The organism is Aminobacter aganoensis, assembly GCF_014206975.1.
Lineage (GTDB): Bacteria > Pseudomonadota > Alphaproteobacteria > Rhizobiales > Rhizobiaceae > Aminobacter > Aminobacter aganoensis.
On the sequence record NZ_JACHOU010000006.1, the window covers coordinates 1 to 228,683 of the forward strand.

Genomic DNA, 228,683 nt, shown 5'->3' on the forward strand with positions numbered 1-228,683 from the left:
CGATGGCATCGGCCACCGACAGCACGTATTTGAGGTCGGCCGAGCCGTCCTCGCCCTGCGGCGTGCCGACCGCGATCATCTGGATCTCGCCATGCTTCACCGCCATCGAGGCGTCGGTGGTGAACACGATGCGGCCCGCCGCATGGTTGTCGCGCACCAAGGCCTCCAGCCCCGGTTCGAAGATCGGGATGAACCCCTGGTTCAGCCGCTCGACCTTGGCCGCATCGACATCGACGCAGACAACGTCATGCCCGACCTCCGCCAGCACCGCAGCCTGCACAAGACCGACATAGCCGATCCCAAATACCGTAAGCTTCATCAGGTCCGTTCCTGTTCGTTGATGATGTTGGGGCGCGGACGTGCCGCGCCAGCCTGTCTGCCGCTCACTGCAGCGTGCAGGCGACCGAGCCTTCGAACTGGCAAGGCTCGCCGAGGGCGGTGAAGGCGACGCGGTCGACGGCCATCGTCACCGGCTTGCCCGGATCCGAGAAGGCCCCCATCCATTCGCGCAGCGTGTCGGTGCCCCACAGGCTGAAGAAGATCTTCTGCGGGTGGCTGGGCAGTTGCGACGGCTCGGTCACCTCGTGCACGAGCTGGCCGTTGACGTACCAGCGCAGCCGCTCCTTCTCCCACACGAAGGCATAGTCGTTGAAACCCTGGTCGGCGCCACCAGGCACGTCGACGAGCTTCTCGTCGTTGGACTTGCCGCCGACATAGGCGTTGACCTGCACCTTGGAGGGATCCTTGGTCAGCACCTCGAAATCGATCTCGTCATGCGGCTGTTTGTGCACCGGGCCGATATAGGTGAAAAAGGCCGCATTCAGGCCCGAGCCGGTGCCGCTCTTCATCCGCGCCTCGTAGGTGCCGTAGCTGAAGCGTTCCTTGGTCTGCACCTCGCCGCAGGAATAGTCGCGGTTCTTCAACTGCTTCTTCTCGAAGCTCAGCACCAGGTTGCCGTCGGCGACCTGGACCTGTTGTTTTGACCAGGTGCAGTTCTGGTGCTTGCCGTTGTCCCAGCCGTCGGAGACGAACCAGCGCGAACCGCTCAGCGTGTCGAACGTTTCCACGAAGGACTTGCCCATGGCATCCTGCGCCAGCGCACCGCCCGAAGCGGCAAGCAGGCCCGCCAGCGCGACCGACAGGCGCAAGCCCCATGAGCGGCGGCCGATCCGGCCGGCTGCGTGATGTGTGACGTTTGCGTTCATAGCCAAGTCATCCTTGTGCCTTCGCGCCTCCCGCCCGAGAACCGCATTGCAACTGCCGGCCAGGGGCCTCACCCCGACCGGAAACAACCTCCCATCCTCCCGTAAGATTCTGGCCCGTCAGGGCCGGCGCCGGACCTCCTCCGGCGCCTCAGCTGCCGACGATCCCTCATCGGCCTTGCGACCTTCGTCGACAAACGTGTCCAGCGCATGACGAAGCCCGGCGATGAACTCGGTCTGCCGCCCCAGTGCCTCGATGCGGCGCAGGCAGGTCTTCAGCGATTCCGTCCACCGGTCCATGTCGTCGGCCCGCCGCGACGACGCCTCGGAATTGTCCATCGCCTCGACCAGGAAGGCCGCATTGGCCGAGACGGCCTCGTAGCGGTTCCGGATGCCGGTCCTCTCGGCCTCGATCTCCGAGGTCAGCTGGTCGAGCGAACGTGCCAGCTGTTCGAAGCGGGTCACGTCGGTTTCCCGGTCGCGGTCCGGACTGCGTGTGCGGAAAGCGAAGATCGATGCCATGCCCTTCTACTCCACGTTTGCCCGAGCGTGCCAGTTCCAGGCGCTCGACACAATCGCGGCGAGGTCGTGGCGTGGGGTCCAGCCAAGCACGTGGCGTGCCCTCGAATTGTCGGCGACGAGCGACGGTGCGTCGCCTTCGCGCCGCGGCGCCTGCTCCACCGGGAATGTCCGGCCCGAAACCTGCGCCACCATCGACAGCAATTCCTTGACCGTCGTGCCCTGCCCCGTGCCCAGGTTCAGCGCGACGCTGTCGCCGCCCTCGATCAGGTATTGCACGGCGCGGCTATGCGCGTCGGCAAGGTCCAGAACGTGGATGAAATCGCGGACGCAGGAGCCGTCGCGGGTGTCGTAATCGTCGCCGAACACGCTGAAGCCGGCACGGCGGCCGAGAGCTGCGTCGATCGCCAGCGGGATGGCATGCGTCTCGGGATCGTGGCGTTCGCCGATGCGTCCTTCGGGATCGGCGCCGGCGGCGTTGAAATAGCGCAGCAGCACCGACCGGAAGCCCTCGTAGCGGTCGAGGTCGCGCAACATGTCCTCGACGATCAGCTTGCTGCGGCCATAGGGATTGATCGGCTGCTGCCGGTGCGTCTCGCGCATCGGCGTCTCTTCCGGCTCGCCATAGGTGGCGCAGGTCGAGGAAAACACCAGCCGCTTGCATCCCGCGGCATTGGCGGCGGCAAACAGGTTCAGCGACCCCGCGACGTTGTTCTCGAAGAAGGCGATCGGGTTCCTGACCGATTCCCCGACCTCGATCAGCGCGGCGAAATGGATGACGGCCGCCGGCTGGTACCTGGCGAACACCTCGTCCAGCCGCGCGCGATCCCGGATGTCGCCTTCCTCGAGCGGTCCCCATTTGACGAATTCGGGGTGGCCGTTGCTGAAATTGTCATAGACGACGGGGCGAAAGCCCCTCCGCGCCAGGTCGAGGCAGGTGTGGGAGCCGATATAGCCGCCGCCGCCGACGACCAGAATGTCCTTGATGTCCGATGCTGTCACGTCCGGGCACCTGCGTTCTCGGCCGCCATCAGGTAGCGCAGGCGCGGTTCACGAGCCGGAGACACCGAACCAGAGCCCGTCAACGCATCGAACTTGTCCATGGCCACCCCGCGGACGACCGCCAGGAAGTTGGCGGGCGATGCCATCGCGAACTTCGCTGCCGCTGCCAAGCCGTCGGCCGCCTTGAGGTCGAGGAAACGCCGCAGGCGATACTTGTCGCGCACATGGCGCTCGTGGCGGCGAAGGACGCGCTGGTGTTGCGTCGCCAGTCCGGGTTGCGCCAAAAGCCCGAGATCGGCATCGGCCAGGCGCCGCAGATCCTCGGTGCGGTGCTGGCCGCTCAGCGAATTGGGCCGCACCACCGCACAGTAGCCGCAGGACCTGATGAACTTGAAACGGGCGCCCGCCAGCATGGCCCCGGCGTAGAGCGCATAGTCTTCGCCGAGCCGCAAATTTTCGTCGTAGCCCAGCCCCGTCCGCTCCAGCATCTCGCGCCGCATCACCGGCTTGAGGAAGCCCAGTTCGCCGCGCTGGACGCCGCGGCTGGAAATGTTGCCCGCGATGAATTGCGCGAAATCGAGCTGCGCCGGATCGGCATCGAATTGCGCGATGTCGCCCGCCAGCACGTCGCGCACCGAGGCATGTTCCACGAAGACGATGTTGTCGGCGACAAGGTCCCAGTCATCGCCGGCGACAAGGTTCGCGAACCGCCCGGGCAGGATGAAATCGTCGGCGTCCAGGATGCTGATCAGTGCCGATCTGGAGTTGCGGATCGCCATGTTGCGCGCAAATGAGGGGCCGCGATTGACGTCAAGCCGCAGCACCACAAGGCGGCCGCTGCCATCGTCGGCAGCCCGCGCCACGGCTTCGGTCGCATCGGTCGAAGCATCGTCCACGACCACGACCTCGGCCACTTCGGGCTCCAGCAGCGCCGAAGTGATGGCCGTCGTGATCGTTTCCGCCGCGTTGCGCGCAGCAATGATGACACAGACGTCGGTTCCGCTCACGTCGTTGCCTTTCCGTCTTAGCCCGCCGACGCAAGAGCTATATTGCACCTGCGAACAAGGGAACCCCAACTTTTGTTACGGCGCTTCACCGTTGGGGTCGCAAGGACCCGGTGCCGACCGCCGCGACATGCGGCTTTCCAAGGCTTGTGGGCGTGTCGATTTGATCACGCCAACTAACGCCGCTATCTGCAGCGGTGACATCGCGGCATCACGCGACGGCGGGCGGAGCTGGGCAAGATGATGCTCGGAAAAGCGTCGGCGATTCCCGACAAATCCAGCCGGCGGGCGGCCGTGGATGATGCAGCAACGGCCCTAGTGCGCGCTGCCCTTTGGCGTCAGGTCGTCGGCTGGAACTGCCGGAGTTCCGTCGGCCACTGCCTTGGTGTTCTTGATTTCGGCCGTGTTCGGGCTCGCGCGCAACACCATGGCCAGGATGACAAGGAAGTATCCGACTTGAAGAATCACGGCGCAGGCCAGCACGCGCAGCAAGATCGTGCCCCAGCTGGCAGCATCGAGATAGGACCATAGTGCCACGATGGCGATCACCATCGCCATGCCGAACACGAATTTTGGCAGAGTCATGGCCACTGACCGTCAGGCCCGAGGCATCGGCACTGAATTCGTCACCATGTTGCTTGCAACTCCCCTGGCCCTGAAAGCTCCACCCACATCCGTTCCTTCGACATATTCTGATGCCGGCATGCTGGCTGGCGATCGGCCGCAGGAACGTCATTTCATTATATTGAGCCACCCAGCAGTCAGCAAGCGGAGCCCTGTTTCGCGACGAGTCCTGCCGTCAACCTGGGATGTTGCATTGCACTGTCACAGACAATCGACAGTCTCGCCATTTTTCATTCAAGTCGCCATTATTTCCGAATATTTTGCCTTGTACACGTATGTTTTGTAACATGTTTCATAATCTGACACCCATTTTTAGAATGATTACAAACATGGTTGGAATTTAACCTTTAACATTTCCCACAGATCGACATATTCGATTCTGCTCAAGCATTGAGGCTATGGACATAAAACTGTCGCATTGAAATTTTCTTGTGCACGCCATGCACGGATTTTGGTCATCTACTGATAGAAATATTTCACGCGTCAAAAAAACGTGTGTTGCAGCGCAGCATGCCGGCCATATCCTGTCACAGGGCGATTCTGGGGCGATTTATCGACCAATTGGAGTTGCAGCATGAGGGATCTGGCCAAGTCTACGAGCTTGGAGTTTCCACACGTCGCCACCGACCTTCCCCCTCTGGGTGGTGTGGCCAAGCGCGGATTCGACATCATCGGTGCGGGTCTCGGGATTATCGCATTAAGCCCGTTGTTCCTGCTCATTGCCTTGTTGGTGAAGGCGTCGGACGGCGGCTCCGTGTTCTACGGCCATCGCCGGATCGGCCGTGGCGGGCGTATCTTCCAATGCCTCAAGTTCCGCACGATGGTCCCCAACGGGGATGCGGTCCTTGCTGCCCATTTTCGCAACGACCCGGAAGCCAGGGCCGAATGGGACGCGACGCGCAAGCTCAAGGACGACCCGCGCGTCACGCGTGTCGGCACCGTGCTGCGCAAGCTGAGCCTCGACGAGCTGCCGCAGATCCTCAACATCCTTCTCGGCGACATGAGCATCGTCGGCCCACGCCCCGTGGTCCGCGACGAACTCGACTATTATGGCAAGGCGGTCGTCTTCTATCTCAAGTCGCGGCCGGGCCTCACCGGACTGTGGCAGGTCAGCGGGCGCAACGACGTTTCTTATGACAGCCGCGTCGCGTTCGACCGTCACTATGTCGAGAACTGGTCGCTGGCCGAAGACATCCGCATCATCCTCAAGACGGTCCCGGCCGTCTGCCTGTCGCGCGGCAGCTACTGAGCTTGCCGCAATCGAGGCTGCGCCCACGTGGGGGCGCGCAGCTTCTCCCGCCCGCGGGCTCCAAGAGATCCCCGCGGCCCACGAACGGACGACGACCTTGAACCGAAACCTCGATCCCAATCGCCGCACGCGACGCCTGCTCAGGCTGGGCGGCGCGCTCTGCCTCACGCTGGCCATTTCGGCGTCCACCGCCCTTGCCCAGGACTACCAGCTCGGAACCCAGGACAAGCTGACCATCCGCGTCGTCGAATGGCAGACGGTCGAAGGCGCCTTCCGCGACTGGTCCTCGGTCAGCGGTGAATACACGATCGGGCCGTCGGGCAATCTTTCCTTGCCATTCGTCGGTGAAACGAAGGCCGCGGGCAAGACGACGGCCGAGATCGCCGAGACGATCGGCAAGACGCTGCAGGACAAGTTCGGCCTTTCCGACCGCCCCGAGGCGTCGGTCGAGGTGGCCCAGTTCCGCCCGTTCTACATCTCCGGCGACATCCAGACGCCGGGCCAGTATGCCTATGCCCCCGACCTGACCGTGCTCAAGGCGATCAGCATTGCCGGCGGCATGCGCCGCGGCGCCGACGGCGCCCGTACCGAGCGCGACCTCATCACCGCCGAAGGCAGCCATGCCGTGCTGTCCGACGAGCAGCTTCGGCTGATGGTGACCCGCGCAAGAATCGATGCCGAGCTCGCCGGCAAGACCGAGGTCGAAGCGCCGAAGGAGATCGCCGCCCTGCCGGCGGTACCGGGCATGATCGCCAACGAGACCGCCATCATGGCCTCGCGCCAGAAGAAACTCACCTTGAGGCTGCAGGCGCTCGAGGAGCTCAAGGGCCTGCTCGAACAGGAGATCGTCTCTCTGGGCCAGAAGTCCGAAACCCAGAAGCGCCAGGTGGAGCTCGCCAGGAAGGAGCTCAGCGGCATCGACACGCTGGCCCAGAAGGGCCTCGTGGTGAACACGCGCGTGCTGTCGACCGAGCGCTCAATCGCCGAGATGGAAGGCAAGATCCTCGATCTGGAGACTGCCATGCTGCGGGCCAAGCAGGACATCAGCAAGGCCGAGCAGGAAGCGATCGACCTCAAGAACGACGGCGAGTCCGAACTGGCGGTCGAGCGGCAGAAGGTCGTCGGCGAACTCAACGCCGTCACGCTCAAGCTCGGAATGCAGAAGGGCCTGATCGCCGAGGCAGGCGGCACGGCCCCCGCCGCGGCCGGCACCGAACAGGCGATTTCTTATGTCCTCGTCCGCAAGGACGGCAATGGCAAGAGCAAGGACATCACTGCCGCCGAAGACATGCCCGTCCTGCCCGGCGATGTGCTCAAGGTGAAGCGGATGGGCGACCCGCTCATTCAGTAGCGGCCAGGCGCCATGCGGATCAGGAAATCCACTCTGGTCGAACCCGGCCACAACACGCTCTACGGCGCCTTCGCGGTCGCCGTATCGTTCTTCGTGTTCGCCTATTCGTTCCGCATCGGCCAGATCTCGATCCTGATGTATTATGCGGTCTGGCTCCCGCTGGTCCTTGTCGACTATCGGTTCACGCTCGGCCGCCTCGCCGCATCGCCGCAACTTCTCGCTTTCGCGCTGCTTGCCTGCCTGTCCTATTTCTGGTCCGACGCGCCCGACGTGACCAGCCGGGCAGCGCTCCAGTATCTGTCGCACGTCGTCTGCGCCGTGATCGCGGCCCGGGTGATCGATGCGCGCACCCTGTCCATCGGCGCCATCGCCGGCGTCGCCGTCATCCTCACCTATTCGATGCTCGTCGGCGGCTATGTCTATGACGCGCTCGACGGCACCTACAGCTTCGTCGGCGCATTCGGCTCGAAGAACCAGCTTGGCTTCTACGCCTCGCTGGGTGTGCTCTTCGGCTGCTACTTCGCGCTGTTTCAGACGCGCGGCCGCATCGCCCGCCTGCTTGCGCTGGGCGTCGTCGCACTTTCGGCGGCCTCGCTGGTCCTGTCGCAATCGGCAACCTCGATGCTCGCCACCCCCGCAGCGGTAGCCATGGTCGTCGTCATTGCCGGACTGGAGGCGTTCTCGCCGACCCACCGCCGGATCTTCTTCGCCGCCGGCCTCGTTTTTGCCGGAACGGCGGTGCTGGCGGCGCTCAATGCCGGCGCGATCGACATGGTGCTTGGCGCCTTCGGCAAGGATTCGACGCTGACCGGCCGCACCTATCTCTGGCAGCAGGGCTTCGACGCCGCGGCAAACACGCCGCTGCTCGGCATCGGTTATGCCGCCTATTGGGTCCAGGGCTTCTCCGAGGCGGAGCGGCTGTGGAACGAGTTCTACATCACCTCCCGCACCGGCTTCCATTTCCACAACACCTATATCGAGGCGCTGGTGGAACTCGGCTATGTCGGCGCGGCGATGATCGTGCTGCCGCTGCTCGCCATCCTTAGGCTGTGCATCTCGCGGCTACTCGGCGAAGGCGACTGGATCGAGCCGCTGCTGCAGACGGGCCTGCTTGCCCTGCTGGTCATCCGCTCCTTCTTCGAGGTCGACATCCTCCAGCCCTATGTCATCGGCTCGTTTCTGCTCTACTACTGCTGGGCACGGGCCAAGGAACCGGCAACACGACCGGCCGTGCCGGCTTCACCGGCCCGGCAGGTGGAGTTCGGGCCCGGCGGCGTCGCCGCCCATTACAATCACTGAAGCTCGGTCGAGACGCTGAGCTCCACCCTGTCGGCAACGAAGCGCGTCTCGGCATACTGGATCGGCACGCCCTCGGCATCGACATTGACCGCAACCGCGACCAGCACGATGGCTCCCGCCGACAGCTTGAGGTCGGCAAGATCGGCCGCATCGGCATGGCGGGCGGATACCAGCGTCGACTTGCGGAAATAGTCCTCGATGCCATAGCGCTGGAAAGCGAGCGTGATCGAGCCCGTCTCGGCATAGGCCTCGGCGTAGCCGGGAAACCGCTCCGCATCGAACCAGCTTGTGGCGCGCGACACCGGCCGTTCGTCGGCCTCGCTCAGCGTTTCCAGCCTGACAACGGCCGCGCCTTCCGCAAGGCCGAGCCCTTCCGCCACGCGCCGCGGCGCCGGCTCCACGGCATGGGCGAGCAGGCTGCTGCGCCGATCGCGCGCCTGGCTGCGCAGGCCGGTGGAAAAGCGCGTCCGCGCCGAGATCGGAAAGGAGAGTTTCTGCCGGCTCTCGACGAAGGTCCCCCTGCCTTGCTCGGCCCGGAGCACGCCTTCCTGCACAAGTGCGGCAATCGCGCTGCGCAGCGTGTGGCGGTTAACGCCGAAGCGCTCGGACAGGACCATCTCAGGCGGCAGCTTGCCGTCGCCGCCCAGCGTTCCCGCCGAAATCGCCTGCCGGATCTGGTCGGCGATCTGGCGCCACAGCGCCACCCCGCTCTTGCGCGTCACCGCCTGTTTCTGTCCCTGCCCGCTCAAATCCACCGCCCCTGTTTGCGACCTGTCATGCACCCGTCATGCAGCCTCGCTACAAGCCCGTCGTATGTTGTTCGATTGTATAGAACAATAGACAAATACGAAGTGGAGTGGCGATCGAGATGGACCGACGGCAGGAAAGAGAACTGGAAGCGGAGCGCAAGGCGGCGATGGCGGCCCTCGCCCAAGCGCCGGCCGACGAGCTGAAGCGGCTGTGCGCGGCTGCCGGCATGACGCACGAAGCCGAGATGCTGCGCGGCCCCGAGACCGGCCTGGTGTCGGTGCGCGGTCGCATCGGCGGTGGCGGCGCGCCCTTCAACTTCGGCGAAGCGACGGTGACCCGCGCCACGGCGCGCCTGCCCGGCGGCGAGATCGGCCATTCCTATGCACTCGGCCGCGACAAGGAGAAGGCCAGGCTTTCGGCCATCGCCGACGCGCTCTGGCAGAACCCGACCCGCCGCGCCGAGATCGAGGACAGGATCCTTGCGCCCCTGCGCGCCGCACAAGCCGAAGCCGATGCGATCGGCCGCGCCGAGACGGCGGCCACCAAGGTCGACTTCTTCACCATGGTTCGCGGAGAAGACTGATGGAACAGATGGATGTCATCGACGGCGGTTTCGCCGCACCCGTGTTCGACGCCCAGACCGTCTTCCGTGCGGTCATGGACGCCATGGCCCGACCGGGCACCATCCAGCCGGTCGTCGGGCTCACCCAGCCGCCCGCCCCGCTGTCGGCAACGGCGGGAGCCGTCGCCCTCACGCTGTGCGACCACGACACCCCGCTCTGGCTCGATGCCGGGCTTCAGGTTTCGACGGCCAGGTCCTGGATCGCGTTCCACGCCGGCGCGCCGCTGGCCGCCACACCGGCCGATGCGCATTTCGCCCTCGTCGCCAGTCCGGCCAACATGATCTCGGTCGAGAACTTCGCGCAAGGGACGCAGGAATATCCCGATCGCTCGACCACGCTGGTCCTGCAGGTCGAAAGCCTGACCGAAGGCACACCGCTGCATCTCGAAGGCCCCGGCATCGAGACCTCGGCGACCATCGCGCCCACCCCGCTGCCGCGCCATTTCGTCGAGCAGTGGAAGCAGAACGGCGCGCGGTTCCCGCGCGGTGTCGACGTCATCCTGGCAGCACCCGATGCGGTCGCCTGCCTGCCCCGCACCACCCGCATCAAGACGATGGAGGCCTGACATGTATGTGGCTGTCAAAGGCGGCGAAGCCGCCATCGCCAATGCCCATCGCCTGCTTGCCGACCGTCGCCGTGGCGACCGCTCGGTGCCGGCGCTGCGCATCGACCAGATCGTCGAACAGTTGGCGCTCGGCGTCGACCGCGTCATGTCGGAGGGCTCGCTCTACGACCGCGAGCTGGCGGCGCTCGCCATCATGCAGTCGCGCGGCGACCTGATCGAGGCGATCTTCCTCGTCCGCGCCTACCGCACCACCTTGCCGCGCTTCGGCTACACCAGGCCGATCGACACCGCCGCCATGCAGGTCGAGCGCCGCGTCTCCGCCACCTACAAGGACCTGCCCGGCGGCCAGTTGCTCGGCCCAACCTTCGACTACACCCACCGCCTGCTCGACCCAGAACTGGCAAACGACCCTGCCATCGCGGAACCCGAGCAGCGCGAGGGCGACGGCCAGCGCATGGCGCGCGTGTCCGAAATCCTGGCCCATGAAGGCTTGATCGAAGCCGACGGCGAACTGCCCGAGGACCACCTCACCGGCGACATCACCCGCGAGCCGCTGGAATTCCCGATGGAGCGCGACATCCGCCTCCAGGCGCTGTCGCGCGGCGACGAGGGTTTTCTGCTGGCGCTCGGCTACTCGACCCAGCGAGGTTACGGCCGCAGCCATCCCTTCGTCGGCGAGGTCCGCATCGGCGAGGTCGAGCTCGAGCTCGACGTGCCGGAACTGCCCTTCCCCGTAACCCTCGGCCGCATCCGCGTCACCGAGTGCCAGATGGTCAACCAGTTCAAGGGCTCGGCCAAGGCGCCGCCGCAGTTCACCCGCGGCTACGGGCTGGTCTTCGGCCAGTCCGAGCGCAAGGCCATGGCGATGTCGCTGTGCGACCGTGCGCTGCGCGCCGGCGAACTGGGCGAGGACATCACCGCGCCTGCCCAGGACGAGGAGTTCGTCATCTCGCACTCCGACAACGTTCAGGCGACCGGCTTCGTCGAGCACCTGAAGCTGCCGCACTATGTCGACTTCCAGGCCGAACTCGACCTCGTCCGCCGCATGCGCTCGGAGCACGACAAGCGCAACCAGAGCAACGAAACCGAACAGCGGGAGGCGGCGGAATGAGCACGCCTGCAACAGACATCGCAACCTACAACTTCGCCTATCTCGACGAGCAGACCAAAAGGATGATCCGGCGGGCGATCCTCAAGGGCATCGCCATTCCCGGTTACCAGGTGCCGTTCGCTTCCCGCGAAATGCCGATGCCCTATGGCTGGGGCACGGGCGGCGTCCAGGTGACGGCTGCGATCATCGGCCCCGACGATGTGCTGAAAGTCATCGACCAGGGCGCCGACGACACCACCAACGCTGTCTCGATCCGCGCCTTCTTCCAGAAAGTCGCAGACGTCGCCGTGACCACCGAGACGGCCAAGGCGACGATCATCCAGACCCGCCACCGTATCCCCGAGCATCCGCTGACCGGGGGCCAGACCCTGGTCTACCAGGTGCCGATCCCCGAGCCGCTGCGCTTCCTCGAACCGCGCGAGACCGAAACACGGAAAATGCACGCGCTCGAGGAATACGGCCTCATGCACGTCAAGCTTTACGAGGACATCGCCAGGCACGGCCGCATCGCCACGACCTACGCCTATCCGGTCAAGGTCGAGGGGCGCTACGTGATGGACCCCTCGCCGACGCCGAAATTCGACAATCCGAAGATGCACATGTCGCCGGCGCTCCAGCTGTTTGGCGCCGGCCGCGAAAAGCGCATCTATGCGGTGCCCCCCTTCACCAAGGTCGTCAGCCTCGATTTCGAGGACCATCCTTTCGAGATCCAGACCTTCGACCAGCCCTGCGCGCTGTGCGGGGCCGAGCAGGTCTATCTCGACGAGGTCATCCTCGACGACAAGGGCGGACACATGTTCGTCTGTTCCGACACCGACCATTGCGAGACGCGCCAGGCCTGCGGCCATCGCGGCCACCTCTCGCCCGACATCCTGGAGACTGCCCGATGACCGACGAACCGCTTCTGCGCGTTACGGCGCTGTCCAAATATTACGGTTCGCGCATCGGCTGCGAGGACATCTCCTTCGACCTGTGGCCCGGTGAAGTGCTGGCCATCGTCGGTGAATCAGGCTCGGGCAAGACCACCCTGCTCAACTGCCTGGCAACCCGCCTGCTGCCAACGTCGGGCACTGCCAGCTACCGCATGCGCGACGGCCAATGGCGCGACCTCTACCGCATGAGCGAGGCCGAGCGCCGCTTCCTGATGCGCACCGACTGGGGTTTTGTCCACCAGAACCCGGCCGACGGCCTGCGCATGACGGTGTCGGCCGGCGCCAATGTCGGCGAGCGGCTGATGGCCGTCGGCGACCGCCACTATGGCAACATCCGCTCGACCGCCGTCGACTGGCTCTCCCGCGTCGAGATCGGCGAGGAGCGCATCGACGACGAGCCCCGCGCCTTCTCGGGCGGCATGCGCCAGCGCCTGCAGATCGCCCGCAACCTCGTCACCGGCCCACGCCTGGTCTTCATGGACGAGCCGACCGGCGGCCTCGACGTGTCGGTGCAGGCGCGCCTGCTCGATCTTCTGCGCGGACTGGTGACCGATCTCGGCCTCGCGGCCATCGTTGTCACCCATGACCTCGCCGTCGCCCGGCTGTTGTCGCAGCGCATGATGGTGATGAAGAACGGCCACGTCGTCGAGGCCGGCCTCACTGACCGCGTGCTCGACGACCCGCGCGCGCCCTACACCCAGCTCCTCGTCTCCTCGATCCTTCAGGTGTAAGCCATGGCAACGCCACTCATCGTCTCCGAGGTCGCCAAGGCCTTCACCATGCACCTTCGCGACGGCATCCGTCTGCCTGTCGTCTCCAATGTCTCGTTCTCGGTCCGGGCTGGCGAATGCGCCGTGCTCGGCGGCCCCTCGGGCGCCGGCAAGAGCTCCATCCTGAAGATGGTCTACGGCAATTACGGCGTCGACCAGGGCCAGATCATCGTCGACCACCACGGCCAGCTCGTCGATCTCGCCACCGCCAATCCGCGTACCGTGCTGGCCGTGCGCCGCGACACGATCGGCTATGTCAGCCAGTTCCTGCGTACCGTGCCGCGTGTCTCGGCGCTCGACGTCGTCGCCGAGCCGCTGGTCGCCCGCGGTGTCGCCCGTGACGAGGCGCATGCCCGCGCTGCCGAATTGCTCGGCCGGCTCAACCTGCCGGAGCGCCTGTGGAGCCTGCCGCCGGCCACCTTCTCCGGCGGCGAGCAGCAGCGCGTCAACATCGCCCGCGGCTTCATCACCGACCATCCGGTGTTGCTGCTCGACGAGCCGACGGCCTCGCTCGACGCCACCAACCGCGAGGTGGTGATTTCCCTGATCGAGGAAAAGAAGCTGAAGGGTGTGGCCCTGCTCGGCATCTTCCACGATGCCGACGTGCGCGAGGCCGTCGCTGACCGCATCGTCGACGTCACCGAATTCGCCGCCGGAAAGATTGCAGCATGAGCCGCAAGCTGTCCGAACAGCCCTGGATCCACCCAAGCGCCGAAGTGATGCAGTCGACGCTTGGCCGCTGGACCGAAGTCTCCGAGCGCACCCGCATCAGCGAAAGCTCGCTCGGCGACTATTCCTACGTCATGCAGGATTGCAGCCTGTGGTGCACGACGGTCGGCAAGTTTTCGAACATCGCAGCCAGCGTCCGCTGCAACGCCACCAACCACCCCACCTGGCGGCCGACGCTGCACCACTTCACCTACCGCGCCTCCGATTACTGGGAGGACGCCAGCCACGAGAGCGAGTTCTTCGAATGGCGCCGCTCCAACGCAGTGACCATCGGCCACGACACCTGGCTCGGCCACGGCTCGACGGTGCTGCCCGGCGTCGCGATCGGCGATGGTGCTGCGGTCGGCTCGGGCGCCGTCGTCACCAGGGACGTCGCGCCCTACACCATCGTCGCCGGCGTCCCGGCCAGGCCGCTGCGCGAGCGCTTCGACCGCAGGACGGCCGAGCGTTTCCAGGCGCTCGCCTGGTGGGACTGGGACCACGCCAGGCTGCGCACCGCCCTCGACGACTTCCGCAAACTTTCAGCGGAAGAGTTCCTTGAGAAGAACGGCGGCTAAACGACTCTGCCGCAACAAAAAAGGCCGCGCGGTGCGCGGCCTCTTTCTTTGTCTGGATGAAGCCCGCTCAGGCTTCCTGGATCGCCGAGAGCTGCCAGTCACCGCCGTTCTGGCGCACGAAGGTCCAGAGTTCGGTGGTCTCGGTCGGCTCGTTTTCGTCGCCGTCCACCACTTCGCCCGTGGCCCGGTTGCGGGTGACGTCGATCGACGAATAGTTCAGCGCGGCGGTCGCGTAGTCGCGGTCGCCCTCGCTCCAGCTTTCGGCGATGTCGGCCTGCAACAGCTGGACGTCGGTTACGTCGTTGCGGACGCCGTTCTGCGCGTTGTCGGCCAGCTCTTCCGAGAGATACGAAACCATCTCCGGCGTCACCAGGCGACGCAGCGCCTTGTGGTCCTCGCGGCCGAAGGCTTCCTGCACTTCGGTCAGCAGGCGCTGGAACGTGTCGAGGTCTTCACCGGATACGGTGATGTCCTTGCCGACCGGCTGCTGCTGTGCTGCGTTGGCGCGGCTGCCGCCGATGCTCGGAATGCTGAACGAGCGGCTGCCGCCATTGGCCTTGCCACCTTCGTCGGACGGGGCGGCATCGCGATAGTTGAAGTTGCCGCCGCCCGAATTGAAGTTGCCGCCGCCGGCACCCGCACCGGCCATCGCCGGACCGGACGCCTGCCGCGAGCGGAAGAAGCGCAAGGCGAGCCAGATGGCGCCGCCGATCAGCAGAACCTGCATCAGCATGCCGAACATGCCGGCGAGACCGCCAAAACCCTGGCCCATCAGCATGCCGAACAGGCCGCCCATCAGCAGGCCGCCGATCATCGCGCCGCCGAAGCCGCCCATGAAGCCGGGACGCTGCTGGGCAGCGGCACCCGGACGCGCGGCGTTGGTGGCGGGGTTCGCCGCCTGGCCGGTGTTCGGGGTCATCGACCGCTCCACCGGTGCCGATGGCTGCGGCGCGGTGCGTGTCGGCGGCGCCGACTGGAAGGTGCGCGCTCCCCGGCTGCCGAAGCTGCCGCCGCGTCGCGCGTCGGCCTGGTCGACGGCGACCATGGAGAAGGCAAGGAACAGGCCCGCGAAAAGCGTGGCAAAGCGGGTCGTTCGGGACAATTTCATCGGCGGTTCCTCAATGTGACGTCCGCCCTCATATAATGACTAACAAGTGTAGTGTCAGGGCCGGCGATCAAGTTTTTGCAAAATCTTGGCTAGGACGCACAAACCCCTGATCCGACTCTTTTTCTTTCCGTCGCGCGAACTCGGCCGGCGACGGCGCTCGAGCACGCGTTTTTCGCGCTCCGGACTGTGCATCGTAACAAAACTGACATGGTCCCGACATTGCAGCTTCATGTCCCGGGTCTAGGCCCAAGCCAGAAAGAGGGCGGAAAGCCCTGAAGGGACAGGGAAGCCACGATGCTCGAAATCCGCAACGTCAGCCGCCGCTTCGGCAAGAACGTCGCCGTCAACGGCGTCAATCTCCAGATCCAGCCGGGCCAGATGGTCGGCATCATCGGCCGCTCCGGCGCCGGCAAGTCGACCCTGCTCAAGACCATCAACCGCCTCATCGACCCGAGCCAGGGTTCGATCGTCTTCGACAAGACCGAGGTGTCGTCGTTGCGCGGCCCGGCGCTTCGCCGCTGGCAGCGCGACTGCGCCATGATCTTCCAGCAGTTCAACCTGGTGCCGCGCCTCGACGTCTTGACCAACGTCCTGCTCGGCCGCCTCAACCATCGTTCGACCGGCCTCAACCTGCTCGGCATCTTCTCCCGCGAGGAGCGCATCCGCGCCATCGCCGCACTCGAGCGCCTCGACATCGCCCGCACCGCGCTCCAGCCCGCCGGCACCCTGTCGGGCGGCCAGCAGCAGCGCGTCGCCATTGCCCGTGCGCTGATGCAGGAGCCGAAGCTCATCCTTGCCGACGAGCCGATCGCCTCGCTCGACCCGCTCAACGCCAAGGTGGTGATGGACGCGCTGCGCGACATCAACCTGCGCGAGGGCATCACCGTCATCACCAACCTGCACACGCTCGACACCGCCCGCACCTACTGCAACCGCATCATCGGCATGCAGGGCGGCACCGTCGTCTTCGACGGCGCGCCTGAAGAGCTGACCCGCGAGGCCGTGCGCAAGGTCTATGGCGCCGACAGCGAAGGCGCCGAAATCTCCGAAGCCATCACCTCGACCAGCATCCGCCCGGCCAAGGTCGTGGTTCCCGCATCCGCCGCACCTCTCGAACCGGCCTACGCCCCGGCCTGAGGTCGTTCGCGGTCGCCTCGCCCGCGTCAAGGGCCCGCAATCAGCAACGGAAATGACCTGGCAGGACGCCAGGCCAAACTGGAGACATGCCATGTTCAAGAAAGCACTTCTGGGTGCCGTTTCGCTCGCCGTCCTGGCGATCGGCCAGGCCCATGCCGCCGACGTCAAGGAATTCCGCATCGGCGTGATCGGCGGCGAAAACGAAGCCGACCGCCTGCGCAACTTCCAGTGCGTCGTCGACCAGTTGCCTGCCGTTCTCGGCGTCGAGAAGGTGTCGCTGTTCCCGGCCGCCGATTATGACGGCACCATACAGGGCCTGCTCGGCGGCACGCTCGACTACGCCGAACTCGGCGCGTCCGGCTACGCCAAGATCTACCTGGAAAACAAGGACGCGGTCGAGCCGATCCTGACCACCGTCCAGACCGACGGCGCCACCGGCTACTACACCATCATGGTCGCCAAGAAGGATTCCGGCATCACCAAGCTCGAAGACCTCAAGGGCAAGAAGCTCGGCTTTGCCGATCCGGACTCGACCTCGGGTTACCTGATCCCCGTCACCGCCCTGCCGAAGGACCTCGGCGGCGTTTCCGTCAAGGACTTCGTCGCCGAGACCGGCTTCGGCGGCGGCCATGAAAACCTCGTCCTCGAAGTGCTCAAGGGCACCTTCGACGCCGGCACCACCTTCGGCTCGGGCGTCGGCGAGTTCAAGGACGGCTACACCTCGGGCAATCTCAAGAAGATGGTCGACAAGGGCATCCTCGACATGGACGACCTGGTCGAGGTCTGGAAGTCGCCGCTGATCCCGAACGGCCCGATCGTCGTTCGCACCTCGCTCGACGCCGACATCAAGGCCAAGTTCAAGGACTACATGGTCAAGCTGCCGGAAACCGACCCGGCCTGCTTCTCGGCCATCCAGGGCGGCGACTTCAAGGGCTTCACCGAAGTGACCCCGGAATTCTACCAGCCGGTGATCGACGCCCGCAAGGCGCAGATCGGCAGCTAAGCCCTACGGCCGACATCGACGCGTCGCGGCCAACCCGCGGCGCGTCCCTCTTTGATCCGGGATCGGACGGAACTTTTCATGACTATGCCACTCTCGGAAGCCGGCCTCGCGGTCGAGCGCCACTGGCGCGAACTCGCCGGCCGCCGCCGCCTCTACACTGCCGGCGGGCTGATCTTCCTGCTCGTCGCCCTGTCCGGCTCGCTCTGGTTCGCCAATGAAAGCAACGCCGGCAAGTTCTTCGACCGGCTGCCGCATTTCTTCGACTTCGTCGACCAGATGATCCCGCGCGACGGCTTAGAGGTCTGGCGCGCCTTGTTCGACCTGCCCTCGCCCTACGACGACGGCAGCCTGAAGTTCGACTATCCCGACGGCCGGATGTACCTGTTCGACAGCTCGTTCTACCTGCCCGAATACGTCTACAAGATGCTTGAGACGATCAACGTCGCGCTGGTCTCGACACTGATCGGTTTCGCCTTCGGTTTCCTGCTCTGCTTCCTCGCCGCGTCCAATCTGGTGACCCAGCGCTGGCTCCGCTTCTTCGTCCGCCGCTTCCTCGAGATCCTGCGCGCCTTCCCCGAGATCGTCATTGCCGGCTTCTTCCTCGCCATCCTGTCGATGGGAGCGATCCCCGCGATCATCGCGGTGTCGCTGCACACCATCGGCGCGCTCGGCAAGCTGTTCTTCGAGGTGGTCGAGAACGCCGACATGAAGGCCGACGAAGGCCTGCGCGCCGTCGGCGGCAACTGGCCCGAGCGCGTCTGGTTCGGCATCGTGCCGCAGGTCATGCCCAACTTCCTGAGCTACGCCCTGCTGCGGCTCGAGATCAACGTGCGCGCCTCGACCATCATCGGCGCGGTCGGCGGCGGCGGCATCGGCGAGGCGCTGCGCCTGTCGATCAGCCGCACCCACGAAGCCAAGACCATCGCCATCATCCTCCTCCTGTTCTGCACCATCGTCGCCGTCGACCAGCTTTCCGCCTGGCTGCGCAAGAAGCTCGTCGGCGAGCAGGCCTTCGGCCGCGGGGAATAACATCATGACCAGCCTTTCCACGGCCGACATGCAGTCGATCGCCGACCGTCACCCCGACGTCTTCACCGGCTCCTGGCGCAAGAGCCTGAAGGGCTGGGCGATCGGCGCCGGCCTCGTCGCCTACCTCGTCTTTGCCTGGTGGTTCTTCGCCGTCGGCGCGGTGCTTGCCGGCGGCAACTGGGGCATCGCCGGCACCTATCTCGCCGACTGGGTGTCCTATGAAATCCGGCCGCAGATCGACTTCAAGGACGACCGCCTCGACATCGGCTATCCGCGCTTCGCCTCCTACCGCGCCGACCGCCATCCCGAATGGCTGAGCTTCGACCAGCCCGCGGCGACGGCGGCCGCACCTGCGGCCAACAAGGCTGCCGCCAGCCGCGTCACGGTCGAAATCGACGGCCGCGGCCGCATCGAGATCACGCCGTCCAGCGTGCGGGTGTCGCGTGGCGACGAGACGCTCGACATCGCCGTCGCGCCGGAAAAGAGCATCACCATTGCCGGCGAACTGCCGGCCTGGGCGACGCAAAGGGCCCCCGGCGAAAAGATCACGGTCGATTTCGGCTTTGCCGGCAGCGCCCAGATCGACGCCGACGACGTCAAGATCCGCCACCGTTTCCTCGGATGGGAGAACTTCGTCTTCGACGCCAACTCGCCCTTCTGGGGCAAGTCGACGGGCGAGGTCTTCGCGCTGGTCGTCTCCGGCGACCGCCTCGATCCCAGGAGGTCGAATGCCGCCCTTGCCTGGGACAACATCGTCAACAACTCCGAATGGCAGCATGGCGACGTCTGGACCAAGCTCCTGCAGACCATCGTCATGGCCTTCGTCGGCACATTGTTCGCCAGCCTGCTCGCCTTCCCGCTGGCTTTCCTGGCGGCGCGCAACATCACCCGCAACCGCCTCGTCAACCAGGTCGCCAAGCGCTTCTTCGATTTCCTGCGCTCGGTCGACATGCTGATCTGGGCGCTGTTTTTCACCCGCGCCTTCGGCCCCGGCCCCATCGCCGGCATCTCGGCGATCTTCGTCACCGACACCGGCACCTTCGGCAAACTCTACTCCGAGGCACTGGAAAACATCGACGACAAGCAGCGCGAGGGCATGCGCTCGGTCGGCGCCTCGCCGGCATCGGTCCAGCGCTACGGCGTCGTCCCGCAGGTGCTGCCGGTGCTGATCAGCCAGTCGCTCTACTTCTGGGAATCGAACACCCGCTCGGCCACCATCATCGGCGCCGTCGGCGCCGGCGGCATCGGCCTCAAGTTGTGGGAAGCGATGCGCACCAATTCCGACTGGGAGAACGTCGCCTACATGGTGCTGCTCATCCTTGCCGTGGTCTTCATCTTCGACAATATCTCGACCGCGTTGCGCCACCGCCTGATCGGAGGCAAGTCCAGTCACTGAACTTTTCAGGTCGGCCCTTGCAAAGCCAAGAAACTCGGCCACTACTTCGTCAAACTGTCATGCAAATCATCTATCGGGCGAAAGCCTAGGGAACCGCGCCATGCGCTACGCCGTCTATTTCACGCCAGAGCATGATGATCCGCTGTGCCGCATCGCGGCCGGCTGGCTCGGACGCGATGCGTTCGGCGGCCACGTGACGCCGGCCAGGGCCTTTGGCGACCTGTCGGCTGCCGAGGTCGCGTTCCACACGGCGGCTGCGCGCCGCTACGGTTTTCACGCCACGCTCAAGGCACCATTCCGCCTCGCCGACGATGCCTCCGAGACGTCGCTGGTCGATGCGGTCGCCGCCTTCGCCAGCGACGTTGCTCCCTTCGCCATCCCGCGCCTGATGCTCGCCCGGATCGACAGCTTCTTCGCCCTGGTCCCGGCTGAGCCGCTGCCTGAACTGCAGGGCTTTGCCGGCGATGTCGTCAAGGCGTTCGAGCCGTTCCGCGCACCGCTCACCGACGCCGAGATCGCCCGTCGCAACCCCGAAGCGCTGTCGCCGCAGGAATGCCGCAACCTCAGCCAGTGGGGCTACCCATACGTCTTCGACACCTTCCGTTTCCACATGACCCTGACCGGCCGCGTCGCCGCCGAGGAAGCGGCGCGCGTGCGCAGCGCCATCGAACAATGCCTGGGCAGCGTGCTCGACAGGCCGGTCCCCGTCGACGGGCTGGCGCTGTTCGTCGAGCCGACCGCCGGAGCGCCTTTCGAGGTGCTGAGCTATCATGCCCTGGGCAAGCAAGCCGAGAGAAAGACCGCCTGAGATGACCGACCTAGTCCTGAAAAACGCCCGCATCGTCCTTGCCGACGAGGTGATCGACGGCTCCATCGTCGTCCGCAACGGCAACATCGCCGAAATCTCCACCGGCCCCAGCGCCATCGGCGAGGACATGGCAGGCGACTTCGTCATCCCCGGCCTTGTCGAGCTCCACACCGACCATCTCGAAGGCCACTACGCCCCGCGCCCGCGCGTCCGCTGGAACCCGATCGCCGCCGTGCTCGCCCATGACGCGCAGGTGGCGTCAGCCGGCATCACCACCGTCTTCGACGCTTTGCGGGTGGGCATGGACGAGGATGCCGACATGACCTCGGCCGACATGCGGCTGCTCGCCAACGCCATCGAGGACAGCGTGCGCGCCGACCGCGTCCGTGCCGACCACTTCATCCACCTGCGCTGCGAAGTTTCGGCTGGCGACTGCCAGGAGAGCTTTGCCGTCTTCGACGGCGACGACCGCGTCAAGCTGGCCTCGCTGATGGACCATGCCCCGGGCCAGCGCCAGTTCGTCGATATCGAGACCTATGCCTATTATTACCAGCGCAAGCTCAAGCTGAACGACGTCGAGTTCAAGGCTTTCTGCGACAAGCGCATGGGCGAGTCCGCCCGCAACTCCAGGCCCAACCGCGACGTCATCTCGGCTTCCTGCCATGAGCGCGGCATCGTGCTGGCCAGCCACGACGACGCGACTGTCGCCCATGTCGACGAGGCGATCGCCCAGGGCATCCGAGTCGCCGAGTTCCCGACCACGCTTGAAGCCGCCAATGCCTCCAAGGGCGCCGGCCTCGGCGTGCTGATGGGCGCGCCCAACGTCATGCGCGGCGCCTCGCATTCCGGCAACGTCTCGGCCCGCGCCCTTGCCGAACACGGCCTGCTCGACATCCTGTCGTCCGACTACATCCCGTTCAGCCTGATCCAGTCGGCGTTCTTCCTCGGCGAAGTCGTCGACGGCATCTCGCTTCCCCAGGCAATGGCGATGGTCTCGAAGAACCCGGCGGACGCCGTCGGCCTGACCGACCGCGGCGTCATCGAAGCCGGCCGCCGGGGCGACCTCGTGCGCGTCCGCGTCGACGAGCACGTGCCCGTCGTCCGCACCGTCTGGCGCGAAGGCCGCCGGGTCGCCTGACGTTGCAAGAGTCAAGTTACGGAGAAGCGTAGCACCAGTGCTGCGCTTTTTTGCCTTACGAGCCCAGCGCCTCGTTGTCGTTGAGGCTGAACAGCGTCTTTTCCATATCGGGCTCCTCGCCGGAGCAGACGCACAGCATCTCGGCATCGCCCTCGCCGATCGAGAGATAGGCGTGGCCCATGGTCGAATCGATATAGACGCTTTCGCCCGCCTTCAGCCGCACCGGCGCATACTGGTCGGTGTGGAGTTCGATCTCGCCTTTCAGCACGATCAGGAACTCTTCGCCGGCGTGCCGGGTCAAGGGGCCGAACTCCTCCAGCGTCCGTGCCCGGGCATGGGCCAGGATCGGCACCATGCGCTTCTTCACCAGGTCGGTGGCGAGGTAATGATAATCGTAGTTGCGCGTCAGCTGGCGCAGCGTGTTCACGGGTGACGCAACCGACCGGCGCGTCCGCGCCGAAGGCTGCCTGCTGTCGCCGCTGAGCAGCTCGGTGACGTGGATGCCAAGCCCGGCGCAGACCTGCAGCAGCTTGTCATAGGTCAGCGACATCTGGTCGTTCTCGACCTTCGACAGCGTCGACACCGCCACGCCGGTCAGGTGGCTGACATCCTGCAGCGTCCAGCCATGCTGCTTCCTGAGGCTGCGCAGGCAGTCGCCGAGATTGGGCTGTTCCGACATGGCCATCTCCATCACCGACCTCAGTAGCTAATCGAACTCCCCCAGCACCGCAAGATTCGCCAAAATTTTTCCTATACGCTAAATATTGACCGTATCAGAAAATGATTTTACGGATAGCCATGCACGAAAGTTCCCAACCCAAGAAAGTGATCATCATCGGCGGAGGCATTGCCGGCCTCTCGCTCGCCGCCAGTGTCCAGCAATGGGCGGAGGTGACCGTGATCGAACGCGAAAGCCAGCTCGGCTATCACGCCAGCGGGCGCTCGGCGGCGCTGTTTTCGGAGACCTACGGCAACGCCCTGGTGCGCGCGCTGTCAGTGGCGAGCCGGCAGGCGATCCTCGACGGCGGCTTTGTCGAGCATACCCGCGGCGCCCTGCATTTCGGCGGTCCCGACGATGGCCAGGCCATCGACCGCATGGCCGGGGAGCAGAAGGCGCTGGTGCCGGGCGTGCAGAGGCTGAGTGCCGCCGAAGTGACTGCGCTGGTCCCCTCCATTGCCCCGGAACGCACCTGCGGCGGCGTCTACGAGCCGGACGCCAAGGACATCGACACCGGCAAGATGGTCCAGGCCCAGGCCGCAGCCCTCAAGGCCGCCGGCGGCGCCATCTTGGTGTCATCGGACGTTTTCGAAATCGCGCGCGGTGCCGACGGCTTCCGCGTCACCACCACAACGGGCACCCACGACGCCGACATCGTCGTCAACGCCGCCGGCGCCTGGGTGGACGTCGTCGCTGGACGCGCCGGGCTTTCCGGCCTCGGCTTCAGGCCCAAGCGGCGCACCGCCTTCCTGTTCGACGCGCCGGAGGGCATCGACGCGCGAAAATGGCCGCTTGTCGTCGACCTGCACGAGCGCTTCTACTTCAAGCCCGATGCCGGGCGCCTGATCGGCTCGCTCGCCGACGAGACCGACAGCGAGCCCTGCGATGCCTATCCCGAGGACATCGACGTCGCCACCGCCGCCTACAACATCGAGGAAGCGACCGGCCTGGTGGTCGGCCGCCCGCAGACGCCCTGGGCCGGCCTGCGCACCTTTTCGCCCGACCGCAGCCCGGTTGCCGGCTTCGATCCGCGCCTGCCCGGCTTCTTCTGGCTCGGCGGCCAGGGCGGCTACGGCTTCCAGGTGTCGCTGACGCTGGCCAGGCTGTCGTCCGCCCTGATGCGCGGCGACCCCATTCCAGCCGATCTGGCCGATCTCGGCGTCAGCTACGACGCGCTGTCGCCGCAACGATTTTTAGACCCCTCGCGCGCCGCGGAAACGCGCTGAGGCTCGACACCACCATTCCGCACATCGGTTGGCGCGGGGAGGAGACCCGCCGCGCGGTTACGTCAACAGGAAAGCAGGAAGCTTTGCGATGAAATCCTTGGGTATTCTGCGTACGGCGCTCGTCGCCTCGACTATGCTCTTTGCCGGCCAGTCCTATGCCAAGACGCTGGTCTACTGCTCGGAGGCCAGCCCCGAGACCTTCAACCCGATGATCGGCACCGCCGACTCGACCATGGACGCTGCGGCCAAGACGATCTTCAACCGCCTGGTCGAGTTCAAGCCGGGCACCACCGAGGTCGGGCCGGCTCTCGCCGAGAAGTGGGACGTTTCCGAGGACGGCAAGGTCTACACCTTCCATCTGCGCAAGGGCGTCAAGTTCCACGCCAACGAGAAGTTCACGCCGACGCGCGAGTTCAACGCCGACGACGTGCTCTACACCTTCGATCGCCAGCGCAATGCCGACAATCCCTACCACAAGCTTGCCAACGCGGCTTACGAGTACTTCAACGCGCTCGGAATGGGCGCGATGATCGACAAGATCGAGAAAGTCGACGACTACACCGTGCGCTTCACGCTGAACGCGCCGAACGTCACCTTCCTGCCCGGCATAGCGCTCGACTACCTGTCCATCCTGTCGGCGGAGCAGACCGAAAAGATGGTCGCCGCCGGCACGCCCGAACTGATCGACCAGATGCCGGTCGGCACCGGTCCCTTCATGCTCCAGGCCTACCAGCAGGATGCTCAGATCCGCTACGCCGCCAACAAGGACTACTGGAACGGCGCACCAAAGATCGACACGCTGGTCTTCGCCATCACGCCCGAACCGACGATCCGCGTCGAGCGCATCAAGGCCGATGAATGCCAGGTCGCGGCCCCTCCGCCGGCGGCTGCCGCGGCAGAACTCAAGGGCGATCCCAACATCACCGTCCACAATCTTGAGGGCCAGAACATCGGCGTTCTCGGCTTCAATGTCGAACATCAGCCGCTCGGTGACGTGCGCGTGCGCACCGCGCTCGCCAAGGCCGTCAACCGCGACGCGATCATCGAGTCGGTCTACCAGGGCGCCGGCGCCGTCGCCGGCAGCGTGGTTCCGCCCGCACAGATCGGCGCCGTCAAGGATGCCGGCATCGACTACGACCCCGAGGGTGCCAAGGCGCTACTCAAGGAAGCGGGCCACGAGGCTGACCTGTCGGTCAAGCTCTGGGCCATGCCGGTGTCGCGCCCCTACAATCCCAATGCACGCCGCATGGCCGAGATGATCCAGGCCGACTGGGCGGCAGTCGGCGTGAAATCCGAGATCGTCACCTTCGAATGGGGCGAATATCTTGCCCGCACCGCCAAGGGCGAGCACGACGCCTTCCTGCTCGGCGGCAGCAGCGACAACGGCGACCCCGACAACATGCTGAGCTACCTGCTCTCGTGCGACGGCGTCGCCGGCGGCTCCAACCGTGCGCGCTGGTGCAACCAGGACTTCGAGAAGCTGCTCACGGATGGCCGCGTCAGCGCCGATCCGGCCAGGCGCGCGGAGATCTACAAGCAGGCGCAGGCGATCCTGAAGGCCGAGGTGCCGCTTGCCCCGATCGCCCATTCGGTCGTTTCGATCCCGGTGCGCAACAGCGTCGTCAACTACGTGCTCGATCCGTTCGGCCGGCAGAATTTCGCCGGCGTCGACATCACCGAGTAAGCCGTCCAACAGCCGAGGAGAGCAGATCGTCATGCTCGAAAAACTGAACCGTCTGCTCGAAACCTACCGCGCCGATGGCGCGGTGGGGGCCTCCCTCGCCTTCTCGCTGGGAGATGGCGAAACCCTCGCCGTGACCGCCGGTCTTGCCGACCGGCCCGGCAACGTGCCGGTCACGCCCGACCGGCTGTTCAAGATCGGCAGCTGCACCAAGACCTTCGTGGCCGCGGCGCTGATGAAGCTGGTCGAGGAAGGCAAGGCCGAGCTCGACGCCCCCATCGCCGGATGGTTCCCCGACCTGCCGCGCTCCGGTGAGGTGACGGTGCTCCAGCTCGTCAACCATCGCGGCGGCCTGCCGGAATTCGAATACGACATCCCGATGGACCCGAGCCGGGTGTGGACCCCGGCCCAGCTCGTCGATCTCGCCTTCAAGGTCGGCGGCCAGACCCCACCCGGCGGTGCCGCCGTCTACAACAACACCGGCTATGTGCTGGCCGGCATGCTGATCGAGGCGGCGTCGGGCCTTTCGCTCGGCGAATATGTCCGCCGCAAGGTGCTCGTCCCGCTCGGCCTTGGGGATACCTGGTCGCCGGCAACCGAAGCCTTCCCCGGGGCGCGCATGGTGCGCGGCTACTACCACCGCCCGAAGCCTGCCGCCGACGCCAGCTCGGCACTGGCAAAAGGCGGCGAGATGTGGCGCATGGACGGCGTCCTGCCCTACTCCGACGAGTTGCAGGATTCCTCGGATTCGTTCCCGTTCTCCGGTGCCTATGGCTGCGGCGACATGGTTTCGACGCCGGCCGACCTCATCGGCTTCATGAACGGCTTGCTCGGGGGCAGGCTGTTGCCGGCGCCGCTGCTCGCCGCCATGAAGGACGGCCGCTCCACGGTCAGCTACCCCGGCACCCGTCTGCGCGAGACCGGGGCCGGCCTGATCGCCAGCGAATATGCCGGGCGCCTGGTGCTCGGCCACCAGGGCAGCATCCCGGGATATGTCACTGTGATGGAGCACGATCCGGCATCGCGCCTGACCATCGCCATGACCAGCAATGTCGGCTCCGGCAACCGCCTGTCGTTCTATGCCAGCGGCCTGCACCCCGTGGTCGACAAGGCGGTCGGCATCATCCTGCGGGAGATCTGATCAGACGCCGAGCCCGGCGGCCGTCTGGCGAAGGTCGACGCCAAGCTCGGACGTCACCTCCAGCGCGCGGTCGTCGCGCGCTGGAGTGCCATTATCGGGCCGGTGCCCGGCCAGCACCTTGTCGCGCTCGCGGATCAATGCCGCGATCTCGTCGGCATAGAGCGCGAGCACCGCGGCCAGCCAGCGATTGACCAGATAGGACGGCCTAGCGAAATGCAGGTCGAAGCGCGGCAGCAGCGCCACCGTGCCTTCGGCCTCCAGCCAGTCGTCGCCGACGACCCACTGGTTGACGGTGAACAGCCTGACCAGCCTGCCATAGGCATCGACGCCGACAGCGACGAGATGGTGGATCGGCCCTTTCGCGCCTTCCGGCCGGACGAAGCAATGGAAATGGCCGTGCTCGGCCTGGCCCTCCTGCGGCGGATGGCTGTGATAATACCACTGCGCGCCCGTCTCCGGATCGAACACGTCGCCCTGCGGAAAGTGCTCCCAGGCCGCGACCGATTTCGCCTCGCGCAGCGTCTCGAGCAACACGTTGCTGCCCGACTTGGCCAATACCTGTTCGCAGAACAGCGCCTGCCGCGCCGCCTCTGATCTTGTCTCGTCCATCGTCGGCCTCCAGGCCGCAGCTTGGCCTATTGCGGCTGGGCCGCGCAAGGCGAGGCTGCAGGTGCGGCAGCACAAGGCGATGCAGCCGGTGCTGCGGCGCAGGGCGAGGCCGCCGCCGGAGCAGGAGCCGCCGAGCATGGCGAAGCGGCGGAACACGGCGCGGCTGCGGAGCACGGGGATACTGCCGCACATGGGGACGCGGCAGCGCAAGGGGCAGCAGCTGCACATGGAGAAGCCGCCGCACAGGGAGCCGCCGCGCAGGGCGAAGCGGCCGAACACGGCGAGGCCGCAGCGCATGGTGACCCCGCCGCACAAGGATTGCCTGCAGCGCACGGGCTGCCGGCTGCACAGGGCGTCGCCGGAGCGCTCGCCGCAGGTGCCGGCTTCGGCGTGGCAAAACGGTAATGGTCGACCGCGACCGCCGAGGTGGCGGCGAGGAAGGCGGTGCCGAACAGGAGGGTGTTGCGCGCGCTCATTTCTTGAACCCATCGAGACCGAAGAGCGGACGCAGCGCGACCCCGCCGAGACTGCCGACGAAGGCCGAGGCGAACCACAGCCAGCCATGCACGCTGCCAGAGGCGATGCCGGAGAACAGCGCGCCGACATTGCAGCCGAAGGACAGCCGCGCGCCATAGCCCATCAGCACGCCGCCGACGGCCGCCGCCAGGAACGAGGCGAACGGCACATGGACCTTGGGCGCAAACTTGCCGGCGAGGCCGGCGGCGAGTGCTGCCCCCAGGATGATGCCGAAATTCATCACCGAAGTGATGTCGGCAAGCACGCTCGAGCCCAGCGCCTTGGCCGGCCCGGGCCAGTTCCAGAACGCCCAGGTCTCGACCGGCACGCCGACCGCCTGCGCCGCCTTGGCGCCCCACAGGCCGAAGCCGAAGGTCACCGACCACGGATGGCCCGCCGTCACCAGCGTCGCGATGTTGAGGCCGGCAAGCCCGAGCCCGGCGGCAACCAGCGGCCACGGGCCGTGCAGCAGCCGCGCCACGCCGCGGCGAGGTGCAGGCTTGGTCTTTTCGAGCCCGCCATGGGCGCGGCGTTCCACGAGCACGGTCAGCGCGGCAACGGCCCCGAGGCCGAGCAGCGTGACGGTCACGCCGCCGGGCACGCCGAGCGTCCTGCCGAGGCTGATCTCCGGCAGCGCCGGCAGTTCCAGCCACCACGGCAGGTGCGCCGTGCCGATCAGCGCCCCGACGATGAAGAACATCAGCGTCACCAGCATGCGCGAGCTGCCGCCGCCGACCGTGAACAGCGTGCCCGAGCCGCAACCGCCGCCGAGCTGCATGCCGAGGCCGAACATCGCCGCTCCCACCAGCACCGACACGCCGACAGGCGCGAACGCCCCGACCAGTGCCTGGCCATTGGCACTGCCCAGGGCCAGCAGCGGGATGAACGCGACCGATGCCGCCGCGATCATCAGCATCTGCGCCCGGATGGCGTTCCCGCGCCGCTCGACGACGAACCGCCGCCAGCCGCCGGTGAAGCCGAACGAGGCGTGGTAGAGCGTCAGCCCGAGCAGGCCGCCGATGAGGAACAGGACTGCCTGGCGCAGGCTGATCGCCTCGCCGATGGCCAGCGCGCCAAGCACGAAGGCCAGCCCGACGAAGATGACCGGTCCCTTGTCGAGATTGACGGGCGCCGCCGGCGCCGGGGTCGCGAGATTGATCTGTGTCATGTCAATTCTGTCGTGAACTTCAATTGATCTGGGATGACCCGTTCAACGAAAGATGTCCAGGATCGCTCCTGGACACCTTTCATCTCGGATCTGCCTTGCGAGAGATCAGGAACCGGGCTGCACCGGGCGGGCCGGATCGGCGGCCCATTCGGCCATCGAGCCGTCATACATCTTGGTGTTCTTGTTGCCTTCGATCTCGCTCAGGCCGAACCACACGACGGACGCCCAGTGGCCGGTGTTGCAGAAGGCGATGTTCTGCTCGTCCTTGCCGAGGCCGACGGACTGGGAAAGGTTGCCGACGGTCTCCTTCGAGGCGAACGAAGCCTTGTCGGCGTCGTAGAGCTTGCTGTTTTCGAGGTTCTTCGAACCGGGAATGGTGCCGGCAGCACGGACGACCGGGCTCTTGGCCTCGCCCCTGAACTGCGCGGCCGGGCGGCCGTCGATCAGCTTGGTGCCGTCGGCGCGGGCCTTCTCGACATCGGCGGTGGTGGCGAGAAGCTCCTGCTTCAGCTCGCCCTTGAAGGTGGCTGCCGTGGGCTTGGCCGCTTCGGCCGAAAGTTCGCCGCCGGCGGCTTCCCAGGCGCGTGCGCCGCCATCCAGGATCGACACGGCGTCGTGGCCAAGCACCTTGAAGGTCCAGTAGACGCGCGTTGCAGCGCCGAATTCGGAAGAGTCGGTGCCGTTCGGCACGATGACGACATGGCTGTCATTGCTGACGCCGAGGTCGCCGATGGTCTTGGTGATCGTCTCCAGCGGCGGCAGCATGCCGGGGACGCCGTTCACCTCGGCGCGCCAGCCGGCGGTCGCGTAGGGAGCGTTGATGGCACCCGGCACATGGCCCTTGTCATAGGGATTGCCATCCTTGGCCGCGTCGCGCACGTCGAGGACGACGAGGCTCTTGTTGCCGAGATTGGACTTCAGCCAGGCTGCATCGACCAGCGGCTGGTCGGTCAGGCGCTCGGCCTGCGCGCCGGTGGCGAAGGCCAGGCCAGCAGTAATGACTGCGGCGATCAGAGAAAAACGCATCGGACTACTCCCCGGAAAAACGTTCTAAAAACAGGCGTCGGCCACATTTATAGTCTACCGGAAGGCCACGCACACGGCAATTACGCCCGAAATTTCCGGGAATTCCGGAATGAGATACGACCATATGCCATTGAATTAGAAATTCATTCCGGCGACCGAATTCGATGTTCACATGCAGAATAAAGAATATAACCAATTCACAAATCGGCCCATTGCGACGATTTTCTCATCGACGTCGCCGGGCCGATAGTTGGGGCCGCAGCAAAGGCCCATGAGGGGACAGGTATGCGTTTTCTGAAGGCCATGGCCGGAGCGATCTTCGGCGCGGTTCTTGCCGCGTCGATGGCTTTTGCCGAAACGCCCGCGAATACGCTCATCGTCGCCGACGCCATCGACGACGTCATGACGCTCGACCCCAACGAGGTGGGCGAGGTCGGCGGCGTGCTTGCCAGCACCCAGATCTACCAGTCGCTGGTCAGCTTCGACGTCAACGACCCGACCAGGATCATCGGCGTGCTCGCCGAGAGCTGGACGATTTCACCCGATGGCCGAACCTTCACCTTCAAGATGAACCCCAGGGCGCGCTTTGCCTCAGGCAATCCCGTTACCGCGTGGGACGCCGAATATTCTCTGCGCCGGGTCGTCCACCTGAAGTCGCGCTCGGCCTTCATCATCGGCCAGTTCGGCTTCTCGCCGGAAAACGTCGACGACCGCATCAAGGCCCTCGACGACCAGACCCTGGTCATCGAGATCGCCGACACCTATGCGCCGAGCTTCCTGTTCTACTGCCTGTCGTCCTATATCGGCGGCATCGTCGACAGCAAGATCGTCAAGACGCATGAAGTCGATGGCGACTATGGCAATGCCTGGCTGAAGGCCGACAACTCCGCCGGCTCCGGCCCGTTCGCGCTCAGCAAGTGGCAGCCGAGGCAGTCGATCCTGCTGACGCGCAATGACAACTACTGGGGCGCCGCGCCGAAGGTCGACAGCATCCTGATCCGTCATGTCGCCGAGAGCGCCGTCCAGCGCCAATTGCTCGAGGCCGGCGACATCGACATCGCCAACCGGCTCGGGCCCGACGATTTCGACACCATCGCCAACAACCCGAAACTTGCCGTCGTCAGCGGCCGATCCGGCAACATCTACTACATGGGCCTGAACGTCAGGAACCAGTATCTCGCCAACCCCAAGGTGGTCGAGGCGATGAAATACATGATCGACTATCAGGGCATGGTCGACACCGTCTCGCGCGGCATGATGGAGGTCCATCAGACCATGATACCGAAGGGTTTTCTCGGCGCGATCGACTACACCCCCTTCAGCTTCGATGTCGCCAGGGCCAGGGAATTGCTCGCCGAGGGCGGCGTCAGCGGTGAATTTTCGCTCGACATGGTGGTCTGGGACACCCTGCCCTACACCGAATTCGCCAAGGCCATCCAGGCCAGCATGGCCAAGGCCGGCGTGAAGCTCAACCTGCAGATCGTCGGCGGCCGCGAATGGCTCGACCGCTACCGCAATCACGACCTCGACATCTGGCTTGGCCTGTGGGGGCCGGATTATCCCGACCCGCATTCCAACGCCAAGGCCTTTTCGGTCAACAAGCAGGATGCGCCAGATGGTTCGGAAGGCATCACCGATCGTTTCGGCTGGAACGCGGGGCCGCTTTCACCCGAGGCCATGGCGGCCGTGCGCGAACTGGACACGTCGACGCGCAAGGGCATGTATGAGGCGATCCAGAAGGTGCACAGCCGCGTTTCGCCCTTCATCTTCATGTTCCAGGAAGTGCGAAAGGTGGCGGTGAACGCCAGGGTCAAGGGTCTCGTGATGGGCATGACCCTGTCCGACGACCGCTATTCGGCGGTTTCCAAATAGCCCGAATGCCGAAGCGGCAACAACGCCGCCTCTAGACCGGACAATGAAAAAGCCGGGCGGCAATGCCGCCCGGCTCACTGCGTTCAACACGTGATCAGGCGAGTGATCGATCAGTCGGCGCCGCCACCGCCGCCACCGCCACCGCCGCCGCCGCCACCGCCGCCACCGCCACCGCCGCCACCGCCACCGCCGCCACCGCCACCGCCGCCACCGCCGCCGCCACCGCCACCGCCGCCGCCACCGCCGCCGCCACCGCCGCCGCCACCGCCGCCGCCACCGCCGCCACCGCCGCCACCGCCGCCGCCGCCACCGCCGCCGCCGTTATCGTCGCCGTCATCGCCGTCGTCACCGTCATCGCCATCGTCGCCATCGTCGCCATCGTCACCGTCGTCGCCGTCGTCACCATCATCGCCGTCGTCGCCGTCATTTTCACTGCCGGTGCCACCCGCGCCGCCGGTCCCGCCATTGTTCTCGCTGCCGGCCAGGACGGCCGAGACCAGCGATGTCGTCAGCGGCGGGCATTGCGCCAGCTGGTCGTCCGACATGATGCTGCCGCGGTTGAGCGCGATGCAGCACATCTCATAGTTGCCTTGGGTAAGGGGTTGGCACTGCGCAGCCGACATGACCGGCCGAATATTGCTTTGCGCCGATGCGGGGGTGGTGAAGCTGACGGCCACGAGAGCCGAGGAGGCCAGCAGAATCGAGTAGATCCCGCGAACGCAGGTTGGGTACGTCGTCATTTCTTCCTCCTGAGGGAAAAAATGCGCCCGTCCCCAAACTGGCGCTATGATCAAATGTTCCGACCATCGGAAACACTTTTTTAATCATACATCCTTTTGAAAACGGTGCAAAGTCCTCCCGTCGGGGTTGATTTATCTAGCTCTAATATGCTGTTTGCTGGTCACCCATTGAGAGAGGGGACAGCACGTGGACAAATTCGTGGCGCTCTTTGCGATCGCCTTGATCGCTGCTGGCTGCAGCCAGTCAACCACTCCCGGACCAAGCATGACGACCGTCGGCTACGCATTCGCGCCGCCGGCGGCAAACACCTTCTGCGCCCGCCAGCCCGGGCTATGCAGCACCGCCGGCAAGACCGCGGTCATGGCTCTTACCGACGAACGCATGAACGACCTCAAGCAGGTCAACGCCTCGGTCAACCGGCGCATCACCCAGCGCAACGACGCGGTAACCGCCAGCGGCTCGGACAACTGGCGGCTGCCGACGACGGTCGGCGACTGCGAGGACATCGCCATTCTCAAGAAGAGCGAGCTGCGCAAGCGCGGCTGGCCGGCATCGACCCTGCTGCTGACCGTTGCCCATTATCGCGGCGCCGGACACACGGTTCTGACCGTGCGCACCGACAAGGGCGACCTCATTTTGGATAATCTCACGGGCTCGGTCAGAAACTGGAAGAGCACGCCCTATCGCTATTTTGCGCGCCAGTCGCAGTTCGAAACCGGCAGGTGGTCCCGCATCGGCGCGTGATGCGCCAGCTTGCAGCGCCGCGCCAGGCAATCCATGGCGCGGCGTTCAATGCGGAAACGCATTGTCCTCGACGATCTTCCATATCTGCCGGTTGATGTCCCGGATCGCTTCGATCGAGGCGGAGATGCGGTGCATCTCGTTGTCGTCCAGTTCTTCGTTCTTGCCGTAGCGGACGGCATCCTTGCTGTCGAAAATGCGCATCAACTGGGTGCTGGCGCGCGTTCCGGTCTCGTCGAACGAATAGATGCAATGGCTGTATTTGTTGCGCAACTTGCCCTGGTGCGTCAGTTGCTCGGCCACGGCGAGCACCGCCTCCCGGCACGAAAGCGGCGTCTTGGACATCTTGGCCAGCCGCTCGACGAGGTCGAGCCGCGCCCGCGTCGTGTTCAGCGTCAGGAAGATGATGATCGCCGTTTCCTTGTCGACCTTGGCAAGGCCCGCGATCAGATAGATGAGCAGGCTCTCGGTATTGGTCCAGGTATAGTTGAGCTGGCCAACGGTAAGCAGAACGTCCTGGAATCGCGGCATTTTGCGCGCTCACACCCCCAGGGGCAGTTGCGCCTGGATCGCACCTGCACCGATGTCGCGTTCGCCAGCCGCCTCGCCCCTGCGCCCGTGAAAGATCGCGGCCGCTTCGGTGCGGTTGTGTGCGCCGAGCTTGGTGATGATGTTGTGCAGGTGGATCTTGACGGTGTGCTCGGATAGGCCGAGCGCCGCCGCGATGAGCTTGTTCTGCAGGCCGCGCGCGACCATGCCCAGGATCTGCAGTTCGCGATCTGTCAGTTCGTCGAAGTCGTCGGTGTCGCTGTCGGCCTGAGCCTGGGGCTTGGCCGTCGCTTCGGTGAAGGTGGTCGCGACCGTCGTGCGCCGCTCGATGATCGGCTCGAACAGCGACAGCGGAAAGTATTCGCCGCCCCGCAGCACCAGGCGCACCACCGAAAGCCAGACGTCGAGCTTCAGGTTCATCGGCAGCACGCCGCGCACGTTGCGCGCGGTCACCACGTCGCGGATCGAAACCTCATGCCGCCCATCCTCCTGGATCAGCATGATCTGCGCTCCAGGATGCAGGTGCGAGATGCGTTCGGAATGGCCCGCCACGTCAGGCAATTGCCCGGCATCGAGCAATATCAGCGACACCGGGCACTCGAAGGCCTCGCAGGCCTCCGCCAGGGTCGCCACCTGCTCGACGGCGATCGACGGAAATTCGCGTTCAATTGCAAAGACCAGGCACTCCGACACGAAGTCCGCCGGAGCGACAATCAGCAAAGTCTTGCAGGTTTTCTGCACGGAGCCACCAGCTCCGTTAGCGCGGCGCGCGCTGGGAATTGCCACCCGATACATGAGATCTCCCGCCCAATGTTCGCAACTATGCGCGATTTTCCCCACTTGCCGCCTGATGAGGAACATTATTGGTTGATCATACACCTCCTGTTAACGGTTCGGTATAAGCAAGATGAGCTATCGGAGGCGTTTTGGTAGTCCGTCCGAATAGTCGGGCAACCGCGTGATCTAGCCTCCGGCCCAGCCGGATTTTCTCACAAAGCATTCGAAGCGGCAGATTTTTCGCAGGCACAAGCAGCCGGAACCACGGCGCTCTACCTGCGAATGACTGGCAATTGTACATATCCGGCAAGCATCTAGTAATTCGCGCCGAAATGCCGGCGGCAGTATCTAGATCAACGCCGAAAGTTCTTGGCCCGCTTAGCCGAACAGCCTAGCGCGAACTGTCAGCTACCAATTTCACGGCCCTGGTCGCACCCTTTGCCGGTTCAGCCAACACAGGCGTGGCGCTTCCGGGACTCCGATTGCATGTGACCAGGGCCTTCAGAATACGCCCGAAGATCACGAAATTGTGAGAATTCCCGGCCGCCACCCGAACCAGAAAAGGGAGGTTTCAGCCATCCAGACAGCTTCGGGGCTTCCGGCTGCTTAGTCCCCTTCAGCCTCCAGCCCCCAATTCCTGACTTTCAGTGCATTCGTAAATCAACCCGTAGTCCGCGTGACCCCAAGACCGTGTGAGAGATGAAAACGGTCCGGCAATCGCGGTCCCAACCGAGGACAAGACGATGTCTGATCGTAACAGCAACAATCTCAACGCGTTCGGCCTGCAGTTCGTCGGCAACGAAATCGAACTGGGCGGCGACAGCGAGAACGAAAACAAGAACGAAAACGAGAACGAGAATAAGAACGAGAGCGAAAACAAGAACGAGAACGAGTCCAAGAACGAAAACGAAAACAAGAACGAATCCGAGAACAAGAACGAGAACGAGTCCGAGAATAAGAACGAGAACGAATCCAAGAACGAAAACGAAAACGAGAACAAGAACGAGTCCAAGAACGAGAACACCAACGAGAACAAGACCGAGACCAAGGTCGACGTCGACGTCGACGTTGATGTCGATCTCGAAGGCCGCCTCGGCGACTACAAGGAAGACAACGACTTCGCCGACATCGACACCGGCGGCGGCGACATCAAGGGCGATGTGCTGTTCAGCAAGGACGGCGACGTCACCTACGATCCAGGCGACGACATCAACTTCAAGGACATCCTGAACGGCTCGATGGGCGCCAACAGCAACGCCTTCCTCATCAACCAGACTGCCGACATGGTCGACAACGACAAGCTTGAAGAAGCCACCGTCAAGAACGACGGCGACTTCAAGCAGGAGTTCGACAACAAGGGCGGCAAGGCTGATGCGGGCGACGGCATCAACGCAGGCGGCGGCGGCGCAAGCGGCGGCAACGCCAAGGGCGGCGAAGCTGACGGCGGCGACGGCGGCAACGCCAAGGGCGGCGAAGCCGACGGCGGCAAGGGCGAAGGTGGCCTAGCGCTGAGCGCAGCATTGGGTGGCGACTCCAAGGGCGACACCAAGGCTGAAGGCGGCGACAGCAAGGGCGGAAACGCCGACACCGACGCTGACGGCGGCAAGGGCGACGGCGGCAGGGGTGGTGACGGCGGCGCAGGCGTAGGCCTCGGCCTCGGCCTCGGCCTCGGTGCCGGACTTGGCCTCGGCGCCGGTGGAGCTGAATCGGGCGATGCCAAGGGCGATGGCGGCAACGCCAAGGCCGACAGCGGCGACGCCGATGCCGACAGCGGCAAGGCTGACGCCGGCAACGGCGGCGACATCGACGACACCGAAGGCGGCGACGCCAAGGGCGACGGCGGCGACGGCATCGATGCATTCGTTCCCGTGATCCCGGTGCTGAACTTCGGTGAAGGCGGCGACGCCAAGGGCGACGGCGGCAACGCCAACTCCGACACTGGCCGCGGCGGCGACGCCGATTCCGGCAATGCGGATGCCGACAGCGGCGACGCCAAGGCCAATGCCGGCGATGCCAATGGCGATACTGGTGACGCTCTCGGCTTCGGCCTCGGCGCAGGCGTCGGCTACGGCGACGGCGACGGCTCGGGCGAAGGCAACGGCGGCGGCGCAGGCGGCGGCGGCTCGGGAACCGGTGGTTCCGCGACGGCCGGCGCAGCGACCGGCGGTGCCAGCACGAGCGGCGGCACCTGGGCCTATGGCGACGGCGACGGCGGCAGCGCGCTGAGCGGCGCCTGGGCTGACGGCACCGGCGGCAACGCAACTGGCGGCGCAGCCTGGGCTGGCGGCGGCGGCGGCGGCGGAACTGCTGGCGATGCATGGGCAGGAGCTGGCGGCGCCGGTGGCGCAGGCGGCACCTGGGGATCGAGCAATGGCGACGACGGCTACGTCACTGGTTCCAGCGAAGCCAGCGCCGATGCCATCATCGACACCAGCGCCTTCAATCAGCAGATCGTGATGGGTGCCAACCTGCAAGGCAATACGGTCGACATGACCGTTGTGGGCGGCAACTTCCACGAGACGCTGACCGGCGAAGACTCCAACGACCACAGCACGCTCTAGCCATCGGCATGAGGCTCCGCGCTTGCGGAGCCAGTGAGCCGGACTGCGCGGGTAACCCCCGCGCAGTCCATCTTGGCCGGTGGAGCACATCTGCGCCTCACCGTGCCTGAATTTCGGGCGGAGGCACGACAATGTATGCCGCGTATTTCGACAGGATCAGCGAGACGATCGCTCACTTCATCGGCCTCTTCGACACCGCGAGCGAGGAGGCTCGCCTCAAGCAGGCCTACGACGAATTCAGGGCCAAGCAGCAGGCCGACGAGCATCTGCCGGAACACCAGACTGCCGCCCTCAAGGTCGACACCTCCCACACCCTGGAAGATTTTGACCCGAGCTTGAAGTATGTCGGCGTCAGGCCTGAGATCGAACAGATCACGGTTTGGTCCAAGGTCGCCTTCACGCCTCCCGACGTAGCCGTCCCCGACGGACCGTTCCTCCAGAATTATGCTCATCTGCCGCAAGGCACTGTTGGTTCTGGCGGCATCGTCCTGCCGCAGATCCTGCCGCCGGGCGACCTGGCTGTCATCGTCAACCAGGAGATCCGTCTGTCCGACGACGACTATGTCGGCTTTGGCGGCAGCGGCCTGAAGTTCAATGCGCCGCCCGTCGACGATAGCCCGCTGGTCGAGATGCAGCAGGCTGCGGCCGACCTGTCACCGATCGACGACCTGACGCTGCCGGGCTCGACCGAAGAAATGGCGACGTTCGTCACCACGGCGCAAGCCCGCTTCAACGACTTCGATGCCGACGACCACGGCAACGCCAACGTCTTCTGCGTCAAGGCCGAAACGATCGAGGGCACCTATTTCAACGGCCAGCTGATCGACGAAGCCGACGCTCCCAAGATGGAAGACTACATCAACTTCCTGAAGGAGCAGGACGACGACGCCAAGGGGCCTGACGCTCCGCTCGATGTCGACACGCCTCCGGACTCCAGCGATTTCATGGATGGTTGGGGAGACGGAACGGCCAATCCGAGCGTCGAGATCAGCACCGGCGGCAACACCGTCATCAACAACGCCGTCGTGGTCAACGACTGGGCATCGGCCGAGGTCATGGCCGTCATGGGCGACCATATCTCGCTCAACGCGATCATCCAGATCAACGGCACCTGTGACGCCGACAGCGTCGGCGCGGCGGTCGGCGGCTGGCCCTTCGATCCCGGCGGCGGCGACAACAACCTCAGCTTCAACATCGCGATGTTCAAGCACATCGACACCTCGGGCGGCGATCAAGCGCCTGCCGAGGCTCCCACCGGCTTCCCCGCCTACTACGTGGTCACCGAGATCTCGGGCGACCTCATCATGATGAACTGGATCGAGCAATATGCGTTCGTGACCGACAACGACGTGGTCATCGCCTCGTCGTCGGGTGTGCAGTCGGTCGTCTCGACCGGCGACAACACCGCCTTCAACGGGCTCAGCCTGAACGAGATCGGCAACTACTACGACCTTATCATCATCGGCGGCAACGTCTACGACGCCAGCATCATCCACCAGATCAACCTGTTGCTCGACAACGACGTCATCGGCGCGGTCTCCGGTTTTGAGACGACCGGCGAAGGCTCCGTCTCGACCGGCGACAATCTGCTCTGGAACCAGGCGAGCATCGTCAACGTCGGCAACGCGACCGCCGAAGCTCTGCCCGACGGTTACAACAAGGCAGCGGGCGACCTCGCGGCCGGCAACAAGGAACTGCCCGACTCCATCCTCCAGGACGCCGCATTCGCCGGCATCGGCGTGCTGCGCGTGCTCTACATCTCGGGCGACATCTACAACCTCAACTACATCAAGCAGACCACGGTGGTCGGCGACAGCGACCAGGTGGCGCTTGCCATGAACAACCTGGTCGCCAACCCCGACGCCGAATGGACGATCACGACGGGCGGCAACCAGCTGGTCAACGACGCGACCATCGTCGACGTCGACGGCACGTCCAAGATCTATGTCGGCGGCGACAGCTACTCCGACGAGATCCTGATCCAGGCAAACCTGGTGTCGAGCGAGCCGGATCTCGGCGCGCAGAACCCGGACATACTCGTCACCGAAGCCGTCGTATTTCTCGATGACGGTGGCGACGACACCGGCGACGCGTCGAACACCAACCCGATCGCACCGCAGCCAGCCGATTCCGGATCGGCCGACGTCATGCAGCACATGCTGGGCTGATCCGTTTCAGAGGGGCGCAAGATGAACGACGACCGTGAAGGCTGGAGTGGTTTTCAGAATGCGCCGGATGACGGCGACAGCCAGGACAGCCAGCAGGCGCTCCCGAGGCATTCGGAGGCAAGGCCCGCACAGGCAGCGAGCAAGCCGGCATCGGACGTAGGCAAGCCTGCGCCGGAAGCCAGGCTGTCCACCGCCGTGGCGTCGCAGGAACGCGCGCTCGACCATCTCGAAAGCTACATCGACAAGGTCGTCGGGCGGCTGCATGAAGAAGCAGGCGACAAGCCGGCTGCTCCGGCAATCCCTGCCTCGGCAAGCGTCGCCGCCCCTTCGCCCGCGCCTGCAACATCTGCGCAGGCAAGGCCGGCAAGCACCCAGCAGCCATCAGGAAGGCCGCCGATGGCCGAGCCTTCGATCATACCTCCGGAGCGGAGCGCTACGGCTCAACGCCCCCCAGCGTCTGCGCCCGCCGCAGCAGCGCCGAGCATGCGGTCCCAACCAGCCCCGCAGGCAACTCCGGAGGAACCCATCGCAGCCGCAAAACGCGAGGATGCGCCCCAGGCCCGGGCCACGCCCGCCGAGGCGCCTTCGCCGACGCCTGCTGCTGCAGCTGCCTCGCCTCGTCCCGAGATGCGGGTCAGCGAACCGCAAGGGCCGGCAAAGACTGAAATGAAAGATACCTCGACGCCGGTCGGCAAGGTGATCGACGCCGACAACGGACCGATCAAGGCAAAGGAAAAGTTGCCCGAGGCCAAGGGCCCGAATGGCGGCGACATCGACAGCGGTGGCGGCGGCGGTGGTGGCGGCGGAGGCGGGGGCGGCGTCTTCCACAAGCGTCTCGGGCCAATCGATTTCTCGGCCTCGCTCAAGACCGGACTGAAGGTCGTCAAGCGCAACCTGCTGATTGTCATGCTGTTCACGCTGGCCAGCAACATACTTGTGCTGGCGATACCGCTCTATTTGTTCCAGATTTCCGATCGCGTGCTGACCAGCCGTTCGGTCGACACGCTGGTCATGCTGACGATCGTGATCATCGGCGCGGTCATCCTGCAGACCATCTTCGACGCCATTCGCCGCCTCATCCTGATGCGCACAGCCGTGGAAGTCGCAGCCCAGCTGGGCGCCCCTATCCTGAGCGCGGCAGCGCGTGCGGCGCTGAACAGCAACGGCCGCGAATACCAGACGCTCGGCGATCTTCAGCAGCTCCGGTCGTTCCTCGTCTCCGGCACCCTGCTCACCCTGCTCGACGCGCCGCTGGCCCCGCTGTTCGTCCTGGCCGTGTTCCTCGTCCATCCCCATCTCGGCTTCATCGTCATCACCACGTCGCTGATCCTGCTGGTCATCACCATCATCAACCAGCGGTCGACGGCAGCCCCCTTCAGCGAAGCCAACACGCACCAGAGCAAGGCCAATCTGCACCTCGACTCGATGTCGCGGAACTCGCAGATCATCAACGCGCTGGCCATGATCCCGGAAGCCGTGCGCATCTGGGGCAAGGACACGGCAAGCTCGCTGCGTGCGCAGGTCATCGCGCAGGACCGCAACATCGCCTTTGCCGCGACGTCGAAGGCCACACGCTTGCTGACCCAGGTTGCCATGCTCGGCTGGGGCGCGCATCTGGCGCTTGACGGCCATCTCAGCGGCGGCATGGTCATCGCCGCCTCGATCATCGCCAGCCGCGCGCTCGGCCCGATCGAAGGCGCCATCGAAGGCTGGAACCAGGTCGTGCAGTCGCGGGCCGCCTATGGCCGCATCGCCAGCCTGCTGCAGTCCTCGCCGCTCAATTTCGAACGGCTCAACCTGCCGCGTCCGGAAGGCCGGCTCGATGTCGAACGGCTGCTGTTCGTGCCGCAGGGCACCAAGCGCGTCGTCCTCAACGGCATCACCTTTGCCCTGGCCCCCGGCGACTCGCTCGCGGTCATCGGCAATTCCGGCGCCGGCAAGACCACGCTCGGCAAGATGCTGGTCGGCTCGATCCTGCCGACCTCGGGCAACGTGCGCCTCGACCTGATGGACCTGCGCAACTGGGATCAGCGCCAGTTCGGCGAGAACATCGGCTACCTGCCCCAGGACGTGCAGCTCTTCCCCGCCACCATCAAGGCCAACATCGCCCGCATGCGCGACGATGCGACCGACGCCGAAATCTACCAGGCGGCACAGCTCGCCGACGTCCATGAAATGATCGCCACCTTGCCGCATGGCTACGAGACCTTCGTCGCCGCCGATGGCGCACCGCTCTCCGGCGGCCAGAAGCAGCGCATCGCCCTCGCCCGTGCCTTTTTCGGCAATCCGCGCATGGTCGTGCTGGACGAGCCGAACTCCAACCTCGACGCCGCCGGCGACGCAGCCCTTGCCCGCGCGCTCCAGCACGCCAAGGAAAACAAGATCACCGTCATCACCATCACGCAGCGGCCGGCACTGCTCCAGAGCGTCGACAAGATATTGCTGCTGGTCAATGGAACGGTCGCGCTGTTCGGCCAGCGGCAAGACGTGCTCCAGGCACTTGCCCAACGTGGCCTCAGCATCGAGGGCGGCTCGTTCGGCCACCAGATTCCGTAAGGGGACAGCGTCATGAGCGACTCGGCAATCGTCAAGGTCCACGATCTCGAATGGTACTCCGAAGTGCCGCGCTCGATCGGCAAGCAGACCAAGGTCGGCCTGCTCCTCATTGCGCTGACCTTCGGCGGCTTCGGCACCTGGGCCTTCACCGCCCCGCTGGCGGCGGCCATCATCGCCCAGGGCTCGTTCGTGGCGGCCGGCCAGAACAAGATCGTCCAGCATCTGGAAGGCGGCATCATCAAGGAACTGCTGGTCAGCGAGGGCGACCGTGTCCGCTTCGACCAGCCACTGGTGCGTCTCGACGAAACCGCGGCCCAGGCCAACGAGCGCCAGCTGTTCCTGCGCCAGGTCCGGTTGGACGCCATCTCCGCGCGGCTGAACGCCGAGATCAACGGCGCCCCGGAAATCGCCTATCCGAAGAACGTCCTCGACAACATCAACGATCCCGAGATCAAGCCGATCGTCGACGGCCAGCAACTGACCTTCGATGCCGCGCGCGGCAAGCTGCAGAGCGAAATCGGCCTGCTGAAGCAGAACATCGCCGCCTATCGCTATCGCTCCGATGGCTACCAGCAGCAGCACGACGCGGTGCAGCGGCAGTTGGCCCTGATGAAGGAAGAATATGCCGGCAAGAAGTCGCTGCTCGACAAGGGCCTGCTGCGCGCGACCGAAATCAAGGCGATCCAGCGCGCCATGGCCGATGCCGAAGGCCAGATCGGCCGTCTCGGCGCCGAGGTCTCCGAGATCGGGTCGGAGATCATCAAGCTCGACCAGCAGATCACGCAGGCCCAGGAAGCCTACAAGCAAACCGCGCTCGAGCAGCTGCAGAACCTCGAGGGCGACCTCGACACCATTCGCGAACAGCTGCGCCAGGCCAAGAGCGTGCTCAACCGCGTGACCATCAACGCGCCCGTCGCAGGCACCATCGTGCGCATGTACTACCACACCGCCGGTGGCGTCATCGAAAGCGGCAAGCCGATCGTCGAGATCCTGCCGTCCAACGTGCCGCTGGTCATCGAGACGCTGATCTCGCGCACCGACATCGACAACGTGCGTGTCGGGCAACTTGCCACGGTGCGGTTGACCGCGCTCAACCGGCGCACCACGCCGGTGCTCGACGGCGAGGTGATCTACGTCTCCGCCGACGCCCTTCCCGACACGTCGGGTCCGGTGGCGCGCGAGGTCTATGTCGCCCGGGTCAGCCTGCCGCCGGAACAGATTTCACGTGTTCACAGCTTCTCGCCGACACCCGGCATGCCGGCGGAGGTACTGGTCCAGACCGAGGAACGGACCTTCTTCAGATACCTCACCAAGCCGATCGCCGACAGCATGTCGCGCGCATTCATGGAGCGGTGAACCAGGAAAAGCCATGACTTTGAGGGGGATGCAGATGCAGGTCGATGTCATTACCGATCTTGAGACGCTGGCAAATGTGCAGAAGGACTGGGAGCGGCTCTACGCGGCCGATCCGGAGGCACAGTTCTTTGTCTCGTGGAACTGGCTGGTGCCGTACATGCGCTACTACAAGGGCGCCTGGTTCGTGCTCGCCGCCCGTCTCGGCAGTCCAGGCTCGCCTTATGTCGCGCTCATGCCGTTGCGCATGCGCACCCGCATGAGCGGCAAGACCGGGCTGTTCTTCAACGAGATCAGCATGGCCGGCAACAATGCCGCCGACTACACCGGTGCGATCTGCGATCCGCTGCATGCCGAAGAGGCGCTGCTGGCCTTTGGCCGGCATGTCGCCCAGATGGGCTGGGCGCGGCTCAATCTCGAGAACCTGCGCATGTCGCGCGAACGCATCTTCGCCTTCATCGGCCAGTTCTCGCGTGACATCTTTGCGATGCGCGAATTCAGCCGCGTCAATGCCGCCGACAACGTCGACAATTGCCGCTGCTTCTCGGCCGCCCTGCCCGACACGTTCGACGGCTATCTCGACAACGTGCTCAGCACCAACACCCGCCAGAAGCTGCGCCGCTTCCTCCGCAAGGTCGACGCCGGCGAATTGCGCATCACCCGGGCCGACGCCACCACCTACGAACGCGACATCGACAACCTGCTGGAACTGTGGCGGGTGAAATGGGGTGCGCGCAAGGGCGACCGCCTGGCCGGCATCCTGCACAACAACCGGCGCGTGCTGAGGGAAAGCTTCAAGGCCGGCACGCTGTTCCTGCCCATCCTGTGGCAAGGCGACCGGCCGCTGGGCGCGCTCGCCATCTTTGTCGACCCGGTCAAGAAGACCTTGCTGTTCTTCATGGCCGGCCGTGACGAGGCGGTGCCTTCCATCCCGACCGGGCTGATCCTGCACGGCCATTGCATCAAGCTGGCGATCGAGAACGGCCTTACGACCTACGACTTCCTGCGCGGCGACGAGCCGTACAAGTTCGCGTTTGGCGTGACCGAGAGCAAGGTCGACTGCGCCATGGTCTACACCAAGAGCGGGCGCAATGCCGGCGACCGGCTCGACCCCCGCTCGCTCGGCAGCATCTTCACCGAAGTGACGCGCTTCCACCAGGAAGGGCAGCTGACAAGGGCGGAAAATGGCTACCGTCAGATCCTTGCCAGCGACCCCGCCCATTCCCGCGCGCTCTATGGCATTGGCCAGTTGCTGTCGGCCAAGGGCGACCACCGCGAGGCTTTGGCGCATTTCCAGACGCTCGCAACCTCCGTGCCGACTTCGTCGAAGGCATGGCTCAGGCTGGGAATGGAGTTGCAGGCTTTGTCCCGGCACATCGAGGCAGTGGATGCGTTCCGCACGGTGCTGTCGCTCGCGCCTGATTTCGCAGCCGCGGAATTCGCGCTGGCCAAGAGCCTCGCCGCGCTCGAACGCAGCGAGGAAGCCATCGCAACGCTGGAAGGATTGCAGCCCAAGCTTGAGGCCGCGTCGCGCGACGACTCGCTGCTGGCCAAGACAAGGGCCATGCTCAAGCGGCTGAAGTTTGAAAACCGGCCGAGCTACATCATGCTCAATCCGGATCGGAAGGCAGTGACGCGAGTTCTGAGTACCGCGCTTTAGGGCGTCGGAGTGCGAACCGCCTTTCGGAGCGGGCAGGCCTAGGTCTGCCCGCTCAGAAAATCCTCGAACCTGCGCAGCTCCCCCGCGTCGATGCCGAGCATATGGCCGGCACCAGGATAGGTGCCACTGGCGATGTCGGCGGCATATTCGCTGAACGCGGCGATCCGCTCCTGCTGGATCCGGTCGAACTCGGCGGCAAGATTGCGGTAAACCTTGGCGTGGCGCGGATAGTGGCCGCGGTTGAGGCCCAGCACATCTTCGGCGAACAGGTACTGCGCGTCGCAGCCAGCGCCGGCGCCCATCGAGATCATGACAAGCGGTGTCCGCTTCGAGATCGCCGCGGCCACCGCCCCCGGCACCACCTCGATCTCGGCAGCAAAGGCACCCGCCTCCTCCAGTTCCTTGACCTGGCGCCAGACGAACTCGGCCGTCTCGGCGGTCTTGCCCACTGCGCGGAAGCCGCCCGTCCAGGTCGAATGCGTGGGGATCAGGCCGACATGGCCACAGACGGGAATGCGCTCGTCGGCCAGCCGGCGGATGGTCTGCGCGCTCGCCGAACAGTAGACGGCGTCCGCCCCCGCAGCCTTCAGCTTCACCGCAGTTCGCAGGATCTCGTCGGTCGTCGCCCCCATCATGCCGTACTCGTCGCCGGGCACGGCAAAGCAGGTCGGCGCCGCGTCACGGAAACGCGGATCGAGCATCAGCCCGTAGGTCACCGACAGCAGATCGATGCCGGCGCGCTCGGCGGCCTCCGCCTCCTCCAGCGTCGTCACCCTCAGCTTCGACAGTTGCCTCTTGCCCTTCAATGCGCGCAGATCCGCGACCGTTGGCCTGTTGCGTGCCATCGTCTTGTCCTCACTTCGGAAAATAGGGGCCTTGGGCGCTCAGGCTTTCAGCAGCCACTCATGCTCTTTGGCGTTGTGGAATTTCCACGTCCGCTTCGGCCCCGCCATGACGTTGAGATAATAGAGATCGTAGCCGTGGCAGGCGGCGCAGGGGTGGTAGCCCTTGGGCACAAGCGTCACGTCGCCATCCTCGACCGCCATCGCCTCGTCGATGTCGCGGTGGCCGGCATCGTTGAACTCGGTGTAGACGCGCTGGAAGGCAAAGCCCTGCGGCGGGTTGAGCCGGTGGTAGTAGGTCTCCTCCAGCAGCGATTCAGCCGGCAGATTGTCTTCGTCATGCTTGTGCGGCGGATAGCTCGACGTGTGGCCGCCCGGCGTGATGACCTCGACCACCAGCAGCGAGTCCGCCGGCTCGCCTTCCGGCAGGATGTTGGTCACGTAGCGCGTGTTGGTGCCCTTGCCGCGCACCTCCTGCTGGACGTCGTCGGGCCCGATCACCCTGGTCTCGTGCCCACCGTCGAGCCCCGGCGCCGTACAGACGGCCAGTTCGACGTTCGTCTCGGCGCGCACCGACCACTCGACGCCCGCCGGCATGTAGACCGACCACGGCTTGCCCTCGAACGGCGACATGCGTTCGCCCAGCGTGCCGAGGTCCTGGTCGTCGGCGCGCACATGCGCCTTGCCCGAAACCAGCACCAGGCAGGTCTCGCGGTCGGCGCACCAGTCGCCGAACGTGTCGCCCGGCTCCAGCCTGTGCAGGTCGAAGCCGACATAGGTCCAGCCCGCCGTCTCCGGCGTCACATGGGTGACGCGGCCCGTCCCGTGCTTCGGCTTGATCAGAAGTTTCGACATGGCCTCTCACTCCTTGTCGGTGGCGGCGTCGTCGCCGGGCTTGTAGGCGATCAGGAACTGGTAGGCGCCGAGCGCCGCCATGCCGCCTGCCAGCGTGCCCCAGAAGGCCGATCCGGTGGCGAACTCGAAGATCGACCAGGCGGCGCAGAAGGCGACGAGCGCGATGCGCCGCCACAGCGGCCTGAAGAACGGATGCTTCTGGTCGTTCATCAATTGCGTACTGCCTGGCCGGTCAACATGTCCGGATCGTAACCGGCCACGGCGCAACGCTCAAGCACTACGGCACCGCGCGTCGCAGACGCGCAAGGGACGCCGTGGCACCTTGAACCGCCGCATGACGCGGTCATGCGGCGGGAAAACCTTGTGTCTCCACCGTGTAGCCAGCAGCCGTCATCACCCGCATCAGCTCGGCATGGCCGACCTCAGCCATCTTCAGCGGCGGGTTCTTCCTCGGGTCCTGCTCGGCCTCGACGACGAACCAGCCTTCGTAGTCATGATCGGCAAACTTCTGCACGATCGCACCGAAGTCGAGCGAGCCGTCGCCGGGCACGGTAAACGCCCCGAGCGCCACCGCATCGAGAAACGACTGCTTCGTCCAGTCAAGCGCCGCAATGACGTCCATGCGCACGTCCTTCACATGCACATGGCTGATGCGCTTGTGGTGGTTGTCGATGGCGCGCAGTACATCGCCGCCGGCAAAGGCGAGATGGCCGGCGTCGAGCAGCAGCGGAATGCCCTCGCCCGAATGCGTCATGAAGGCGTCGAGCTCGTGCTCGAACTGCACCACCGCCGCCATGTGGTGGTGATAGGACAACGGCATGCCTTGTTCGGCACACCATTCGCCGAACGCGGTCAGCTTGCGCGCATAGGCCTTCATCTCGTCGTCCGACAGGACGGCCTTGCCGGCAAGCGGCTTCGAGCGATCGCCCTGGATCGACCGGCCAACCTCGCCATAGACGATGCAAGGTGCGGCGACCGCCTTGAACAGGTCGATCATCGGCTGGATGCGGTCCTTGTTCGCCGCCATGTCCTCGTTGACCAGCGTGCCGGAGAACCAGCCGCCGCACAAAGTCACGTCCGCCTTCTTCAGGATCGGCAGCATCGCCTCCGGCGTGCTCGGGAAGCGGCGGCCCTGCTCCATGCCGGTGAACCCGGCCGAGCGCGACTGGCGCAGGCACTCCTCCAGCGACACGTCATCGCTCAGTTCGGCAAGGTCGTCGTTCCACCACGCGATGGGGGACATGCCCAATTTGGCTTTCACATCAGTTCTCCATTCTTACCTCCCCTTGTGGGGAGAACGCGCCGTAGGCGCGGGTGGGGGGTAATTCGACGAGCGCGACGCCGGGTACCCCCTCCCCATCGCTTCGCGCCGACCCTCCCCACAAGGGGGAGGGTTAACCTCAGCGCCGCCCCTCACTGTCCTGCCGGACATCTCTCCCCGCAAGCGGGGAGAGAAACGCCGCCCGCGCTGATTTCGCCAATCGCCAACGCCGAAGATGATGGCGGGAGCGGTGGTGACAGCCACTCTCTCCCCGTTTACGGGGAGAGATGTCCGGCAGGACAGTGAGGGGCAGCGCCAACACTTCAAGCCGGGGCAGCGCCAACGCTCCAAGCGGCAGCGCCAACCTCACAGCCCCAAACTCAATCCCCCACCCGCTGCAGCTTGAGCTTCTCCTCGTAACCCTTGCGCGCGGCATTCACCTCCGCCCGCGCGCTCACCTCGGGCACGGCAACGTCCCACCAGTGGCCGCCCTCGCCGGTCGAGACCAGCGGGTCGGTGTCGATCAGCACCACCGTCGTCCGGTCGCTCTTGCGCGCTCGATCAAGCGCCGCCTCAAGATCAGCGATCGACGCTGTCTTCTCGGCATTGGCGCCCAGGCTTTTCGCATGCGCGACGAAGTCGATATCAGGCAGCACTTCATGCCTGGAGTCGCGCAGCAGGTTGTTGAAATTCGCGCCGCCGGTGGCCATCTGCAGCCGGTTGATGCAGCCATAGCCCCTGTTGTCGAGCAGCACGATGGTCAGCTTGAGCCCGAGCATCACCGATGTCGCGATCTCCGAGTTCAGCATCAGATAGGAGCCGTCGCCGATCATGACGACGACCTCCTTGTCCGGCCGAGCCATCTTGGCGCCCAAGCCCCCGGCGATCTCGTAGCCCATGCAGGAAAAGCCGTATTCGGAGTGGTAGGAACCGGGTCCGCCCGCCTGCCACAGCTTGTGCATCTCGCCCGGCAGGCCGCCGGCCGCGTGCAGCACGATGACGTCCGACCCCAGCGTCCGCTGCACGGCGCCGATCACCTGCGCGTCCGACGGCAGTGCAGCGTTGGTCGCCGCCGTCACCTTGGCCGCCGCCTTGCGCCACTCGGCCTTGCCGACCTTGGCGTTTTCGGTCCAGGCAACAGGCGCCTTGTAGCCGGCGACCGCAGCACCCAGTTCGGCGAGCCCTTCCCTGGCATCCGCCACCAGCGGCAGCGCCATGTGCTTGCCGGCGTCGAAAGGCTGGACATTGAGGCCGATGATGGTCTTGCCGACGTTCTTGAACAGCGCCCACGACCCCGTGGTGAAGTCCTGCAGCCGCGTGCCGACCGCCAGCACCACGTCGGCTTCCTCGGCCAGCCGGTTGGCCGCCTCGGTGCCGGTGACGCCCACCGCCGCCATGTTGAGCCCGTGCTCATCGGTCAGCGCCGACTTGCCGCCCTGCGTCTCGCAGACGGGAATGCCGGTGGCCTGGACGAAGCGGTCGAGTTCCTCCGATGCGCCGGAATAGAGCACGCCGCCACCCGCCACGATCAGCGGCTTCTTCGCCGCCTTCAGCACCTCTGCCGCGGTCGCGAGTTCGTCTCGGTCGGGCCGTAGCCGACGCTGCGTCCACACGCGCTCGGCAAAGAAGCTCTCGGGATAGTCATAGGCCTCGGCCTGCACGTCCTGGCACAGCGACAGCGTCACCGGCCCGCATTCGGACGGATCGGTCAACACCTGCATGGCGCGCGCCAGTGCCGGGATGATCTGCTCGGGCCGGGTGATGCGGTCGAAATAGCGCGACACCGGTCGGAAGCAGTCATTGACCGAGACCGTGCCGTCGCCGAAATCCTCGGCCTGCTGCAACACCGGGTCGGGTACGCGATTGGCAAACACGTCGCCGGGCAGAAGCAGAACCGGCAGGCGGTTGACGTGCGCGAGCGCCGCCGCCGTCACCATGTTGACGGCGCCGGGTCCGATGGAGCTCGTCGCCGCCATCATGCGCTGGCGGAAATTGGTCTTGGCGTAGGCGATCGCGGCATGCGCCATCGCCTGCTCGTTATGGGCGCGATAGGTCGGCAGTTCCTCCCGCACCTGGTACAGCGCCTCGCCCAGACCGGCAACGTTGCCGTGGCCGAAGATCGCCCACACGCCGCCGAACAGCGTCACCATCTTGCCGTCGATCACGGTCATCTGCCGCGTCAGGTAGCGCGTCAGCGCCTGCGCCATGGTCAGGCGAACGGTCTTGGTCATCGTCTTCTCCTCCCGCTGCGGCTGGCGCATCCATGGGACGCAGCCTCGCATCAGCCATTGTCTTTATGCCGCCCGGCGATCCCGCGCGGCAAGCCATGCCTTGGTCAGCTGTTCAAAACGCTGGGCCATGTCGTCGACCGCCGCCTGGTCGTTCATGCGGCCGGCCATCCACTCTTCCGCCGCATGGGCGAAGATGCTGCGGCCGACGGCAAAACCCTTGACCACCGGCGCATCGGCGGTCGCCGCGAAGGCCACTTCGAGGTCGGCCAGCGGCGCCTCGAGCCCGAGCAGCACGACGCCGCGGCAATAGGGATCGTTGCCGGTGATGATCGCCTCGATCTTCTTCCACGCGGCGGCCGACGCCTGTGGCTCGAGCTTCCACCAGTCCGGCTTGATGCCGAGCGCATAAAGCTCCTCCAGCGCGCGCGGAATGGTGTTTTCGTCGAGTTTGCCGTGCTTGCCGGCAATGATCTCGATCAAGAGCTCGCGCCCGACTTTCCGCGCCGCCTCGAACAGCGTGCGCAGCTTCTGCTGCTGCTCGGCCTTCAGTTCCGCCGGGTCGTCGGGATGGTAGAAGCACAGGCACTTGATGGTGTGGTCGAGCGGCCATTCGACCAGCTGCGAGCCGATGTCCTGCGAGAATTCGAAACGCAGCGGCCGCGAGCCCGGCAGCTCCACCGGCCGGCCCATCCAGCCAAAGGGATGGCGGGCGAATTCGAACATCGCATCGCGGCCGTACTTCTCGTCGATCAGCATGCCATAGCCGTCACGGCCATCGGCCACCTTGGCCGCGGCCTTCACCGCCAGCACCTTGAAATCGCGGATGCGCGCCGGGTCGGCGCCGACACGGGTGGCGATGTCTTCCAGTTGGATGCGGTGGTCGCAGGCCAGGGCCATCATCGAGGGGATCTCGCGCCGGCGCGTCGTCGCCCAGTGCACGTGGTTGATCGCCTCGTCCTTGCGCAGCGCGTGTTCCTTGCTGCCGTTCCTGAGGAAGAACTGCAGTTCCTCGAAGGTCGGGATTTCGGGCGAGCAGAGCAGCCGCGACACGGCAAATGCGCCGCAGGCATTGGCCCAGGTCGCCGCTGTGGCCAGGCTCTCGCCGCCCAGCCAGCCGCGCAAAAAGCCCGACATGAAGGCATCGCCCGCACCCAGCACGTTGTAGACCTCGATCGGAAAACCCTTGCCGACAATGCCGGCCTCGAGGTCGTCGGTGATCGGCCCGTCATAGACGATGCAACCCATCGGCCCGCGCTTGAGCACGATGGTCGCCTTGGACAGCGACCGGATCGTCTTCAGCGCCGCGAGCAACTCGCTCTCTCCCGAGGCGATCATCACCTCTTCCTCGGTGCCCACGATCAGGTCGCAGTCACCAAGCACGCCCTTGATGTGGTTCGACACCTTGTCGGAGGCGATGTAGCGGCTTTCGCCGGCGGCATGGCCGGCCAGGCCCCACAGGTTCGGCCGATAGTCGATGTCGAACACCACCTTGCCGCCGCTCTCCTTGATCAGCCTCATCGCCTTGCGCTGGGCGGCATCGGTGTTCGGCCGCGAGAAATGCGTGCCGGTGACGACGATCGCCCGCGCCGACCTGATGAAGCCGGGATCGATGTCGGCTTCCGACAGCGCCATGTCGGCGCAGTTCTCGCGGTAGAAGATCAGCGGAAACGTCTTGTCGTTCTCGACCGACAGCAGCACCAGCGCCGTCAGCCGCTCCTTGTCGGTGACAAGCCCCTTGTCGGACACGCCTTCGCGCAGCATCTGCTCGCGGATGTAGCGGCCCATATGCTCGTCGCCGACACGGGTCAGAAGCGCCGAGCGCAGGCCGAGCCGCGCCGTGCCGATGGCGATGTTGGCCGGGCAGCCACCGACCGACTTGGCAAACGACGCCACGTCCTCCAGCCGCGATCCGGTCTGCTGGCCGTAGAGATCGACCGACGCGCGCCCGATGGTGATGACGTCGAGTGTAGGCTGGTTCTTGGGGTCGGTCATTTTGTCCTCCCGGTCGCTCCGCCGCGCCGGCCTGCCCGCAAAATCAGATAACAGGCCACACAATGCAATTTCAATTCCAATTATCGGTCATCAGGAATTTTTATTCCATCGACAGGTTGTGGCTGTGCGCCCCGTGGCCAATTGCCCCGAGGCGCTGTCCGTGCCGCTGGCTCAAAGCCGGACGGTCTTGCCTTCCTTGGCCGATTTCAACGCCGCATCCGCCAGTTTCAGCGCCATCAGGCCATCCTTGCCGTCGGGCGAAATCTTGGCGCCCCTGGTCACCGAGGCGATGAAGGCCGCGATCTCGTTGGCATATGCTTCGGTGTAGCGCGTCATGAAGAAGTCGTGCAGCGGCGGGCGGGTGTAGCCCAGCGCGCCCGCAACCTCGATCGACACCGCGCGCTGGTTCTCGGCCGAGACCATGCCGTCCGAGCCATGCACCTCGATGCGCTGGTCGTAACCATAGGTGGCGCGGCGCGAATTGCTGATCACGCACTGCCGCCCGCTTGCCGTCACCAGGATCACCGAGACGCTGTCGAAGTCGCCGAGCTCGCCGATCTTCTTGTCGACCAGCACCGAAGCCGTCGCCGTCACCGCCACCGGCTCCTCGCCGAGCAGGAAGCGCGCCATGTCGAAATCGTGGATGGTCATGTCGCGGAAGATGCCGCCCGAACGTGTGATGTAGTCCGCCGGCGGCGGGCCGGGATCGCGCGAGGTGATCACCACCTGCTCGACCTTGCCGATGGCGCCGTCGTCGATCGCCTTGCGCACGGCGGCGAAATGCGGGTCGAAGCGCCGGTTGAACCCGACCATCAGCGTGCCGCCGGCCTTCTCGACCACGGCCAGGCATTTTTCGACGCGGGCCGCGTCCAGATCGATCGGCTTCTCGCAGAACACCGCCTTGCCGGCGAGCACGAAGCGCTCGATCAGGTCTGCGTGCGTGTCGGTCGGCGTGCAGATCACCACGGCGTCGATGTCCGACGCCTTCTCGATCTGGTCGATGGAACGAACCTCGCAGCCATAGGTTTCGGCGAGATCGTTCGCCGCCTTCTCGAAGGCGTCCGCCACCGCCACCAGCTTCGCCTGCGGATTGGAGGCCACGGCCTTGGCGTGGACCTTGCCGATGCGGCCTGCGCCCAGGACACCGAACCGAACTGTCATGACAACCTCATTTCCCTGGCCCGCGCCGTCCGGGCCTGCAATCTTGATCTCTGGGATGGGCCGCCCCGCTGACGGGATGCCGGGCGGCCTGTTTCTATTCGGACAGGATCATGTCCAAGGAACTCACTACGCCTTCTTGCGCTTGTTCTGGCGGTGCTGGTCGATGATCACAGCCGCCACGATGATCATGCCCTTGATGATTTCCTGATAGTAGGCGCCGACCTTCAGGAAGGTGAAGCCCGAAGTCAGCACGCCGAGGATGATGGTGCCGATCACCGTGCCGGTGATGCGCCCGACGCCGCCCGACAGCGAGGTGCCGCCGATGACGGCAGCGGCGATCGCGTCGAGTTCATAGGCGACGCCCATGCCCGGCTGGCCGGAGGCGGCGCGCGCCGCCGTCATCACCCCCGCCAGGCCCGACAGCAGGCCGGCGATGGCATACACCTTGACCAGGTGGCTGCCGATATTGATGCCCGACACGCGCGCCGCCTGCGGGTTGGCGCCGATGGCATAGGTGAACTTGCCGTAGCGGGTATAGGTCAGCGCGATGTGGAAGATGACCGCCACCAGCAGGAACACGATGACCGGCAGCGGCAGCGGAAAGCCGAGGATGTTGAAGCTCTTGCCGAACCAGGTGAAGCTGTCGTCGAGCAGCGCCACCGGCTGGCCGAGCGTGTACCATTTGGCGAGACCCCGTGCCGACACCATCATGCCCAGCGTCGCGATGAAGGGCGGTATCTTGGTCCTGGCGATCAGCGAGCCGTTGACCATACCGGCCAGCAGGCCGACGCCGAGGCCGGCCAGGATCGCCCAGATCGGCGACATGTCGGTGAGCGCGGGATAGACGGCACGTGGATTGGCCGATGTCTGCGCGAGGCTTGCCGCCACCATGGCGGCGAGGCCGACGACCGAGCCCGAGGACAGGTCGACGCCGGCGGTGATGATGACCTGGGTGACGCCGACCGCAATGATGCCGATCACCGACACCTGCAGGATGATGATCGACAGGCGCTGCTTGTTGGCGAGGAAGCTGTCGCCGACGAAGATCCAGCCGAGAATTTCGAAGACGATGGCGATGCCGATCAGCACGCCCAGGATCGACACCTCGGGCGGCAGGCGCTTCTTGCTTCCGATGACGTTTGCGGTACCCGCAATCTCGTTCGTCGACATGGTTCTTCCACCCTTGAGCTGATTGGCGCCGGTCAGTGCGACGCGAGTTCCATGATCTTGACCTGGCTGGCTTCGGCGCGGTCGAGGAAGCCGGTGACGCGGCCCTCGTGCACCACCATGATGCGGTCGCTCATGCCCAGCACCTCGGGCATCTCCGACGAGATCATGATGACGGCCACGCCCTCCCCCGCCAGCTTCGAGATCAGGCGATGGATCTCCGCCTTGGCGCCGACGTCGATGCCGCGTGTCGGCTCGTCCAGGATGAGGATCTTCGGCTTGGTCAAAAGCCAGCGCGCGATCAGCACCTTCTGCTGGTTGCCGCCGGACAGGTTGATGATCGGTTCGGCCATGTCGGGCGTCTTCACCCTCAACGCCTGGCTGATCTCGACGGAATCCTTGGCCAGGTGCTTCTGCTTGACGAAGCCGCTCTTGACGTAGCCCGACTGCAGCACCGCCATCTGGGTGTTTTCCTGGATGTCGAGCAACAGGAAGCAGCCGGTTTCCTTGCGGTCCTCGGTCAGGAAGGCCAGGCCGTGCTTCATGGCCGTCGACGGGCTGTCGATGCGTACGCGCTTGCCGAACAGGTCGATGGTGCCGGCATCCGCCGGCGTCACCCCGAACACGGTCTCGGCGATGTTCGAGCGCCCCGAGCCGACCAGCCCGGCAATGCCGAGGATTTCGCCCGCGCGCACGTCGAAGGACACGTCGGAGAACACGCCCTTGAGCGCCAGCCCCTTCACCGACAGCACGACCCCGCCGATCGGCACCTCTTCCTTGGGGAACATCTGGGTGATCTCGCGCCCCACCATCATCCGGATGATGTCGTCGCGGGTCACCTCGGTCGAAGCCTTGGTGGCGATGTACTTGCCGTCCCGGAACACCGAGAACTCGTCGGCGATCTCGAACAGCTCGTTCATCTTGTGGGTGATGTAGATGATGCCTTTGCCCTGCGCGCGCAGGGCCCGGATGATGGTGAACAGATGATCGACCTCGCGCTCGGTCAGCGCCGAAGTCGGCTCGTCCATGATCAGCACGTCGGATTCGTAGGACACCGCCTTGGCGATCTCGACCATCTGGCGGCTGGCGACAGAAAGCGTGCCCACCTTCACGTCCGGATCGATGTCGATGTTGAGCCGCCTGAACAGCTCGGCCGTCTTGCGGCGCATCTCGCCATGATCGACGAAGCCGAGGCGGGTCAGCGGCTCGCGGCGGATCCAGATGTTCTCGGCCACCGTCATCGGCGCCATCAGGTTGAGTTCCTGGTGGATCATGGCGATGCCGTGCTCGAGCGCATCGAGCGGCCCGCGCAGCTTGATGTCGTCGCCGCGCAGCTTGAAGCTGCCGGAATCGGGCGTGTAGATGCCGGCCACGATCTTCATCAGCGTCGACTTGCCGGCGCCGTTTTCGCCCATCAGCGCATGCACGCTGCCGCGCTTCAGCCTGAGCTGGACATTGTCGAGGGCGACGACGCCGGGAAATTCCTTGCGGACGTTCTCGACTTCGAGAAGGTAGCCGGCGTCCATCGCGGCACCGCCTGCGGGCGCCGCTTCCATCGTGCCTGTGCCATTCATGGCGATCGGTCCTCCCAGACCCGGCCCGGCGACATGCGCGGGGCACAGTCTTTCAGGGGAAATGCGCCGCCGTCGAGCGACGGCGCATTCCGTGGATCATATCAGTTCTTGGAGGTGAACTGATCCATATTCGCGGGCGTCACCAGCTGGAACGGGATCCAGACCTTGGCTTCCACCTTTTCGCCCTTGGCGAGCTTCATCGCCGCATCGATGGCGCCGCCGCCCTGGCCGGCGGCATCCTGGAACACGGTGACGTCGAGGTCGCCGGCCTTCATGTAGGCAAGCGCTTCCTGCGTGGCGTCGACACCGCCGACGACGACGTCCTTCATGTCCCAACCGGCGGCCTTCATCGCGTTGATCGCGCCGATCGCCATGTTGTCGTTGTTGGAGATCACGGCATCGGGCTTGTGGCCGGCGGCGATCCAGTTGGTCATCAGGTCCTGCGCCTTGACCGGATCCCAACCTGCGGTCTGCTCGTCGATGATCTTCATGAACGCGCAGTCCGGCGTCGCGATCACGTCGTGGACGTCCTTGGTGCGCATCTGCGCAGCCTGGTTGGCGAGATCGCCCTGCATCACCAGGATGCCGGCTTCGGTCTTGCCGGCTTCCTTGAGGATGCGGCAGACTTCCTTGGTCTCGAGCGTGCCGGAATCGGCCTCGTTCGAGGCGACGAAGGCGCCCTTCTCGCCCAGCGCATCGACGTCGATCGGCTGGCGGTTGACATAGACGATCGGGATGCCGGCGTCGTTGGCGAGCTTGGTCATCGGCGCGGTCGCCGAGGTGTCGACGGCGTTGACGATGATGGCGTCGACCTTGGCGGCAATGAAGTTCTGGACCTGGCTGAGCTGCTTGTTGACGTCGTCGTCGGCGATCTCGATGACGACGGGCTGGCTCGCATCGGCCGCGGCCTTTTCGATGCCCTTGCGCAGGACCGTCAGGAAGGTGTCCGAATTGGCCATGCTGACACCGATGTCGCCGGCAAACGCGGAACCCGACATCAGCGCGATCATGGCAGCGCCGAGCAGATACTTCTTCATGATTACTCTCCTCCACGAATGGTGCCCGGCTGCACCCCGTTGTGCCGGAAGCCCGCGGCTTCGCCGCAGGCTCGTCTCTACGGGCGCCACCATCGCTCCTCGGCGATGCAAGATGTGCCACCCGTTTCCCGATGTCGGCCCAATTCAGAATGTTCGGGCCGTACTTTTTATTTATGAAATGTTTATTCCATATTCCGGACGAACGTCAAGAGGCATTCCATCGCCGACGATCAATCTTTGCGTGAAAGAAATGCCTCGGCGACGCTGGCTCGCCGGACAAAGCCCGCCCGGCCGCCCTCAGACGCTGGCGCGGATGAACGCGATGCTCTCGGCCAATGCGCTGCGCGGGTCAGCAAGCTTGTGCACGACGGGCGAAAACGGCTCGAAGGACAACAGGCCCTTGTAGCCGCCGGCGATCAGGGCGCGGATCTGGCCAACATTGTCCAGCCGGTCGCCGGCATCGACCAGCACGCGGTGCGGATCGCGCATGTCGGGCACGGTAACGCCGGGATCGTCGACGCCCGAGATATGCACCAGCCCGGTCATGCCAGGGAAAAGATCCGGCTCGCCGGCCAGATGGTGATGGAACGTGTCGTGCACCATGCGGAACGCACCGGTGCCACCGACATCCTCGATGGCTTCGGCCGCCTCGCGCTTGGAGCGCAGCGAGCAGATCTCGAAGCCGAGCGGCTCGACAAGGCCGCGCACGCCGCGATCGCCGAGGATGGTCTTCAGCGCCGACAGCGCCGTCCTCAGGTTGCGCTGGCGTTCGCCGTCCGCCTGCCCGGTACCGTCATTGACCGGCACCAGCACCAGGGCTTGCGCGCCCGCGTCGCGGGCATAGTCGGCAAGCTCGATCGCTTCCGCCTCGCGCGTTGCATTCCACTCGTTGAAGCGCTGCAGCGCGTTGATGCTGGTTATGGACATTCCATTTTCCGCAGCCATGGCGCGGACAGCGCTGGCTAGCGTGCCGTCGATGATGGCGTTGCCGGCGAGATCGTTGCGGATCTCGACGGAAGCGATCCCGAGCGTTTTGGCGAGCGCGAAGAACGGCTCGATCGACAGACCCGGCGCGGCCATGTGGTTGAGGGCGAACGAAACGGCAGGCATCGGCGATATTCCTCCAGCTATAATGGAACATTCATTCCATATCATCTTCCGGCGATATACGTCATTCTCCGTCGGGCAGTCAAAGCCGCTTCAGCCTTGCAAGCTATCATTTCTGATAGATTCAACATCGCAGACAGATGCGAGCGCTGCACAAGGCCACTGCAAAACACGACAAATCCACTGCGACGGCTGTAGTGTTTCGGCGCCATACGTGGCAAACCCCGGCCACAGCATGGAGGAGCTTGAACGTGAGCGCTGGTCCCGACAACCGCCCGAATATCCTGGAGAAAACCCTTGCCGCGGCCGTGCAGGACCAGCGGACCGTCGATGAACAGCGCCGCAGCACAGTCCCTTTGCTCGACGGCATGTCGTTTTACGACAGCATCCGCCACGACGACGACCGCGGCAGCGTCACCGAATTGTTCGACCCGCGCTGGGGCTGGCATGCCGACCCCTTGGTCTTCTCCTACATCTTCACGATCCGGCCAGGCATGGCGAAGGGTTGGGGCCTGCACAAACTGCACGAGGACCGCTATTTCGTGATCGGCGGCGAACTGGAACTGGTCCTCTACGATCCGCGCCCCGAATCCAGCACTTGCGGCAAGGTTTGCAAGGTCTACCTCTCGGCAAGTCGCCCGCGACTGGTCAACGTGCCCAAATTCGTCTGGCATGCAGACCGCAACATCGGCACGACGGACGCTGTCGTGGTCAATTTCCCAACCATCCAGTACGACCATTCGAGCCCCGACAAATATCGCCTTCCGCTCGACACCGACCTCATTCCCTACAGCTTCGGGAACACCACCGGGTGGTGAGCCGTCCACGCATTTCCATTCTGATGCCGACGCACTGCCGGCCGGATGTTGTCGGGCTGGCTGTTGAATCCGTCCTCAACCAGACATTCGGCGATTTCGAGCTTCTGGTTGTCGGAGACGGGGCACTCCCCGGCACAGCGCAAGCGGTCCAGCGGTTCGACGACCCGCGGATCCGCTATTTCGACCTGCCCAAGGCCCCGCATTTCGGCTACGCCAATCGCAACGTCGCCCTGAGGCAATCCCGCGGCGAGTTGATCGGCTTCGCGGCCGACGACGACCTTCTGTTCCCCGACCATTTCGAAACCCTGCTGCGCGGCCTCCAGGACGGCGCGGCGATCGCCTACAGCCAGGCGCTGTGGGTCTCCACCGATGGCATCGTCGCGCCGTTCCTGACCAATCTGGAGTTTCCGGACGAGTTCGAGGCATTTCGACGGGGCAACACCATCGCGGCAAGCTGCTTCCTGTACAGGGCCGACGCCCTCCCCGCTCGCGATGCATGGCCCGAGGATGTGCCTTCCGCGGCAGACTGGCGCCTGTGGCACCGCATCCTGGATGCCAATCCGCAATCGCCCATTGCCTATTGCCGGACGCCGACCGTCCTGCATTTCAGCGCCCGCAGGAAGGCATCCCGGCATTCGGGCATGCCTCAGTTGGCGGCGTTCATCTCGATCGCCGACAGCGCGGCCTGGTGGCCAAAAGCGCTGCGCGTGCCGATTGCTCCCGACCGGACCGAACAGGAAACATTTGCCGATCTGATGCGCAGCACGCCCGGATGGTGCAGCCACATTCGGCAGGCATCCGCCGACCTTGCCGCCCGCCTTGCGTGGGACGAGATCCAGCACAACCGGGCCGCGACGGCGGCGAAGGATGCCCGGCCGGCAGCGCGGCCGGTCAAATCGCCGGTCCAGCGGATTGCCGCGGAGATCAGGCGAATCCCGCGGAACATTGGTCGTATCCTCAAGGAATGAGGCTCAGATGTTTTCGGGCAGGTAGACGTCGAAGGGCAGGAACGTCTGCCCCGGCGCGTTGGCAGCACCCTCCTCGATCGAATGCGCCATCAGTCCGACCAGTTCGCGGCACAGCGGCGCCAGCGGCGTCGCGATCGCCATCACGGCAAGATTGTCGGCGAGCGCCGCGCGCGTATCGACGGTGATCTCATTGCAAATCAGCACCGGCAGCGGATCGGGCTTCACCTCCCGCAAGGCCGAGATCGCGCCTTCGATGCCGCCTCCGGCCACATAGCAGCCGACGAGGTCGCCATGCTGCCCGAGCAACCCTGCGACGGCCTCATGCGTGATCGCGTAGGACTCGTTGTTGACGACCGTCTCCAGCACGGTGAATTCGGGCGCGTGCTCACGGAAGAAGGCGCGGAAGCCGATCTCACGCAGCTCATGGCCATGGAAGCGGTGGCTGCCGACGAACAGCGCCACCTTGCCCGGCTGGCGCGCGCATTTGGAGATCATCCAGGCAGCGGTGCGCCCGACCTTCAGGTTGTCGATGCCGACATAACCCTCGCGGATGCCGGTGGCGAAGTCGGAAAGCAGCGAAAAGACTGGAACACCCCGCCCCTTCACCTCCGCCACCGCCGCCGTCACCGTCGGATGGTCGGGGCTGACCAGGGCCACCGCGTCGCAGTTCGCCGCCAGGCGGCGCAGCTTTTCGACGATCTCTTCCGGCGCCAGCGACTCCGCGAAGTCGATGGCCGCAGTCCCGCGGAAACCCGGCGCCTGTGCGATCGCCTTCTCCAACTCGCTGGCGAAGGCGCGGTAGAACACGTCCCTGGGGCGCAGCAGCAGGAAGCCGAGCCGGTATTCGGGCAGCTCCTTGCGCATCCGCTGCGCGATCAGCCCGGCGGCATGATAGCCGATGCCGGTCGCGGCCTCGTAGACACGGCGCTGCGTCTCCTCGCGCACCGGCAGCCGCCCGTTCAGCACCCGGTCGACGGTGGCGACGCTGACGCCCGATGCGCGGGCGAGATCGGTGATGGTGGGCCGCTTGCTCATGTCCGCTCCCGCGATTTCCACCCACGTTACCGCATCATGATAGAAAATGATAGAAACTATCATACCATGATTGAAAATATCGCATCATGCGGTACCATTCTCTCAGTGAACGATGTCCGGCGCCATCAGCGGAAGCGTTTCCGACTTCCAGGGAGAAAGCCATGACCGTGACGCCTTCGGCGCGCGACTACAGTCTTGTGGGAGAGAGTGCGCGCCGCGCCGTCGAGAGCGGCCTCGCCGCCGCCGAGTGGTATCACACAGACATTCCGCGCAAGCAGATGAAGGAGCTGATGCAGCGCTCCGATGCGCCCGCCATTCGCGACACCGCGATCTGGCTCGGCCTGCTCGTTGCCTTCGGCGCTGCCGGCGCCGCCCTGTGGGGCAGCTGGTGGTGCGTACCCTTCTTCCTCTGCTACGGCGTCCTCTATGGCTCGGCCACCGATGCCCGCTGGCACGAATGCGGCCACGGCACCGCTTTCAAGACGCAGTGGATGAACGACGCGGTCTACCAGATCGCCTGCTTCATGATCATGCGCAACCCGGTGACCTGGCGCTGGAGCCACACCCGCCACCACACCGACACCGTCATCGTCGGCCGCGATCCGGAGATCGCCGTCATGCGCCCGCCGGACCTCCTGCGCGTCGTGCTCAATTTCTTCGGCCTGCTCGATGCCTGGCACGCCATGGTCGACATGGTCCGCAACGCCGCCGGCGTCATCGGCAAGGAGGAAGCGACCTTCATCCCCGAGAGCGAGCAGCCCCGCGCCATCCGCATCGCCCGCATCTGGCTCGCCATCTATCTGGCCACCATCGCACTTGCGCTCTATCTCGGCTCATGGCTGCCGCTGATGCTGGTCGGCCTGCCCCGCCTTTACGGCGCCTGGCATCACGTGCTCACCGGCCTGCTGCAGCATGGCGGCCTCGCCGACAATGTCGTCGACCATCGCCTCAACAGCCGCACCGTGCTGATGAACCCCGTCAGCCGCTTCATCTACTGGAACATGAACTACCACGTCGAGCACCACATGTTCCCGATGGTGCCCTATCACGCGCTGCCCAGGCTGCACGAGATGATCAAGCACGACCTGCCGGCGCCATCTCAGTCCATGTGGGCCGGCTACCGCGAGATGCTGCCGGCCTTTCTCCGCCAGCTCAGGAACGAGGACTACTTCATCAAGCGCGAGCTGCCGCCGACGGCGCGGCCCTACCGCGAGGAATTCCACAGCGAGGCAGCACTCGCCGCCCAATAGCCTCCCAAGGCGCCCCACGGGGCGGCGGCCCCCAGCCGCTCCGAATTCCTGAAATCCCAAAGAGAGAGACATGAGCGACTGGATCGAGGCCTGCGCGGCCGACGACATCGACGAGGAAGACGTGCTCCGCTTCGACCATGCGGGCCGCACCTTCGCCATCTACCGCAGCCCCGAGGACGAGTTCTTCGCCACCGACGGCTTGTGCACCCACGAACAGATCCACCTGTCGCAGGGGCTGGTCATGGGCGACATCATCGAGTGCCCCAAGCACAACGGCCGTTTCAACTACAAGACCGGCGCCGCCCGCGGCGCGCCGGTCTGCGTCAACCTCCGCACCTATCCGGTCAAGGTCGACGACGGCAAGGTCTTCATCCGGATGGCTGACTGACATGACGGCAGGAATGGTCGCAGGAATGGTCATTGTCGGCGCCGGCGAGTGCGGCACGCGCGCGGCCTTCGCCCTGCGCGAGGCAGGCTACGACGGCACCATCGCGCTGGTCGGCTCGGAAGCCCACCCGCCCTATGAGCGCCCGCCGCTCTCCAAGGAGGCGATGACGGGCGAACAGGCGCCGTCGATCAAGACCATCGCCGATGCCGCGCGCCTGGCCGAACACCGCATCGACCTCAGGAATTCGACCACGGTCCTTTCCATCGACCGGGCCAACCGCTCGGTGCGCCTCGCCGATGGCTCCGACCTCGCCTACGACAAGCTGCTGCTCGCCACCGGCGCCTTGCCACGCAAGCTGCCGCTCCAGGGAATGGGGGGTCGCTCGGTCTGTCTCCGCACGTTCGACGACGCGCTCCTGATCCGCCGGCACCTGCGCCAAGGCGTCCGCATCGCCATCGTCGGCGGCGGCTTCATCGGCCTAGAACTCGCCGCCTCGGCGCGCAAGCTCGGCGCCGATGTCACCGTCATCGAGGCCCAGCCCCGCATCCTCATGCGCGGCGTGCCCGAGGAGATCGCCGCCGTCGTGCATCAGGCGCATGTCGCCGAGGGCGTCGAGATCGTCTGCGGCGACGGCATCGCTTCGATGGAAGACGACGGCGAGACCGTGCGCATCGTCCTGTCGAGCGGCCGGACTGTCGTGGCCGACCTCGCCATCGTCGGCATCGGCGCCGTCCCCGTGACCGCGCTTGCCGAAACCGCCGGCCTTGCGCTCAACAACGGCATCTCCGTCGACGCCCGCCTGCGCACCAGCGACCCCCACGTCTTTGCCGCCGGCGACTGCTGCTCCTTCCCGCTCGCCGTCTATGGCGACCGCCGCGTCCGGCTGGAGGCCTGGCGCAGCGCCCAGGAACATGGCGCGCTCGCCGCCCGCAACATGCTCGGCGCCGAGGAAGCCCACGCCACCGTTCCCTGGTTCTGGTCCGACCAGTATGGCCTCACCCTGCAGATCGCCGGCCTGCCCGACGAAGGCGACCGCACCATCCGCCGCGATCTCGGCGACGGCGCCTTCATCCTGTTCCATCTCAAGGACGACGGCCGCCTCGTCGCCGCCAGCGGCATCGGCCCGGACAATGCCGTTGCCCGCGACGTCAGGTTGGCCGAAATGTTGATCGCCAGGTCGGCCCGCCCCGATCTCGCCGCTCTGGCCTCGACCGCCGTCAAGCTGAAGAGCCTGCTTGCCGCCTGATTTTTCGGGGCAGGCCGCTTGAGAATCGGTCCCGTTTCCTGGACTCTGGACCGCGTCGGGGTACCTGCCCCGACTGCGGAGGTGCCAGGAAATGCCGGTCAGCGAATTCGGTCGGATGCCCGACGGATCGACGGTGGAAGCGATCAGCATCGCCGCCGAGGGCATCGAGGCCAGGGTCCTCACCTTCGGCGCCACGCTTGCCGATCTCGTGGTCGCCACGCCAGCCGGCCGGCGCTCGGTGATCCTTGGCTTCGACGATCTCGACGGTTATCTCGCCCATGGCGCCTATTTCGGCGCCATCGCCGGCCGCTGCGCCAACCGCATCGCCGGTGGCCGCTTCAGCCTCGACGGCATCCAGCACCAGCTCGACGTCAACGAGGCCGGCCGCACCCATCTGCACGGCGGTGGCGACGGCTTCTTCCGCCGCAACTGGACGATCGTCGATGCCAGCGAAAACTCGGTGTTGCTCGGCCTGACCTCTCCCGACGGCGACCAGGGCTATCCCGGCAGGGTCATCGTCACCTGCCGCTATTCGCTCGACAAGGGCCGGCTGCGCATCGCGCTCGGCGGCCGCACCGACGCCCCGACCCTGATGAACCTCGCGCCGCACGCCTACTTCAACCTCGACGGCTCGGGCTCGATCCTCGACCACCGTCTCAGGATCGCCGCCGAGGCGTATACGCCCGTCGATATGGCCGGCATCCCCACCGGCGAGGTTCTGGCGGTAGACGACACCGTCTTCGATTTCCGCGACCTGCGCCCCATCCGCAACGGCCCGGGCGGCGCGCACAGCACCTACGACCACAATTTCGTGCTCGCCATGCAACCGGCGCCCGAGCCATGGCATGCCGCCCGGCTGGAAGGCCCCCGATCCGGCATCCGCCTCGACCTCTGGACCACCGAGCCCGGCCTGCAGTTCTACGACGGCGCGTTCCTGCCGGTCGCCCCGCTTTTGCGCGGCGGCATCGAACCCGTCCGCTTCGGCGCGCTCTGCCTCGAGCCGCAACGTTTCCCCGATGCGGCCAACCATCCGCATTTTCCGAGCGCCGTGCTCAGGCCCGACGAGATCTACTCGCAGGTGACCGAATACAGGTTCTCGAGGGTGGAGTGAGAAGGACGCCCCTCACCCACCCTCCGCTACGCTCGGGTGACCTCTCCCGCTGGGGAGAGGAGATCTGAGGCGCCGCCGCTCTTCCTCTTCTCCCCAATGGGGAGAAGGTGGCCGCGAAGCGGCCGGATGAGGGGGGCAGCCTGCTCGAAGCCGCCCCTCAGACCCGCGCGCAGATCGCCTCGAAGAACGCGACATTGTCGAGGTCGAGCGGATCGTCCACCGGCAGCGGCTGCGACGACATCTTGGAGATCACCACCTCGGCCTTGGGATCGACATAGATCCACTGGCCATGAATGCCTATGCCGCAATAGGCGCCGCTGGCATTGGCGCTCTGGTACCATTTGTTGCGGTAACGCCCCTGGGCAAACAGGTTGGTCATCGTGCCACGCTGCCAGGCTGCAGCGTCGCCGCCGTGGATCGTGTCCTCGACCCAGGCCTGCGGCACGATCCGCCCGCCATCCGACGAGCCACCCTGACGCATCATCTCGCCGACGCGGGCAAGGTCGCGCACCGCAACCGAAACGCCACCCGCCGCACGCGCCGAGCCTTCCTTGTCAACGGTCACGAAACCATCGCGCCTGGCGCCCAGCGGTTGCCACAGCGTCTCCGACATCAGCTCGGCGTAGCGTTGGCCCGACGCACGCTCGACGATGATGCCGAGCAGGTCGGAATTGGGCGAGCGGTAGCGGAAGGTTTTTCCGTGCGGCTCATCGAGTTGCTGCAGCGAAACGAGGAACTCGCGCAGCGATTCCGCCCCGCCGCCCGGGTTCCACATCGTGGCGCGGCGATAGCGCGCAAACAGGCTTTCGGGATCGAGATAGGCCTCCTCGAAGTCGAGGCTGACGGTCATGTCGAGCACATGCCGCACGGTGGCGTTGCCATAGACCGAGCCTGCCGCTTCCGGCACGTAGTCGGTCACCGGCGCGTTCGGGTCGAGCTTGCCCTCGCCTTCGAGGCTACCTGCCAGGATCGCCGTCAGCGACTTCGAGATCGAGAAGATGATGTGCCGCGCATCGGGCGTCATCGTCGGCGCGAACCAGTCGCCGACGAAACGGCCCTTCTTCATCACCGCCAGCGCATCGGTCGACGAGCGCGAGAGAAACCCGGCGACGGTTTCCTCATTCCCGTCGATCGCCATTCTCTCGTCGAGCAACCCGCCAAGGTCGATCGGTGCATCCTCGACCAGGCCTTCGCGCGCAGCGATGCGCGCGCTCGGCACCATCTCGCCGGCGTTCTGGAACGACCAGCTGTTGTAAGGCTGCTCGCGCCAGTTCCCCAGGCTCACCTCCTTGCGGGCGAAGCCGAACATGCGCTCAAACGCGGTGGATGACATCATGGACTTTCCTTGCTGTGGCAGTGTTCAGGCGAGCGCGTCGGCAATCGCGTGGACGGCCTTGAGCGTCGCCACCGAATAGGCGACGGAGGTGAATTCGGGCCAGGTCGACAGCTTCACCGTCACCATCCTCGTGTCCCAGTCGATATGGATCAGTTGCCCGAACACGCCGCGGCACATCAGCGCCCGCGAGCGCGGATCCTCGATCCAGAACTGGTTGCGGTAGCTGCCCTCCGGCATCGACGTGCTGAAGTTCGGGCCGTGCGTACCGTTCCGCGTCTCGGCGATCCAGTCGGCAGGAACGATCCCGGCGCCGTCCTCGAGGATCGTCTGGCCGAAGCGGGCGTAGTCGCGCAGCGTCGCGTTGAAGCCGCCGTCGGCAAGCGCGTAGCCGGCGCTGTCGACGGTGAAGAATGCGCTCTCTTCGGCGCCGATCTTCTGCCACAGCTCTTCCGAGACCAGCTGCGCCAGCCGCTTGCCGGTCGCCCGCTCCATGACGAAGGCGAGAACGTCGGTCTCGATCGAGCGGTATTCGAAGGCAGCGCCATGCGGCCGCGTCGTCCCGGTCAGGCGTTGGATCAGCTCGAACACATGCCGCGGCCACCTGAAACTGGGGTCGGTGCCAGACGGAACCGGCTTCCAGCCGCAGGCGACGTCGACCTGGCCGATGTCGGAATAGGGATCGGTATAGGCCTCGCTGAAACGGACGCCGGTGGTCATGTCCAGCACGTGCTGGACCGTCGCCCCGTTCCAGCCGGTCGTTGCCAGTTCGGGAATATAGTCGGTCACCAGCTTCTTCGGGTCGACGATGCCGCGCCCCGCGAGGATGCCGAACACCGTGCCGGTCACCGACTTCGCCACTGATTGCGACAGATGCGGCGTCCGCTCGGTCATGCCGTTGAAGTAGCGCTCATAGGCGATCTTGCCTTCCTTGAGCACGATGAAGCCGTCGGTGTAGCTCTCGTCGAGCAAGCCGGACAATGTTGCAGGATTGCCCGCGCTGTCGCTCACCGCCAGGCTGTCTAGGTCGACCTCGGCGCGCGGCAATTGCCGCACCGGTCCCTCGCCGCGCCACACCTCGACGGTCGGCACGATCTCGCGGACGTGCTGGAACGCCCAGCGGTTCCACGGCGGCATGTCCCACGCCGCCTTCGGCACCGGAATGGCCGGCGGCGAGCCTTGCATGATGGGGGGCACATTTTCGCTGTTGCGGTAGGAGCTCATGGCATCACCCTCGCGCTGTCGGCGTTTGCGGGGTTCGGCGCGGACGCCGAACCCCATCTACGAAATGCCTACTTCTGCAGGTCGGTCCAGATCCTGGTGTAGAGCGCGTCGGCCTCCGGCGAGCACATCAGCGACATTGTGCCATGTGCCTTGCTGGCCTCCGGAATGACGATCTCCGGTGCATCCTTCATGTCGTCAGGCATGAATTTCTCCGATCCCGCGACGCCGTTGGCATAGCGGTGGAACGCCGAAAGCCCGGCCGCGATTTCAGGGTCCATGATGAAGTTCTGGAACAGCTTGGCGTTCTCGACGTTCGCGGCATCCTTGAGCACGACCACGTTGTCGCTCCAGTAGGTGAAACCTTCCTTGGGATAACCGAACTGCACGTCCGGGCGCTCCAGCCGGATGCGCAGTCCTGCGCCGTTCCAGGTGCTCGAGGCCTTGAAGTCGCCCGCCTTCATCTTGTCCACGGCGCCATATTCCATGGCGATCCAGTTCGGCTTGGCGGCCACCAGCAGGTCGCGCGCCTTCTTCAGCACGTCCTTGTCGGTGGTGCACTGCTCGCCGCCGACGTAACGGACAGCAGCAGTCACCACGTCCTTCATTTCTGGAACGACGTTGACCTTGCCCTTCAGCTCCTCGGGCGTCTCGAAGATGACCTTCCAGGTGTTGATGTCGCCCTTGTAGACGCCGGTATCGACGACGACGCCGACAGTGCCCCAGGCCCATGGCACCGAATACTTGCGGCCCGGGTCGAAGCTCGGATCGGCCCATTCGGCTGCGACGTTCTTGAAGTTCTCCATGCCGCCGGGATTGGTCTCCAGCAGCAGGCCTTCGTTGATCCAGATCGGCAGATGCGTCTGCGACGGCACCACGATGTCGAAGCCGCTGCCGCCCTGGCGCGCCTTGGCGAGCGCGGTCTCGTTCGAGTCGTAGTCGGTGACAGTCACCTTGACCTGGTATTTGTCCTCGAACTTCTTGATGACCTCGGGGTTGGTGTAGTTGCCCCAGTTGTAGATGTTGAGCTGGCCTTCGGCGCGGCCGAGGCCGGTGGCCGCAAGCAGCGCGATCGCCGCGACAGTGGTGGACATAAATGGTTTCACAGCGGGACTCCTTTTTATTGAGCTGTGACTACCCTGCCAGCGGCAGGCTAAACGCTTGTCGCAGCCGGATGTGATCCGGCTGCGACAAGTCCTTGGCAAATCCGGGCAGAACCTACTTCTGCAGTTCGGTCCAGATCTTGGTGTAGAGCGCCGTCACTTCCGGCGCGCATGTCTGCAGGATTTCGCCGTTCTTCTTGAACTCTTCCGGCACCACGACTTCCGGCGCCGAGGTCATGTCGACCGGCATGAACTTCTCCGACCCGGCGATGCCGTTGGCATAGCGGTGGAAGGCCGAGTTCATCGCCGCGTTTTCCGGATCCATCATGAAATTCTGGAACAGCTTGGCGTTGTCGACGTTCTTGGCTTCCTTCAGCACCACGACGTTGTCGGACCAGTACTGGAAGCCCTCGACCGGATAGCCGTAATGGATGGCCGGGTTCTTGAGGCGCTGACGCAGCGCCGAGCCGTTCCAGTCGCTGGTCGCCTTGAAGTCGCCGGCGCCCATCTTCTCGATGGTGTTGTATTCCATGGCGATCCAGTTCGGCTTGGCGGCAACGAGCACGTCGCGCACCTTCTTCAGCACGTCCTTGTCGCCGGTGCACTGCTCGCCGCCGACATACTTGATCGCGGCATGGATCACGTCGTTCATCTCGGGAACGACGTTGACCTTGCCCTTCAGCTCGTCAGGCGTGTCGAAGACGATCTTCCAGGTGTTGATGTCGCCCTTGTAGTCGTCGGTATTGACGACCACGCCGACTGTGCCCCATGCCCACGGCACGGTGTATTTGCGGCCGGGATCGAAGGCCGGATTGGCCCATTCGGGCGCCACGTTCTTGAAGTTCTCCATGCCGCCCGGATTGGTCTCGAGCACCAGGCCTTCCTGGACCCAGATCGGCACGTAGGTCTGCGACGGCATGGCGACGTCGAAGCCGTGGCCGCCCTGGCGCACCTTGGCCAGTGCGGTGTCGTTCGAATCGTAGTCGGTCACCGTCACCTTGACGTCGAACTGCTTCTCGAACTTCTTGATCATGTCGGGGCTGATGTAGTTGCCCCAGTTGTAGATGTTGAGTTCGCCGGCGGCGGAAGCCAGGCTGGTCGAGGCGAGCAGCGCAAGGCCGGCAGCCATCGACATGGATTTCAGGTTCATCATTCCACTCCCGTTGATTAATCCCGTTTCCTGCTCAAGAAGAAGAACAGCGTGACGATGACGACCGACAAGAGCAGGAAGACGGTCGAAATCGCATTGACCTCCGGCGTGATGCCGCGGCGGATCTGCCCCAGCATGTAGGTCGGCAGGGTGTCCTGGCCGCCCGACTTGACGAATTCCGTGATGACCACGTCATCGAGCGAGATGACGAAGGCGAGCATCAGCCCGGCGATGATGCCGGGCCACAGGAGCGGCAGCGTCACCCGGCGGAACGCCTTCCACGGCGTGGCGTAGAGATCGGCTGCGGCGCGTTCGAGCGTCAGGTCCATGTTCTCGAGCCGCGCCCGGATCGGCAGATAGGCAAAGGGGATGCAGAACGCCGTATGCGCGGCGATCAGGTAGCCGAGGCCCGAATAGCCGGTGGCGACCTTGATCTGCGCAAAGAAGATCAGCAGCGCCACCCCGGTGACGATCTCGGGCACCATCAGCGGCTGGTTGATGAAGGCATATTTGAACGTCAGCCCGCGATAGGCGCGGGTCCGCGTCGTCGCCAGCGCCGCCATGGTTGCCGCGACCGTCGCGATCACCGCCGCCGAGGAGGCAATCTTCAGCGAACGCAGCGAGGCGTCGATGACCTGGTCGTTGTTCCAGGCGGCGGCGAACCAGCGCAGCGAGAAGCCGCCCCATTCGGATACCGAGGTCGACTCGTTGAAGGCATAGGCCACCAGCACAGCGATCGGCACGTAGAGCAGGACGAAGCAGGCCGCGGCGATGGTGGTGAAGCCGGTCTGCTGGCGGATCGAGAACCGCTTAGCCATGACGCGCCTCCGACCCGGACGTGTTGCGGACATAGACCAGGAGCGCCACCATCACGATCGCCATGACCGTGATCGACAGCGCCGCCCCCAGCGGCCAGTTGCGGCCTTGCCCGAACTGCAGCTCGATCAGGTTGGCGAACATCATGTTTTTGCCGCCACCCAGGACGCTCGGCGTGACATAGGCGCCGATCGCCGGGATGAACACCAGGATCGAACCGGCGATGACGCCGGGCCTGACCATCGGGAAGATGATCCGCTTCAGCACCTGCCAGCGCGTGGCGTAGAGGTCATAGCCGGCCTCGACCAGGCGGAAGTCGAGCTTTTCCATGCTGGCATAGAGCGGCAGCACCATCAGCGGCAGATAGACATAGACCATGCCGACCATGATGGCGAAGTCGGTGTAGAGCATCTGTATCGGCTGGTCGGTGATGCCGAGATTGATCAGCGCAGTGTTGATGATGCCCTCGTTGCGGATCACCTGCAGCACGGCAAAGGTGCGGATCAAGAGGTTGGTCCAGAACGGAATGGTGATCAAAAACAGCCAGATGTCACGCGTCCGCTCCGGCCGCGTGGCGATGAAATAGGCCGTCGGAAAGCCGAAGATCAGCGTCGCCGCCGTCGCCATGAGAGCAAGCTTCAGCGAACGCCAGAAGATGGTCAGGTGGGCGCTGGCAAACGACAGCGTGTCGTCGAAGATGTCGCGTTCGAGGAAGACCGATACCCAGCCTTCGGTCGAGAACGTCCACTGGACGTCGCCATACGGTCCGGGCGTCAGGAACGAATAGAGGAGCACGATCAGCAGCGGGCCGGATGCGGCCAGCAGGATGATGATCAGCGCCGGCGCCGACAGAAACCAGCGGTTCCTGATCTCCCGCGCCTCTGTCTGCTTTTCGATTTCGGCTGCGGTCGCCATGGCTCAGTCCTTCAGGATCTGGGCCGCATCGTCGCCGATGACGATGCCGACGCGCTCGCCGCGCTCGAAGCTCGTTCCGGCCCCCCGCGCATTCTGCTGGCGGACGGTGAACGTCTCGCCGTCGTCCAGCCTGATGTGGACATGCGTATCGGTGCCGAAATAGACGACGTTTTCGACCACGCCCGAAATGTCGCCATCGCCTTTGACGGCCTTGGCATGTTCGGGCCGGATCACCACCGTGGCCTCGCCGTCCGGCTTGAAGCCGTCGGGCAGCGTCGCCGAGATCGTCGCGCCGGACTTCAGCGTCACCTTGGCCTTGCTCCCGTCGATGCCGTCGATCCGCGCGTCGAGGAAATTGGTCTCGCCGATGAAGTCGGCAACGAAGCGCTCCGCCGGCCGGTCGTAGATGTCGCGCGGGCTGCCGACCTGCAGGATCTTGCCCGACGACATCACCGCGATGCGGTCCGACATCGTCAGCGCCTCCTCCTGGTCGTGGGTGACGAAGATGAAGGTGATGCCGGTCTCGTGCTGCAGGCGCTTGAGCTCGATCTGCATTTCCTTGCGCAGCTTGTAGTCGAGCGCCGACAGCGGCTCGTCGAGTAAAAGCACCTTGGGCTGGGGCGCCAGCGCACGCGCCAGCGCCACGCGCTGCTGCTGGCCGCCCGAGATCTGACTGGTGCGGCGCTTGGCGAGCTTTTCCATGCGCACCAGCTTGAGCATCTCGGCGACGCGCGCGTCGATCTCGGCGCGCGGCTTGCCCAGCATCTCCAGACCGAAGCCGATGTTCTCGGCCACCGTCATGTGCGGAAACAGCGCGTAGGACTGGAACACCGTGTTCACCGGCCGCTTGAACGGCGGCAGCGGCGCGATGTCCTCGCCATACAGCATGATCTCGCCCTCCGACGGAAAGTCGAAGCCGGCGATCAGCCTCAGCAGCGTGGTCTTGCCGCAACCCGACGGCCCGAGCAGCGTGAAGAATTCGTTTTCCCTGATCGACACCGAGACGGTGTCGAGCGCCGCGACCTGCGCCTCTCCCGTTCCAAAGACCTTGCGAACTCCGCGAACTTCAATCGCATTCTTACCCGGTGTGTCCGGCACGCAAAACGCCCCATTGTTTATCCACCTTCACAGTGGAATATTTTTCCCCGTTCGATTGTCACCACAGGCGACGCGCCTTGGCAACAACGGCTCTCGATCATGCTCCAGGCAAGCCGCCATGCCGCTCAGGCCTGGTAGGTCACCCGCCCTCCGCAGATGGTGGTCACCGGTCGCACCTCGTGCAGATCGGCTGGATCCGTCGCCTCGATGTCGGCCGACAGCACCACCAGGTCACCGAAGAAGCCCGGCTTCAGCTTGCCCTTCCTGTCTTCCATGAACTCGGCATAGGCGCCCTCGACCGTGTAGCCGGCCAGCGCCTGGTGCAGCGAAACGCTCTGGTCGGGCATGTCCTCGGCCCACGGCTTGCGTAGCATCGCCGCCTGCATGCCCTGGATCGGATCGATCGGCGCCACCGGCCAGTCGGAGGCAAACACCACATGGGCGCCGGCATCGATCAGGCTGCGCGTCGGATAGGCATAGGGCCAGCGCTCGCGACCGATACGCGACACCGTCGGCTCCAGCGGGAAGGTCATCGCACCCGGCGGATGCGGCGGCTGCATCGACGCGATGACGCCGAGATCGACGAAGCGTTGGATGTCGCTCGCCGTGGTCAGCTCGACATGCTCGACCCGGTGGCGGCTGTCGCGCCTGCCGTTCGCCTTTTGCGCCGCCTCGTAGCCGTCGAGCACCGCGCGCGTCGCGCCGTCGCCGATCGAATGCACGGCAATCTGCAGGCCGCGCCTGTCGATCTCGACGGCGATACGCCTGAACTCTTCCGGCGAAAAAAGAGGCTCGCCGACCCAGTCCGGCCGGTCGGCATAGGGCTCGATCATCACCGCCGTCCAGGAATCCAGCACGCCGTCATAGAACAGCTTGACCATGCCCGACGACAGCCACTCTGTGGCGTAGCGTTCGGCCATGTCGGACGCCTTGTCCAGCATCTCGAGCGTCATGAAATTCTTGTAGTGGAACGGCACCTTGACCCGGCAGATCAGGTCGCCCTCGGCCTCGACTTCCGACAGAAGCTCCAGCTGGTAGTAGTTGCCGTCCATGTTCTGGATCGAGGTGATGCCATGGCGGGCGCACCAGTCGAGGCCGCGGCGCATGATGGCGCGGTCGCCGGCCCGTTCTTCCGCATTGGCCATCGGGTCGGGCTCGCCGCCCGTCGACAGGCCGAGCCGCACGCGCCCCTCGCCCGCAAGCTTGAGCACCGGGTTGAACGCCTCGTTCTCGCGCAACTCGCCCTCGGCCAGCCCGTCGGCGCCCATGACGATCTCGTTGCCGGGCGTGAGTTCGCGCCCGTGCAGCACGTCGGCCATCTCCAGCGCGCGCGTGTTGGCCCAGTAAGTGTGATGGTCGGGCGCCGCCATCAGGAAGGCCCGGTCGGGCAGGATGGCGTCGAGGTGATGGCGCGTCACGCGCTCGCTGCCCAGGATGGTGTAGTCGGCACCTTGCCCCACCAGCATCGGCGCATCGGGCCGCGACCTGGCATAGGCCTGCACCGCATCGCGAAGCGCCTCGAAGCCATGCACGCCGGAAAGTTGCAGGTGGGCGAGTTCCGCTGCACCCGAAAACAGGTGCATGTGCGCTTCGATGAAGCCCGGCACCACCGATCCCCCGCGGGCGTCGATGATCCTGGTCTGTGGTCCGCGCAGCGCTTCGATCGTCGCCTTGTCGCCGATGGCGGCGATCAGGCCATCCGCGATGGCCACCGCTTCCGCAGCGGGCCGGGCCGGATCCATGGTCAGCACGCGGCCGTTGATGACGATCAGGTCGGCATTGCGAACCGTTTGGACAGACATCGCGACTCCGCGCACTTGACTGACTGAGACCGTCAGCCCTCGCATCGGCTGCCCCCAATTCCCAAGGGAGTGGCGCAACCAGACAGGAAGGCTGAAGCCGATCCGCCGCCCCCGGGAATTCCTCGCTTTTCCCAGAAGACAGCACCGCGAAAAAATGCGACTAATTATTCGCGTTTGTCAATATGCGGGATTTTTCGGATGCGTTGTGGAGGACGCCCCGCGGTATGATGCGCGCGACTAGGGAGCGAGAAGATCATTCCGTGAATCGCAGTCTCAACTGGAAAACCAGGACGGCGCTCAAACCGCGCAAGCAGCCACGACAGGAGCGGTCGAGCAAGGTCGTCGACAGGATCCTCGACGCCGCCCTGACCTTGACCCGGGAACAGGGCACCAAGACCCCGACGACGCTCGCCATCGCGCAGCGCGCCGGTTTGTCGGTCGGCTCGATCTATCAGTACTATCCCAACAAGGAAGCCATCCTGCTCGATCTCGCCCGGCGCTGGCTCGCCGCATTTCCCGAGGTCATCACGAGGCGCATCGATGCCCCCCGTCCCACCAGCCACGACGCGTTTCAGCACGAAGTGGACAAGCTCTTCCTCGACACGTCCAGGCTTTACCTCGACAACGCCAACCTGATGCCGGTCATCGAGGCCATCACCGGCAATCCCGACCTGAGGCCCATCCAGAACGAATACGACGACCAGATCATCGCCCTCTACGCTGCCTGGCTGCAGCATGTGAACCCCGCGATTCCGGACCAGGTCGCCAGCCGGCTCGGCGTGGTCATGATGGAGGTCGGCCACGTCTGCCGGCTCGTGGGGTTGAAGCGGGACCGCAAGGCCTTCGATCTCATCCAGGACGACGTCAAGACCATGTGGCTCGCCCTGGTCATCCCCTATCTCGACCTCAGCTAACGTCAGGAAGGACCCTCATGAAGACAGTCTATTCCCCGCTCCACGCCGGCCACGGCGGCCAGATGGAGCTTGTCGCCGGCGCCATCGTGCCCGGCTTCGAAAAGCCATCGCGGGCCGAGATCATCAAGAAGCGTGTCGAGAGCGAGAAGCTCGGCCCGATCCTGGCGCCTGAAATCCACGACCTCGCAGCCGCCAAGCGCGTGCATACGGCCGACTATGTCGACTTCCTGCCGACCGTCTGGCCGAAATGGGAAGCCGCCGGCAAGTCCGGCTCGGCAATCCCCTTCGCCTGGCCGACGCGCGGCCTGCGCGGCGATGTGCCCCCGCGCAACATCGAGGCCCTGCTCGGCTTTTATTCCTTCGACGGCGGCGCGAGCTTCGTCAAGGGCACCTGGGACGCCATCAAGTCGTCCTATGACGTGGCGCTGACGGCGGCCCAGTTCGTCAAGGCTGGCGAGCGCAGCGCCTTCGCGCTTTGCCGCCCGCCCGGCCATCATGCCGGCGCTGCCTTCATGGGCGGCTACTGCTTCATCAACAACGCCGCCGTCGCCGCGCAGTGGTTCCGCGACCAGGGCGCCAGGCGCGTCGCCGTGCTCGACGTCGACTATCACCACGGCAACGGCACGCAGGAGATCTTCTACGATCGCCCCGACATTCAGGTCATCAACCTGCATGGCGACCCGATGACCGAGTACCCGTTCTTCCTCGGCCATGCCGACGAGCGCGGCGTGGGCGCAGGCGAAGGCTTCAACCTCAACTACCCCCTGCCCTTCGGCACCTCGTGGGACAAGTGGAGCTTGGCGCTGGAGGATGCCTGCGCCAAGCTCGCCGCCTACGCGCCAGACGTCGTCGTCGTCTCGCTCGGCGTCGACACCTTCGAGAAGGACCCGATCAGCCAGTTCAAGCTGACCAGCGCCGACTATCCCAGGATCGGCGCTCGTATCGCCAGGCTCGGCCTGCCCAGCCTGTTCGTCATGGAAGGCGGCTACGCCGTCGACGAGATCGGCATCAATGCCGTCGGCGTGCTCACCGGCTTCGAGGGCGCCTGACCGTTCAGGCCGTCGCGCCCGCCTGTGGCGGCGCGGCGGCCACCTTCCGGCGGCCGAGCCGGGTCAGCAGCAAGGCGACCAGCACTCCGGCCACTGCGATGCCGATGGCCAGCAGCGGCCGGTACCAGAACCACGCCACCGCGATCGTCGCCGATCCCAGCAGCAGCGCCAGCACGAAGGCGATCAGCCCCGTGCCCATGCGCACGATCGAGCCGACGAACGGGATGACGTCGGCCAGCACGCCGAGCGGCGCCAGCAGCAGCCCGAAGCCGAGCGCCAAAAGCAGCAGGCAGCCGGCGCGCACCAGCCAGGTGACGATCGTGTTGACGCTCACCGCCTCGGCGAACATCTTCTCCGCCGGCACCCTGCCGGTATCGACCATCAGCAACTCGTCGCCGGCCACCGTCTGGTAGGGCGAAAACCGGTCGCCGGTCTGGCGGCCGATGACGCTGATCTCGCCAAGCGGCACCAACTGGTAGCCGATGCGGTAGTCGCCGATCGCGGGCGAGGTCGGATTGGCGCCGATGAAGATGCGTCCATCGATAATGCTGACGCGCTCCGTACCGGAATAGGCGGCGGTGATGCCGGCAAGCTGGCTCGGCGTGATCGTCAGCGGGTCGGTGTCGCCGATACGGTCGAGCATCGGCTCGTCCAGCGTGAATGCGCCGAGCTTGCCTTCGCTGATCTGGAACGACCGCGAGCCGAGCTCCATCGACGGGTTCTGGTGGTTGGCCGGCTGCTTGAATTCCGCCGAGGCGATCGGCCGGTCCTGCCACTCCTTGGCATAGCTGTAGGTGGTGATCGTCTCTTCGCCGCCGCCGAGCTTCGTGTTCGTCTCGGACTTGGAGTTCTCGACCCACTGGAACATCTCGACGTTGCGCACCAAGCGCACGCCCTTGGCCTCGATCGCGAAATCCGGGTCGCCGACACCCTCCGACGAGGTCAGCGGCCCAGTCGTGTGAACCAGTTCGCCTTCGTTGACCGCATCGATCTTGTCGACCGGCACCGACACCACGGCCCCGGCACCCTCGGCCAGCGAACGCGCCGTGGTCACCGCCCTGCCCTCGTTCCAGAACAGCACCACAACCATCGCGACGACAAGGAGCATGCCGACCAGCACGCCGCCGACCGCGCGCTTGATCCGCCCGAACCAGGACACGTTGGTCACTTCACGAAACTGGTCGCTCATTGCATTCCCCTGCCGCAGTGGACGCAGCGTTAAGCCGAATGCTCCGGCCGATCAATGACGATTTTCGACCGCACTTCCCCAGCGTTTGCCGGGTCTTCGGTCGCGCCCTGAGTCTGTCGAAGGACTCTGAATTAACTTTTTGTCAATTCTGTTTGCCGAGCGATTCGCGAGGGGTTAAATTGAACCCGAATCAGCCGGTCCACGGGGGGCGCGGCGAACCACCAACTCTCTGAAACGCCGGGATTTTTCTCGGTTGAGAGCGCGTCAGGTTTCGCGCGACCCGCACGGATTCGGCCGATGGATGCCTCTGGCATCTGCGTGGCGTTTTTCGTCTCAAGTGAAGCGTTTTCGAACCGGATCGGGCAGCCGCCTTTTCCGGCCTCCAATGGATTCCGGCCAAATTCCGCATGACCGCCCTCGCAGCCCGCAACGAACAGACGACCGTCGCAGCAAGGCTCGCATCGCGCAGCGATCTCACGGCCTTTTTCATGAACCTGACCGACGAGATCGGCGCCGACGGCTACATGCTCGTCGCCATCGCCCAGGACCAGGATCGCGACAATCTCCAGATCATCGCCTCCAACTGGATCTACGACGCCATCCAGATCGCCGGCCATGCCCTGATCGCCGGCCTCGCCCAAGGGCCCTTCGCCAGCGCGCCCGGCGTGCGTCCGCAAAGCCTGATCGCCGCCCAGGCCCCCGCCGTCCTCGGCGGAGAGGAAGCGCGCCTGCTCGACGTGCTCGGCCACGCCGAGATCTTCGCGCTCAGGCTGCATGTCGGCCGCCAGCGCCTGTTCGTGCTGTTCTCCGCCGCCGAGGCCGGCCGCATCGATCCCGACGCGATGCCGCGTACCCAGCTCGAATGCTGCTATGCGCTGTCGCAGGCGCCGGCCATCCTGGCCGCGGCGTCGATGCAGGACCCGCTCTCCGACCGCGAGCGCGAGTGCCTGTTCTGGGTGTCCGAGGGCAAGACCACCGACGAGGTCGCGCTGATCCTTGGCGTCTCGTCCAACACGGTCAACAGCTACATCACCCATGCGATCCAGAAACTGTCGGCCAGCAACCGCGCCATGGCGATTGCGACCGCGATCAGGAGCGGCATCATTTGAGCTACGCCCAATCGAGACAGCCTGGCCGCGCATCCGACCTCGGGCAGGACGTTTCGTCCGCCGCCCCTCCGACCGGCCAGCATGCCGTCACCCTTGCCGACGCCGCCAGGCGCTGCCGCTGGATATCGATCGATCTCGGCGCGCGCGACTTCGCGCTCTGCCTTGCCGGCTCGTCCGCCGACAGCAACCGGCTGACGCCCGTCTTCGATTCCGAACATCCCGGCACCATATCCGCCGCCCGGTTGCTCGGCGGCGGCATCGGCGAACATCTGATGCGCCACATCAGGCAGTCGACGGCACCCTGCTGGTGGGCCGACGATGCCGGCGCCGAGGCTGCCTTTTCGCAGCTCGCCTGGACGAGCCGGATCGAGCCCCAGGCGCATGGCGGCCGTGGCATCGCCTTCCCCGTCTATACCGACGGCGGCCAGGCGGGACTGCTGGTCTTCGCCGGTCCCGATCTGGCACCCAGCCCGTATTCGCTGCACGACCTGCACGGCCGCTGCTTTGCGCTGTTCGGCGCGGTTGCCGGCCTCGCCCCCGGCCGGTCATCCGACATGCCGGCGATGTCGCGCCGCGAGATCGAGTGCCTGAAACTCACCTCGCGCGGCTACACCAGCGAAGAGATCGCCAAGCTGCTCAAGCTGTCGGTCCACACCGCCAACCAGTACCTCACCCAGACCACCCAGAAGCTCAACGCCGTCAACCGCATGCATGCGGTTGCCAAGGCCCTGCGCATGGGCCTGATCGACTAGGCTTGCTTGCGCTTCCAGTCAGCCCGGTTTTGCCCGGCCCCTAGGCCGCCTCGGCCCGCGGTTCCGTCCGCCGGATCATCGCATGCTGGATGGCGGCAGCGAGATATTCGGTGTTCTTCTCGGGCTCCAGGTCGGGCTTTTCGAACGACACGTAGTGTACCTCGACCGAGGCGTTGGTGGCCGTCATCGACAGCTGGAAATAGACCACCGCGCCTTCCGGCCGGAGTTCGAGGTCGAGCACGATGCGTGGCGCACCGGTCCAGCTGACATGCGCCTCGCCGCCGAGCCCGAGCCGCAATGCGCCCGGCATGAAATAGAGCTCCGCTGCGGAATCGACCAGGTCGGCCACGTTGCCGAAATGCTCCATCCGGATGAAGGCGATGTAGTCGGCAATGTCGATGAGGCGCAATTCGCGCACCACCGGCTGGATGGCGGTTGCAACAAGGACTTCGCGGGACAAAGCATGCGACTGGTTTTTCATGGCTGATTGCGCTGGGCCCTGTTTCCGTAAACGATCCGCACCAACTCGGCGACGGCCTGGTAGAACTGAGGTGGAATGACACTATCCACCGAAACTTGCTTGTACATGGAGCGTGCGAGCGCCACGTCCTCGAACACCGGGATGCCGTTCTGCTCGGCGATCTCGCGGATCTTCAGCGCCACCAGGTCCTGGCCCTTGGCGAGCACCACCGGGGCCGCGTTCTCGTTGCGCACATAGCGCAGCGCGATGGCAAAGTGGGTCGGGTTGGCGATGACCAGCGTCGCCTTCGGCACCGCCGTCATCATGCGCTGGCGGGCGCGGTCGCGGGCGATCGAGCGCAGGCGCGCCTTGACGATCGGATCGCCTTCCGACTGCTTCATCTCGTCCTTGACCTCCTGCTTGGTCATGCGCTGCTCCTGGAACCAGTGGAAGCGCGACCAGACGAAGTCGGCGACGCCGATGGCGCCCATGACGAAGACGATTGCCACCAGGATGTCGACGGCGACGCCGCGGATGACGCTGCCAAAGGCCACCGGATTGGTGATCATGCCGGCCAGAAGCACGCGTATGTCGTCCGACAGCACGAAGATCAGAACGATGATCGCGAAACCGAGCTTGGCCAGCGACTTCAGGAATTCGACGAAGCCCTGCACGCCGAACATGCGCTTCCAGCCCTGGGTCAGCGAGATGCGCGACGCCTGCGGCCGGACCCGTTCGCCGATGAACTGCGGCACGTTCTGCACCAGCGATGCCCCGACACCAGCCACCACCAGCATCAGGAACAGGCTGGCGATTGCCCGGCCGATCTCGACCGTCACCGCCTGGTACAGCTCGACGACATCGCGCTCGGTGCCGAGCGGCCAGGCTTCGGGCTTTTCCAGGAAGTTCGACAAAAAGACGCCGAGCTCGGCCACCGAATTGCTGGCGAAGAACACGGTGTAGACGAGGATCGCCAGGAACGAGGTGAAGATCGCCACTTCCTTGGAGACGGGCAGCTTGCCCTTCTCCATCGTGTCGCGGATCTTCTTCTCCGTCGGTTCTTCTGTTTTGGAGTCCTTGTCCTCTCCGTCCGCCATCGCTCAGGAACCCTGGCGCGGTATCAGGCGGCGTTCTGCGCCGACGGCAATTCGAGGAGACCCTCGTTCGCCATGCGCAAAGCGGTGGAGGCAATGGTCTTGCGGGCGCGCAGGATCTCCGCCGGCTGGACGCCTTCCGAGCCCTGGCTGAGTTCGGATTCGATCATGCGCCGCGTGCGTGCGCCGATCGACGACAGCACCGCTTCGGCAAGCGGCAGCGCCGTGCCGCGCAAGGCAAGGGTGATCAGTTCGCTCGACAGCCCGTCAAACAGCGCCACGCGCGCCTTCTGCGACATGACGGGCACGTCGTCGAAGGAGAACAGCCGGGCGCGGATGGCGTCGAGATCGGCCATGCCGACCTCGCGCAGGTCGTTCATGACTTCCTCGAGCTGCGACTTGTCGAGTTCGTTGAGCACGCTGGCGACGCGCGTCTGTCCGACGGACGTATCCTTCTGGGCGCTTTCGGCCAGCACGCGGGTGCGGATCTGGTCCTCCACCAGCTTGGTCGCGGCCTGGGGCACGCTCGCCAGTTCCATCATCCGCTTGATGATCTCGCTGCGCTGCGGCTTGTCCAGCGTCAGCACCACGCTTGCGGCATAGGTCGGCGCGAGATTGGACAGGATCATCGCCGCGGTCTGCGGATGTTCGTTGGAGAGGAAGGTGCCGATCTGCGCCGGCTCCAGCTTTTCGAGCTGCGGCCAGACCGGGGGCGTCGTGTCCTTCTTGGCCGCGGGCTCGTCCTTGCCCATCAGCGCGTTCATTTCTTCCGGCGACAGCGACTCGTTGAGGATCGTGTCCATCTTGTCGGCCGAATCGAGCAGGCCGGCACCTTCGGTGAACTCGGCCTCGAATTCGGCGACGATCCGTTCGAGATCGGCCTGCGGAATGGTGCGCAGCAGCCGCGCGCCCTCGATCAGCGCCTTGAGTTCGTCCTGCTTGAAGAACTTCAGCAACCGGCTCGCCGACGGCTTGCCCATCGCCACCAGAATGGCCGCCGCCTTCTGCGGCCGCGTCAGCGTCGCCAGCAATGTCATGCGGAGGCCTTTCTTGAAGCAGGGGAAAGCACAGGCTGGCTCCTCAGGCGCTCTTGGTTGCCGCGACGATCTCGGTCAGCCGGATGCCGAAGCGCGACGGATCGCTTTCGAGCACGGTGATCTCGCCGCGCGCGATGCGGCGGCCGTTGACCACGACATCGACCGGTTCGCCGATGCGGCGGTCGAGCGCAACCGTCGAGCCCTTCTGCAGCGTCATCAGGTCGGACACCGGCATCTCGGTGCTGCCGAGCACGATCTGCACCTCGACCGGAATGTCGAAGATCACGCTGTTGCCGGCGGCAGCGGCGGGAGCGGCAGCGCTCGGGCGCTTCTCTTCCTCGCTCAGCACGCCGCGCAGTTCCTCGATGGCGCGGTTCAGCTGGTCGTCCTCGACTTCGACTTCGGGCTTTTCGACCTCGGGCTTGGGCTGCGCCTTGCTCATCGGTGTTCTCCAGTTCTGTCGTTCACGGTGCCGGGCGCTGGGTGGCAGCGCATCGGCTCAACCCGCCACGATCCCTTCAATTGTTTCTTCGGTTGCGTCGAACGGACGCCTGATGCGGACGGTGTAGTTCTGGCCGAGCTTGCCGAATTCGCAGGCAAACAATGTCTTTCCGCGCGCCGAGATCACGGCATTGGACTGGGTGTTTTCGGCGAGTTCGATGACCTGCCCCAGCTCGAGCACGGAGAGGTCGCCGAGGGTCATGCGTCCGAGCGGCATCGACGCCTCGAGCCGGACGGTCGAGCGCATCAGCTCGTCGGAGAAGCGCGAGCTCCATTCGGTCGCCGGCGCAGCCTCCGCTTCGCTCTTGTCGCGGCGATCCTCGACCAGTACGCGTTGCGGCAGCGTCAGGGTCAGCGTCCCGCGCGACACCGCCGTCGAGACCGACAGCACGACGCGCGCCGAGGGTCCGTCGCGAAACACGTGCTTCTTCATCACCGTGCTGGTCATCGCATCCGGCACCGGCAGCTTGACGCCAAGGCCGCCATTGGCGCCCTGCGCGTTCATCGCGCGCGCCACGTCCTGGATCAGCAGCGACACGACGCCGAGTTCGATCGACGAAAGCTCGCGCTCGATGGCCGCGACCTCGCGGTCCGGATCGCCGCCGAACATGACGTTGACGAGGATCGCGATCGCCTGCGGATCGAACGTCATCACCAGGCCGTCGGGCGAGGTCCGGGTCGCCGCCACGCACATGGCCTGGTTGTTCTTGCCGGCCTTGGCGTCGGCCATGCGGCCGAGCTTGACCTCCGCGACTTCGACGAAGATCGGCGAAGGCAGCACTTCGTTGACGGCAGCGGCGATCGCGGTCGCCGAACGTTCCGCCAGGCGGCGGGCGGCGGCATGCACCTTGGCCGGCTCGCCGGTGTCGCCCAGCAGGCGCTCGATGACGAGGTCGCGCGGTTCCGCCGGGCTTGCGGTGGTATTCATCGTCTCAGGCGGCCTTCTTTTCGAGGTTGCCCGTGTTCAGCGTGCTCTGCTCCACCGCGTCGATCGACGGGCGGTCGTAGGACGAGATCGTCTTGCGGCCGAACTCGATGGCCACCTGCGGCAGCGAGCCGTTCATGTAGGCCAGCAGCGTCTGCTTCACCACGACATAGAGGCGGTTCTTCTTCTCGCGCACCGTCTTGATCTTGGTGGCGATGGGACCGACCACCGCGTAGGACAGGAAGATGCCGAGGAAGGTGCCGACCAGGGCCGCGCCGATCAGGCCGCCGAGGATTTCCGGCGACTGGTCGAGCGCACCCATGGCCTTGACCACGCCCAGCACCGCCGCAACGATGCCCAGCGCCGGCAGGCCGTCGCCGACGGCCACCAGCGCGTGGTAGGACTTGAGCTTGTCCGAGCGGATGGTCTGGATTTCTTCGTCCATCAGCGCCTCGATTTCATGCGAGCGCGCATTGCCGATGATGATGATGCGGCAGTAGTCGCAGATGAAATGCGTCAGGTCGTAGTTCTTCAGCACCGACGGAAACGCCTGGAAGATCGCCGACTCGTCGGGATTGTCGATATGCGCCTCGACCTCGGAGCGCGTCTTGGTGCGCAGCTCGCGCATCAGCGAGTGCAGTACGCCCAGCGTCTCGAGATAGTCCTGCTCTTTCGGCACCGCCTGCTTGAGCGCCTCGACCATCGCCTTGCCGGTGTCCTTGACGGTCGCCATCGGGTTGGCGACCAGGAACGTGCCGAGCGCGGCACCGCCGATGATGACGAGTTCCCACGGCTGCATCAGGACGTTGAGGTGGCCGCCCATCGCCATGAAGCCGCCAAGCACGCAGCCCAGCGTCACGACGAGTCCGATCAGAATGCCCACAAGCCGGTCCTTCCGCATTCAAAGCACTATCAGGCACAGATAGCGGCCGTGCCTTGTGTGAGGCTTGAAAGACGATGCAGAAAACGATTCAGCCTCGCGCAAGCATTTGGGCGTAGCCTTCCCAGTCTATCCTGCGGCGGAAGGGCGTTGTCGTGCTCAATACCTATACAAGCTACCAGCTGATTGCGAGGGACATCGGCAAGGCGCTCGAGCGCGTCGAGAAGCAGCCCATCATCGAGCGCGAGACCGAATATTACCTCAAGAACATCACCAAGGTGAAAACCATTGATGAGTTCGTCAAGAACGACCGCCTGTTCAAATATGCCATGAAGGCCCACGGCCTGCAGGACATGGCCTATGCCAAGGCGTTCATGGTCAAGGCGCTCAAGGAAGGCGTCGCCGACAAGGACAGCTTCGCCAACAAGCTGACCGACAAGCGCTACGCCGAATTCGTCAAGAGCTTCAATTTCGCCGAGCTGGGCGAGCGCACCACCGTCTTCAACAAGGCCCAGCAGGGCGCCGTCGACAAATACCTGCTGCGGGTCGGGATGGACGGCGGCAACACCCAGTCGGAAGCCGTCCAGAAGGAAGTGAAGTATTACCTCGACAACATCGTCAAGGTGACGTCGGCCAAGGACCTGATGGCCGACGCCAGGCTCTACGCATTCGCGATGAAATCCTTCGGCATCGAAGCCTCCATCCCCAACAAGGAGATGATGGAGAAGGTCCTTGCCGGCGGCGTCCGCGATCCGAAAAGCTTCGCCAACGAGATGGCGGACAAGCGCTACGCCGCTTTCGCCACCGCCTTCAACTTCGAGGCCTATGGCGCCGACGCCACCACCATCAACCCGTCCCAGCAACCGTCCACCGACAAGTTCCTGCGCCAGACGCTGGAAGAAGACGCCGGCAAGGACAATGAAGGCGTCCGGCTGGCGCTCTATTTCGAGCGTAAGGCATCCTCCATCGGCAGCTTCTACGACGTGCTCGCCGACCCCGCGCTGGCCAAGGTCGTGCGCACCGCGCTCGGCCTGCCTGAAGCCTTTGCGTCGGCCGACATCGACCGCCAGGTCAAGCTGTTCGAGGAGAAGCTGAAGATCTCGGATTTCTCCAACCCCAAGAAGCTCGGCGATTTCCTCAAGCGCTTCACCAGCCTCTGGGAGATCAACAACCCGTCGTCGCCGGTGCAGGCTTCGGTCGGCATCCTGTTCGGCATGCCGCCAGCCTATGGCGTGTCGACCGACCTGATGTTCGCCATGCAGAAGCTGAGGTTCTGAGGTCACCATGCAGAACAGTCTCTACGTCGCCCTCTCCGCCCAGGTCGCGCAGGAAAAGCGCCTCAACACCATCGCCGACAACGTCGCCAATGCCTCGACCGTCGGCTTTCGCGCCACCGGCGTGAAGTTCGAGGACGTCGTCTCCGGCCTCGGCTCCAAATCGGTGTCCTTTGCCTCGGCGGGCGACACCTACCTTTCGACCCAGCATGGCGGCATGCGCGAGACCGGCAACCCGTTCGATTTTGCCATTCGCGGCGACGCCTGGTTCGGCATCGACACGCCGGCCGGCACCGTCATGACCCGCGACGGCCGCTTCACCATGACCCAGGACGGCCAGTTGGTCACCGTCGAGGGTTACCCGGTACTCGATGCCGGCGGCGCACCGATGCAGCTCGATCCGCGTGCCGGCCCGCCCACGGCCGGCGCCGACGGCTCGCTGCGCCAGGACGGCCGCCTGATCGGCGCCATCGGCCTGTTCGAATTCAACCCCGGCGCCAATTTCGTCCGCTACGGCAATTCCGGCGTCGTGCCGCCATCGACACCCGAGCCGGTGGTCGACCGCATGGAAGCCGGCATGGTCCAGGGGTTCGTCGAGGAGTCCAACGTCAATCCGATCAAGGAGATGACCAAGCTCATCATGGTGCAGCGCGCCTTCGAAAACACCGCCGCCCTGATCCGCCAGACCGACGCCTCGTTCTCCGACGCCATCAAGACGCTCGGTTCGAAATAAGTGAGCACGTCCCTGACCGCCATACGCACCGAGCCCGCGCTCGTGCACGACAACCGTCTGGAAGCGCTGGAGCGCATCAAGCACCGCTTCGCCGACGACCGCCTGCTGGTCAGGCGCGGCGGCAAAGTGACGGAAATCGCACCCACCCACTACAAGGTCGGCGGCCTGTCCTCCAGCGCGCGCCTCGGCGACATCGTCGAGCATCGCGGCAAGGACCGCAACCGCCGCGGCGAGATCGTCCAGATCGGCCGCGACGAGGTGCTAGTCGCGCCCTATGAAAGCAGCGGCGAGGTCGGCGTCGGCGACGCCGTCTTCACCCGCGGGCCGATCGCCATCACCCCGCATGGCAGCTGGCGCGGCCGCGCCATCGACGCGCTCGGCCGCCCCATCGACAGCGGCGCGCCGCTGGTCCGCAGCGCCAGGCAGGGCACCGTCGAAGCCCTGCCGCCGGCAGCCCTCGCCCGCCAGCGCGTCGACACTGGCTTCATGACCGGCGTCCGCGTCATCGACATCTTCACCCCGCTCTGCTTCGGCCAGCGCATGGGCATCTTCGCCGGCTCCGGCGTCGGCAAGTCGACGCTGCTTGCCATGCTCGCCGGTGCCGACGCCTTCGACACCGTCGTCGTCGCGCTGATCGGCGAGCGCGGCCGCGAGGTGCGTGAATTCCTCGAAGACACCATCGGCGTCGCCTCGATGGCCAAGACCGTCGCCGTCGTCGCCACCAGCGACGAGAGCGCGATGATGCGCCGCCGCGCCCCCGACACCGCCATGCGCGTCGCCGAGCATTTCCGCGACCAGGGCGACCGCGTGCTGTTGGTGCTCGATTCGATCACCCGTTTCGCCCATGCCCTGCGCGAGGTGGCGATCGGCGCCGGCGAGCCGCCGGTCGCGCGCGGCTACCCGGCTTCCGTCTTCACCGACCTGCCCAAGCTGCTCGAACGCGCCGGTCCCGGCATGGAAGGCAAGGGCTCGATCACGGCGATCATCTCCGTCCTCGTCGACGGCGACGACCACAACGATCCGGTCGCCGATTCCGTCCGCGGCATCCTCGACGGCCACATCGTGCTCGACCGCTCGATCGCCGAGCAGGGCCGCTATCCCCCGGTCAACCCGCTGTCGTCCATCTCGCGCCTCGCCGGCAAGGCCTGGACGCCGGAGCAGCGCCAGCTCGTCGGCAAGCTCAAGGCCATGATCTCGCGCTTCGAGGACACGCGCGACATTCGCCTGCTCGGCGCCTATCAGGCCGGTGCCGACCCCGAACTCGACCTGGCCGTGCGCCAGGTTCCGGTGATCTACGAAGCGCTGGCGCAATCGCCTGCCGACGGGCCTTCGCCTGACCCGTTCTCCGACCTCGCCAGCTATCTGAGAGCCAAGGAAAGACCCCATGTTCAGGCGGAATGACCCAGCGCGCGAGCTTCTGGACATCATCGAGGCGAAGGATGACAAGCCGCGCTCGCTGTTCCAGCGCCTGCGGCCGGCCCCGAAGAGCAGGCCGCTGGCCGCCAGGCGCAACAAGCGCGACCACAGCGGCGACTTCGTGGTCGCCTGCCTCGGCATCACGCTCGGTCTCACCTGCGCGTTGTTCCCCTGGTACATCTTCTTTAACCAGGAGAAGTTCGGCATCCGCGCCATGAAGTTCTCGGGCGGCGGCCAGAACGAGCAGCCGATCCCGCTCGCCTTGGGCCAGCAGCCCGAGCGCGTCGGCGCGCCGATGTCGGTCGAGGACATCCCGGCGATGAAGCTCGACCTCTTCGCCACCGGTTCGCTGCGCCGCGGCAAGGACGACGAGGCCGGCGTCCCCGGTGCGGTCGAACAGCCGTTCCCCGGGCCCAAGATCGACTTCACCCTTGTCCACGTCGCCAATGGCCGCGCCATGATCCAGGACAATGCCGGCCTCTGGGTCGTGCAGCAAGGTTCGGTCCTGCCGGATTCGAGCAAGGTCGCCTCGATCGAGCAGCGCAACGGCAAGTGGGTCCTGGTCACCTCGCGCGAAGAGGTTCTCCAGGTCGCGCGCTGACGCCGGTACGCTTGCCGTACCGCGCAAGGCCCGCGCAAGACTGACCCAATAGTGTCTGGAAATCTGCTCGGAGATTTCCATGGACCCCGTCAATCTGTTCGATCTGGCCGCCCAGCAGGCACGCTGGCTCTCGGTGCGCCAGAACGCCATCGCCGGCAACGTCGCCAACGCCAACACGCCAGGCTACCGGACCAACGAAATCGAGCCGTTCGAGCGCGTGCTCGACCGTTCCCGCGTCGCCATGACGTCGACCCAGGCGGGCCACCTCACCGGCGGCGCCACCGAAGCCGGCTTTGCGGTGAAGCCCGAAGAGCCCAGGCACGCGGTCCTGCCCTCCGACAACACTGTCGCTATGGAAGATGAATTGATGAAGGCCGGCGAGGTCCGCCGCTCCTTCGAGCTCAACACGGCCATCGTCAAGGCGTTCCACCGCATGATCATGCTGAGCAGCAAGGGCTGATGGGGATGGATCCGCTCGTCGCCGCCCTCAAGGTCGCCGGCTCCGGTCTCGGAGCCCAGTCCGAACGCCTCCGCATCGTCTCGGAAAACCTCGCCAACGCGCAATCGACCGGCAACACGCCCGGTGCCGAGCCCTATCGCCGCAAGACCGTCAGCTTCGCCGCCGAGCTCGACCGCGCGACCGGCGCCTCGACCGTCGAGATCGCCGCGATCGGCCACGACCAATCCGCCTTCCCGCTGGAGTTCCAGCCGGGCAACGAGGCGGCCGACGCCAATGGCTACGTCAAGATGCCCAACGTCAACGTCATCATCGAGATGGCCGACATGACCGAGGCCAACCGTTCCTACGAAGCCAACCTGCAAGTCATCAAGCAGGCTCGCGACCTTATTTCCATGACCATTGATCTTATGAGGAGCCAGTCATGATCGGCAGCATCAGCCCGCTCGGCCAACAGATCCTGAGCAAGCCGACGAGCGTCGTTCCCGAAGCTGGCGCCGCGGCCACCGCTGGCGTCGCCTCGTCTTTTGCCGCAGCCCTTTCGGATGCAGCCGCCCAGACCGCGGCGACCCTGCGCCAGGCCGAACAGCTGTCCATCGCCGGCCTCCAGGGCAAGGCCGACACGCGTGAGGTGGTCGATGCGGTGATGAGCGCCGAACAGTCGCTGCAGGCGGCCATCGCCATCCGCGACAAGATCGTCACGGCCTATCTCGAAGTCAGCCGCATGGGCATCTGAGGAACATCCCGATGAAAGCACTGGCCATCGCCGCAACGGGCATGAATGCCCAGCAGACCAATCTCGAGGTGATCGCGAACAACATCGCGAACATCAACACGACCGGCTACAAGCGCGCCCGCGCCGAGTTTTCCGACCTGCTCTACCAGGTCGACCGCACCCAGGGCGTGCCCAGCCGCGCCAACTCGTCGGTCGTGCCCGAAGGGGTCAGCATCGGCCTCGGCGTCAAGACGGCGGCCGTCCGCAACGTCCACATCCAGGGCGGCCTGACCAACACCGGCAACCAGTTCGACTTGGCGCTGACCGGCCGCGGCTGGTTCCAGATCGAGGGTGCCGACGGCCAGACGCTCTACACCCGCGCCGGCTCCTTCAACACCAATGCCACCGGCCAGCTCGTCACCGTCGACGGCTATGTCGTCAGCGGCGGCATCGCCATCCCGCCCGATGCCCTCGAAGTCATCGTCAACGACGCCGGCCAGGTCTTCTCCCGTCTCGCCAACCAGACGGCGCTGCAGCTCGAGGGCCAGCTGGAACTCGCCAACTTCGCCAACGAGGCCGGACTTGCCCCGCTCGGCGACAACCTGTTTGCCGAGACCGAGGCCTCTGGCGCCGCCGTCACGGGCCAGCCCGGCACCCCCGGCTTCGCCACCATCAAGCAGGGTTACCTCGAAAACTCCAACGTCGACCCGGTCAAGGAAATCACCGAGCTGATCTCGGCGCAGCGCGCCTACGAGATGAACTCCAAGATCATCCAGGCAGCCGACGAAATGGCCGCCGTCGTCTCCAAGAACATCCGGTGATTGCAATGCGGCGACGGAACGTCCTACCTCGGCTACGCGCGGCAGTGCTCGCCTTCGCCATGCTTGGCGGCACGGCGCTGGCTGCCGAGCAGGAGGTCGTGCTCGTTCCCAACCGCGTCATCTATCCCGGCGAGACGATCGTGCTGTCCTCGCTCAAGGAAATCACCCTCAGGCCGGGCAAGGTCCGGCCCGACTCGGTCGCCACCCTGCCCGACGAGCTCGACGGCAGGGTTGCCAAGCGCACGCTCCTGCCCGGGCGCTACGTGCCGGTAACGGCCCTGCGCGAGGCCTGGCTCGTCGATCGCGGCGCCTCCGTCCAGGTCGTCTTCGCCGCGGCCGGCCTGACGATCTCCGCCGCCGCCGTCACCCTCGAACCGGGTGCCGCCGGCGACGTCGTCAAGGTCCGCAATCTCGACAGCGGCAAGATCTTTACTGGTGTCGTCCTGGCCGACGGCTCGATCCGCGTGGGTGCGTCATGATCCGCAGACTGCTGCTCGCGGCGATTGCCGTTCTTGGTCTGCAGACGGCCCATGCCGACGGCCCCGACGGTGTCCCCGCATCCCAGCTCAAGGCGCGGGGCGGCACGGCCGCCGGCGGCGGCGCGGTTGTCGAGCTCGGCGAGAACTTCGCCATGACCGGCGACGGCGGACGGATGACCACGCTCAACAGCGGCACCGGCGCCAATCTCGTCAATGTCCGCATCAAGGACGTCGCCTCGCTTCAGGAAGCCCGCGACAACCAGCTCGTCGGCTACGGCCTCGTCATCGGCTTGAACAGCTCGGGCGACAGCCTGCGCAATTCGCCCTTCACCGAGCAGTCGATCCGCGCCATGCTGGAAAATCTCGGCATCGCCTCAGAGGATGGCCGCGCCCGCGTTCGCAACGTCGCCGCCGTCATCGTCACCGCCAACCTGCCGGCTTTCGTCCAGGCCGGCGCGCGCATCGACGTCAATGTCTCGTCCCTCGGCGATGCGTCCTCGCTCGCCGGCGGCACGCTGGTCATGACCCCGCTCAAGGCCGCCGACGGCGAGATCTACGCGGTGGCGCAAGGCTCCATGCTCGTGGGCGGCTTCACCGCCCAGGGTGCTGCCGAGCAGGTGACCCAGGGCATCCCCACCTCCGGCCGGGTGCCCAACGGCGCCATCGTCGAGCGCGAGGTCAAGGCCCGCTTCGGCGACGAGAACATGCTGACCTTGCAGCTCTTCAATCCCGATTTCTCGACCTCCGTCCGCATCGCCGACGCCATCAACGACTACGCCCGCCACCGCTTCGGCAAGCGCGTCGCCGGCGAGCAGGATTCGCGCACCGTCTCGATCCGCAAGCCGGAGGGCATCTCGACGGCGCGCTTCTACGCCGAGCTCGAGAACCTGCTGGTCATGTCCGACACGCCTGCCCGCGTCGTCGTCGACGAGCGCACCGGCACCATCGTCATCGGCAACGAGGTCAAGATCTCGCGCGTCGCCATCAGCCACGGCACGCTGACAGTCCGCATCACCGAGCAGCCCCGCGTCGTCCAGCCCGAGCCGTTCTCGCGCGGCGAGACCGCCGTCGAGGACTTCACCGTCATCGACGCCGAACGCCCCGGCTCCAAGCTGGCGATGCTCGAAGGCCCCGACCTGCAGACGCTGGTCGCCGGGCTCAACCGCCTCGGCGTCAAGCCGGACGGCATCATCGCAATCCTCCAGGGCATCAAGTCGGCCGGCGCGCTCCAGGCCGACCTGGTGGTGCAGTAAAAGCCATGGCCGTGACCCGACGTTCCAGCACATCCATCGGCAGCGCGCTTGCTGCGGCAGCGCTCGCCATGGCCCTGTCCGGCAGCGCGTCCGCGCTTGCCGAGGAAGCTCCGGAAGCAGCCGCGGCCCCTCCCGTCCAGGGCGTGCCCACCCGCGTCGTCGAGCGCGAAATTCCCGCCGGGCAGCCCGCCGGCCAGATGACTGCCGCGCTCGAGCCGAGCGAGGTCGAGCGTTTCTGCTCCAACATCGCCGACGCCGCCCGCGACCGCCGCTATGCCCTCCAGGCCGAGGAGCTGAAGAAGCTCCAGGCCGAGGTCGACAAACGCATCGCCCTGCTCGAGGAGCGCAAGACCGAATACGAGACCTGGCTCAAGCGCCGCGAGGTCTTCCTCGCCCGCGCCGAGGAAGGCGTGGTCCAGATCTATTCGCGCATGAAGCCCGATGCTGCGGCCGAGCGCCTGGCGGTCATGCATGTCGATCTCGCCGCCGCCATCCTGATGAAGCTCGACGCCCGCAAGTCGAGCGTCATCCTCAACGAAATGGAAAGCAAGTCGGCCGCCGAGCTGACCCGCATCATGGCGAGCGCCGCCCGCCGGGAAGACCCTTCATGATCAGAAAAGCCCTCCTCGCGGCCATGCTCGCCAGCCTCGCCGGCTGCGCCACCGACCTCAAGGAAATCGGCAAGGAGCCGAAGATGTCGGCCGTCGGCTCCGGCATCGAGGACGGCAGCTCGACCATGTACCGCTATCCCGAAGCGCCTACGGCTGCGCCCAAGCGTTTCTCGCTGTGGCAGGACAAGCAGAGTCGCATGTTCACCGATCCGCGCGCGCTTCAGCCGGGCGACATCCTGACCGTCAAGATCGAGATCGACGACCGGGCCCGTTTCCAGAACGAGTCCGAGCGCAACCGCACCACCAGCCGCACGATCGGCGCCGGCCTCGACATGGAATGGGACGGCGTCGGCACTGGCGGCTCGGCCGACGGCAACGCCGGCTCCAAGTCGATCTATTCCGGCGACGGCGCCACCACGCGCTCGGAAAAGCTCAACCTGCTCGTCGCCGCCGTGGTCACCGAGGTCCTGCCCAACGGCAACATGATGATCCGTGGCTCGCAGGAGGTCCGCGTCAACGCCGAGCTGCGCGTGCTGACCATTGCCGGCATCGTGCGTCCGTCCGACATCGGCCCGGAAAACACCATTCCATACGAGCGCATCGCCGAGGCACGCATCTCCTATGGCGGCCGCGGCCGCATCACCGAGGTCCAGCAGCCGCCCTATGGCCAGCAGTTCCTCGACCAGGTCCTCCCGTTCTAGGTCAGGCCATGTCAGCGATCGAACAGACCCCTGCCCCGAAATCCGGCCCCTCCTTCGTCGTCCAGGTCGGCATCCTGTTCCTGATGACCGGGGCGGCCATCGGCATGGGCTGGGTTTCCGGCGGCTATCTCTATGGCGAGGCCAAGCCCGTCGAGCAGGTTGCAGCCGAACAAGCCAAGCCCCACGCGGCGAAAGAGGGCACCGACCCTGCCGCCGCCGAAGGCGCCAGCACCCTGGTGCAGCTGCCGGCCATCACCTCCAACCTCGCAGCGCCCGACAGCATGTGGGTTCGCCTCGAACTGTCCCTGGTGCTCGACGCACCGCAGCCGCCGGACCTCGCCGAGCGCGTCCACCAGGACCTGCTCGCCTTCGTGCGCACGCTTAGGATCCATCAGGTCCAGGGCGCCAGCGCCTTGCGCCACCTCAAGACCGACCTCGACGAGCGCGCCGCCATCCGCAGCGACGGCCACGTCAAGGAAGTGCTGATCAGAACGTTGCTGTTCGAATGAAAAAACTCCTGGCCACCGCAGCCATCCTTGCCGGCACCGCCCTGCCCGCGAGCGCGCAGCAGCTCGACCTGAGTGCCATCGGCAATGCCGACGGCGCCACCATCGGCTACATCATCCAGATGTTCGGCCTGCTCACCGTTCTGTCGGTGGCGCCGGGCCTGCTGATCATGGTGACGAGCTTCACCCGCTTCGTCATCGCCTTTTCGATCCTGCGCACCGGCATCGGCCTGCAGTCGACGCCGGCCAACCTGATCCTGATCTCGCTGTCGCTGTTCATGACCTTCTATGTCATGGCGCCGACCTTCGATCAGGCTTGGAACAACGGCGTCAAGCCGCTGATGGACAACCAGATCAGCCAGACCGAGGCCGTCGACCGCATCTCCGATCCGTTCCGCACCTTCATGATGCACAACGTCCGCGAAAAGGACTTCAACCTCTTCGCCGACCTTGCCCGCGAGCGCGGCCAGACCGTCTCGGAAGACAAGGTCGACCTGCGCATCCTGGTCCCGGCCTTCATGATCTCCGAGATCCGCCGCGGCTTCGAGATCGGCTTCCTGATCGTGCTGCCCTTCCTCGTCATCGACCTGATCGTCGCCACCATCACCATGGCCATGGGCATGATGATGCTGCCGCCGACGGTGGTTTCGCTGCCATTCAAGATATTGTTCTTCGTCCTGATCGACGGCTGGAACCTGCTTGTCGGGTCCCTGGTGCGCTCGTTCACCTAGCTTACCGCGCGCCGAAAAGGCGCGCACGGCCCGCCTACGGACAACGCCCGCCTTCTCGGCGGGCGTTTTGCGTCTGCGATCAAATATCAACAATTTTAGCGGGTTAACGCGCATTAACCATAACATTTAGACGTTTGGTAGGAAGTATCGGCGAGATTGCCCGGCATGGTGGGTGACGCTCTCTGAAGCGGTCATTGGCATGATGCCTCTCCGCCATACCGGCCGATCCGGTATGTCCCTGTACCTTGCGCATATTTAGGGGCGTATTTCCCATGTCCAGCATCAACACCAATGCATCGGCAATGACGGCGCTGCAGACCCTTGCAGCCACCAACAAGGCCCTCAACACCACCCAGGGCCGCATCGCCACGGGTCTCCGTGTCGCCGAAGCTTCCGACAATGCCGCCTACTGGTCGATCGCCACCACCATGCGTTCGGACAACAAGGCACTCTCGACCGTTCAGGATTCGCTCGGTCTCGGCGCGTCGAAGGTCGACACCGCCTACACCGGCATGAACAAGGCCATCGACACCCTCAACGAGATCAAGGTCAAGATCGTTGCCGCCAGCGGCGCTTCGGACGCCGACAAGGCCAAGATCGACACCGAGATCAAGGCACTGCAGAAGCAGCTGAAGGCCTATGCCGACGGTGCGACCTTCTCCGGCGCCAACATGCTTTCGGTCAACAGCGGCGCTGCCGTGGCTGCCGACGTCAAGGTCGTCTCCGCCTTCAACCGCGATGCCGCCGGCACCGCCTCGATCTCGACCATCGACATCAACGTCGAAGGCATCAAGCTCTACGAAGCCGGCGCTGGCGTCGCCACCACCGGCAAGGGCATCCTCGACTCCAACCGCACCGCCGCTGGCGTTGAAGGTGCTGCAGCCGCTCCGACGCTCGGTGCCGCTGCCGTTGCCGCCGACACCTACACGGTCGCCACCATGCAGCTGACCAACGGCACGCTGTTTGCCAGCGACACGCAGATCGGCGCCATGCTCGGCGTCGTCGAAAGCGCGCTCAAGGACATGAACACGGCTGCCACCAATCTCGGCGCCGCCAAGAACCGCATCGAGCTGCAGAAGGCCTTCACCTCGAGCCTGATGGACTCCATCGATCGCGGTGTCGGCCAGCTCGTCGACGCCGACATGAACAAGGAATCGACCCGCCTGCAGGCCATCCAGGTCCAGCAGCAGCTCGGTATCCAGGCTCTGTCGATCGCCAACGGCAACTCGCAGTCGATCCTGTCGCTGTTCCGCGGCTAATCGAACCGTTCCAGGCAACAAGACTTCCCAAGTCGGGCCGCATCGCAAGATGCGGCCCGATTGCTTTTGTCGGTATAAAAATAAGCGATTCCAACAAGTTAATTGAAATTAACTACAATTGTTAGCAATTTGGTAGCCACACCGAAGCTACATCTGCTGCATGGCGGATGACCTCCTAAACGGTCATGGGCATGATGCCGCTCCGTCATACCGGCCGATCCGGTATGTCCCTGTATTTTGCATTTTCCTAGGGGCGTATTTCCCATGTCCAGCATCAACACCAATGCGTCGGCAATGACGGCGCTGCAGACCCTCGCCGCCACCAACAAGGCGCTGAACACCACCCAGGGCCGCATCGCCACGGGTCTCCGTGTCGCCGAAGCTTCCGACAACGCCGCCTACTGGTCGATCGCCACCACCATGCGCTCGGACAACAAGGCACTCTCGACGGTCCAGGATTCGCTCGGTCTCGGCGCCTCGAAGGTCGACACCGCCTACACCGGCATGAACAAGACCATCGACACGCTCAACGAGATCAAGGTCAAGCTCGTCGCCGCCACAGGCGCTTCGGACGCCGACAAGGCCAAGATCGACACCGAGGTCAAAGCGCTGCAGAAGCAGCTGAAGGCCTATGCCGACGGTGCCACCTTCTCCGGCGCCAACATGCTCTCGGTCAACAGCGGCACCACCGCCACCACCGCGTCCGACGTCAAGGTCGTCTCCGCCTTCACCCGCGACGCGACCGGCACGGCCTCGATCTCGACCATCGACGTCAACGTCGAGAACATCAAGCTTTACGAAGCCGGCACCGCTGCCGGCGTCAACAAGGGCATCCTCGATTCCAACCGCGTCGTCAGCGTGGCCGGTGCTGTCTCCGAGGTTGCTGCGGCTGACGCCGTCGTGCTCGGCACCTTCAGCCAGACCGACACCTTCACGGTGGCGGCAATGGAGCTGACCAACGGCACGTTGTTCGCCAACGACGCCCAGATCGGCCAGATGCTCAGCGTCGTCGAAAGCGCGCTCAAGGACATGAACACGGCCGCCACCAACCTCGGCGCCGCCAAGAACCGCATCGAGTTGCAGAAAGCCTTCACCTCGAGCCTGATGGACTCCATCGATCGCGGCGTCGGCCAGCTCGTCGACGCCGACATGAACAAGGAGTCGACCCGTCTGCAGGCCATCCAGGTCCAGCAGCAGCTCGGCATCCAGGCGCTGTCGATCGCCAACGGCAACTCGCAGTCGATCCTGTCGCTGTTCCGCGGCTAACGCTGAACCGTTCCAGGCAACATGATTTCCGGCATCGGGCCGCATCGCAAGATGCGGCCCGATTGCTTTTGCACAGCCCATCTGTGGAAAATCCAGGCAAAGCGGCGCTCCGGCCGGGGGTTAACCATGCCGCTTAGAGCTTTGGTAGCGAGTCTCCGACAGGTTGTCCGCTATGGCGGGTGACCTTCTGGTCATGGGCATGATGCCGCTCCGCCATACCGGCCAACCCGGTATGTCCCTGTATTTTGCATTTCCTAGGGGCGTATTTCCCATGTCCAGCATCAATACCAACGCGTCGGCAATGACGGCGCTGCAGACGCTTGCAGCGACCAACAAGGCGCTCAACACCACCCAGGGCCGCATCGCCACGGGTCTTCGCGTCGCCGAAGCCTCCGACAATGCCGCCTACTGGTCGATCGCAACGACCATGCGTTCGGACAACAAGGCGCTTTCGACGGTCCAGGACTCGCTTGGTCTCGGCGCGTCGAAGGTCGACACCGCCTACACCGGCATGAACAAGTCGATCGAGACCCTGAACGAGATCAAGGTCAAGCTCGTCGCCGCCACCGGCGCTTCGGCTGCCGACAAGGCCAAGATCGACACCGAGGTCAAGGCATTGCAGAAGCAGCTGAAGGCTTATGCCGACGGCGCGACCTTCTCCGGCACCAACATGCTCTCGGTCGACTCCTCGGCTGCCGCCACGGTCGGCACCGCCGCACCGGTCAAGATCGTCTCGGCCTTCAACCGCAGCGCCGCAGGCACGGCCTCGATCTCGACCATCGACGTCGACGTCAACGCGCTCAAGCTCTATGACGCTGCCGGCGCTGCCGACAACGCCCATGCCGGCCTGCTCGACGCCCAGCGCACCAGCGACGGCACGCGGGTCGCCGAAGCCGACATCCAGGCGCCGACCCTTGGCGTCGCCTCGGCTGCCGGCGACACCTACAGCGTCGCCACCATGGCGCTGGTCAGCGGTGCAACGGCGGCGAGCGACACCCAGATCGGTGACATGCTCGGCGTCGTCGAAGCGGCTCTCAAGGACATGAACACGGCCGCCACCAATCTCGGCGCCGCCAAGAACCGCATCGAGCTGCAGAAGACCTTCACCTCGAGCCTGATGGACTCCATCGATCGGGGTGTCGGCCAGCTCGTCGACGCCGACATGAACAAGGAGTCGACCCGTCTGCAGGCCATCCAGGTCCAGCAGCAGCTCGGTATCCAGGCGCTGTCGATCGCCAACGGCAACTCGCAGACCATCCTGTCGCTGTTCCGCTGATCCGATCGCATCCGTCGATCTGAAGAACGGGCCGCATCGCAAGATGCGGCCCGTTTGCTTTTTGGCATTCGCCTCCTTGCACGAAAACTACGCTCCATCTCCGCCTTCCGAAGTATACCAAGTATATAATCTAGAGAGCTTCCGCTCATCTTTGAAATATACACAATTTGGTAGGGATTATCGTGAACACTCATGTCCATGGCGGGTGATCGTTGGATCATGGGCATGATGCCGCTCCGCCATACCGGCCAACCCGGTATGTCCCTGTACTTTTTGCATTTTCCTAGGGGCGTATTTTCCCATGTCCAGCATCAATACCAATGCCGCCGCAATGACGGCGCTGCAGACCCTTGCCGCCACCAACAAGGCCCTCAACACCACCCAGGGCCGCATTGCCACCGGCCTCCGCGTCGCCGAGGCTTCCGACAACGCCGCCTACTGGTCGATCGCCACCACCATGCGTTCGGACAACAAGGCGCTCTCGACGGTCCAGGATTCGCTCGGTCTCGGCGCGTCGAAGGTCGACACCGCCTATACCGGCATGAACAAGTCGATCGACACCCTCAACGAGATCAAGGTCAAGATCGTCGCCGCCACCGGCGCCTCCCCTGCCGACAAGGCCAAGATCAACACCGAGATCAAGGCGCTGCAGAAGCAGCTCAAGGCCTATGCCGACGGCGCCACCTTCTCGGGCGCCAACTTCCTGTCCGTGTCCTCGGACAAGACCGCGGCCGGTGCCGCTGCCGCCGCTGCCGGCACCGCGGTTCAGGCCGATGCCAAGATCGTCTCGGCCTTCAACCGCAACGCGGCCGGTTCGGCTTCGATCTCGACCATCGACGTCAAGGTCGAGAACATCAAGCTGTTCGACACCAACACCGCAAACCCCACCTACGTCAAGAATGCCGGCATCCTCGACCGCCAGACAGCGATCTGGGATTCGGCTGCCGCACAGGCTGCCTATGACAAGGCCTATGCCGCATCGGTGGCCGGCGGCGGTGCCGATACGGCCGCGCACACGGCCGGTGCGGCTGCCGCCGTGCTGCCCGCATCGGGCGGCGTCGTCGGTGCAACCTCGACCGCGGGCGTTTCAGTCGTCAATTTCGACATCACCACTGTCGGCGACCAGTTCATGGCCGGCCTGCTCGGCAAGGTCGAGACCGCGCTCAAGCAGATGAACACGGCTGCCACCGATCTCGGCGCCGCCAAGAACCGCATCGAGCTGCAGAAGACCTTCACCTCGAGCCTGATGGACTCCATCGATCGCGGCGTCGGCCAGCTCGTCGACGCCGACATGAACAAGGAGTCGACCCGCCTGCAGGCCATCCAGGTCCAGCAGCAGCTCGGTATCCAGGCTCTGTCGATCGCCAACGGCAACTCGCAGACCATCCTGTCGCTGTTCCGCGGCTAACGCCCGAACCGTTTCAGGCAACAAGACTTCCCGGGTCGGGCCGCATCGCAAGATGCGGCCCGATTGCTTTTGCACAGTCTATCTGTGGAAAATCCAAGCAAAACGACACCCGTCCGGGGGTTAACCATGCCGCTTAGAGCTTTGGTAGCGAGTCTCCTACAGGTTACCGGGCATGGCGGGTGACCTTCTGGTCATGGGCATGATGCCTCTCCGTCATACCGGCCGATCCGGTATGTCCCTGTATTTTGCATTTTCCTAGGGGCGTTATTCCCATGTCCAGCATCAATACCAATGCGTCGGCAATGACGGCGCTGCAGACCCTCGCCGCCACCAACAAGGCGCTGAACACCACCCAGGGCCGCATCGCCACAGGTCTCCGCGTCGCCGAAGCTTCCGACAACGCCGCCTACTGGTCGATCGCCACCACCATGCGTTCGGACAACAAGGCACTCTCGACGGTCCAGGATTCGCTCGGTCTCGGCGCGTCGAAGGTCGACACCGCCTACACCGGCATGAACAAGGCCATCGACACCCTCAACGAGATCAAGGTCAAGCTCGTCGCCGCCAACGGCGCCTCGGGTGCCGACAAGGAAAAGATCAACACCGAGATCCAGGCGTTGCAGAGCCAGCTGAAGGCCTATGCTGACGGCGCGACCTTCTCCGGCACCAACATGCTCTCGACCAATGGTGCGGCTGCCGCTGCCGACGTCAAGATCGTCTCGGCCTTCAACCGCGACGCGGCCGGTTCGGCTTCGATCTCGACCATCGACGTCAAGGTCGAGAACATCAAGCTGTTCGAAGCCGGTGCTGCCCCCAAGGGCATCCTCGACAAGACCCGCGACGCGACCGGCGCCGCAGCGGCAGGAACGGCCGTTTCCGGCATCGCCCTGACCGCTGCCACCACCGACGCCGTTGTCGGTGAACACCTGCAGCGCGTCGAAGCGGCGCTGAAGGAAATGAACACCGCCGCCACCGACCTCGGCGCTGCCAAGAACCGCATCGAGCTGCAGAAGACCTTCACCTCGAGCCTGATGGACTCCATCGATCGCGGCGTTGGCCAGCTCGTCGACGCCGACATGAACAAGGAGTCGACACGCCTGCAGGCCATCCAGGTCCAGCAGCAGCTCGGCATCCAGGCCCTGTCGATCGCCAACGGCAACTCGCAGACCATCCTGTCGCTGTTCCGCTGATCCGATCGCATCCGTCGATCTGAAGATCGGGCCGCATCGCAAGATGCGGCCCGATTGCTTTTCTCCCCTGCCCAGGGCCGCCGCGCCACGACGCGAGCCCCGCGCAAGCTCTCTCCGGGATAAGTTCCGCCGCGTCATCGGCCGCGCTTCCACGCATCGGCCACGCCAGCCTTAATCGGTCGTTAACCATGAAACGCTAGTTATGGTTAACCAATTGCTAGGGCGATCCTGCGCGGCACGCGGGTTTCAGAGGGGGTATTTCGATGTCCAGTATCATGACCAACGCTTCGGCCCTGACCGCGCTTCAGAGCCTCAACACCACCAACAAGGCGCTTCAGACCACTCAGGCCCGCATCTCGACCGGCTACCGGGTTGCCGAAGCGATGGACAACGCCGCCTACTGGTCCATCGCCACCACGATGCGCTCCGACAACCAGGCGCTCTCCACCGTGCAGGACGCGCTCGGGCTCGGCGCTTCCAAGGTCGACACCGCCTACACCGGCATGAACAAGGTTCTGGAGACCGTCGACCAGATCAAGATCAAGCTCGTCGCCGCCTACAGCGCCAGCGATTCCGACAAGGCCAAGATCCAGACCGAGATCGAGGCGCTCCAGGGCCAGATGAAGTCCTACGCCGATGCCGCCACCTTCTCCGGCACCAATTTCCTGTCGGTGACGTCGAAGCAGGTCGCCGCCGCCAATGACGGCGTGCAGGCCGACGCCAAGATCGTCTCGGCCTTCAACCGCGGCGCCGACGGCAAGGTCACGCTCGGCACGATCGATGTCGATGTCGAGGGCGTCAAGCTGTTCGATTCCGGCCTGGCCGCCGAGGTCAAGAATGCCGGCCATCTCGACCGCAAGACCTCGGTCTATTCCACCGTCGCGGCCCAGACCCAGTACGACACGGCCTACGCCGCTTCGATCGCCGGCGGCGGCACCGACATCGCGGCGCACACCGCAGGCCTGGCCGCCGTCACCGGCACGCCGGCAAGGGTCGACAACGTCTCGGTCCACAATCTCGACATCATGGCGACCGGCGTGACCAACGACATCATCAACCAGATGATCTCCAAGGTCGACGAAGTGCTCAAGGATCTGACCGATGTCGCCACCACGCTCGGCGCGGCCAAGAAGCAGATCGACCTGCAGAAAGGCTTCACCACCAGCCTGATGGACTCCATCGACCGAGGCGTCGGCCAGCTCGTCGATGCCGACATGAACAAGGAATCGACCCGCCTGCAGGCGCTGCAGGTGCAGCAGCAGCTCGGCATCCAGGCGCTGTCGATCGCCAATTCGAATTCGCAGAACATCCTGGCGCTGTTCAAGAGCTGATCGGCTTCTGAAACACCCCTTCTTCTTCGATGGGCCGCGCCTCGTGCGCGGCCCATATCATTTTCGCACAAGCTTCGAGGTCTAGGGTCTCCCCGGAAGATATTGCGGGGAACCTACGCACGTGCCCGAACAGCTACAGAGCATAGTCGCCAACTTCAGGAGCTTTGGCCCGCGCCGGCTCGCCATTTTGGGCGGCATCGCGGCGTTGGTCCTCGCCGTCGTCGGCGTGGCGTCGGTCTATCTCAACCGGCCGGCCTACGAGACGCTCTATGTCGGGCTCGAACGTTCCGACGTGAACCAGATCGGCATGGTGCTCGGCGAAGCCGGCATCGGCTTCGACGTCGCCTCCGACGGCACCACCGTCCTGGTACCTGCCGGCCAGACCGCGCAGGCGCGCATGCTGCTTGCTGAAAAGGGCCTGCCCACCAGCGCCAATGCCGGCTACGAGCTCTTCGACAATGTCGGCTCGCTCGGCCTCACCTCCTTCATGCAGCAGGTCACCCGCGTCCGTGCTCTGGAAGGCGAGATCGCCCGCACCATCCAGTCGATCACCGGCATCAAGGCCGCCCGCGTCCACATCGTCATGTCCGAGCGCGCCAATTTCCGCCGCGACGAGCAGAAACCTTCGGCCTCCGTCGTCATCCGCGCCTCCAGCCTCGACGCAGACAAGAGCGCGATGTCGATCCGCCACCTCGTCGCCGCCGCCGTGCCCGGCCTCGACGCCGAACGCGTGACCGTGCTTGATTCGAGCGGCAACCTGCTTGCAGCGGGCGACGACCCCAACAATTCGAGTGCCGCCCGCTCCATCGGCGTCGAGCGCACCGTCGAGACCCAGATCGAGGACAACATCCGCCGCGCGCTCGCCGCCTACCTCGGACCCGACAATTTCCGCGCCAGCGTCAAGGCCGACGTCAACACCGACTCGCGCCAGACCGAAGAAACCATCTTCGATCCGGAGTCGCGCGTCGAACGCTCCGTCCAGGTCGTCCGCGCCAACGAGAACTCCAACCAGAAGCAGTCCGCCACCCCGGCCACCGTCGAGCAGAACCTGCCCGATGCCGAAGCCACCGCCACCGACGGACCGCAATCGACCTCGGCCAGCGATCGCAAGGAAGAGATCACCAACTACGAGATGAACTCGAAGCGCATCGCCACCGTCTCGAACGGCTATTCGGTGACCAAGATGTCGATCGCCGTTGTCGTCAACCAGCAGCGCCTCGCCACCATCCTCGGCAAGGACGCCACGCCGGAAGCCATCGCTGCCCGCGTCGCCGACATCCAGAAGATGGTGATCTCGGCCACCGGCTTCGACGAAAAGCGCGGCGACCTGATCAACGTCTCGGCGGTCGAGTTCATCGACGGCCTCGACGGAGTGGAAATCGCCAGCCCCGGCGTCCTCGCTTCCGTCGGCCAGCACGCCGGCACGCTGATCAACGCAGCCGCCTTCATCGTCGTCGTCTTCCTCGTCGCCTTCTTCGGCCTGCGCCCGCTGGCGACGGCCCTGTCGAAGCCGGTCCCCGCAGCCATCGCCGGCCCCAGCTTCGACGAAGTGCAGCGGTCGCTGCCGACGCCGGATGCCGGTTCCGCCACCGCCGAGGCGCCTCCCGCGCTGCCCGGCGCGCGGCCCACCGCCATCGACGACCTGCGCAACAAGCTGCGTCCCGCCCCGCAAGATCGCCTCGCCCGCATGGTCGACATCAATGAAGAACGCACCGCACTGATCCTGCGCAAGTGGGCTGCCCAGGAAGTCGCCGCCTGATGTCGATTGCCGCACTTTTCGAAAGGCTGACCGACTTCGCGCCGCTGGCCGCAAATGCCCCCGACGCCGTGGCCCCAGCCCCCAGCGCCTATCCCAAGGCCGTTCCCGAGCCTGACATCCCGGCCATCGTCGCGGCTGCCGTCGCCGCCGCCGAGACCGAGCTGGCGATGCGCCTCGACAGCGAGCATCAGGCCGCCCTCGAGGCCGAGCGCCAGCGCCATGCTTCCGAACTGGCGGGCCTGGGCGCCCGCTTCGGCACCGACATCGGCGCCGTCATCGGCGCCCGCATCGCCGAGATGGAGACCCGTGTCGTCCACCTCGCCACCGACGCCGCCGCCCGCGTCGTCGCCGGCCTGGTCAGCGACGACATCGCCACCCGTTCGATCGATGCCCTTGCCGCCGCGATCCTGTCGGCCACCGCCGACCGCGACGCCGTGCGCATCAAGGTCAGCGGCCCGCAATTCCTGTTCGACGCACTGGCCACCGCCATCGGCGACCGTGCCGAAAACATCGACTTCAGCGAGGCGGTCAGCTTCGACCTCAGCGTCTCGATCGATGACAACCTGTTCGAGACCCGCCTCGGCGAGTGGTCGTCCGCCCTGACCGAGACCTTGCCATGAGCGTCGCCGACGGCACCGAGCCGCGCCACGAGATCGTCATCGTCCGGCGCGCCCATTCCGACCACGACGAAGCCCATCACGGCGGCGTCTGGAAGATCGCCTTCGCCGACTTCATGACAGCGATGATGTGTTTCTTCCTCGTCATGTGGCTGATCAGCGCCGCCAACGAGCAGACCAAGGCTGCCGTGGCGAGCTACTTCAACCCGGTCAAGCTCGTCGACCGCAACGCCAGCCGCAAGGGCCTCGAAGAACTCGGCGACGGCCCCAATTCGGTCGGCCTGACCGCCGAGAACCCGCAGGAAGTCAGCGGCAAGGCCGGCGCCGACGGGCGCGGCAATGCCGGCCCCGCGACGGAACAGAATTCGCAGGATTCCGCCGCCGTCATCAAGCGCTCCGACGAACACCTGTTCAACGACCCTTATGCGGTGCTGGCCGAGATCGCCCAGGACACCGGCACCAAGGCCAATGTCTCGGAACGCGGCGAAGGCGGCATGCAGACCGCCGGCCCGTCCAGCGGCGCCTCCGGCGGCGAAGCCTATCGCGATCCCTTCGCGCCGGATTTCTGGACCGAGCAGGTCGCCACGCCCATCGCCGAGGCAAGCGCCGAGCGCGCGGCCATCGAGGGCGAGCCGGCCAAGCCCGGCGACAAGACCGAGCGTTCCGCCAGATCGGAACCGGTGAAGGCGCCAGAATCCAGGACCGAACCCCAGGCCGAGGTCGCCGAGCATCGGTCGCCGCTCGACATCGCGCCCGGCAACCCTGCCGGCGAGAGCGCCAAGCCGGGCGACGCACCGAAGGCCGAGACCGTCGAGGCCGAGGCGCCGGCCGACAGGCCGAAGCCAAGCGACGCGCCGAGCCAGCACACCATCGGCGAAGCCGACTCCATCCGGCGCGAACTCGCCGAGGCGATCAAGTCGGGCACCAACCTGCCCGACGGCCTGTCCGTCGTCGCCACCGACAAGGGCGTCGTCATCTCGGTCACCGAGCAGTTCGACTTCGGCATGTTCGAGATCGGCTCGGCCGTGCCGCGCAAGCAGCTCGTGCTGGCCATGGAAAAGATCGCCAGGACGATTACCGCCCACGAAGGCAACGTCTCGATCAACGGCCACACCGACGCCCGCCCCTTCCGCGGCGGCGGCTACGACAACTGGCGGCTGTCGACCGCGCGTGCCCATTCGGCCTATTACATGCTGGTGCGTGCAGGGCTCGACGAGAAGCGCATCGTCGAGGTCGCCGGCTTCGCCGACCGCAAGCTGAAGGACACGGCGGAGCCGTTCTCGGCCACCAACCGCCGCATCGAGATCCTGCTGGAGCGCTCTGAATGAGGCTCGCGGCGACCCTCTCCGGCGCAGCGCTGATCGCCCTGCTTGTGGCGACGGCGCCGGAGCACGCACGCGCCGCCGAGGCGCCGGCGCTCGAGCCCTACCAGATGGTGCGCTGCCTGCAGCTCGTGCAGGACCGCATCGCCGCCGGCGACCAGGCCTCGCTGCCGATGCAGCGCCGCCTGCTCGAAATGACCGACGAGAACATGCGCGCCGCCAGCCCCGCCGCATTCAAGGAGCCGAAGAACTTTCGCGCCCTGCTGATCTACGCCATGAGCGGCGGCAACCCGCTGACCATCGAGCAGGTCGTCTCCCGCCTCACCCTCGAAGAGGCCGACCAGGCGCTTGCGCAAGGCATCATCGACTATCTCAGGGGCAAGCCCAAGGGCACCGTCGATGCTCTCGCCTCGGTCGATCCGCTGACCCAGATCTCCGAACTCGGCGCCTTCCTGGCGCTGGTCAAGGGCTCGGTCAGCATCGCCCAGGAGCCCGAGCAGGCGATGAAGCTGTTCGACCAGGCCCGGCTGCTCAGCCCCGGCACGCTCGTCGAGGAAGCCGCCCTGCGCCGCTCGGTGGCGCTCGCCCCCCGGCTCGATGACGGCGCCCGCTTCCTGCGCAGCTCGACCCAGTACGTCCGCTACTACCTGCGCTCGCCCTATGCCAGCCAGTTCGCCGACGCCTTCGTCGCCGGCATCGTCACCCTGCATGCCTCGATCAGCCTCGACACCGTGGGCGAGATCACCGCGATGATGGATGCTGAGCAGGAGAAGGTCGTCTATCTCCGCGTCGCCCGCCGTGCCGCGATCGACGGGTTGACCGAACTCTCCGCCTTCGCCGCCGCCAGGGCCGAGCAGGGACGCGACGGCCAGCGCAACGACGCCGATCCCCGCACCCAGCTTTATTCCGGCCTGTCGTCGGTCACCTCCGGCTCGGCCGACGACATGCTGGGCAAGCTTGGCGGCATCGACCGCGACAAGCTGTCCAAGGGCGACCGCGCCTTGCTCGACGCCGTGGAGGCGGTCGCGTCCGAACTGACCTCGGCCCTGCCCGCCGCGCCCGATGCCAAGCCAAAACCGGTCGACATCGGCGACCTGCCGCCGGCTTCGATCGACATCGCACCGCCCCCGGCCGATCCGATGGTGCCCGACGCCGCCGAAGCGCCCGCGCCCGAAACGCAGCCGGCGACCACGGTCCAGCAGCCCGCCGTCGCGGCCGCGCCGAGGGTCGGCCCCAGGGTGGTGCCGCTTACGGCATCGCCGCAACCGGCAGCCGCCGAACCGACGACGGCCGACGCAGCGCCCGCGGAGGCCGAAAACCCCAAGGTCATCGAAGCGCGCCGCACGCTCGAAGCCATAGACCAACTGCTCGGAGTCTCCCCCAAATGACCGACGCCATCCGCTCGGCACTGGCAGGCCCGCTCGCCTCGCAATCATCCGCCGATCGCAACGCCTTCGCCGGCAACGACGACCAGGGCGATTTCGACCGCGCTCTGGCAGCCCCGCAAAAGGGTGACCAGAAGGCCGAGGACACGCGCCACGCCGCAGGGGCGCCGCATGAGCAGCGCTGGCACAAGCTGGCCGAGCGGCTGGCCGCGCGCGATCCGCGCGTGGCGGAGCCCGGCGACGACGCAACCGACGCCAGGCCGACCATGCATGGAGAACAAGCCGAAGCCCCCGAACCGCCGCTTGCCGAGGCATCGCCCAAGGAACCCGCCAGCTCCGACAAGCCGGCCGAAACGGCCTTGCCGCTAGTGCTTGCTCTCAGCGAACTGCGCAAGGCAGGCAGCCAGGCGGCCAGTGCCGGCCCGGCCGACGCACCCGCCACCGAGGCCGGAACCGGCCTCGAACAGCCCAGCCTCGCCGCCGACGCCCCGGACAGCGAGCCGCGCCTCGTCGGCAACGCACCGTCGCGGGCTGCGGCCTCCGGTATCGCATTGCCGCCCGGCATGTCGGCCGCAGCCGAAACACCGGCGCTCGCCGACGCGTCGTCCGCTCCCGCCGGATCGGCAACCGGCGATGCCGAGGCCGACACGCCGGCACGCCCGGTTGCCTCCAGGCAGCCGGACCAGGCTGCCGCAACCAACCGCGTCAGCGTCATTTCCGAGCAGGCGATCCCCGCCCCGGCCACCTCCGTCGCCAACGGCACGGCTGGCGCGCTGGCGATGGACATCGCCTCCTCCGCGCCGCGCCACACCGCTGCCGCCGCCACCGTCCAGCAGCTCCAGGCCAGCGCCGCAAACGCACCTGCCGCCCAGGTCCTGAAGATCCAGCTGCGGCCCGTCGAATTGGGCATGGTGACGGCCAGCCTGCACCTCGCCGGAGAACAACTTTCGGTTGAAATCGAAGTCGAGAACGCCGAGGCCTATCACCGTCTCTCGGCCGACCGCGAAGCGATCGGCAACGCCCTTCGCGGCCTCGGTTTCGACGTCGACCGCGTCACCATCCTGCAGCCCCAGTCGCCCGCCCAGGCGCAGGCACGCAGCGACGGCAGCGGCCTTTCCTCCGGTTCCGGTGGCCGCGAGCAGCCGGCCTTCCAGTCGGACGGAATGGGCGGTGAAGGTGGCAACTCAGGCAATGGACGTCCCGGCGGGAGAGCGGCAAATGAAGAAGCCAATGCACGCAACATCTCGTCGCCTCGCACGGATCGTCCTGGCAGCAGCCGCTATATCTAGTGCCGCGACCGGCCTGGCCGCTGCGGCTGCCAATCCTTGCGAGCCGGAGATCCTGCGCGCCGCCGACCGCTATGGCGTGCCGGTCGGCATCCTCTATGCCGTCGGCCTCACCGAAACCGGCAGGAAGGGAAGCTTGCAGCCCAACGCATTGAATATAGAAGGAAAAGCCGTCTTTCCGGGAAGTGCTGCCGAAGCCGTTGCCGCCTTCGAGGCTGCCCGCGGCGAAGGCAAGACGCTCATCGACCTCGGCTGCATGCAGATCAACCACCGTTATCACGCCGCCGAGTTTCGCAGCGTGCGCGACATGCTCGACCCGCGCCGCAACGTCGACTATGCCGCGCGTTTCCTGGTCAGCCTGCACAGCCGCCACGAGTCCTGGTCGATGGCCGTCGCGCGCTATCACGCAGGCCCCGACAACGACCCCGCGCAGAAGCGCTACGTCTGCCGCGTCATCGCCAACATGGTCGCCACCGGCTTCGGCCGCTGGACCGAAAACGCCAGGTCCTTCTGCAACCCCTAGGCGGTTTCGCGCCACGCTGAACCGGCCACGAACCGAGACCCCGCCCACATCGCCGGCCTGAAGCCCGGATGCACGCATGTCGTGCAACCGTTTCAACCCATGCGAGTCCGGACTCCCAAAAAAATAGCGGCAAGAATTCACGATTGGTCGCCTTGGTCTCGACCCATTACCGATTGGTTAACGGGGCATTTTTTCTGATTCGGAGGCGGGGCCGATGATTGTTGTTGTCGACGAGCGCGAGCTCGTCACCAAGGGCTATAATTCACTTTTCGACAGGGAAGGCGTGGCTTGCGCGGGCTTCCGTTCGGGCGAGTTCGGCGAATGGGTCGAAAGCGCTCCCGAAGAGGATCTGCGCTCGGTGCGCGCCTTTCTCATCGGCGATTGCAACGAGGGCTCCATCTCTCCGCGCCAGCTGCGCGACCGCTCCAAGGCGCCGGTGATCGCGCTCTCCGAGCAGAACAATCTCGAAAATACGCTCAAGCTTTTCGAATCCGGCGTCGACGACGTCATTCGCAAGCCGGTGCACATCCGCGAGATCCTGGCCCGCATCTCGGCGATCCGCCGCCGCGCGCAGGAAGACACCGGCTTCACCCAGATCGGCGCCATGCGCATCTTCATGGACGGCCGCGATCCCGAAATCGACGGCCAGCCTATGCCGCTGCCGCGCCGTGAGCGCCGCATCCTCGAATATCTCGCAAGCAACAGCGGCCGCCGCGTCACCAAGACCCAGGTCTTCAACGCCATCTATGGTGTCTTCGACGAAGAAGTCGAAGAAAATGTCGTCGAAAGCCACATCTCCAAGCTGCGCAAGAAACTGCGCGAGCGTCTCGGCCACGATCCGATCGATTCAAAACGCTTTCTTGGCTACCGGCTCGTCGTCTGACCAGCCTCGCGCAAGACATGTTGCGTAGTTTTGTTTCGTGGCATGAGATTTGGAGAGACCACCGATGAGCCTCTATGGAATGATGCGGACTGGCGTGTCGGGGATGAACTCCCAGGCGAACCGTCTGTCGACGGTCGCTGACAACATCGCCAATTCGAGCACCACCGGCTACAAGCGGGCCTCGACCGAATTCTCGTCCCTGGTCCTGCCAAGCACGGCCGGCAGCTACAATTCCGGCGGCGTCACCACCACGGTGATCAACTCGATCAGCAAGCAGGGCGCCCTGCAGTACACCACCTCGGTCACCGACCTCGCCATCGACGGCGACGGCTTCTTCGTTGTCGAGGACGCCGGCGGCACCACCTTCCTGACCCGTGCCGGCGCCTTCGTGCCCGACAAGGATGGCTATCTCGTCAACACCGCGGGCTACAGGCTCCAGGGTTGGGATCTGAGCCAGGGGCCCCGGCCGGGCGCGCCGATCGACCCCAGCCAGATCGACGCGATCAAGATCGACGACACGACGCTCCAGTGGGCGCCGAGCGAGAACGGCACGTTCACGGCCAACCTGCCGCGCGATGCGGTCATCGTCCCGGCGGCCAACTTGCCGTCGGCCAACGCCGCCACCGCGGCCTACACCGCAAAGTCTTCGCTTGTCGCCTACAACAGCGCCGGCGGGCAGATGATCCTCGATGTCTACATGACCAAGACGGCCGCTGGCACCTGGGAAGTCGCGGTCTTCGATCAGTCGCAGGCAACGGCCGGCGGCTTCCCCTACACGGGCGGCGCGCTTTCCACCGAGACGCTCGACTTCGACGCCACCGGCAAGCTGACCGGCACGAGCGCCACCGACATCACCTTGACCGTGCCGGGCGGCGCCTCGCTGACCATCGACTTGTCGAAGATGTCTCAGGCCGATGCCGACTACAGCGTTTCCAAGGCCGTCCTCGACGGCAGCCCGCCCAGCAAGATCGAGCGCATCGAGATCGACAAGGACGGCACCGTCTACGCCCAATATGCCAACGGCTCGATGAAGGCGCTGTTCTCCATCCCCATGGCCAACGTGCCGAGCCCCGACAAGCTGACCGTCATCTCCGGCAACGTCTTCGCCCAGGGCGCGGAATCCGGCGCCGTCACCATCGGCTGGCCGACCGAAGGCAAGAACGGCAAGGTTGTCTCCGGCGCGGTCGAGAACTCCAACGTCGACATTGCCGAAGAACTCACCGCCATGATCGAGTCGCAGCGCAACTACACGGCCAATTCCAAGGTCTTCCAAACCGGCGCCGACCTCATGGACGTCCTCGTCAACCTGAAGAGATAGGACTGACGGGCCCTAGCCCGCGAAAGATCCCGCATGTCCCTGACGTCTGCCCTCAACATCGCCCAATCTGCGCTTCTCCACACGTCGCGCCAGACCAGCACCGTTTCCCGCAACGTCTCGGAAGCGCAGAACCCGGACTACGCGCGCCGCTCCGCCATGCTGGCAAGCACCGGCCCCGGTGCGCGCGTCGTCGAGATACAGCGGGCGACCAACGAACTTCTGTTCCGTCAGAACCTGTCGGCGCTCGCCTCCTTCTCGGGCCAGAACACGCTCTTCGAGGGCCTGCAGAAGCTCGCCCTCGACGTCAACGGCAGCGACAACGCCGGCTCGCCGGCGACCGCGCTCGGCAAGTTCCAGCAGGCGCTGCAATTTTACGCCGCCTCCCCGTCCAACCAGAACCTCGGCGTGGCCGCCATCGACGCCGCCCGCCAGGTGGTCCGCACGCTCAACGACGGCTCCAGCGCGATCCAGCGTTTCCGCACCGAGACCGACAGCGAAATCGCCACCACCGTCGACGACCTGAACCGGCTGCTGGCCGACTTCGAGCAGGCCAACAAGACAATCATCGCCGGCACCCGCACCGGGCGCGACGTCAACGATTCACTCGACCAGCGCGACGCCATCCTGAAGAAGATCTCCGAGATCGTGCCGATCTCGACCTTCAAGCGCAGCGACAACGACATGGTCATCACCACGGCCGACGGTTCGACATTGTTCGAAACCGTCCCGCGCGTCGTCAGCTTCTCGCCTTCGCCCGGCTACGCCCCGGGCGCCGCCGGCAACAAGATCTACATCGACGGCGTGCCGGTCCAGCCCGGCACCGGCGCCAACACCGACGCGGCGGGCAAGCTTGCGGGCCTCGTCCAGTTGCGCGACAGCGTCGCCGTCACAATGCAGGCCCAGCTTGACGAGACGGCGCGCGGCCTGATCACCGCATTCTCCGAAACCGCACCCGCCCTTGCCGACCAGGCCGGCCTGTTCACCTGGTCGGGCGGACCGGCGGTCCCCGGCACGATGGTCAACGGCCTCGCCCGTTCGATCCGTCTCAATCCGGCCGTCGACCCGGCTGCCGGCGGCGATCCCAAGCTGCTGCGCGACGGCGGCATCAACGGCGCTGCCTACAACAAGAACCCCGGAGCCAACGCCTCCTACGCCGAACTGCTGATCTCTTATGGCGACCGCATCGACCAGACCATGAGCTTCGATCCGGCCGCTGGCATCAGCGCCTCGTCGAGCCTCAGCAGCTTCACCACCAACTCGGTCGGCTGGTTCGAGGGCATGCGCAAGCAGGCCGCCAGCGCGTCCGAGTCCAAGGAGGCACTAGCCGTGCGCACGGCCGAGGCGCTGTCCAACGAGACGTCGGTCAATGTCGACGTCGAAATGTCGCTCCTGCTCGAACTCGAGCAATCCTACCAGGCCTCGGCGCGGCTCATCAAAGCGGTCGACGAGATGCTGTCGGCGCTGCTTGCGGCGGTGAGGTAGGCGATGAAAACCACCTTCGTCTCTTCCGCCGCCGTAACCAACGCACTGCGCTATTCGCTGCTGCGCCAGCAGTCGGAATTGGCCAAGGCACAGAAGGAAGCCTCGACCGGCTTCGTCGCCGACACCGGACTGGCGCTCGGCGCCCGCACCGCGCAGTCGGTCACGCTGCATCGCGACCTCGAACGGCTTGGCGGCATCGTCGATTCCAACGGGCTGGTGTCGGCCCGTCTTTCGGCGACGCAGAAGGCCTTGAACCAGGTCGGCGGCGCGGCCCAGTCCTTCCTCTCGAGCCTGACCAGCAGTGCCTCGGGCGATGCCGCCTACGCGCTCACCCAGAAGAGCGGACGTGCCACGCTCGACACGCTGACCTCGGTGCTCAACACCAGCCTCAATGGCGAATACCTGTTCTCCGGCACCAACACCGACGTCAAGCCGATCAACGACTTCAAGCCGGGCTCGGCGACCAAGGTGGCCTTCGACGCGGCCTTCGCCGGCTATTTCGGCTTCAACCAAAACCATGCCGACGCGCAGGACATCACCGCCGCCGACATGACCAACTTCATGTCCACCGTCGTCGAGCCGATGTTCCTTGGCGCAGGCTGGCAGGCACCCGGCAGCCCCTGGTCGAACGCCACCAACCAGGGCATCACCAGCCGCATCACGCTCAACGAAACCACCGAGACCTCGGTCAGCGCCAACAACGAGGGCATCCGCAAGATCGCCATGTCGGCCGCCATCATCAGCGACCTGCTCGACAGCAATGTCGGCAACGCCGCGCGCGGCGCTCTGGTCACGCATGCCGTCTCGAGCATCGGCGAGGCGATCAGCGACATCGGCCAGCTGGAAGCCCAGACCGGCATCATCGAGCAGCGCGTCAAGAACGCCACCGACCGCATCAACGTGCAGGTCGACCTGTACGAGCGCTACATCCTCGATACCGAAGGCGTTGACTATTACGTGGCTTCGGCGCGCGTCGCCGACCTGGTTTCGCAAATCGACAGATCCTACGCGCTGACCGCGCGCATCCAGCAGCTCAGCCTGATGAAGTATCTCTGACCTGACCGGCAACACACGGGACGCATATGTATCAATTCTCCTATGCCGATATCCAGACCGACTCCGTCGCCGACGCGCGGGATCGCGAACGTCAGCTTCTCACGCGCTCGATCGACATGCTGACCACGGCCAGCGAGGTCGGGACCGATTCCAACGAGGCCATCGCCGCGTTGAACTTCACCAACCGCGTGTGGACGTCGCTGCTCGACGACCTCGGCAGTCCGGAGAACGAGCTGCCGAAGGAACTCCGCGCCAACCTCATCTCCATCGGCCTGTGGCTGCTGCGCGAGGCCGAGGACATCCGCCAGGGCCGCAGCGACAGCTTCGAAGGCCTGATCGAGGTCTCGCAGATCATCCGCGACGGCATCCAATGAAAAACACGCTGAAGATTTCGCTGAAGGCCAACGAGAAGATCTACATCAACGGCGCGGTCGTCCGCGTCGACCGCAAGGTCTCGCTCGAACTGCTCAACGACGTGCAGTTCCTGCTCGAAAGCCACGTGCTGCAGCCCGAGCAGGCATCGACGCCGCTGCGCCAGCTCTACTTCATCCTGCAGGTGATGCTGGTCGACCCGGTCGGCGCCGTCGAGGCCCGCGACATGTTCCGCCGGTCGCTGCCGCTGCTGCTCGCCACCTTCGACAATCCCGAGATCCTGTCGAGCCTCAAGCACATCGACCGCCTCGTCGCCGAGGACCATGTCTACGAAGCGCTGAAGACCATCCGCTCGCTCTATCCCCTGGAAAAGCGCGCCATGGCCGGCAACGACCAGCAGCAGCCGGCCGAGCTCGCCATTGCAGCCGGAGGCACATTCTGATGGCCATCGACTACACCACCTCGGTGCCGGGCACCTCCAGCACCAACAAGACGGCCACCGGCACGCCGGCGCCGTCCAAGACCCAGGTCGACTACAACTCGTTCCTCAAGCTGCTCGTCGCGCAGATGAAGAACCAGGACCCGACCAAGCCGATGGACTCGACCCAGTACGTGGCGCAGCTCGCCACCTTCTCGCAGGTCGAGCAGTCGGTGCAGATGAACACCCGCCTCGACCAGATCCTGCAGGGCTCGGCGCTGGCCCAGGCCGACGCGCTGATCGGCCGGACCGTCACCTCGCCCGACGGCAAGACCTCGGGCGTCGTCGCCGAAGTCCGCCTGTTCAAGGACGGCGTCGTCGCCGTCCTGACCGACGGCAAGCAGGTCGTCATCAACCCCGGCGTTTCGATCAAGGCCACGCCGGCGTGAACGAGGCCGATGCCCTCGACCTCGTCCAGTTCGCCATCTGGACGGTGCTGACTGCCTCGGCGCCCGCCGTGGCCGCGGCCATGCTGGTCGGCGTCGGCATCGCGCTCATCCAGGCGCTGACCCAGATCCAGGAAATCACCCTCACCTTCGTGCCCAAGATCGTCGCCATCTTCCTGGTCGTGGCGCTCACCGGCCCGTTCATCGGCGCCCAGATCTCCTCCTTCACCAACGTCATCTTCGAGCGCATCGAAACCGGCTTCTGATCACCCCGCTGGTCGTCGCCGGACTGGACCGCCCGCGAACCGGCCTTTGCCCTGCCGGCTTTCGACAATTTGGGTTCACCCCGCTCACCGATCATGGTCTAGTCGACCGCGACGATTCACACGAGGGCATCCGGCTCGGCCGGCTTGGCGCATGGACGACGACCACCAGTACGAGCGAGGTTCTGCACTCGAGCCGTTCAAGCACGGCATTTTCCGTTCCGTCTGGTTCGCCAGCCTGGCGTCGAATTTCGGCAGCCTGATCCAGTCGGTCGGTGCCGCCTGGCTGATGACCTCGATCGCCACCTCGTCCGACATGGTGGCGCTGGTCCAGGCCTCGATCACCCTGCCCATCATGCTGTTTTCGCTGGTCTCGGGCGCGCTCGCCGACAGCTTCGACCGCCGCCGCGTCATGCTCACCGCCCAGTGCTTCATGCTGGCGGTGTCGGCGCTGCTGACGCTCGTTGCCTATCTCGGCCTGATCACGCCCTGGCTGCTGCTCGCCTTCACCTTCCTCATCGGCTGCGGCACCGCGCTCAACAACCCGTCCTGGCAGGCCTCCGTCGGCGACATGGTTCCCCGCCCGGTCATGCCGGCGGCCGTCGCGCTCAATTCGATGGGCTTCAACATGACGCGCAGCGTCGGCCCGGCCATCGGCGGCATCATCGTCGCCGCCGCCGGCGCCGCCGCCGCCTTCGCCGTCAACACGCTGAGCTACTTCGCCATCATCTTCGTGCTGTTTCGCTGGCGCCCGCACTATCCCGCCAACCCGCTGCCGCGCGAAACCCTCGGCCACGCCATGGCCGCCGGGCTGCGCTACATCGCCATGTCGCCCAACATCGGCAAGGTCCTGCTGCGCAGCTTCGCCTTCGGCTTCACCGCCGTCGTGCTGCAGGCGCTGCTGCCGCTGGTGGCGCGCGACCTCGTCGCCGGCGGCCCGCTCACCTACGGCATCATGCTCGGCGCTTTCGGCGTCGGCGCCGTCGGCGGCGCGCTGATCAGCGGCCGCATCCGCAGCAGCATGTCGAGCGAGGCGATCGTGCGCTCGGCCTTCCTCGGCTTTGCCCTGTGCAGCTGGATCGCCGCCTGGAGCTCGAACGCCTGGGTCACCAGCGCCGGCCTGCTCATCGGCGGCGCCTGCTGGGTGCTGGCGCTGTCGCACTTCAACATCACCGTGCAGATGTCGACGCCGCGCTGGGTCGTCGGCCGCGCGCTGTCGATCTACCAGATGGCGACCTTCGGCGGCATGGCGCTCGGCAGCTGGGTCTGGGGCCTGATCGCCGAGGGCCATGGCCCGGCCACCGCCCTCATCGTCGCCGGCGTCGTCATGCTCGCCGGCGCCGCCATCGGTTTCCTGTTGCCCCTGCCCGAGCACACCGCGCTCAATCTCGACCCGCTCAACCGCTTCCGCGAGCCGCATCTGGCGCTCGACGTCCAGCCGCGCAGCGGCCCCATCGCCATCATCATCGAGTTCATCATCCGCGAGGAGGATGTGCCCGCCTTCCTCGACGCCATGGCCGAGCGCCGCCGCATCCGCCGCCGCGACGGCGCCCGCAACTGGACGCTCGCGCGCGACCTCGAAAACCCCGAAATCTGGGTCGAGAGCTACCACACCCCGACCTGGCTCGAATATGTCCGCCACAACCAGCGCGCCACCCATGCCGACGCCGAGATCGGCGAGAAGCTCAGGTCGCTGCACAGCGGCGCCCAGCCGCCGCGCGTCCACCGCCTGATCGAGCGCCCGACCAGCCTTGCCGCCGCCATCGTCACGCCCAAGGGCCCGATCGACCTGCACTGAGGCGCGGCCGGCAATCGGCAGGACACCGTTTGACCGGCTCGGCCCCGCATCATCGAGAGGAGACAAGAATGGACAAGAAAACCGCCTCGAATGACGCAGACAGCGCCGCCGCCGCGTCCCGGCAGATCGATGACAAGATCGCCGCCCTCGGCGATTGGCGCGGCCAGGTGCTGGCCCGGCTCCGTGCCCTGATCCGCCAGGCCGACCCCGACATCGTCGAGGAGGTGAAGTGGCGCGGCGTTCCGGTCTGGTCGCATGACGGCATCGTCTGCACCGGCGAGACCTACAAGGCTGCCGTGAAGATGACCTTCGCCAGGGGCGCCTCGGTCGAGGACCCGAAGGGTCTCTTCAACTCGAGCCTCGAAGGCAACACCCGCCGCGCCATCGACATCCACGAGGGCGACACCATCGACGAGGAGGCGTTGAAGACGCTCATCCGCGCCGCCGTCGCCCTCAACACCTCGGTGCTCGCCGCTCGCGCGCAGAAGCGCGCCCCGAAGCGGCCTGAGGGCGCCTGAGCGGCCTCCTGGTCCGTGACCGGCGCCGGGTCGGCGCGATGGGCCTGGGTCGCGAATTGGGCATCCGCGCTACGCTTGCCGCTTCCGCAATCCATCGGTTGTGGCACCGGCTGCCAGGGCATAGGACGGCAGGCAACAAGTCAGGGAATCGTTTTTCCGGAATACCCCATGATCGAGATAAGACATGCCGTGCATGATGAAGTTCATGTGCTGGCCCGGGTCGGTTTGGCCGCATGGTGCAAGGGCATACAACCGCTCGTGCCTTCGGCGACGTCGGACAAAATCGAGAAAGACAACCCGTTCGTCCCGTTCCTCGAAGACATGGGGGCGCGGGTGCTGGTCGCGGTCATCGATGATCGGGCCGCCGGCATCGCCGCCTGCGAACACTCCGACGACTACATCAGCGATGTCTGGGTCGCGCCCGAGTTCGAGGGACGCGGCGTTGCGTCCGCGTTGATCGGAGCACTCGAACGGGAAATCTCGGGACGAGGCTTTTCGAAGGCTCGAATTCACGTAGCCGCCGCCAACACGCGCGCGCTTGGACTGTACGAGCATCTTGGCTACATCGAGGTCTCGCGCGAAACGGCCTTCGACCCCATCTTGGAAATCTCGCTCGACAAGATCGGCCTGGAAAAGCACCTGTCGGCCCAACGATAATTTCGAGTGTCTCTCCGCACGATCCAGTCGAGAACACCCGGTTCCCGCTTTAGTGCGCATGATCCGACCAGGAGCCGCCTGCTATGGCAGCCGCGCCGTCCGCGCTGTCACTTCGGCGCTCACCTGCCGCAAGACCTCGGTGGTTCTGAGGATGTCCGCTTCGCCAAGGGCGCCGCCCATGGTCGAGGCGATCGCCAGGAGTTGGGCGTCCATCTCGCGATAGCGCGCAGCGCCCTGCGGTGTCAGTTGCACGAGCTTCGAACGCCGGTGCTTCGGATTGTCGGCGAACTCCACCAACCCCTCGGCTGCAAGCTCGTCCGCCAGCCTCTGCATGCGCTGGCGGCTCGTCGGCCGCATCTGCGCGATCTGCGGCACCGTCAGCGGACCGAGCACCGCCAGGCTTCGCATGAAGCCGAACGCGCCGCCGCCCCAGCTGGTGATCAGCCCGGTCTTCTGGCCGATCGCCCTTATCCTGAAGAAGCACTGCGCCACTTCGAGCATCAGCTCGGCAATCGCCTCCGCCTTGCTGCCGGCAACTGCACCCGTTCCCGTCTCAGCCGCCATCCCGGTCCCCTGTCCTGCTGACCTTCACCGTTACCTGCACAGCCTCCGTTATTGACACCAAGGTTGTCAATTTATAGAATGACACCTTGGTTGTCATTCGCATTGAATTTCGCCCTTCAGCATCTGCGGGAGCATTCATGCGTCACCCACCTGCACAACAGCCCGACCACGGCACGGCGGGCGTCATTGCCCGGCCGCCCATTCTCTTTCTTGGCACGCTCGTGCTTGGTCTGGTCGCCGACCGGCTGCTGCCCTTGGCGTTCGTCGTCCCGGCGAGCGGTCCGATCCTCACGCTGGTCGCCGGCGGCCTGGTCCTTGCCGGCATTGCGCTGGTCGCCGCGGGCATCCGCAACTTCTCCCGGGCCGCCACGCCGGTGCCGACGAACGAGCCAACCCGCGCGCTCGTCACCTCGGGCATTCACGGCTGGACGCGCAACCCGATCTATCTCGGCATGTTTCTGTTCTATGGCGGCATCGGCATCGCCGCGCAGAGCACATGGGTCCTTGTCCTCGTCCTGCCTCTTGCGATCGTCGTCCGCTACGGCGTCGTTGCCCGCGAGGAGGCTTACCTCGAGCGGCGCTTCGGCGATGCCTACCTCGACTACAGGCGACGCGTGCGGCGATGGCTGTGAGCCGGCAGACTTCGTCCTTGAGGGGATAGTCTTTCCACATCGAGATGGCTGCGGGTTCCGTCCGTCGGGCTGCTCGGCCACGGCACGGCAACCGCTGCCGCCCGATGCCGGCAAAGCCGTGTCACCATTCTGTCAGCAATCCGCGTGGATAGCCGGCCGTGTTTTTCCACGCCCTGAAAACCTCCCATACAATCCATGCCAGTTTCTCCCGCGGGAACGCCGGTCGCGACGGTGGCATGCGGGGAGGAACCGGCGCCTCCGGCAATGGGCCAACGTAGCCTGTTGCCCGGGGAGGTTCCGTCCAAGGGTTCCCCTTCGGGTATTACGGCCCGGGCGCGCTGGACGATGCGCTAGTGGGGCAAGGGCGAAAATGCCCGTGCCCCGGAAGCGGAACGGACGGGAACAGAAATCGCCGGCGGGGCGCGGACGTCGCGCCACATAAAATACTATCGGAAGGCACGGCCTTGCGCCCCGCTTCCCGGTTTCCCTCATCCTGAGCTTGTCGAAGGATGAGCTTGTCGAAGGATGAGCTTGTCGAAGGATGAGCTTGTCGAAGGATGAGCTTGTCGAAGGATGAGCTTGTCGAGGGATGACAATGGCCAGGCGCGAAAGCGAGCGTGGCGGTGAAAAGGCTTGGCATCCGCCAACGCAGGCCGTGCGTCCCCTCCTCCCACCCTCGCGCAAGCTTGAAGCAATAGGGTCAACGGGCCGTGGCATGGGTCGCGGCGGAATTCGGTCGGGTAAGCCATGGCGATCAGTGAAACCATTTCGGGCATAGGCGCTCCCAACAAGAGCGGACGCGACGTTTTCTTCGCGCTCGGCATCGTCGTCATCCTCGCCGTCCTGTTCCTGCCGATCCCGGCCTTCCTGATCGACGTCGGCCTCGCCTTCTCCATCGCCATCTCGGTGCTGATCCTGATGGTCGCCCTGTGGATCCAGCGGCCGCTCGACTTCTCGTCGTTCCCGACGATCCTGCTGATCGCCACCATGCTGCGCCTGTCGCTCAACATCGCCACCACGCGCATGATCCTGTCGCACGGCAACGAAGGCACCCACGCCGCCGGCTACGTCATCTCGGGTTTCTCCAACCTCGTCATGTCCGGCGATTTCGTCATCGGCCTGATCGTCTTCCTGATCCTGATCGTGGTAAACTTCATCGTCATCACCAAGGGCGCGACGCGTATCGCCGAGGTCGGCGCGCGCTTCACCCTCGACGCCATCCCCGGCAAGCAGATGTCGATCGACGCCGACCTCGCCGCCGGCATGATCGACGACAAGACCGCCCAGCTCCGCCGCCGTGAACTGGAGGAGGAAAGCTCCTTCTTCGGCTCGATGGACGGTGCCTCGAAATTCGTCCGCGGCGACGCCATCGCCGGCCTGATGATCACCGCCATCAACATCGTCGGCGGCATCGCCATCGGCTATTTCCGCCACGACATGGGCATGGGCGAAGCCGCCGACGTGTTCATCAAGCTGTCGGTCGGCGACGGCCTTGTCACCCAGATCCCGGCCCTCATCGTCTCGCTCGCCGCCGGCCTGCTGGTCTCCAAGGGCGGCACCCGCGGCTCGGCCGACCAGGCGGTGTTCGGCCAGCTCGGCGCCTATCCGCGCGCCCTTTACGTCGCCGCCGGCCTGCTGCTGCTGCTCGCCCTGATGCCGGGCCTGCCGATGTTCCCGTTCGTCACCCTCGCCGCCGGCATGGCAGCACTCGGCTACATCATCCCGATGCGCCACAACCGCCGCATCGCCGAGGCCGATGCCGAGAAGAAGCAGGCGGAGGTCGACAAGGTCGAGGAGGAGAAGAATTCGGTCAAGGCGTCGCTCGCCACAGCCGAGATCGAGCTCCTGATCGGCAAGCAGCTGTCGACGCGCCTGCTCGCCACGCACCAGGAACTCGCCTTCCGCATGTCGAAGATGCGCAAGAAGTTCGCCACCCAATACGGCTTCGTCGTGCCTGAAGTCAGGATGACCGACGACTACTCGATCCCGCCCAAGAGCTACCAGATCAAGATCCACGGCACGGTGGTCGCCGAATACCAGATGCGCGTCGGCGAGATCATGGTGCTGCTCGGCTCGCGCGAACTGCCCGACATTCCGGGCGAGGAAGTGCGCGAACCCGCCTTCGGCATGCGCGCCTTTTCGGTACTCGATTCCTTCGCCGAGGACCTCAAGCGCGAGCAGTTCACCTTCGCCGACAACATGTCGGTGCTGCTCACCCATCTCTCCGAGGTGATCCGCAACAACCTGCCGCAACTGCTGTCCTACAAGGACATGAAGGCGCTTCTCGACCGCCAGGACCCGGAATACCGCAAGCTTGCCGACGAGATCTGCACCTCGCACATCACCTATCCGGGCCTGCAGGCGGTGCTCAAGCTGCTGCTCGCCGAGCGCGTCTCGATCCGCAATCTCCACCTCATCATCGAGGCCATCGCCGAGATTTCCCCGCACGTCCGCCGCACCGAGCAGATCGTCGAGCATGTCCGCATCCGCATGGCCCAGCAGATCTGCGGCGACCTCGGCGAGAGCGGCGTGCTCAAGGTGCTGCGTCTCGGCAACCGCTGGGACCTCGCCTTCCACCAGAGCCTCAAGCGGGACGCCAAGGGCGAGGTCCGCGAATTCGACATCGACCCGCGCCAGCTCGAGGAATTCGGCCAGGACGCCTCCAAGGCGATCCGCACCCACCTGGAGACCGGCGAGCGCTTCGTGCTGGTCACCGCCCCCGACGCCCGGCCCTACGTCCGCATGATCATCGAGCGTCTGTTCCCGACCCTGCCGGTGCTCAGCCATGTCGAGATCGCCAAGGGCGTCGAACTCCGCGTGCTTGGAACCATCTCATGAATGTTGCCGCGCAAGGGTTCGTCCTTGCGGCGTTCCTCGCCTTTTGCCGCATCGGCAGCTGCTTCATGCTGATGCCCGGCATTTCGAGCGTGCGCGTGCCGATGCATGTCAGGTTGTTCGTCGCCGTCGCCGCGACCGGCGGGCTCATGGTCCATCTCTGGGACCAGATCTTTCCCTATGTCGATGCGCGCCCGGGCGTTCTGATGCCGATGATCGCCTCGGAGCTGCTGATCGGCGGCCTCATCGGCCTGATGGCGCGCCTCTACATCCTGGCGCTGATGTTCATGGGCTCGGCCATCGCCATGCTGATCGGCTATGGCGGCGTCGGCGGCCACGCCATCGAGGAAAACGAACCGCAGGCCCCGCTTGCGTCGATCATCTCTATTTCGGCGCTGATCCTGCTCTTCGCCTTCAATTTCCATCATGAGATCGTGCGCGCGCTGGTCGCCTCCTATCAGGTCGCGCCGGTCAACCTGTTCTTCAACCCGCAGGCAGCCCTGGTCGACATCGCCGACACGCTGTCGGAGAGCTTCATGGTCGTGCTCAGGCTGGGCAGCCCGTTCATCGCCTATGCCCTCCTGGTCAACCTGACGATCGGCTTCGTCAACAAGCTGACGCCGCAGATCCCGGTCTACTTCATCTCGCTGCCCTTCGTCGTCGCCGGCGGCCTGATCATGATGTATTTCGGCATCGCCACCATGCTCAGCCTGTTCGCCGACGGCTTCGTCGACATCACGGTGGGGAGGTAGACATGGCGTCGCGCAGGGAGCGGCTGAAGAAGCTGGTCGTGGTGCAGGAGCAGCTCAAGGCGCTGCACGAGACACGTCACGCCGGCTTCGTCGCCCAGGCCATCGCCGCCGAGAGCGAGGCGCAGGCCCTGGCGGAAAGCTTCGACAGCGCCGAAGGCATGCCCCAGCTTTTCCCGGAGCTCTATCACCGCCGCATCTCGGCGGCGATCAACCGGCAGCAGCTCAACCTCGGCCTCGCCAGGTTCGAGGTCGGAAAGATCGCCGCGGCCACCGCCCGCACCAACATGGTCGAGCGCGCCTATCGCGACGTCCGCCGCCAGGACGAGCGCGACAGCGCCGACCGCGAACGTCTCGAAATCATTGAAAGAAAGCCGAGCGACGACAAGTAAGGTTGCCGCAAGCTTGACCCTCCACAATCAGCAGTAACGCAAACCCCGGAAAGGCGAGCCAGCTTTGGCGATCTCCCCACCCAGCGACATCGTTCTGGACGTTGCCAAGGCCGTCGAGCCGGCCGGCATCCAGGCCGCGCGTGCCGCGCTCGCCAACCGGACGGCCAGCACCGCGGGCGCCTTCTCGCTCACCGAGGCAGCCGTCACCGGCGGCATCTCGCGGCAGCCCGACCCGGCAAGCCCCGACGCCAGCATGAAGCACTTCGAAGCCATGGTGCTGCAGACCTTCATCGAGAACATGCTGCCCAAGAACACCGACAGCGTCTACGGCAAGGGAATGGCCGGCGACATGTGGAAGTCGATGATGGCCGAGCATCTGGCCGGCCAGACCGCAGAAGCCGGCGGCATCGGCATCGCCAAGGCGCTCATGCGCGACCATTACATCAAGGACGAGCAGGCGATGCCGGTCGGACCGGCTGGCGGCGGCCCGGATCGGGCCGCGCTCGACCAGCAGGAAAGCCAGGCGACCGCGGTCATCCAGGAAATACAACGGAAGATGGTCCAGTCGCTGGGACGCGACACAGCCTCCTCCGTCACTGACACCAAATCCTAGAGGGTAAGATATGTCGGATCTCTCCGAATACAGGCCGAACCTCCCGGCCAAGGCCGAGCCGATCGAACTCGTCCAGTCGACGCAGCCGGGCAACATCGGCGCCATCATCAGCCGCATCGAAGAGGCGGTCGAGGAAGAAACCGCCTCGATCCGGACCGACATCCGGTTCGACATCAAGGCGTCGAACGCGCGCAAGAGCCGCTATCTCTACGAATTGACGCGCGCCACCAAGGGTCTGGTCGAAGGTGACTTCCCGGGCGACCTCAAGGTCGGCGTCGAGCGCCTGCGCGACAAGCTCGCCGCCAACGAGCGCGCCATCCTCGCCCATCTCAGCGCGGTCAGCGAAGTCGCCAACCTGCTCAAGGATGCCATCCAGCGCTCCGAGACCGACGGCACCTATTCCGCCAACGAATTCGGATGGGCGCGGTGATCAAGTTCATCGCGGCGGCCTTGTGGATTGTCGCCGTGACGCTCGGCGCGGTCTTCTATTCGTTCCAGGCCGCGGCCAACCTGCCCGCGGTCGACGAAAAGAAGCCGCTGCTCGGCGGTCTCGACTACGTCAAGACGGATGTGATCTCGGTGCCGCTGCTCAAGGGCGAGCGCGTCGAGGGCTATTTCCTGACGCGCCTGGTCTACACGGTCGAGCCCAAGCAGGTCGCCAAGATGTCGGTGCCGATGGACGCGCTGCTCGTCGACCAGGTCTATTCCTATCTCTACGGCAATCCGCAGATCGACTTCACCCAGTACGACAAGCTCGACCTCGACGGCTTCCGCAACGGCCTGCGCGACAGCATCAACGCCCGCATCGGCGAGAAGCTGGTGCATGAGGTGATGGTCGAGCAGATCGACTTCCTGACGCCGGACGACGTTCGCGACAATGCGGTGCGTCGCCGTTCTGCAGCCGCGACGGCGGCCGCCAAATCGGCCGAGGCCGAAGCCGCCGGCGAGGCACCGGCCCCCGCCCACTGAGCCCGACGCGAGCCAGCCACTTGACGGGGCGTTTCTCAAATCTACGTTGACGTAAACGTCAATTGGCCGCTATAGGCTTTGCAGTCCTGTGACGCGGCCGGCTTGTCCGGATTGGTCCGGGGAGGCTGGGCGCAAAGCGCCTTTCAGGAAAGATCAGGAGACAGCCATGAGCATTCAGACAGTCGCAGACCAGATCAAGTCGAAGGTCGAGAGCTCCGGCTTCGACCGTTCGGTCAAGTTCGACACCGGCGCCGACGGCGTCATCGTCATCGACGGCGCGACGCTGTCGACCACCGACGGCCCCGCCGATTGCACCATCAAGCTGTCGCTCGACGACCTGGAGTCGCTCATTGCCGGCGACCTCAACCCGACGATGGCCTTCATGACCGGCAAGATCAAGGTCGAAGGCGACATGTCCGTGGCCATGGGCCTCAGCAGCCTTCTCGGCTAAGCCTCGGTCCAAGAGGCCTAATGGACCTTCCCGTCACCGCCAGGCACGGGAAGGTCACGATCAGGCAGCCAGCCGCGCACGCTCGGTCTTGAGCTTGCGGCCGGCAGCCTTCAGGACGCCCTTGGTACCGTCCAGGACGCCCGAAACAAGTTCCAGCGCGAGAAAGCGTTCGCGCTCGTAGGGGCCAGGCATTGCCAACTGCGCCGTCTTGTCGGCGGTAAAGCCGAAGCGCGCATAATAGGGCGCATCGCCGACCAGCAGGATGGCGCGATGGCCGAGGCGCGCAGCCTCCGCGATGGCATGGCGCATCAGCGCCGAGCCGATGCCAGCGCTCTTCATCGCCTGGTCGACGGCAAGCGGGCCAAGCAGGAGCCCCGCCGGACCACCCTCGCCCAGACGCACGTCCCACAGCCGCACGGTGCCGACCACCGAACCCTCGGCAGTGCGCGCAATCAGCGCCAGGCCCTCGGAAGGGCGGCGCCCTCGGCGCAGCTTCTCCGACGACTTCTTGCGCCGTTTCGGGCCCATGGCCCGGTCAAGCAGGGCTTCACGTGCCGGAATGTCGGCAAAGGTTTCAGCCACGATCACGATGTCGGGCGAGGTTTTGGCAATTTCTTCGATGTTCATTTCCGCGATCCTTCACGAGCGGAGATCTGTTCCACAAGCGAACCCGTCGGGCGCACCAGGTGCACGCCCGCCGGGGTGATCTGAACGGCTCCGGCGCCAGGCGCCGTTTCGAGCCGTCAGATCACGTAGGATCGGAGAGGCTCGAAGCCGTTGAAGGCGACCGACGAGTAGGTCGTCGTGTAGGCGCCGGTGCCCTCGATCAGCACCTCGTCGCCGATGGTCAGCGACAAGGGCAGCGGGTACGGCGTCTTTTCGTACATCACGTCGGCCGAATCGCAGGTCGGGCCGGCGAGCACGCAGGGCGACTTTTCGTCGGCATCGCGCTCGGTGACGATCGGGTAGCGGATGGCTTCGTCCATCGTCTCGGCGAGACCGCCGAATTTGCCGATGTCAAGGAACACCCAGCGCACATTGTCGTTGTCGGCCTTCTTGGAGATCAGCACGACTTCCGACTTGATGACACCGGCATTGCCGACCATGCCGCGGCCCGGCTCGATGATCGTCTCCGGGATATTGTTGCCGAAATGCTTGGACAGCGCCTCGAAGATGGCCTGGCCATAGGCCTGGGCCGCCGGCACGTCGCGCAGGTAGCGCGTCGGGAAACCGCCCCCCATGTTGACCATGCCAAGGGTGATGCCCTCTTCGGCAAGCGACGCGAACACCTTCTTGGCGTCGGTCAGCGCACGGTCCCAGGCGGAGAGATCGACCTGCTGGGAACCGACGTGGAACGACACGCCATAGGCGTCGAGGCCGAGCACCTTGGCCTGGCGCAGCACGTCGACCGCCATGGCAGGCACGCAGCCAAACTTGCGCGACAGCGGCCATTCGGCACCTTCGCCATCAGTCAGAACGCGGCAGAACACGCGGGCACCGGGGGCGGCACGCGCGATCTTCTCGACCTCTTCGACGCTGTCGACGGCAAACAGGCGGATGCCCAGTTCGAAGGCACGCGCGATGTCGCGCTCCTTCTTGATCGTGTTGCCGAAGGAGATGCGCTCGGCCGGCGCGCCGGCATCCATGGCCATCTCGATCTCGGCGACCGACGCGGTGTCGAAGGACGAGCCCATCGAAGCAAGCAGGCGCAGGATCTCGGGCGCCGGGTTTGCCTTCACCGCGTAGTAGATCTTGGACTCCGGCATGGCCTTTTCGAAGGCGCGGAAATTGTCGCGCACGACATCGAGGTCGACGACGAGGCAGGGGCCGGACGGACGTCGGGTGGCAAGGAAGTCGAGGATGCGCTGAGTGGCCATAGGTCTCTCCATCGCGCGGTCCTGCCGCGCAAGATCATCAAGCTGCGGGACGGCCGTTCCCGGCCGCGGTATCCCGCGGTGGACAAAGACATGACCGCTATTTGATGGAACCAGCCTGTGGAGACCCTGGATCCATAAATGCGCTTCACGCGGCGGTGAACCTGAGCCAGCCCGGCTTCGGTTCGCTTTGTCTGCCTTGGCTTGGAAATGGGAAGACCCGTTCCGCACTGCCGGCAATGAAGGTGTGCCTCTTCAGTAACCCCGGCTTTTGGACAGCCGGAAGAGAACCAGAAAGGCCCGCACCGTCGTTGCTTCAAGGTGTCCTCGATTTCGCGGTTGGCCGCCAAACCGACTGGAGGGGTTAGCTCCAGTTACCTTACCGATTTCCTCGCCATTCGAGGGATCGGCGGACACCCACAGGCACGTGCGACTTTGGGCAAGCCGGGATATATGCACCACGACCGTCACAATCAATTAAAATCGGACGGTGGGTTGAAAAAATTCAAACGTCGAACAATGCTGGAGATATCGTAAACAGGCTTCGAACGATGACTGGCATGCCCGACCCTTTCAACGCATTTGTCGATACGCCGCAAGTGCCTGTTTCGAATGCAGAAAATGGCCGATTGGCCGGCCTGCGGCTGGCCGTCAAGGACATTTACGACGTTGCCGGCCTCGTCACCGGCTGCGGCAACCCCGGCAAGGCCAGCAGCGGCCTTCCGGCGACCGATACCGCCGTGTCGGTGCAGGCGCTTCTCGATGCCGGCGCGCGATTCGCCGGCAAGACCCAGACCGACGAACTCGCCTTCTCGCTGATGGGCCAGAACGCGCACTTCCCGCACCCGATCAATCCGGCAGCGCCCGGCCGCGTTACCGGCGGCTCTTCGTCGGGTTCGGCCGCCGCAATCGCTGGCGCGCTTGCCGACATCGCGGTGGGCTCCGACACCGGCGGTTCGATCAGGGCGCCGGCCAGCTTCTGCGGGCTTGTCGGCCTGCGCGCGACCCATGGCCTGATCCCGCTCGACGGCGCGATGAATCTCGCCCCCAGCCTCGACGTGTTCGGCTGGTTCGCGCGCGACATCGACATCTACGAGACCGTGGCCAAGCTGCTCATCGGCAAGGATGCCCATCGCGGCGAACTGGCCCGGCCGCTGGCGCTCGACTGGCTCGACGCGCTGCCCTCCGGCCCCGCCGAGACCGCCGAATACCGGCGCATGCGCGGCGTGGCCGAAAGCGTCCTTGGCCCGGTCGCCAAGGCAGCCCCCCTCGCCTTCACCCCTGACGAGCTCTACTGGTGCTTCCGCAAGGTCCAGGCATATGAAGCCTGGCAGCAGCACGGCGCATGGATCTCGTCCGCAGACCGCGGCCTCGGCCCGGGCGTCAAGGAGCGCTTCGAATTCGGCGCCAGCATCAACGCCACAACCTACCAGATGGAAATCGCCAGGCGCGATGCTTTCCGCGGCGCGCTCGGCGCCTTGCTGGACAACGACGGCATCCTGATCCTGCCGACGGTGCCCGGCGCGGCCCCGCTCGCCGATGGCACGCATGACGAATTGCTGGCCTACCGCGAGCGGGCACTCATGCTGCTCTGCCTGTCCGGCCTGTCGGGCTTCCCGCAGATCACCCTGCCCATCGGCGCGGTCGAAGGCGCGCCCTTCGGCCTGTCGTTGCTTGGCCCCGCCGGCAGCGACCTCGCGCTGGTAAAGCTGGGACGCAAGATCCTGGAAGCTGCCGGCAAGTAGAAACCCGCGCCGCACCGCAGACAAACTACTGCCAGCAATCACCAATGATTAGTCTTGTGCGGCTAGTTTGCCGCGCATGATCCCATACACGCGCCCGTTGCTGGTATTTGTTGTCATGGCCACGCTGGTGGCGCAGACGCTTACGCGTTTCCTCGACAGCCTGCCCGGCGGGGGTGTCTCCAACGGCGTCCAGGGCATCAATACCCTCCTCGACTTCGTGCTGGTGTCGCGGATCGGCATGGTTCCTTCTGCCGCCGTGCTCGCCCTGCTGACCATCGTGTTCACGATACAGGCCTATCGCAGGCAACATAGCGGTCAGCAACCGACTGCACGCCCTGCCGTCCGGCAACGAACGGCCAAAACAGCAGCGCCGGTCATGCAAGCTCCCTCCGCGGAACGCATGGCCAAGGCGGTCGCAAGGACCAATCTCAAAGTGCCGGACAGGCCGCTGACCGAGGCCGACCGCCAGTTCCTGATCAAGCTTCGGGAGGACTTGTCCGCCCAGCTCGTGCATGAAAAGCAACTCATCGACGCCAAGGGCACCGAACCCCTGGTCGTCCGGCTGGTGCCGCAGATCCCGCTGCGCGACGTCGAACGCCCGAGAAGCTGGCTGGGCGGCGAACCGGCGATGGCCGAACATATCCCCTGGCCCCAGATAGACGGCCGCAACGCCAATTTCCTTGGCCAGATCTGCTGCGCTGATTTGCCTGACGATCTCTGGGACGGGCTGGGGCCGCGCGAAGGCTGGCTCGCCTTCTTCATCCACCCGACCGACTACGCCGTACGCGTGCTGCATCTCGGCGAGATGGGACCATGGCGGCAGGGACCCGACGACCTCAGCATAGCAGGCTGGTCCACCAGCCTGCCCTATGGCAAGTCGCGGCTGATGCCGATCAACGACTGGCCACGCTGGCCCGTCGACCTGATGCCGCTGCGCTCCGGTGATCCCGACCCCAAGCTGGAAGGTCATAGCGAGGCGATCCACGAGATCTACAGGCAGGGTTTCGACGTGGCATCGCCGGAGCATCGCCCCTTCGATCGCGACACCACCCTCGCCATGCTCGAAATCGCCGAGGCACGCCTCGCCGAATATGTGACCAAGGACCTGATCACGCCGATCCGGCAGCAGCTCGAACAGGTATCGAAAAGCCTCGCGCTTGCGGAAGCTGCCGCAGAGCAGCCCGGCAACCTCGCCGAACTGCGCGAACGCGCGGTTACCTTGCCGGCGTTGATCGACGCAAGGACGAAGGGGCAACCCATGCTCGAAGCCGCGCTGGCACAGGTGCGCTCAGTGGCCGAGCGGGTCAGGGCAACATCGGACCAGACGCAGTTGTCGCAAGACCAAATCGCCGCGATCGTGGCCGAACTGGCAAAGTACGACATCATCTATCCGCGAACGCAGCAGGCGCCGCTGACCACCCACAACGGCGACGGCTCCCTGTGGACCTGGGACTTCGAATGCCTGCGTCTTGACCGGGCGCGGCACGCCTACTCCAGATCGCCGGATGCCCTGCCTCCGGCGATGCGCGGCTACTTCGAGGCCATCTGGAAGGACGAGGCCGTGCACGAAATGGCAGGCATGGGCCACATTCCATTCCTCTATGTCCGCCAGTTCGACCTCGACAAGGACGTGACCCTGCTCGAACTGCCCACAAGCAACCTGATGGGCTGGATGTTCGGCGACGTCGAAACGCTGGTGCTGACGATCAGCAAAAAGGACCTAGCGGCGGGCAGGTTCGACGCTGTCAGGACCCAGGTCTCCAACTAGCCGGCACTTTCGGCCCTGACGCATCACGCTTTGTTTGGTTGCCCTTGACCCCTCGCCCGGTGTGAACAATCTTCGCACGAACGTAGATTTTCTTTGAACGAGACCGCAGGCACATGGACACACTCACCCGGATGCGCGCCTTCATCGACGTCGTCGAGGCCGAAGGCTTCTCTGCGGCGGCGCGCAAGATCGGCCGCTCGAAGGCGCTGCTGTCCAAATATGTCCGCGAACTGGAGGACGAGCTCGGCGCCCTGCTGCTCAATCGCACCACCCGCCAGTTCTCGCTGACCGAGGCCGGGCACACCTACTACCGGCGCGCGTCCGAGATCGTCCGCGAGGTCGACAGCCTGGCCGATGCCGTACGCGAATCCTCCGGCGACGTGCGCGGCCGCATCAAGCTGTCGGCGCCGCGCACCTTTGCCGACGCGCCGATCGGCCAGTCGCTGATCGACTTCGCCAAGGAACACCCCGACATCGTGCTCGAGATCCATCTCGACGACCGCTTCGTCGACCTGGTGGAAGAAGGCTTCGACCTTGCCATCCGCATCTCGCGGCTGGAGAACTCGTCGCTGATCGCGCGCCGGCTGGCACCCTTCGGCATCAGGCTGTGCGCCTCCCCTGAGCTGATCGCCAAGTACGGCATGCCGCAGCGCCCGACCGACCTCACCAGCATCCCCTGCATCATCGACACCAATGGCCGCTACCTGTCGAACTGGCCGTTCACCAGCGACACCGGCGAGGCCATGACCGTTTCGGTGAGCGGGCCGATGGAAGTCAACAGCCCGCTGGCGGCACGGGCCGCGGCAGTCGCCGGCCTCGGCTTCGCCATCCTGCCGGATTTCATCGCCGCACCCGACATCGAAGCCGGACGGCTCGTGCCGGTGCTCGACGACAACCGCCCGTCCGCCGGCGGCATCTTCGCGGTCTACCCGCACAGGCGCTATTTGCCGGCCAAGATCCGCGTCTTCGTCGATTTCCTGGTGCAGTGGTTCAAGATCAATCCGTGCGACCATCCCGCAGAATTGAAAGGCTGACGTCCCACTTTCGCCCTGTTTCTGATAATGGTCGGCTTCATTCGAACCGCCGGACCGCAGTGCCATGATTCTGAAAATGCGAACGTCGATGATGGCCGCGGCCGGAGCAGCCCTGCTGGCAACGACGGCGCCGGCGAGCGTTCATCCGCACGTCTTCGCCGAGGCCCGGCTCGACGTCCAGCTCAACCCCGACAACACGGTGAAGTCGCTGCGCCACCTCTGGCGCTTCGACGACCTGTTCTCCAGCACCGTGCTGATGGAGTTCGACAAGAATTCCGACCTCAAGCTCGACGACAGCGAACTGGCAGAGGTCTCCAAGACGGTGTTCGAATCCATCGGCGAGTACAATTACTTCCAGGTCGTCACGCTCGACGGCAAGGACGTGGCCATGAAGCCACCGGCCGGCCTGATCGCCGATTTCGAGGACCAGCAGCTGATCATCCTGTTCGAGGCGGAGCCGAAGGAGCCGCTGAAGCTGTCGGGCAAGATCGATTTTGGCGTCTACGATCCGACTTTCTACACGGCGATCGATTTCACCGAGGACACCAACCTCAATGTCGCCTCGCTGCCGGCGATCTGCACGCGCCAGGTGATCCGCCCAGATCCCGACGAGGCGATCGCGCAGAACCAGACCAAGCTGACCGACGCCTTCTTCAACGACCCGGCGGGAACGGACATGAGCAAGATCTTCGCCACCCGGCTGGAACTGAACTGCCAGGCAAAGGGCTGACGCCGTGAAGAAATTGACCGTCCGCGCGATCTTCGCCCTGCTGTTGATCAGCTACGTGCTCAGCCACTTCTTCACCGGCCACGCCCATGCCCAGAGCTCGCTCGGCATCGGCACCAACGAGGCCATCGCCCCGTCGACCGGGCTGTTTGCCGGCCTGCTCAACTGGATCAACGTCCACCAGCAGCAGTTCTACCGCTCGCTGACCGGCGCGCTGAAGGCGATGCGCGACGGCGAAGGCAGCGGCATCTGGCTGCTCGTCGGCCTGTCCTTCGCCTATGGCGTCTTCCACGCCGCCGGTCCCGGCCATGGCAAGGCGGTGATCTCGTCCTACATGCTGGCCAACGAGGTGGCGCTGAAGCGCGGCATCATGCTGTCCTTCGTCTCGGCCTTCCTGCAGGGCGTGACCGCGATCGTGCTGATGACGCTGGTGTTCCTCGTGCTGCGCGGCACCTCGGTGTCGATGACCAACGCCACCTGGTTCCTGGAAACGGTGAGCTACGCGCTGATCGCCGCCTTCGGCGCCTGGCTGCTCTGGCGCAAGCTGCGCCCGATGGTCCGCGGCCTGGCCGGCGCGGCCCCGGGCCACAGCCTGTCGGCGGCGCATGCCGGCCCTGCGCATGACCATGACCATGCCGACTGCGGCCACGATCATGGACATGACGGCCACGCGCATCACGGCCACAGCCACCATGGCCATGCCCACCACCATCACTATGCAGGCGAGGTCTGCGCCACCTGCGGCCATTCGCACGCGCCCGACCCGAAGATGCTGGAAGGCAGGCATTTCGACTGGCGCACCGCATGGTCGGCAGTGGCCGCAGTCGGCATCCGCCCCTGCTCCGGCGCGCTGATCGTGCTCAGCTTCGCCTTCCTCAACGGCCTGTGGGCCGGCGGCATCCTGTCGGTATTCGCCATGGCGCTGGGAACGGCGATCACCGTTTCGGCGCTCGCCGTGCTTGCGGTCACGGCCAAGAACTGGGCCGTCGCCATTGCCGGCGACGGGCGCGCCGGCAACCGCGTTCACAATGTCATCGAGATCGGCGGCGCCGCACTCGTCATGCTGCTCGGCCTGGTGCTGCTGGCAGCCAGCCTGAGCGCCTGACCCGGCCGGCCGGTCTGGTCAGAGGCCCTTCTTGCGCTGGCTGCGGCCGCGCAGCCAGAACACGCCGAAGAAGGCCAATACGAAGAACACCGCGATCACGCTCGCGGCCACCGTCGAATAGTTGCCGACGGCCAGCATGATCTTGGGCAGGAAATAGGCAAACAGGCCGAAGCCGCCCAGGAAGATGGCTGCGGCAATAGCGGAATTTCGCGTCTTGGTATCCATCGGCTATCGCCCCAGCTTCCTGATGTTGCCGGGTCCGGTCCCGGTGTGGCTTACCCCTCATAGCGCCAGCCGGCGCATCAGCCAACGCGCCAGGGACGGTTCCTTTGTCGCATGCCTGTTCCGAGCGAGCCCGCTGATTGCGGGCGCCGGTGCTCTCAGGCGCCGAACTCGGCTCGGAAATCCTCCAGCCGCCGTTTCTGCTGGCCCGCAGCATCGAAATTGGCCGGGTCGAGCCAGGCCTCGTAGGCCCGTCGCAATGTCGGCCATTCACTGTCGATGATCGAATACCAGGCTGTGTCGCGGTTTTCGCCTTTGGCGACCATGTGCTGGCGGAAGATGCCCTCGAACTTGAAGCCGAAGCGCTCGGCGGCACGCTTGGACGGCTCGTTGTTGTTGTTGCACTTCCATTCATAGCGGCGGTAGCCGAGGTCGAAGGCATAGAGCGCAAACAGGAACTGCGCCTCCGTAGCCGCCGGCTTGCGGGCGACGATGTCGCTCCAGTAGATGTTGCCGATCTCGATGACGCCATGGGCCGGATCGATGCGCATCAGCGTCTGGCGGCCTGCCATCCTGCCGCTCGCCTTGTCGATGACGACGAAAAACAGCGGGTCTTCGCTCGCCGCCGATTTGTCGAGCCAGGGCTGGAAGTCTGCGCGGCTCTGCGGCTTGGTGTCGAACAGCCAGCGGAAACGGCCTTCGGCATCCTGTGCCGTCGCCATCTCGTACAGGCGTTCGCCGTGTTTTGCCGCGTCAAGCGGCTCGAGGCGGACATAGCGCCCCTCAAGGTTGACGCGCTCGGGGCGCGGCCGCGGCTTCCAGTCCTGCAGGTTCTCGGACAAGGACGTCTCCAATTCGTTTGACATGGTCGCCCCAAGTCTCGCAAAAATCACCTGCCCCCAACAGAACCAGACGGACAGCCGGAATGCTCCACACGATTGCCGCCTTCGACCGCCTCGGCGAGGAAAATGCCTTTGCCGTATTGGCCCGTGCCACGGCCCTGCTCCACGAGGGGCGCGATATCGTCAACCTGGGCATCGGACAGCCCGACTTCCGCACGCCGGAACATATCGTCGAAGCGGCCATCAAGGCGCTGCGCGACGGCCACCACGGCTACACCCCCGCCAACGGGCTGCTGGCGACACGCGAGGCGGTGGTACGGCGAACGCTGGCCACCACCGGCGTCGAGGTTTCCCCGGAAAGCGTCATGATCATGCCCGGCGGCAAGCCGACGATGTTCGCCGCGATCCTGATGTTCGGCGAACCGGGGGCAGAGATCCTCTACCCCGACCCGGGCTTTCCCATCTACCGCTCGATGATCGAGTTCACCGGCGCGACCCCGGTTCCGGTGCCGATGCGCGAGGCCAACGGCTTTGCCTTCTCGGCCGAGGAGACGCTGTCGCTGATCACCCCGAAGACGCGGCTGCTGATCCTCAACTCGCCGGCCAACCCGACGGGCGGGGTGACCCCGCGCACCGAGATCGCCAAGCTAGTCAAGGGACTGGAAGCCCATCCCCACGTCGCGATCATGTCCGACGAGATCTACGACGTCATGACCTATGACGGCGAAAGCCACAGCTCGCTGCTCGCCTTCCCCGAGATCCGCGACCGGCTGATCATCCTCAACGGCTGGTCCAAGACCTGGGCGATGACCGGCTGGCGCATGGGCTGGTCGATCTGGCCGAACGGACCGCAGAGCGGCAATCTATACGACAAGGTACGCAAGCTGGCGGTCAACTGCTGGTCATGCGTCAACGCGCCGAGCCAGTATGCCGGCATCGCTGCGATCGACGGCCCGCAGGACGACGTCGACAGGATGATGCGCGCCTTCGACAGCCGCCGCCGCATCGTCGTCGAGGGGCTGAACGCCATCGACGGCATTTCCTGCATCTCACCCAAGGGCGCCTTCTACGCCTTCCCCAACATCGAAAAGACCGGCTGGAAGGCCAAGAAACTGGCATCTGCACTGCTCGAGGACGCCGGCGTGGCCCTGATCGGCGGCCCCGACTTCGGCATCCTGGGCGAAGGTTACATCAGGCTGTCCTACGCCAACTCGGAAGAGAACATCCTGCGCGCACTGGAGCGGATCGAGGCGTTCCTGGCGAAATAGGGCCGAGGCTCACCCGCGCCCGACATAGGGCATCTTGGTCGCCATCACGGTCATGAACAGCACGTTGGCGTCGAGCGGCAGGCCGGCCATGTAGACCACCGCCTCGGCGACGCGCTCGACGTCCATCACCGCTTCCGCGGCGATCGAGCCGTCGGCCTGCTGCACGCCGACAGTCATCGGCACGGCCATTTCGGTCAGCGCGTTGCCGATGTCGATCTGGCCGCAGGCGATGTCGAAGGGGCGCCCGTCGAGCGCCAGCGTCTTGGTCAGGCCGGTGATGGCGTGCTTGGTCGCGGTGTAGGGCACCGAACCGGGGCGCGGCGCATGGGCCGACACCGACCCGTTGTTGATGATGCGGCCGCCCATCGGCTCCTGCCTGCGCATCGCCGCAAACGCCGCGCGCGAGCACAGGAACGAGCCGGTCAGGTTGACCGCCACGACATCGTTCCAGGCCTCGACGGGAATCTCGTCGATGGTGGAGGCCTTGTAGCCCATGCCGGCATTGTTGAAGAGCAGGTCGACCCGCCCGAACGCCTCGGTGATGGTCTCGAACATGTCATCGACCTGATCGGGCCTGGTGACGTCGCAGACCGCGGCCAGGGCGCTGGCGTCGGTCTTGCCTGCGTCCGCTATCGCCGCATCGAGCGGCGCCTTGCTGCGGCCGCAGAAGACGGTGTTCCAGCCGTCCCTCAGCAGCGCGGTCGCCACCGCCTTGCCGATGCCCTTGCCGGCACCGGTGACCACTGCGACCCTGTTGCTTGCCATGATGAAGCTCCTCCATGCGCATGACCAATCGCCGGCGGACGATCATTTAGCGTCGACAATCTAGAGCGCCGACCCAGGCAAAACCAGATCGGGCGTCTCGATTGTAGCGATGGCGCAAAGGATGCGGGCACAGAAAAAGGGCGGTCATTGGCGACCGCCCAGTTTTTCATCGAACCGTGCTTGGGAGGAGGAGAGCCGATCCGAGTAAGAAAAGGATGCGCCTGCTCGGTTAACAAATCCTTAACGTGAAAAACGGCCTTTTAGCCGCTTTTCCCGGGCCTCCCGCCCGGCACCTACCAGCGTGGGTTGACCTGCGGATTGGCCGTTGCCTCGACCGGCACCTTGACGCTCGACACCGTCGCCTCGACATGGTCGACCAATGCGTCCGGCAGCTTCAGCCGGCCGGCGAGCAGGTCGAGATAGCCGCGTTCGGCGCGCGTGTCGGGATCGATGGCAAGGCGCGAGGCCGTGTAGAGCTCGACCTTCTGGGCGTCGGTCTGGGCTGCGGCGACGATCGAATCGAGATCCAGCGGCGCATCGAGCTCGGCCATCAGGAACTGCTCCGCCTCGGAACCGATGCCGGACAGGCTGAGCTTGTCGCCGATCTTCTTGCGCTCGTCGTCGTCGATATGGCCGTCGGCCTTGGCGGCGGCGATCATGGCGCGGATCAGGGTCAGCGCGAATTCAGTCTCGCCCTGGGGCGCCTGCGAGGGATGGAAGGAATTGTCGGCCGGCGGCGGCAAAAGCTGCGGCTCGGCTTTGGGGGCGGCGGCGGTCTGCTCGGGGGCATTGCCGGCCTTGTAGTTCTGGTAGGCCTTGTAGGCGAGGCCGCCGATGGCCGCGAGACCGCCGACCTTCAGCGCCGTACCCGTGACCTGGCGGCCGGCACCGGTCCCGAGCAGCACCGCGACCAGCGCACCGGCAGCAAGCGGATTGTCCTTGGCCAGCTGCGTCGCCTGTCCGGCCTTGTCGCGCACGGTGGAGCCGGTGCCAGGGATCTTGGAGCCGAGGAGATCGTCGAGCAGCTTCTTGGGGTCGAACATGGATGCCTCCGGTTGGAAATGTCGGTCGCCGAGAGGTAGGCGGACGATCGCGACATTACAATGACGCCGGCCAATTTGGCGATGCAATCCGGATACAGCCGTTCAACTGCCGATGTGAGGGGCGTCGCCGCGTTGTTCTGCCAGTTCTACTTGGCGGTGACGCTCGGCATAGCGGGCGCGATCCGCCTCGCTGCGGCTGTCGTGGCAATGCGGGCAGGAAACGCCCGACAGGAATTTCGGCGACTGCAATTCCTCGGGCATGAGCGGATGCCGGCAGGCACGGCAGAGCTCGGCCTCGCCGACGGCAAGGCCGTGCGCCACAGACACGCGCTCGTCGAAGACGAAGCACTCGCCCTGCCACAGGCTGTCCTCGGCCGGCACCTCCTCGAGATATCTGAGGATGCCGCCCTTGAGGTGGAACACCTCGTCGATGCCGAGCGACTTCACATAGGCCGTCGCCTTTTCGCAACGGATGCCGCCAGTGCAGAACATCGCCACCTTGCGGCCTTCGAGCTCGCTGCGATGGTTCTCGACCCAACCCGGGAACTCGCGGAAACTCTTGGTCTGCGGGTCGACCGCGCCGGAGAACGTGCCGATCGAAACCTCGTAGTCGTTGCGCGTGTCGACGACGATCGTGCCGGGGTCGGAAATGAGGGCGTTCCAGTCCTGCGGCTCGACATAGGCGCCGACGCTGGCGAGCGGGTCGATGCCCTCGACGCCCATGGTGACGATCTCGCTCTTCAGCCGCACCTTCATGCGGTGGAACGGCATTTCGCTCGCCGTGCTGTACTTGACTTCGAGACCGGCGAGTTCCGGCATCGCTTCGAGATGGGCGACCAGCTCGGCAATCGCCTCCTCGGTCCCGGCGACCGTGCCGTTGATGCCCTCGCGGGCCAGCAGCAGCGTGCCCTTGATGCCTTTGCCGCAGCAGAAGGCGGCAAGCGGGGCGCGCAGATCCTCGAAGCGCTCCAGCCGGCAGAAGCGGTAGAGGGCGGCGACGCGGTACTCGAAATGAGGCGTGGAAAGATTCATGGCGTGAGCCACTAGCGCTTCGCCTCATTTTTTTCAACGTGCAGCTGAAAGTGGAGCGATTACAGGCGGTTCCTGATTCGGGTCGGACGCGCACAGGAAAAAGGCGGGCGAAACCTCGGGCTGTCTTTTCCACGCCTGCCGAATTCCGGCGACAATGGTAGCGACGAAACGGAGAGTGTCGCGCATGTTCAGCAAGCAGACGGCCGATGAAATCGAGAAGGCGGCAAGCGAATTCGGGCTGGAGCCGGCCGCGCTGCTCGCCATTGCCGAGATCGAGAGCGCCGGCCAGGTCTTCGCCAGGGTCGACGGCCGCAACGAACCGCTGATCCGCTTCGAAGGGCACTATTTCGACCGCCGGCTTTCCGACGACAGGCAGGCAAGGGCACGCGCGGCGGGCCTGGCCTCGCCGACGGCCGGCGCCGTTGCCAACCCGCGCGGCCAGGCGGCGCGCTGGCAGATGCTCGAACAGGCGGCCGGCATCGACCACCAGGCCGCCCATGAATCGACATCGTGGGGCCTCGGGCAGGTGATGGGGGCCCACTGGCTGTGGCTCGGCTTCGACAATGTCGACGGGCTCGTCGCCGAGGCCCGCTCCGGGGCTGCCGGCCAGGCACGGCTGATGGCGCGCTACATCGACAAGGCCGGGCTCAAGGACGCGCTCAACGGCCATGACTGGGAAGCCGTCGGGCACGGCTACAACGGCCCTGGCTTCCGCAAGAACAACTACCATACCAAGCTGGCCGAAGCCTATCGCAGGCAGATCGACGGGCCGGCACCCGGCGACCTGACGATGCAGGTCGGCTCGCGCGGCGAACTGGTCACCGAATTGCAGGAAACGCTCGTCGCGCTGGGCTACCCCGTCGACACCGACGGCATCTATGGCCCGGGAACCGCGTCTGCGGTCAGGACGTTCCAGGCCGAGCACGGCCTTGCCGCCGACGGCATCGCCGGCGAACGCACGCAAGGCGCGATACGCACGGCCTTGCAGCCTGCGACCGGCGGGCTGTGGCCGGCGCTCAGATCCTGGCTGGCCGGGATTTTCGGTCGATCTTAGAAGGCTGGACCTGTATGACACGCAGAGCAGCCCAGACCTCCTGACGACACCCGGGCACCATGTCGCTGCAGGCTTCGTGGACTTGATCCGCCGGGTCTGTTAAATCGGTTGAAAATTGAGAACGGAGCGAGTGCCATGACCAGCAAAACCCAGAAACTGCTTGCGCTGCTGGATGGCCAGCCGGTCATTCCGGTGCTGAAGATCGAGCGTGCCGCCGATGCCGTGCCGCTGGCCCGCGCCCTGGCCCGCGGCGGCCTCCGGGCGATCGAGATCACCTTGCGGACCGACGAAGCGCTGGAATGCATCCGCCGCGTCGCCGCCGAGGTCGAGGACTGCATCGTCGGCGCCGGCACGATCCTCAACGCCCGCCATTTCGACGAGGCCGTTGCCGCCGGTTCGAAATTCATCGTCAGCCCCGGCCTGACCCGCGAACTGGCCGCCCATGCCGCCAAAAGCGACGTGCCGCTGTTGCCCGGCACCATCACCCCGGGCGAGATCATGGGCGCGCTCGAGGCCGGCCTCGACTTCCTGAAATTCTTCCCCGCCGAGCAGGCCGGCGGCGCGCCGTTCCTCAAGGCCCTCGCCTCGCCGATCGCCGACGTCAAGTTCTGCCCCACCGGCGGCATCTCGGCCAAGAACGCCAGGGACTATCTCAGCCTGCCGAACGTCGTCTGCGTCGGCGGCTCGTGGGTTGCCCCGGACGAGATGGTCAAGGCCGGCGACTGGGCCGGGATCGAGGCGCTGGCGGCGGAGGCCAACAAGCTGCGCAAGAGCTGACGCGCGGTCGCTGCAAACAAAAAAGCCGCGCTGGTTACCAGCGCGGCTTTTTTTGTTTGTCTCGTCGTCCGGTCAGTTGTTCTCGAAGCGAGCGACCGACAGGAACTTCACGGCGCTGCCGGAGAAGCGGTTGGCATCCGCCGACTGGCTGCCCTGCTGGAAGCCGGCCGTATAGACCTCCTTCGGCGCGGTGCGGACCATGTTGTAGGCAAAGCCCGGAGCCTTGGTGTTGGTCGTGACCGTCGTCACCTGCTCGCCGCTGCGCAGGGCCCAGCGTGCGGCATCGGGCGCTGCTGCGACCACGACGGCCTTGGGATCGGGCTTGGCTTCCTCGGCAACGGGACGCCCCGACTTGCGGGTGGTCTTGACGCTGCCGCCGATCGCCGCGGCCGGGTCCTGGCCCGCCGAAAGCGAGGCAATGGCATTCTTCGGCGTCGCAGCCTTGGGCGCGGCGGTGGCCACGACCTCGGGCTGGTCGAACACCGAGCGCTGCTCCGGCACCGGCGCGAGAGCTGCAACCTCGAACTCGTCGTCGGCAGCTTCCTCGGCTGGAATGTCGTCGGCCGCTGCGAGCGCCGCTTCCACCGTCATGTCCTGCGGACGGGCCGAAGGCAGCGGCGCGCCGCTTGCCACAGCCGGCATGTCGTCGGTGGAGGCGAGCGCCATCAGGACGTTCTGGTTCTCGGGCGCGAGCTCGGCCGGCGGATTGTAGCTGGGACGCCTGGTCGGCAGCGGCACATTGGCCGCGATCTGCTGTTCGACCGCGGTCGGCTGCTCGCCTTCGGCCAGCGGCGCGGATGCGGCGCCGAACGGCACGTTTTCTGCGGTCGCCATGCCGACTTCGGCCTGCGGCCGCGGCGCGATGCCGGGCAGCGGCACGCTGCGGGCGGGAAGTGCCGCGAGAATGGTCTCCGGCGCGTCCTCGGCAGGAGCCTCGTCGGCCATCTGCGGCAGTTCTGCCCGCTGAGCGTTTTCCGGCGCCACGATCTGGATGCCGGGCAGCGTCTTGGCAGCGGGAGCTTCGGCAACGGCCCTGGCGGTCGCCTTCGGCTTCGGCGCGACGGCGGCCACGGCGATTTCGCCGGTATCCTCTTCCTCGTCGGCACCGCCGCCACCAAACAGCGCGGCAAACAGGCCGCCGCTGCGCTTGGACGGCGACGACGAAGCGCTGGCAAGGACCATCTCGCCGCTCTTCTTGCGCGACTGATAGGAGGCCAGTGCCTGCTCGAAGCCGGGCAGCGGCTTGCCGTCGCTCGGCACGTGCAGCGTCTTGCCGGATGGGAACACAGCGACGAGTTCCTTGCGGCTCATGCGCGGCCAATGGCGCACATTGCCGACATCCATGTGGATGAAGGGCGAACCGGAGCGCGGATAGTAGCCGACGCCACCGGCCTGCACGCGCAGGCCCGAGTCACGCAGCTTCTTCAGCGGCACGCCGGGAATGAAGAAATCCATCGCCTTGCCGAGCATGTGCTGGCTTTTTTCGGCAACGCCGCTCGAACGGCTGCGCAGCAGCGAATTGGTCGCCGGCGAACGATAGGCCGACACGACATGGATGTAGTCGCGGCCGCCGGCGGAACGATAGGCCTCCCAGACCACGTCGAACAGTCGCGGGTCCATCTTGGTCGGCTCGTTGCGGCGCCAGTCGCGCAGGAACTGATTGAGCTTCTTGAGCCCGGCAGCGTCGTATCTGCCGTTGCGCTTGAACGTGATCTCAGCCCGCTCACCCGTATGGGTGTAATAAAGCTTGAGGGTCCGCGTTTCGGCGGAGGCTGTCGCTTGAGAAGCTGTCAGGAAACCAAACGTTAGCATCGCGGCCGTAAGCCACTTTTGCCAATTATTCGATTTCGAGCGACGCCCTTCGGTGTTCTCGATCCTGTTCAAATCAAAAGGCCCTGTTAGGCTGCCATCTGTCCCCGGATTTGAAGCCCGGACACTGTTACGGATTCGTGTCCGAATATCGATCCTAATGGTTAATCACTGCTTATTGAAGGCAAAATGCGGTAACACCATGGCGATATCCCAGCAAAAGGGAATCTCAGAATTTCATGGTAAACCGCTGGTTTATACGACAAAAATGTCGCTGAACAAATCCGCGCGCGGCCACAATTGGCTGCGTCCCGCAAGCGACACGCAAGCTTTAATTCCAGATCGGCGAGGAAAACATCACGACGCGAGTCGTTCGCTGCGACCGGTTTCCGGATCGATCCCGTATTCCTTGAGCTTGCGGTAGAGCGTCGAGCGGCCGATGCCCAGCCGCCGCGCCACTTCGCTCATCTGACCGTTGTAGTGCTCGATGGCGAGCCGGATCATCTCGAATTCCACGTCGGCCAGCGGACGGACATTGCCGCGCTCGTCGAGCGCCCGCAGCATGCCCGGACGCGGCTTTTCCGATACGGCGGCCAGCGGCGCGACCGGCGCGGGCCTGTCGGCTGGAAGATCCGCAAGCCCCTGCCTCGCCTGGCCGCCGAGGTCGACGACCCCTTCCACCTGGGCGCGGATCTGCGGGAACTCGTCCTCGGTCAGCACGTCGCCTTCGGAAAGAACGCAAGCGCGGAAAACGGCGTTCTCGAGTTGCCGGATGTTGCCCGGCCAGTCATAGGCCTGGAGCAGCGCCAGGGCATTTTCCGAGATCGCCGGGATCCTGCCATGCGCGCTCGCCGGTGCGACCCGCGAGATGAAATGGCCGACCAGGAGTGGAATGTCGTCGCGGCGGTCGCGCAGCGGCGGCACGAAGATCGGGTAGACGTTGAGGCGGTAGAACAGGTCCTCGCGGAACTTGCCGTCCTTGACCTGCTGCAACAGGTTGCGGTGCGTCGCCGAGATCAGCCGGATGTCGACCTTGACGGTGCTGCGGCCGCCCACCGGATCGACCTCGCCCTCCTGCACGGCGCGCAGCAGCTTGACCTGCACGTCGAGCGGCAAGTCGCCGATCTCGTCGAGGAACAGCGTGCCGTTGTTGGCCTCGACGAACTTGCCCGGATGCTTTTCCGTCGCGCCGGTGAACGAACCCTTCTCGTGGCCGAACAGGATACTCTCGACGAGATTGTCGGGAATGGCGCCGCAATTGACGGTGACGAAGGGTTTCGAGCGGCGGTCGCCCGAGCCCTGGATGGCGCGGGCGACGAGTTCCTTGCCGACGCCGGATTCGCCCTCGATCAGAATCGGGATGTTCGATGCCGCAGCCTTCTGGCCAAGCCGGATGACCCGGTCCATGGACGGGCTTCTGGTGATCATGTCGCGGAAGGTGAGCAGCCCGCCGCTGCGGCGGGCCGTGCGCCGAACCGTATTTTCGACTGCTTCCACCTTGAGCGCGTTGGCGATCGCCGCCTGGAGCTTTTCCGGGGATGCCGGCTTGACGACGAAGTCGAAGGCGCCGTTGCGCATCGCCGACACCACCGTGTCGATGCCGCCCTGCGCGGTCTGGACGATGACCGGAAGCGTGATGTCGCGTTCACGCATCGCCTTGAGCACACCGATCCCGTCGAGCCCGGGCATCGACAGGTCGAGGATGAGCGCACCGATCTCGCCGCCGCGCGCGCCGTCGAGCATCCGCAAAGCAGCCTCGCCGCCGTCGACGGCGATCGCGGTATGGCCAAATTTCGTCACCGCGGCGTCGACCAGGCGACGTTGGACGGGATCGTCATCGACTATAAGAATCGAACCTGCCATGAATGTCCGGTATATGCCCGTAGCTGCTGATTGGATGTGGATCATCCTGGCACAGGGTTCTAAATAAGGTTTCAAAAAAGCCGGTGAACGAATCCCTTAGGATTTGAATCGACTGGCCCAGGGACGTGAAAAGGAAGACGCAATGCGTTGGAATTCCGGGCAAGAGATGTCAGCCACCGCTTCCGCCAGGGGCGCGGCGGGGTTTGGCGAGTTGCCCGAATGGGATCTCGCCGACCTGTATGCCGGCATGGACGCGCCCGAGCTCGCACGCGATCTCGACAAGGCGTCAGTCGATGCGGTGGCTTTCGAGGCGCGCTGGAAAGGCACCCTGGCCATCGAGGCCGAACGGGGCGCGGCCGGCAAGCTCGGCCAGGCCATGCAGACCTACGAGGCGCTGGAGGAACTGGTCGGGCGCGTCGTCTCCTATGCCGGGCTCGTCTATGCCGGCGACACCTCCGACCCCAAGCGCGCGAAACTTTACGGCGACGTCCAGGAAAAGATGACCGATGCCAGCGCGCATTTGCTGTTCTTCGCGCTCGAACTCAACCTCGTCGACGACGCGCTGATCCTCAAGGCGCTCGATGCCGATCCTGAATTCGGCCACTACCGGCCCTGGGTGCTCGACCTCAGGAAGGACAAGCCCTACCAGCTCGAGGATCGCGTCGAGCAGCTGTTCCACGAAAAGTCGATCACCGGGCGCGGCGCCTGGAACCGCCTCTTCGACGAGACGATGACCGACCTGCGTTTCGACATCGGCGGCGAGGAACTGACGCTGGAACCGGCGCTGAACAAGCTGCAGGACCCCGATGGCGAGGTGCGCAAGGCAGCCTCCGATGCGCTGGCCGCGACGTTCCGCAAGAACCTGCGCGTCTTCACGCTGATCACCAACACCCTGTCCAAGGACAAGGAGATTTCCGACCGCTGGCGCGGCTTCGAGGACATCGCCGATTCCCGCCACCTCGCCAACCGGGTCGAGCGCGAGGTCGTCGACGCGTTGGCCGCCGCCGTGCGCGAGGCCTATCCGCGCCTGTCGCATCGCTATTACGCGATGAAGGCCAAGTGGCTCGGCACCGATGTGATGAACCACTGGGACCGCAACGCCCCGCTGCCCGAGACGCCGCAGGCGGTCATCGGCTGGGACGAGGCCAAGGACACGGTGCTGACCGCCTATCAGCGTTTCTCGCCGGAAATGGCCGAGATCGCCCGCTCGTTCTTCGACCGCCGCTGGATCGATGCGCCGGTGCGACCCGGCAAGGCGCCCGGCGCCTTCGCCCATCCGACAGTGCCGTCGGCGCATCCCTACGTGCTGCTCAACTACATGGGCAAGCCGCGCGACGTCATGACCCTTGCCCACGAGCTCGGCCACGGCGTGCACCAGGTGCTAGCCGGCGGCCAGGGCGCGCTGATGGCCTCGACGCCGCTGACGCTGGCCGAAACGGCAAGCGTGTTCGGCGAGATGCTGACCTTCCGCTCGCTGCTCGAACGCACCACCGACAATCGCGAGCGCAAGGCGATGCTGGCCCAGAAGGTCGAGGACATGATCAACACGGTCGTGCGCCAGATCGCCTTCTACGAGTTCGAGCGCAAGGTGCATTCCGAGCGCAAGAACGGCGAGCTGACCTCCGACCAGCTCGGCCAGTTCTGGCTCGAGGTGCAGGCCGAGAGCCTGGGGCCCGCGATCAAGTTGCGCGACGGCTACGAGGTGTTCTGGTCCTACATCCCGCACTTCATCCATTCGCCGTTCTACGTCTATGCCTACGCCTTCGGCGACTGCCTGGTGAACTCGCTCTACGCGGTCTACCAGAATGCCGAGCGCGGTTTTCAGGACAAATATTTCGAGATGCTGCGCGCCGGCGGCACCAAGCATCATTCCGAACTCCTGAAGCCGTTCGGGCTCGATGCCACCGATCCCGCCTTCTGGCAGAAGGGGCTTGCCGTGATCAGCAACCTCATCGACGAACTGGAAGCGCCGGACTGAGCCCGGTTCTATCGCAAGCACGCTGACATCATGACTGGTCCCACATCTCCATTCGTCCTGTTCCGGGACGACCCCGCTGGCCGCGAGGTGCTGTTCGAAGCGCCCCGCGAGATCATCCTTGCGCATGACGCGGCGGATTTCTTCCCGGCCTTGCAGGCAGCCCAGACGGCGCATGAGCAAGGCAAGTGGCTTGCCGGCTACTTCTCCTACGAGGCCGGCTACCTGCTGGAGCCGAAGCTGCGGCCGCTGTTGCCCGAGGGGCGGCGCACGCCGCTGGTCTGCCTCGGCGTGTTCGACCAGCCGTCGGACCGGGATCGCGCGCCGTCGCGCGAGCCTGCGACCAACGGGCCGATCTTCGATGCGCGGGCGACGTGGTCGGAGGCCGACTATGGGCGCCGGTTCAGCAAGCTGCACCAGCACCTGCGCCAGGGCGACTGCTACCAGGCCAACCTGACCTTTCCCGTGCATGCGCAATGGTCCGGCACGCCGCTCGATGCCTTCGACGCGCTGATTGCCCGGCAGCCGGTGAAATACGGCTCGCTGGTCTCGCTCGGCGGGCCCGTCGTGCTGTCGCGCTCGCCCGAACTGTTCTTCGACATCGACAGCGAGGGCTGGATCGAGACCCACCCGATGAAGGGCACCGCCCCGCGCGGCAAGACGCCCGAGGAAGACGCCACCCTCAGGGAGTTCCTGCGCAACGACGAGAAGAACCAGGCGGAAAACCGCATGATCGTCGACCTGCTGCGCAACGACATCTCGCTGATCAGCGAAGTCGGCTCGCTCGACGTGCCCGAACTGTTCCGCATCGAGAGCTATCCGACGGTGCACCAGATGGTCAGCACCGTCAGGGCGAAGCTCCTGCCCGGCCTCAGCATCGAGCAGGTGTTTGCCGCCCTCTTCCCCTGCGGCTCGATCACCGGCGCGCCCAAGATCCGGGCGATGGAGATCCTGCACGATCTCGAAGGCACGCCGCGCGACGTCTATTGCGGCGCCATCGGCTGGATCGCGCCGGGCGGCACCATGCGCTTCAACGTGGCGATCCGCACCATCACGCTCTTTCCCGACGGCGAGGCCGTCTACAATGTCGGCGGGGGCGTGGTGTTCGATTCGACCGCCGAAGCGGAGTATGCCGAATGTCTTCTGAAAGCACGGTTCGCGACGGGCTCGGTTCCGGCTTCGAACTGATCGAGACGATGCGCTGGGAGCCGCAAGGCGGCTTCCTGCGCGGCGGCCGGCACCTTGCCCGGCTCAAGGCTTCGGCCGAGACGCTCGGCTTCGGCTTCGACGGGACGACGATCGAACAGGCCTTGACCGGGGCCACAGGCGGTGACACGCCGCTCAGGATCCGGCTCGTGCTTGGGTTCAACGGCAAGGCCGAAGTTACGAGCCACCCCTTCGTTCCGCTGGCGCCCGACGCAGTATGGACGGTGCGTATCGCGTCCACGCGCCTCGCCTCGACCGACCCGCTGCTTCGCCACAAGACCACGCGCCGCGAGGCCTACGATGCGGCCCGCGCCGAATTCCCGCGCGATGATGCCGACGAGGTGCTCCTGCTCAACGAGGCAGGCGAAGTCTGCGAAGGCACCATCACCAATCTCTTCATCGACATGGGCGACGGCGGCCCGCTCAGGACGCCACCCCTCGCCTGCGGCCTGCTGGCAGGCGTGCTGCGCGGCGAGATGATCGACAGGGGCGAGGCCGTGGAAGCCAAGGTGACCGTCCACGATCTCGCAGCCGCGCCGAGGATATTCGTCGGCAACTCCCTGCGCGGGCTGATTGGAGCTCGGGTCCCCGAGGCTCGCTTGGCTTGACGCACTCATCGACCAGCGCATACATTGTGCTCATGTGTGTTCGCGGAGATGACAATGACGAACAGCAACACATTTTCCGTGCGGCTTCCTCCTGAAACCAGGCAGGAGTTGGAGGACTACGCCAAGTCCACGCAGCGTTCGAGCGCCTTCATCGTCAAGGAAGCCGTCGAGGCCCATCTGGCCGAGCGCCGTGCTTATCTGGCTGCGATCCGGGAAGCGGTCGACGAGGCCGACGAAAGCGGTGAGTTCATTTCATGGGAAGCGACGTCGAAATGGCTTCGCTCATGGGGAACTGCGGATGAACTGCCGCCTCCCGAACCGGATGTCTTCACCAACAACGCCAAATGAAAATCCGGCTGACGAAAGCCGCGATCAGGGATTTGCGCGAGGCGCAAACGCATATTGCCGCAGACAGCGAGGAAGCGGCACGTCAACTTGTGCTGCGGCTGGACAGGGCCATCACCCTGCCCGGGGAGAAACCGACCATCGGCCGGCCCACGTCCGAAAAGGCCATACGCGAATGGTCCGTTCCCGGCCTGCCGTTTCTCATCCCCTATCGGATTGCAGATGATGCGGTCGAGATAATCCGCCTGTTCCATACCAGCCGAATGCGTCCACCACATTGGCTATGACTCCCACCCACACGCCCTATGACGGCAGCTCGAAGCCTTTCGCCATCGGCCTGAAGCAGGCCGACCCCCGCGACTGGATCGAGCTCGACGGCCATCTCGATGCCTATCTCGCGGAGAAGGACCGGCTCTATGCCGAACTGCCCGACAAGGTTTTCGTCGCCGAGCCGGACACGCGCCCCGCCCAGCGGGAAGTGCTCGACCTTCTGGTGGCGCACCTGACCGAACGCTTTCCCGAGACCTACAGTCTGGAGAACGGCCGCTGCACCATTGCCGGCACGGGCCGCACGGTCGACGTCGAAAACCCCGGCGACAACCCGCTGATCGCCGCCTCGAAGCTGGTGCAGGAAGACCTGATCCTGATGCGGCAGGGCGGGAATGGCTGGCGGCTGGCCGCCGGTTCGCTGTGCTTTCCCTCGTCCTGGAAGCTGACCGAAAAGTTCGGCCTGCCGATGCACGACATCCACGGCCCCGTGCCCGGCTTCGGCCCCGGCACCCGCATGGCGGAGCTGATCGCGCGCATGTTCGACAAGCTTGCCGTGCTTGTGGAACGTTTCAACTGGTCGATCCAGGCGGATGGCTCGCTCTATCACCCGCTTTCCGACCGCCAGCGCCTCGCCCGCTCGGCCGAGACGGCGACGACGTTTCCCGGCGCCGACGTCGCCGCTCACGCCTTCATCCGCGTCGAGCGGCAGACCTTGCGCAAGCTGCCCGTCTCCGGCGACGTGCTGTTCACGATCCGCATCCATCTCGATCCGCTGGCGGTGCTCGCCCGCCACAAGGACCGGGCCAGACTGGCCGCGTCCTTCGCCGAACAGCTGATGAGCCTCGACCGCGACCAGCTCGATTACAAGGGCCTCGCCGCCGACCGCGACAGGCTCGTCGGCTTCCTCGGCGACGTCGCGAAAGCCGGCTAATAGCGGCATAACGTCCAGCATCCACAGCATCTGGGGCTGAGGATTCGCTTTATTGTGACAAGCATGTATGGTTTAGCCGTTGAAGCCGGGTCAATTGGGGCCCGGCTCTTTTAGTGTGAGAAGGAGTGCCATAAAAAATGGCGAATGAAAAATGGCCCGTTTACGGTGAGATTACTGGACCTGTAGTGATGATCGGCTTCGGCTCGATCGGCCGCGGAACGCTCCCCCTCATTGAACGCCATTTCAAGTTCGACAAGTCGCGCATGGTGATCATCGATCCCAGCGACGAAAACCGGAAGATCGCGGATGAGCGCGGCATCAAATTCATCCAGGAGGCGGTATCCAAGGACAATTACAAGGACCTGCTGACGCCACTCCTGACCAACGGCGGCGGCCAGGGCTTCTGCGTCAACCTGTCGGTCGACACCGGCTCGGTCGACCTCATGCATCTCTGCCGCAAGCTTGGCGTACTCTATGTCGACACCGTGATCGAGCCCTGGCTCGGCTTTTACTTCGACAACAACGCCGGCAATGACGAGCGCACCAACTATGCGCTGCGCGAGACGCTCCTGGCCGAACGGCGCAAGCATCCCGGCGGCACCACCGCCGTCTCCACCTGCGGCGCCAACCCGGGCATGGTCTCGTGGTTCGTCAAGCAGGCGCTGGTCAACCTCTCCAAGGACCTCGGCATCGAATTCGAAGAGCCGGCGCAGCATGACCGCGAAGGCTGGGCTGCGCTGATGAAGAAGGCCGGCGTCAAGGGCATCCACATCGCCGAGCGCGACACCCAGCGCACCAAGAACCCCAAGCCGATGAACGTGTTCTGGAACACCTGGTCGGTCGAGGGCTTCATCTCGGAAGGCCTGCAGCCGTCCGAGCTCGGCTGGGGCACGCACGAGAAGTGGAAGCCCAAGAACGCCAAGAAGTTCAAGCACGGCAACAAGGGCGCGATCTATCTCGAGCAGCCCGGCGCCAACACCCGCGTCCGCACCTGGTGCCCGACGCCGGGCGCGCAGTACGGCTTCCTCGTCACCCACAACGAGGCGATCTCGATCTCCGACTTCTTCACCGTGCGCTCGAAGAAGGGCAAGGTGACCTACCGGCCGACCTGCCACTACGCCTACCATCCCTGCAACGACGCGGTTCTGTCGATGCACGAGATGTTCGGCGCCGCCGGCAAGCCGCAGCCGGTTCACCACGTTCTCGACGAGGACGAACTGGTCGACGGCATCGACGAACTCGGCGTGCTGCTCTACGGCCACGACAAGAACGCCTACTGGTTCGGCTCGCAGCTGTCGCTGGAACAGGCCCGCAAGCTCGCGCCTTACCAGAACGCAACCGGGCTTCAGGTCTCGTCGGCGGTGCTCGCCGGCATGGTCTGGGCATTCGAGAACCCGGAGGCAGGCATCGTCGAGGCCGATGAAACCGACTACAGGCGCTGCCTGGAAGTGCAGCTTCCGTATCTCGGACCGGTCAACGGCTACTACACCGACTGGACGCCGCTCGAAGGCCGCCCCGGCCTGTTCGAGGAGGATCTCGACAAGGACGATCCCTGGCAGTTCCGCAACGTGCTGGTTCGCTAAGGCACAACCGAACGCCATTCCTGGAACGGAATGGCGTTCTATTTCCTTATAGAAACACGATCCCGAAAATGCCGATGGCTTTTCGGGATTTTGTTCTGAGCCTTGCCTTCATCTCCAAATCGGGCGATTGAAGACAGGCGGACTGAGGAGAGGATTCTTGATGACGACTTCGCGCAAAATTGCTTCGGCCGGAGTACTCGCCCTGCTTGCGGCCGCCATCGCCGGCTGTTCGACCAGCGGCGGATCTTCGGGTGGCGGCTCGCGGCCCGCGCCGACGGGCGTCGAAGGTGCCTGGCTTGACGCCAAGGGCACCGGACTGTCGACCTTCCAGGCTGGCGCATTCCAGACGGTCGCCACCGACACCGGCCAGAAGCTGTCCGACGGCACCTACATTCTGACCGGCGCCAACTCGGTGCAGATCAACGGCACGTCGCTGATCCGCCAGTCGCCGATCAGCTTCAATTGCCTGCTGATCTCGGCCAACCAGCTCAACTGCACCAGCGGCACCAACCAGCAGTTCACCCTGACCAGGCGCTCGGCCTGATCCTGGCTTTGCGCCCGCCCAGGCGGGCGCAACACTTGCGCTGACGCTCCAGCTCGACGGCAGAGCGCTGCTGCCACGCATTGGCCGGCTCTCTCGATTGGCAAGTAGATCGCGCCGCCATTCGGCTTCAGAATCTCCCTTGCATCCGAAAAATCGGAATGTGAACATGGCCCCAAGGAATGTGTAACATTCCGGTCAAGCGAAGACGCTAAACGTCTCGCGGGGGTCATTCGGGAGATTTCAACATGAAGAGATTGGCTGCCATTGCGGCTTTGTCGGCTTCGGCGTTCGGTTATTCCGCCGCGCCGTCATTCGCCGACTACACGTTGACCATTCTGCACATCAATGACTGGCACAGCCGCATTGAGAGCAACAACAAGTTTGAATCGACCTGCTCGGCCGAGGAAGAGGGCAAGGGCGAGTGCATCGGCGGCGCCGCGCGCCTGGTCACGGCGATTGCCGACCAGCGCAAGAAGCTCGAAGGCCAGAACGTGCTGCTGCTCAACGGCGGCGACAATTTCCAGGGTTCGCTGTTCTACACCACCTACAAAGGTGCGGCCGAAGCCGAATTCCTGAACCAGATGAAATTCGATGCCATGACCGTGGGCAACCACGAGTTCGACGACGGCGAAGAGGCGCTGGTGCCGTTCCTGGAGAAGATCCAGTTCCAGGTCCTGTCGGCCAACGTCCATCCCAATGCCCAGTCGAAGGTCGGCGACCGCATCAAGCCGTCGCTCGTGCTCGAGGTCGGCGGCCAGAAGATCGGCATCGTCGGTGCCGTCACCAACGACACGCCCGAGGTCGCCTCCCCCGGCCCCAACATCGCCATCGAGGACGACGTCAAGAACATCACCGCCGAGGTCGAAAAGCTGAAGGCGGAGGGCGTCAACAAGATCATCGCACTGACCCATGTCGGCTATCCGCGCGACAAGGAAATGATTGCCAAGATTCCCGGCGTCGACGTCGTCGTCGGCGGCCACTCGCACTCGCTTTTGTCGAACACCGACGCCAAGGCCGAAGGGCCCTACCCGACGATGATCGACAACCCCGAGGGCTACAAGGTGCCGGTCACCCAGGCCGCGTCCTATTCCAAGTATCTCGGCGAGTTCACCGTCACCTTCGACGACAACGGCATCGTCAAGGAAGCCAAGGGCGACCCGATCTATCTCGACAATTCGATCAAGCCCGACGAGGCCGTGCTCGCCCGCATCAAGGAGCTCGGCGCCCCCATCGAGGAACTCAAGAACAAGGAGGTCGCCGAGACTACCGCGCTCATCGACGGCAGCCGCGAAACCTGCCGCGCCCGCGAATGCGAGATGGGCAACCTGATCTCCGATGCCATCCTCGACCGAGTCAAGGACCAGGGCGTCACCATCGTCTTCCAGAACGGCGGCGGCATCCGCGCCTCGATCGACCAGGGCGTCGTCACCATGGGCGAAGTGCTGACCGTACTGCCGTTCCAGAACACGCTGGCCACCTTCCAGCTCTCCGGCAAGGACATCGTCGCCTCGCTCGAGGCCGGCGTCAGCGAGATCGAGGAAGGCAAGGGCAAGTTCCCGCAGGTCGCCGGCCTGAAATACTCCTTCGACAAGTCGGTCGCCGCCAATGCCGGCCGCATCAAGTCGGTCGAGGTGATGGACGGCGGCGCCTGGAAGCCGATCGACGAGGCCAAGGTCTACACGGTCGCCACCAACAACTACGTCCGCCAGGGCGGCGACGGCTACAAGCTGTTCGCCGACAATGGCGCCAATGCCTATGACTACGGTCCGAGCCTCGAACAGGTGGTCGCCGACTACCTCGCCAAGAACCGGCCCTATACGCCCAAGCTCGACGGCCGCATCACCGAGATTGCAGCGGCGGCCGCCGCTGCACCCGCAGAACCGGTAAAGCCGGCCGAGCCTGCCCCGGCCGCAACCGAACCGGCCAAGCCCGCCGACACCGCGGCAGCACCCGCAGCGGCGGAACCGGCGGCCGGTGCCGCCGCCACCGGCGGCAAGACGCACACCATCGCCGCCGGCGACACCTACTGGGATCTCGCCAAGACCTATCTCGGCGACCCCACCAAGTGGCAGACGATCGCCGACGCCAATCCCGACGCCAAGGCCAAGGATCTGCACATCGGCGGAACGCTTTCGATCCCGTCGACGAACTGATAGGGCTCTTCTGCCACAAACCCGCCCGGCATGCCGGGCGGGTTTGTGCTTTTGGAGATTGGCGAACAGGGAATAGTGAGTAGCGAATAGTCGGGCAGTACCCTTGGGCGCACGAGCCTGTTGGCTCAACCGCCCCCTCTAGCCCCTGCTCACCATTCCCTGTTCGCTCCTGTGCCGGGTGCGGCCAGACGCGACATTGATCGGCTGCCCCATTCAACTAGGTATCCCGCATAACGGAGACACCGAATGAACCTGACCACGACCATCGACGAAAAATCGGCCAAGGCGCTCGGCCCGTTTCCCAATGGCCATCCGGCGGTGCGCAAGGGCAAGGTCGGCGTTCTCCTGGTCAATCTCGGCACCCCCGACGGCACCGACACCAAGTCGATGTGGCGCTATCTCCGCGAATTCCTCTCCGATCCGCGCGTCATCGAGATGCCGAAGCTTTTGTGGTACCCGATCCTCTACGGCATCGTGCTCAACACGCGCCCGAAGAAATCGGGCGAGAACTACAAGAAGATCTGGAACACCGAACGCGACGAATCTCCGCTGCGCACCTACACCCGCGCCCAGGCGGAAAAGCTCTCCGAGGCCTTGCGCGACCTTCCCGACGTGATCGTCGACTGGGGCATGCGCTATGGCAATCCTTCGACGGAAAGCGCGGTCAACAAGATGATCGCCCAGGGCTGCGACCGCATCGTCATGTTCCCGCTCTATCCGCAGTTCTCGGCGACGACGACGGCGACCGCCAGCGACCAGCTGTTCCGCGCGCTGATGAAAATCCGCGCCATGCCGTCGGTCCGCACGGTGCCGGCCTATTATGACGAGCCCGTCTATGTCGAGGCGCTGGCGCGCTCGATCGAACAGCACCTGGCTTCGCTCGATTTCGAGCCGGAGGTCATCCTCGCCTCCTATCACGGCATTCCAAAACCCTATTTCGAGCGCGGCGATCCCTATCACTGCCATTGCGTGAAGACGACGCGGCTGCTGCGCGAGCGGCTCGGCATGGACGACAAGAAGCTGATGACCACCTTCCAGTCGCGCTTCGGCGCCCAGGAATGGCTGCAACCCTACACCGACAAGACGGTCGAACGGCTGGCCAAGGAGGGCGTGAAGTCGATCGCCATCGTCAACCCCGGCTTCTCCGCCGACTGCATCGAGACGCTGGAGGAGATCGCCGGCGAGAACGCCGAGATCTTCCACCATGCCGGCGGCAAGAACTTCTCCCACATCCCCTGCCTCAACGACAGCGCCGAAGGCATGGCGGTGATCGAGGCAATCGCCCGGCGCGAACTGTCGGGCTGGGTCTGACCGCCTAGGCGGAACCTCCACTGGCGCGCGGCGTTGAACGCGGGCCAGGGAGACCCGCCAATCGTGACCCGCAAGCTCGACCTCAGGACCGGACGGCCCGTCTGGTATGCCTACCGCGCGCCGACGGTTCCGACCGGCAGGCTGACGCGCGACATCAAGGCAGACGTCGCCATCGTTGGCATGGGCATCAGCGGGGCCATGGTGGCGGAAGCGCTGACGGATGCCGGCATGTCCGTCGCCTGCATCGACCGCCGCGGCCCGCTCCTGGGCTCGACCTCGGCAACCACCGCACTGGTCCAGTACGAGATCGACAAGCCGCTGTCCAAGCTGGTGCCCGGCATCGGCAAGGACCGCGCCGAGCGCGCCTGGCGGCGCTCCCGGCTTGCGGTGACGAACCTCATGGCCCGCATCGACGAACTCGGCATACGCTGCAACGTCGAGACCCGGCAATCGCTCTACCTGGCCGGCGACGTGCTCGATGCCAGCGGATTGCGCGCCGAGGTCGAGGCGCGGCGGCTTGCCGGCATCCATGCCACCTATCTCCCCAAGGCAGAACTGCGCGAACGGTTCGGCATCGCCCGCGACAGTGCGATCCTGAGCCACGGCAACCTGGCGCTCGATCCGCGCAAGCTGACGGCCGGGCTGCTGTTGACGGCAGGCCAACGCAAGGCCCGCTTCTATGCACCGGCCGAGGCCACCGGCATCGCCTCGAGCCGCGACGAGGTGACGGTCGCGACACGCGGCGGCCCGACCATCACCGTCAGCCATGCGGTACTCGCCACCGGCTACGAGCTCGTCCCCGGCTTTCCTCAGGTGCCCGACCATCAGGTGATCTCGACCTGGGCCATCGCCACGCAGCCGCAGAAGCGCATGCTCTGGCCGGACGCCGCCCTGATCTGGGAAGCCTCCGATCCGTATCTCTATCTACGCGCGACAACCGACGGCCGGGTGATCTGCGGCGGCGAGGACGAGGACTTCACCGACGAAGCGCGCCGCGATGCGCTGATCGCCGAGAAATCGGATCGCATCGCCGCCAAGCTGAAGCGGCTCCTGCCCCGGCTCGACACCGCGCCGGAATTCGCCTGGACCGGTTCGTTCGGCACCACCGCGACAGGCCTTCCCTATATCGGCACGCTTCCCCGCCTGCCGCGCGTGCACGCGGTGATGGGATATGGCGGCAATGGCATCACTTATTCGCGCATCGCCGCCGAGATCGTCCGTGCCGCCCTGTGCGGAAACCGGGACAGCGACGCCGATCTGTTCGGCTTCCCGCGCTGAGCCGGGAGCATTTCACCGCTCCCTTGTTGTAACGCTGCCGAAACGCCCTTAAGTCTTTCGCGCATGCGGCGCGACCTGTGAATCGCGCACTCAACTTGCGGGGGTGTTTCGAATGGACTTCAGCGGTTTCGATCTGGTCATCCCGGTCCTTGTCGTACTGGTGCTTTTGCTGCTGTTTGCCGGCATCAAGACCATCCCGCAGGGCTACAACTACACGGTCGAACGCTTTGGCCGCTACACCAAGACCCTGACGCCCGGCCTCAACCTGATCATCCCCTTCATCGACCGCGTCGGCGCCAAGATGAACATGATGGAGCAGGTGCTCGACGTGCCGACCCAGGAAGTCATCACCCGCGACAACGCCATCGTGGCGGTCGACGGCGTCGCCTTCTACCAGGTGCTGAGCGCGCCCCAGGCCGCCTACCAGGTCGCCGGCCTGCAGAACGCCATCCTCAACCTGACGATGACCAACATCCGCACGGTAATGGGCTCGATGGACCTCGACGAGCTGCTGTCCAACCGTGACGCCATCAACGAGCGTCTGCTGCGCGTCGTCGACGAAGCCGCCCACCCCTGGGGCATCAAGGTCACCCGCGTCGAGATCAAGGACATCAACCCGCCGGCCAACCTGGTGGAATCGATGGCCCGCCAGATGATGGCCGAGCGCAACAAGCGCGCCCAGATCCTCGAGGCCGAGGGTTTGAAGGCGGCACAGGTGCTGGAGGCCGAAGGCCGCCGCGAGGCCGCCTTCCGCGATGCCGAGGCGCGCGAACGCGCCGCCGAGGCGGAAGCCCGCGCTACCCAGGTGGTGTCGGAAGCCATCGCCAAGGGCGACGTCCAGGCGATCAACTACTTCGTCGCCCAGAAATACACCGAAGCGCTGGCCAAGATCGGCTCGGCGTCGAACAGCAAGGTCGTGCTGATGCCGATGGAGGCGTCGTCGCTGATCGGCACGCTCGGCGGCATCGGCGAGATCGCCAAGGAGGTGTTCCGCGCCGAAGGCACTGCCGGGGCGCAGCGCCAGGCCTCGCGGACGCCGAGAATTCCCCCGGAGCAGAACTGAACCTGGCACGACGTGAAGTGAGGACCCGCACATGATCGCAAGCGTCGTTGCCGAACTCGGTCCCTGGAACTGGATGCTGCTCGGCTTCATCCTGCTCTGCCTGGAGATCTTCGCGCCCGGAGTGTTCCTGCTGTGGATCGGCATTGCCGCGCTGATCGTCGGCTCGGCCTCGCTGCTGCTCTGGGACGCCGCGTTCTGGAGCTGGCAGGTGCAGGTGCTGGTCTTCCTCGTGCTGGCGCTCGCCTCGGCCTATGTCGGCAAGAAGATCGTCCGCGACCGCGAGGACCCCTCCGACCAGCCGCTGCTCAACCGGCGCGGCGCCCAGATGATCGGCCGCACCGCGACGCTGACCGAGCCGATCAAGGAAGGACGCGGCCGCATCAAGCTCGGCGACACGACTTGGCGCGTGTCGGGGCCCGACCTGCCCGTGGGCACGCAGGTGCGCGTCACCGCTGCCGCCGACACCGACCTGGAGCTGGTGGTGGAGGCTGTCTGAAGCCTGATTGAGACGCAGGCAGCAAGTGCTTGCCCTGGCCGCAGATCGCAGGCCCCGCAGAAGCCCTCATGGTGAGCCTGTCGAACCACGAGGGCGTCAGCGCAACCCCATGCGCCAGCTCGGACTACCCAAAAACCCCGCTGTAAATCGGATTGTCGAACGACAGGCACGCGCCATAGCCTGGCGCCCTCGTGGTTCGACAGGCTCACCATGAGGGCTACTGGGGGCGTTTCGGCAAGTCGTTGGAAGACGAAGACAGTCGACTCCAGAACCAAAGGTCCTAAGCCGCGCCGATCCTCAGAAGATCGTGGAAATGGACGATGCCGACAGGCCTGTCGCCTTCGACCACCGGTATGGCGCTGATATTGTGCTCGTTGAGCATCGCCGTCGCTGTGCCCGCCAGCATCTCGGGCGGCACTGTCTTGGGCTGCCGGGTCATGATGTCCTCGACATTGGTCTCGGCGAGGTTGCGGTCGAGATTGCGAGCCAGGTCGCCATCGGTGACGATGCCGGCCAGCCTGCCCTGCGCGTCGACGACGACGACGCAGCCGAAGCGCTTCTTCGACAGCGTCTTCACCGCCTCGGGCATCTTGGTACCGATCGCGACGATCGGCATTTCGTCGCCCTTGTGCATCAGGTCGCCGACCGGCATCAGGCTCGCGCCGAGCTGGCCGCCGGGATGGAAGGTGCGGAAATGGTCGGCGGTGAAGCCGCGTGCCTCGAGCAGGGCCACCGCCAGCGCATCGCCGATGACGAGTTGCAGCAGCGTCGAGGTCGTGGGCGCAAGGCCGTGCGGACAGGCCTCCGGCGCACGCGGCAGCGACAGGACGACGTCGGCCTGGCGCGCCAGCGCCGAAGAATCGCCTGCGGTAAGCGCGATCAGCGGGATCGAAAAGCGCCTCGAATAGGCGACGATGCCCTTGAGCTCGGCGGTCTCGCCCGACCAGGACAGCGCGACGATGGCGTCGTCCTTGGTGATCATGCCGAGGTCGCCATGGATGGCTTCCGAGGGGTGCACGAAATAGGCCGGCGTTCCGGTCGAGGCGAAGGTCGCCGCCAGCTTGGAGCCGATATGTCCGCTCTTGCCGACGCCGGTGATGATCGCCCGGCCGCTGAGCTGGCCCAGGATCGAGACAGCCTTGGCGAAGGGGTCCGCCAAGGGGCCATCGAGCGCGGCGGCAAGCGCGGCGATGCCGACCTGCTCGGTAGCGACGGTGCGGAGCGCCGAGGCGATCGACGCCTGCGGGTCCGGCTCTTTTTTCAGCGATCCAGCGTGCATGGCGCATGCGTTAGCGCGTCGTACCGCCTCTGTCCATGATTATCCGCCCGGCACGGCCGGCCCTGGCGGCGGCTGGAAACGCTCCGTTAACCATGGCGATTTACCAGTTGGTAAGTGCGGCCCCTTGCGCCGGCGAAGCAGTGGTGAAGATGGCGCAGGTCAGGCCAGGGCAAAACAGGCGAATGAGCGGTGCGGGATTGCGCTTCTTGCTGGCAACGGCAAGCGCAGCAACCCTGCTTTGCGCCCTGCCGGTGCATGCCCAGGAAGCCGGCCTGCGCGGCGCGGTCAACGAGGCCGACACGACCGCACAGTTGTTGCGCCGGCGACCGGCACAGCAGCCTGCCCCCGAAATCCAGGACCAGGCGGCCACCTACCAGCCCATCAGCCCTGGCGCCGTGCCGGAGCAAACCGACCCGGCCGGCACGGACGACCTGTTTAGCGAACCACCCAACGCCTATGCGGCCGATGCCGCCAACCCGTCCAGCCGTCCGACGACGACCGCAATCCAGCGCTCCAGGGAAGCACGCGAAAGACGCGCCGCCCCCGCTAGGGCAGCCGCAACGACAGCTGCCACGCCGGAGCAGGATGAAGAATTGACCACCGGCACGGTGCGGCAGGGAACCGTCGATTCGCTGATCGCGGAAGAAAACGGCCCGGAATCGGAGCGTCAGCGAGCGATCGAGGGCCGCAGGCCGGTGCCGGACGAAAACCCGTTCGAGCCGACAGGCATCCGCTTCGGCACCTTCCTGCTCAAGCCGAGCCTCGAACAGGGCGTCACCGCCACCTCCAACGCCGATTCGAGTTCGGACGGCAAGTCGGCGGTGCTGTCGGAAACCACGCTGCGCCTGAATGCGGCCTCAGACTGGGACAGCCACTCGGCCACCATCGACGCCTACGGCAATGTCCGCAAGTCCGTCTCGGGCCAGGAGGTCGAGGATGTCGAGGCCGGCATCGACGGCCGGCTGCAGCTCGACTTCGCCGACGATATCCGCGCCATCGCCACCCTCGGCTACGACATCCGCCCGGAATCGGCGAGTTCGCCGGTGGTGATCGTCGGCACCGCGTCGCGCCCCGTGCGCCACACCCTCGACGGCAGCATCGGTGTCGAGAAGGACGTCGGCAAGCTGCGCTTTGCCGTGACCGGCGAAGCCGCCAAAGAGAGTTTCAGCGACGCCGACCTGTCGGGCGGCGGCACGCTTTCGCAGGAAGACAGGAACTCGACGCTCTATACCGGCCGTTTCCGTGCCGGATATGAGATTTCCCCGGCGCTGACACCCTTCGGCGAGATCGAATACGGCCGCCGCGTCTACGATCTCAGGTTCGACACGGCCGGTTTCGAACGCTCGTCCAACCGGATCGGCGCCCGCGCCGGCGTCGAGCTCGACATGGGCGAGAAGTTCGGCGGCGAGATTTCCGCAGGCTGGCTTTCGGAAGACTTCGACGACGACCGGCTGGAGACGATTTCGGCGGCGACGATCGCCGCGGATCTGCGCTGGTCGCCGATGCGCGGCACCATCGTTACGCTCAACGGGACGACGCAGGTCGAAGGTTCGACAACGCCGGGCGAAAGCGGCTCGGTGCTCTACACCGGCCGCCTCGGCGTCGGGCGTCAGATTCGCGCCAATCTCACCGGCTTTGCCGCGGCCGGCGTCGGCTGGCGCGACTATGCTGGCAGGGACGACCATGAACTCAGGCTCAGCGCCGAAGCCGGCCTGACCTGGTGGCTCAACCGCTATGCCGGCCTCACCGGCAGGCTGCGCCACGAAACCTTCGACAGCACCCTGGCCGGCCGCGACAGCAAGACCAACAGCGTCTTTGTCGGGTTGAGGGTGCAGCGCTAGGCGCCAACCGGAGTACCGGCCAGCCTGGCTGCGGCGTCTTTCAGCTCCGTTTCGCCGTCGCCGCAATACTCCTCGCTCATGATCAGGTCGGCAAGCGGCAGCCGGCTGCCCCAGCCATGGCGTTCGAGATCGGGTCTTGCGGCGAATTCCGACACCCGACCGACGCAGAGATAGGCGACCGGCACGACATGTTCGGGAATGGCGAGCATCCGCTTCAGCGCCTCTCGGTCGATGATGCTGACCCAGCCGACGCCGACGCCTTCGGCCCGCGCCGCCAGCCAGAAATTCTGGACTGCGCAAACGGTGCTGTAGAGGTCCATCTCGGGATTGTGCCATCGCCCCAGCGGCGAGTTCCGCGACCGGCTGCGGTCGCAGGTGACGACGAGGTTGAGCGGGCTCTCGCAGATGCCCTCGAGCTTGAGCTTGCGGTACAGCGCCTGCCGCTCCTCGGCGATATGCGGCAGTTCCTGCTGGCGGGCGGCCAGGAACAGGTCGCGCACCTGTTGCCTGCGCCGTTGATCGCGGATGACGATGAAGTTCCACGGTTGCATGAAACCCACCGACGGCGCGTGATGGGCCGCCATCAGCAGGCGCGCCAGCATGTCGTCGTCGAGCGGGTCGGGCAAAAAGTGGCTGCGCACGTCGCGCCGCGTGAAGATGGCGCGGTAGACGGCCTCCTGGGCAGCAAGGTCGAAACAGCCTGAATGGGCATGGGCATGGTCGGCCGGCATCGCGTGTCCCCTGGCGAGCAAATCGGTTTCCCCCGCCTGACCATGCGGTGGACGATTTCTGCCGGGCCGGTCTTCTGGCTCGAGTTCAACCCGCCTCCGGCGCCTTCCCGTTCTACGAACAGTGGCTATTGCCGATGCGGTCCCTCTTACAGCGTTGGGCACGCCACGGATTTGCACCGTGTTCCCGATTCTCCCGCATCGCTGCGGGCACCTGGCAGGAGATGTCTATACGGCTGCGATGCCGATGGCCATCGCTCCGCGCGTCCAAAGCTGGCGCGCGGGCGACATTTCGACAGGGATCAGCGGCCGGGCTTCATCTCGCCGAGCAAGCCTTCGATGACGCCGGCCATGCGCTCGTTGATGTCGGCGCGCGACAGCGCAAAGGCGACGTTGGCCTCGACGAAGCCTTCCGGCGAACCGCAGTCGAATGTGCGGCCGCGATAGTGATAGCCGTAGAAGGACTGCTGCTTCTCCAGCTTCAGCATCGCATCGGTGAGCTGGATCTCGTCGCCGGCGCCGCGCTCCTGCTTGGCCAGGATGTCAAAGATCTCCGGCTGCAGGATGTAGCGGCCGTTGATGAACAGGTTCGACGGCGCAGTTCCCTGCTTCGGCTTTTCCACCATGCCTTCGATCTCGAAGCCGGTGTGGACCGCCTTGCCCTTGCCGACGATGCCGTATTTGTGCGCCTCGGCCGGATCGCATTCCTGCACCGCGATGATGTTGTTGCCTGTCTCGGCATAAAGCTCGACCATCTCGCGCATGCAGCTCTTTTCCGACTGCATGATCATGTCGGGCAGAAGCAGCGCGAAGGGCTCGTCACCGACCAGCTCACGCGCGCACCACACCGCATGGCCAAGGCCGAGCGGGACCTGCTGGCGGGTGAACGAGGTTTGGCCGGGCGCCGGCTGCAGGCGCTGCAGACGCTCGAGCTGTTCGCTTTTGCCGCGCTGGGCCAGCGTATCGTAGAGTTCGAACTGCACGTCGAAATGATCTTCGATGACGGCCTTGTTGCGGCCGGTGACGAAGATGAAGTGTTCGATACCCGCCTCGCGTGCTTCGTCGACCACGTATTGAATCACCGGACGATCGACGACCGTCAGCATTTCCTTGGGGATCGACTTGGTGGCAGGCAGAAAACGCGTGCCGAGGCCCGCGACCGGGAAAACTGCCTTGCGAACTCTTTTCATTGCTTGGTTCATCCGATGGAGGATTACGAGTATCGGGCAGGCACACTGCCATAGCGGAATTGATGAATACTGAATGCGTTCACATATTCGCCGGCAGCCGGCAAGAGGATCGATCACGCGATCTTGATTGTCGAAACCAGTCGGGAAACAATCGCCAGAACCGCTTTTCGTTCCCCAAGGGGGCTATGGTAAACTGATTGATAACCGGCATCGGCGATGAATCGTATTTCTGATCTCTCCAAGGAGGAAAGAATGCCCCTTCGCAAGACCGCCAGAGGCCTCGCAAGCGCCGCTGCAATCGCCGGCCTTTCGCTGGCATTCATGCTGCCGGCCGGCCCGGCGGCGGCCGAAGCCGGCTTCCAGCGCTGGGTGGCGAGCTTCCGCTCGGTCGCCGCAGACAACGGGATTTCCGGCTCGACCTACGACCGCGCCTTTCGCGGTGTGACCTCGGCCGACCCCGAAGTGCTGGAAAAGGCCCGTTTCCAGCCCGAATTCACCGCCCCCGTCTGGGACTATTTCGACAATCGCGTCCATGACCAGTCGATCACGGTCGGCCGCGAGATGGCCCGCAAGTGGAAGCCGTGGCTCGACCGCATCGAGGCCAAGTTTGGCGTCGACCGCTACATCCTGCTTGCCATCTGGTCGATGGAATCGAACTACGGCGAGATTCTCAAGAACGACAAGGTGATGCGCAATGTCGTGCGCTCGCTGTCGACGCTCGCCTATGGCGACAAGCGGCGCGCGAAGTTCGCCCGGACACAGCTGATAGCGGCGCTCAAGATCCTGCAGCGCGGCGACATCGACGAGAGCCACCTCGTCGGCTCCTGGGCCGGCGCCATGGGCCACACCCAGTTCATCCCGACCAGCTACCAGGCCTATGCCGTCGACGCCGACGGCAACGGCAAGCGCGACATCTGGAATTCGGTGCCCGACGCGCTCGCAACCGCCGCCAACCTGTTGAAGAAGAACGGCTGGCAGGGCGGCAAGACCTGGGGCTACGAGGTCGTGCTGCCCGAGGGCCGCAAGTTCCCGTCCGGCTCGATGACGCTCGACAAATGGGCAGCGCTCGGCGTCGAACGCGCCAATGGCAAGGCCTTCAAGCGCGGCTCCGACGTGGCGACGCTCAAGGTGCCGGACGGCCGCGGCGGCCCGGCCTTCCTGATGACCAAGAACTTTTCGGTCATCAAGCGCTACAACAACGCCGACAAATATGCGCTCGCCGTTGGTCTTCTTGCCGACGAAATCGCCGGCTATGGCGGTCTGGTGCAGGACTGGAAGCGCCCCTTCACAAAGCTCAGCTTCGAGGAGAAGCAGGAGCTGCAGAAGCGGCTGTCGGCGCATGGCTATTACGACGGCAAGGCGGACGGCAAGATCGGCGAGGGTTCGCGCTCGGCGATCAAGACTTTCCAGGCACAGCTGGGCTTGACGCAGGACGGCCATCCGAGCATGGAAGTGCTCAACAGGCTGAGGCGGAATTAGCAATCGGAGGTTGCTGTTGGCATCGTCGCGTTCGGGAAAAGTCGCTCTGCGCCTGACGATGCCGCTGGTCGCGGCGGCGATCACGTTGACCGCGATTGCCAGCACCGCGCCCTCCCCGGCCATTGCCCAGGAGGGCATATTGCGGCGCTGGTCGCTGCGTGACCTGTTCATGCCGCGCCGCGAGCGCGTCGACCCCTATATCCTCGAACAGCCGCAGGATCAGCCGCGCAAGAAGATCCGCAAGACGCCGCGCAAGCCGAAGGCGACCGCCGGCAACGTCAGCCGCCCGGCCGAGCCCGTCGTGCCGGTGATCGAGAAAGCGGCCGACGCACGCGTCGTGCTGGTCATCGGCGACTTCCTCGGCGGCGGCCTTGCGGAGGGGCTGGGCACCGTCTTTGCAGAGAATGCCAAGATCCGAGTCGTCGACAGGACCAACGGTTCGTCGGGCTTCGTGCGCGAGGATCACTACAACTGGCCCGAGCAGGCCAAGGCACTGATCGAGCAGGAAAAGCCGGCAGCCATCATCGTCATGATGGGCTCCAACGACCGCCAGCAGATGCGGGTCGCCGACAACCGCGAACCGCCGATGAGCCCGGCGTGGACCAAGGAATACGCCGCCCGCACAGAAAAGCTCGCCAAGGCCATCGCCGAGACCAAGGTGCCGTTCCTGTGGGTCGGCATGCCGGCGTTCAAATCGTCGAAGATGAGCACCGACATGCTTGCCTTCAACGACATCTACCGTGCCGCGACCGAGGCAGCCGGCAGCGAATTCGTCGACGTCTGGGACGGTTTCGTCGACGAGAACGGCGCTTTCGTCACGTCAGGCCCCGACATCAACGGCCAGCCGGTGCGGTTGCGTTCCGACGACGGCATCAACGTCACCCGCGCCGGCAAGCGCAAGCTCGCCTTCTTCGCCGAAAAACCGCTCAACAAGCTGCTCGGCATCACCCCGCAGGGAATGGAGGCCGTCGTTCCCGCCAGCCTGCCGCAGGCGACTCCGGGCGAACTCAACGTGCCGGTCAACATCGACCGCACCGTGCCGGTCTCGCTTTCCGATCCCGAACTCGATGGCGGCACCGAATTGATGGGGGCGCAGGCGGCACCCAAGGGCGACCCGCGCTCGCCCGGCGAAAAACTCGCCGTGCAAGGCATAGCACCTGCCGCCCCGCCCGGGCGCGCCGATGATTTTTCCTGGCCGCCCAAGCCGCTTCCGGCAGCGCAAGGCACCGAAACGACGACCGCGATCAGGCGGTAGGACGCAAGACCCGCCGTGCGTCCTTCGAGACCCGCCCGCAAAGGGTATTGATCCATCCACCAGGCAAAGCAAGGGCTCGCACCTCAGATGAGGACCGTAGCGTTACGATCCTCATCTGAGGTGCGAGCCCTCGTTGTCATTGCAGCTCTTGGGTCTGCGGGCGAGCCCCGAAGGACGCACCCGCATCGATTCAGCGCGGCAGGACGCTCGCACCCATCAGCGCCAGGTCGATCGACTGCGCCGCCTGGCGTCCCTCGCGGATCGCCCAGACGACCAGCGACTGGCCGCGGCGGACGTCGCCGGCAGCGTAGAGCTTGTCGACGTTGGTCCTGTAGTCCTGCTCGTTGGCCGCGACATTGGTCGAACGGCGGCTGTCGGAGGCGATGTCGAGCTTACCTTCGAGCTCCTTGACCAGGCCGCCGGAAATCGGGCCAGCAAAGCCGATGGCGATGAAGGCGAGATCGGCGCGGATCACGAATTCGGTGCCCGGGATCGGCTTGCGCTTCTCGTCGACCTCGCAGCACTTCACGCCGGTCAGCTGGCCTTCCTCGCCGATGAACTCCAGCGTTGCCACCTGGAACTCGCGCTGCGCGCCTTCGGCCTGCGACGACGAGGTCCGCATCTTGGTCGCCCAATAGGGCCACACGGCGAGCTTGTTTTCCTTCTCCGGCGGCTGTGGCCGGATGTCGAGCTGGGTCACGCGCACCGCGCCCTGGCGGAATGCCGTGCCGACGCAGTCGGAGGCGGTGTCGCCGCCGCCGACGACGACGACATGCTGGCCGCCGGCAACGATCGGCTCGGACGGCCAGGCGACCGACTGGATGTCCTCGCCGCCGACGCGCTTGTTCTGCTGGACGAGGTAGGGCATCGCGTCATGCACGCCCTTGAGGTCGTCGCCGGGGATGCCCGCTGGACGCGGCGTTTCCGAGCCGCCGCAATAGAGCACGGCGTCGAACTCGCCGAGCAGTTCCGCGACCTTCTTGTCGAGGCCGACATTGACGCCGCAATGGAAGGTCACGCCCTCGCCCGCCATCTGCTCGACGCGACGGTCGATATAGTGCTTCTCCATCTTGAAGTCCGGGATGCCGAAGCGCAGCAGGCCGCCGGGGCGGCTCTCGCGCTCGTAAACATGGACGTCATGCCCGGCACGGCCGAGCTGCTGGGCCGCTGCCATGCCGGCGGGGCCCGAGCCGATGACGGCGACGCGCTTGCCGGTTTTCTTCTCCGGCGGATAAGGCCTGATGTAGCCGGTCTCGTAGGCCTTGTCGGCGATCGCCTGTTCGACCGTCTTGATGGCGACCGGAATGTCCTCGATGTTCAGCGTGCAGGCTTCCTCGCAAGGCGCGGGACAGATGCGGCCGGTGAATTCGGGGAAGTTGTTGGTTGAATGAAGGTTGCGGATCGCGTTGTCCCAGTCGCCATTGTAGACCAGATCGTTCCAGTCGGGGATCTGGTTGTGGACCGGACAGCCGGTCGGCCCATGGCAGAACGGGATGCCGCAATCCATGCAGCGCGCAGCCTGCTTTTCCACTTCCTTGTCCGACATCGGCAGCGTGAATTCGCGGAAATGCCGGATGCGGTCGGAAGCCGGCTGGTACTTGTGCACCTGCCGGTCGATTTCGAGAAAACCTGTAACCTTACCCATCGTCGCTCTCGTCAGTCATGCCCAGCACCTCGGCGCGGGCGTAAAATTCCACCACTTCAAATGAAGCATGCGATGGCGGGCGCCCTCTCGGGCGCCGCCGGCAGGACGGTCGCGGTCACTCCGCCGCGACGTTCATCCTCATGCGCTCCATCTCGATCAGCGCGCGGCGGTATTCCACCGGCATGACCTTGCGGAATTTGGGTCGGTAGCTCGCCCAGTCGTCCAGGATCTGCTTGGCGCGGGTCGAACCGGTGTAGTGCATGTGGTTCGAGATCAGCTGCACCAGGCGCTCCTCGTCGTGGCGGGTCATGTCGCCCGACACATCGACACGGCCCTTGTGGGCAATGTCGCCGCCGTGATGATGCAGCTTCTCCAGCATGTCGTCCTCTTCAGGGACAGGCTCGAGCTCGACCATCGCCATGTTGCAGCGCTCGGCGAAATCGCCTTCCTCGTCGAGCACATAGGCGACACCGCCCGACATGCCCGCCGCGAAGTTGCGGCCCGTCTTGCCGATGACGACGACGACGCCGCCAGTCATGTACTCGCAGCCATGGTCGCCGACGCCTTCGACGACGGTGACGGCACCCGAGTTGCGGACGGCGAAGCGTTCGCCGGCCACACCGCGGAAGTAGCACTCACCTTCGATGGCGCCGTAGAGCACGGTGTTGCCGACGATGATAGAGTCTTCGGCGACGATCTTGGAATCTTCGGGCGGGCGGATGACGATGCGGCCGCCCGACAGGCCCTTGGCGACATAGTCGTTGCCGTCGCCGACCAGTTCGAACGAAACGCCGCGCGTCAGGAAGGCGCCGAAGGACTGGCCGGCAGTGCCGGTCAGCTTCACCGAGATGGTGTCTTCGCGCAGGCCCTTGTGCTTGAAGCGCTTGGCGACCTCGCCCGACAGCATCGCACCGGCGGAGCGGTCGACGTTGCGGATGGTTGCCTCGATCTTCACCGGCTGCCGTGACTCGAGCGCGGGCCTGGCTTCCGCGATCAGCTTGCGGTCGAGCACGTCGTCGATCGGGTGCTTCTGGCGCTCGGTCCAGTGCGTCGCCGAGGCAGGCGCATCCGGCTTGTAGAACACCTTGGAGAAGTCCAGGCCGCGCGACTTCCAGTGGTTGATCAGCTCGCGCTTCTCAAGCAGGTCGGCGTCGCCGATGATCTGGTCGAGATGGGTGAAGCCCATCTTGGCCAGGAGCTCGCGCACCTCTTCGGCGACGTAGAAGAAGTAGTTGATGACATGCTCGGGCGTGCCCTTGAAGCGCTTGCGCAGCACCGGATCCTGGGTGGCGACGCCAACCGGGCAGGTGTTGAGATGGCACTTGCGCATCATGATGCAACCCGCCGCGATCAGCGGCGCTGTCGAGAAGCCGAACTCGTCGGCGCCCAGCAGAGCGCCTATGACGACGTCGCGGCCGGTGCGCAAGCCGCCGTCGACCTGGAGCGCGACGCGCGAACGCAGGCCGTTCAGCACCAGCGTCTGGTGCGTCTCGGCAAGGCCCATCTCCCACGGGCTGCCGGCATGCTTGAGCGAGGTGAGCGGCGAAGCGCCCGTGCCGCCGTCATAGCCGGAGATCGTGATGTGGTCGGCGCGCGCCTTGGCGACACCAGCCGCAACCGTGCCGACGCCCACTTCCGACACGAGCTTGACCGACACATCGGCCGCCGGGTTGACGTTCTTCAGGTCATAGATCAGCTGCGCCAGATCTTCGATCGAATAGATGTCGTGATGCGGCGGCGGCGAAATCAGACCCACGCCTTGCGTCGAATGGCGGGTCTTGGCGATCGTCGCGTCGACCTTGTGACCGGGCAGTTGGCCGCCCTCGCCGGGCTTGGCACCCTGCGCCACCTTGATCTGCATCATGTCGGAGTTGACCAGATATTCGGTCGTCACGCCGAAGCGGCCCGAGGCCACCTGCTTGATCGCCGAACGTTCCGGGTTCACCGAGCCGTCGGGCAGCGGCAGGTAGCGGTCCGGCTCCTCGCCGCCCTCGCCGGTGTTCGACTTGCCGCCGATCCGGTTCATGGCGACGGCCAGCGTCGAATGCGCCTCGCGGCTGATCGAGCCGAAGGACATCGCCCCAGTCGAGAAGCGCTTGACGATCTCGGCCGCCGGCATGACGTCGTCGATGGAAACCGGCTTGCGCCCGCTCTCCTCGGCAGACTTGATATGGAACATGCCACGGATGGCCTGGGCACGCGCCGTCTCGCTGTCGATCTGGGCCGAGAACTCCTTGAAGGTCGACCACGAACCGCTGCGAACGGCATGCTGGAGCGATGCGACCGCGTCAGGCGTCCACATGTGGGCTTCGCCGCGCATGCGGTACATGTACTCGCCGCCGACGTCGAGCGCGTTGCGCAGCACCGGGTCTTCGCCGAAGGCGGACGCATGGCGCGCCACCGTCTCGGCCGAGATTTCATCGAGGCCGACGCCTTCGATGTTGGTCGCGGTGCCGGTGAAGTACTTCTCGACGAAGTCGGTCTTGAGGCCGATGGCGTCGAATATCTGCGCGCCGCAATAAGACTGGTAGGTCGAGATGCCCATCTTGGACATCACCTTGAGGATGCCCTTGCCGATCGACTTGATGTAGCGGCCGACGACTTCCGAGCCGTCGACTTCCGGCGGGAATTCGCCGCGCTTGTGCATGTCGGTCAGCGTGTCGAAGGCCAGGTACGGGTTGATCGCCTCGGCGCCGTAGCCGGCCAGGCAGCAGAAGTGGTGCACCTCGCGCGGCTCGCCCGATTCCACCACGAGGCCGACCGAAGTGCGCAGGCCCTTGCGGATCAGGTGGTGGTGGACGGCCGCCGTTGCCAGCAGCGTCGGGATGTCGATGCGATCGGGCCCGATCTGGCGATCGGACAGGATGATGATGTTGTAGCCGCCGGCGACCGCCGCTTCGGCACGCTCGCACAGCCGCTCGATGGCACCTGCCATGCCGGCAGCGCCTTCGGCCGCCGCATAGGTGATATCGATCGTCTTGGTATCGAAGCGGTCCTCGGTGTGGCCGATGGAGCGGATCTTCTCGAGATCGCCATTGGTCAGGATCGGCTGGCGCACCTCGAGCCGCTTCCGGCGGGAGGAGCCGACCAGATCGAAGATGTTCGGGCGCGGGCCGATGAACGACACCAGGCTCATCACCAGCTCCTCGCGGATCGGATCGATCGGCGGGTTGGTGACCTGGGCGAAGTTCTGCTTGAAGTATGTGTAGAGCAGCTTGGCCTTGTCCGACATCGCCGAGATCGGCGTGTCGGTGCCCATCGAGCCGACGGCTTCCTGGCCTGTCGTCGCCATCGGCGACATCAGCAGCTTGGTGTCTTCCTGGGTGTAGCCGAAGGCCTGCTGGCGATCGAGCAGCGAGACGTCCTTGCGCAGCTCGCGCGGCTCGACCGGCTTCAGCTCCTCGAGGATCAGCTGGGTGTTGGCCAGCCACGTCTTGTAGGGGTGCTTGGTGGCGATCTCGGACTTGATCTCCTCGTCCGAGATGATGCGGCCCTCGACCAGGTCGATCAGCAGCATCTTGCCGGGCTGCAGGCGCCACTTCTTGACGATGTGCTTTTCGGCGACCGGCAGCACGCCGGCCTCCGAGGCCAGGATCACCCGGTCGTCGTCGGTGACGATGTAGCGGGCCGGACGCAGACCGTTGCGATCGAGCGTCGCGCCGATCTGGCGGCCGTCGGTGAAGCACACCGCCGCCGGGCCGTCCCACGGCTCCATCAGCGCTGCGTGATACTCGTAGAAGGCCTTGCGGTCGGCATCCATCGACTTGTTGCCGGCCCAGGCTTCCGGGATCAGCATCATCATGGCGTGCGCCAGCTTGTAGCCGCCCTGGAACAGGAACTCGAGCGCGTTGTCGAAGCAGGCCGTGTCCGACTGCCCCTCATAGGAGATCGGCCAGAGCTTGGAGATGTTGTTGCCGAACAGCTCGCTGTCGACCGAGGCCTGGCGCGCCGCCATCCAGTTGTTGTTGCCGCGCACCGTGTTGATTTCGCCATTGTGGGCGACCATGCGGTACGGGTGCGCCAGCTTCCACGACGGGAAGGTGTTGGTCGAGAAGCGCTGGTGGACGAGGATCAGCGCGGTCTCGAAGCGCGGATCATTGAGGTCCTTGTAATAAGCGCCGACCTGGAAGGCCAGGAACATGCCCTTGTAGACGATGGTACGCGCCGACAGCGACACGCAATAGGCGCCGACATCGCGGTTGTTGTGCTCGGCATAGATGCGCCCGGAAATGACCTTACGCAGCAGATAAAGCCGCGCTTCATATTCCTCGTCGTCATCGATCTCAGGCGTGCGCCCGATGAACACCTGGCAGTGGAACGGCTCGGAAGCCGCGATTTCAGGTGCCTTCGACAGCGAGGAGTTGTCGACCGGCACGTCGCGGAAGCCGATCAGCGGCAAGCCTTCCGACTGCGCCGACTCGCGGATGATGTCGATGACATGTTCGCGCGTCGCGGCGTCCTGCGGCATGAACCAGTGGCCGACGCCGTACTGGCCGGGAGCCGGCAGCTCGATGTCCTGCTTGGCCATCTCTTCGCGGAAGAAGCTGTCAGGGATCTGCACCAGCACGCCAGCGCCGTCGCCCATCAGCGGGTCGGCACCGACGGCACCGCGATGCGTCAGGTTCTCGAGCATGAACAGCCCGTCCTTGACGATCTGGTGCGACTTGATGCCCTTCATCTGGGCGATGAAGCCGACGCCGCAGGCGTCATGCTCGTTGCGCGGATCGTAAAGGCCATGCGCTGCATAGCCGGTGGTGGTTCGGAGATGATCGGTTTTCTTGTTGGCCGCTTTCGTCTGCGCGGCCGGCACAAAACCCGTCGTCACAGATGGCGTCAACTCCGTCATCATCTCTCTCCATTCCGGCCCGATCCGGGCAGTTCGCTTTGGGACGGCAACGTGCCGGTCCGCTCACCTTCAGATATGCTTTCGATATGCTTGCGGCGCAGTGCCGTTTAGCCGGCACCGAACCGCCAGTCGGGCAGGCAGGGCCCGGATTCGCTCCGGACGGCCTCTGACCCCAGCTCGCGGCGGCAGACGGACGTGGCGTCATCATACGCCAAATCCGTTCCGCTTTGGGCAGATAAATAAGACAGCACTGCTGTCCTAAATTTCGTATGACAGAATTCTTGAATACGCACAAGACCGATTCACGAATTTTCCGCATCCGGAAAGACAGAAAATTTCGCCGAACTCATGCCTGGCGTAACTTTTGAACAACTGGTCAAAAGCGCCCTGCCCGCTGTCTCAATCGATTTCCAGGCCCCGGACTTGCCGAAAACGCCAAAACCCGCTCTAGCTCGGGCATCCCTGCCACGCAGTCTCCGACAGCCATATCACGGACGGATAACATGTTTTTCGCATCAGACAATTGGGCCGGCGCGCACCCCAGGATCGCCGAACGGCTGCACGCCAGTGCGGCAGGCTTCAGCCGGGCCTATGGCGACGGCGATCTCGACCAGGCTGTCTACGCGCGTTTCAGCGAGATATTCGAACGCGAGGTGGCGGTGTTCTTCGTCGCCACCGGCACCGCGGCGAACTCGCTGGCACTGGCTGCCTACAACCGCCCCGGCGGCATTTCCTTCGGCCATCGCGAAGCACACATCATCGAGGACGAATGCGGCGCGCCCGAATATTTCACCGGCGGCTCCAGGCTTCATGCCATCGACGGAACGCTGGGCCGCATGGACGTCCGCAACCTCGAACGCGCGGTCGCCCGTTTCGCGCCCGAATTCGTCCATGCCGGTCGGCCGATGGCGATCTCGATGACGCAGTCGACCGAGGTCGGCACCGTCTACGGACTCGACGAGATCAAGGCCATTTCGGCCATCGCCAGGCAATATTCGCTGCCGCTGCACATGGATGGCGCGCGCTTCGCCAATGCGCTGGTCTCGCTCGACACAACGCCGGCCGAGATGACCTGGAAGCGGGGCGTCGACATCGTCTCCTTCGGCGGCACCAAGAACGGCTGCTGGTGCGCCGAGGCGATCGTGCTGTTCGATCTCGACCGCGCCAAGGAAATGGCTTTCCTGCGCAAGCGCTCGGCCCAGCTGTTCTCCAAGTCGCGCTTCATCTCGGCCCAGTTCGACGCCTATTTCGACGGCGGCCTGTGGCTGGACACCGCCCACCACGCCAATGCGATGGCGACACGCCTGGCCGCGGCCATCTCGGGCTCGTCTGTCGCCCGCCTTGCCTGGCAGCCCCAGGCCAACGAGGTGTTCGCGGTCATCAGGACGGAAGTCGCCAACGCGGCTCTTGCCGCGGGTGCCGCCTTCTACGACTGGCACGCGCCGGCCGGTTTCGACGGACAGCTCGGCGAGGACGAAACGCTCTACCGCTTCGTCACCAGCTTCGCCACGTCGCCCGAAGAGGTCGACCGTTTTGGCGAGCTGCTGCGGAGGTAACGTAAAGTCGAACGGCTCGCCAGGGCGAGCCGTTCGACTTTACAGCCGTGGTGACCGGGCCTTGGTCAAAGAGCCCTCAGGAACGAAAGCAGCGCGTCCGAGACAAGCACCGGCCGCTCTTGCGAGGGCCAATGGCCGCAGCCCTCCAGGTAGATCGGCTGCCTAAGCTGCGGCACGAGCGCGGGCATCGCCGCGATGATGTCGCGCATGCCCGGGATCTGCAGCCCGACGTCGCGTTCGCCGACGAGATAGAGCGCCGGCACCGCAACCTTGAGTCCCGAAAACGCGTGCTGCATTTCCCAGTTGCGGTCGAGATTGCGATAGAGGTTCAACCCGCCCCGGAACCCGCTGGCCTGGAAATCGCCGACATAGGCGTCGAGGTCGGCCTCGCTCAGCCATGACGGCAGGGCATCGGGCGTCGGCAGCGGCGCCAGCAGACCCCTGTCACGGCTCACCATGGCGAAGGGATTGGGCGTTCCGTCGCCTTCGCGCCTCGCCCCCGCATCACCCGACGCAGCAAACAGGATCTTGCGCAGCGTCAGGCCGACGTCGCGTTCGAACTCGGCTTCGGCCAGGTCGGGCTGTTGAAAATAGAGCGTGTAGAAGAGGGCATCGTCGGTTTGCGGGAAGATACGCGTCGGCGGCACGGGAGGTTGTCCCATCATCGGCACGCCGAATGCCGCCACCGCATGGAACCGGTCCGGGCGCAGGAGGGCCGCTTGCCAGGCCAATGTCGCTCCCCAGTCGTTGCCGACGATAACCGCCTTCTCTTCGCCAAGCGCGTCGAGCAGGCCGACCATGTCCGCGACCAAATGCAGGATCGAATACTGGCCGACATCGGCAGGCCCTTCGGTGCCGCCGAACCCGCGGAGATCGGGGGCGACGACACGATAGTTCGCCGCTGCAAGCGCGGCGATCTGGTGGCGCCAGGAATAGGCGGTTTCGGGGAAGCCATGGCAAAGCAGCACCAACGGCCCCTGGCCCTGCTCGGCGATTCGCATGCGGAGGCGATTCACCTCGACAAAGCGATACGGCAGTTGCGGCATGGCAGTCTCCTTCATGGGTGCTGGTGATCCGGCCAGGGAGCGCGGTGTGAACAAGGTCACAGCTGCCAGCGCAACGGCATGACGGGCGAAGGTTCGCCTGTTCATGTCCTTGGCTTGCAGAAGGTAACTCATGAAGTTACATTATATCAGGGAAGCAGAGAATGTAACCCATACTGTTATGATTTTTCGTGAGCGTTCGGTCCGGATCCGCCAATGACACAAGACAGCCGCCTGTCCCGCATGCTGCACATGCTGATCCACATCGACCTGCACGACGGCAGGGCCACGTCGGAAACCATCGCGCAGATGCTCGGCACCAACCCCGTCGTGGTGCGGCGGATGATGGCCGGCCTGCGGGAACAGGGCTACGTCGAAGCCGTCAGGGGTCCGCATGGTGGCTGGAAGCTGGCGCGCGATCTCGCGGACATCACCGTCCTCGACGTCCACAACGCGCTGGGCAGCCCCTCTCTTTTTGCGGTGGGCCTGGCGGTGGATCACCCCGACTGCCCGGTCGAACGGTCGGTCAATGCCACGCTCGGCGAGATTTTCGACGATGCCGAGACAAGGGTGACGTCGCGATACGGCAACATCACGCTCGCCGACCTGATCCCCGACATAAAGCGCTGAAAGCCGGAAACTGGCGCCCTCAGGGGCAGACGGTGTCTCGCCGCGCATGAAAAAGGCGGCACCCGGGGGCGCCGCCTTTTCTCCTTGGGAGGAGCTGTCTTAGTTGACGGTATTGGCCTCGATCTGCTTCGCCTTGGCCGGCGCAGCGGAGATCTCGATCTTGCGAGGCTTGTGCTCTTCGGGAATGTTGCGCTTGAGATCGATGTGCAACAGGCCGTTCTTGAGCGTCGCGCCGACGACCTCGACATGGTCGGCGAGCTGGAAGCGTCGCTCGAAGGCGCGCGAGGCGATGCCGCGATAAAGCAGCTCCGAACCTTCGCCGGTGCCTTCATTGCCGCGCTCGCCCTTGACCGTCAGCACATTGCGATGGGCCTCGATCGAAATCTCGGTTTCCGAGAAGCCGGCAACCGCCATGCTGATGCGGTAGGCGTCCTCGCCGGTGCGCTCGATGTTGTAGGGCGGATAGCTCGTGCCGACTTCGGGCTGGCCGAGGCCGTCGAGCATGTTGAAGAGCCGGTCAAAGCCGACCGTCGAGCGGTGGAGCGAGGAAAAATCAACGTGACGCATGGGTGTTCTCCAGTGAGCAACAAGGTTTTGCGCATGACCTGTGCCGAAGCCCGTTCTGGCGCCCCGGCGGTGATCAGCGGCCCCGATATTGGGCGCCGCAGAAGACATTTGGGTGCCTGCCGAAGCCATTTCAAGACATTGTCCCAACGGCTTTTCGCAATGATCTTCGATGAACCGAAGATGAACCGGGCCTTCGGCATCCGTTCAGGTCGCCCCGACTAGAGTGCATCCAAGTTCAAGAACAGGCGGCACCACAGAATGCCGCCGACGAGGCCGAGCCGGGTTGTAACGTCCCTTCCTCCCGGAGCGACAGAGGCCGGAGGCATCCCGCAAGCTGCCTCCGGCCTCATTCGATTCCGCCGCGGCGGAATTCCTTTGATTTTCCCGGCCCGCCTTTCTATCACCCTCCTATCGCCTGATCCTGCGGCAGCGAGTTCCGAAGCGCCTGATGACGGACCTGTTCCACGAAATCCCCGGCAATCCGGTTCCCGAAAGGGCCACCTCCGGCGACTTTGTCGCCCATGACGGCAAGCGCCTGCGCTATGCGCTGTTTCCTGCGACATCCCATCCCTTCAAGGGCACGGTGATCCTGCTCAACGGCCGCAACGAATGCATCGAGAAGTACTTCGAGACCATTCGCGACCTGACCGTGCGCGGCCACGCCGTGGCCACCTTCGACTGGCGCGGCCAGGGCGGGTCCGAGCGGCTGTTGCGCGACGGCCATCGCGGCTACGTCAGGAGCTTCGACCATTATGTCCGCGACCTCGAGGCGTTCTTCGAGCAGATCGTGCTGCCCGACTGCCGCGGTCCCTTCTTCCTGCTCGCCCATTCGAGCGGGGCGCTGATCGCGCTGCTGGCCGCGCCTTCGATGAGCAACCGGGTCCAGCGCATGGTGCTGGTGGCGCCGTTCCTCTCGGTCATCGGCGTACCGCTGTCGATGACATCGATCCGACGCCTGGGTACCCTCGCCTGCTGGCTGGGGCTCGGCCGGCTCTACGCCGCATGGGGGCCGCGCCCGCGCGAAGGCACGCCCTTCGCCGTCAACAAGCTGACCAGCGACGAGCGCCGCTATCGCCGCAACATCCTGCTCTACGAGACCTATCCAGAACTGTCGGTCGGGGGGCCGACCATTGCCTGGCTGCGCGCCGCGGCACAGGCGTCCCAGACCGTGCGCGATCCGCAATTCATGGCAGCGCTCAAGGTGCCTATGCTGATCGTCAACGCCGGTGCCGACGAGGTGGTGTCGTCGCGCGACGTCGAGCAGTTCGCCAGCCAGTGCCGCGTGGCTTCGCTGCTGACCATCGATGGCGCCCGCCACGAAATTCTGCAGGAAGCGGATATCTACCGCGAGCAACTGCTCGCCGCCTTCTCCGCCTTCGTGCCGGGAACGCCGGCAACGGCCGACGCGTAAGGAGCTATCCCGCGAGAGCGGCCATCGCAGCCCTGTGCAGCTCCGGCGTCGCCGCCGCGATGACGTCGCCGCCATTCTCCGCCGGGCCGCCGTCGAACGTGGTGACGATGCCGCCGGCCTGCTCGATGATCGGAATCAGCGCGACGATGTCGTAGGGCTTGAGGCCGGGATCGACGACGATGTCGACCTGCCCCGCCGCCACCATGGCGAAGGCGTAGCAGTCGGTGCCGTAGCGGGCGAGCTGCACCTTGCTCTCCAGATCGTCGTAGCGCTTGCGCATCTCGCCCTTGAACAAGGCCGGCGTCGTGGTGAACATCGTCGCGTCCGCCAGGCTGGTCGTCTTGCGCACCGAAAGCGTGCGCGGTCCGCCCGGCCCCTCGTAATGCGAGCCATCGCCGTCGGCGTAGAACAGCTCGCCGGTGAAGGGCTGCGACATCAGCCCGGCCACCGCGTCGCCATCGACGGTCAGCCCGACCAGCGTGCCCCAGACCGGCAGGCCGGAGATGAAGGCGCGCGTGCCGTCGATCGGATCGATCACCCAGACATGGCTGTTGGAGGTGTTTTCGCTGCCATGCTCCTCGCCGAGGATGCCATGATCGGGGAATTCGGCGTTGATCAGCGCGCGGATGGCGCGCTCGGCCTCCTGGTCGGCCTCGGTGACGGGGTCGAACCCGCCGGCGAGCTTGTTGGCCACCGCCCCCTGGCGGCGGAAGCGCGGCAGTGTTTCGGCTGCGGCAGCCCGTGCGATCCGTCGCATGAATTCGGCGTCGACCATCATTCACCCCATTCCTGACTGTTGCGTGGATGACACGCCGCGGCCCTCGTCGGCAATAACCACATCAACCTGATTTAAAGAATCCCAAGGCGACTTGACTTTTGTGCAGCGCACAATAATCTCGACTTCGGACAGGGTTTCCTGTCCATGCCCTCCTTGGGCGTTTCCTCCCTAGACTTCGACCGCTCTCCGGAGCGGTCTTTTTTTAACCTGCTCGGCCTGCAGCGCTACTCCGCGGCCAGCGGCAGGTCGAGGAAATGATGATCCGGAACCGCCATCAGATCGGCGGAAAACCGCGCCAGATCGTCTGCCAGCGCATAAAATCCCGCCGATTTCTTAAACGTGCGCTCATCCATGTAGAGGCCGCGATTGATCTCGATCTGCAGCGCATGAAGCTTGCGCGCCGGCCGGCCATAGTGCTCGGTGATGAAGCCCCCGGCATAGGGTTTATTGTGCGCCACGGTATAACCCATCGCCGCCAGCAGCCCGATGGCGCGTTCGGAAAGCTCCGACGCGGCCGATGTGCCGAAACGGTCGCCGACGATGAAGTCCGGCCGCATGCCGCTGTCGCCGATGCGGACCGAGGCCGGCATCGAATGGCAGTCGACCAGCACCGCATAACCGAAGCGCGCATGGGTGCGCGTGACCAGCCGCTTCAGCGTCTCGTGGTAGGGTTTGTAGACGCATTCGATGCGGCCGACCGCCTCCGACAGCGGCAACCGGCCCGGATAGATGTCGAGCCCCTCGCCCACCAGCTTCGGCACGGTGCCGAGCCCGCCGGCGACACGGGCCGAGCGGACATTGGTGAAGGGCGGCACCGGCTCCGCGAACATCCTGGGGTCGAGTTCCCACGGCTCGCGGTTGACGTCGAGATAGGCGCGCGGAAAATGCGCCGTCAGCATCGGCGCGCCGAGGGCTACGGCAGCGCCGAACAGCTCGTCGACGTAGCAATCCTCGGAGCGGCGGATGGAGGTCGAATCGAGCCGCGTCATGGCCAGGAAGCGTTCGGGATAGCACCGCCCGCTATGCGGCGAATTGAACACGAACGGCACGCGCTGCTCTGCGCTCGTCCGGACCTCGAACGGCGGCAGCACCGAGAAATCTTCGGCTGGCGTCATCTTTGCTGACGGACCTGCGACATGCACTCACTCATCGCTCGAAGGTGCCACCTGCGGCCGCTGGTGTCCAGCATTTCGAAATGTGGAAAAGCCGCCCCGATCGTGCCTTTGCGTCACCATGCCGGTTCGGCATTCACTTGATGTTTACCGTCCCGAACTCATATACAAGATGGTTAACGGAGCCCCTGCTGGGGGGCGGCTTCGACCGCTAATTTCGGACGGGAAACTGATGGCACGCATTCTTCTGGCAGAAGACGACGACGATATGCGCCGCTTCCTGGTCAAGGCGCTGGAACGCGCCGGTTACCAGGTGAGCGACTTCGACAATGGCGCGAGCGCTTACGAGCGGCTGCGCGAGGAACCCTTTTCGCTGCTCCTGACCGACATCGTCATGCCGGAGATGGACGGCATCGAGCTGGCGCGCCGCGCCACCGAGATCGATCCCGATCTCAAGGTGATGTTCATCACCGGCTTTGCCGCGGTGGCGCTCAACCCTGATTCGAAGGCACCGCGCGACGCCAAGGTGCTGTCGAAACCCTTCCATCTGCGCGATCTCGTCAACGAGGTCGAGAAGATGCTGCACGCCGCCTGAGGCGTTTCCCTTGCGTCGCCAGGGGAATTGATGATCCGGCGCATTTTTCCGCCAAACACGCTATTGACGCGCCGGATCAAAAATGGTGTATCCGCCCCCATCGGATGGGCGTGTAGCTCAGCGGGAGAGCACTGCATTGACATTGCAGGGGTCACAGGTTCAATCCCTGTCACGCCCACCATCCAAACTCCTTGATATCGTGAGATAAAGCGGCACAGGCTAACGCCGATGTCCGCATGGCCGCGATCCGGCAAGCGCCGGCTGGCGCTCGCCTGTTGCCCGACGCTTCAGTCCTATGCCGCCCGATAGTCCGGCGCGCTTGCCAGGTAGCCTGCATAGGCGTCGGCGTTTGGCGGGGTAAAGTTTTCTGCCAGTGCGTTGCGTCGCCGCTTCCTGGCGCCGATGTCGGCCAGAAGTTCGTCGAAATGCTTGAAATGATAGGGCGCGACGCAGAGGCCGCCATAGACGCCGGCAGCGGGGCGTTCGTTGCGCTTCCAGTGCAGCATCACGTCGATGTTGTCGTTCATTTCCTGGCGCGTCGGCTGGCGCCCCAGCATGCCGTCGGCGTAGCGCACCAGCCAGTTGCCGGCGAGCTCGGCGCTCAGCACCGTGCAGAATGACGAGTTGAAGCCGACGAAACCCATGTCGGGCAGATCGGGATTGGCGATGACCCGGTAGAGCCTGTACTGCCCGTCGGGCTCGACCAGCTTGCGCCGGTACTCTTCCGGCAGGAACGGCACGCCGGATTTCCAGCCCACCGCAAGGAGCGCCATGTCGGCCGCCACGCGCTCGCCGCCCGACAGAATCACCGTACCCGGCTCGTAGCTCGCGATCGTGCCCTGGATCGCCTTGATTCGCCCGTCCGCCACCATGTCGAAGAAGCCCGGCGTGACGATCGGGACCGAGCAGTTGATCGTCGATTCGATCGGCTTGGTCGGCCTGAGCCCGGTCTTCTTCAATTTGAGCTGCAGCGAGAGCAGGCTTTCGAGCGCCCGCCAGTTGGCCCAGACGAACGGCTTGGCGACGCTGTGCGCGAGCCGCGCCAGCAGCGGCTGGTCCCAGTTCGGGAACATCACCTCCTGGGCACGGACATAAAGGATGCGCTTGAAGTTGATCAGGCCGCCGATGAAATACGGGATGCGCCAGACCGGCTCGAGATAGACGATGGTGACGCCGCTGGCCCCGGAATGGACCGCATTGACGGCGATGTCGGTGGCGGACTTCGAAAAGCCGAGCACGACGACGCGCTTGCCCTTCACGGTGGCGGAATCGGTGTATTCCGAGGAGTGGAGCACCTGGCCGCCGGCTGCGGTGAAATCATCCTGGCCCGGATGCACGAGTTCGCGTTTTTCGCTGAAATTGCCGGTGCAGACCGCGACGAAGTCGAAATCCTCGCTCGCCACGTTTCCGCCTGCGGCAAGCTCGACGCTCCAGCCCCTGGCTCCTTGCCGCCGCTGCATCGAAACCACCTTGGTGCCGTAGCGGATGAGCGGCACCAGCCCGTTCCGCTCGGCATAGGTCCTGAGATAGGCGTGGACCTGCGTGCCCTTGGGCCATTCCGGATAGTCGTCCGGCATCGGCATCGAGGTGTAGCGATAGAGATCCTTGGGGCTTTGCGTCTGAACCTCGGGATAGGAGCGCGACGGCTCCCAGACCCCGCCCAGGTCGCCGCCGCGCTCGACGATGTGGACCTCGTGGCCACGTTGCCTGAAGGCATGCGCAGCCGCGAGCCCGCTCACGCCCGCGCCGACGACGCAGACTTTCTTCTTCTCGACCATTTGCTTTTCCTTGTCGTCAGGACGCGGGCTCGCCCGCGCACGCGACAGATGTCGCGTACGCCTGAACGAGCGGCGGCGTGTGATCCGGTGGCTTAGTCGTTGGCTTCCGGCGGCAGGAAGTTGACCTCGTGCTGGGCCGAGACCTTCACCACCTCGGCCGGGTCGGCGAGGTTGTCGAGCTTGTTGAACAGCTCTTCCAGCATGCCCGCCGGCGACACCCAGAACAGGGCCTTGGTCGGCTTGTCGGACTTGTTGAAATAGCCGTGCGGGATGCCGCGCGGCATGCGCACAAGGTCGCCTGCCTTGGCCTTGACCCATTCGCCGTCGAGCTTCAGGTCAAGTTCGCCTTCCTGCACCAGGATGAACTCTTCCTGGGTCGGGTGAATGTGCACGGGCACGAACTGGCCCGGCTCGCTGTTGGTCTCGAAGGCGAAGGTGGAATCGCACACCGCCTTGGGAAAATAGACCTGTCCAAGGATGTTCCAGGTCTTGCCGGCATAGCCGTCGCCCTTGCGCGTGATGCCCTTGGCGAGTTCCTTGCTCATTTCATGTTCCCTCTGTTCGAAGGACCTGCCCAGGGCGGCCCTTTCATTTGTTCCACCCCAAAGAGTGCTGCAGAGATCGCAGAGACACTAGCCGGAATGCGCGGCGACTATCCACAAAACGCAAAAATGCGGCAGCGCGGATGCATTGCCCTTCATTTTCATTGGCAGCCGCAAGATCGGTGCTAGTCTGGCCGCATGCTGATGGAAGAGGCGTCCGTTCGAAGGGTCCCGCTTTCCGATCATGTCTTGTTTCAGTCGAACGATCTCGACTGCGCCAGGGAGCGGGTCGCCCAGAAGTTCTGCAATCACCGACTGGACATCATCGGTGATCGAAAACCGTTTCGCGTCACGCACAATCATGCCCCCGGCGAGATGATCTCGCTGAACTACATCAGCTACGGCGCCGACGTGCTGATCGACCCGGGCGAACTTGGCGACTTCTATCTGATCCAGATGCCGGTTTCGGGCACGGCGACCGTCCGCAACGGCAGCCAAGAATTCCTCACCGACCGCAGCATCGCCTCCGTGCTCAACGCCGACCTGGCGACGAGGATGAAGTGGTGGCAGGGCTGCGCCCAACTGCTCATCCAGGTGCGCAAGGCGCCGCTGCATGCCTTCGCCATGCGCCTGCTCGACCGCGACATACCGGGAGCGCTGATCTTCGATCCGCTCGTCGATTTTTCGCGGCCCGAGATGCAGGCATGGCGCCGCCTGGCCAACTCGCTGTTCCACGCCGCGGAGATGAGGCCAGCCTCGGCCGGTTCAGGCATCCAGAACGTGCTCTACGAACAGCATCTGCTGGAACTGTTCCTGCGCAGCCAGCCCAGCAACATGAGCCTGTTCTTCGACGACCAGAGGCAGGGAGCCGCCCCCCGCCATCTCAAGCGCGCCGAGGAGTTCATCCGCGCCCATGCCGCCCTGCCGATCGGGCTGCACGAGATCGCCGGGGCCGCCGGCGTGGCGCCCCGGACGCTGCAACTCGCCTACAGGAACGCCTTCGGCATCTCGCCGCTGCGCGCGCTGACGCGCGAGCGCATGCGCCGCGCCCGCTTCGACCTGGTGGCAACCGAAGCCACCGTCACCGATGTCGCGCTGAAATGGGGCTTCACCCATTTCGGCCGCTTCGCCGCCGAATACCGCCATGAGTTCGGAGAGCTTCCGCGTGAGACGCGGCAGGCCCGGCACGGCCTGGGCCGTGCCGGGCATGAACTGGCCTGAACGCCCGTCCCGCTAGGTTTTGGCCGATTCGGCGGGAGCTACCGCGCGCAGCGTCTGCTTGCGGCCGGTAGGCTCGTAGGCGAACGCCTCGACGACGCGGCCACCGAGCAGGTGCTCGGCAACGATGCGATCGATGGCCGCCTCCGTGACGCCGCCGTAATAAGTGCCTTCGGGATAGACCTGGATGACAGGGGCCAGGTTGCACGGGCCGAGGCAGGTCGACTTGCAGCTCATGGTGCCGTCGCCGGTCGTGCGCAGCTTCTGGCGGTCCTGATGGTTGCGCAGATGGCCCCAGATGAGATCGGCGCCGGCGGCGTTGCACGGCCCGCCCTGGCAGACCAGCACGCGGCGCTTCTGCGCCGGGACCAGCGAACCTTCCGGCACCAGCCTTTCGGCGGGCGGAACGGGAGCGGCAGCCTGCGCGCCTTCGACGAGCCCGGCCATGAGGGCGGCGAGAAGCGGACTGTCGGCAAGGCCCTGGGCGATCCTGACCTGGGGCCACGCCACACCGTCCTCGGCCTGCCAACGGCGTAGCGACTTGGTGAGCCAGGCGGTGAAGCTCGGCTCGATGGGCAGCATCAGCGGCAAAATGAGCACATCGGAGGCGCCGGCCGCGCGCAATGAACCAAGCGCCTCGCGCAGCGACGGCGTGCCTTGCTCGGTGAAGCCAAAACTGGCACCGGCGACGCCCGGCAGCGCGGCTACCAGATCGGCAAGCTGTTGCATCTGCCTGTAGGGCGCGGCGGCAAAAGCCGATTTGGCGACCAGCAGCATGTGCCTTTGCGGCGCAGCATTGTTTTCGGTTGTGTTCGACACCTGCAATCCCTGACCAGCCGTGGCGGGATTGCGGCAACGCAGGCAGAAGCCGGCGCCGGGATGGCAACCGTTTCAACCGCGCTCCAGTGGTACACCCCGCCCACGGAACCTCACTTGGTCAGGCAGGTCTCCTGGCTCGCGGGTCGTTGCTTCATCGCCCGTCTTCCCGGCATCCATGCCAGTGACGTGGTGGGCAATGTGGCTATTCACCATTGGGGCATAAACTTTCCGAAAGCGGACACCGCTTTCCGAAAAACATGTCCCGACCGCTCACAGTTGCGGGGCAGCTTCGGCTTTGACCGAATTCCCTCTTAGCTCCCGCCCGGAGGCGGGAGAACCATAACCGTGCGGCAAGCTATAGGCGCGCGCCGCCAAGTCAAGCGGCTATTCGGCAGCCTCGGCGAAGGCCGCCGGCACGTAGTTGAGGATCGGCGCGAGCCAGCGCTCGGCCTCCTGGAGCGACATGCCCTTGCGCCTGGCATAGTCCTCGACCTGGTCGCGCTCGACCTTGGCGACGCCGAAATAGTAGCTCTCGGGGTGCGCGAGATAGAGGCCCGACACCGACGAGCCCGGCCACATCGCCATGCTTTCGGTCAGCGCCACGCCGGCGTTGCTTTCGGCATCGAGCAGCCTGAACAGCGTCGTCTTCTCGGTGTGGTCCGGCTGCGCCGGGTAGCCCGGCGCCGGGCGGATGCCGTGATAGGCCTCGCCGATCAGCTCGTCGCCCGACAGGTTTTCGTCTGTGGCATAGCCCCAGAACTCCTTGCGCACGCGCTCGTGCATGCGCTCGGCAAAGGCCTCGGCGAAGCGGTCGGCCAGCGCCTTGACCAGGATCGAGGAGTAGTCGTCGTTGGCGCGTTCGAAGCGCTCGGCAATCGCCACTTCCTCGATGCCCGCGGTCACCACGAAGCCGCCGACATAGTCGGCCTTGCCGCTGTCGAGAGGCGCGACGAAGTCGGACAGCGCGACATTCGGCCTGCCGTCGCGCTTGGTCAGCTGCTGGCGCAGGGTGAAGAAGCTCGCAAGTTCCTGCTTGCGGCTGTCATCCGTGAACAGCCTGATGTCGTCGCCGACGACATTGGCCGGCCAGAAGCCGATCACCGCCCTTGGCGCGAACCACTTCTCGTCGATGATCTTCTTCAACATCGCCTGGGCGTCTTCGAACAGCTGGCGCGCCGCCGGGCCCTGATGCTCGTCTTCGAGGATCTTCGGGTAGCGGCCCTTGAGCTCCCAGGTCTGGAAGAAAGGCGTCCAGTCGATGTAGCGGGCGAGCTCGGCGAGATCCCAGCTCTCGAACACCTTGGTTCCGAGGAAGCTCGGCTTCGGCGGCGCGTAGCCGGTCCAGTCGACCTTGTGCGCATTGGCGCGGGCCTTTGCCAGCGGCAGCCGCTGCTTGTCGGCCTCCGAGCGGGCATGGGCGTCGGCGACCTTCTTGTACTCCGCCTGCACGGTTTCGACGTAGCCGCCCCTGGCCTCCGGCGAAAGCAGGTTGGAGACCACCCCGACCGCGCGGCTGGCATCGGTGACATAGACTGCCTGGCCGCGCTCGTAGCGCGGATGGATCTTCACCGCCGTGTGGACGCGGCTGGTGGTGGCGCCGCCGATCAGCAGCGGAATGTCGAAGCCCTCGCGCTCCATCTCGGCGGCGACATGCGCCATCTCGTCGAGCGACGGCGTGATCAGGCCGGACAGGCCGATGATGTCGACCTTCTCGTCCTTCGCGACCTGCAGGATCTTGGTTGCCGGCACCATGACGCCGAGATCAATGATCTCGTAGTTGTTGCAGGCAAGGACCACGCCGACGATGTTCTTGCCGATGTCATGGACGTCGCCCTTGACCGTCGCCATCAAGATCTTGCCGGCGCTCCGGCGCTCGCCGGTGTCGATGCCCTTGGCGGCGTTGGCGGCCTTTTCTGCCTCCATGTGCGGCAGCAGCCCGGCCACCGCCTGCTTCATGACGCGGGCCGACTTCACCACCTGGGGCAGGAACATCTTGCCGGCGCCGAACAGGTCGCCGACGACGTTCATGCCGGCCATCAGCGGTCCTTCGATGACATGCAGCGGACGCTCCGCCTTCAGCCTGGCCTCTTCGGTGTCGGCGTCGATGAACTCGGTGATGCCGTTGACCAGCGCGTGGCTGATGCGCTGCTCGACCGCCCAGTCGCGCCAGGCGAGGTCGCGCTCCTTGGCTTCCTTGCCAGCCGTGCCCTTGTAGCGCTCGGCCAGTTCGAGAAGGCGTTCCGTCGCCGTGCCGCCGGCCTTGGGCAGCCGGTTGAGAACGACGTCCTCGCAGGCTTCGCGCAGTTCCGGATCGATCGATTCATAGACCGCCAACTGGCCGGCATTGACGATGCCCATGTCCATGCCTGCCTGGATGCAGTGGTACAGGAACACGGCATGCATCGCCTCGCGCACGGGTTCGTTGCCGCGGAACGAGAAAGACAGGTTGGACACGCCGCCCGACACGTGGACGTGCGGCAGGGTGCGAGTGATCTCCCGCGTCGCCTCGATGAAGTCGACGCCGTAATTGTCGTGCTCCTCGATGCCGGTGGCCACCGCGAAGATGTTGGGATCGAAGATGATGTCCTCGGGCGCGAATCCGGCCTGCTCGGTCAGCAGCTTGTAGGCGCGGGTGCAGATCTCGACCTTGCGCGCCTTGGTGTCGGCCTGGCCCTGCTCGTCGAAGGCCATGACGACCACGGCGGCACCATAGGCGCGGCACAGGCGTGCGTGATGCAGGAAGGCTTCCTCGCCTTCCTTCATCGAAATGGAATTGACAATCGCCTTGCCCTGCACGCACTTCAGCCCGGCCTCGATGACGTCCCACTTGGAGCTGTCGATCATGACCGGCACGCGCGCGATGTCGGGTTCGGCGGCGATCAGGTTGAGATACTCGACCATCGCCTTCTTCGAATCGATCAGGCCCTCGTCCATGTTGATGTCGATGATCTGGGCGCCGTTGGCGACCTGGTCGCGCGCGACTTCGAGCGCCGCCGCATAGTCGCCCGCCGTGATCAGCTTGCGGAACTTGGCCGAGCCGGTGACGTTGGTGCGCTCGCCGACATTGACGAACGGAATCTCGTCGGTGAGCGTGAACGGCTCGAGGCCCGACAGCCGCATCTGCGGCTTCAGTTCCGGCAATTGGCGCGGCGGATGCTTGGCCACCGCTTCGGCGATGGCCCGGATGTGCTCCGGCGTCGAGCCGCAGCAACCGCCGGCGACGTTGATCAGGCCTTCCCTGGCGAACTCCTCGACCTGGGCGGCCATGAATTCCGGGCTCTCGTCATACTGGCCGAAGGCGTTGGGCAGGCCGGCATTGGGATAGGCGCAGGTGAAGGCCTCGGCGACGTCGGACAATTCGGACAGATGCGGCCGCATGGCATTGGCGCCGAGCGCGCAGTTCAAGCCGACGGTGAACGGGTTGGCGTGGCGCACCGAGTTCCAGAACGCGGTCGGCGTCTGGCCGGACAGCGTTCGGCCGGAAAGGTCGGTGATGGTGCCGGAGATCATCACCGGCAGGCGCACGCCTTTTTCGATGAAGATCTCCTCGCAGGCGAAGATCGCCGCCTTGGCGTTCAGCGTGTCGAAGATGGTCTCGATCAGGATGATGTCCGAGCCGCCGTCGATCAGGCCGCGCAACTGCTCGCCATAGGCGATGCGCAGGTCGTCGAAGCTGACGGCGCGGTAGCCGGGATTGTTGACGTCGGGCGAGATCGAGGCGGTGCGGTTGGTCGGCCCGAGCGCGCCGGCGACGAAGCGGCGCTTGCCGTCCTCCTGCTGCGCCCGGATCGCCGCGCGGCGCACCAGCCGCGCACCGTCGCGGTTGAGCTCATAGACCATGTCTTCCATGCCGTAGTCGGCCTGGGCGATCGAGGTCGACGAAAACGTGTTGGTCTCGATGATGTCGGCGCCGGCCTTGGCGTATTTGTAGTGGATCTCCTCGATCGCCCTGGGCTGGGTCAGGATCAAGAGGTCGTTGTTGCCCTGCTGGTGGCAGGCGCAACCGCCGAAGCGGTCGCCGCGGAAATGGTCCTCATTGAAGCCCAAGCCCTGGATCTGGGTGCCCATGGCGCCATCGAGGACGAGTATGCGTTCGCGTGCCGCCGCCTTGAGCGCAGCCATCACCTCCGCCCCATCCGACTTGACGGACACGGCTCCGAAAAGAGCGTCGAGGGGGGAAGCGTTTTGCGACATTTTACGTCCTTTCGGCGACAAAGCCGTCAGGTCACATAAAGACATCTTTATGTCAATATGTCGATAGCCCAAACAAACGCAATTGTCGTTCCGTCCGGCCCTGTCGGCGTCCGTGCCGGCTGGCCCAACTCTTTGTGCAGGACGGCCAATGCATCGGCTTCCACGGCTGCAGACGTTGACAATTTGGAAGGCTTTTTCGGTCCATTGCCACTTCTGGTAGCGGCGCAAACTGGGTTGCATTCTCGGGAGTACGTGCAAGTTGGCCATGCAAGCAAGACAGGTCGGGCAACGCGGTCTGAACGGCCATCTCTTTGCGCTGGCGCTGGTCTGCCTCCTCCCCGTCGTCGCGATCTCCGGTCTCGCGGTCTGGCACGCCGGACACGCCTACAAGAAGACGGCCGTCGCCAGGCTGAACGACACCGCCCGCACACTCGCCGGCGCCATCGAAGGCGAATTGCAGGGGCGCATCGCCACCTTTGCGGCCCTGGCTTCGTCCTGGGAGCATGCTCCCGCAGATTCGTCGCCGATGCCTGCAGACGTGGCCGCCAGGATCGGCATTGGCGGGGACGTGGCGCTGGTCGAGGAAGAACGGGCGGACTATCTGCCGGCAGTCGCACCGACCGTGGCGGGGGCTGCCCTGGCCGCCTTGCAGAGCCAGGCACCCGTCATCTCGAACATCGTCATCAAGGAAAACAAGCCAGTGCTGTCGCTGGCCCTGCCCGTCGCCGGCCCCAACGGCGACCGTGCCGCATTCGTCCTCTCGACCTCCCCCACCGAGCTCGTGCAGACGCTTCAACGGGGGGAGCGCTCGCTGACCGACATCCTCGTTGCCGTGACCGACGGCAACGGCCGCATCGTCGCCCGCTCGCGAAATCCGGAGAAGTACGTCGGCGAGCTCGTTCCCGACTGGCCGAAGGTTCAGGCGAAGAGCACCGATTCCGGGCTGTTCGAGGCAAAGACGATCGAAGGTTTTCCGATCGTGCTGTCGTATCACAAGCTGCAGGGCACCCCGGGCTGGGTGGTCGTCGTCGGCGAGCCTGTCGGCGTTTTCACCGCGCGCTGGCGCGACCCGATCATGGGACTCCTGCTCGGTGCAACCGTGGCGATCTGCCTGGCGCTGGCCATCGCCGTCTGGCTCGGCCGCCGCATCCTCCAGCCGGTGCAGGCGCTGGTCGCGCACAGCAATGCCATCGCCGAAGGCTCCCAACCCGGCAATCCGGTGCCGCCGTCATCCATCCGCGAGTTCGAGATCCTGAGGCTCAGCTTCGAAAGGGCCGAAAAGGCCCTGCGCAACGAAAAGCATCGCTACCGCGTCATCGCCGAGGCCGGCGCCATCGTGCTTTGGCGGCGCTCGATGGCAGACGGGGTCGGCTCGGCCACCGGCTGGGAGCAACTGACCGGCAGGCCTGCAAGCGAGGTCGTGGGTCAGGACTGGGTCGATGCCATCCATCCCGAGGACAGGCCGGTAACGTCGGCCGCCTGGGGCAAGGCCATGGCCGAGACGATGCCGCTGGATGTCGAGTTCCGCCTGAAGGTGCAGGATGACCGCTGGCTTTGGGTGCGCTCGCAGGGCTCTCCGGTCATCGGCGACGATGGCAATGTCAGCGAATGGGTCGGGGTCATCGAGGACATCGATGCGCGCAAGCGCGACGAGGCCCGCATCGCCCACATGGCCCATCACGACGGGCTGACCGGGCTCGGCAACCGCACCCTGTTCCGGCAGCGGCTCAAGGCCGCGGCGGAACAGGCAGCCGGCACGATGCAAGGCGCCCTGCTCTGCCTCGACCTCGACAGGTTCAAGCAGGTCAACGATACGCTTGGCCACCCCGTCGGCGACGCCCTCCTGTGCGTGGTCGCCGACAGATTGCGAAACTGCACCGACGCTGCCGATTGCGTCGCCCGCATCGGCGGCGACGAATTCTCGATCGTTCAGATGGACGCCAACCAGCCAGAGGCCGCCGCAGCGCTTGGCACCAGGCTGGTCGAAGCGCTGTGCGAGCCCTACGACATCGACGGCCACGAGATCGTCATTGGCGCCAGCGTCGGCATCACGCTGCTGGACGGCGAGCGCAAGGATATCCGGACCTATCTCAAGCGCGCCGACCAGGCCCTCTATCGTGCCAAGGACCTTGGCCGCGGCCGCATCGCCTTTTTCGAGCAGGACGAGCTTCTGGCGCAGATGTCGCGTCTGGTCGAGCGCGACAAGGCAACCCAAGCCCTCCTGCCAGACAGCGCCCGCGTTTCAAGCTAAGCACCGCCCGGCGCATGCCGGAGCCGCACCGCCTTACCGCACCTCGGCGCGCGCCCTTGGCCTGATATCGTTGCGCTCGTGGGCGAAGATCGCAGGCGGCAGCGGGTCGCGGTTGCGGATGATGTCGGCGCCCTTTTCACCGACCATGATCGTCGGCCCGTTGGTGTTGCAGGACGGCACGCGCGGCATCACCGAGCTGTCGCAGACGCGCAAACCCTGGATGCCGTGCACCTTGAGCTCGAGGTCGACGACGGCCATGCCGTCGGTGCCCATCTTGCAAGTGCCGACGGGATGATGGTCGGTCTTGGCGTTGGCGCAGCCATAGTCGAACAGTTGGTCTTCCGTCACCACATTCGGCCCGGGCAGCCGCTCGGCCAGCACGAACGGCTTGAGAGCTGCCTGCTGCATGATCTCGCGCGCGACCCTCAGGCCCTCGATCGACATCTTGCGGTCGTGCGGGTCGGCCCAATAGTTCGGGTCGATCAGCGGGGCCGCGGCCGGATCGCTTGAAGCCAGCCGCACCGTGCCGCGCGAACGCGGGTGCAGATAGGCCGAATTCAGCGTCACCCCGGCATTCTTGAGCCGGGCGACACCGGCCTCGATGCCGGAGCCCAAGCCAAGATGGAACTGGATGTCGGGCGAACGCGCTTCGGGATCGGCATACCAGAATCCGCCCGTCTCGAAGAGGCTCGACGTCACCGGGCCGGTGCGGAACAGCACATATTGCAGCCCGGCCCACAGCGTGCGGTGCAGCTTGGCGACGTTGTCGTAGGTGTGGTCGCCGGTGCATTCGGAGATGACGAACAGGTCGAGATGGTCCTGCATGTTCTCACCGACGCCCTTGAGGTCGTGCACGACAGGCACGCCGACGCTCTTCAGGTGGTCGGCCGGGCCGATGCCCGACTGCAGCAGGAGCTTCGGCGAGCCGATGGCGCCCGAGGACACCAGCACCTCGCGCTCGGCACGAATGATCTCTGTACCGGTGCCACGCGCCACCTCGACACCCACGGCCCTACCCTTTTCGACCACGATGCGATTGACCCGCGCGCCCATGCGGACGGTCAGGTTGCGGCGATCCTTGATCGGCGAAAGATAGGCCATCGAGGCGGACGAACGGCGCTTGTTGCGCTGGGTCAGCTGGTAGAAGCCGACGCCGGCCTGCTGGCGGCCGTTGAAATCATGGTTGTAGGGGATGCCCAGCTCCTGCCCGGCGCGGATATAGGCATCGCAGATCGGCAACGCCGCCGACGGCATCGACACGCCCAGCGGCCCGCCATAGGAATGGTAGTCGTCGGCAAAGCGCTGGTTGTCCTCGCAGCGCTTGAAATAGGGCAGCACCGAGCGGTAGTCCCAGCCGGTGCAGCCGTCCTCCCGGGCCCAGAGATCGTAATCCACCGCGTTGCCGCGCGTGTAGAGCTGGGCGTTGATGCTGGAGCCGCCGCCGATCACCTTGGCCTGGGTGTAGCGCAGCACGCGGTTCTTCATGTGCTTTTGCGGCACGGTTTCCCAGCCCCAGCTGGCCACGCCCTTGGTCATCTTGGCAAAGCCCGCCGGCATGTGGAACAGTGGGTTCCAGTCTCCGCCACCCGCTTCGAGCAGCAGCACGCGCACGTCCGCGTTCTCGCTCAGCCGGTTGGCCAGCACGCAGCCGGCGGGGCCTGCACCTGTGATGATGTAGTCGTAGGTCATCCCGAAAACTCTCAGAGACGCGCGACGGACAATGCGCCGTCAGCCTTGATGATGGTGCCCGTGGCAAAGCCGAAGCTGCCGCCGGCAAGGGCTGCCGCGATGCGGCCGATGTCGTCGGGCTCGCCCCAGCGCCCGGCCGGAACCAGCCCGTCGCCGATCAGCCGGTCGTATTTGTCCTGGACCTTGGCCGTCATGTCGGAGCGGATGATGCCGGGGCGGATCTCGAACACGTCGATGCCGGAGCTCGCCAGCCGGAGCGTCAGGCCTTGGGTGAACGCGGCGAGGCCGGCCTTCGACATGCAGTAGTCGAGCCGCTCCGGCGAGGTCATCTCGGCCGAGATCGAGGTGATGTTGATGATCGAACGCCGCTGGCCCGGCTGCGACATGGCCAGCATCGCGCGCAGCACGGCCTGGGTGAAGAACACCGTGCCGCGCAGATTGACCGCCATGATGGCATCGAAATTCTCGGGCGTGAGGTCGAGGAAGTCGCCACGGACTTTCGAGGCGATGCCGGCATTGTTGACCAGGCAGTCGAGACGCCCGAAATGCTCGACGATCCTTTCGACCGTACCGGCGTGCCCCGTGATGTCGGCGAGGTCGGAGGCAACGAACAGCACTTTTGCCCCATACTTCGCCAGCCCCGACACCGCCTCGGCGGCGGCCTCGTCTTCCTCGCGGTCGGTGATGGCGAGGTCGAAGCCCGCTTCGGCCAACGCCTTCGCCACGGCAAGCCCGATGCCCCGGCGCGCGCCGGTCACCAGCGCCACGGGTTTCGCCTCCGCGCTCATGCCGCCAGGTCCTTCCGCGCGATGTGGTCGGCGACGCGCAGCGCCTGGGCGGCGATCGTCAGCGCCGGATTGACCGCCGCCGAGGTCGGCAGGAAACCGGCGTCGACGACGAACAGGTTCTGGTGGTCGAAGGCGCGGCAGAAGACGTCGAGCGGCGCCTGCTTGGGGTCGGTTCCTATACGGACCGTGCCGCACTGGTGCGACGGCGTGCGCTTGTCGAAGGCGCGGGAGACGACCACCGGAAACCCGGCGCTGCGCAGCACCTGCTTGAGCTTGGCCACCAGCCGCTCATGCGCCTCCCAGTTGCTGCGCACCCATTTCAGCACGATGCGGTTCCCGTCGACCATGATGCGGCTTTCGGGCGATGGCAGGTCCTCGCTCATGGCGTAGAAGTCGATCGAATGCGCGGTCACGCGGTTGAGCAGCCATTCCGGAACGGCAGGCATCGAGCCCTTCAGGATCGTTCCCGAAATGCGCCCGAGCAGTTGCACGTTGCCCAACGGCGGCCCGCCCTCGCCGTCGGAGAGGTAGAAATCGTTGAAGCCAAAAGTCTTCTGGTAGACAGAGTCGTTGCGGAACCAGGGGCTCATGGCGATCACCGCCGTCGAGTTGTGGTTCATGAAGTTGCGCCCGACCTGGTCGGAGCGATTGGCGAGCCCGTTGGGGTTGCTGTCATTGGCCGAGCGCAGCAAAAGCACGGCCGACTGCACCGCGCCCGCCGACAGGATCACCAGCTTCGGCCGCAACACAGCTGCCTCGCCGTTGCGCATGTAGTGAACGGCAGCTATGCGCCCGTCCGGGCCCGCCTCCAGCCGCGTCACGCGCGAGCCGGTCTGCAGCTTCACATTCTGATACTTCAGCGCCGCCGCCAGTGCCGTCGTCTCGGCGTCCATCTTGCCGTCGAAGCTGTTGGGATGCGCGTCCCACGGCGTCTTGCCCTTGGCCAGCCAGCGCTCGATGTCGACGCCAAGCGGCAGCGAAAACGGGTGCACGCCCTTGGCCTTCAGCCTCGCCCGCACCTTCGAGATCGCCGGCTCGTCGGCAACCGGCTTCAGGCCATAGGGCTGCGAATGCACCGGCTCGGTCGGGTCCTCGCCGAGCGTGCCGCGCACCTGGTACAGGGTCTCGGCGAGCCCGTACCACGGCTCCAGTTCCTCATAGGCGATCGGCCATGCCGGCGACACACCGTCGAGATGCTGCATCTCGTCAAAGTCCTCGCGCCGGTAGCGCGTCAGCACGGCGCCGTAGAACTTCGAGTTGCCGCCGACATTGTAGTAGTTGCCGGGGTTGAAGCCGGTGCCGTCGGCCTCGTACCAGGTTTCGTCGGGGCGAAAGTGCCCGCGCTGGAAGATGGCGCGCTGGTCGCGGTTCTCCGGCCGGTCCTCGATATGGCCGCCGGCTTCGAGGATCAGGATTTCGGCACCGGTCGCGGCGAGCCCGGCGGCCACCGTCGCCCCGCCGACCCCCGAACCGATGATGACGATGTCAGGCTGTCGGGACATGTCAGGCGATGCGCAACTGGCTCTTGGGGTCGAAGAACACCGCCTTGTCCAGGTTGAAGGCGAGCCTGGTCTTCTGGCCGGCATGAATCGCCGCATCGGCACGCAGCCGCGCCACCACTTCCTTGCCACCGAGCTTGGTGACGGCGAACGTGTCGGAACCGGCGGGCTCGACCACCTCGATCAGGCATTCGCCCTCGGCCAGCGACTTGGCGTTGCGGTCGGCACCGTCAGGGTCGGTCAGCGCTTCCGGGCGCACGCCGAAGATGATCTCCTTGCCCGAATAGGCGCCGAGCGCGCCATTGGCCATCTTGATCGGCAGTGCCAGCGGCTTGTCGCTCGGCCGGTCGAGCACGACGTTGAGCCCGCCCTCGCCGCCTTCGAGGCGCGCGCTCAGAAGGTTCATCGCCGGCGACCCCATGAAGTCGGCGACGAACATGTTGGCCGGGCTGTTGTAGATCTCGGCCGGCGTGCCGAACTGCTGCAGCAGGCCGTCCTTGAGCACGGCGATCTTGGTCGCCAGCGTCATAGCCTCGATCTGGTCGTGGGTGACGTAGACGATCGTCGTCTTCATGCGCTGGTGCAGGCGCTTGATCTCGGTGCGCATGTCGACGCGCAGCTTGGCATCGAGGTTGGACAGCGGCTCGTCGAACAGGAACACCTGCGGGTTGCGCACCAGCGCCCGGCCCATGGCGACGCGCTGGCGCTGGCCGCCGGAGAGCTGGCTCGGCTTGCGGTCGAGCAGGTGCCCGATCTGCAGGATGTCGGCCACCTGCTTGATCGCCTTCTCGCGCTCGTCCTTGGGCACGCCGCGGATTTCCATGCCGAACGCGATGTTCCCGGCCACCGTCATGTTCGGGTAGAGCGCATAGGACTGGAACACCATCGCGATGTCGCGCTTCGACGGATGCAGCCCGGCGACCGAATTGCCGTTGATGGCGATGTCGCCCGAGGTGATCGGCTCGAGCCCGGCGATGGTGTTGAGCAACGTCGACTTGCCGCAGCCCGACGGGCCGACGAGCACCAGGAAGCCGCCCTTGTCGATCTCGATGTTGATGTCCTTGAGAATCTCCACCTGGCCGTAGTTCTTGTAGAGATTGCTGATCTTGAGAAACGACATGGGCTTACCCCTTGACCGCGCCGGCCATCAGGCCGCGCACGAAGTAGCGTCCGGAGACGATGTAGACGATGAGGGTGGGCAGGGCGGCGAGGATCGCCCCGGCGAAGTGGACGTTGTATTCCTTCACGCCGGTCGACGAATTGACGAGGTTGTTCAGCGCCACCGTGAGCGGGATCGAGTTGAAGCCCGAGAATGACGACCCGAACAGGAAGTCGTTCCAGATGTTGGTGAACTGCCAGATGACGGTGACGACGATGATCGGGCCCGACGACGGCAGCAGGATGCGCCGGAAGATCTGGAAGAAGCTGGCACCGTCGATCTGCGCCGCCCGCACCAGTTCGGTCGGGAACGCCTCGTAGTAATTGCGGAAGAACAGCGTGGTGAAGCCGAGGCCGTAGATGGCGTGGATCAGCACCAGCCCCGTGATGGTGCCGGCAAGCCCGGTCATGCCGAGGATGCGCGCCGACGGGATCAGCACGATCTGGAACGGGATGAAGCAGGCAAGCAGCATCAACCCGAAGACGATGTTGTCGCCCTTGAAGCGCCATTTGGTCAGCACATAGCCGTTGAGCGCACCGAGAATCGTCGACAGCGCCACCGCCGGCACGACCATCATCACCGAGTTCAGGAAATACGGCTTCAGGCCCGTCGGCTGCACGCCGATCTGCGCAGTCGACCATGCCGACAGCCAGGGCGCGATGGTCCATTGCTGCGGCAGCGCCAGCATGTTGCCCTGGCGGATCTCGTCCAGCGGCTTCAGCGAGTTGACGACCATCACGTAGAGTGGCAGCAGGTAGTAGACCGCAAACAGGATGAGCACGGCATAGATCAGCGCGCGGGCGAAGATGCCGTTGCGGGTGGCGACGTCCTGGGAAGCGGCGCTCATTTCTTCTTCCCCCCGAGTTCGGAGTAGAGATAGGGCACGATGATGGCGAAGATCATCATCATCATGATGATCGCGGACGCGGCACCCATGCCCATTTCGTTGCGGCCGAAGGTGAATTTCTGCATGAACAGCGCCGGCGTCCACGTTGCGGTGCCGGGTCCGCCGTCGGTCATCGCCACCACCAGGTCGTAGGACTTGATGGCGAGATGGGCGAGCACCACGAAGGCCGACAGGAACACCGGCCGCATCAGCGGGATGATGATCCGGCGGTAGATGGTCAGCGTCGAGGCGCCGTCGATCTGGGCCGCCTTGATGATCTCGTTGTCGACGCCGCGCAGGCCGGCGAGGAACATCGCCATGACGAAGCCGGACGACTGCCAAACCGCCGCGATGACGATGGTGTAGATCGCCATCTGGCCCTCCTTGATCCAACGGAACGAGAAGCTCTCCCAGCCCCATGACTGCATCACGTGCTCGAGGCCGATGCCGGGGTCGAGGAACCATTTCCACGCCACGCCGGTGACGATGAAGGACAGTGCCATGGGGTAGAGATAGATCGGCCTGAGGAAACCCTCGCCGCGGATCTTCTGGTCGAGGAAGATCGCCAGCGCCAGTCCGATGAAGCTGCAGATGACGATGTACAGCACCGAGAAGATGGCAAGGTTCTTCAGCGCCGTGATCCAGTTGGGATGGTTGAACAGCCTGACATAGTTGTTCAGGCCGACCCAGGTCGAAAAGTCGGGCAACAGCTTCGAACCGGAAAACGACAGGAATGCCGTGAAGATGATGAAGCCGTAGACGAAGATGAGGATCAACGCGAAGCTCGGCGCCAGGACGATCTTCGGCAGCAGGTCCTGCAGCGTCGCGCGCGGGTTCGTTACCGCGCGGGGTGCGGTCGTGGTGAGTTCGGCCATGCGTCGATCTCCAATCATTCCCTGGTAGCGCCGCCCCTCATCCGCCCTGAGTTCATCGAAGGGCCGGACCTTCTCCCCGTGAAAGACGGGGAGAAGGAGTAGGCTCCGGCGTTGATGCCCCCTCTCCCCGTTGTTCACGGGGAGAGGGTAAGGGTGAGGGGCAGTTTGGCGACGTCTCAGCCCTTGGCAGCGGCAACCGCTTCGGCCAGCGCCGTGGCGGCAGCCTTGGAGTCGAGCTCGCCGTTGAAGTGGCGGGTGACGACGTCGTAGAGCGCGTTCTTCACCGCCGCCGGTGCGGCATAGCCATGGGCCATCGAGCCGAACAGCTTGCCGCCGGAGCTGGCCTCGGCCAGATCCTTGATGCCCTTCTTGCCGCAATCGTCGAAGGCGGTGTCCGGCACGTCGGTGCGCGCCGGCACCGAGCCCTTGACCACGTTGAACGACGACTGGAAGGCCGGGTCCTCGATGTCGGCAGCCATCTGCAGCTGCGCCTTCTTCTTGTCGTCGCCGACCTTGAACATCATGAACATGTCCGAGTTGAAGGTGACGGCGCCCTGCGTGCCGGGGAAGCGGATGCAGACGAAGTCGGTGCCCGGCTTCTGGCCGGCCTTCAGGAACTCGCCCTTGGCCCAGTCGCCCATCATCTGCATGCCGGCCTTGCCCTCGATGACCATCGCCGAGGCAAGGTTCCAGTCGCGGCCTGAGAAGTCCTTGTCGACATAGCTCTTGAGCTTGGTCATGCGGTCGAAGGCCTCGACCATCTTGTCGCCGCCCAGCGCCGCCGGGTCGAGGTCGATCATCGACGACTTGTAGAAGTCGGTGCCGAGCGACAGCACGACGGCGTCGAAGATGGTGGCATCCTGCCACGCCTGGCCGCCATGGCCGAGCGGCGTGATGCCGTTGGCCTGCATCTTGTCGAGCACGGCGACCAGTTCGTCCCAGGTCTCGGGCGCCTTGCCGCCGGCAGCATCGAGCGCTTTCTTGGAGATCCAGACCCAGTTGGTCGAGTGCACGTTGACCGGTGCTGCGATCCACTTGCCGTCATGCTTGGCGAAGTTCTGCAGCGCCGCCGGAACGACCTTGTCCCAGCCTTCCTTGTCGGCCACTTCGCCGAGATCGCCGACGACGCCCTGGTTGGCCCAGTCGGTGATGTCGAATCCAAGCGCCTGCACGGCGGTGGGCGGATCGCCTGCGGTGACGCGGGCGCGCAGCGCGGTCATCGCCGCTTCACCGCCGCCGCCGGCCACCGGCATGTCCTTCCAGGTCACGCCCTGGCTTTCGAGGTTCTTCTTGAGAACGTCGAGGGCGGCAGCCTCACCACCCGACGTCCACCAGTGCAGCACTTCGACGCTTTCCTCGGCATGCGCCATCGGCATCGGCGCGGCAAACAGTGCCGCAACAGCTGCCGTACTCATCAAAAACTTACGCATTCCAGTTCCTCCCGGGTTGCAAGTTCCTCACGCATCATTGCGTGACATAAGTTCCCCTTGGCCCCGCCTCGGGGAATTCCTCCTCAGGTCCGCGCCTCCTTCGGCATCCAGTGGCCGGTGCGCGGTCCGATATGCATGTTTAGCGTCTTGGTCTCGGTGTAGTCCTCGACCGCGTGGCGGCCGAGTTCGCGGCCGATGCCCGACTGGCGGTAGCCGCCGAAGGGCAGCTCCGAGGCGCCGTCCATGAAGGTGTTCATCCAGACGGTGCCCGCGCGGACTTTCCGCCCGACCGTCAGGCAGGTGTCGAAGTCGCGGCTCCACACGCCCGCCGACAGGCCATAGTCGATCGAATTGGCGATGCGGATCGCCTCGTCCGTGGTCTCGAAGGCAAGCACCGAAAGCACCGGTCCGAACACCTCCTCTTTCGCCACCGCCATGTCGGGGGCGACCGACGACAGGATCGTCGGCTCCATGAACTGGCCGAGGCCGAGATCGGCGGCAGACCCGCCGATGGCGACATTCGCGCCGTTCGCGCTCGCACCTTTCACGTAAGTGACGATCTTCGCAAGATGCTGCGGCGTGATGATAGCACCAACCTGCGTCGCCGGGTCGAGCGGATCGCCGACCTTGACCTTGGCCGACAGGGCCGCGACGCGGCCCGTCACCTCGTCGGCGAAGTCGCGATGCACGATCAGGCGCGAGCCGGCATTGCAGCATTCGCCGGCGTTGAAGTAGGCGCCGAACACCGCCGCATCGACGAAGTCGTCGAGATTGGCGTCGGGAAACACGATCTGCGGGTTCTTGCCGCCGAGTTCCAGCGATACCTTCTTCAGCGTCTGCGCTGCGTTGGCCATGGTCAGTTTGCCGATGCCGGTCGAGCCGGTGAACGACACCATGTCGATGTCGGGGTGGCTGGTCAGCGGTGCGCCCGCTTCCGGGCCGGTGCCGACGATGATGTTGACGACGCCTGCCGGCACGCCGGCGGTCTCCAGGATTTCGCCCAGCACCAGCGTCGAACCCGACGTCAGCTCCGACGGCTTGACCACCGCAGTGCAGCCTGCGGCGAGCGCAAATGGCAGTTTCTGGCTGACGATCAGGAACGGGAAATTCCACGGCGTGATGATCGACACCACGCCGACCGCTTCGCGCAGCACCACGCCCAGCGTGCCGTCGCCCAGGGTGTTGTAGCTTTCGCCATGCAAGTCGCGGGCGAGCGCCGCGGCATAGCGCCAGATGTCGGAAGCGCCGCCGAGTTCGCCCTTGGCCTGCGAGATCGGCTTGCCGGATTCGATGCAGTCGAGGAAGGCGAGTTCGTCGGCACGTTCGTCGATGATGTCGGCGGCGCGCAGCAGGATGCGCGAGCGCTCGGCGCCGGTCATGCGCGACCAGTGGCCGTCGTCGAAGGCCTTGCGCGCCGACGCGATGGCGCGGTTCGCGTCCACGGCGGTCGCGGCCTGATAGCGGCTGACCACAGCGCCATGGCCGGGGCTGGCGCGCTCGATGGTCCTGCCTTCGGCACCTGCGGTCCATTTGCCGTCGATCAGCATCTGGAACTCGCGGACCTTGAAGCCGTCGAGCGGCTTGGGGCGCATCAGGACCGTCATCACCATTCTCCTGCAAATTTGGCGGCACGCTTCTCGCTGAAAGCCGCAAGCCCTTCCTTGAGGTCGCCGGTCTTGGCCACGAGGATCGAGCCGAGCGCCTCGACGGCGGTGCCATTGTCTTCGCCGCTGGCGGTCGCGATCATCAGTTTTGCGACCTCGACTGCCGCTGGACCGCGGACCGCGATCCGCGCCGCATAGTCGCGCGCAGCAGCCACTGCCCCGCCGGTCTCGACCACATGGTCGACCAGCCCGAGCGCCGCCGCCTCGTCGGCGGAAAACACCTCGCCGCCCAGCGCCATGCGCCGCACCACTTGCGCACTGGTTCGGCGCACCAGCCGCTGCGTGCCCGACCAGCCCGGCACCATGCCGAGCCCGGTCTCCGGCAGGCCGAGCTTCACTTGGCGCTCGGCGATGCGGATGTCGGCGGCGATCGCCAGCTCCAGCCCGCCGCCCAGCGCATGGCCGTTGATCGCGGCGATCAGCGGCACGCGCAAAGTCGCCAGGCGCTCGAACACACGATGGCCGAAGCGCACCCAGGCATGGCCGAACTCGTTTGCCGTCATGCCGCCCCAGGCCTTGATGTCGCCTCCGGCCGAGAATGCCTTGCCCTCGCCGGTGAGGATGGCGACGCGGATCTCCGCATTGGCCTCGACCTCGTCGCAGGCTGCCGACAGCGCCTTCAGCATGTCGATGTCGAAGGCGTTGAGCTTGTCCGGCCGGGCCGCCGTGATGACCGCAATCTGCCCGTCGAATTCGACCTTGATGCGCTGGTCAGCCATGGACGACCTCCAGCTTGCGCACCGGCTTGCGCGGCAGCTTGAGGCCGATCGGTGCCTCGGCGAACAACGCAGCATCCATCTGCTTGAGCTTGTCGGAAACGATCAGCGGAAACTCGGATTGATCAAGAATATGCGCCTGCAGCTCGACCCCGGGCGCGATCTCGGTCAGCACGATTCCCTCGGGCACCAGCTTCATGACGCAGCGCTCGGTGACATAGGTGATGTCCTGGCCCTGCTCGACGCCGCGGCGGCCCGAGAAGGTGACGTGCTCGACCTCGTTGACCAGCTTCTTGAGCTTGCCTTCCTTCTCGACCACCAGCTTGCCGGCCTCGATGCCGAGCCTGGCGCCGGCATTGAACATGCCGGAAAACACGATCTTCTTCGCCCGCGCCGTGATGTCGACGAAGCCGCCCGCCCCCGCCGTCACATGCGGCCGGAAGCTAAGCTTGGAGACGTTGACCGAGCCGCTGCGGTCGATCTCAAGGAACGACAGCAGCGAGGCATCGAAGCCCGCGCCCTGGAAATAGGTGAACTGGTAGGGCGACGGCATGAAGGCGTCGGCATTCGACGCGCAGCCGAAGGCGAAGTCGAGCAGCGGCACGCCGCCGACCGCACCTTGCTCGATCACCCAGGTGACGTCGCCATGCAGTCCCTCTTCGAGCAGGATGCGCGGCACGTTGGCCGAGATGCCGAAGCCGAGATTAACCGCACTGCCCGCCTCAAGCTCCTGCGCCACGCGGCGCGCGATGACCTTCTGGATATTGAATTCGGGCACGCGAAAACTGTCGAGCGGCCGCATGATCTCACCCGAGATCGCCGGGTCGTAGGCCGTCTGCGTCGTCTGCTTCTGCTCGGGGTCGACGACGATGTAGTCGACCAGCATGCCGGGCACCCGCACGTCATGGGGACGAAGCGAGCCGTCCTTGGTGATGCGCTTGACCTGGGCGATGACGATGCCGCCATTGTTGCGGGCAGCCAAGGCCTGGTCGAGCCCGCCGAGATAGGCGCCCTCATGCTCGTAGGTCAGGTTGCCGCGCTCGTCCGCCGTCGTCGCCCGGATGATCGCCACCTGCGGCTTGATCGAGGGGAAGAACAGCCAGTCCTCGCCCTCGAAACTGACCTTTCTGACCAGCGGTTCTGCCGCGGCGCGCGCATTCATCGCACAGCCCTGCCGCTCCGGATCGACGAACGTGTCGAGCCCGACCTTGGTCATCACGCCCGGCCGCTTGGCCGCTGCCTCGCGGTGCATGTCGAACATGATCCCCGAGGGAACGTTGTAGGCCGCGACCTCCTCGTTGCCGATCATCTGCCAGATCAGCGGCGGCTCGGCACTCGACGGACCCGAGGGATAGGAGCCGCCGATGATCTTCTTCAGCAGGCCCTTTTTGGCGATGTGGTCGACGCCCCTGATGCCGCTCATGTCGCCGGCGGCAATGGGGTGCAGCGTGGTCAGCTCGCGCGGATGGCCGGTCGCCTCGAAGCGCTCGCCGATCGCCTTCAGCATCAAATCGGGGCAGCCGAGCCCGCTCGACGACGACACCGAGACGATTGCACCGTCCGGGATCAGGCTTGCCGCTTGGGCAGGCGTGATGTGCTTGCCCATGGTCAGAGCCCCGCCTCGATGGCGACGGCCTTGCCGGTCGAGGCAGACTTGACCACGGCAAGCCCCGTCGCCAGCGACCACACGCCGTCCTCGCCCGTCGCAGAAGGCTTGCCCTTGCCGGCCACAGCATCATGGAACGACTGCAAGCCGGCCTGGTAGAGATTGCGCTGGTCGAGCTCGAGCGCGTGTTCGCCCTCGGCATTGCGCAGCACCACCGATCCGACCGGTTTCTGCGTCATAACGTTCTTCGCAATCAGCGAGCCCTCGGTGCCGTGCACCTCGAAACCCGTCTCGGCGAACTTGGTCGTGAAGCCGTCGTGGAACTGGGCGATGACGCCCGACTTGAAGCGCAGCACGCCCATCACGGCGTCTTCCAGCCCCGCCTGCCCCATGCCGCCGCTCTGGCTAAAGGCGATTGCCTCGACCGGATCGTCATTGAGCACAAAGCGCAGCGTGTCGGCGTCATGCACCGTGATGTCGAGGATGACGCCGCCGCCGGCCTGGGGCTTGTCGAGGCGCCAGCCCTGCAGGTGCGGCGGCAGATAGACGGCATGAAACACGCGCGCCGCCAGCGGCTTGCCGATGCGGCCGGCCGCGATCGCATCGCGCATCGCCCTGTGGCTCGCCGCATTGCGCAGGTGATGGTTGGTGCCCATCACCACGCCGGCGTCGCGCGCTGCCTTCACCATCGCCAACGCATCGTCGAGGGTCAGCGCCAGCGGCTTCTCGCACAGCACGTGCTTGCCGGCCTTCGCCGCCGCAATCGCCTGCTCGCGATGCAACTCGTTGGTGGTGGAGATGTAGACGGCGTCGATGCCGGCATCGCCGACGATCTCTTCGAGCGACGTCACCGACCTGGCGATGCCGTTCGCTTCGGCATAGGCGCGTCCGCGCTCGGCATTGGCGCTCATCACCGACACCACCTCGCCGCCGGTCGCGCGGATGGCGCCGATGACCCACTCCTTGGCGATGGTGCTCGCCCCGACCAGACCCCAGCGTGTCATGCCATCAACTCCTTGACCCGTTGCGGCGCACCGCAGCTCTCGCGCACCACCAGCCTCGCCGAGGCGACCAGCGCCTCAGGCTCGAAATGTCCTGCATTGATCTGCTTGAGCAAAAGCTGAGCCGCGCGCCGGCCCATGCCCTGCGGATCGACGGAAACCGTGGTCAGCGCCGGCACCGCCGTCTTTGCCTCGATCACGTCGTCGAAGCCGATGACGCCGAAGTCGACACCCGGCTCGATGCGGGCGCTGCGCAACCCGTCGCAAGCGCCGAAGGCCACGGCATCGTTGAAGCAAAGCGCAGCCGTCGGCCGGTCGGCCATCGACAGCAGCCGCTCGACCGCCGCCACGCCGCCGGCGCGAGACGGCGCCGAACTGATGACCAGATCATCCGAGGCACCGAGGCCGGCTTCCAGCAGAGCATCGCGGCAACCGCGCATGCGCTCGTCGAACACGGCCGTGTCGTTGAAACCGCCGAGGAAAGCGATGCGACGATGCCCGAGGTCGATGAGATGGCGCACGGCGGCCATGGCGCCGGCATGCCCGTCGGAAACGACCGACGAAACCTTGAGCCCCGGCACGTTGCGCGCCACCAGCACGACGGGGATACCGCTGTCGACCAGCGGCCGCAGGTCGGCGGCGCTCGTGCCGCGCGCCGGCGACAGGATCAGGCCGGCCATGCCGTGCTCGCGCATCGAGGCGATCACCTCGGCCTGGCGATCGGCATTCTCGGCCGAATTGGCCATGAACTGGATGTAGCCGGCCGACTGCATGACCATGTCCATGCCGACGGCCAGCTCGGCAAAGAAGCTGTTGGTCAAATCGTTGACGACGATGCCGACGATCTTCGACTTGGACTGGCGCAGATTGGCGGCACTGCGGTTGTAGACATAACCGAGTTCGCGAATGACGGCGCCCACCTTGGCGCGGGTCGCCTCGTTGACCAGCGAACTGCCCTGCAGCACCAGCGACACGGTCGACTTCGACACGCCGGCGGCGTGCGCAACATCGACGACTGTCACCTTCGGCTGCTTCAAGACGATCCTCCCGAGGGAGCGTCTTTCTGGCTCCCGTTTCCGAGTCCAATAATTGGAACGTTCCAAACTGTCAAGCGCGGAAGAACCCAATCGCTGGCTATCCCTCGCCGGGCAGGACCTGCAATTCACAGCACCTGGAATGACGCAACTGTACACATCTCGGCACTTCAAACGATTTATCCCGCCAGATGCACCAGAAAACCCTTCGATTCATTGCCTCGTCCCCATATTGCTGGCACCTGCGCGCAGTCGGGCGAGTTTCCGACTTGAAATTTGGAACGATCTAAATTACGAGATGCAGCCGATCAGGGGAGGAACCCATGGCAAGGTCAGTGAAACTTCCGCGAGCGGACCGCACGGTCGAAACCTACACGCTTGTCGGCACGCCCACCGAACGGCCGGCAAACGCCCCCATCTTCAACCGCATCGCCTACGCGGCTGCCCATGTGGTGTCCGACCCGTGGGCGGATTCGATGCCATGGAACAAGCCGGCCATCGACTGGGACGCGACCATGGCCTTCCGCCATCATCTCTGGTCGCTCGGCTTCAGGATCGCCGAGGCGATGGACACCTCGCAGCGCGGCATGGGGCTCGACTGGGCCGGCGCGCAGGAGCTGATCCGGCGCTCGCTGGCCGAGGCGCGGACGGTTCCGGGCGCCGACCTCGCCTGCGGCGCTGGCACCGACCAACTGTCCAAGCGGGATGCCAGGTCGCTCGACGACGTGATCGCGGCCTATGAAGAACAGTTCGGCTTCATCGAGAAGCACGGCGGCCGCACCATCATGATGGCCAGCCGCGCACTCGCCCATGTGGCGAAATCCCCTGACGACTATCGCAAGGTCTATGGCCGCCTGCTCGGCCAGGCCAGGGACAAGGTCGTCCTGCACTGGCTGGGCGACATGTTCGACGCCGAGCTCAGGGGTTATTGGGGCGGCGACAGCTTCGAGAAGACGCTGGAAACGGTGCTGTCCATCATCGCCGAGCACAAGGACAAGGTCGAAGGCATCAAGATTTCGCTGCTCGACCAGGCCTGCGAAATCGAGCTTCGCCGCCGCCTGCCGGAGGGCGTGATCTGCTTCACCGGCGACGACTTCAACTATGCCGCCCTGATCGAGGGCGACGGCACAAGGCACAGCCACGCCCTGCTCGGCATCTTCGATGCAGTGGCACCGCAGGCGTCAAAGGCGCTGGCTGCCTTGGCCAAAGGCGATCTCGCCGCCTTCCGCGACACCATCGAACCGACGGTGCCGTTGTCGAGGAAAATCTTCGAGGCGCCTACGCAGTATTACAAGGCCGGCGTCGTCTTCCTCGCCTGGCTCAACGGCCACCAGAGCCATTTCACCATGCCCGCCGGCATGCAGTCGGCGCGTGGTGCCTTGCACTACGCCGACATCTTCCGCCTCGCCGACCAAGCCAATGTGCTCGACGAGCCCGACCTCGCGGCCCAGCGCATGACGGCGCTGATGACGCAGTACGGCTTCGCCTGAGCGGCTAAATCAGTCCAAGTTGCTTGTAGAAGCCGAGCGCATCGTAATAGTCGCTCTGGCTGGCGATCTTGCCGTCCTTGACCGAGAACATCGAGGCCCCGGTGAACGAGAATTTCTTGCCGGTCGCCTTGGTGCCATCGGCCCAGTCGCCGCTGTTGGTGCCGGAGAATTCCCATTCGAACGACACGCGGTCGTCCTGCACCACGGGCGCACCCTTCATCGTCCAGACGGCATCGGGCACGGCCTTGAGGAAATTGTCGATGACGCCGGTCTTGGCAGCGTCCTTGCCTTCGACCGGCTTGCCGACCGACGCGTCGTAATAGGTGACATTGTCGGCAAAATGCTCGGCCGCCTTGGCTGAATCATGCGCGTTCCAGGCGGCGAGATAGGCCTCGACCACGACCTGTGGCGTGTCCTGCGCCAGCGCAACGGATGGGACCGCTGCGAGAAATGCTGCAACGGCTGCAGATGCGAGAAACTGACGGCGATGCATGTCTTTTCCTCCCGAGTTGAACGACCTTCCCTTCTCCCCTTGTGGGAGAAGGTGGCCGAGCGAAGTGAGGTCGGATGAGGGGTGTTGGCAGGAGTGCGACATCCGAGGACGTCTTGTCGCTCCCCATTGAGCCTCTTCATTCCTTCCAACACCCCTCATCCGCCCCTTCGGGGCACCTTCTCCCACAAGGGGGGAAGGCAAGGGCGTCGGGCTCATCCATGCGCGATCATCACGTGGCGCACGGCGGTGTAATCCTCCAGCGCATAGACCGACATGTCCTTGCCGTAGCCTGATTGCTTGAGGCCGCCATGCGGCATCTCGTTGGTCAGCATGAAGTGCGTGTTGATCCAGGTACAGCCATATTGCAGCCGCGCCGCCGTCGACATGCCGCGCGAGATGTCCTTGGTCCACACCGACGATGCCAGGCCGTAGTCGCTGTCGTTGGCCCAGTTCACCGCCTCGTCGACGTCGGAGAAGCGCGTCACCGACACGACAGGCCCAAACACCTCGCGACGCACGATCTCGTCTTCCTGGAGTGCGCCGGCAACGACAGTCGGCTGGTAGTAGAAACCGCCGCCCTCGCCCGGCTTGCCGCCGGTGGTGATCTCGATGTGCTTGAGCTCCGAGGCGCGCTCGACGAAGGAGGCGACGCGGTCGCGCTGGCGCCTTGAGATCAACGGCCCGATCTCGTTTTCGGTGTCGTCTGCCTGGCCGAAGCGAATTGTCGACACCGCCGACGACAGATCAGCGACGAGCTTGTCGTAGACGCGTCTGCCGGCATAGATGCGGCAGGCTGCGGTGCAATCCTGCCCGGCATTGTAGTAGCCGAAGGCGCGCAGGCCGGAGACCACCGCATCGATGTCGGCGTCGTCGAAGACGATGACCGGCGCCTTGCCGCCGAGTTCGAGATGGGTGCGCTTGACCGACTTGGCCGCCGCCTGCAGCACCTTCTTGCCGGTGGCAACGTCGCCGGTGATCGAGATCATGCTGACCGCAGCATGATTGATCAGCGTATTGCCGACGCTCTCGCCGCGGCCGAGCACGACATTGACCACGCCTTCGGGCAGCACGTCGGCAAGGATCTTCGCCAGCTTCAGCGCCGTCAGCGGCGTCTGCTCGGAAGGCTTGAAGACGACCGTATTGCCGCCCGCGATCGCCGGTGCCAGCTTCCACGCCATCATCATCAGCGGATAGTTCCACGGCGCGATGGAGGCGACGATGCCGACCGGGTCGCGCCTGATCATCGAGGTATGGCCGGGCAGGTATTCGCCCGCCACCAGACCGGGCATCGAGCGCACCGCACCGGCGAAGAAGCGGTAGCAGTCGACAATGGCCGGGATCTCGTCATTGAGCACGGCGTTGATCGGCTTGCCGCAATTGAGCGCCTCGAGCCTGGCGAAACCTTCCGCCTCCGCCTCAATGCGGTCGGCGATCTTGAGCAGGTAGCCCGAGCGCTGCGCCGGCGTGGTCTTCGACCAGGTCACGAACGCCGCCTGTGCCGCCGCAACCGCTGCCTCGATCTGCGCCGGCGAGGCCTCCGGCAGGCTCAGGATCGTCTCGCCGGTGCGCGGGTTGAGGATCGCTTCTTCCGTCTCGGTTCCGCGCTCGAACTTCGAGCCGATCAGCATTTGGGTGTCCATGTAAGCTCTCCCTGTGTGTCTCAAGAGAGCGAATAGGGAGTAGCGAATAGCGAATAGAGGTTGTTTTCCGTTGAGCCCTGTTCGCTATTCGCTACTCCCTATTCGCTGTTTTCATTTCCCCGCCCCGGCGATCTGGTCGCCTTCGCGGGTCAGGTAGTAGGCGGCGAGGATGGGCAGCAGGGTCGCGAGAACCACGACCATGGCGACCACGTTTGTGACCGGGCGCTGGCGCGGCCGCACCAGTTCCTCCAGCATCCAGATCGGCAGCGTCTGCTGCTGCCCGGCGGTGAAGGTGGTGACGATGACCTCGTCGAACGACAGCGCAAAGGCGAGCATGCCACCGGCCAGAAGTGCCGTGCCGATATTGGGCAGGATCACGTGCCTGAAGGTCTGGAAGCCGTCGGCGCCGAGGTCCATCGACGCCTCGATCAGCGAGCCCGACGTTCGGCGGAACCGCGCCACCGCATTGTTGTAGACGACGACAACGCAGAAGGTCGCGTGTCCCAGCACGATCGTCCAGAACGAGAACGGGATTTCCGCCAGGCTGAAGGCCGAGCGCAAGGCGATGCCGGTGATGATGCCGGGCAGCGCGATGGGCAGGATGACCAGCAGCGAGATCGCCTCGCGGCCGAAAAAGCGCGTCTGGCTGACGGCGGCGGCGCACAGCGTGCCGAGCACGAGCGCGATCGCCGTCGAGATCGCCGCCACCTGCACCGAAAGCCCAAGCGCCTGCCAGACATCGGGTCGCGCCCAGGTGGCCGCGAACCATTGCGTCGTCAGCCCGGGCGGCGGCCACTGGTAGCTCTTTTCCTCGGTGGTGAAGGCGTAGACGAAGATGAGCAGGATCGGCAGGTGCAGGAAGGCAAGGCCGGCAGCGGCTGCGATCTTCAGCCCGCGCGGGGCCGATTGCGAACGGTCAGAGCGCATTGTGCCGGATCCCTCTCCGCGCTGGATTACCCCCTCCCCACAAGGGGGAGGGGGATTCCGGCGCAAATATCGCAATCCGATACCCACTTCGCGAGGCTCCACCAGAACCACGACAACGCTGACGAGATCCCCCTCCCCCTTGTGGGGAGGGGTTAGGGGTGGGGGGCGCTTGGTCGCGGCAGCGCCGACCTACTACATCACAGCGCATCGAAGGCCCCCATGCGTTTGGCGCCCCAGAGATAAAAGCCCATGATGACGATGGGCACCACGGTGAAGGCGGCGGCGAGCGGGATGTTGCCGGCGGTGCCCTGCTGGGCATAGACGGCCTGGCCGATGAACAGCCGCGACGTGCCGATGATCTGCGGGATGATGTAGTCGCCGAGCGTCAGCGAGAAGGTGAAGATCGAGCCGGCGACGATTCCGGGCAGCGCCAGCGGGAACAGCACGTTGCGGAACGTCTGTCCCGGCGACGCGCCAAGGTCGGACGACGCCTCGACCAGATTGCCGGGCACGCGTTCGAGCGCGGCCTGGATCGGCAGGATCATGAACGGCAACCAGACGTAGACGAAGACGATGAAAGTGCCGGTGAATGAAACCGACAGCGAGTTGCCGCCGACGACGGGCAGCGACAGCCAGCTGTCGAGCAGCCACGACAGATGCAGCTTGGCGAACAGCCAGGTCAGGATGCCTTCCTTGGCGAGGATCAGCTTCCAGGCATAAACCTTGACCAGGTAGCTCGACCACAAGGGCAGCATGACACCGAGATAGAACAGCGCCTTCCATTTGCCGCGGGCATAGCGCGCCGCATAGTAGGCGATGGGAAACGCGACGACCGCCGAGGCCAGCGTAACCATCGCCGCCATCGTCACCGTGCGGATGATGATGTCGAGATTGGCCGGCTGGAACAGGTCGCCATAGGTCTTGAGCGTCAGCTCGCGGCTGATCAGCCCGGAGAATTCGTCGATCGAAAAGAAGCTCTGTGCCAAAAGCGCGATCAGCGAGCCGATATAGACGACGCCGAGCCAGAGCAGCGGCGGCGCTAGCATGACGAACAGCAGCAGGCCCGGCCGGCGCCACAACAGGTCCGACAGCGAGCCGGCGAAACCGCCGCGCCTCGGCAGGATAGCAGTCACGTCGGACGTCCCGGTGACGGCCTGGACGCTCATGCCTGCTCCTCCATCAGGTGGAGCTGGTCGCGGTTGAAACTGAGCACGACGTGCTCGCCATCCTCGGGCACCGCCGTGCCCGAGGGCACCGTGGCGTGCAGCCTCAATCCCTCGACATCGAGCGCCAGCTTGGTGGCGGCGCCGAGATAATGGCGGGACAGCACGCGAGCGGCGACGCCGTCGCCGCTCTTGTCTCGGCCGACCCGGATCTGCTCCGGCCTGAGGCTGCCCCAGCGACGCTGGCCGGCATGGCGCTGGACGAAATCGGGCGGCAGCACGTTGGACGAGCCGACGAAATCGGCGACGAAGCGCGACGCTGGCCGCTGGTAGATCTCCTCCGGCGCACCGACCTGCATGATGCGGCCGTCGTTGAAGACGGCGACACGGTCGGCCATCGACAGCGCCTCGCCCTGGTCGTGGGTGACGAAGACGAAGGTGATTCCGAGCGCCTTCTGCAATTGCTTGAGCTCTTCCTGCATGCTCTCGCGCAGCTTGAGGTCGAGCGCGCCGAGCGGCTCGTCGAGCAGCAGCACCTTGGGCTTGTTGACCAGCGCACGGGCCAGCGCCACGCGCTGCCGCTGACCGCCCGACAGTTGGCCCGGCTTGCGCCCGCCATAACCCGGCAGTTGCACCAGCCTGAGCGCATCCTCGGCGGCGCGGTGGCGCTCGTCCTTGCCGACGCCCTTGACCATCAGGCCGTAGGCGACATTGTCGAGCACGTTGAGATGCGGAAACAGCGCGTAGTCCTGGAACACCGTGTTGACGTTGCGCCGGTAGGGCGGCACGCCTTCGGCACGTTCGCCGAAGATCGAGATGCTGCCCGAGGTCGGCTGTTCGAAGCCGGCGATCAGCCTGAGGCATGTGGTCTTGCCCGAACCCGACGGCCCCAGCATGGCGAAGAACTCGCCGGGCTTGATCTCGAGGTCGACGGCATCGACCGCGCGCACCGCGCCGAAGTGGCGGGAGGTCTTCTGAAAGGCGACTGCTGGGGTCATTGTGCTTTCGACCTTAGAAAATCGAGTAACTTGCCTGCAATTCAGGCAGGCTGGCACGGCCGCGGTCGCGGCCCACCTCCCCCTTGTGGGGAGGTCGCGCCGAAGGCGCGGGTGGGGTTGGTGGACGCGCGTCAGCAGCCCCACCCCGACGCTGCGCGTCGACCCTCCCCACAAGGGGGAGGGTAAGAACCTCAGCGGCCGCCGATCACGCCGATATAGTCCGACACCCAGCGATAGTAGGGCACGCACTGGTCGTTCTGGCTGGCGCATTTCGACACCGGCGTCTTCCAGAACTTGATCTTGGCGAAGTCCTCGAAGCCGTTGGTCTTGCAACCTTCGTCGGTGAGCAGCGCGTTGCCCTTGCAGGCGGCGGGCACTGCCGGATTCGAACCGAACCAGGAGGCGAGATCGCCCTGCAGCTTGGGGTTCAGCGAGTGCTCGAGCCACATGTAGGCGCAGTTCGGGTTGGCCGCCTCGACATGCATCATCGTCGTGTCGGCCCAGCCCGTGGCACCCTCTTCCGGAATGGTCGAGGCGATCGGCTGCTTTTCCGACTTGAGCAGGTTGACCTGGAACGGCCACGAGCCGGAAGCGACGACGCCTTCATTCTTGAAGTCGTCGACCTGGATCATGGCATCGTGCCAGTAGCGGCCGGCCAGCGTGCGCTGGACGCGCAGCAGGTCGAGCGCTGCCTTGTACTGGTCTTCGTTGAGTTCGTAGGGATCCTTGATGCCGAGGTCGGGCTTGTGCGCCATCAGGTAGTTGGCGGCGTCGGCGATGTGGATCGGGCCGTCATAGGCCTGGACGCGGCCCTTGTTGGGCTTGCCGTCGGGCAGGTCCATCGCCTCGAACACGACGTTCCAGCTCTTGGGCGCTTCCTTGAAGACATTGGTGTTGTACATCAACACGTTCGGGCCCCACTGGTAGGGCACGCCGTAGTGCTGGCCGTCGACCGTGAACCACGGCGCATCCTTGAGGCGATCGTCGACGGTCGACCAGCTCTTGACCAGTTCGGTGTTTATCGGCTGGACGCGCTTGCCGGCAACGAGGCGGAGCGAGGCGTCGCCCGAGGCAGTGACGAGGTCGAAACCGCCCTCGTTCATCAGCGCCACCATTTCATCTGAGGTCGCGGCTGTCTTGACGTTGACCTTGCAGCCCGACGCCTTCTCGAAATCGCTGACCCAGTCGTAATTCTTGTCGGTCTCGCCGCGCTCGATGTAGCCCGGCCAGGCGATGATGTTGACCTGGCCCTCGCCGGCGCCGATTTCCTTGACCTGCGCAACAGCCTGGCCGGAAAAGCTGCAGGCCAAGGCGATTGCCGTGCAGGACTTCAGAAGTGCCTTCATCTCGATCCTCCCATGTGCAGGAACCGCTCTCCCATCGGCGGTGTTGTCCTGGAACGAAAGGTGCGGCGAAAGCGCAGGTTTCGCAATTTCATTCGAAAGATGGGTGATATCGGTTTTTCCGATATCTAACGGGCACGTCAAAGCCTTTGGCGGACTGTCCGTTGCGCCTGGGCGATGCCGATGAAATCGCGCGCCGCCGCCGGCAGCGACGAGCCGCGCCGCCACACCATGCCGACCTGCACCACCGGCAGCGAGCCGGAGACGTCGCGGGATTCGATCCGGTCGCCTTCGAGCGACCACGGCCGGTAGACGAGGTCGGGCAGCAGTGCCACCCCTGCCCCGGTCGCCACCAGCGAACGCACCGCTTCGACCGAGCGCGTACGGAAGGCCACATGCGGCTTGGCGCCGATGGCCGAAAGCAGCTTGCCGGTGTTCTCCTCGATTTCATCGACCGAGAGCATGATCAGCGGCTCGGACGCGATGTCGCCGACGCCGATGATCTCGGCAGACGCCAGCGGATGGCCAAGCGGCAGCCACAGGCGATAGGCGGAGACCTCCAGGATTTCCGACTGCAGCGCCATGCGGTCGCGCAAATTGGAGGTGACCATGACGGCGAGGTCGAGCTTGCCGCCGACAAGAAGGTGCTCGAGGTAGTCGCCATTGTCCTCGATCGCCGAGATCTCGACCGCAGGATGGGCGCGGCGGTAGCGCGCCAGCAGGTCGGACAGCACGTAGCCAGCCACCAGCGAGGTGACGCCGAGCTTGAGCTGCCCGGTGGCGGTTGCCTGCCCGCCGAAGAAGGTACGCCGCGCGTCGGACACGTCGGCCAGGATCTTGGTGGCGTGGCGCAGGAACTGGTGGCCCTTGTGGGTGATGTTGAGCCCGCGCGGATGGCGCTCGAACAGCTCGACGCCGAGATCGCCCTCCAGTTCCTTGATCGCCTCGGTGACCGACGACTGCGAGATCGACAGGTTCTGCGCCGCGCGCGAGATCGTGCCCTGCTCGGCGACGGCGACGAAGAACTGGAGCTGGCGAAGCGTGAAGGCCATGGCCGGAGTAGACAGGGCGGCAGGGTGTTTGGGAAGGGGTGGCGTTCCCTTGCGAGAGAAGACAGATCCATCGTCGTGACGTTGGGATTCTCTCTCGTTGACGGCAGGCAGATGTTCAACCTCCCGATCCGTCGCACCGGCAAAGGTCGGCCGCAAAAACACGCCCCAAAAACGCATACGAGGCGGGAAAGTCCCGCCTCGTAGCCAAGCCCAGTTCGATGGACCGTGATCCGGCCGCAGCCGCCCGGCGCCGCCTAGTGCAGCACCAGCACGTCGCCGGAGGAAAAACTGATTTCGGTCTTTTCGCCGACAGCCGGCGGCGGGGTCGAGGAATTGTTGAAGGTGTCGAGCGAGACGAAGTTCTGACCGACACCGACGCGGACGCGGATGACCGAGCCGAGGAAATGCACGTCGGCGATCTGGCCCGTGAGGTTGGCATCGTTGCCGGGCCGGCGGCCGAGCGAGATCGCCTCGGGACGCAGCGCAAGCGACAGCGTGTCGCCCGACTTGGAACCGTTGAGCTTGCCCTTGAGGCCGATCTCCTCGGCATTGATCTTGACCGTGCCGGTCGTCGCATCGCTGACCGTGCCTTCGAGCACGTTGAGCGTGCCGACGAAATTGGCGACGAACTTGGTCGAGGGGCGGTTGTAGATCTCGAACGGCGTGCCGGTCTGGTCAGCGCGGCCCTCGTTCATCACGACGATGCGGTCGGACATCGACAGCGCCTCTTCCTGGTCGTGGGTGACGAAGATGGTGGTGATGCCGAGCTTCTTCTGGATCGAGCGGATTTCCTCGCGCAGCGAGATGCGCACCTTGGCGTCGAGCGCCGACAGCGGCTCGTCGAGCAAAAGCAGCTTGGGCTTGGGCGCAAGCGCGCGGGCAAGTGCGATGCGCTGCTGCTGGCCGCCCGACAGCTGGTAGGGATAGCGGTCGCCGAAATCGGGCAGCTTGATGATATTGAGCATCTCGGCGATGCGCGCCTGGGCCTCGGCCTTGGGCATGCCGGCGACCTTGAGGCCGAAGCCGATGTTCTGCGCCACCGTCAGGTTGGGGAACAGCGCATAGGCCTGGAACACCATGCCGATGTTGCGCTGGTTGGGCTTGAGGCCGGTGACGTCCTTGCCGCCGATCATAACCTTGCCGGCGCTGGGTTCCTCGAAGCCGGCGACGATGCGCAGCATTGTGGTCTTGCCGCAGCCCGACGGCCCGAGGAACGAGACGAACTCGCCGGCGCCGACGTCAAGGTTGAAGTCCTTGACCACGGCGACGTTGCCGAACGACTTCTTGACGTTCTGGATGGAAAGGAAGGGATCGGCCATTGGCGTTTGCTCTTCTTGTTCAGTTCGGGCGATTTGCCGACTTCGGCGCGAAACGGGCGAGGATCTGGATCACCGACATGCAGCCCCAGGTGATGGCGAAGGCGATGACCGCAAGCGCCGCCGGCTCGTAGGCGCGGTTGGCGCCGATGTTCTGCAGGTAGGGACCGAAGGCCGGACGGTTGAGCAGGCTGGCCAGCGTGAATTCGCCGATGACGATGGCGAATGTCAGGAACGCGCCCGACAGCACGGCGATCAGCACGTTGGGCAGGATGACACGGGCGATGATCGTGGTCCAGCCAGCGCCGAGGATCTGCGCCGCCTCGGTCAGCGTGCGCACGTCGATGGTGCGCAGGCCGGTGTCAACGGCGCGGTACATGTAGGGCAGCGCCAGCGTGGCGTAGCCGATGACCAGAAGTGCATCGGTGCCGCGCGCCGAGCCGAGGAACGGCAGCGGCGAGTTCGAGCCGTACATCCTGATGTAGCCGAAGACGATGACGATCGCCGGGATGACCAGCGGCAAGAGCGTGATGAATTCGACCACCGGCCTGAGATGCGGCATGCGCAGCCGGATCCAGTAGGCGGTCGGCACCACGAGCAGGACGCCGAGCAGGATGGTGAACACCGCCACCGTCACCGAATAGGCGAAGGTTTCCTGGAAGCGGCTGTCGCCGAGCACCACGCGATAGGCGTCGAAGGAATATTCACCGCGCCGCATGCGCAGCGAGAACTCGAAGGTCGCGATCAGCGGGATGAAGAAGTAGGCGGTGCCAAGCCCGAAGACGAGCCAGGCCCAGAAGCGACCGGTCTTCATTTGAGCCACCTCTCCGAGCGGGTGCGGAACCAGATGTAGAAGATATTGGCGAGGCCGGTGACGACGATCATGCCGAAGGCCAGTGCGTAGCCGAGATGCGGATTGTGCAGCACGTCGCCGCGGATCTGCGCGTAGAGCTTGATCGGCACGATGTTGAGCGACGAGCCGGTGAAGGCATAGGCCGTGGCGATGGCGCCGAAGGAATTGGCGAACAGCAGGATCACCGTGCCGAGGAAGCTCGGCCACAGCACCGGGATGACGACCATGCGCCAATACTGCCAGGTGGTGGCGCCGAGCGTCGCGGCAGCCTCGCCCCACTCCCGCTTCAGCCCGTCGATCGCCGGCGTGATGATAACGATCATCAGCGGGATCTGGAAGAACAGGTAGACGATGATCAGGCCCCACGAGGTGAGCACGTTGAAGCCCATCGCGTAGATGTTGATGCCGAACACGTCGCGCAGGATGACGGTGACGAGGCCGAGGCGGCCGAGCGTCGCGAGGAACGCGAAGGCCAGCGGCACGCCGGCGAAATTGGAAGCGACGCCCGAGAACGTCATCGTTGACGAGCGCACCCAGGCAGGCAGGCCGCCGCGGACGATGGCAATCGCCATGGCGAGGCCGACAAGCGCCCCGATGGTGGCCGACCAGAAGCTGATCTTGATCGAGACCCAGTAGGAATCGCGGATCGACTGGTCGGCGAAGAGTTGGCGGATGTTGTCGAGTGTGTACTGGCCCTGGTCGTTCTGGAAGGCGCCGACGACGAGATAGAGCGTCGGCAGGATCAGGAACATCAGGGCGAAGATGAAGAACGGTGCCACGCCGAGCCAATGGGTCGGCAGTCGGAAACCGCTCTTCGCCTCCGGCGGCGCGGAGCGCGCGGCATCAGCCGTGGTGGATATGCTGGCTTGGGTCATCGGGCCGCCGTCTGGAGAGAAAATGCGGGCGGCCGCTAAGCCGCCCGCGATGGCAATTGCTCAATTACTGAACGTTGGCGCCGACCACGGCATCCCACTGCTTGGTGATCGCTTCCTTGGCCTTGGCCTGGTCGTCAAGCGTCGGGAACACGGCCTGTTCGTAGGCAGCAGCCGGCGGCAGCTTGTCGAGCATTTCCTGCGGGATCTTGCCGTTCTTGGCGAGATCGTTGAAGCGGATCGGGTGGCAGTAGCCCTTCAGCCAGCCGAGCTGACCTTCATCGGAGTAGAGGTACTCCATCCACAGCTTGGCAGCGTTCGGATGCGGCGCGTAGGCGCTGATCGCCTGGACGTAGACGCCGGCGACGACGCCGGACTTCGGCACCACGACCTCGACCGGCGGGTTGCCGTTGAGGGTATCGCGACCCGCAAGGGCGTTATAGTCCCAGGTGATCAGGATCGGGGTCTGGCCCTGTGCAAGGGTGGCCGACTTGCCGATGACCGGCACGAAGTTGCCCTTGGCGTTCAGCTCCTTGAAGAAGGCGAGGCCCTTCTCGGCAGCCGAAGCGGCGTCGGTGCCGCCGGTGCCGAGACCGGCAGCGTAGACGCCCTGGATCGCCTGGTTGGACGCACGCGGATCACCGGCGAGGGCAACCGAGTTCTTGTACTCGTCCTTGAGCAGGTCGGCCCAGTCGGTCGGCGCATTCGGCACCAGGTCCTTGTTCACTTCGAAGGACAGCACGCCGTAATAATCGCCATACCAGAAGCCGTCGGCGTCCTTGGCGGTATCGGGGATCGAATCCCAGGTGGCAACCTTGTAGGGCTGGATCAGGCCGTCGGCCTTGGCCTGAGGGCCGTAGGAGAGGCCGACGTCGATGACGTCGGGCGCCTGCGGGCCCTTGTTGTCCTTGTTGGCCTTGATGGCCTCGATCTCGTCGCTCGAACCCGCGTCGGGGTTGAGTTCGTTGACGGTGATCTCGGGGTACTTCTTCTTGAAGCCCTCGATCACGGCGCCGTAGCCGCACCAGTCATGCGGCAGCGCGATGGTGGTCAGCTGGCCCTCCGCCTTCGCGGCAGCCTCGAGCGCGGCCATATCCTGGGCCGAGACGATAGCCGTCGTCACCATCAGCGACGCCGCGCTTAGGGAAAGCACCTTCCCTGCAAACTTGAACATGTTGTTCTCTCCGTTGAACTGACGCCATGAGACGCCTGCGATGCGGTAATGGCTGCATGTGACAGTCGCATGAAGGTTACGTGAAGCCCGCGCCCGCAGTGCAAAAAGTTAACTACTTTTAATCGGTTGTCGCAATCGTCGCCGTTGTTTACCGGCTAATTAAATTTCGCATGCCTCCCCAAGCCCCTCCCTCTATTTTGCCGACTATAGAAAGCAGGAATACCTTCCTGCACTAGTCTCAAACCGTCCCTTCGATGGCGTTTTCAAGCAAGCCGAGTGCTGCCTTCTTGGTGAGCTTGACCGGATTGCCGCCAGCCGTCGGATCAACAACGGCCATGTCGGCGATCAGCGTCTTGCGCTTCTTGTCCATGTCGAGGCCCTTGATCAGGCCCGGCAGCGCATGCGGCACCTTGAGTTCCTTGCGCAGCTTGATCACCGCCTTGGCGAAACCGTCGAAGCCGCCCTTGATGCCGCAATAGGCCGACAGGCGGACGATCTTCTCCTCGATGGCGTCGCGGTTGAAGGCGAGCACGTAGGGCATGAAGACGGCGTTGGTCATGCCGTGGTGCGTGTCGTAGAGCGCGCCGATCGGGTGCGACAGCGAGTGGATCGCGCCGAGGCCCTTCTGGAAGGCGGCGGCACCCATCGCGGCAGCGCTCATCATGTGGGCGCGGGCGGTCAGGTCCTTGCCGTTGGCAAACGCCTCGGGCAGGTTCTCGAACACTAGGCGGACGCCCTCGACGGCGATGCCGTCGGCCATCGGGTGGTAGCCCGGCGCGCAATAGGCTTCGAGGCAGTGGGCAAGTGCGTCCATGCCGGTGCCGGCGGTGATGAAGGACGGCATGCCGACCGACAGCTCGGGATCGGCGATGACGATCGCCGGCAGCAGCTTGGGATGGAAGATGACCTTCTTGGTGTGGGTCTCTTCATTGGTGATGACGCCGGCGCGGCCGACCTCGGAACCGGTGCCGGCAGTGGTGGGCACGGCGATGATCGGCGCAATGGCGTCGGAGTTGGCGCGGGTCCACCAGTCGCCGACATCCTCGAAATCCCAGACCGGCAGCGTCTGCCCGGCCTGGAAGGCGATCAGCTTGCCGAGATCGAGCGCCGAACCGCCGCCGAAGGCGATGACGCCGTCATGCTTGCCTTTCTTGAAAACAGCGATGCCGGCGGTGAGGTTCGATTCGACCGGGTTCGGCTTGACGTCGGAAAAGACGCCGTAGGGCACCTTGGCGTCGTCGAGGATCTTCAGTGTGCTGGCAACGACCGGCAGTTTGGCGAGGCCTGGGTCGGTGACGAACAGCGGCTTCTTGATGCCGGTGGCGGCAAGCACGTCGGGCAGCTCAGCGATGCGGCCGGCGCCGAAACGAACGGTGGTCGGGTAGTTCCATTTGGAAACGAGTTTGGACATTTTTGCTTTCCGAAAAAAGTTGGGAGCGTCCCCGCACACATCTGGCGGGGACGGATGGAAATGGTCAGATCTTCTCGCGCAGGTGATACGACTTCGGCCGGGTCAAATTGTCGTAGCCGATCTGCGACAGGGCTGCGCCCTTGCCGGTGTCCTTGACGCCGGTCCAGACGAGCGCCGGATCGAGATAGTCGCAGCGGTTCATGAACACCGTGCCGGTCTCGACGCGGTCGCCGATCGAGATGGCGTGCTCGGTGTCGGCGGTCCAGATCGAGGCGGTGAGGCCGTAGGGGCTGTCGTTCATCAGCGCGATCGCCTCCTCGTCGTTGCGCACCTTCATGATGCCGACGATGGGGCCGAAGCTTTCCTCGCGCATCACCGACATCTGGTGGTCGACATTGGTCAGCACTTCGGCCGGCAGATAGGGCGAGCCTTCCTTGTCCTGCGCGTCGCGGGTGTTCATGTGCGCCACAGCGCCCTTGCGCAGGGCTTCGGCCTTCTGCTCGCGGATGAAGTCGGCGAACCGCGCCTGGGCCATCGGCCCCATGGTGGTCGCCTGCTCCAGCGGATTGCCGAGCACGTAGCTCCTGGTCTCGGCGATGAAGCCCTCGACGAACTGGTCGTAGACCTTCTCGTGGACATAGACGCGCTCGATGCCGCAGCAGCACTGGCCCGAATTGAAGAACGCGCCCTCGACGAGATTGGCGACCGCATGGTCGAGCTTGGCGTCGGCCAGCACATAGGCCGGGTCCTTGCCGCCGAGCTCGAGGCCGAGCGTCATGAAGGTGCCCGCGGCCGCCTTCTCGATGGCGCGCCCGCCGGCGACCGAGCCGGTGAAGTTGACGTGGTCGATCTTGCCCGACCCGAGCAGCTTCTCGGTCTGGGCGTGGTTCAGCACCAGGTTCTGGAACACGCCCTTGGGCAGGCCGGCCTTGTCGAAGGCCTGCTGGAAACGTTCGCCGACGAGCAGCGTCTGCGCGGCATGCTTAAGGATGACGGTGGAGCCCGCCATCAGCGCCGGCACGATGGTGTTGACGGCGGTGAGGTAGGGATAGTTCCATGGCGCAACCACCATGACGACGCCGAGCGGATCCTTGCGGACGTAACGGCGGAATCCATCCTTGGGGTTGGACGCAGGCACCGGCGCGAGCGCGCGCTCGGCGATCTCGACCATGTAGTTGGTGCGTTCCTTGACGCCGCCGAACTCGCCGCCGTAGCGCACCGGGCGGCCCATCTGCCAGGCGATCTCGGGCACGATGTCGTCGCTCATCGCCACGAGGTTTTCGAGCATGGCAAGCATGTATTTGCCGCGTTCGGCAATCGATGTCTGGGCCCAGGCGACCTGGGCGGCGCGGGCGCGCTCGACGGCGGCGCCGACCGCCTTGTCCTCGGCAAACGGGCGCTCGACATAGATCGAACCGTCGATGGGGGATTTGAGCTTGACCGTTTCGGTCATTTTTCTGGGTCCTTCCAATATTTCAAATCCCTCCGGCCATCGGCCAGAGGGTCCTGGCGGGTGGTGACGACTTTAGTATCGCTCGAAACCGCGATGCAATTCCCAGTCGGTGATGCGGCGATCGTATTCGAACTGCTCCCAGCGCGCGGTGTGGACGTAGTGCTCGACGACTTCCTCCCCGAGCGCCTCGATCAGCATCTTCGACGATGCCAGGGTCTCGGTGGCATCGCGCAGTGTCTTGGGAATTTCGGGCAGGCTGGCCGCCTGATAGGCGTCGCCGACGAAGGGCTTCTGCAGCTCGAGCTTTTCGTCGATGCCGGCTAGGCCGGCGGCGATCAGGGCGGCGAAGGCGAGATACGGGTTGAGATCGGCGCCGCCGATGCGGCACTCCATGCGGATGCCCTTGGTGCCCTCGCCGCACAGGCGAAAGCCGGCGGTGCGGTTGTCCTCGCTCCACATGATCTTGGTCGGCGCGAACGTACCGGCCTGGAAGCGCTTGTAGGAATTGATGTAGGGCGCCAGGAACCAGGTGAACTCCTTGGCGTATTTGAGCTGTCCGGCGGCCCATTGCTGGCCGAGCTTCGACAGCGTCCATTCGCTGCCCTTGTCATAGAACAGCGGCGTCTTGCCGTCGGCGCTCCACAGCGAGTTGTGGATGTGGCTGGAGTTGCCGGCCAAGCCGTAATTGTACTTCGACATGAACGAGATCGACTTGCCTTCCGAAGCCGCGATCTCCTTGGCGCCGTTCTTCAGGATGACATGCCGGTCGGCCATCTCCAGCACTTCGGCGTAGCGGACGTTGATCTCTTCCTGGCCCGGGCCCCACTCGCCCTTGGAGTTCTCGATCGGAATGCCGGCGGCTTCCATCTCATTGCGGAGCCGGCGCATGACGCCTTCTTCCTTGGTGGTGATGCCGATCAGGTAGTCGCCGATATAGGGCGAGGCGGTGTCGAGGTTCTGCCAGTGCTTGGCGCGGGCGGAATCGTAGGTTTCGGAGAACAGGTAGAATTCGAGCTCGGATGCGAAATAGGCAAGATAGCCGCGATCCTGTAGCCGCTTGACCTGCTTGCGCAGGATACCGCGCGGCGAATGCGGCAGGTCCTCATGGGTGTGATGGTCCTGCAGGTCGCAGAGCAGCAGCGCCGTCTTTTCCAGCCACGGCACGTTCCGGATCGTGTTCAGGTCCGGCTTCATGACGAAGTCGCCATAGCCTTTCGACCAGCTTGCCGCCTTGTAGCCGGGCACCGGCTCCATATCGATGTCGTTGGCGAGCAGATAGTTGCAGCCATGCGTCTCGTCATAGGCGGATTCGACAAAATACCTGGCCAGGAAGCGCTTGCCGACCAGACGGCCCTGCATGTCGACGGCGCAGGCGAGGACCGTGTCGATCTCGCCTGCGGCGACAGCCTTCTTCAACTGATCGAATGAGAGATTTCCAGCCATTTTTGTTCCGCTCCGGGCAATGCCGCTTCAGGTTTTGGACGATCGTTCTGAGGTTGAAACGAGACGTGGCCGGCGCTTGGCCGGCCACGGCCATGTCGGGGACTGTCAGTGTCCGGTTTCGCCCACGGCGCGCTCGGCAGCAGCAATCTCGGCGGCACGCTTGCCCACCTCGTCGCCGATCGGCGGGCCCTGGAAGCGGCCGCGTTCGAACGCGAACCAGACGATGCCGGTGACGACCAGGAAGCCGACGGTGATGTAGAGCGCCCAGTCGTTCGGCGGCTGGATGCCGAGCACGAAGATCAGCACCATGGCGATGATCGACAGCACGGCGAACAGCTTGAAGACGCCTTCGCCAAGATCCCACGGACCCATCTTGTCCCACTTCGAAGTGCCCCAGGCCATCAGGCCGAGCGCGATCGGAATGGTGAACGAGAAGAACAGGAAGATGACGGTGCAGGCGACGACGATGGTGTACACCGGCGTGTCACCGATAGAGACCAGCGACGAACCCCAGACGAACAGGACGGCCAGGATCGAGCCGGTCCAGATCGCCGCGACGGGAGTGCGGTAGGTCGGGCTGACCTTGGCCAGAGCCTTCGAGCCCGGCAGGCCGCCGTCACGCGAGAAGGCGAAGATCATGCGCGAGGTCGACGTCACCGTCGCCAGGCCGCACAGCCACTGCGCGACGAAGATGGCGAGGTACAGGATGTCCTTCACCACTGGATTGACCTGCTGTTCCATGCCCCAGAAGAACACGTTCCAGCCTTGCTTGGCGGCTTCGTCCATGTTCGGCAGCATCAGCACGAACGAGCACAGCATGATGTAGCCGAACAAGGCCGACCACAGCACCGAGCCGACCATGGCGCGGGGCACCGAATGTGCGGCCTTCAGCGTCTCCTCCGAGGTGTGCGCCGAGGCGTCGTAGCCGGTGATGGTGTAGATCGGCAGCAGCAGGCCGAGCATGAACACCCACATCGACGAGTTTGCCGGCCAGACATTGCCTCCCGCCTCGCCCGAATAGTTGGCGAAGGTGAAGAGGCGGCCGATCTCGTAGCTGTCGGCCGCAGCCAGGCAGACCAGTGCCAGTGCGATTGCCGTTGCGAAGATCAGATAGCCGGAGAAGTCGGTGAGCTTGGCGGTCAGGCCGATGCCCATGTGGTTCACCAGCGCCTGCAGGCCGGTGATGATGGCCAGGAAGATGATGCGCGTGGTGGTGGTGTCCTCGAGCCCGAGATAGGTCGTGCCGAAGGCGCCCATGAAGAAGTAGTAGGTGCCGACATTGATGGCACCGAGCACCGTGACGAGGCCGAGCAGGTTGAACCAGGCGGTCAGCCAGCCGGTGAAGCGGTTGCCGAGGATCGAGCCCCAGTGATAGAGGCCGCCGGCCGTCGGATAGGCCGAGCTGATCTGCGCCATGGCCACTGCGAACACCAGCGACACGAAGCAGCCGATCAGCCAGCCGATGCCGATCGCCGCGCCGCCGGCGCCGGACGTCGCCTGCGCCAGCGAATTGATGCCGCCGGACAGGATGCAGATGATGGAGAAGGAAACGGCGAAATTGGAGAACTGGCTCATTCGCCGTTCGAGTTCCTGGGCGTAGCCCATGCTGTGCAGGACTTTGACGTCCTCGCTCTTGTCGTGATCGGAATAACCAGGCGATGTCATGTGAATGTCCCCTTGTTGTTATGCCTTTGTCTGTGCTGCGCGACCGTTGCCCGGCCCGAACGCGGCCGCTTCGCCCGCTTCGGGTTCGAGTTCGGCAAAGATGCCCGTGAGCAGATCCGCCCATCTCCGCTGCCCGGCCGGAGCCGAAATTTCGTCGTTGCGGATTTCGATCATCGCGCACGGCAGGCCGCGCGACCTGCCGTGGTGTTCCAGGGTGAAGTAGACGCGGTCGGCTGGCGAGTAAGGCTCGTTGACGCCGACGGTGACGCCATCGAGTTGCTGCAACGCTGTCACCAGCGGCGCGGCGAGACGGCTGTCCTCGTCATGGATGATGCCAATGTGCCAGGGGCGCGAAACGCCCTTGTAGACCGGAGTGAAGGAATGGACAGACACCAGTCTCGTCTCCCGCCCTTCGCGGCGCCGCTCCGAAACGATGTCGTCGATCGCATCGTGGAACGGCTGCCATGATAACGCGATTCGCGCCTGCCGCTGAGTGGCCGAAAGCTCGGCATTGCCGGGGATGATGGTGGTCTCGCTGATCTCGGGAATCAGGTCGGGCGCGCCGAGCGGGCGGTTGCAGTCGATGGCGAGGCGCGAGACGCAGGACTCGACCAGCGTCGCGTCGAGGCCCTCGGCCACGCGCTGCGACACCGGCAGCGCGCCCGGGTCCCAGGCGATGTGGCGCAGCATTTCCGCTGCGTCGAGCCCGAGCGTGCCGACGCTCGCGGGAAGATGGTTGGAGGCGTGGTCGCAGAGAATGACGTAAGGACTGCGCCCGTCCCGGTTTGTCACCCGGACGGCATTCGACATGGCGCGCGCGGCGGCCTTGGCAGTTCCCATTCGCTCATCCCCGGGGCGTATCGTATGTTACGAATTTTTGTTCATTGCGCCCGTATGGATGATTTCATACACATCATGAGAGTTTGTCAAATGCCATTTTAAGGCATGCACCGGCCCAAGCGGTGTGCCAGAACAGAGCTGACCGGTGCAGGACCGAGACGGGGAGACGAATGGTTTCGAGCGTTGCCGAACTGATCACCGAAAAGATCGACACCATGCCTGCCGGCGAGCGCCGCGCGGCGCAGACCCTGATCGCCTCCTACCCGCTGATCGGGCTCAAGACGGTGGCGGAGTTTTCCCAGCAGGCCGGTGTCTCGTCGCCGACGATCCTGCGCTTCGTCGCCCGGCTCGGCTTCCAGAACTATCCTGAGTTCCAGTCCGCCCTGCAGGACGAACTGGCTGCGCAGTTGCAGTCCCCGGCCTCGCGCACGACAGCAGCGCAGTCGCCCCTGCCCGCCTCGACCGCGCCGATCCTCGAAGCCGTGCTCGAAAACATCCGCGAGACCTTCCGGCATATTTCGGATCGGCAACTGACCGACATCGTCGCCCAGCTCGCCAATCCGAAGGCGCATGTCTACCTGGTCGGCGGCCGCTTCACCGATCCCCTGGCACGCTACATGGCCGCCCATCTCAACCTGATCCGGCCGAACGTCAGCCACCTCGTCGGCCAGGAAATCCTGTGGCGCGACCGGCTGATCGACATGGGCAAACGCGACACGCTGCTGATCTTCGACATCCGCCGCTACCAGGACAGCCTGATCCGCCTGGCCGAGAAAGCGCACGACAGGGGCACGACGATCATCCTGTTCACCGACCAGTGGCTGTCGCCGATCGCGCGTTTTGCCCGCCATGTCGTTGCTGGCCGCACCGCCGTGCCTTCGGCGTGGGACTCGTCCGCGGCCCTATTCGTCGCCGCCGAGACGCTGATCGGCGCACTGACGCGAAAGCTCGAAACCGAGGGCGCCAAGCGCATCCGCGCGATCGAGGATCTGCGCTGAGGCCGAGCGCCATTCTTGCAAAGATTACGCAGATTTAATGTGCGACAGGTGGAGAATTGCCATAAGTCTCCGCTATCGAACTAGGCTATACTACGCGGCTGAGCAGGCCTGACGCCGAAGAGCGATTTGTGTGCGCCGCGCGGCGAAGGCTGCGCCATCGCAACGAATGAAACGCCACGTGTTCCCGAAGCGGAACGAAACGCAGCAGACCGGAGTACGCATGGCCGCCTGGAAGCAGATTGTCTTGGCAACCGTCATTGTGCTCGCAGCCGCCGCCGGCTGGGTGCTGTTCGTGCCGGGTTCGCGCGACGTGCTGGCGAGCTGGGGCATCGACTGGGCCCGGGCCGCGACGGAAAGCACCGCGCAGGCAAACGGCGGCAACGGTGCTGGCCGCCAGGGCGGTGGCGGCCGCGGCGGACAGGCACAGACGCCCGTCGTCACCCAGCCGGTCACCACGGGCACCATCAACGACAGGCTGTCTGCGATCGGCACCGGCCGCGCGCTGAACTCGGTGGTGATCAACCCCTACGCCTCCGGACGCCTGACCGAGATCGCCGTCGCAGCCGGCGAAAAGGTCGAGGCCGGCGCGGTGGTGGCCAGGCTCGATGCCGATTCCGAAGAGATCGCGCTCGAGCGCGCCCGCATCGCGCAAGGCGACGCCGAGGCCTCGCTGGAACGCATCAAGGCCCTGCGCGCCACCAACACCGCGACCACAGTCCAGCTCAAGGAAGCGGAACTCGCCGTCGAGAACGCCCGCCTCGCCGTGCGCGACGCGGCCCTTGCGCTCGACCGCCGCACCATCAGTGCTCCCATCGCCGGCATCGTTGGCATCCTGCCGGTCGAGGCCGGCAACTACGTCACCAGCCAGACGACGATCGCCACCATCGACGACCGCTCGCGCATCATCGTCGACTTCTGGGTGCCCGAGCGCTTCACCGGGCTGATTGCGGTCGGCGCGCCGCTGACCGCCAATTCGGTCGCGCGCCCCGGCCAGATCTTCAACGGCGTCGTCAGCGCCATCGACAACAGGCTCGAAGAGCAGAGCCGGACGCTGCGCATCCAGGCCCGCCTCGACAATGACGGCGACCAGTTGCGGGCCGGCATGTCGTTCCAGGTGGTGATGCAGTTTCCCGGCGACACCTTCCCCTCCGTCGATCCTCTGGCGATCCAGTGGGGCGGCGACGGCGCCTTCGTCTGGGCGCTGGCCAACGGCAAGGCCAAGCGCGTGCCCGTGCGCATCATCCAGCGCAACACCGACAGCGTGCTGGTCGAGGCAGCACTGGTGCCGGGTGACCAGGTCGTCACCGAAGGCATCCATACCGTCCGCGAGGGCGCCGAACTTCTCATCGCCGGCAGCGAAGCTGCCACGCGCAGCGGCTCCTGAGCGGAGCGCGGCACATGAGCACCGTCCATAACGAGAACGCCGAGAAAGGCATCACCGCACTCTTCGTGCGCCGGCCGGTGCTGGCCTTCGTCATCAACACGCTGATCGTGGTGGCCGGCCTCGCTGCCCTCTACGGCGTCGAGGTGCGCGAACTGCCCGACGTCGACCGCCCGGTCATCACTGTGTCGACCACCTATTCCGATGCCGCCGCCGAAATCGTCGACCGCGAGGTGACGGCGGTGGTCGAGGGCGCGGTGGCGCGCGTCACCGGCGTCAAGTCGATCTCGTCGAGCTCGTCCTACGGCAACAGCCGCGTCACCGTCGAGTTCAACGACGGCGTCGACCTCAACGTCGCGGCATCAGACATGCGCGATGCCGTCGGCCGGGTGACCAACACGCTGCCCGACGACGCCGATGCGCCGCGCATCGTCAAGGCCGACGCCAACGCCGACGCGGTGATGCGCCTGGCCGTGACCTCCGACACCATGCCCGTGGAGGACATGACCATCCTGGTCGAGGACCAGATCGTCGACGCGCTCGCCGCCGTCGACGGCGTTGCCGACGTGCAGACCTATGGCGACCGCGCCAAGGTGTTCCGCGTCGACATCGACCAGGCTAGGGTCGCCAGCCTCGGTCTGACGCTGGCCGACATCTCCAACGCGCTGGCGAGCGTCTCC

Annotated in this window: 209 protein-coding genes, 1 tRNA gene, 1 pseudogene and 2 riboswitches (1 of these 213 running past the window's edge); of the genes and pseudogenes, 118 read left to right on the plus strand and 93 right to left on the minus strand. The window is 65.2% G+C overall.

Features of this window, described 5'->3' with window-relative positions:
• The 6 genes and pseudogenes from GGR00_RS13980 to GGR00_RS14005 all read right to left on the minus strand — a co-directional run.
• Positions 1-319, minus strand: a pseudogene (locus GGR00_RS13980) (UDP-glucose/GDP-mannose dehydrogenase family protein); the annotation flags it as partial.
• 64 nt (positions 320-383) lie between these two features.
• On the minus strand, positions 384-1,205 hold the full coding sequence (gene exoK / locus GGR00_RS13985; protein ID WP_055976114.1) for an endo-1,3-1,4-beta-glycanase ExoK: 822 nt from the start codon (positions 1,203-1,205) through the stop codon (positions 384-386).
• A 117-nt stretch (positions 1,206-1,322) separates the two neighbouring features.
• The gene (locus GGR00_RS13990) at positions 1,323-1,724 is read right to left on the minus strand and encodes a hypothetical protein (protein ID WP_055976116.1); all 402 of its coding nucleotides are present in this window, start codon (positions 1,722-1,724) and stop codon (positions 1,323-1,325) included.
• 6 nt (positions 1,725-1,730) lie between these two features.
• Positions 1,731-2,723, minus strand: a complete 993-nt coding sequence (gene galE / locus GGR00_RS13995; RefSeq protein WP_244487839.1) for a UDP-glucose 4-epimerase GalE — start codon at positions 2,721-2,723, stop codon at positions 1,731-1,733.
• Positions 2,720-3,730, minus strand: coding sequence for a glycosyltransferase family 2 protein (locus GGR00_RS14000; RefSeq protein WP_055976119.1), 1,011 nt, complete (start codon positions 3,728-3,730; stop codon positions 2,720-2,722). The genes galE and GGR00_RS14000 overlap by 4 nt, the downstream gene beginning before the upstream one ends.
• A gap of 312 nt (positions 3,731-4,042) precedes the next feature.
• Positions 4,043-4,285 carry an exopolysaccharide production repressor protein gene (locus tag GGR00_RS14005; protein ID WP_162244925.1) on the minus strand — a complete coding sequence of 81 codons (243 nt, stop codon included), beginning with the start codon at positions 4,283-4,285 and terminating at the stop codon, positions 4,043-4,045.
• On the opposite strand from GGR00_RS14005, the gene GGR00_RS14010 reads away from it, so the two are divergent.
• The 4 genes from GGR00_RS14010 to GGR00_RS14025 all read left to right on the plus strand — a co-directional run bounded on the left by GGR00_RS14010 (position 4,266) and on the right by GGR00_RS14025 (position 8,250).
• Positions 4,266-4,637, plus strand: a complete 372-nt coding sequence (locus GGR00_RS14010) for a hypothetical protein (RefSeq protein ID WP_162244926.1) — start codon at positions 4,266-4,268, stop codon at positions 4,635-4,637. The two genes, GGR00_RS14005 and GGR00_RS14010, sit on opposite strands and share 20 nt — an antisense overlap.
• 288 nt (positions 4,638-4,925) lie before the next feature.
• The gene (locus tag GGR00_RS14015; protein ID WP_055976124.1) at positions 4,926-5,600 is read left to right on the plus strand and encodes a sugar transferase; all 675 of its coding nucleotides are present in this window, start codon (positions 4,926-4,928) and stop codon (positions 5,598-5,600) included.
• 97 nt (positions 5,601-5,697) lie between these two features.
• The gene (locus GGR00_RS14020; RefSeq protein ID WP_246441379.1) at positions 5,698-6,951 is read left to right on the plus strand and encodes a polysaccharide biosynthesis/export family protein; all 1,254 of its coding nucleotides are present in this window, start codon (positions 5,698-5,700) and stop codon (positions 6,949-6,951) included.
• A gap of 12 nt (positions 6,952-6,963) precedes the next feature.
• A complete protein-coding gene (locus GGR00_RS14025; protein WP_184699750.1) occupies positions 6,964-8,250 on the plus strand; it encodes an O-antigen ligase family protein in 1,287 nt (428 codons plus the stop codon).
• Here the strand turns inward: GGR00_RS14025 and phnF are convergent.
• Positions 8,244-8,999, minus strand: a complete 756-nt coding sequence (gene phnF, locus GGR00_RS14030) for a phosphonate metabolism transcriptional regulator PhnF (protein ID WP_055976134.1) — start codon at positions 8,997-8,999, stop codon at positions 8,244-8,246. The genes GGR00_RS14025 and phnF overlap by 7 nt on opposite strands.
• Before the next feature lie 119 nt (positions 9,000-9,118).
• Between phnF and phnG the strand changes: the two genes are divergently transcribed.
• From phnG to GGR00_RS14065, 7 genes are read left to right on the plus strand one after another with little or no spacing between them, the layout of a single operon-like run.
• Complete coding sequence (gene phnG, locus GGR00_RS14035; protein ID WP_055976192.1) at positions 9,119-9,583, plus strand: phosphonate C-P lyase system protein PhnG; 465 nt, start codon at positions 9,119-9,121, stop codon at positions 9,581-9,583.
• Positions 9,583-10,188: a phosphonate C-P lyase system protein PhnH gene (gene phnH / locus GGR00_RS14040; protein ID WP_377863922.1), complete on the plus strand. Its 606-nt coding sequence runs from the start codon at positions 9,583-9,585 to the stop codon at positions 10,186-10,188. Before phnG ends, phnH begins: the two co-directional genes overlap by 1 nt.
• A 1-nt stretch (position 10,189) precedes the next feature.
• Positions 10,190-11,299: a carbon-phosphorus lyase complex subunit gene (locus tag GGR00_RS14045; protein ID WP_184699751.1), complete on the plus strand. Its 1,110-nt coding sequence runs from the start codon at positions 10,190-10,192 to the stop codon at positions 11,297-11,299.
• Positions 11,296-12,189: an alpha-D-ribose 1-methylphosphonate 5-phosphate C-P-lyase PhnJ gene (locus GGR00_RS14050; RefSeq protein WP_184699752.1), complete on the plus strand. Its 894-nt coding sequence runs from the start codon at positions 11,296-11,298 to the stop codon at positions 12,187-12,189. Before GGR00_RS14045 ends, GGR00_RS14050 begins: the two co-directional genes overlap by 4 nt.
• Entirely contained in the window at positions 12,186-12,962 is a 777-nt protein-coding gene (gene phnK, locus GGR00_RS14055; protein WP_184699753.1) for a phosphonate C-P lyase system protein PhnK, read from the plus strand. Before GGR00_RS14050 ends, phnK begins: the two co-directional genes overlap by 4 nt.
• A 3-nt stretch (positions 12,963-12,965) precedes the next feature.
• Positions 12,966-13,673, plus strand: a complete 708-nt coding sequence (phnL, locus tag GGR00_RS14060; RefSeq protein ID WP_184699754.1) for a phosphonate C-P lyase system protein PhnL — start codon at positions 12,966-12,968, stop codon at positions 13,671-13,673.
• Positions 13,670-14,287, plus strand: a complete 618-nt coding sequence (locus GGR00_RS14065; protein WP_184699755.1) for a DapH/DapD/GlmU-related protein — start codon at positions 13,670-13,672, stop codon at positions 14,285-14,287. Before phnL ends, GGR00_RS14065 begins: the two co-directional genes overlap by 4 nt.
• Before the next feature lie 67 nt (positions 14,288-14,354).
• Here the strand turns inward: GGR00_RS14065 and GGR00_RS14070 are convergent, their stop codons facing one another.
• On the minus strand, positions 14,355-15,395 hold the full coding sequence (locus GGR00_RS14070; RefSeq protein WP_055976151.1) for a Tim44 domain-containing protein: 1,041 nt from the start codon (positions 15,393-15,395) through the stop codon (positions 14,355-14,357).
• Between the two features lie 294 nt (positions 15,396-15,689).
• Between GGR00_RS14070 and phnC the strand changes: the two genes are divergently transcribed.
• The 6 genes from phnC to GGR00_RS14100 all read left to right on the plus strand — a co-directional run bounded on the left by phnC (position 15,690) and on the right by GGR00_RS14100 (position 21,906).
• Positions 15,690-16,532 carry a phosphonate ABC transporter ATP-binding protein gene (gene phnC, locus GGR00_RS14075; RefSeq protein WP_184699756.1) on the plus strand — a complete coding sequence of 281 codons (843 nt, stop codon included), beginning with the start codon at positions 15,690-15,692 and terminating at the stop codon, positions 16,530-16,532.
• 91 nt (positions 16,533-16,623) lie between these two features.
• The gene (phnD, locus tag GGR00_RS14080) at positions 16,624-17,535 is read left to right on the plus strand and encodes a phosphonate ABC transporter substrate-binding protein (protein ID WP_184699757.1); all 912 of its coding nucleotides are present in this window, start codon (positions 16,624-16,626) and stop codon (positions 17,533-17,535) included.
• Positions 17,536-17,613: 78 nt separating this feature from the next.
• Complete coding sequence (gene phnE, locus GGR00_RS14085; protein ID WP_246441380.1) at positions 17,614-18,564, plus strand: phosphonate ABC transporter, permease protein PhnE; 951 nt, start codon at positions 17,614-17,616, stop codon at positions 18,562-18,564.
• 4 nt (positions 18,565-18,568) lie between these two features.
• Positions 18,569-19,960 (plus strand): phosphonate ABC transporter, permease protein PhnE, encoded by a 1,392-nt coding sequence (phnE, locus tag GGR00_RS14090; protein WP_184699758.1) that lies wholly within the window; start codon positions 18,569-18,571, stop codon positions 19,958-19,960.
• Between the two features lie 100 nt (positions 19,961-20,060).
• Positions 20,061-20,768, plus strand: a complete 708-nt coding sequence (locus GGR00_RS14095) for a DUF1045 domain-containing protein (protein WP_184699759.1) — start codon at positions 20,061-20,063, stop codon at positions 20,766-20,768.
• A gap of 1 nt (position 20,769) precedes the next feature.
• On the plus strand, positions 20,770-21,906 hold the full coding sequence (locus tag GGR00_RS14100; protein WP_184699760.1) for an alpha-D-ribose 1-methylphosphonate 5-triphosphate diphosphatase: 1,137 nt from the start codon (positions 20,770-20,772) through the stop codon (positions 21,904-21,906).
• 55 nt (positions 21,907-21,961) lie between these two features.
• Here GGR00_RS14100 and GGR00_RS14105 read toward each other — a convergent pair whose 3' ends face one another.
• The gene (locus GGR00_RS14105) at positions 21,962-22,585 is read right to left on the minus strand and encodes a helix-turn-helix domain-containing protein (RefSeq protein WP_055976201.1); all 624 of its coding nucleotides are present in this window, start codon (positions 22,583-22,585) and stop codon (positions 21,962-21,964) included.
• Positions 22,586-22,704: 119 nt separating this feature from the next.
• Between GGR00_RS14105 and GGR00_RS14110 the strand changes: the two genes are divergently transcribed.
• The 3 genes from GGR00_RS14110 to GGR00_RS14120 all read left to right on the plus strand — a co-directional run bounded on the left by GGR00_RS14110 (position 22,705) and on the right by GGR00_RS14120 (position 26,672).
• The gene (locus GGR00_RS14110; RefSeq protein WP_184699761.1) at positions 22,705-23,850 is read left to right on the plus strand and encodes an NAD(P)/FAD-dependent oxidoreductase; all 1,146 of its coding nucleotides are present in this window, start codon (positions 22,705-22,707) and stop codon (positions 23,848-23,850) included.
• A gap of 88 nt (positions 23,851-23,938) precedes the next feature.
• Positions 23,939-25,534: an ABC transporter substrate-binding protein gene (locus GGR00_RS14115; RefSeq protein WP_055976173.1), complete on the plus strand. Its 1,596-nt coding sequence runs from the start codon at positions 23,939-23,941 to the stop codon at positions 25,532-25,534.
• A gap of 31 nt (positions 25,535-25,565) precedes the next feature.
• Positions 25,566-26,672 carry a serine hydrolase domain-containing protein gene (locus GGR00_RS14120; protein ID WP_055976176.1) on the plus strand — a complete coding sequence of 369 codons (1,107 nt, stop codon included), beginning with the start codon at positions 25,566-25,568 and terminating at the stop codon, positions 26,670-26,672.
• On the opposite strand, the gene GGR00_RS14125 is transcribed toward GGR00_RS14120, so the two are convergent.
• The 3 genes from GGR00_RS14125 to GGR00_RS14135 form a co-directional block, all read right to left on the minus strand.
• Positions 26,673-27,281, minus strand: coding sequence for a DUF6969 family protein (locus GGR00_RS14125; RefSeq protein WP_055976202.1), 609 nt, complete (start codon positions 27,279-27,281; stop codon positions 26,673-26,675). It lies immediately after the preceding gene.
• Positions 27,282-27,753: 472 nt separating this feature from the next.
• Positions 27,754-28,965, minus strand: a complete 1,212-nt coding sequence (locus GGR00_RS14130) for a YeeE/YedE family protein (RefSeq protein ID WP_184699762.1) — start codon at positions 28,963-28,965, stop codon at positions 27,754-27,756.
• A gap of 105 nt (positions 28,966-29,070) precedes the next feature.
• Positions 29,071-29,991 (minus strand): sulfurtransferase, encoded by a 921-nt coding sequence (locus tag GGR00_RS14135; RefSeq protein ID WP_055976182.1) that lies wholly within the window; start codon positions 29,989-29,991, stop codon positions 29,071-29,073.
• Positions 29,992-30,276: 285 nt separating this feature from the next.
• Here GGR00_RS14135 and GGR00_RS14140 point away from each other — a divergent pair, with 285 nt between their 5' ends.
• Positions 30,277-31,863, plus strand: a complete 1,587-nt coding sequence (locus GGR00_RS14140) for an ABC transporter substrate-binding protein (protein WP_055976186.1) — start codon at positions 30,277-30,279, stop codon at positions 31,861-31,863.
• Positions 31,864-31,973: 110 nt separating this feature from the next.
• Here the strand turns inward: GGR00_RS14140 and GGR00_RS14145 are convergent, their stop codons facing one another.
• On the minus strand, positions 31,974-32,603 hold the full coding sequence (locus tag GGR00_RS14145; RefSeq protein ID WP_184699763.1) for a hypothetical protein: 630 nt from the start codon (positions 32,601-32,603) through the stop codon (positions 31,974-31,976).
• A 187-nt stretch (positions 32,604-32,790) separates the two neighbouring features.
• On the opposite strand from GGR00_RS14145, the gene GGR00_RS14150 reads away from it, so the two are divergent.
• On the plus strand, positions 32,791-33,348 hold the full coding sequence (locus GGR00_RS14150; protein ID WP_343065554.1) for a transglutaminase-like cysteine peptidase: 558 nt from the start codon (positions 32,791-32,793) through the stop codon (positions 33,346-33,348).
• A 45-nt stretch (positions 33,349-33,393) separates the two neighbouring features.
• Here GGR00_RS14150 and GGR00_RS14155 read toward each other — a convergent pair whose 3' ends face one another.
• Together GGR00_RS14155 and GGR00_RS14160 are read right to left on the minus strand one after the other, a co-directional pair.
• A complete protein-coding gene (locus GGR00_RS14155) occupies positions 33,394-33,876 on the minus strand; it encodes a hypothetical protein (protein WP_055979323.1) in 483 nt (160 codons plus the stop codon).
• A gap of 9 nt (positions 33,877-33,885) precedes the next feature.
• Positions 33,886-34,755 carry a helix-turn-helix transcriptional regulator gene (locus GGR00_RS14160; RefSeq protein ID WP_246441382.1) on the minus strand — a complete coding sequence of 290 codons (870 nt, stop codon included), beginning with the start codon at positions 34,753-34,755 and terminating at the stop codon, positions 33,886-33,888.
• Between the two features lie 659 nt (positions 34,756-35,414).
• On the opposite strand from GGR00_RS14160, the gene GGR00_RS14165 reads away from it, so the two are divergent.
• From GGR00_RS14165 to GGR00_RS14185, 5 genes are all read left to right on the plus strand, one after another.
• Positions 35,415-37,232 (plus strand): hypothetical protein, encoded by a 1,818-nt coding sequence (locus GGR00_RS14165; RefSeq protein WP_184699764.1) that lies wholly within the window; start codon positions 35,415-35,417, stop codon positions 37,230-37,232.
• Positions 37,233-37,363: 131 nt separating this feature from the next.
• A complete protein-coding gene (locus tag GGR00_RS14170; RefSeq protein WP_055979332.1) occupies positions 37,364-39,400 on the plus strand; it encodes a hypothetical protein in 2,037 nt (678 codons plus the stop codon).
• Between the two features lie 21 nt (positions 39,401-39,421).
• On the plus strand, positions 39,422-41,956 hold the full coding sequence (locus GGR00_RS14175; protein WP_184699765.1) for a type I secretion system permease/ATPase: 2,535 nt from the start codon (positions 39,422-39,424) through the stop codon (positions 41,954-41,956).
• A gap of 12 nt (positions 41,957-41,968) precedes the next feature.
• A complete protein-coding gene (locus tag GGR00_RS14180) occupies positions 41,969-43,312 on the plus strand; it encodes an HlyD family type I secretion periplasmic adaptor subunit (RefSeq protein ID WP_055979338.1) in 1,344 nt (447 codons plus the stop codon).
• Positions 43,313-43,325: 13 nt separating this feature from the next.
• The gene (locus tag GGR00_RS14185; protein WP_246441384.1) at positions 43,326-44,969 is read left to right on the plus strand and encodes a GNAT family N-acetyltransferase; all 1,644 of its coding nucleotides are present in this window, start codon (positions 43,326-43,328) and stop codon (positions 44,967-44,969) included.
• Positions 44,970-45,007: 38 nt separating this feature from the next.
• Here GGR00_RS14185 and GGR00_RS14190 read toward each other — a convergent pair whose 3' ends face one another.
• The 11 genes from GGR00_RS14190 to GGR00_RS14240 form a co-directional block, all read right to left on the minus strand.
• Positions 45,008-45,814, minus strand: a complete 807-nt coding sequence (locus GGR00_RS14190; RefSeq protein ID WP_184699766.1) for a 3-methyl-2-oxobutanoate hydroxymethyltransferase — start codon at positions 45,812-45,814, stop codon at positions 45,008-45,010.
• Positions 45,815-45,853: 39 nt separating this feature from the next.
• Entirely contained in the window at positions 45,854-46,666 is an 813-nt protein-coding gene (gene iolB, locus GGR00_RS14195; RefSeq protein WP_184699767.1) for a 5-deoxy-glucuronate isomerase, read from the minus strand.
• A gap of 6 nt (positions 46,667-46,672) precedes the next feature.
• On the minus strand, positions 46,673-46,876 hold the full coding sequence (locus GGR00_RS14200) for a DUF3329 domain-containing protein (RefSeq protein ID WP_184699768.1): 204 nt from the start codon (positions 46,874-46,876) through the stop codon (positions 46,673-46,675).
• A 133-nt stretch (positions 46,877-47,009) separates the two neighbouring features.
• Complete coding sequence (gene iolE, locus GGR00_RS14205) at positions 47,010-47,927, minus strand: myo-inosose-2 dehydratase (protein ID WP_055979350.1); 918 nt, start codon at positions 47,925-47,927, stop codon at positions 47,010-47,012.
• Between the two features lie 380 nt (positions 47,928-48,307).
• Positions 48,308-50,158, minus strand: a complete 1,851-nt coding sequence (gene iolD / locus GGR00_RS14210; RefSeq protein ID WP_184699769.1) for a 3D-(3,5/4)-trihydroxycyclohexane-1,2-dione acylhydrolase (decyclizing) — start codon at positions 50,156-50,158, stop codon at positions 48,308-48,310.
• 63 nt (positions 50,159-50,221) lie between these two features.
• Complete coding sequence (locus GGR00_RS14215) at positions 50,222-52,150, minus strand: bifunctional 5-dehydro-2-deoxygluconokinase/5-dehydro-2-deoxyphosphogluconate aldolase (protein WP_055979352.1); 1,929 nt, start codon at positions 52,148-52,150, stop codon at positions 50,222-50,224.
• Between the two features lie 171 nt (positions 52,151-52,321).
• Positions 52,322-53,311, minus strand: coding sequence for an inositol 2-dehydrogenase (gene iolG / locus GGR00_RS14220; protein WP_184699770.1), 990 nt, complete (start codon positions 53,309-53,311; stop codon positions 52,322-52,324).
• Between the two features lie 126 nt (positions 53,312-53,437).
• The gene (locus GGR00_RS14225) at positions 53,438-54,481 is read right to left on the minus strand and encodes an ABC transporter permease (RefSeq protein ID WP_055979358.1); all 1,044 of its coding nucleotides are present in this window, start codon (positions 54,479-54,481) and stop codon (positions 53,438-53,440) included.
• A gap of 32 nt (positions 54,482-54,513) precedes the next feature.
• Positions 54,514-56,052 (minus strand): sugar ABC transporter ATP-binding protein, encoded by a 1,539-nt coding sequence (locus tag GGR00_RS14230; protein ID WP_210315023.1) that lies wholly within the window; start codon positions 56,050-56,052, stop codon positions 54,514-54,516.
• A 101-nt stretch (positions 56,053-56,153) separates the two neighbouring features.
• Positions 56,154-57,089 (minus strand): substrate-binding domain-containing protein, encoded by a 936-nt coding sequence (locus tag GGR00_RS14235; protein WP_055979364.1) that lies wholly within the window; start codon positions 57,087-57,089, stop codon positions 56,154-56,156.
• Between the two features lie 297 nt (positions 57,090-57,386).
• Positions 57,387-58,199 (minus strand): TIM barrel protein, encoded by an 813-nt coding sequence (locus GGR00_RS14240; protein ID WP_184699771.1) that lies wholly within the window; start codon positions 58,197-58,199, stop codon positions 57,387-57,389.
• Between the two features lie 248 nt (positions 58,200-58,447).
• Between GGR00_RS14240 and GGR00_RS14245 the strand changes: the two genes are divergently transcribed.
• Together GGR00_RS14245 and GGR00_RS14250 are read left to right on the plus strand one after the other, a co-directional pair.
• Positions 58,448-59,014 (plus strand): cupin domain-containing protein, encoded by a 567-nt coding sequence (locus tag GGR00_RS14245; protein ID WP_244487894.1) that lies wholly within the window; start codon positions 58,448-58,450, stop codon positions 59,012-59,014.
• A gap of 23 nt (positions 59,015-59,037) precedes the next feature.
• Positions 59,038-59,982, plus strand: a complete 945-nt coding sequence (locus GGR00_RS14250) for a glycosyltransferase family 2 protein (RefSeq protein ID WP_210315028.1) — start codon at positions 59,038-59,040, stop codon at positions 59,980-59,982.
• A gap of 3 nt (positions 59,983-59,985) precedes the next feature.
• On the opposite strand, the gene GGR00_RS14255 is transcribed toward GGR00_RS14250, so the two are convergent.
• Complete coding sequence (locus tag GGR00_RS14255) at positions 59,986-61,017, minus strand: LacI family DNA-binding transcriptional regulator (protein ID WP_184699773.1); 1,032 nt, start codon at positions 61,015-61,017, stop codon at positions 59,986-59,988.
• A 161-nt stretch (positions 61,018-61,178) separates the two neighbouring features.
• Here GGR00_RS14255 and GGR00_RS14260 point away from each other — a divergent pair, with 161 nt between their 5' ends.
• The 4 genes from GGR00_RS14260 (at position 61,179) to GGR00_RS14275 (ending at position 65,012) form a co-directional block, all read left to right on the plus strand.
• A complete protein-coding gene (locus GGR00_RS14260; protein WP_055979376.1) occupies positions 61,179-62,267 on the plus strand; it encodes a fatty acid desaturase family protein in 1,089 nt (362 codons plus the stop codon).
• 70 nt (positions 62,268-62,337) lie between these two features.
• Positions 62,338-62,655 carry a MocE family 2Fe-2S type ferredoxin gene (locus tag GGR00_RS14265; RefSeq protein ID WP_055979380.1) on the plus strand — a complete coding sequence of 106 codons (318 nt, stop codon included), beginning with the start codon at positions 62,338-62,340 and terminating at the stop codon, positions 62,653-62,655.
• 25 nt (positions 62,656-62,680) lie between these two features.
• Positions 62,681-63,901, plus strand: a complete 1,221-nt coding sequence (locus GGR00_RS14270; protein ID WP_244487895.1) for an NAD(P)/FAD-dependent oxidoreductase — start codon at positions 62,681-62,683, stop codon at positions 63,899-63,901.
• A 91-nt stretch (positions 63,902-63,992) separates the two neighbouring features.
• On the plus strand, positions 63,993-65,012 hold the full coding sequence (locus GGR00_RS14275) for an aldose epimerase family protein (protein WP_184699774.1): 1,020 nt from the start codon (positions 63,993-63,995) through the stop codon (positions 65,010-65,012).
• Between the two features lie 157 nt (positions 65,013-65,169).
• Here the strand turns inward: GGR00_RS14275 and GGR00_RS14280 are convergent, their stop codons facing one another.
• The 8 genes from GGR00_RS14280 to GGR00_RS14315 all read right to left on the minus strand — a co-directional run bounded on the left by GGR00_RS14280 (position 65,170) and on the right by GGR00_RS14315 (position 74,450).
• Positions 65,170-66,348, minus strand: coding sequence for a serine hydrolase domain-containing protein (locus GGR00_RS14280; protein ID WP_184699775.1), 1,179 nt, complete (start codon positions 66,346-66,348; stop codon positions 65,170-65,172).
• Between the two features lie 24 nt (positions 66,349-66,372).
• Positions 66,373-67,569 (minus strand): serine hydrolase domain-containing protein, encoded by a 1,197-nt coding sequence (locus tag GGR00_RS14285; RefSeq protein WP_184699776.1) that lies wholly within the window; start codon positions 67,567-67,569, stop codon positions 66,373-66,375.
• Between the two features lie 68 nt (positions 67,570-67,637).
• Positions 67,638-68,660 (minus strand): extracellular solute-binding protein, encoded by a 1,023-nt coding sequence (locus GGR00_RS14290; protein WP_184699777.1) that lies wholly within the window; start codon positions 68,658-68,660, stop codon positions 67,638-67,640.
• A 124-nt stretch (positions 68,661-68,784) separates the two neighbouring features.
• Positions 68,785-69,819: an ABC transporter substrate-binding protein gene (locus GGR00_RS14295; RefSeq protein ID WP_184699778.1), complete on the minus strand. Its 1,035-nt coding sequence runs from the start codon at positions 69,817-69,819 to the stop codon at positions 68,785-68,787.
• Positions 69,820-69,836: 17 nt separating this feature from the next.
• Positions 69,837-70,637 (minus strand): ABC transporter permease, encoded by an 801-nt coding sequence (locus tag GGR00_RS14300; protein WP_184699779.1) that lies wholly within the window; start codon positions 70,635-70,637, stop codon positions 69,837-69,839.
• The gene (locus GGR00_RS14305) at positions 70,630-71,550 is read right to left on the minus strand and encodes an ABC transporter permease (protein ID WP_184699780.1); all 921 of its coding nucleotides are present in this window, start codon (positions 71,548-71,550) and stop codon (positions 70,630-70,632) included. Before GGR00_RS14305 ends, GGR00_RS14300 begins: the two co-directional genes overlap by 8 nt.
• 3 nt (positions 71,551-71,553) lie before the next feature.
• Entirely contained in the window at positions 71,554-72,648 is a 1,095-nt protein-coding gene (locus tag GGR00_RS14310; protein WP_184699781.1) for a polyamine ABC transporter ATP-binding protein, read from the minus strand.
• A 125-nt stretch (positions 72,649-72,773) separates the two neighbouring features.
• Positions 72,774-74,450 (minus strand): amidohydrolase, encoded by a 1,677-nt coding sequence (locus GGR00_RS14315; RefSeq protein WP_184699782.1) that lies wholly within the window; start codon positions 74,448-74,450, stop codon positions 72,774-72,776.
• Positions 74,451-74,710: 260 nt separating this feature from the next.
• On the opposite strand from GGR00_RS14315, the gene GGR00_RS14320 reads away from it, so the two are divergent.
• Both GGR00_RS14320 and GGR00_RS14325 read left to right on the plus strand, forming a co-directional pair.
• Entirely contained in the window at positions 74,711-75,364 is a 654-nt protein-coding gene (locus tag GGR00_RS14320; RefSeq protein ID WP_184699783.1) for a TetR family transcriptional regulator, read from the plus strand.
• 17 nt (positions 75,365-75,381) lie between these two features.
• Entirely contained in the window at positions 75,382-76,413 is a 1,032-nt protein-coding gene (locus GGR00_RS14325; protein WP_184699784.1) for a histone deacetylase family protein, read from the plus strand.
• Positions 76,414-76,417: 4 nt separating this feature from the next.
• On the opposite strand, the gene GGR00_RS14330 is transcribed toward GGR00_RS14325, so the two are convergent.
• Positions 76,418-77,602, minus strand: a complete 1,185-nt coding sequence (locus GGR00_RS14330) for a TMEM43 family protein (protein ID WP_184699785.1) — start codon at positions 77,600-77,602, stop codon at positions 76,418-76,420.
• Positions 77,603-78,009: 407 nt separating this feature from the next.
• Here GGR00_RS14330 and GGR00_RS14335 point away from each other — a divergent pair, with 407 nt between their 5' ends.
• Both GGR00_RS14335 and GGR00_RS14340 read left to right on the plus strand, forming a co-directional pair.
• On the plus strand, positions 78,010-78,711 hold the full coding sequence (locus tag GGR00_RS14335; RefSeq protein ID WP_055979420.1) for a helix-turn-helix transcriptional regulator: 702 nt from the start codon (positions 78,010-78,012) through the stop codon (positions 78,709-78,711).
• On the plus strand, positions 78,708-79,463 hold the full coding sequence (locus GGR00_RS14340; RefSeq protein WP_184699786.1) for a helix-turn-helix transcriptional regulator: 756 nt from the start codon (positions 78,708-78,710) through the stop codon (positions 79,461-79,463). The genes GGR00_RS14335 and GGR00_RS14340 overlap by 4 nt, the downstream gene beginning before the upstream one ends.
• Positions 79,464-79,503: 40 nt before the next feature.
• On the opposite strand, the gene GGR00_RS14345 is transcribed toward GGR00_RS14340, so the two are convergent.
• From GGR00_RS14345 to motA, 6 genes are read right to left on the minus strand one after another with little or no spacing between them, the layout of a single operon-like run.
• Positions 79,504-79,944 (minus strand): hypothetical protein, encoded by a 441-nt coding sequence (locus GGR00_RS14345; RefSeq protein ID WP_055979425.1) that lies wholly within the window; start codon positions 79,942-79,944, stop codon positions 79,504-79,506.
• Positions 79,941-81,020: a flagellar biosynthesis protein FlhB gene (gene flhB, locus GGR00_RS14350; protein WP_055979428.1), complete on the minus strand. Its 1,080-nt coding sequence runs from the start codon at positions 81,018-81,020 to the stop codon at positions 79,941-79,943. The genes GGR00_RS14345 and flhB overlap by 4 nt, the downstream gene beginning before the upstream one ends.
• 23 nt (positions 81,021-81,043) lie before the next feature.
• A complete protein-coding gene (locus GGR00_RS14355) occupies positions 81,044-82,054 on the minus strand; it encodes a flagellar motor switch protein FliG (RefSeq protein ID WP_055979433.1) in 1,011 nt (336 codons plus the stop codon).
• Between the two features lie 43 nt (positions 82,055-82,097).
• Positions 82,098-82,496 carry a flagellar motor switch protein FliN gene (fliN, locus tag GGR00_RS14360; RefSeq protein ID WP_055979435.1) on the minus strand — a complete coding sequence of 133 codons (399 nt, stop codon included), beginning with the start codon at positions 82,494-82,496 and terminating at the stop codon, positions 82,098-82,100.
• Positions 82,497-82,553: 57 nt separating this feature from the next.
• The gene (locus GGR00_RS14365; protein ID WP_184699787.1) at positions 82,554-83,483 is read right to left on the minus strand and encodes a FliM/FliN family flagellar motor switch protein; all 930 of its coding nucleotides are present in this window, start codon (positions 83,481-83,483) and stop codon (positions 82,554-82,556) included.
• A 4-nt stretch (positions 83,484-83,487) separates the two neighbouring features.
• The gene (gene motA, locus GGR00_RS14370; protein ID WP_055980236.1) at positions 83,488-84,363 is read right to left on the minus strand and encodes a flagellar motor stator protein MotA; all 876 of its coding nucleotides are present in this window, start codon (positions 84,361-84,363) and stop codon (positions 83,488-83,490) included.
• A gap of 152 nt (positions 84,364-84,515) precedes the next feature.
• On the opposite strand from motA, the gene GGR00_RS14375 reads away from it, so the two are divergent.
• From GGR00_RS14375 to GGR00_RS14555, 37 genes are all read left to right on the plus strand, one after another.
• Positions 84,516-85,637: a DUF1217 domain-containing protein gene (locus tag GGR00_RS14375; RefSeq protein WP_184699788.1), complete on the plus strand. Its 1,122-nt coding sequence runs from the start codon at positions 84,516-84,518 to the stop codon at positions 85,635-85,637.
• Positions 85,638-85,644: 7 nt separating this feature from the next.
• The gene (gene flgF, locus GGR00_RS14380) at positions 85,645-86,367 is read left to right on the plus strand and encodes a flagellar basal-body rod protein FlgF (RefSeq protein ID WP_055979444.1); all 723 of its coding nucleotides are present in this window, start codon (positions 85,645-85,647) and stop codon (positions 86,365-86,367) included.
• Positions 86,368-87,768 (plus strand): flagellar protein export ATPase FliI, encoded by a 1,401-nt coding sequence (gene fliI / locus GGR00_RS14385; protein WP_343065555.1) that lies wholly within the window; start codon positions 86,368-86,370, stop codon positions 87,766-87,768.
• Positions 87,752-88,384 (plus strand): hypothetical protein, encoded by a 633-nt coding sequence (locus tag GGR00_RS14390; RefSeq protein WP_055979451.1) that lies wholly within the window; start codon positions 87,752-87,754, stop codon positions 88,382-88,384. The genes fliI and GGR00_RS14390 overlap by 17 nt, the downstream gene beginning before the upstream one ends.
• A 79-nt stretch (positions 88,385-88,463) precedes the next feature.
• Positions 88,464-88,844, plus strand: a complete 381-nt coding sequence (gene flgB, locus GGR00_RS14395) for a flagellar basal body rod protein FlgB (protein ID WP_055979454.1) — start codon at positions 88,464-88,466, stop codon at positions 88,842-88,844.
• Between the two features lie 5 nt (positions 88,845-88,849).
• Positions 88,850-89,269 carry a flagellar basal body rod protein FlgC gene (gene flgC / locus GGR00_RS14400; protein ID WP_055980239.1) on the plus strand — a complete coding sequence of 140 codons (420 nt, stop codon included), beginning with the start codon at positions 88,850-88,852 and terminating at the stop codon, positions 89,267-89,269.
• Positions 89,266-89,577 carry a flagellar hook-basal body complex protein FliE gene (fliE, locus tag GGR00_RS14405; RefSeq protein WP_055979457.1) on the plus strand — a complete coding sequence of 104 codons (312 nt, stop codon included), beginning with the start codon at positions 89,266-89,268 and terminating at the stop codon, positions 89,575-89,577. The genes flgC and fliE overlap by 4 nt, the downstream gene beginning before the upstream one ends.
• 11 nt (positions 89,578-89,588) lie before the next feature.
• Positions 89,589-90,377: a flagellar basal-body rod protein FlgG gene (gene flgG, locus GGR00_RS14410; RefSeq protein WP_055979460.1), complete on the plus strand. Its 789-nt coding sequence runs from the start codon at positions 89,589-89,591 to the stop codon at positions 90,375-90,377.
• Between the two features lie 59 nt (positions 90,378-90,436).
• Positions 90,437-90,856: a flagellar basal body P-ring formation chaperone FlgA gene (gene flgA, locus GGR00_RS14415; protein WP_244487903.1), complete on the plus strand. Its 420-nt coding sequence runs from the start codon at positions 90,437-90,439 to the stop codon at positions 90,854-90,856.
• Between the two features lie 173 nt (positions 90,857-91,029).
• Complete coding sequence (locus GGR00_RS14420; protein WP_377865035.1) at positions 91,030-92,109, plus strand: flagellar basal body P-ring protein FlgI; 1,080 nt, start codon at positions 91,030-91,032, stop codon at positions 92,107-92,109.
• Positions 92,110-92,114: 5 nt separating this feature from the next.
• Positions 92,115-92,720, plus strand: a complete 606-nt coding sequence (locus GGR00_RS14425) for a MotE family protein (protein ID WP_184699789.1) — start codon at positions 92,115-92,117, stop codon at positions 92,718-92,720.
• Positions 92,717-93,421: a flagellar basal body L-ring protein FlgH gene (gene flgH / locus GGR00_RS14430; RefSeq protein WP_055979478.1), complete on the plus strand. Its 705-nt coding sequence runs from the start codon at positions 92,717-92,719 to the stop codon at positions 93,419-93,421. The genes GGR00_RS14425 and flgH overlap by 4 nt, the downstream gene beginning before the upstream one ends.
• A gap of 8 nt (positions 93,422-93,429) precedes the next feature.
• Positions 93,430-93,930, plus strand: coding sequence for a flagellar basal body-associated FliL family protein (locus GGR00_RS14435; RefSeq protein ID WP_184699790.1), 501 nt, complete (start codon positions 93,430-93,432; stop codon positions 93,928-93,930).
• Positions 93,927-94,658, plus strand: a complete 732-nt coding sequence (fliP, locus tag GGR00_RS14440) for a flagellar type III secretion system pore protein FliP (RefSeq protein WP_055979484.1) — start codon at positions 93,927-93,929, stop codon at positions 94,656-94,658. Before GGR00_RS14435 ends, fliP begins: the two co-directional genes overlap by 4 nt.
• Positions 94,659-94,930: 272 nt before the next feature.
• Entirely contained in the window at positions 94,931-95,917 is a 987-nt protein-coding gene (locus GGR00_RS14445; protein WP_184117390.1) for a flagellin N-terminal helical domain-containing protein, read from the plus strand.
• 264 nt (positions 95,918-96,181) lie between these two features.
• Positions 96,182-97,183 carry a flagellin N-terminal helical domain-containing protein gene (locus GGR00_RS14450; RefSeq protein ID WP_184699791.1) on the plus strand — a complete coding sequence of 334 codons (1,002 nt, stop codon included), beginning with the start codon at positions 96,182-96,184 and terminating at the stop codon, positions 97,181-97,183.
• A 271-nt stretch (positions 97,184-97,454) separates the two neighbouring features.
• Entirely contained in the window at positions 97,455-98,459 is a 1,005-nt protein-coding gene (locus tag GGR00_RS14455; RefSeq protein WP_184699792.1) for a flagellin N-terminal helical domain-containing protein, read from the plus strand.
• Between the two features lie 301 nt (positions 98,460-98,760).
• On the plus strand, positions 98,761-99,867 hold the full coding sequence (locus tag GGR00_RS14460) for a flagellin N-terminal helical domain-containing protein (RefSeq protein ID WP_055979495.1): 1,107 nt from the start codon (positions 98,761-98,763) through the stop codon (positions 99,865-99,867).
• 272 nt (positions 99,868-100,139) lie between these two features.
• Complete coding sequence (locus tag GGR00_RS14465; protein WP_184699793.1) at positions 100,140-101,057, plus strand: flagellin N-terminal helical domain-containing protein; 918 nt, start codon at positions 100,140-100,142, stop codon at positions 101,055-101,057.
• Between the two features lie 263 nt (positions 101,058-101,320).
• Entirely contained in the window at positions 101,321-102,388 is a 1,068-nt protein-coding gene (locus tag GGR00_RS14470; RefSeq protein ID WP_184699794.1) for a flagellin N-terminal helical domain-containing protein, read from the plus strand.
• Between the two features lie 121 nt (positions 102,389-102,509).
• Entirely contained in the window at positions 102,510-104,147 is a 1,638-nt protein-coding gene (fliF, locus tag GGR00_RS14475) for a flagellar basal-body MS-ring/collar protein FliF (RefSeq protein WP_184699795.1), read from the plus strand.
• Positions 104,147-104,767, plus strand: coding sequence for a hypothetical protein (locus GGR00_RS14480; protein ID WP_184699796.1), 621 nt, complete (start codon positions 104,147-104,149; stop codon positions 104,765-104,767). Before fliF ends, GGR00_RS14480 begins: the two co-directional genes overlap by 1 nt.
• Positions 104,764-106,092: a MotB family protein gene (locus GGR00_RS14485; RefSeq protein ID WP_184699797.1), complete on the plus strand. Its 1,329-nt coding sequence runs from the start codon at positions 104,764-104,766 to the stop codon at positions 106,090-106,092. Before GGR00_RS14480 ends, GGR00_RS14485 begins: the two co-directional genes overlap by 4 nt.
• Positions 106,089-107,474 (plus strand): chemotaxis protein MotC, encoded by a 1,386-nt coding sequence (locus GGR00_RS14490; protein ID WP_184699798.1) that lies wholly within the window; start codon positions 106,089-106,091, stop codon positions 107,472-107,474. The genes GGR00_RS14485 and GGR00_RS14490 overlap by 4 nt, the downstream gene beginning before the upstream one ends.
• Entirely contained in the window at positions 107,471-108,760 is a 1,290-nt protein-coding gene (fliK, locus tag GGR00_RS14495; RefSeq protein ID WP_184699799.1) for a flagellar hook-length control protein FliK, read from the plus strand. Before GGR00_RS14490 ends, fliK begins: the two co-directional genes overlap by 4 nt.
• Complete coding sequence (locus GGR00_RS14500; RefSeq protein WP_210315025.1) at positions 108,702-109,280, plus strand: transglycosylase SLT domain-containing protein; 579 nt, start codon at positions 108,702-108,704, stop codon at positions 109,278-109,280. The genes fliK and GGR00_RS14500 overlap by 59 nt, the downstream gene beginning before the upstream one ends.
• 214 nt (positions 109,281-109,494) lie before the next feature.
• Complete coding sequence (locus GGR00_RS14505) at positions 109,495-110,163, plus strand: response regulator transcription factor (protein WP_055979530.1); 669 nt, start codon at positions 109,495-109,497, stop codon at positions 110,161-110,163.
• A 64-nt stretch (positions 110,164-110,227) separates the two neighbouring features.
• Entirely contained in the window at positions 110,228-111,481 is a 1,254-nt protein-coding gene (locus GGR00_RS14510) for a flagellar hook protein FlgE (protein ID WP_055979533.1), read from the plus strand.
• 33 nt (positions 111,482-111,514) lie between these two features.
• A complete protein-coding gene (gene flgK / locus GGR00_RS14515; RefSeq protein WP_184699800.1) occupies positions 111,515-112,963 on the plus strand; it encodes a flagellar hook-associated protein FlgK in 1,449 nt (482 codons plus the stop codon).
• Between the two features lie 3 nt (positions 112,964-112,966).
• Positions 112,967-114,019 (plus strand): flagellar hook-associated family protein, encoded by a 1,053-nt coding sequence (locus tag GGR00_RS14520; RefSeq protein WP_184699801.1) that lies wholly within the window; start codon positions 112,967-112,969, stop codon positions 114,017-114,019.
• 26 nt (positions 114,020-114,045) lie between these two features.
• Positions 114,046-114,393, plus strand: a complete 348-nt coding sequence (gene flaF, locus GGR00_RS14525; protein WP_055979543.1) for a flagellar biosynthesis regulator FlaF — start codon at positions 114,046-114,048, stop codon at positions 114,391-114,393.
• Entirely contained in the window at positions 114,390-114,833 is a 444-nt protein-coding gene (flbT, locus tag GGR00_RS14530; RefSeq protein WP_055979546.1) for a flagellar biosynthesis repressor FlbT, read from the plus strand. The genes flaF and flbT overlap by 4 nt, the downstream gene beginning before the upstream one ends.
• On the plus strand, positions 114,833-115,258 hold the full coding sequence (flgD, locus tag GGR00_RS14535; protein ID WP_184699802.1) for a flagellar hook assembly protein FlgD: 426 nt from the start codon (positions 114,833-114,835) through the stop codon (positions 115,256-115,258). The genes flbT and flgD overlap by 1 nt, the downstream gene beginning before the upstream one ends.
• Positions 115,255-115,521 carry a flagellar biosynthesis protein FliQ gene (gene fliQ, locus GGR00_RS14540; protein ID WP_055979551.1) on the plus strand — a complete coding sequence of 89 codons (267 nt, stop codon included), beginning with the start codon at positions 115,255-115,257 and terminating at the stop codon, positions 115,519-115,521. Before flgD ends, fliQ begins: the two co-directional genes overlap by 4 nt.
• A 151-nt stretch (positions 115,522-115,672) precedes the next feature.
• Positions 115,673-117,316, plus strand: coding sequence for an MFS transporter (locus tag GGR00_RS14545; protein WP_184699803.1), 1,644 nt, complete (start codon positions 115,673-115,675; stop codon positions 117,314-117,316).
• Positions 117,317-117,384: 68 nt separating this feature from the next.
• Positions 117,385-117,834 carry a DUF1801 domain-containing protein gene (locus tag GGR00_RS14550; protein ID WP_184699804.1) on the plus strand — a complete coding sequence of 150 codons (450 nt, stop codon included), beginning with the start codon at positions 117,385-117,387 and terminating at the stop codon, positions 117,832-117,834.
• 75 nt (positions 117,835-117,909) lie between these two features.
• A complete protein-coding gene (locus tag GGR00_RS14555) occupies positions 117,910-118,491 on the plus strand; it encodes a GNAT family N-acetyltransferase (protein WP_343065557.1) in 582 nt (193 codons plus the stop codon).
• 81 nt (positions 118,492-118,572) lie between these two features.
• Here GGR00_RS14555 and GGR00_RS14560 read toward each other — a convergent pair whose 3' ends face one another.
• Positions 118,573-119,055, minus strand: a complete 483-nt coding sequence (locus GGR00_RS14560) for a MarR family winged helix-turn-helix transcriptional regulator (protein WP_210315026.1) — start codon at positions 119,053-119,055, stop codon at positions 118,573-118,575.
• A 137-nt stretch (positions 119,056-119,192) separates the two neighbouring features.
• On the opposite strand from GGR00_RS14560, the gene GGR00_RS14565 reads away from it, so the two are divergent.
• The 8 genes from GGR00_RS14565 (at position 119,193) to GGR00_RS14600 (ending at position 125,696) form a co-directional block, all read left to right on the plus strand.
• Positions 119,193-119,687 carry a methyltransferase family protein gene (locus GGR00_RS14565; protein ID WP_184699805.1) on the plus strand — a complete coding sequence of 165 codons (495 nt, stop codon included), beginning with the start codon at positions 119,193-119,195 and terminating at the stop codon, positions 119,685-119,687.
• A gap of 747 nt (positions 119,688-120,434) precedes the next feature.
• Complete coding sequence (flhA, locus tag GGR00_RS14570) at positions 120,435-122,525, plus strand: flagellar biosynthesis protein FlhA (protein WP_055979566.1); 2,091 nt, start codon at positions 120,435-120,437, stop codon at positions 122,523-122,525.
• A complete protein-coding gene (fliR, locus tag GGR00_RS14575) occupies positions 122,522-123,274 on the plus strand; it encodes a flagellar biosynthetic protein FliR (RefSeq protein WP_184699806.1) in 753 nt (250 codons plus the stop codon). Before flhA ends, fliR begins: the two co-directional genes overlap by 4 nt.
• A gap of 2 nt (positions 123,275-123,276) precedes the next feature.
• A complete protein-coding gene (locus GGR00_RS14580) occupies positions 123,277-123,663 on the plus strand; it encodes a hypothetical protein (RefSeq protein ID WP_055979573.1) in 387 nt (128 codons plus the stop codon).
• Positions 123,664-123,727: 64 nt separating this feature from the next.
• Positions 123,728-124,276 (plus strand): rod-binding protein, encoded by a 549-nt coding sequence (locus tag GGR00_RS14585; RefSeq protein WP_184699807.1) that lies wholly within the window; start codon positions 123,728-123,730, stop codon positions 124,274-124,276.
• 10 nt (positions 124,277-124,286) lie between these two features.
• Positions 124,287-124,706 carry a hypothetical protein gene (locus tag GGR00_RS14590; protein WP_055979579.1) on the plus strand — a complete coding sequence of 140 codons (420 nt, stop codon included), beginning with the start codon at positions 124,287-124,289 and terminating at the stop codon, positions 124,704-124,706.
• Complete coding sequence (locus GGR00_RS14595; RefSeq protein ID WP_082496684.1) at positions 124,694-125,245, plus strand: hypothetical protein; 552 nt, start codon at positions 124,694-124,696, stop codon at positions 125,243-125,245. Before GGR00_RS14590 ends, GGR00_RS14595 begins: the two co-directional genes overlap by 13 nt.
• Before the next feature lie 166 nt (positions 125,246-125,411).
• A complete protein-coding gene (locus GGR00_RS14600) occupies positions 125,412-125,696 on the plus strand; it encodes an SCP2 sterol-binding domain-containing protein (protein WP_055979581.1) in 285 nt (94 codons plus the stop codon).
• 60 nt (positions 125,697-125,756) lie between these two features.
• Here GGR00_RS14600 and GGR00_RS14605 read toward each other — a convergent pair whose 3' ends face one another.
• Together GGR00_RS14605 and odc2 are read right to left on the minus strand one after the other, a co-directional pair.
• On the minus strand, positions 125,757-126,323 hold the full coding sequence (locus GGR00_RS14605; protein WP_184699808.1) for a GNAT family N-acetyltransferase: 567 nt from the start codon (positions 126,321-126,323) through the stop codon (positions 125,757-125,759).
• A 116-nt stretch (positions 126,324-126,439) separates the two neighbouring features.
• Positions 126,440-127,573, minus strand: a complete 1,134-nt coding sequence (odc2, locus tag GGR00_RS14610; RefSeq protein WP_055979588.1) for an ornithine/lysine decarboxylase — start codon at positions 127,571-127,573, stop codon at positions 126,440-126,442.
• Positions 127,574-128,121: 548 nt separating this feature from the next.
• Here odc2 and GGR00_RS14615 point away from each other — a divergent pair.
• From GGR00_RS14615 to GGR00_RS14635, 5 genes are all read left to right on the plus strand, one after another.
• Positions 128,122-129,315 (plus strand): amidase, encoded by a 1,194-nt coding sequence (locus GGR00_RS14615; protein ID WP_184699809.1) that lies wholly within the window; start codon positions 128,122-128,124, stop codon positions 129,313-129,315.
• A 115-nt stretch (positions 129,316-129,430) separates the two neighbouring features.
• Positions 129,431-131,083 (plus strand): DUF1963 domain-containing protein, encoded by a 1,653-nt coding sequence (locus tag GGR00_RS14620; RefSeq protein WP_184699810.1) that lies wholly within the window; start codon positions 129,431-129,433, stop codon positions 131,081-131,083.
• 113 nt (positions 131,084-131,196) lie between these two features.
• Positions 131,197-132,117, plus strand: a complete 921-nt coding sequence (locus GGR00_RS14625) for a LysR family transcriptional regulator (protein ID WP_055979597.1) — start codon at positions 131,197-131,199, stop codon at positions 132,115-132,117.
• Between the two features lie 64 nt (positions 132,118-132,181).
• Positions 132,182-132,847, plus strand: a complete 666-nt coding sequence (locus GGR00_RS14630; RefSeq protein ID WP_184699811.1) for a DUF1007 family protein — start codon at positions 132,182-132,184, stop codon at positions 132,845-132,847.
• 4 nt (positions 132,848-132,851) lie between these two features.
• Positions 132,852-133,949: a nickel/cobalt transporter gene (locus tag GGR00_RS14635; protein WP_055979603.1), complete on the plus strand. Its 1,098-nt coding sequence runs from the start codon at positions 132,852-132,854 to the stop codon at positions 133,947-133,949.
• Between the two features lie 18 nt (positions 133,950-133,967).
• On the opposite strand, the gene GGR00_RS14640 is transcribed toward GGR00_RS14635, so the two are convergent.
• Positions 133,968-134,174 (minus strand): hypothetical protein, encoded by a 207-nt coding sequence (locus GGR00_RS14640; protein WP_055979606.1) that lies wholly within the window; start codon positions 134,172-134,174, stop codon positions 133,968-133,970.
• A gap of 155 nt (positions 134,175-134,329) precedes the next feature.
• Complete coding sequence (locus tag GGR00_RS14645) at positions 134,330-135,013, minus strand: GNAT family N-acetyltransferase (RefSeq protein WP_055980250.1); 684 nt, start codon at positions 135,011-135,013, stop codon at positions 134,330-134,332.
• An 83-nt stretch (positions 135,014-135,096) separates the two neighbouring features.
• Between GGR00_RS14645 and GGR00_RS14650 the strand changes: the two genes are divergently transcribed.
• Positions 135,097-136,281, plus strand: coding sequence for a pyridoxal phosphate-dependent aminotransferase (locus GGR00_RS14650; protein WP_055979609.1), 1,185 nt, complete (start codon positions 135,097-135,099; stop codon positions 136,279-136,281).
• A 9-nt stretch (positions 136,282-136,290) separates the two neighbouring features.
• Here the strand turns inward: GGR00_RS14650 and GGR00_RS14655 are convergent, their stop codons facing one another.
• The 3 genes from GGR00_RS14655 to trhO form a co-directional block, all read right to left on the minus strand.
• Entirely contained in the window at positions 136,291-137,046 is a 756-nt protein-coding gene (locus GGR00_RS14655) for an SDR family oxidoreductase (protein WP_055979612.1), read from the minus strand.
• A gap of 293 nt (positions 137,047-137,339) precedes the next feature.
• Positions 137,340-138,089, minus strand: coding sequence for a tellurite resistance TerB family protein (locus GGR00_RS14660; protein ID WP_184699812.1), 750 nt, complete (start codon positions 138,087-138,089; stop codon positions 137,340-137,342).
• A 102-nt stretch (positions 138,090-138,191) separates the two neighbouring features.
• Positions 138,192-139,121 (minus strand): oxygen-dependent tRNA uridine(34) hydroxylase TrhO, encoded by a 930-nt coding sequence (gene trhO / locus GGR00_RS14665; protein ID WP_184699813.1) that lies wholly within the window; start codon positions 139,119-139,121, stop codon positions 138,192-138,194.
• 184 nt (positions 139,122-139,305) lie between these two features.
• Here trhO and GGR00_RS14670 point away from each other — a divergent pair, with 184 nt between their 5' ends.
• Together GGR00_RS14670 and GGR00_RS14675 are read left to right on the plus strand one after the other, a co-directional pair.
• Positions 139,306-140,175, plus strand: a complete 870-nt coding sequence (locus tag GGR00_RS14670) for an N-acetylmuramidase domain-containing protein (RefSeq protein ID WP_184699814.1) — start codon at positions 139,306-139,308, stop codon at positions 140,173-140,175.
• Positions 140,176-140,310: 135 nt separating this feature from the next.
• Positions 140,311-140,952, plus strand: coding sequence for a 2-dehydro-3-deoxy-phosphogluconate aldolase (locus tag GGR00_RS14675; RefSeq protein WP_055979621.1), 642 nt, complete (start codon positions 140,311-140,313; stop codon positions 140,950-140,952).
• A gap of 72 nt (positions 140,953-141,024) precedes the next feature.
• On the opposite strand, the gene GGR00_RS14680 is transcribed toward GGR00_RS14675, so the two are convergent.
• Positions 141,025-142,764 (minus strand): peptidoglycan L,D-endopeptidase MepK, encoded by a 1,740-nt coding sequence (locus tag GGR00_RS14680; protein ID WP_184699815.1) that lies wholly within the window; start codon positions 142,762-142,764, stop codon positions 141,025-141,027.
• A gap of 354 nt (positions 142,765-143,118) precedes the next feature.
• Positions 143,119-144,624, minus strand: a complete 1,506-nt coding sequence (locus GGR00_RS14685) for a sigma-54-dependent transcriptional regulator (RefSeq protein WP_184699816.1) — start codon at positions 144,622-144,624, stop codon at positions 143,119-143,121.
• A gap of 166 nt (positions 144,625-144,790) precedes the next feature.
• On the opposite strand from GGR00_RS14685, the gene GGR00_RS14690 reads away from it, so the two are divergent.
• The 13 genes from GGR00_RS14690 to GGR00_RS14750 all read left to right on the plus strand — a co-directional run bounded on the left by GGR00_RS14690 (position 144,791) and on the right by GGR00_RS14750 (position 158,387).
• Positions 144,791-146,602 carry a M3 family oligoendopeptidase gene (locus GGR00_RS14690; protein WP_377865033.1) on the plus strand — a complete coding sequence of 604 codons (1,812 nt, stop codon included), beginning with the start codon at positions 144,791-144,793 and terminating at the stop codon, positions 146,600-146,602.
• Between the two features lie 30 nt (positions 146,603-146,632).
• Positions 146,633-147,787: an aminodeoxychorismate synthase component I gene (locus tag GGR00_RS14695; protein WP_184699818.1), complete on the plus strand. Its 1,155-nt coding sequence runs from the start codon at positions 146,633-146,635 to the stop codon at positions 147,785-147,787.
• Entirely contained in the window at positions 147,736-148,413 is a 678-nt protein-coding gene (locus GGR00_RS14700; protein WP_184699819.1) for an aminotransferase class IV family protein, read from the plus strand. Before GGR00_RS14695 ends, GGR00_RS14700 begins: the two co-directional genes overlap by 52 nt.
• A 54-nt stretch (positions 148,414-148,467) precedes the next feature.
• Positions 148,468-148,761, plus strand: a complete 294-nt coding sequence (locus GGR00_RS14705) for a CopG family ribbon-helix-helix protein (protein WP_184699820.1) — start codon at positions 148,468-148,470, stop codon at positions 148,759-148,761.
• Positions 148,758-149,045, plus strand: coding sequence for a type II toxin-antitoxin system RelE/ParE family toxin (locus GGR00_RS14710; protein ID WP_055979642.1), 288 nt, complete (start codon positions 148,758-148,760; stop codon positions 149,043-149,045). Before GGR00_RS14705 ends, GGR00_RS14710 begins: the two co-directional genes overlap by 4 nt.
• Positions 149,042-149,959: a heme-dependent oxidative N-demethylase family protein gene (locus tag GGR00_RS14715; protein ID WP_184699821.1), complete on the plus strand. Its 918-nt coding sequence runs from the start codon at positions 149,042-149,044 to the stop codon at positions 149,957-149,959. The genes GGR00_RS14710 and GGR00_RS14715 overlap by 4 nt, the downstream gene beginning before the upstream one ends.
• A gap of 137 nt (positions 149,960-150,096) precedes the next feature.
• The gene (locus tag GGR00_RS14720; RefSeq protein WP_055979650.1) at positions 150,097-151,542 is read left to right on the plus strand and encodes a homospermidine synthase; all 1,446 of its coding nucleotides are present in this window, start codon (positions 150,097-150,099) and stop codon (positions 151,540-151,542) included.
• A 160-nt stretch (positions 151,543-151,702) separates the two neighbouring features.
• Entirely contained in the window at positions 151,703-152,086 is a 384-nt protein-coding gene (gene omp10, locus GGR00_RS14725) for an outer membrane lipoprotein Omp10 (RefSeq protein WP_055979651.1), read from the plus strand.
• 245 nt (positions 152,087-152,331) lie between these two features.
• Positions 152,332-154,239, plus strand: coding sequence for a 5'-nucleotidase C-terminal domain-containing protein (locus tag GGR00_RS14730; protein WP_184699822.1), 1,908 nt, complete (start codon positions 152,332-152,334; stop codon positions 154,237-154,239).
• A 246-nt stretch (positions 154,240-154,485) separates the two neighbouring features.
• On the plus strand, positions 154,486-155,550 hold the full coding sequence (hemH, locus tag GGR00_RS14735) for a ferrochelatase (protein WP_184699823.1): 1,065 nt from the start codon (positions 154,486-154,488) through the stop codon (positions 155,548-155,550).
• A 63-nt stretch (positions 155,551-155,613) separates the two neighbouring features.
• Positions 155,614-156,828, plus strand: a complete 1,215-nt coding sequence (locus tag GGR00_RS14740; protein WP_184699824.1) for an FAD-dependent oxidoreductase — start codon at positions 155,614-155,616, stop codon at positions 156,826-156,828.
• A 112-nt stretch (positions 156,829-156,940) separates the two neighbouring features.
• Complete coding sequence (locus GGR00_RS14745; protein WP_055979663.1) at positions 156,941-157,891, plus strand: SPFH domain-containing protein; 951 nt, start codon at positions 156,941-156,943, stop codon at positions 157,889-157,891.
• A gap of 31 nt (positions 157,892-157,922) precedes the next feature.
• Positions 157,923-158,387, plus strand: a complete 465-nt coding sequence (locus GGR00_RS14750; protein ID WP_184699825.1) for an NfeD family protein — start codon at positions 157,923-157,925, stop codon at positions 158,385-158,387.
• Positions 158,388-158,667: 280 nt separating this feature from the next.
• On the opposite strand, the gene GGR00_RS14755 is transcribed toward GGR00_RS14750, so the two are convergent.
• Complete coding sequence (locus GGR00_RS14755; protein WP_055979671.1) at positions 158,668-159,666, minus strand: KpsF/GutQ family sugar-phosphate isomerase; 999 nt, start codon at positions 159,664-159,666, stop codon at positions 158,668-158,670.
• 182 nt (positions 159,667-159,848) lie between these two features.
• Between GGR00_RS14755 and GGR00_RS14760 the strand changes: the two genes are divergently transcribed.
• On the plus strand, positions 159,849-161,507 hold the full coding sequence (locus GGR00_RS14760) for an outer membrane beta-barrel protein (RefSeq protein ID WP_246441387.1): 1,659 nt from the start codon (positions 159,849-159,851) through the stop codon (positions 161,505-161,507).
• On the opposite strand, the gene bluB is transcribed toward GGR00_RS14760, so the two are convergent.
• Together bluB and galU are read right to left on the minus strand one after the other, a co-directional pair.
• Positions 161,504-162,238, minus strand: coding sequence for a 5,6-dimethylbenzimidazole synthase (gene bluB, locus GGR00_RS14765; protein ID WP_184699826.1), 735 nt, complete (start codon positions 162,236-162,238; stop codon positions 161,504-161,506). The genes GGR00_RS14760 and bluB overlap by 4 nt on opposite strands.
• 47 nt (positions 162,239-162,285) lie before the next feature.
• Positions 162,286-162,468, minus strand: a riboswitch (cobalamin riboswitch).
• Positions 162,469-162,537: 69 nt separating this feature from the next.
• Positions 162,538-163,425, minus strand: a complete 888-nt coding sequence (gene galU / locus GGR00_RS14770) for a UTP--glucose-1-phosphate uridylyltransferase GalU (protein WP_055979679.1) — start codon at positions 163,423-163,425, stop codon at positions 162,538-162,540.
• Positions 163,426-163,677: 252 nt separating this feature from the next.
• On the opposite strand from galU, the gene GGR00_RS14775 reads away from it, so the two are divergent.
• Both GGR00_RS14775 and GGR00_RS14780 read left to right on the plus strand, forming a co-directional pair.
• Positions 163,678-164,904, plus strand: coding sequence for a lytic murein transglycosylase (locus tag GGR00_RS14775; RefSeq protein ID WP_055979682.1), 1,227 nt, complete (start codon positions 163,678-163,680; stop codon positions 164,902-164,904).
• 13 nt (positions 164,905-164,917) lie between these two features.
• Entirely contained in the window at positions 164,918-166,159 is a 1,242-nt protein-coding gene (locus tag GGR00_RS14780) for an SGNH/GDSL hydrolase family protein (RefSeq protein ID WP_246441398.1), read from the plus strand.
• Positions 166,160-166,349: 190 nt separating this feature from the next.
• Here GGR00_RS14780 and GGR00_RS14785 read toward each other — a convergent pair whose 3' ends face one another.
• Both GGR00_RS14785 and gltB read right to left on the minus strand, forming a co-directional pair.
• Entirely contained in the window at positions 166,350-167,804 is a 1,455-nt protein-coding gene (locus GGR00_RS14785; RefSeq protein WP_184699827.1) for a glutamate synthase subunit beta, read from the minus strand.
• Positions 167,805-167,919: 115 nt separating this feature from the next.
• Entirely contained in the window at positions 167,920-172,650 is a 4,731-nt protein-coding gene (gltB, locus tag GGR00_RS14790) for a glutamate synthase large subunit (protein ID WP_184699828.1), read from the minus strand.
• A 503-nt stretch (positions 172,651-173,153) separates the two neighbouring features.
• On the opposite strand from gltB, the gene GGR00_RS14795 reads away from it, so the two are divergent.
• The gene (locus tag GGR00_RS14795) at positions 173,154-174,206 is read left to right on the plus strand and encodes a threonine aldolase family protein (RefSeq protein ID WP_184699829.1); all 1,053 of its coding nucleotides are present in this window, start codon (positions 173,154-173,156) and stop codon (positions 174,204-174,206) included.
• A gap of 65 nt (positions 174,207-174,271) precedes the next feature.
• Here GGR00_RS14795 and GGR00_RS14800 read toward each other — a convergent pair whose 3' ends face one another.
• Entirely contained in the window at positions 174,272-175,243 is a 972-nt protein-coding gene (locus tag GGR00_RS14800; RefSeq protein WP_184699877.1) for an alpha/beta fold hydrolase, read from the minus strand.
• A gap of 222 nt (positions 175,244-175,465) precedes the next feature.
• Here GGR00_RS14800 and GGR00_RS14805 point away from each other — a divergent pair, with 222 nt between their 5' ends.
• On the plus strand, positions 175,466-175,879 hold the full coding sequence (locus GGR00_RS14805) for an Rrf2 family transcriptional regulator (RefSeq protein ID WP_055979693.1): 414 nt from the start codon (positions 175,466-175,468) through the stop codon (positions 175,877-175,879).
• 99 nt (positions 175,880-175,978) lie between these two features.
• On the opposite strand, the gene GGR00_RS14810 is transcribed toward GGR00_RS14805, so the two are convergent.
• Complete coding sequence (locus GGR00_RS14810) at positions 175,979-176,446, minus strand: Hsp20 family protein (protein WP_055979697.1); 468 nt, start codon at positions 176,444-176,446, stop codon at positions 175,979-175,981.
• A 12-nt stretch (positions 176,447-176,458) separates the two neighbouring features.
• Between GGR00_RS14810 and GGR00_RS14815 the strand changes: the two genes are divergently transcribed.
• Both GGR00_RS14815 and GGR00_RS14820 read left to right on the plus strand, forming a co-directional pair.
• Positions 176,459-176,668, plus strand: coding sequence for a hypothetical protein (locus tag GGR00_RS14815; protein ID WP_184699830.1), 210 nt, complete (start codon positions 176,459-176,461; stop codon positions 176,666-176,668).
• A 226-nt stretch (positions 176,669-176,894) separates the two neighbouring features.
• The gene (locus tag GGR00_RS14820; protein WP_184699831.1) at positions 176,895-177,857 is read left to right on the plus strand and encodes an alpha/beta fold hydrolase; all 963 of its coding nucleotides are present in this window, start codon (positions 176,895-176,897) and stop codon (positions 177,855-177,857) included.
• A 4-nt stretch (positions 177,858-177,861) separates the two neighbouring features.
• Here GGR00_RS14820 and hisN read toward each other — a convergent pair whose 3' ends face one another.
• Positions 177,862-178,635: a histidinol-phosphatase gene (hisN, locus tag GGR00_RS14825; RefSeq protein WP_055979703.1), complete on the minus strand. Its 774-nt coding sequence runs from the start codon at positions 178,633-178,635 to the stop codon at positions 177,862-177,864.
• Positions 178,636-178,859: 224 nt separating this feature from the next.
• The gene (locus GGR00_RS14830; RefSeq protein WP_184699832.1) at positions 178,860-179,750 is read right to left on the minus strand and encodes an N-formylglutamate amidohydrolase; all 891 of its coding nucleotides are present in this window, start codon (positions 179,748-179,750) and stop codon (positions 178,860-178,862) included.
• Between the two features lie 229 nt (positions 179,751-179,979).
• Here GGR00_RS14830 and cpdR point away from each other — a divergent pair, with 229 nt between their 5' ends.
• Both cpdR and GGR00_RS14840 read left to right on the plus strand, forming a co-directional pair.
• Positions 179,980-180,342, plus strand: coding sequence for a cell cycle two-component system response regulator CpdR (gene cpdR, locus GGR00_RS14835; RefSeq protein WP_018429348.1), 363 nt, complete (start codon positions 179,980-179,982; stop codon positions 180,340-180,342).
• Positions 180,343-180,448: 106 nt separating this feature from the next.
• Positions 180,449-180,523 (plus strand) — tRNA-Val (locus GGR00_RS14840).
• A 112-nt stretch (positions 180,524-180,635) separates the two neighbouring features.
• On the opposite strand, the gene GGR00_RS14845 is transcribed toward GGR00_RS14840, so the two are convergent.
• Together GGR00_RS14845 and GGR00_RS14850 are read right to left on the minus strand one after the other, a co-directional pair.
• Positions 180,636-182,168, minus strand: coding sequence for a flavin-containing monooxygenase (locus GGR00_RS14845; RefSeq protein WP_377865030.1), 1,533 nt, complete (start codon positions 182,166-182,168; stop codon positions 180,636-180,638).
• A 44-nt stretch (positions 182,169-182,212) separates the two neighbouring features.
• Positions 182,213-182,665: a cupin domain-containing protein gene (locus GGR00_RS14850; protein WP_055979729.1), complete on the minus strand. Its 453-nt coding sequence runs from the start codon at positions 182,663-182,665 to the stop codon at positions 182,213-182,215.
• Positions 182,666-182,911: 246 nt separating this feature from the next.
• On the opposite strand from GGR00_RS14850, the gene GGR00_RS14855 reads away from it, so the two are divergent.
• A complete protein-coding gene (locus tag GGR00_RS14855; RefSeq protein WP_246441389.1) occupies positions 182,912-183,883 on the plus strand; it encodes an AraC family transcriptional regulator in 972 nt (323 codons plus the stop codon).
• A 12-nt stretch (positions 183,884-183,895) separates the two neighbouring features.
• On the opposite strand, the gene GGR00_RS14860 is transcribed toward GGR00_RS14855, so the two are convergent.
• Both GGR00_RS14860 and metH read right to left on the minus strand, forming a co-directional pair.
• Positions 183,896-184,699 (minus strand): (2Fe-2S) ferredoxin domain-containing protein, encoded by an 804-nt coding sequence (locus tag GGR00_RS14860; protein ID WP_343065560.1) that lies wholly within the window; start codon positions 184,697-184,699, stop codon positions 183,896-183,898.
• Between the two features lie 104 nt (positions 184,700-184,803).
• Positions 184,804-185,057, minus strand: a riboswitch (cobalamin riboswitch).
• Positions 185,058-185,083: 26 nt separating this feature from the next.
• On the minus strand, positions 185,084-188,893 hold the full coding sequence (gene metH / locus GGR00_RS14865) for a methionine synthase (RefSeq protein WP_184699835.1): 3,810 nt from the start codon (positions 188,891-188,893) through the stop codon (positions 185,084-185,086).
• A 265-nt stretch (positions 188,894-189,158) separates the two neighbouring features.
• Here metH and GGR00_RS14870 point away from each other — a divergent pair, with 265 nt between their 5' ends.
• Complete coding sequence (locus GGR00_RS14870) at positions 189,159-191,144, plus strand: diguanylate cyclase domain-containing protein (RefSeq protein WP_184699836.1); 1,986 nt, start codon at positions 189,159-189,161, stop codon at positions 191,142-191,144.
• Positions 191,145-191,177: 33 nt separating this feature from the next.
• Here the strand turns inward: GGR00_RS14870 and GGR00_RS14875 are convergent, their stop codons facing one another.
• From GGR00_RS14875 to GGR00_RS14930, 12 genes are all read right to left on the minus strand, one after another.
• On the minus strand, positions 191,178-192,833 hold the full coding sequence (locus GGR00_RS14875) for a GMC family oxidoreductase (protein ID WP_184699837.1): 1,656 nt from the start codon (positions 192,831-192,833) through the stop codon (positions 191,178-191,180).
• Between the two features lie 11 nt (positions 192,834-192,844).
• Positions 192,845-193,621, minus strand: coding sequence for a 3-ketoacyl-ACP reductase (locus GGR00_RS14880; RefSeq protein WP_184699838.1), 777 nt, complete (start codon positions 193,619-193,621; stop codon positions 192,845-192,847).
• The gene (locus GGR00_RS14885) at positions 193,618-195,123 is read right to left on the minus strand and encodes a GMC oxidoreductase (protein WP_184699839.1); all 1,506 of its coding nucleotides are present in this window, start codon (positions 195,121-195,123) and stop codon (positions 193,618-193,620) included. Before GGR00_RS14885 ends, GGR00_RS14880 begins: the two co-directional genes overlap by 4 nt.
• A gap of 1 nt (position 195,124) precedes the next feature.
• Positions 195,125-196,240, minus strand: coding sequence for an ABC transporter ATP-binding protein (locus GGR00_RS14890; RefSeq protein ID WP_055979756.1), 1,116 nt, complete (start codon positions 196,238-196,240; stop codon positions 195,125-195,127).
• A 4-nt stretch (positions 196,241-196,244) separates the two neighbouring features.
• Entirely contained in the window at positions 196,245-197,126 is an 882-nt protein-coding gene (locus tag GGR00_RS14895; RefSeq protein WP_184699840.1) for a carbohydrate ABC transporter permease, read from the minus strand.
• Entirely contained in the window at positions 197,123-198,040 is a 918-nt protein-coding gene (locus GGR00_RS14900; protein ID WP_184699841.1) for a carbohydrate ABC transporter permease, read from the minus strand. The genes GGR00_RS14895 and GGR00_RS14900 overlap by 4 nt, the downstream gene beginning before the upstream one ends.
• 176 nt (positions 198,041-198,216) lie before the next feature.
• Positions 198,217-199,470 carry an ABC transporter substrate-binding protein gene (locus tag GGR00_RS14905; protein ID WP_055979766.1) on the minus strand — a complete coding sequence of 418 codons (1,254 nt, stop codon included), beginning with the start codon at positions 199,468-199,470 and terminating at the stop codon, positions 198,217-198,219.
• Positions 199,471-199,553: 83 nt separating this feature from the next.
• Positions 199,554-201,074 carry an aldehyde dehydrogenase family protein gene (locus GGR00_RS14910; RefSeq protein WP_184699842.1) on the minus strand — a complete coding sequence of 507 codons (1,521 nt, stop codon included), beginning with the start codon at positions 201,072-201,074 and terminating at the stop codon, positions 199,554-199,556.
• Positions 201,074-201,853, minus strand: coding sequence for an enoyl-CoA hydratase/isomerase family protein (locus GGR00_RS14915; protein ID WP_184699843.1), 780 nt, complete (start codon positions 201,851-201,853; stop codon positions 201,074-201,076). Before GGR00_RS14915 ends, GGR00_RS14910 begins: the two co-directional genes overlap by 1 nt.
• The gene (locus GGR00_RS14920; RefSeq protein WP_184699844.1) at positions 201,846-203,456 is read right to left on the minus strand and encodes an acyl CoA:acetate/3-ketoacid CoA transferase; all 1,611 of its coding nucleotides are present in this window, start codon (positions 203,454-203,456) and stop codon (positions 201,846-201,848) included. The genes GGR00_RS14915 and GGR00_RS14920 overlap by 8 nt, the downstream gene beginning before the upstream one ends.
• 2 nt (positions 203,457-203,458) lie before the next feature.
• Entirely contained in the window at positions 203,459-204,460 is a 1,002-nt protein-coding gene (locus GGR00_RS14925) for a Gfo/Idh/MocA family protein (RefSeq protein WP_184699845.1), read from the minus strand.
• Complete coding sequence (locus GGR00_RS14930) at positions 204,457-205,494, minus strand: LacI family DNA-binding transcriptional regulator (RefSeq protein WP_184699846.1); 1,038 nt, start codon at positions 205,492-205,494, stop codon at positions 204,457-204,459. Before GGR00_RS14930 ends, GGR00_RS14925 begins: the two co-directional genes overlap by 4 nt.
• Before the next feature lie 320 nt (positions 205,495-205,814).
• Between GGR00_RS14930 and GGR00_RS14935 the strand changes: the two genes are divergently transcribed.
• Positions 205,815-206,981: a dihydrodipicolinate synthase family protein gene (locus tag GGR00_RS14935; protein WP_184699847.1), complete on the plus strand. Its 1,167-nt coding sequence runs from the start codon at positions 205,815-205,817 to the stop codon at positions 206,979-206,981.
• Between the two features lie 4 nt (positions 206,982-206,985).
• On the opposite strand, the gene GGR00_RS14940 is transcribed toward GGR00_RS14935, so the two are convergent.
• From GGR00_RS14940 to GGR00_RS15015, 16 genes are all read right to left on the minus strand, one after another.
• Positions 206,986-207,474, minus strand: coding sequence for an ester cyclase (locus tag GGR00_RS14940; protein WP_184699848.1), 489 nt, complete (start codon positions 207,472-207,474; stop codon positions 206,986-206,988).
• A gap of 212 nt (positions 207,475-207,686) precedes the next feature.
• Positions 207,687-209,114, minus strand: a complete 1,428-nt coding sequence (locus tag GGR00_RS14945; protein ID WP_055979788.1) for a gamma-aminobutyraldehyde dehydrogenase — start codon at positions 209,112-209,114, stop codon at positions 207,687-207,689.
• Between the two features lie 111 nt (positions 209,115-209,225).
• Positions 209,226-210,041 carry an ABC transporter permease gene (locus GGR00_RS14950; protein ID WP_108607056.1) on the minus strand — a complete coding sequence of 272 codons (816 nt, stop codon included), beginning with the start codon at positions 210,039-210,041 and terminating at the stop codon, positions 209,226-209,228.
• A 197-nt stretch (positions 210,042-210,238) separates the two neighbouring features.
• Positions 210,239-211,207, minus strand: a complete 969-nt coding sequence (locus tag GGR00_RS14955) for an ABC transporter permease (RefSeq protein ID WP_184699849.1) — start codon at positions 211,205-211,207, stop codon at positions 210,239-210,241.
• Positions 211,204-212,202, minus strand: a complete 999-nt coding sequence (locus tag GGR00_RS14960) for an ABC transporter ATP-binding protein (RefSeq protein WP_184699850.1) — start codon at positions 212,200-212,202, stop codon at positions 211,204-211,206. The genes GGR00_RS14955 and GGR00_RS14960 overlap by 4 nt, the downstream gene beginning before the upstream one ends.
• A 191-nt stretch (positions 212,203-212,393) precedes the next feature.
• Complete coding sequence (locus GGR00_RS14965) at positions 212,394-213,548, minus strand: ABC transporter substrate-binding protein (RefSeq protein WP_184699851.1); 1,155 nt, start codon at positions 213,546-213,548, stop codon at positions 212,394-212,396.
• 137 nt (positions 213,549-213,685) lie between these two features.
• Positions 213,686-214,597, minus strand: coding sequence for a LysR family transcriptional regulator (locus GGR00_RS14970; RefSeq protein WP_055979803.1), 912 nt, complete (start codon positions 214,595-214,597; stop codon positions 213,686-213,688).
• Positions 214,598-214,851: 254 nt separating this feature from the next.
• Positions 214,852-215,916: an ABC transporter ATP-binding protein gene (locus GGR00_RS14975; protein WP_055979807.1), complete on the minus strand. Its 1,065-nt coding sequence runs from the start codon at positions 215,914-215,916 to the stop codon at positions 214,852-214,854.
• Between the two features lie 19 nt (positions 215,917-215,935).
• Entirely contained in the window at positions 215,936-216,727 is a 792-nt protein-coding gene (locus GGR00_RS14980; RefSeq protein ID WP_055979809.1) for an ABC transporter permease, read from the minus strand.
• The gene (locus GGR00_RS14985; RefSeq protein ID WP_377865028.1) at positions 216,724-217,518 is read right to left on the minus strand and encodes an ABC transporter permease; all 795 of its coding nucleotides are present in this window, start codon (positions 217,516-217,518) and stop codon (positions 216,724-216,726) included. The genes GGR00_RS14980 and GGR00_RS14985 overlap by 4 nt, the downstream gene beginning before the upstream one ends.
• A gap of 187 nt (positions 217,519-217,705) precedes the next feature.
• Positions 217,706-218,812, minus strand: a complete 1,107-nt coding sequence (locus GGR00_RS14990; protein ID WP_055979816.1) for an ABC transporter substrate-binding protein — start codon at positions 218,810-218,812, stop codon at positions 217,706-217,708.
• 238 nt (positions 218,813-219,050) lie between these two features.
• A complete protein-coding gene (locus GGR00_RS14995) occupies positions 219,051-220,223 on the minus strand; it encodes an iron-containing alcohol dehydrogenase (RefSeq protein ID WP_184699852.1) in 1,173 nt (390 codons plus the stop codon).
• A gap of 64 nt (positions 220,224-220,287) precedes the next feature.
• Positions 220,288-221,676, minus strand: a complete 1,389-nt coding sequence (locus GGR00_RS15000) for an aldehyde dehydrogenase family protein (protein ID WP_184699853.1) — start codon at positions 221,674-221,676, stop codon at positions 220,288-220,290.
• 72 nt (positions 221,677-221,748) lie between these two features.
• Positions 221,749-223,119, minus strand: coding sequence for a glutamine synthetase family protein (locus GGR00_RS15005; protein ID WP_184699854.1), 1,371 nt, complete (start codon positions 223,117-223,119; stop codon positions 221,749-221,751).
• 105 nt (positions 223,120-223,224) lie between these two features.
• Positions 223,225-224,784, minus strand: coding sequence for an amino acid permease (locus GGR00_RS15010; RefSeq protein WP_055979827.1), 1,560 nt, complete (start codon positions 224,782-224,784; stop codon positions 223,225-223,227).
• Between the two features lie 18 nt (positions 224,785-224,802).
• Positions 224,803-225,624 (minus strand): N-formylglutamate amidohydrolase, encoded by an 822-nt coding sequence (locus GGR00_RS15015; protein WP_184699855.1) that lies wholly within the window; start codon positions 225,622-225,624, stop codon positions 224,803-224,805.
• Positions 225,625-225,794: 170 nt separating this feature from the next.
• On the opposite strand from GGR00_RS15015, the gene GGR00_RS15020 reads away from it, so the two are divergent.
• The 3 genes from GGR00_RS15020 to GGR00_RS15030 all read left to right on the plus strand — a co-directional run.
• Positions 225,795-226,622, plus strand: coding sequence for a MurR/RpiR family transcriptional regulator (locus GGR00_RS15020; protein WP_184699856.1), 828 nt, complete (start codon positions 225,795-225,797; stop codon positions 226,620-226,622).
• Between the two features lie 220 nt (positions 226,623-226,842).
• Positions 226,843-228,006, plus strand: a complete 1,164-nt coding sequence (locus GGR00_RS15025) for an efflux RND transporter periplasmic adaptor subunit (protein WP_184699857.1) — start codon at positions 226,843-226,845, stop codon at positions 228,004-228,006.
• A 14-nt stretch (positions 228,007-228,020) separates the two neighbouring features.
• Positions 228,021-228,683, plus strand: the 5' portion of a protein-coding gene (locus GGR00_RS15030) for an efflux RND transporter permease subunit (protein WP_184699858.1). The gene runs 2,466 nt beyond the window's last position; only the first 663 of its 3,129 coding nucleotides appear in the window; it begins with the start codon at positions 228,021-228,023; the stop codon falls past the right edge of the window.

Excerpts from the sequence above, each read along its gene's own strand:
- GGR00_RS14420 (WP_377865035.1), top strand. The coding sequence starts at position 91,030 with ATGACCACGCTCAACAGCGGCACCGGCGCCAATCTCGTCAATGTCCGC.
- GGR00_RS14255 (WP_184699773.1), bottom strand. The coding sequence starts at position 61,017 with ATGAGCAAGCGGCCCACCATCACCGATCTCGCCCGCGCATCGGGCGTC.
- GGR00_RS14920 (WP_184699844.1), bottom strand. The coding sequence starts at position 203,456 with ATGGGCAAGCACATCACGCCTGCCCAAGCGGCAAGCCTGATCCCGGAC.
- flgK (WP_184699800.1), top strand. The coding sequence starts at position 111,515 with ATGTCCCTGACGTCTGCCCTCAACATCGCCCAATCTGCGCTTCTCCAC.
- GGR00_RS15020 (WP_184699856.1), top strand. The coding sequence starts at position 225,795 with ATGGTTTCGAGCGTTGCCGAACTGATCACCGAAAAGATCGACACCATG.
- GGR00_RS14275 (WP_184699774.1), top strand. The coding sequence starts at position 63,993 with ATGCCGGTCAGCGAATTCGGTCGGATGCCCGACGGATCGACGGTGGAA.
- phnC (WP_184699756.1), top strand. The coding sequence starts at position 15,690 with ATGCTCGAAATCCGCAACGTCAGCCGCCGCTTCGGCAAGAACGTCGCC.
- GGR00_RS14505 (WP_055979530.1), top strand. The coding sequence starts at position 109,495 with ATGATTGTTGTTGTCGACGAGCGCGAGCTCGTCACCAAGGGCTATAAT.
- GGR00_RS14565 (WP_184699805.1), top strand. The coding sequence starts at position 119,193 with ATGCGTCACCCACCTGCACAACAGCCCGACCACGGCACGGCGGGCGTC.
- GGR00_RS14545 (WP_184699803.1), top strand. The coding sequence starts at position 115,673 with ATGGACGACGACCACCAGTACGAGCGAGGTTCTGCACTCGAGCCGTTC.
- GGR00_RS14595 (WP_082496684.1), top strand. The coding sequence starts at position 124,694 with ATGGGCGCGGTGATCAAGTTCATCGCGGCGGCCTTGTGGATTGTCGCC.
- GGR00_RS14510 (WP_055979533.1), top strand. The coding sequence starts at position 110,228 with ATGAGCCTCTATGGAATGATGCGGACTGGCGTGTCGGGGATGAACTCC.
- GGR00_RS15000 (WP_184699853.1), bottom strand. The coding sequence starts at position 221,676 with ATGACCGAAACGGTCAAGCTCAAATCCCCCATCGACGGTTCGATCTAT.
- GGR00_RS14960 (WP_184699850.1), bottom strand. The coding sequence starts at position 212,202 with ATGACCCCAGCAGTCGCCTTTCAGAAGACCTCCCGCCACTTCGGCGCG.
- metH (WP_184699835.1), bottom strand. The coding sequence starts at position 188,893 with ATGTCGCAAAACGCTTCCCCCCTCGACGCTCTTTTCGGAGCCGTGTCC.
- GGR00_RS14890 (WP_055979756.1), bottom strand. The coding sequence starts at position 196,240 with ATGTCGTTTCTCAAGATCAGCAATCTCTACAAGAACTACGGCCAGGTG.
- GGR00_RS14365 (WP_184699787.1), bottom strand. The coding sequence starts at position 83,483 with ATGAATACCACCGCAAGCCCGGCGGAACCGCGCGACCTCGTCATCGAG.
- GGR00_RS14990 (WP_055979816.1), bottom strand. The coding sequence starts at position 218,812 with ATGTTCAAGTTTGCAGGGAAGGTGCTTTCCCTAAGCGCGGCGTCGCTG.
- GGR00_RS15010 (WP_055979827.1), bottom strand. The coding sequence starts at position 224,784 with ATGACATCGCCTGGTTATTCCGATCACGACAAGAGCGAGGACGTCAAA.
- GGR00_RS14110 (WP_184699761.1), top strand. The coding sequence starts at position 22,705 with ATGCACGAAAGTTCCCAACCCAAGAAAGTGATCATCATCGGCGGAGGC.
- GGR00_RS14995 (WP_184699852.1), bottom strand. The coding sequence starts at position 220,223 with ATGTCCAAACTCGTTTCCAAATGGAACTACCCGACCACCGTTCGTTTC.
- iolB (WP_184699767.1), bottom strand. The coding sequence starts at position 46,666 with ATGTCGAAACTTCTGATCAAGCCGAAGCACGGGACGGGCCGCGTCACC.
- GGR00_RS14155 (WP_055979323.1), bottom strand. The coding sequence starts at position 33,876 with ATGCCGCGATTCCAGGACGTTCTGCTTACCGTTGGCCAGCTCAACTAT.
- GGR00_RS14500 (WP_210315025.1), top strand. The coding sequence starts at position 108,702 with ATGCACGCAACATCTCGTCGCCTCGCACGGATCGTCCTGGCAGCAGCC.
- bluB (WP_184699826.1), bottom strand. The coding sequence starts at position 162,238 with ATGCCGGCCGACCATGCCCATGCCCATTCAGGCTGTTTCGACCTTGCT.
- GGR00_RS14965 (WP_184699851.1), bottom strand. The coding sequence starts at position 213,548 with ATGAAGGCACTTCTGAAGTCCTGCACGGCAATCGCCTTGGCCTGCAGC.
- GGR00_RS14355 (WP_055979433.1), bottom strand. The coding sequence starts at position 82,054 with ATGACATTGCTGGCGACGCTGACGCGGCCGCAGAAGGCGGCGGCCATT.
- GGR00_RS14345 (WP_055979425.1), bottom strand. The coding sequence starts at position 79,944 with ATGAAAAACCAGTCGCATGCTTTGTCCCGCGAAGTCCTTGTTGCAACC.
- phnK (WP_184699753.1), top strand. The coding sequence starts at position 12,186 with ATGACCGACGAACCGCTTCTGCGCGTTACGGCGCTGTCCAAATATTAC.
- GGR00_RS14910 (WP_184699842.1), bottom strand. The coding sequence starts at position 201,074 with ATGACGGTCCTGATGCGCCCCAAGCCGCTCGACGGCTTCAAGGTCCGC.
- GGR00_RS14200 (WP_184699768.1), bottom strand. The coding sequence starts at position 46,876 with ATGAACGACCAGAAGCATCCGTTCTTCAGGCCGCTGTGGCGGCGCATC.
- GGR00_RS14270 (WP_244487895.1), top strand. The coding sequence starts at position 62,681 with ATGGTCATTGTCGGCGCCGGCGAGTGCGGCACGCGCGCGGCCTTCGCC.
- GGR00_RS14390 (WP_055979451.1), top strand. The coding sequence starts at position 87,752 with ATGTTCAGGCGGAATGACCCAGCGCGCGAGCTTCTGGACATCATCGAG.
- phnD (WP_184699757.1), top strand. The coding sequence starts at position 16,624 with ATGTTCAAGAAAGCACTTCTGGGTGCCGTTTCGCTCGCCGTCCTGGCG.
- GGR00_RS14755 (WP_055979671.1), bottom strand. The coding sequence starts at position 159,666 with ATGCACGCTGGATCGCTGAAAAAAGAGCCGGACCCGCAGGCGTCGATC.
- flgH (WP_055979478.1), top strand. The coding sequence starts at position 92,717 with ATGATCAGAAAAGCCCTCCTCGCGGCCATGCTCGCCAGCCTCGCCGGC.
- GGR00_RS14820 (WP_184699831.1), top strand. The coding sequence starts at position 176,895 with ATGACGGACCTGTTCCACGAAATCCCCGGCAATCCGGTTCCCGAAAGG.
- odc2 (WP_055979588.1), bottom strand. The coding sequence starts at position 127,573 with ATGGCCACTCAGCGCATCCTCGACTTCCTTGCCACCCGACGTCCGTCC.
- GGR00_RS14455 (WP_184699792.1), top strand. The coding sequence starts at position 97,455 with ATGTCCAGCATCAATACCAACGCGTCGGCAATGACGGCGCTGCAGACG.
- flgA (WP_244487903.1), top strand. The coding sequence starts at position 90,437 with ATGCTTGGCGGCACGGCGCTGGCTGCCGAGCAGGAGGTCGTGCTCGTT.
- GGR00_RS14655 (WP_055979612.1), bottom strand. The coding sequence starts at position 137,046 with ATGGCAAGCAACAGGGTCGCAGTGGTCACCGGTGCCGGCAAGGGCATC.
- GGR00_RS14675 (WP_055979621.1), top strand. The coding sequence starts at position 140,311 with ATGACCAGCAAAACCCAGAAACTGCTTGCGCTGCTGGATGGCCAGCCG.
- flhA (WP_055979566.1), top strand. The coding sequence starts at position 120,435 with ATGGCGATCAGTGAAACCATTTCGGGCATAGGCGCTCCCAACAAGAGC.
- GGR00_RS14925 (WP_184699845.1), bottom strand. The coding sequence starts at position 204,460 with ATGACACGCTGGGGTCTGGTCGGGGCGAGCACCATCGCCAAGGAGTGG.
- GGR00_RS14875 (WP_184699837.1), bottom strand. The coding sequence starts at position 192,833 with ATGACCTACGACTACATCATCACAGGTGCAGGCCCCGCCGGCTGCGTG.
- GGR00_RS14015 (WP_055976124.1), top strand. The coding sequence starts at position 4,926 with ATGAGGGATCTGGCCAAGTCTACGAGCTTGGAGTTTCCACACGTCGCC.
- exoK (WP_055976114.1), bottom strand. The coding sequence starts at position 1,205 with ATGAACGCAAACGTCACACATCACGCAGCCGGCCGGATCGGCCGCCGC.
- GGR00_RS14160 (WP_246441382.1), bottom strand. The coding sequence starts at position 34,755 with ATGTTCCTCATCAGGCGGCAAGTGGGGAAAATCGCGCATAGTTGCGAA.
- GGR00_RS14490 (WP_184699798.1), top strand. The coding sequence starts at position 106,089 with ATGAGGCTCGCGGCGACCCTCTCCGGCGCAGCGCTGATCGCCCTGCTT.
- GGR00_RS14485 (WP_184699797.1), top strand. The coding sequence starts at position 104,764 with ATGAGCGTCGCCGACGGCACCGAGCCGCGCCACGAGATCGTCATCGTC.
- GGR00_RS14720 (WP_055979650.1), top strand. The coding sequence starts at position 150,097 with ATGGCGAATGAAAAATGGCCCGTTTACGGTGAGATTACTGGACCTGTA.
- GGR00_RS14240 (WP_184699771.1), bottom strand. The coding sequence starts at position 58,199 with ATGCCTGCCGTTTCGTTCGCCCTCAACCACATGGCCGCGCCGGGTCTG.
- flgC (WP_055980239.1), top strand. The coding sequence starts at position 88,850 with ATGGATCCGCTCGTCGCCGCCCTCAAGGTCGCCGGCTCCGGTCTCGGA.
- GGR00_RS14750 (WP_184699825.1), top strand. The coding sequence starts at position 157,923 with ATGATCGCAAGCGTCGTTGCCGAACTCGGTCCCTGGAACTGGATGCTG.
- flbT (WP_055979546.1), top strand. The coding sequence starts at position 114,390 with ATGAAAAACACGCTGAAGATTTCGCTGAAGGCCAACGAGAAGATCTAC.
- GGR00_RS14970 (WP_055979803.1), bottom strand. The coding sequence starts at position 214,597 with ATGGCCTTCACGCTTCGCCAGCTCCAGTTCTTCGTCGCCGTCGCCGAG.
- GGR00_RS14600 (WP_055979581.1), top strand. The coding sequence starts at position 125,412 with ATGAGCATTCAGACAGTCGCAGACCAGATCAAGTCGAAGGTCGAGAGC.
- GGR00_RS15005 (WP_184699854.1), bottom strand. The coding sequence starts at position 223,119 with ATGGCTGGAAATCTCTCATTCGATCAGTTGAAGAAGGCTGTCGCCGCA.
- GGR00_RS14070 (WP_055976151.1), bottom strand. The coding sequence starts at position 15,395 with ATGAAATTGTCCCGAACGACCCGCTTTGCCACGCTTTTCGCGGGCCTG.
- GGR00_RS14730 (WP_184699822.1), top strand. The coding sequence starts at position 152,332 with ATGAAGAGATTGGCTGCCATTGCGGCTTTGTCGGCTTCGGCGTTCGGT.
- GGR00_RS14885 (WP_184699839.1), bottom strand. The coding sequence starts at position 195,123 with ATGTCCCGACAGCCTGACATCGTCATCATCGGTTCGGGGGTCGGCGGG.
- GGR00_RS14950 (WP_108607056.1), bottom strand. The coding sequence starts at position 210,041 with ATGCGCTCTGACCGTTCGCAATCGGCCCCGCGCGGGCTGAAGATCGCA.
- GGR00_RS14335 (WP_055979420.1), top strand. The coding sequence starts at position 78,010 with ATGACCGCCCTCGCAGCCCGCAACGAACAGACGACCGTCGCAGCAAGG.
- GGR00_RS14690 (WP_377865033.1), top strand. The coding sequence starts at position 144,791 with ATGTCAGCCACCGCTTCCGCCAGGGGCGCGGCGGGGTTTGGCGAGTTG.
- cpdR (WP_018429348.1), top strand. The coding sequence starts at position 179,980 with ATGGCACGCATTCTTCTGGCAGAAGACGACGACGATATGCGCCGCTTC.
- phnE (WP_246441380.1), top strand. The coding sequence starts at position 17,614 with ATGACTATGCCACTCTCGGAAGCCGGCCTCGCGGTCGAGCGCCACTGG.
- GGR00_RS14260 (WP_055979376.1), top strand. The coding sequence starts at position 61,179 with ATGACCGTGACGCCTTCGGCGCGCGACTACAGTCTTGTGGGAGAGAGT.
- flhB (WP_055979428.1), bottom strand. The coding sequence starts at position 81,020 with ATGGCGGACGGAGAGGACAAGGACTCCAAAACAGAAGAACCGACGGAG.
- GGR00_RS14775 (WP_055979682.1), top strand. The coding sequence starts at position 163,678 with ATGCCCCTTCGCAAGACCGCCAGAGGCCTCGCAAGCGCCGCTGCAATC.
- flgG (WP_055979460.1), top strand. The coding sequence starts at position 89,589 with ATGAAAGCACTGGCCATCGCCGCAACGGGCATGAATGCCCAGCAGACC.
- GGR00_RS14145 (WP_184699763.1), bottom strand. The coding sequence starts at position 32,603 with ATGACGACGTACCCAACCTGCGTTCGCGGGATCTACTCGATTCTGCTG.
- GGR00_RS14615 (WP_184699809.1), top strand. The coding sequence starts at position 128,122 with ATGACTGGCATGCCCGACCCTTTCAACGCATTTGTCGATACGCCGCAA.
- GGR00_RS14520 (WP_184699801.1), top strand. The coding sequence starts at position 112,967 with ATGAAAACCACCTTCGTCTCTTCCGCCGCCGTAACCAACGCACTGCGC.
- GGR00_RS14625 (WP_055979597.1), top strand. The coding sequence starts at position 131,197 with ATGGACACACTCACCCGGATGCGCGCCTTCATCGACGTCGTCGAGGCC.
- GGR00_RS14450 (WP_184699791.1), top strand. The coding sequence starts at position 96,182 with ATGTCCAGCATCAACACCAATGCGTCGGCAATGACGGCGCTGCAGACC.
- GGR00_RS14710 (WP_055979642.1), top strand. The coding sequence starts at position 148,758 with ATGAAAATCCGGCTGACGAAAGCCGCGATCAGGGATTTGCGCGAGGCG.
- GGR00_RS14640 (WP_055979606.1), bottom strand. The coding sequence starts at position 134,174 with ATGGATACCAAGACGCGAAATTCCGCTATTGCCGCAGCCATCTTCCTG.
- phnG (WP_055976192.1), top strand. The coding sequence starts at position 9,119 with ATGGACCGACGGCAGGAAAGAGAACTGGAAGCGGAGCGCAAGGCGGCG.
- GGR00_RS13990 (WP_055976116.1), bottom strand. The coding sequence starts at position 1,724 with ATGGCATCGATCTTCGCTTTCCGCACACGCAGTCCGGACCGCGACCGG.
- GGR00_RS14235 (WP_055979364.1), bottom strand. The coding sequence starts at position 57,089 with ATGAAGAAGTATCTGCTCGGCGCTGCCATGATCGCGCTGATGTCGGGT.
- GGR00_RS14900 (WP_184699841.1), bottom strand. The coding sequence starts at position 198,040 with ATGGCCGAACTCACCACGACCGCACCCCGCGCGGTAACGAACCCGCGC.
- GGR00_RS14140 (WP_055976186.1), top strand. The coding sequence starts at position 30,277 with ATGCGTTTTCTGAAGGCCATGGCCGGAGCGATCTTCGGCGCGGTTCTT.
- GGR00_RS14190 (WP_184699766.1), bottom strand. The coding sequence starts at position 45,814 with ATGGCACGCAACAGGCCAACGGTCGCGGATCTGCGCGCATTGAAGGGC.
- GGR00_RS14025 (WP_184699750.1), top strand. The coding sequence starts at position 6,964 with ATGCGGATCAGGAAATCCACTCTGGTCGAACCCGGCCACAACACGCTC.
- fliK (WP_184699799.1), top strand. The coding sequence starts at position 107,471 with ATGACCGACGCCATCCGCTCGGCACTGGCAGGCCCGCTCGCCTCGCAA.
- GGR00_RS14315 (WP_184699782.1), bottom strand. The coding sequence starts at position 74,450 with ATGTCTGTCCAAACGGTTCGCAATGCCGACCTGATCGTCATCAACGGC.
- GGR00_RS14580 (WP_055979573.1), top strand. The coding sequence starts at position 123,277 with ATGGCGTCGCGCAGGGAGCGGCTGAAGAAGCTGGTCGTGGTGCAGGAG.
- GGR00_RS14425 (WP_184699789.1), top strand. The coding sequence starts at position 92,115 with ATGGCCGTGACCCGACGTTCCAGCACATCCATCGGCAGCGCGCTTGCT.
- GGR00_RS14480 (WP_184699796.1), top strand. The coding sequence starts at position 104,147 with ATGTCGATTGCCGCACTTTTCGAAAGGCTGACCGACTTCGCGCCGCTG.
- phnE (WP_184699758.1), top strand. The coding sequence starts at position 18,569 with ATGACCAGCCTTTCCACGGCCGACATGCAGTCGATCGCCGACCGTCAC.
- GGR00_RS14985 (WP_377865028.1), bottom strand. The coding sequence starts at position 217,518 with ATGTTCCTGATCCTGCCGACGCTCTATCTCGTCGTCGGCGCCTTCCAG.
- GGR00_RS14935 (WP_184699847.1), top strand. The coding sequence starts at position 205,815 with ATGGCAAGGTCAGTGAAACTTCCGCGAGCGGACCGCACGGTCGAAACC.
- GGR00_RS14225 (WP_055979358.1), bottom strand. The coding sequence starts at position 54,481 with ATGTCGACGAACGAGATTGCGGGTACCGCAAACGTCATCGGAAGCAAG.
- GGR00_RS14285 (WP_184699776.1), bottom strand. The coding sequence starts at position 67,569 with ATGAGCTCCTACCGCAACAGCGAAAATGTGCCCCCCATCATGCAAGGC.
- GGR00_RS14330 (WP_184699785.1), bottom strand. The coding sequence starts at position 77,602 with ATGAGCGACCAGTTTCGTGAAGTGACCAACGTGTCCTGGTTCGGGCGG.
- GGR00_RS15025 (WP_184699857.1), top strand. The coding sequence starts at position 226,843 with ATGGCCGCCTGGAAGCAGATTGTCTTGGCAACCGTCATTGTGCTCGCA.
- GGR00_RS14590 (WP_055979579.1), top strand. The coding sequence starts at position 124,287 with ATGTCGGATCTCTCCGAATACAGGCCGAACCTCCCGGCCAAGGCCGAG.
- iolG (WP_184699770.1), bottom strand. The coding sequence starts at position 53,311 with ATGACAGTTCGGTTCGGTGTCCTGGGCGCAGGCCGCATCGGCAAGGTC.
- GGR00_RS14980 (WP_055979809.1), bottom strand. The coding sequence starts at position 216,727 with ATGAAGACCGGTCGCTTCTGGGCCTGGCTCGTCTTCGGGCTTGGCACC.
- flgF (WP_055979444.1), top strand. The coding sequence starts at position 85,645 with ATGCAGAACAGTCTCTACGTCGCCCTCTCCGCCCAGGTCGCGCAGGAA.
- hemH (WP_184699823.1), top strand. The coding sequence starts at position 154,486 with ATGAACCTGACCACGACCATCGACGAAAAATCGGCCAAGGCGCTCGGC.
- flgB (WP_055979454.1), top strand. The coding sequence starts at position 88,464 with ATGGACCCCGTCAATCTGTTCGATCTGGCCGCCCAGCAGGCACGCTGG.
- GGR00_RS14135 (WP_055976182.1), bottom strand. The coding sequence starts at position 29,991 with ATGCGTTTTTCTCTGATCGCCGCAGTCATTACTGCTGGCCTGGCCTTC.
- GGR00_RS14290 (WP_184699777.1), bottom strand. The coding sequence starts at position 68,660 with ATGTCCACCACTGTCGCGGCGATCGCGCTGCTTGCGGCCACCGGCCTC.
- GGR00_RS14100 (WP_184699760.1), top strand. The coding sequence starts at position 20,770 with ATGACCGACCTAGTCCTGAAAAACGCCCGCATCGTCCTTGCCGACGAG.
- GGR00_RS14975 (WP_055979807.1), bottom strand. The coding sequence starts at position 215,916 with ATGGCCGATCCCTTCCTTTCCATCCAGAACGTCAAGAAGTCGTTCGGC.
- GGR00_RS14760 (WP_246441387.1), top strand. The coding sequence starts at position 159,849 with ATGAGCGGTGCGGGATTGCGCTTCTTGCTGGCAACGGCAAGCGCAGCA.
- GGR00_RS14685 (WP_184699816.1), bottom strand. The coding sequence starts at position 144,624 with ATGGCAGGTTCGATTCTTATAGTCGATGACGATCCCGTCCAACGTCGC.
- GGR00_RS14115 (WP_055976173.1), top strand. The coding sequence starts at position 23,939 with ATGAAATCCTTGGGTATTCTGCGTACGGCGCTCGTCGCCTCGACTATG.
- GGR00_RS14175 (WP_184699765.1), top strand. The coding sequence starts at position 39,422 with ATGAACGACGACCGTGAAGGCTGGAGTGGTTTTCAGAATGCGCCGGAT.
- GGR00_RS14605 (WP_184699808.1), bottom strand. The coding sequence starts at position 126,323 with ATGAACATCGAAGAAATTGCCAAAACCTCGCCCGACATCGTGATCGTG.
- GGR00_RS14120 (WP_055976176.1), top strand. The coding sequence starts at position 25,566 with ATGCTCGAAAAACTGAACCGTCTGCTCGAAACCTACCGCGCCGATGGC.
- GGR00_RS14795 (WP_184699829.1), top strand. The coding sequence starts at position 173,154 with ATGTTTTTCGCATCAGACAATTGGGCCGGCGCGCACCCCAGGATCGCC.
- GGR00_RS14230 (WP_210315023.1), bottom strand. The coding sequence starts at position 56,052 with ATGAATGGCACAGGCACGATGGAAGCGGCGCCCGCAGGCGGTGCCGCG.
- GGR00_RS14940 (WP_184699848.1), bottom strand. The coding sequence starts at position 207,474 with ATGCATCGCCGTCAGTTTCTCGCATCTGCAGCCGTTGCAGCATTTCTC.
- GGR00_RS14810 (WP_055979697.1), bottom strand. The coding sequence starts at position 176,446 with ATGCGTCACGTTGATTTTTCCTCGCTCCACCGCTCGACGGTCGGCTTT.
- GGR00_RS14300 (WP_184699779.1), bottom strand. The coding sequence starts at position 70,637 with ATGGCTAAGCGGTTCTCGATCCGCCAGCAGACCGGCTTCACCACCATC.
- GGR00_RS14095 (WP_184699759.1), top strand. The coding sequence starts at position 20,061 with ATGCGCTACGCCGTCTATTTCACGCCAGAGCATGATGATCCGCTGTGC.
- GGR00_RS14325 (WP_184699784.1), top strand. The coding sequence starts at position 75,382 with ATGAAGACAGTCTATTCCCCGCTCCACGCCGGCCACGGCGGCCAGATG.
- phnL (WP_184699754.1), top strand. The coding sequence starts at position 12,966 with ATGGCAACGCCACTCATCGTCTCCGAGGTCGCCAAGGCCTTCACCATG.
- GGR00_RS15015 (WP_184699855.1), bottom strand. The coding sequence starts at position 225,624 with ATGGGAACTGCCAAGGCCGCCGCGCGCGCCATGTCGAATGCCGTCCGG.
- GGR00_RS14125 (WP_055976202.1), bottom strand. The coding sequence starts at position 27,281 with ATGGACGAGACAAGATCAGAGGCGGCGCGGCAGGCGCTGTTCTGCGAA.
- fliN (WP_055979435.1), bottom strand. The coding sequence starts at position 82,496 with ATGAGCAAGGCGCAGCCCAAGCCCGAGGTCGAAAAGCCCGAAGTCGAA.
- GGR00_RS14005 (WP_162244925.1), bottom strand. The coding sequence starts at position 4,285 with ATGGCGATGGTGATCGCCATCGTGGCACTATGGTCCTATCTCGATGCT.
- flgD (WP_184699802.1), top strand. The coding sequence starts at position 114,833 with ATGGCCATCGACTACACCACCTCGGTGCCGGGCACCTCCAGCACCAAC.
- GGR00_RS14185 (WP_246441384.1), top strand. The coding sequence starts at position 43,326 with ATGACTTTGAGGGGGATGCAGATGCAGGTCGATGTCATTACCGATCTT.
- GGR00_RS14650 (WP_055979609.1), top strand. The coding sequence starts at position 135,097 with ATGCTCCACACGATTGCCGCCTTCGACCGCCTCGGCGAGGAAAATGCC.
- GGR00_RS14010 (WP_162244926.1), top strand. The coding sequence starts at position 4,266 with ATGGCGATCACCATCGCCATGCCGAACACGAATTTTGGCAGAGTCATG.
- GGR00_RS14905 (WP_055979766.1), bottom strand. The coding sequence starts at position 199,470 with ATGCGTAAGTTTTTGATGAGTACGGCAGCTGTTGCGGCACTGTTTGCC.
- GGR00_RS14715 (WP_184699821.1), top strand. The coding sequence starts at position 149,042 with ATGACTCCCACCCACACGCCCTATGACGGCAGCTCGAAGCCTTTCGCC.
- flaF (WP_055979543.1), top strand. The coding sequence starts at position 114,046 with ATGTATCAATTCTCCTATGCCGATATCCAGACCGACTCCGTCGCCGAC.
- phnH (WP_377863922.1), top strand. The coding sequence starts at position 9,583 with ATGGAACAGATGGATGTCATCGACGGCGGTTTCGCCGCACCCGTGTTC.
- gltB (WP_184699828.1), bottom strand. The coding sequence starts at position 172,650 with ATGACGGAGTTGACGCCATCTGTGACGACGGGTTTTGTGCCGGCCGCG.
- GGR00_RS14280 (WP_184699775.1), bottom strand. The coding sequence starts at position 66,348 with ATGATGTCATCCACCGCGTTTGAGCGCATGTTCGGCTTCGCCCGCAAG.
- GGR00_RS14065 (WP_184699755.1), top strand. The coding sequence starts at position 13,670 with ATGAGCCGCAAGCTGTCCGAACAGCCCTGGATCCACCCAAGCGCCGAA.
- GGR00_RS14705 (WP_184699820.1), top strand. The coding sequence starts at position 148,468 with ATGACGAACAGCAACACATTTTCCGTGCGGCTTCCTCCTGAAACCAGG.
- GGR00_RS14445 (WP_184117390.1), top strand. The coding sequence starts at position 94,931 with ATGTCCAGCATCAACACCAATGCATCGGCAATGACGGCGCTGCAGACC.
- hisN (WP_055979703.1), bottom strand. The coding sequence starts at position 178,635 with ATGATGGTCGACGCCGAATTCATGCGACGGATCGCACGGGCTGCCGCA.
- GGR00_RS14850 (WP_055979729.1), bottom strand. The coding sequence starts at position 182,665 with ATGAGCAAGGAACTCGCCAAGGGCATCACGCGCAAGGGCGACGGCTAT.
- galU (WP_055979679.1), bottom strand. The coding sequence starts at position 163,425 with ATGAAAAGAGTTCGCAAGGCAGTTTTCCCGGTCGCGGGCCTCGGCACG.
- GGR00_RS14805 (WP_055979693.1), top strand. The coding sequence starts at position 175,466 with ATGACACAAGACAGCCGCCTGTCCCGCATGCTGCACATGCTGATCCAC.
- GGR00_RS14560 (WP_210315026.1), bottom strand. The coding sequence starts at position 119,055 with ATGGCGGCTGAGACGGGAACGGGTGCAGTTGCCGGCAGCAAGGCGGAG.
- GGR00_RS14680 (WP_184699815.1), bottom strand. The coding sequence starts at position 142,764 with ATGCTAACGTTTGGTTTCCTGACAGCTTCTCAAGCGACAGCCTCCGCC.
- GGR00_RS14045 (WP_184699751.1), top strand. The coding sequence starts at position 10,190 with ATGTATGTGGCTGTCAAAGGCGGCGAAGCCGCCATCGCCAATGCCCAT.
- GGR00_RS14945 (WP_055979788.1), bottom strand. The coding sequence starts at position 209,114 with ATGGACACCCAAATGCTGATCGGCTCGAAGTTCGAGCGCGGAACCGAG.
- GGR00_RS14465 (WP_184699793.1), top strand. The coding sequence starts at position 100,140 with ATGTCCAGCATCAATACCAATGCGTCGGCAATGACGGCGCTGCAGACC.
- GGR00_RS14785 (WP_184699827.1), bottom strand. The coding sequence starts at position 167,804 with ATGGGTAAGGTTACAGGTTTTCTCGAAATCGACCGGCAGGTGCACAAG.
- GGR00_RS14660 (WP_184699812.1), bottom strand. The coding sequence starts at position 138,089 with ATGTTCGACCCCAAGAAGCTGCTCGACGATCTCCTCGGCTCCAAGATC.
- fliE (WP_055979457.1), top strand. The coding sequence starts at position 89,266 with ATGATCGGCAGCATCAGCCCGCTCGGCCAACAGATCCTGAGCAAGCCG.
- iolD (WP_184699769.1), bottom strand. The coding sequence starts at position 50,158 with ATGACCAAGACCGTTCGCCTGACCATGGCGCAGGCGCTGACGCGCTAC.
- GGR00_RS14050 (WP_184699752.1), top strand. The coding sequence starts at position 11,296 with ATGAGCACGCCTGCAACAGACATCGCAACCTACAACTTCGCCTATCTC.
- GGR00_RS14295 (WP_184699778.1), bottom strand. The coding sequence starts at position 69,819 with ATGAACCTGAAATCCATGTCGATGGCTGCCGGCCTTGCGCTGCTCGCC.
- GGR00_RS14880 (WP_184699838.1), bottom strand. The coding sequence starts at position 193,621 with ATGAGCGCGGAGGCGAAACCCGTGGCGCTGGTGACCGGCGCGCGCCGG.
- trhO (WP_184699813.1), bottom strand. The coding sequence starts at position 139,121 with ATGAATCTTTCCACGCCTCATTTCGAGTACCGCGTCGCCGCCCTCTAC.
- GGR00_RS14165 (WP_184699764.1), top strand. The coding sequence starts at position 35,415 with ATGTCTGATCGTAACAGCAACAATCTCAACGCGTTCGGCCTGCAGTTC.
- GGR00_RS14670 (WP_184699814.1), top strand. The coding sequence starts at position 139,306 with ATGTTCAGCAAGCAGACGGCCGATGAAATCGAGAAGGCGGCAAGCGAA.
- GGR00_RS14130 (WP_184699762.1), bottom strand. The coding sequence starts at position 28,965 with ATGACACAGATCAATCTCGCGACCCCGGCGCCGGCGGCGCCCGTCAAT.
- GGR00_RS14745 (WP_055979663.1), top strand. The coding sequence starts at position 156,941 with ATGGACTTCAGCGGTTTCGATCTGGTCATCCCGGTCCTTGTCGTACTG.
- GGR00_RS14105 (WP_055976201.1), bottom strand. The coding sequence starts at position 22,585 with ATGTCGGAACAGCCCAATCTCGGCGACTGCCTGCGCAGCCTCAGGAAG.
- GGR00_RS14470 (WP_184699794.1), top strand. The coding sequence starts at position 101,321 with ATGTCCAGTATCATGACCAACGCTTCGGCCCTGACCGCGCTTCAGAGC.
- GGR00_RS14435 (WP_184699790.1), top strand. The coding sequence starts at position 93,430 with ATGTCAGCGATCGAACAGACCCCTGCCCCGAAATCCGGCCCCTCCTTC.
- GGR00_RS14620 (WP_184699810.1), top strand. The coding sequence starts at position 129,431 with ATGGCCACGCTGGTGGCGCAGACGCTTACGCGTTTCCTCGACAGCCTG.
- GGR00_RS14870 (WP_184699836.1), top strand. The coding sequence starts at position 189,159 with ATGCAAGCAAGACAGGTCGGGCAACGCGGTCTGAACGGCCATCTCTTT.
- GGR00_RS14460 (WP_055979495.1), top strand. The coding sequence starts at position 98,761 with ATGTCCAGCATCAATACCAATGCCGCCGCAATGACGGCGCTGCAGACC.
- GGR00_RS14215 (WP_055979352.1), bottom strand. The coding sequence starts at position 52,150 with ATGACCGACCCCAAGAACCAGCCTACACTCGACGTCATCACCATCGGG.
- GGR00_RS14170 (WP_055979332.1), top strand. The coding sequence starts at position 37,364 with ATGTATGCCGCGTATTTCGACAGGATCAGCGAGACGATCGCTCACTTC.
- GGR00_RS14630 (WP_184699811.1), top strand. The coding sequence starts at position 132,182 with ATGATTCTGAAAATGCGAACGTCGATGATGGCCGCGGCCGGAGCAGCC.
- GGR00_RS14955 (WP_184699849.1), bottom strand. The coding sequence starts at position 211,207 with ATGAGCGTCCAGGCCGTCACCGGGACGTCCGACGTGACTGCTATCCTG.
- GGR00_RS14250 (WP_210315028.1), top strand. The coding sequence starts at position 59,038 with ATGCCGACGCACTGCCGGCCGGATGTTGTCGGGCTGGCTGTTGAATCC.
- GGR00_RS14895 (WP_184699840.1), bottom strand. The coding sequence starts at position 197,126 with ATGAGCGCCGCTTCCCAGGACGTCGCCACCCGCAACGGCATCTTCGCC.
- GGR00_RS14700 (WP_184699819.1), top strand. The coding sequence starts at position 147,736 with ATGTCTTCTGAAAGCACGGTTCGCGACGGGCTCGGTTCCGGCTTCGAA.
- GGR00_RS14265 (WP_055979380.1), top strand. The coding sequence starts at position 62,338 with ATGAGCGACTGGATCGAGGCCTGCGCGGCCGACGACATCGACGAGGAA.
- omp10 (WP_055979651.1), top strand. The coding sequence starts at position 151,703 with ATGACGACTTCGCGCAAAATTGCTTCGGCCGGAGTACTCGCCCTGCTT.
- GGR00_RS14830 (WP_184699832.1), bottom strand. The coding sequence starts at position 179,750 with ATGACGCCAGCCGAAGATTTCTCGGTGCTGCCGCCGTTCGAGGTCCGG.
- GGR00_RS14180 (WP_055979338.1), top strand. The coding sequence starts at position 41,969 with ATGAGCGACTCGGCAATCGTCAAGGTCCACGATCTCGAATGGTACTCC.
- GGR00_RS14915 (WP_184699843.1), bottom strand. The coding sequence starts at position 201,853 with ATGGCTGACCAGCGCATCAAGGTCGAATTCGACGGGCAGATTGCGGTC.
- GGR00_RS14305 (WP_184699780.1), bottom strand. The coding sequence starts at position 71,550 with ATGGCGACCGCAGCCGAAATCGAAAAGCAGACAGAGGCGCGGGAGATC.
- fliP (WP_055979484.1), top strand. The coding sequence starts at position 93,927 with ATGAAAAAACTCCTGGCCACCGCAGCCATCCTTGCCGGCACCGCCCTG.
- fliR (WP_184699806.1), top strand. The coding sequence starts at position 122,522 with ATGAATGTTGCCGCGCAAGGGTTCGTCCTTGCGGCGTTCCTCGCCTTT.
- GGR00_RS14550 (WP_184699804.1), top strand. The coding sequence starts at position 117,385 with ATGGACAAGAAAACCGCCTCGAATGACGCAGACAGCGCCGCCGCCGCG.
- GGR00_RS14695 (WP_184699818.1), top strand. The coding sequence starts at position 146,633 with ATGACTGGTCCCACATCTCCATTCGTCCTGTTCCGGGACGACCCCGCT.